Raw genomic sequence first — 221,500 nt, 5'->3', positions numbered from 1 at the left:
ATGCACTGGCGCCCCGTCGAGATGGTGCGGCTGACCTGGATCGGCGCGTCGAGGGCGGCCTCGATGCCGATATCGACCAGGGTCTCCAGGAAGACGTTGTCGCCCCAATGCTCGTGGACGAGGGCGGAGCCTGGTTCGCGGGCGGCCAGCATGTCGTGGATGGCGGGCAGCTCCTCCAGGTCGAGCACCACGGCGGCGGCGATGTCCTCGGCCTCGGCGCGGGTCGCGGCGACGCACATCGCGACCAGCTCGCCGACCTGCCGGACCTTGCTGGTGGCGAGCACCGGCTGCTCGGAGGCCTTGAAGCCGGGCAGCCCCGAAACGGCACGGATCGGCAGCACGCCGTCGAGGTCGGCGGCGGTGAACACCCGGTCGCGATAGGCGTCCGGCACGTGGATGGCGCGGATGCGGGCGTGGGCGAGGGGGCTGCGCACGAAGGCGACGTCCTGCAGCCCGGGCAGGCGAATGTCGCCGACATACTGGCCGCGGCCGCGCATTAGGCGGTCGTCTTCCTTGCGGGGCAGAGCGACCCCCACGCCCTCGCGGCTCATCGGGCGCCTCCGAGCAGGTCCTGCGCCGCGCGGACCAGGATTCCGTCCGGCCGGCGGAACCCGTCGAGGATCGAGAAATGGTCGGCGCCCGGCACCGGCAGCAGGGCGCCCGAGGCATGGGCGGCGCTGCGCAGGGCGTGGAGGTTGCGGGCATCGTGGACGAGGGCGGGGAGCTCGCGGCTGCCGTAGGCCAGCGTCATCGGCTTGGCCGCGACGGGCAGGCGGAGGGGTGACAGGGTCTCGATCTCGGCATCGGTCAGGCCGAGCTTCTCGTTCAGGTAGGTCTCGCGGATCGGCGCGAGGTCGTAGACGCCGGAGATCGCCAGGGCCGCCGTCACCGCGGGATGCCCGAGATGGAGGGCGGCGAGCTGCGCCCCCGCGGACCAGCCGGCCAGGACGATCGGTCCGCCGATTCCGTGGGCGGTCCCATGCCCGGCGAGCCAATCCAGGGCGGCCCCGATCTCGGCGGAAATCCCGGCGAGGCTGGCCTCGGGCGCCAGGGTGTAGCCCGGCATCGCCACCGACCAGCCGGCCCGGTTGAGGCCCTCAGCGAAGCAGGCGAAATCGGCCCGCGCGTTCCGCTGCCAGTAGCCGCCATGGACGAAGACCAGGCAGGGCGCCTGTGCGTCCGCCGCCGGGTAGAGGTCGAAGGCCGTGCGGGCGCCTGCCGCGTAGGGGAGGTCGAGGCCGGCCGGGTGCGCGGCGCGGTACGTCGCCGAGGCGGCGTTGCGCGCTGCGACCTGGGCCGCGGCGTCGGCCACGGCCGCGTTGTTGTCGTAGCAAGCGCCCCGGGCCGCGGGGTCCAGGCCGGCCCAGCGGTGGCGGGGATCCGGCGGTGTCGGGTCGTCGAGGACGAAGGCGGGCATCGGCGCCATCTCAGGCCGCGATCGCCTGCGGCAGGATCGGCGAATCGGCCTCGAAGCGCGTCCCCGCGCGCAGGCAGAAGGCGGGGCGCAACAGGCGCTCGGCGATGACCCGCGTATCCTCGTTGTCGCGCAGCAGGAAGCGGCCGCGCTCGTCGTGCAGCACCGAGATATCGGCCGCGTAGCCGACCTTCAGGGCGCCGATGCTGTCGCTCAGGCCCAGCATCTCGGCCGGGTGCGACGTCACCATCGGCACCACGTCCTCCAGCGGGATGCCCAGCGCCATCATCGAGCTCATCGCCTGGGTGAGGCTGAACCGGGCCTGCCCGAGGAAGGGATGATTCTCGTCGTCGTGATGCTCGTCCGGGGTGCCGGCGGGCTGGGGGACCTCGGTGTTGTAGCCGTGCATGTCGGCGCCCAGCGTGTAGGGGATCACGCCCGCCGGCAGGGACGCCCGGGCCACGCGGTAGGAGAAGTGGCTGCCGTGGCCGACATCAACCTTCAGCCCGGCCTCCATCGCCCGGCGGATGATGTGGTGGACCTCGCCCTGCTCGTTGATGAAGCCGCCCGGATGCCGGGTGAACGGATGAGCCAGCACGTCCCCCGGCCGCAGCAGGGGGATCACCCGCTCGACGATGGTGTCGGCATCCTCGCCGTTGGCGCCCGACTCCGGCAGGCCCCAGAGCTGGCCGAAATGCACGTAGAGCGGCAGGGCGGAGCGCCGGCTGATCTCGGCCGCCATCTCCATGACCTTGATGCCCCAGCGGGCGAAACCGCCGATCTCGGCATGGCCCTTGATGCCGCGCACGAGGTCGCGGTTCTCGGTGGCCGACTTCACCGTGGCGTCGATATCGACGCCGTCCGGGCTGTAGAGGTTCGGGTAGAAATGCCCCTCCAGGCCGCCGACGAGGTAGGCCGACAGGAAGGCCAGCACCCGCGTCTCGGACCGCTCGGCGATGAAATGGCGGAAGCCCGGAAGGGTCATGCAGGAGGGGCCGCCTTGGTCCACCACCGTGGTAACGCCCGAGCGCACGCCGACCATGTCGGGATTCAGGCCGAAGCGCCCGGTGACGTACTGATAGACGTGGGCATGGGTGTCGATCATGCCGGGCAGGACGAGCTTGCCGGCGACGTCGACCACCGCGGCCGCGGACGACGGCAGGATGGTTTCCGCCACGGCGGCGATGCGCCCATCCTGCACCGCAACGTCGCGGATCCCGTCGAGGCCGGAGGCCGGGCAGATGACGCGCCCGCCTCTCAGAACCAGATCGTAGCGGCGATTGTCCATCTCGACCTCGTGATCCTGGCCCGCCCGTTTCGGCATCGCGCTTGCCAAAAGCGAAGCATGCTTCGTATTTCGATAAGCACAGGGCGTGCCAAGTTTGGAACGGTTCGGTGGAGACGGTTCGATGGTTGAGGGTCTGCACGTCGGCGGCGCGGAGGGGGCAACGGGGGTGGACGCATCCGCGGCAGCGCAGCGTTGGCCACTGGTCGAGCGGCCGGGCTTCCTCGCCCGCCGTCTGCACCAGATCCACGTCAGCCTGTTCGCCGAGCGCTGTGCCGCATTCCGCATCACCCCGCTGCAGTACAGCCTGCTCTCGATCCTGCAGGATCTTGAGGAGGCCGATCAGACCACGCTCGCGAACGCGGTCGCCCTCGACCGGACGACGACGACCGGTGCCCTCAAGCGACTGGCGGCGCGCGGCCTGGTCAGCCGGGCGCCGTCGCCCCTGGATCGGCGCGCGCAGGTCTGTCGCCTGACCGCCGAGGGGGCGGCGCTCCACAGGGCGATGGAGCCGGCGGCGCGGGCGGCACACGCCCTAACCGTTCAGGCGCTCACGCCGGCGGAGCAGGACGTCCTCTCCGGGCTCCTGCGCCGCGTGATCGAGGGCCACGCGCACCGCAGGGGGCAGACCGACATCGCATGAGGACGTCCCGCCCGCGCGAGGCGCAGGGCGGGACCATCGCGGCCCCCCGCACCGGATCCTCGAAGAACTCCGGAGCGGCGGCCGCCGAAGCCTGCATGGGTCGCGATCGATCTCCCGACGTCAGGTGTTGTCGCCGCGGATCGCCGCGAGGACGGCGTCGGTGACCTGCCGCGTGGTGGCGGTGCCGCCGAGGTCGGGGGTGTGCAGGGTCGGGTCCGCCGTCACCCGCTCGACCGCGCGCATCAACCGGTCGGCGGCGGGTTTCTCGCCGAGATGCTCCAGCATCTGGCAGGCCGTCCAGAAGGTCGCGACCGGGTTGGCGATGCCCTTGCCGGCGATGTCGAAGGCCGAGCCGTGGATCGGCTCGAACATCGACGGGAAGGTGCGCTCGGGATTGATGTTCGCCGTGGGGGCGATGCCGAGCGAGCCCGCCAGCGCCGCCGCGAGGTCCGACAGGATGTCGGCATGCAGGTTCGTCGCCACGATGGTGTCGAGGGTCCCGGGCTTCATCACCATCCGCATGGTCATGGCGTCGACCAGCATCTTGTCCCAGGCCACGTCGGGGAAGTCCCGGGCGACCTCGGCGGCGATCTCGTCCCACATCACCATGGCGTGGCGCTGCGCGTTCGACTTCGTCACCACGGTGAGCAGCTTGCGCGGACGGGAGCGGGCGAGATGGAACGCGTAGCGGATGATCCGGTCGACGCCCGAGCGGGTCATCATCGAGACGTCGGTGGCGACCTCGTTGGGATGGCCCTGATGGACCCGTCCGCCGACGCCGGCATACTCGCCCTCCGAGTTCTCCCGCACGATCACCCAGTCGAGTTCCGGACCCGAGACGTGGCGCAGGGGACTGGTGATGCCCGGCAGGATCCGGGTCGGACGGACATTGGCGTACTGGTCGAACGGTTGGCAGATCGCCAGCCGCAGGCCCCAGAGGGTGATGTGGTCGGGCACGTCCGGCGCGCCCACCGCGCCGAAGAAGATCGCGTCGTGGTTCCGGATCCGATCGCGGCCGTCGGCCGGCATCATGACGCCGTGCGTCTTGTAGTAGTCCGAGCCCCAGTCGAAGTGGTCGAACGTGAAGGCGAAGCTGCCCGCCTTCTCGGCCAGGGCGTCGAGCACTTCGATGCCGGCGGCGATGACCTCGACGCCGATGCCGTCCGCCGGGATGGCCGCGATGGTGTAGGTCTTCATGAGGGATCTCCGAGGATCGGGCTGCGGCGCGGGGCCACGCTGGCGGCCGGGCGACGGCGACCGTCCGCGTCGCTGATATGCAATTGCCCTGGTGTCCGGCGAGGGCAGCCGCGCGCGGATGTAACGACTTACCGGATCGGCAGGGTGCCTGGGCGGCGCGCCGCCCCGGGGAGGCGGCGCCAACGCCGTTTGCGTCCGAATGACCGGCGCGGATCGGGCTGGGAGCGTTCGACGTCCCGCCGGACCACGCGCGGCCCCTGGGTGGCGCCGATCGCCACCAGGGCCGCCACGCCGATGAGTGCGACCAGCGTCGCACCCCAGAACCAGTTCTCGAACATCGCGCACGCCCCGGCCGAAGATTTTCCTCTTTTACTTATCAAACCATAGGCAATTGAGGCAGAAAGCGGCCGTTTCTCGCTTTCCTGGTCTCACGCCGGAAAATGCTGGGGTCGCGTGTGGATATCGGGGCCGCGCGCGTCCCGATTCGGTGCCGCCCCGCCGAGGATCCCGACGCCCGTCGGAACAGGAGCGCCCGCAGCGGACCCGCGGGAAGCGGGGATGGCGGACCGGGACGCGGCGGGTCGAACGCGGCCGGTCGCACCTGGGCGCTCCGCCCGCCGGCAGCCCTCACGAACCCAACCCAAACCGGGCCGTTGGATATAAAGGCGGCAGGCAGACCACCGATTGTGCATCCGCGCCTGAAATTCTAGATACATTTCGAAATATTTCTAGATTTTGCCGGCTACTACTGTTTCTGGATCGGTATTTCGTGGCCCAAAGAGCACATGCGCCGCGAACAATAGCTTCGGTTACCCAAATTGTATTGTTCCCACCCGGCGGCCTGCGCATGATGATCGCGCAGTCGGGCAACGCCCAGCGCGGGTCCGGATCGTCCGGCCGCCCGAGACGCGGGCCGAACGCATGGAACGCGGCAAGATCCGGTCAACCGGGCACGTCCGCATCATTGGGTCTCGAAGCTTTGGAGATATCTATGAAGCTCTTGAAGAGCTCGCTGCTCGGGTCTGCCGCCGCATTCGCGGCGGTAGGTGCCGCGCACGCCGCCGACCTGCCGGTCAAGAAGGCGGTGCCGGTCGAGTACGTCCGAGTCTGTAACGCCTACGGCGCCGGCTTCTTCTACATCCCGGGCACCGATACCTGCCTGCGCGTCTCGGGCCGCGCCCGGTTCGAGGGTGGCTACCAGACCAGCTACACCCGCCAGGCCGGCACCAACGCCGGCGACACGTCGGGCTACCAGGGCCGGATGCGCATCAACCTCGATGCCCGCACCCAGACCGCCTACGGCACCCTGCGTGCCTTCGTGCGCTTGGACGCCGGCGCCCGCACCGGCTATTCCGGCGTCGGCCAGTCCGGTACCCAGCAGCGCATCGGCCAGGCCTATGCCGGCATCGGCACCGACAGCTTCGGCCGCGACTCGCAATTCGTCAACGTCGACAAGGCGTTCATCCAGTTCGCCGGAATGACCGCCGGTCGCGCGTCATCGTTCTTCGACTTCTACGCCCACGACTTCGAGTTCGCCGGTGCCACCGCTGGTTCGGACGTGTTCTCGACCAACCTGCTCGCCTACACGGCGACGGTCGGCAACGGCCTGTCGGCGACGATCTCGATCGAAGACCCGGTCTTCCGCCGGACCCCAATCTTCTCGCCGTTCAACGTCGGCGCCACGGTCAGCTCCGGCAGCGTGTCGAACTTCGGCGTGACCAACCAGCCGACCCCGGTCTTCGTCGGCTATACCGGTGGCATCCCGACCCGCTACGGCAACGTCGACAGCATCGAGCGCGAGCGCCTGCCCGACTTCGTCGGCGTCCTGCGTCTCGACCAGGCCTGGGGCTCGGCCCAGCTCTCCGCCGCCACCCACGAGCTGAACGTCGGCAACCTCTCGACCGCCGCCAGCACCGGAACCGGCACCATCGTGGCCCCGGCCCATACCAGCAACGTTCAGGGCTGGGCGATCCAGGGCGGCCTGAAGATCAACGCCCCGTTCATCGCGCCGGGCGACGCCCTGTATCTGCAGGGTGCCTACGGCGACGGTGCGCAGCTCTACACCGGTTACTCGCAGTACACCGGCTCGTACACGCAGAGCACCACCACGATCCAGGGTCAGAAGTTCGCCCAGTACTTCTCAGACGCGACGATCAACCCCTATACCGGCCAGCTGCAGACCTCGACCAGCTTCACGGCGGTCGCCTCGTACCTGCACTACTGGACGCCGGAATGGCGCTCGGCGTTCTTCGGCTCCTATGGCGAGCAGAGCTTCTCCAACAGCGCCCGTCTCGCCCAGGGCGCCGCCTACACCCTGGTGAGCGGCCTGGCCGGCAGCAACCCGTTCAGCTCCAACGCGGTCGGTACGCCGGGCACCCGGTTCTACCAGCTGAGCCAGGCGCTGCGCGACACCTACCAGTTCGTGGCCGGTGCGAGCATCATCTGGTCGCCGGTGAAGGACCTCGATATCGGCGTCGAGGGCTTCTACACCCAGATCGGCCTGAAGAGCGGCCGGGCGATCGACCTCGACAAGAGCCCGACCGCCTATGCCAACATCGCCGGCATCAACGCCGGCACCTTCGCCGTGGCGACCGCCACGAAGGACTCGGTCTCGCAAGTGCGGTTCCGCGTCCAGCGCGACTTCTGATCCCCATTGGCGATCGGATAACGGCATCGAGGCCAGAGGCCTCGGTGCCGACGAACGACCCTCGTGCACACGAAAACTCAGAAGCCCGGCCTCGTGCCGGGCTCTTTTTTTGGCGTCCGCAGCTCCGGAACCTCGCGACGGCTGGCGCCCATCGCCACCGACGACGATCATGACGGAGAGCCGACGACCTGACGCTGGCACGCATTCGGCCTCGCTGGGCGATGCGGCGATCCCGCCCCCGCCGCCCCTGGTTGCCGCTGCGAACGCGTGCTCAGACCCGGTGTTTACGAAGCGTTCATCCTCCGGGTGTCCGATCGGGGTCGCAGAGGCCGGGAGGAGGACGCGATGCCGAGCAGCACGAATGAAACGCCGCAGGGCCCGATTCTGGAACTCTGGCGCATCGTCGCGCTCGCGCTGATCGTCGCCGCCGGCATGCTGTTCGTCCATATGGTCGTGCCCGCCGACGCCTCGGCGGATCCGATCAGGACCGGGTCCGTCCTAGGCCAAACCGGACAGCCATAGGTCGCCCGCCCGTCCCGCGCCTCTCACTCGCCGCCCTGTCGGCCCCCGGCCTTGGTGAGGGCGCCGGCCGCGGCGGTCAGATCGCGCCGGGCCTGGGTGATCGCCGTCGCCTTCTCTGCCTCCTGCGCGTTCAGGGCCTCGAGGAAGGCGGTCCAGTCGGCGCGGGCGCCGGTCGGGATCTCGCCGTCGAGCCTCTGGCGGAGCTGGGCGACTCGCCCCTCAGCGGTCGCCACTGCCGGCGCGGCGACATCGGCATCGTAGACGCCGACCGCGCAGGTCTGATCGCCGGCCTTCGTGTAATACGTGGTCTTGGGCTCCTCGATCGTGCTCCCGGGCTTCGGAAACAGATACCGGATCACCGCGATCTGCCCGGGCTTGGCGCTCTCCATCATCGTCCGGATGAAGTGGTTGCCCGTCCGGTCGTGCAGGTCGCGGACGTCATGCCCGTTCAGGATCGGATTGGGATGGGCGCTCATGACGCCGTCCGGCCCGACGCAGAACACGTAGGTGTCGGCGGTGCGGAAGCCCCGGGCCCCGTTGGTGAAGTCCTGCAGCGCCTGGGTCTTGTCGGCGGCGAGCGCCCGGTCGACGCGCCCGAGCATCCATGAGGCGAACCCGTTGGGGCTCGGATCGTCGCAGGAGGTCGGGGCCTCGCCGTCGCCGCAGGCCAAAGCCGGACCCGCCGGCAGCACGCCGATCAGCAGAAGGGTCGCAAGCGTTAAAGTTTTCAGCATCGTGACGACCCCCGAATGCAGCTTATCTCACCGAATCGGGTCAATCAGAGACCGCGTTCGACGGATTGGCAAGCGCTGGAGATTGTCTTCACGCGTTCGTCAGCACGATCGCGCGTGCCGCCGGCCTACTGCATGGGCAGGGGGATCGCCTCGACGGTGACCTCGCCGATCCCGCGGGCCGCCAGCGCCGTGCGCAGGGGGGCGGTGAGGCAGCTCCCGGCTGTGAACGCGCCGAGCGCCGCGCCGTGCCGGTCCGCATCCCGGGGGGCGGAACCGATCAGCTGTATGACGCGCCGGGCGATGGCGGGTGCCGGATCGATCCAGGTCACCGGCCAGGGCGCCACGGCTTCGAGCCGCGGCAGCAGCAGGGGGTAGTGGGTGCAGGCGAGGCAGATCACGTCGGTGCGCCGGCCGTCCGCCGCGGTCACGAAGCACGGGGCGATCTCCGCCGCCAGGGCGGCCTCGTCGACGGGGGTGCCCGCGAGTTCGGCCTCGGCGTAAGCCGCGAGATTCTGGGCGCCGACCAGGCTCACCGCGCAGGTTCCGGCATAGGTGGCGATCAGGTCGCGCGTGTAGGAGCGGGCCACCGTCCCGGGCGTGGCCAGCAGGGAGACGAGCCCCGAGCGCGTGGCCTCGGCCGCCGGCTTGATCGGCGGCACGACGCCGACGAACGGGGTCGTGAAGCGCTGCCGGAGGGCGGGGAGCACCAGGGTCGAGGCGGTGTTGCAGGCGATGACCGCGAGGTCGGGCCGGTGGGTCGCCACCAGCCGTTCCATGACGGCCAGAACCCGGGCGACGAGGGCCGCCTCGCCGAGCCGGCCGTAGGGGAAGGCGGCATCGTCGCCGACATAGACGTAGCGGGCGTCCGGCCGGGCGCGGCGGACGGCGTCGAGCACGGTCAGGCCGCCGAGCCCCGAATCGAAGACCAGGATGGTCGGCTCGGCGGCACCGCGCCGCGCCGCGGCGGAGAGGCTGGCCCCGGCCATCAGATCGATCCGCATGAGAATCCTGGACTCCTCGCGAGCGTCCCGAACGTCGTCATCGAGGGTTAAGGCACTCTCACCGCGGCGAGAGAAAGACCCGCGATCCCCAGCCTGTCGCGTTAACCACAGCGCCGCCGCGGCGAAAACGCCCCGGCGAACGGCCGGACGACGGACTCGTCCTGCGGAGGTTGTCGGAACACGGCCAAGACATATCTTCTGCGCGCCGAGCCGGAACCGAGGAAACGGTTCTCGGTCAGGCCCGAAACAAGGGACCATCGTCATGGCAGCGACGGCCGCACTGCGCCCGGACGAGACGCGCGACCCCGGGAGAGCGGCCTTCCCGCCGCCGCCCGTCACCGCCCGGCCGATCGACCGCGCCGCCTGGATCGCCGCGTTCCGGCAGGTCCGGGGTGAGACCGAGCGCCGCGCCGCGCCGCTCTCCCCGGAGGACCAGCAGGTCCAGTCCATGGCGGATGCCAGCCCGACCAAGTGGCACCGGGCGCATGTGACGTGGTTCTTCGAGCAGTTCCTGCTGCGGGAGCACCTCCCGGGCTACGCGATCTACGACGCGCGGCTGCACTACCTGTTCAACTCGTACTACGTGGCGGCCGGTCCGCGGCAGCCGCGCATCCAGCGGGGCATGATCACCCGCCCGACCATGGCGGAGGTCGCGGCCTACCGGGCCCATATCGACCGCGCCGTGGAAACCCTGCTGGGTCAGGCATCCGAACGCGCCCTGGAGGCTTTGCTGCCGATCCTGGAGATCGGGCTCTATCACGAGCAGCAGCACCAAGAGCTTCTCCTCACCGACATCCTGCACGCCTTCGCGCAGAATCCGCTCAACCCCGCCTACGATCCGGACTGGCGCTTCCCGGACGCAGCGGCGAAGCCGGGCCAGACCCGCCTCGACCGGGCCATCGCTTGGATCGGGCATGCGGGGGAGGGCTTCTCGTTCGACAACGAGTCGCCCCGCCACGAGGCGCTGATCCCGGCCGGCCGCATCGACCGGGCGCTCGTGACCAACCGCCAGTGGCTCGCCTTCATGGAGGATGGCGGCTACGCCAAGCCCGAATTGTGGCTGTCGGACGGCTGGTATGCCGGTCCGGCCGAGGGCTGGGAGGCCCCCGGCTACTGGCGGCGGGACGGGGAGGGGTGGGCGACCATGACGCTCGCCGGCCAGCGCCCGGTGGATCTCGACGCGCCCGTCACCCATGTCAGCTACTACGAGGCCGACGCCTATGCCCGCTGGGCCGGCCGGTTCCTGCCCACGGAGTTCGATTGGGAGGTCGCGGCCCGGGACGGTGGCCTGCCGGACGCGTTCGGCCTCGTCTGGCAATGGACCCGCAGCGCCTACGTGGCCTATCCGGGCTACCGGCCGTTGCCTGGAGCCCTCGGCGAATACAACGGCAAGTTCATGGCCAATCAGTTCGTGCTGCGCGGCTCCTCGGTGGCCACGCCCGACGGCCATGCCCGCCTGCCATACCGCAATTTCTTCTTTCCGCATCAGCGCTGGCAATTCACCGGCCTGCGCCTCGCCGACGTTGCCTGACGCGCCCCGGAGCCGCCCGTGACCATCAAGCCAACCTTCCCCGACGCGAAGCCGGTCGCGCCGGCCTTCCTCGACGACGTGCGCGCGGGCCTGTCCCGGCCGCAGAAGACGCTGTCGCCGAAATACTTCTACGACACCGCCGGCTCGGCCCTGTTCGAGGACATCACGCGGCTCCCCGAATATTACCCGACCCGCACGGAGATCGGGATCCTGGACGGGCGCGGCCCGGAAATCGCGGCGCTGCTGCCGGCGGGGGCGGCGCTGGTGGAGTTCGGGAGCGGCTCGACATTGAAGCTGCGCCGGCTTCTGCGGCACCTCGACAAACTGGCCGCCTACGTGCCCGTGGAGATCTCCGGGGAGTTCGTCCAGGCCCAGGCCGAGGCCCTGAGCGGCGATTTCCCGCATCTCCGGGTCGAACCGGTGGTAGCCGACTTCACCCGCGACATCGACCTTCCCGAGAGCCTCGCCGGTCTGCCCCGGGCCGGCTTCTTCCCGGGCTCGACCATCGGCAATTTCGAGCCGGAGGAGGCGGAGGCCTTGCTGCGCCGCTTCGGGCGGATCCTGGGGGCGGGGGCCCACATGATCGTGGGCGTCGACCTGGTGAAGGACACGGCCACCCTGGAGAGCGCCTATGACGACGCCGAGGGGGTCACCGCGGCGTTCAATCTCAACCTCCTGACCCGGATCAATCGCGAACTCGCGGGCCGTTTCGACCTCGACGCCTTCGCCCACCGGGCTGTGTTCAACCCGCAGGCCTCGCGGATCGAGATGCATCTGGTCGCCCGGAACGCGCAGGACGTGGCGGTGGGCTCCGACACCTTTGCTTTCGCGGCCGGCGAGACGATCCATACCGAGAGCAGCTACAAATACACGCGCGAGACCTTCCGGGCGCTCGCTGAGCGCGCCGGCTGGACGTGGATCAAGGTCTGGACCGACCCGCAGAACCTGTTCTCGGTCCACGCCCTGCGGTTGGATTGAGGGCGGGGCGCGCCGCGGCCCGGGCGCACCGATGCGGTTCCGCTGGCCCTGGTTCTTCCTCGTCGCCCCCGCGCTCGGCGCCCTGGCCGGGCTGCTCTACGGCGCGATCTTCCAGGTCGGCGCGCTGACCGGCGCGGCGATCCGGGGGGCGATCATCGGCACGCCGATCATGCTCTACGAGCGGCGGCTCCTCCTGCCGGCACTGCGGGAGCGGATCCGGGGCCTCGCCACGCCGCTATTCCTGCTGGCCACCGTGTCGCTCTACATCGCCATGATCGTCGGCGGGAACGCCGTGGCCAGCACGGTCCTGAACCGCCTGTTCCGCTTCATGTCCAGCGAGCGGAACGCGATGCTCATGTCCGATACCGGACTTCTCTATGCGCTCGCCATCTCGGCTGTCGCGGTCTTCGTGTTCCGGGTCCGCGACCTGATCGGACCGGAGGTCTTCGCCAATCTGTTGATCGGCCGCTATCACCGGCCGATCAGCGAGGAGCGGATCTTCCTGTTCCTCGACGTGACCGGCTCGACGCGCTTCGCCGACCGCCACGGCGACCACGCGGCCCAGGCCTTTCTCGGGCAGGTGTTCAACGCCTTGGCGCTGCCGGTCTCGCAGGCCCGCGGCTCCATCGACGATTACATCGGCGATCTGGCGCTCGTGACCTGGACGATGGAGCGCGGCCTGCGCGACGCCGCCTGCCTGCGCTGCGTGTTCGACTTCGCGGCCCGCCTCACGGCCGAGTCCGAGGCGTGGCGGAACCGCTTCGGACAGGTGCCGGAATTCCGGGCGGCGCTGCATTGCGGTCCGGTGGTCACCGCCGAGATCGGGCTGGAGCGACACAAGATCGCGTATTTCGGCGACGCGGTGAACACCACCGCCCGGCTCGAGGCCCTGTCCAAGACGCTGGACGTCCACGTGCTGATCTCGGCCGATCTCCTCGACCGGCTCGGCCCGCTACCCGGCGATCTCGTGGCCGAGGATCTCGGCGCCCACACCCTGCGGGGACGCGCGGCGCCCCTGGCGGTGGCGGCGATCCGGCAACGCCCCGAGACGACGGCGCCGAGCCGTGCCTTGCCGGGATGACCGCGAGGCTTGCGCCCCGGTGCCGCCGGCAGTGCCGGGGCGGGGCACGCGCCGCCATCCCCGATATCCCCGGTCTTCACGTCGAACGGGTGTCAGTTCAGGTAGGTGCGGATCCAGTTCGGCGACAGGATCTCGCCCTCCTCGGTGATGATCCAGGGCTGCTTGGCCGGATCGGCCAGGGCGCCGGCGGCGGCTCTGATCGCCTCGCGCAGGGTGTCGAACCGCTCGGGTTGCGCCAGTGGAGTGCTGGCCGGGGCCGTGCGCCAGATCGTCAGATCCGCGGGCCGTTCCAGAGCTTCGGTTTCCATGGGTACTCGTCCTTCCGAACCGTATGGGACCGTTCAGATCACCGCCGTCGGCCGGAGCCAGGGAACAGCGGGGATCGCCGGTCTGAGCGTCAAAGCAAGCATCTCTGCGGCGGCTTTGCGATCAATTCGGGCGGTTTCCGAAACCATCGTCCCGCGCGGAAGCACGATGGACGGAACGGTCCCGTTTTCCATATCCGTATTGAGCGCGTATGGGCTGCCGTGGTCTTGCGAGAATTGTGACTATCGAATGATGACCATTCCGTTAGCCGCTATGCGCCGGCCGCCGACGTGTCCCACAACAGGTTCGGGGCGCGGCGGCGGCCGACCGCTCCCGTGTTGACGCCCTGATCCTGAACGCGCACTTAAGACCCGCGCCCGCCGGGGCATTCCCTCGACCCACTCCCGGAGACATCCGTGCCGGATCGTACCGTGCGCATCGTGCTCGCCGCGGTCCTGGTCCTGCTGGCCCTCTACGTGGTCCAGCCCTACCTGCAGCCGCTGCTCTATTCCGCGGACGCGCCCCGGGCGGTGACGGCCCGCGGCGATCTCGCCCAGTCCGAACAGGCGACGATCCGCTTGTTCGAGCAGGCGAGCCCGTCGGTGGTCCACGTCTTCGCGCAGGGCGCCACCCAGAATCGCGACCTGCTCGACCTTGATGAGGATGGCGGCGAGCAGCAGGGCGGCGGCACGCAGACCGGGACCGGCTTCGTCTGGGACGGCGCCGGCCACATCGTCACGAACACCCATGTCGTGCAGAACGCCGCGCAGAGCGGTGGCTCCGTCTCGGTGCGGCTGAGCGACGGCGCGGTGGTGTCGGCGAGCCTCGTCGGGCTGGCGCCGTCCTACGATCTGGCGGTGCTGCGGCTGGGGCGTGTGACCCATACGCCGCCGCCGCTGGCGATCGGCACCTCGACGGATCTCAAGGTCGGCCAGTCGACCTTCGCCATCGGCAACCCGTTCGGCCTCGACCATACGCTGACCACCGGCGTGATCAGCGCCCTGCGGCGGCGGATGCCGACGAGCGAGGGCCGGGAGGTGTCCGGCGTCATCCAGACCGACGCGGCGATCAACCCCGGAAATTCCGGGCCCGCTGCTGGATTCCGCGGGCCGGCTGATCGGCGTCAACACCGCCATCGTATCACCCTCCGGGGCGAGCGCGGGCATCGGCTTCGCGATCCCCGTGGACGTGGTGAACCGGATCGTCCCGGAACTGATCAAGGTCGGGCGGGTACGCAATCCCGGCATCGGCATCATCGCCGCCCAGGAGGCCGCCACGGCGCGGCTCGGGATCGACGGGGTCGTGATCGTGCGGGTCCTGGCCGGGTCGCCGGCCGTGCAGGCCGGCCTGCGCGGCGTCGACGCGCGGACCGGCGATCTCGGCGACGTGATCGTCGAGGCCAACGACCGCCCCGTCCACCGCCTGGCCGACCTCACGGCGGCCATCGAGGAGGCCGGGCTCGGCGCGGCCCTGACCTTGAAGGTCGAACGCGGAGGCCGGGTCCGACAGGTCCGGATCACCACCGCCGACGTCGCGGAGAACCGCCAATGAGGTCCCTGTCCCGCCTGACGCTCCTCGTCCTGCTCGGGGTCGGTGCTGCGCAGGCCGCCGAGCAGCCCAGCCGCTCCCGCCTCTGCCCGGAGGATCTGCCCGAGGGCGTCCGGCTGCCGCCGCAGCCCGGCTGCACGCCCGGTGCCCGCCACCCGGTTCCGCGCCGGGACGGGTTCTACGACCTGGGCAACGGGACGACGGTTCAGGTCGGCGGCCGGGCCTCGGCCGAGTATGGCGTGCGGCGCTGAGGATGGCGCTGCTCGCCGGTCTGCTCGCCTGCCTGACGCTGTGGTGGCTGTCCAAGACCAGTCGTGGACTGGGTCCGCGCCTGAAGCGCGCCCTCGGCCAGGGTCTCGGCGCGGCGACCGGCGGATCCCAGACGCGGATGCTCGGCGCCCTGGCGCTCCTGGCGGGCGGGTTCCTCCTCCTGCACGGCAACCTCGTCCTGGCGGCGCTCCTCGGGCTGAGCGGCGTCTGGATGATCGAGGGCCAGGAGTCGATGACCGCGCGACTGCGGCGCCTGATCCGGCCGGTCGCAGGGCGAACGCCCCGCACGCCCCGGCAATCTGGCGATATCCCGGACCGCCTCTACCGCACGACGCTGATCGAGGCGCAGTTGCGTCCGGACGGCGGCCTCCGCACCGGTCGCGTGATCGCCGGGCCCGATGCCGGCGCCTGGCTCGACACCATGTCGGGCGCGGCCTTGATCGCGCTGCTGCGGGCCTGCCGCCAGCGCGACCCGGCCGGCGCCGCCCTGCTAGAGCCGTATCTCGACCGCCGGGCGCCCGGCTGGCGTGTAGACGCTGAGGGCGATCGTGACCCGCGGCCGCGCCGCCCGCCGAACCCAGGGGCGATGACGGAGGAGGAGGCGTACCAGATCCTGGGGCTTCAGCGCGGGGCGACCGCTGAGCAGATCCGGTCGGCCCACCGGTCTCTGATGAAGCGCGCCCATCCCGACCAGGGGGGCAGTGCCGAGGGGGCGGCGCGCGTCAACGCCGCCCGGGACAGGCTTCTGAACCGACATCGCTGAACTCCACGCGCGTTGTCAGGGGACGAGAGGGTCTCGGCCGCGGGCGAACAGCGCCGCGGCGTGCCGAGCCGGCGCGCGGGCGCGCCGGCGGGTCCTAGTCGTTTAGCTCCGGGTCGCGAAGCAGCTGAAGCCGCTGCGCTTCAGGGCCGTGCAGGCGTCCTGGGCGGAATCCTGCTCGGCGAAACCCGAGAAGCGGGCGCGGAACAAAGTGGTGCCGCCGTGCTCGACCTTCACCGTATAGGGGGCCGCCTTCGACAGGCTGCCGCCGACCTTGGCGCGCGCCTCCGAGAGCATCGAGCGGGCCTTGGTCTCGTCGTCCATGGCGCCGAGCTGGATCACCCAGGCGGTCGGCACGACGCGGGCTCCGGAGACCGCCTTCGGTGGCTCGTCGCGCTCCATCGAGGCGACCCGCGCCACCACCTTGGCCGTGCCGGGGAAGGGGGCCTGGGCGCTGCTCGCGCCGGCATAGGCCTGGGCCGCCTTCGGGATCCCCTGGGGGCCGGGCTTCCAGGTTCCGCCCGGCGTCGTCGTCGCCGCGGCCCGGGGGGCGAGGTCGAGGGGCTCGCCGGTGGTGCCCGTGGTCTCGACATCCCCGTCGTCCGCGTCGGCGACCTGCGTGCGGGTCCGCGATACCGCGTCGGCGACCACGGCCGGGCGGGCGCGCTCGGCGACCTCGGTCACCGGAGGCGCGATCCGGGCGCCGGCATAGGCCCGCGGCAGGCTGCCGCGGACGAGATCGGCCATGATCCGGTCGCGGCTCCCGCCGGACTTGCCGCCGAGCACGATCGCCACGATCTGGCGGCCCTCCGACTTGGCCGCGGTCATCAGGTTGAAGCCGGAATCGCGGGTGTAGCCGGTTTTGATCCCGTCGACGCCCTCGACGTTGCCCAGCAGGTGGTTGTGGTTGCCGATCACCCGGCCGCGGAACGCGAAGGACCGGGTCTGGAAGTAGCGGTAATAATGCGGGAACCGGTCTTGGATTGCCCGGGCGAGCACCGTCAGGTCGCGGGCGGTGGTCAGCTGGTCGGGATCGGGCAGGCCCGACGCGTTGGCGTAATGCGTCCGGCTCATGCCGAGGGCGTGCGCCTTGGCGGTCATCATCTGGGCGAAGCGCTCCTCGGAGCCGGCGATGTTCTCGCCGATCGCGCAGGCCACGTCGTTGGCCGACTTGGTGACGATCGCCTTGATCGCGTCCTCGACCGCGATCGTTTGGCCGGGGCGCAGGCCGAGCTTCGAGGGCGCCTGGGCGGCGGCATGGGCCGAGATGGACAGCTCGGAATCGAGGGCGAACTTGCCGCGCTCCATCTGCTCGAACAGCAGATAGAGGGTCATGACCTTGGTGATCGAGGCGGGATGGCGCAGCGCGTCCTCGTTGACCGCGTGCAGGGTCTTCCCGCTCTTCACGTCCACCACCATGGCCGCGTAGGGGGGATTGTAGCCTCCGCCGCCGCTCGCGTGGTGATGGTGGTGGCGCCCGCGCCGTGCATCCGCCGGGCTGGCCAAGGTCGTCAGGACCGCGGCGGCCAGGATCGCGGCCGGCAGCGCGGGAATCGTCCGGGAGCCGCCTACTACGCTACGCATCACGCCTGATTGCCTCGCGAGACCGGCACGGGCCGGTCATGTCCCCTGTGCGGAGCGGCGCCGGTCGCGTGGCCCCGCTGCATCATCGAAGAGTTAGGCAAGCGCAGTTACAGGCCCGTTAATGCGATCGGCGCGAGGTCGCGATCGTGTCGTTTCTTCTATCGGTTACGGGGCCTGATCCCGGGGATCCCGGGTCGGCGCGCTGGGCCGCCATCGTCCAGCTTGACGGTTGTCCTTGCGGCGCACACAGTCCGTTTCGGATCGATGCCGCCCTTCGTGCCGGTCACTCGGGGCCGGCCGGCGGCGGCCCGGAGATCGGCCATGCAGACTCGCAACCCTCATCCTTCGTTTCCGGTCCCGCCCGGCTTCGGCACCCCGCTGCGGCGGTTCGGAGCGGTGAGCCGAACCGCCCAGAGCGTCGGGATCGAATGGGCGGATTCCGCCCGGCAGGGCCTCGATGATCTCAAGGCGACGCTGGGCAAGCTCGCGACCGCGCGTGGTCCGGCGGAAGTCCTGTCGGTCCAGAGCGCGTATCTGCAACGGGCCGGCGCGCGCCTCGTGGCGCGGACCACGGTGGCCGCCGATCTCGTCTCGGCCCTGACCACCGACCTCCTGAGGCCGCCAACGGCGCCACGTCCCGGCCGCGCGCGTTAGCGGGTCTGGGTCCGTGCGCCCGAGACAAGCGCAGCGGGGCGGACAAGTGCGCACAGGCGTCTGGCGAAGTCGGCTCACCGTCTGTAGATTGACCCCCGTGGAGCTGAGCGCTGCTCCCGGCAGGGCCAGGACAGACGTGGCCCTCGGGGCCGGCGACGCCCGCTCCGAACGAGGGATCGGTTCGACGCACATGACACAGGTCCCCCCACAGGGCACCGCAGGTTCGACGAGGGCTCACAGGCCGGCGCGCGGCGCGGCCCTGGCATCCGGTTCGCGCGCGCCGGGCGGCGATGACCGGTCCAACACCGCGATCATCACCCGCACGAAGCCTCGGACCAAGCGCCCGAGCCTCTATCGGGTCCTGCTCCTGAACGACGACTACACGCCGATGGAGTTCGTCGTGCTGGTGGTCGAGCGGTTCTTCAACAAGAGCCACGAGGACGCCTACCACATCATGATGCACGTGCATCAGAACGGGGTCGGCGAGTGCGGAGTCTTTACCTACGAGGTCGCCGAGACCAAGGTGACGCAGGTCATGGACTTCGCGCGCAAACACCAACATCCTCTCCAGTGCGTTATGGAAAAGAAATAGGCGCCGCTCGCGGTAGGCACCCAGACAGAGGCCAGCTTTGCCAAGCTTCTCACGCAGCCTAGAACAAGCCCTCCACCGCGCCCTGGCGCTCGCGGGGGAGCGACGGCACGAATACGCGACGCTGGAGCATCTCCTGCTCGCCCTCGTGGACGATCAGGACGCGGCCGCGGTCATGCGCGCCTGCAACGTCGAGGTCGAGACGCTCAAGCGCAGCTTGGTCGATTACGTCGACACGGAACTGTCCAATCTGACCGGGGACGGACGGCAGGACGCCAAGCCCACGGCCGGGTTCCAGCGCGTGATCCAGCGCGCGGTGATCCATGTCCAATCCTCCGGTCGCGAGGAGGTGACGGGGGCGAACGTGCTGGTGGCGATCTTCGCCGAGCGCGAGAGCCACGCCGCCTACTTCCTGCAGGAGCAGGACATGACCCGCTACGACGCGGTCAATTACATCAGCCATGGCATCGCCAAGCGCCCCGGCGCCTCCGAGTCGAAGCCGGTGCGGGGCGCCGAGGAGGAGGGCGCCGCCGAGCGTCCGAGCGACGAGGGTGATCCCCGCGGCGCCAAGAAGAAGGGCGATGCGCTGGACGCCTACTGCGTCAACCTCAACAAGAAGGCCCGGGACGGCAAGATCGATCCGCTCATCGGCCGCGAGACCGAGGTCCAGCGGACGATCCAGGTCCTGTGCCGCCGGCAGAAGAACAACCCGCTTCTGGTGGGCGACCCCGGCGTCGGCAAGACCGCGATCGCGGAGGGGCTGGCCCGGAAGATCATCCAGCACGAGGTGCCGGAGGTCCTGGCCGACGCCACCGTCTTCTCCCTCGACATGGGCACGCTGCTCGCCGGCACCCGCTACCGGGGCGACTTCGAGGAGCGCCTCAAGCAGGTGATGAAGGAGATCGAGGCGCACCCGAACGCCATCATGTTCATCGACGAGATCCACACAGTGATCGGCGCCGGTGCGACCTCGGGCGGCGCCATGGACGCGTCGAACCTTCTCAAGCCCGCCTTGGCTTCCGGGACGCTGCGCTGCATCGGCTCGACCACCTACAAGGAGTACCGCCAGTACTTCGAGAAGGACCGCGCCCTGGTCCGCCGGTTCCAGAAGATCGACGTCAACGAGCCGTCGATCCCGGACACGATCGAGATCGTGAAGGGCCTGCGCCCGTACTTCGAGGAGTTCCACAAGCTCAAGTACACGACCGAGGCCGTGAAGGCCGCGGTGGAGCTGTCGGCCCGCTACATCAACGACCGCAAGCTGCCCGACAAGGCGATCGACGTGATCGACGAGACCGGCGCCTCGCAGATGCTGGTGCCGGAGGCGCGCCGCAAGCGCACCATCGGCATCAAGGAGATCGAGGCGACCATCGCCACGATGGCCCGGATCCCGCCGAAGACCGTCTCGAAGGACGATGCGGTGGTGCTCCAGCACCTGACCGAGAACCTGAAGCGGGTGGTCTACGGTCAGCCGAACGCCATCGAGGCCCTGACCTCGGCGATCAAGCTCGCCCGGGCCGGCCTGCGCGACCCGGACAAGCCGATCGGCTCGTACCTGTTCGCGGGTCCGACCGGCGTCGGCAAGACCGAGGCCGCGAAGCAGCTCGCCTCCTCCCTCGGCGTCGAGATGCTGCGCTTCGACATGTCGGAATACATGGAGCGCCACACGGTCAGCCGCCTGATCGGCGCGCCCCCCGGCTATGTCGGCTTCGACCAGGGCGGTTTGCTGACCGACGGGATCGATCAGCACCCGCACTGCGTGCTCCTGCTCGACGAGATCGAGAAGGCGCATCCGGACCTGTTCAACATCCTTCTGCAGGTGATGGACCACGGCAAGCTGACCGACCACAACGGCAAGCAGGTCGATTTCCGCAACGTCATCATCATCATGACGACCAACGCGGGCGCCTCGGACCTGGCGAAGTCGGCCTACGGCTTCACCCAGACCAAGCGCACGGGTGACGACGTCGAGGCGATCAACAAGCTGTTCGCCCCGGAATTCCGCAACCGGCTCGACGCGATCATCTCGTTCGGCCACCTGCCGAAGGAGGTGGTGGCGAAGGTGGTGGACAAGTTCGTCCTCCAGCTCGAGGCCCAGCTCGCGGACCGCAACGTCACGATCGAGCTCTCGGACGAGGCCCGCGAGTGGTTGGTCGAGCACGGCTACGACGATGCCATGGGCGCACGCCCGATGGCGCGACTGATCCAATCGACCATCAAGACGCCGCTGGCCGATGAGGTGCTGTTCGGCAAGCTCAAGGATGGCGGCGCCGTCCGGGTGGTGGTGCGCAAGCCCGAGGACGAGGAGGCGAAGGCCGGCGCCAAGGACAAGCTGGCCTTCGACTTCCCGGCCGGTCCGGTGACGCCGAAGCCCGAGAAGGACGTCACCAACGCCGCCAAGCGCCACAAGCGGGTCAAGCCGCGCGCCGCGGCGCGGAAGAAAACGCCAAAAGATGACAAGGGCGGTGGTGGCGGATCGGGCGGCGGCGTCCGGACCGTGCCGAAGGTGCCACTCGTGCGTGCCTAATGATGCACAGGCCGGCCGGTGGCCTTCCGGACTAGGGGCTGCCGGTCTATGACCGCCGCGACGCGAACGCGCCGCGGCGAGGAGGCGGCCGATGACTGACAAACTGCACGAGGGACCGCTTCCCCCCGTCGCGCAGCCGGCGCCCCCGAAGACGCTGACCTGGCGCGAGGAGCGCCGTCGCCGCCGCCAGCGGCGCAAGCGCGGCGAGGAGGTCCTCGCGTGGGTGCTCGTGCCGCTGATCTGCGTCGGCATCTACCTGGGCGTCAACGCCGGTTTCGACTTCTTCGGGACTTCGCCTGGGCAGGTCTGGGATCAGCTGATGCAGGTCAAGGCCATGATGGAAAAGCGTTCGGGCACGCAGGGCGTGCGCGGATAGGGCGGCTGCGGATCGCTGGGCCTGGGAGCTTGCAAGGCTTCCGGGCGGTTCCGACGATCCATGGAGCCCGGCCCGCACTCGAGCGACCGGAGACGCGCGTCTGTTACGGGACTGGGCGCGGTGTCCTTTGGGGGTGATTCTTCAACGCGAAGGGGATTCTCGATTCACGGATCGCGCCAGGCGACACACGGGGACAGGTTGAGGCGCGGGTCCCCTTTCCCGTGCCAGCTAGGATGTTCACACATCTCCTATTGCAAGGCGCGACGCGCTCTCCTCCCCCTTGCGGGGAGGCGTTGGAGGTGGGGGTGCTGCTGGATCGAACGGTGCGGTGCCTTCTGTGCCCCCCACCCCTGACCCCTCCCCGAAAGGGGGAGGGGAAATGCGCCGCATTCTCAAGGTCTTAGCGTAAGCCCGAGCAGTGTGAATCCGGTGGCTTGCGCGGGCGAGGAACCACGTCGCGTTCCGTGCCAGCCGGTGTGGGAGCATCGGCGCGCAGAGAGCGAGGGAGACGCGCCCGGGTCGGCCGTTGCGCATATCGGGAACCGATATGTGACTCGCGTAATCCGCCGGAGTGAGGGCGCCCGTCACGCGACGCAGCGGCCTTTGCGCAGCCTTCGTCGAGCGGGCTGAACCGCCGGTGCTATTCGGAACGGCACCGGGACCCCCAAGGTTCGTCGTGGAGGGGCCCAGCCGCCCCGAGCAACCCGGGAACGTCCATGCGCACAGCGCGACCACCGACCCGACGCGCGATCCTCGTCGCTCCGCTGCTGGCGGCGCCCCTGCTGGCGGCACCAGCCCTCCGTGCGGCGGCCCGCGGCGGGACCGTGGTCGTGGTCGGCGCCGGATCGGCGGGCCTGGCGGCCGCGGCGCTCCTGCGCGAGGCGGGCCAGAGCTTCACCCTCCTGGAGGCGCGGGACCGGATCGGCGGCCGGGCCTTCACCGACCGGTCGCTCGGCCCGGATTGTCCCTTCGACGCCGGGGCCGAATACATCCATTGGGCCGAGCGCAATCCCTGGGCCCCCATCGCCCGGGCGGCGGGCGTCCGCTTTGCCAGCGAGGACGGTTGGGCCCGCACCCTCACCATCGACGGCCGTGCCGCCACGGGGGCCGAGCAGGCGGCCCGCCGCGCAGGCTTTTCCGGCCTCGACGCCCTGCTGGCGCCGAAGGGCGGCGACCCGTCCCTGGCTGAGGCGGCGCGGGCCGGCGGACCGAATGCGGAGCAGGCCGCTGCGGGCCTGAGCCGGCTGTCGCTGGGTGAGGATCCCGAGCGGGTCTCAGCGGTCGATTACGACCGGCTCTGGTCCGGCACCGACCTGTGGGTCGACGGCTACGGCGACCTCGTTGCGCGGCACTTCGCCGACCTCCCGGTGCGCCTGGCCTGTCCGGTTGAGGCGATCGACTGGTCCGGGCCGGCTGTCCGGGTCGGGACCGCCCGGGGCACCCTGTCGGCAGCGGCCGTCATCGTCACGGTGCCGGTGGGCGTGCTGAAATCCGGGGCCCTCCGGTTCACGCCCGGCCTCCCCGACCTTCAGCAGGCGGCGCTCGACGGGCTCCATATGGGCGCCTACACGAAAATCGGCCTGCGCCTCGATCCGGCGAAAATCGATCCGGCGGCGTTCGGCGACGCGGTCTCGGTCGCGACCGGCGGCCCGACACTCTACTTCGAGATGGGCCCGTTCGGCCGACCCCTCGCGGTGGCCAATCTCGGCGGCGACGGCGCCCGCGACCTCTGCCGCGCCGGCGAGGCGGCCGCGGTGGCACACGCCACCGAGCGGCTTGGCGCGATCCTGGGCGCTAAGGCGCGGGGCGCGGTCCTCGCCGGGCGGCTCGCGGGCTGGTGGACGGATCCGGAGGCCCTGGGCTCCTATTCGATCGTGGCGCCCGGCCATGCGGAGGCCCGGGACACCCTGCGCGCGCCGATGGGCGGACGGGTGTTCCTCGCCGGCGAGGCGCTGGCCGGCGGCGGTGCCATGACGGTCGGCGGCGCGACCCTCGACGGCGAGCGCGCCGCCCGGGACGTGCTCAAGGCGCTCGGCGCCTGATCGGTCCGGGCAGGGCGGCGGTTCCTCCGCCTATTCCGCCGCGTCGGACTGGCGGAATCCCTCGATCCCGATCTGATCGGGGTTGATCGCGTGCAGCGCCCGCCGGGCCGCCTCCAGCGGGTGCTCGGCCTCGATCCGGACCGAGGTCAGGTCCGGGCTCTTGTAGACGGTCACGATGGTGTCCATCACCTCGGTCAGGGTCGTGCGCTTGTCCTCGGGCGCCGCGATCAGCAATTGCAGTCCCCAGGCCCGGTAGAGATCGACCAGCGCCTGGCTGTTGCGCACGTCGAGTTTCGAGAACGCCTCGTCGAGCAGACACAGGCCGAGCCCCGGATTCTCGTCGCCCGGCCGGTCGCCCGGATAATAGGCGCTGGCGAGGGAGGCGGCGATCGCCACGTAGAACGGCGCCTGCGCCTCGCCGCCCGAGCCCCGCAAAGCCCGCGCCGACATGGTGGTGCGGTTGCCCGCCCGGTCGCGCATGCCGATCTCGTACACGAAGTAGTTGCGGTAATCGGCGAGCCGCGCCGCATCCTCCTGACCGGCGATCAGCGCGGTGATCTCCTCCAGCGCCGCCGCCATCGGACCCTCCGCCTCCCCGGCGAGCACCGCCTGCGCGGCCTCGGGCGAGCGGGCGGTCTCGGTGGCGAGGGCGTGGACGGCGGCGTAGCGGCGGTCCACCGCCGCCTCGAACGCATAGGTCTGGCCCGTGAAGCTGCGGGCCGAGAGCCGCTCGTTCAGGGCCTCCAGCCGGGCATGCACCCGCTCGAACCGGTCGGCCAGGCGGGTCAGCAGATCCTCGGTCATGAGCCGCCGCATCTCGACCTCGGCGCGCTCGGCCTGGGCGCGGTAGCGCCGCAATTCGTGGCCCTCCACGGCGTCGTATTCCCGCCGGACCCAGGCGAACCCGTCGATGGCCGGCGCATCCCCCTGGTTGAGCGGGTTCTCGACCCGCCAGGCGGCGCAGGCCTCCGCCAGCTCCCGCTCGGCAATCCGCCCGTGGGAGCGCGCCGCTTCGGCGGTCTCCCGGGCGAGGCCGCGCTCGGCGGTCGCCCGGGTGCCGGCGGCCTTGCCGTCGAGGCCGGCCAGCGCCCGCCGGGCCTCGGCGATCACCCCCGGGTCGAACCGCTCGGAGCGGGCGACCCGGACCCGGGCCGCATCGCCGCCGGTCAGCTGTCGCAGGGCCGAGCGCCGGGCCGCGAGCGCCGCGCGGGCGGCCTCGCGCATCGTGACCAGCCGGGCGCGCAGGGCCGCCTCGTCGGCCAGCAGGCGATCGAGCGTCGGTTCCAGAGTCTCCGACAATTCGCGCAGATAGCCGACCCGTTCGGTCGTCAGGGCGGCGATCTCGGCGGCAAGGCCCGTGCTGTCGCGCTTCTCGATGCCCTCGCGCTCGGTCTGAAGGGTCCGCCGCCGTCCGTCGAGACCGTTCAGTTCGGCCCGCAGGGTGTCGATATCGTCGAGGCCGCGGGCGATGCGGGCCCGGATCGCGGCGGCGGTGCGGGCGGCCTCGCGCAGCACCGCCGCCTCGCCGCGCAGGCGGCGCGCCTCCGCGACCGCGGCCTCGTGGACCCGCCGGCTGTCGACGGTCGGCCCGCGATGGCCGCGGGTCATGAGCAGATCGACGCTCCGGGTCACCGAATAGGCCATGCCGGCCGTGGTGCGCCCGCTCGGCGCCACCGCTCGGGCGAGGCGGGCGAGTTCGGCATCGTCCCGGGCGAGGTCATAGGCGCCGAGCCGCACCCCCAGGAACGCCTCCGCGTGCGGGTCGCTGGTCTCGATCACCGTCAGCGGCCCGTCGTCGTAGCGGCGGGCGCGCTGCTTGGCGGTGTCGGTGGTCTTGACCAGGATGCAGCGATGGAACCGGTCGCGGCCCGACTGGAGGACGCCGAGGGCCTCGCTCAACCGGTCCGGCGCCACCACCAGGGCCTCGCGGGCGCGTCCGAGCAGGCCCTCCAGGGCCGGGCCCCAGCTTGGATCGACGATCTCGGCCAGTTCGCAGATCGGCATCGCCGCGATGCCGCGGCGCTCCAGCTCGCCGCGGAACGCCACCGTGTCGGAGGACAAGCGCGCCGCCGGGCCGGTGCCGGTGCGGGGGGCGGTGCGCTCGGCCTCGCTCTCCTGGGCGCGCGCCTTCAGGGCCGCGTCCTCGGCCGCCCGTTCCAGGGCCTCCTCGAAGTCGGGCAATCGCGCCAGCCCGTCGAGGAGCTCGGCCAGGGGCCCCTCGGGGCGCAGGACTTCCTCGGGCGGGGCTTCGCGGCGCAGGCCCGCCCGGGCGCAGGATTCGGCCAGGCGCGCCGCCTGCGGGCAGGTTTGACGCAGGATCGGGGCGACCGGCTGGAGCTTGCCCATCTGGCCGACGAGACCGACGAGGTCGGCGATCCGCCCGGCCAGCTCCTTGCGGTCGCGCTCCAGCATCGAGAGGCCCAGGGTCGAGGCGGCGAGGCGACCCTCGGCGGCGCCGGCGGCGGCCAGCGCCTTCTTCTCGGCGATCTCGCCGTCGATCTCGCGCACGTGGCCGCGGCTCGCCGCGACGCGCTCCCGGGCGATCCGCAGGGTGTCGGCGCCCTCGCGCAGGCGCGTGCGGACCGCGACGAGGTCTAGGCTGCGGCGGCGCAGCTCGGCGGACGCCGCGCGCAGCTCGTGCGCCGCCGTGGCGAGTACCGCCTCGCTCCAGGCCTCGTAGCGGTCGCGCAGGCGGCGCAGCCGCGCCAGCCGGGTCTCCAGCTCGGCGATGGTCTCCAGGAGGCGCCGCCAGTTGGCGATGGATTGCCGGACCCGCTCCACATCCAGCGGCTCCGGCTCCAGCACGAAGGCGCGCACGAAGGCGCTGGTGTCGAAGATCGGCTTGAACGCCACCGCGTTGGCGAAACTGCGCAGGAAATGCCGCGGCTCCGGCGCCGGCGCGCCCTCGCGCAGGGTGGCCAGGACATCGGCGGTGAAGCGCTCGCCGGAGGTCCGGTACTCGGTGAAGCTCGCCGCCCGGGCCCGCAGGTCCCCGGCGATCTCGCTCCAGGGCGCCGTGTAGCTGCCGCCGGGGGCGGTGCGGGCATAGTCGGCGATCTCGAACCGGTGCCCGATCGCGATGAAGCGCGACAGGACCGTTTCCTTCGGCTCCGCGGCCCGGGCCGCCAGCGCCAGGCCGACCGTGACCACGCGCCCCGAGGCCGGGTTCTCGAAGACCAGTGCGAGCACGGTCTCGCAGGATTCCCGGGTCGGGCGGCCGCCCTCCGCGGGGTCGCTGATCCAGCCGAGGCAATAGTCGCGCACCGTGCGGGCGCTGCGCCCGGAGGCCGAGGCATTGAGGGCGAGGCGGCTGGCATTGTTGCCGGCGAGCACGGTGCCGACCGCGTCGAAGATCGTGGACTTGCCGGCCCCGGTCGGCCCGACGAGCGCCGCCGCCCCGCGCAGCCGGATCTGCTCGCGGCGGATCAGATACCAGTTCGAGAGGGCGATGTCGGTGAGGACGTACACGGGGGTCGGGGGCTGGGCGGCGCGCGGGTGGATCGGGGTTCCAGTTGGCCGGCTTCGCCCGCGTATGCAAGCGACCACCGGCCCCGCGCGAATTCCGACCGCAGACGCAGCCGACGAGGCCATCGGTATTCCCTGCCTGAAGGGATACCGGAGCCGATACCGGCCCGGATTCCCCGGTGATCGATCGGACGCGGCGCTGTCGCAGAATCGTCTCCGATCGGTGGCGGACGGGTGAACGGCCGGTCCGCTCGCCGGGATCAGCGATGGGAAGGGACGCACGCCCCTGTCACCGCGGCTGCACTTCACAACTTGTCAGACAATTTGATCCCTGTATCGTTCGCGCCGGGAGGATCGATAATCGTCATGCGCGCCAGTCTAAAGCTCACATTGAGTGGACTCATTGCTACTCTCATGTTCGCAGCCGCGCTTCAGGGCGGTGTTGCAATCTACAATATGCTTGTTGTGAACGGACACATTTCACAGCTACTCGATGTGGCGGTGCCGTCCTTGAATGAAGCACAGGCGATCGACGCCTTGATCGCTAGAATACGACTTCAACAGGTCCGATTCGCCACCGCCGATTTCGCCTCCGAACGCGAAGCCGGTGAGAAGACGGTCGATGATTTGGTCCAGGCCCGGACCGCGAGGGTCGGCGCCTATCAGGCCCGCATCGCGTCGGCGGACGAGCAGGCGCTGTACGACGCCCTGGCGGCGAAACTGAAAATCCAGCGCTACGACTGGGACCGCCTGCGCGCGTTCGGTCTCAGTCAGCGCGAAGCCGCGATGTCCTATTATCGCGGGGCGATGCACAACCATTACGTGGAGGCGGCTCAGGCTGCGCACGCACTGGTTGAATGCCATGTGAAGGGCGTCGAGGCGGCCGGACTTTCCGCCCGGGCGAGCCAGGCGGCCGCGGTCCGCTGGACCGTCGTCATCCTCGGCGCCACACTTGTGATCGCATTCGGCGCCACCCTGTACAGCTTCGTCGGCGTGTCGCGGCCCATCACCGTCATGACCCGCGCCATGCGCCGTCTGGCCGATGGCGAGACGCAGGCCGAGATCCCCTGCGCGAACCGGCGCGACGAGATCGGTGCGATGTCGGCCACCCTTCAGGTGTTCAAGCAGAACCTGCTGCATGCCCGTGCCCTGGAAGCCGCGACGGCGCTCGCCCGGACCGATGCGGAGGCGCAGCGGCGGCAAGCCGCAATCGCGCTCGCGGGCCGGTTCGAGACCACCGTCGGCGGGATCGTCGGGTCCGTCACTGCCGCGGCGACGCACCTGCGGACGACGGCTGAGAGCCTGACCGCCACGGCGACCCGGACGGCCGGCCAGTCGACCAGCGCGGCCGCGGCGGCCGAGCAAGCCTCCACCAACGTGAACACGGTGGCGGCGGCAACCGAGGAGCTGGGCTCGTCGGTCAACGAGATCGGCCGGCAGGTCGGGGCCTCCGCGGATCTGGCCCTGGTCGCCGTCCGCGAGGCGGGCGCGACCGCCAGCCTGGTCCAGGAGCTCAGTGGGGCTGCGCGCCGGGTCGGGGAGGTCGTGGACCTGATCTCGGCCATCGCCAGCCAGACCAACCTGCTCGCCCTCAACGCCACCATCGAGGCGGCCCGTGCCGGCGCGGCCGGGCGGGGCTTCGCGGTGGTCGCCACCGAAGTGAAGGCGCTCGCCGATCAGACGGGTCGGGCGACCGCCGAGATCGCGACGCAGATCGCCCATATCCAGGGTTCAACCGGTCAGGCGGTCCAGGCGATCGACGGGATCGCCGGACGGATCCGGGAGATCAGCGGCATGGCCACCTCGATCGCCGCGGCCGTGGAGGAGCAGGGCGCGGCGACGCAGGAGATCGTCCGCAACGTCGCCGAGGCGGCGACCGGCACCGCTTCCGTGACCGCCAACGTCACGGGGGTCGCCGGTGCCGCCGAGGAGACCGGTGCGGCGGCCGCGCAGGTCCTGGCCTCGGCCTCCGAGATGGCCCGGCAGGCGTCCGAGCTCGGCACCGAGGTCGAGCGGTTCCTCGCCACGGTGCGGGCCGCCTGACCCGCACCCACGGGGCCGATCAGGCCTCCCCGGCTTCGGACCAGGCCCGCAGGCGCTCGAGCCACGCGTCCGAGGCGAGCACCGTCAGGCCCGGCAGGAGCGCGAGCGGGGTGACCCGTTCGACCCGGTCGCGCTCGCCCAGCCGCAGGCCGCCGCGCCTTGCGTAAAGGCGCAGGATGTCGGCGAGCCGTCCCTCCTCGGGGGGCTCGTTGCGGGCCACGGTGCGGATCTTCTCGACGATCTCGTCGGTGGTGCATTCGACGATCCCGTCCGTGCCGGCGCGATGGTCGCGCAGGCCCTCCTCGTAGAGCAGCCGGAGCGCCAGGAGCACGAGGGTCTCGTCCTTGCGCAGGCGCTCCGAGACGATGTCGTGGCGCGGGGCGTCCGCGGCCGGACTCAGCGAGACCATCTGGTCACGGTGCGAGACGGTCAGCGCGTAGCCGAGGCAGGCGAAATAGTCGGTGAAGAACGGGGCGTAGTGCCGGGCGAGTTCGTAGGAGCGCCCGATCCCCTGGGTGTCGGCGTAGATCACCTGGCCCTTCAACAGCACCTGGAGGGCGCGGCTGAGTTCCTCGGCGTCCGGCGCCCGGGCGCCCGCTGGCGCGGGCTCGTCGCCGTCGATGATGGCGCGGAAGCCCTCAAGCACCGGAGCGCCGCTCCAGGATGAAGTCCGGGCAGTCGAGCCAGCCGTTGGTGACGCGCCCGGGCAGCCGCGAGACGGCGTAAAGGTCGCCGAGCTTGGCGTCGAACAGGACGTCGATCTCGCGCAGGCGTTGGAACACGATGAAGTCGTCCACACCCGCGATCGCGATCTCGGCCCCGCGCAGCGCCGGGGCGTGTCCGAGCCGCGCCTCCACGAAGGCGGTCATGCCCTCGGGGGTGACGGTGGTGCGGCGCCGGAACGCCGCCTTGGCGGCCGCGAAAGCGTCCACCACGGGATCGTCCTCCAAGTCGGGCAGGGGCTCCATGTCGATCGCGGCCTTGCGAGCCCGCGGGGCCTGGAGATGCGCGTGGCCGATCGGCGGCCGCAGCAGCGAGACCTCGGCCGGGACGTCGGGGGCGATCTCCGACCCGCCGACGGCGCGCAACAGCGCGGCGGCGCGCTCGACGGCGCTCGGATCCGGACGATCCATGACGTGGAGGGCGGCGCCGATCCGGCGCTCAAGCCGCGCCACCACGGCGTCGACGGCGTTGAGGTGATTGTCGAGCCCCTCGAACACCGCCAGGATCTGGGTGAGATCGGACCGGATCGCCCGCTGGGCGGCGTCGAGATCGGGGCTGCGGCCCTCGCGGATCAGGCCCTCGGCGAGCGCCCGGACCGTGAGCGCGTCGCGCAGGGCCCGGCCGGCCTCGCGCACCACGCTGGCCCGGAAGCGGAACGGGTTGAACCGCGTGTGCAGCGTCCGGTAGTCGCTGATCAGGTGGCGCTCGACGAAAACCTCGAAGAACAGCCGGAACGTCTTGGCGCGGTCGGGCTCGCGCAGGATGCGCTCCTCGACCTTGCGCATGCCGGCGGCGAGGCCGCGGACATGCGCCAGGAAGGCCGCCGCCGCCCGGGCGGCGTTGGACAGGGCCTCGGATCGGCTGCCCGGATCCGAGAGGGCGCTCTCCAGGCCGCCCAGCACCTCCAGCACGGCGCCGCCGTAGGAGCGGGTCTCACCCCGTTCGAGGCGCGACAGCTCCTCCAGCAGGAGCCGCGCCTCGGGGTCGAACTCCACCACCGGCACGTAGCGCTCGCGGCGCTCGATCAGCCAGCCTGTGTCGAGGAGGCGCCGGTAGAGCGCCGTGCGGCGCTCGGCCGGATCGGCGGAGATCGGCTCGTCGCCGCTGACCTCCGGATCGCTCCAGCCGGCGGCGAAGTCGCCGATCTCGGCCAGCAGCTCGGCCTTGCGCACCGGCTCGGCCCCGAGGACACGCCGGTGCAGGTGCAGCAGCAGGGCCGCGTTGAAGCCCCGGCTCGGCGCGGCCAGGGGCTTGAACAGCTCGTCGGGCAGCTGCGCGAACAGCATTCTTTGAGGACTTTCGCCGTCGCGCAGCCGTGCCCTTACTTCGCGCCGAGGAGCTCGACGTCGAAGATCAGGGTGGCGTTCGGCGGGATCACGCCGCCGGCGCCCCGGGCGCCGTAGCCGAGCTGCGGCGGGATGATCAGGGTGCGCTTGCCGCCGGTCTTCATCGTGGCGACGCCCTCGTCCCAGCCCTTGATGACCTGGCCGGCCCCGAGCGGGAAGCTGAAGGGCTGGTTGCGGTCGCGGGAGGAATCGAACTTCTTGCCCTTCTTGCCGCCCTCGTCGAGCCAGCCGGTGTACTGGACGGTGACCTGCTGCCCGGCCTTCGGCTCCGGCCCGGTGCCCACGACTTCGTCCTGGTACTGCAGACCGGACGGCAGGGTCACGGTCTCGGCATTGGCGGCTGTGGTCATGGCGATCAACGCGGCTCCGGCGATAAGGGACAGGCGAGGCATGGTTTCTCCCTGGAACCGGCGCTGTGCGCGCCGGTCGTCGGGCGCCTTCTAGCGACTCGGGCCGCGGCAGGCCAGGGCGGGGTTGAGGGCGCGGCGGTTCCGCTCCTCTCTCCCCCCTCTGCGGGCTATGGGCGACGCAGGTTCAAGGCACGCGGCTCATGACGCAGCGCCACAGGCCCCCTCTCCCGTGCGGGAGAGGGGACCCGAGCCCCGCCGATCTGACCGGCGAGCACGCTGAAACCTCAAACCTGTGTCGCCGGTCGGTCTGCGGGTGGGGAAGCCATGTGGCGGATCTGATCGCCCGCTTCAGAAAGACCCGGCCTCAGCCCGCCACCATCCCCGCGAGAGACACCAACAGCCGCCGGGCGACTTCGTCCTTGCCGAGGCGCGGCCAGGTCTCCACCGTGCCATCCCGGCGGATCAGGTGGACCGTGTTCTCGGACCCGCCCATCACGCCGCCCGCCGCCGAGACGTCGTTGGCCACGATCAGGTCGCAGCCCTTGCGGGCGATCTTGGCCCGGGCATTCTCCAGCACCGCATCGGTCTCGGCCGCGAAGCCGACCACCAGGGGCGGGCGCTCGACGGACCGGCGTGCGATCGTCGCGAGGATATCGGGGTTCTCGGCGAGGACCAGCGGCGCGGGGCCGGTGCCGTCCTTCTTGATCTTCTTGGCTCCGGCCTCGTGCTCCGGGCGCCAATCCGCCACCGCGGCGGCGAAGATCGCGATATCGGCCGGGAGCGCCGTCTCGACGGCCGTCAGCATCTCCCGGGCGGTCTCCACCCGGATGACAGTGACGCCCGGCGGATCCGGGATCGCCACCGGCCCGGAGACCAGCGTCACGGCCGCGCCGGCCCGGGCGGCGGCCGCCGCGATGGCGTGGCCCTGGCGGCCGGAGGAGCGGTTGGCGATGTAGCGCACCGGATCGATCGGCTCGTGGGTCGGGCCGGAGGTCACGAGCACGCGCCGGCCGGCCAGGGGCCGGTCGCCATCCAGGCCGAGCATCCATTCGAGGGCGTCGGCGATCTCGTGGGGCTCGGCCATGCGGCCGGGGCCGGTCTCGGGCTCGGCCATCCGGCCGGCATTGGGGCCGACGATGCGCACGCCGTCGCCCTCCAGGATCGCGCGGTTGCGCACGGTCGCCGGGTGGGCCCACATCCGCACGTTCATGGCCGGCGCGATCAGGATCGGCAGGGCGGTCGCCAGCAGGATCGTGGTCGCGAGGTCGGCGGCGTGGCCGCCCGCCATCCGGGCCATCAGGTTGGCGGTGGCGGGCGCCACCACCACGGCATCCGCCTGCCGGGCGAGCTTGATGTGGCCGATCTCCGCCTCGGAGGCCCGGTCGAACAGGTCGGTATGGGCCCGTTCGCCGGCCAGCGCGGCCGCGGCCAGCGGCGTCACGAATTCCTGCGCCCCCGCGGTCAGGACCGGGCAGACGCTGGCGCCGCGCTCGCGCAGGCGCCGGATCAAATCGAGGGCCTTGTAGGCCGCGATGCCGCCGCCGATGACGAGGAGGACGCGGCGGTTGGCAAGGGTCTCGCTCATGCCGGGACCCTCTGCGCGCGGCCGCCCGTCCGTCAAGCGGAGCTCAGGCCGCCGCCGGGACGGCCGACGCCTTGAGCCCGCCGAACCGGCGCTCACGGCGGTGGAACTCCGCCGTCGCTTCGGCGAGGTCCTCGGGCCCGAAATCGGGCCACATCCGCTCGGTGAAATGCAGTTCGGCGTAGGCCGCCTCCCACAGCATGAAGTCCGACAGCCGCTGCTCGCCCCCGGTGCGGATCAGCAGGTCGACCTCGACCGGCGAGCCGTGCATCGGCCCGGCGACCAGCGCGCCGAAATTCTCCCGCGTGAGCGCGTCCGCCCCCTGAAGGCGCTGCGCCGCCGCGAGGATCGCGTCGCGGGCGGAGTAGTCCACGCAGATCCGCAGGTGCAGGCGGGTCCCGGCCGCGGTGGCGGCTTCGGCGGCGATGATCGCCTCGGGGATGCCCTCCGGCAGCCGGTCCCGCCGGCCCACGACGCTGAGGCGCGTGCCGGTGCGGGCGAGCCTCTGGGTCTCGTTGCGCAGATAGGAGCGCAGGAGCCGCATCAGCCCGCCGACCTCGTCGGCGGGACGCTGCCAATTGTCCGCCGAGAAGGCGTAGAGCGTCAGCGTGCCGATGCCGAGATCCGGGCAGGCCTCGGCGGTGCGCCGGATCGCCTCGACGCCCCGGTGATGCCCGGCCAGCCGCGGCCGCCCGCGCTGCGTCGCCCAGCGCCCGTTGCCGTCCATGATGATCGCGGCGTGCAGGGCCCTCGGCTCCGCTTCGCTTCGCATCGTAAAGTCTCCCGGCATGGGGGTATCGCTTAAGTTTATCGGGGCGGAGTTAATAATCTCGGGAAGCTTAGACAGTCTCACACCGGTTTCGTGGCCGGATCGAGGCCGCGGCGCCCCGATTCCGGCCCGCGATCGGCGGCCTCCGCGGCATCGCGCACGACCTGCTCCAGGACGCTCAGGTAGCCGATGAAGCGCTGGCGGCCGGTGTCGGTCAGCCGGCACACCGTCTGCGGGCGGTTATGCGCGAGACCCTTCTCGATGCTCACCAGATCCGCCTCGCTCAGCACCGCCAGGTGGCGGCTCAGGTTGCCGTCGGTCAACCCGCACAGACGCTTGAGATCCGGAAACGGCAGGCCCTTCGGATGCGCCACCAGGGAGGTGAGCACGGAGAGGCGCGCCCGCTCGTGAATCAGCCGGTCGAGTCCCTCGTAGGAGAAGCGCCCGACGGCGCGGTCAGCGGTCGTCATCGAAGGCCCGGGCGCTGTGATGGATGATCCCCGCCAGCCAGGCCTGGCCGACCAGGAACGGCAGGCCCATCGCCCAGGGGGAGAGGAGGCGCGTCTCCGCCGAGAGGGCCAGCACGGCGAGCCCGGCCAGCAGATACCAGGCGCCCACGCCCTGCACCGCCCGCGGCAGGATCCGCGCCGAAGCGAACAGGCCGAGGCCGACGAGGACCTGCCACAGGCCGGGCAGCATCCAGACCTCCCCGGGGGCGAAGCGGGCGATCACCAGGGCCAGGCACGCCCCCGCGCCGGCGGCCGGCAGGAAGACCTCGATGGCGTTCCACACCATGGCGTCGGCGAGGCCGGAATGCAGGCGCCGCGAGCGCCGCATCGCCTCCACACCGATCATCGCGAAGGCCGCGAGGGCGGCGGTGACCCAGAGTCCGAAGAACAGGCCGGGCTTGGCCGCCGGATCGCCCAGCCACAGGGCTTGGCCGGCCGCACAGGCCAGCGCGAGGCCTCCGGTGCCGGCGACGGTCGCCGCCCCGACCCCGCGAAATGCCGTGTCGCGCGCGATCTGCGAACGGATCGCCACGATGTCGGCCAATGCCTTGTCCAGGTCCCGCATGCGCCTCATGCCCCGGGGCTGCATCGTGCTTTGCGCCGCAAAGTACCGGCCCGGCCGGATCGTCGCAAGCCAATTCGACCGGTCACGGCGGCGGAATTTCTCAGCATCGGCGCTGCAGGTCGAGTCTGAAATGGGATGAAATCTACCTACCGGTTGTATTCGGACAATCACCGGGCCGGAAAAACCGCTCCCACGATCCGGTGTCCGGCCGGCCAGCGGGCCGGCGGGACCGGCGGCCGGGGCGCGGTAAAACTCTCCTTCGGACAGGGTTTCTCCCGGCGGCCGCACGGCCCATATTGTGTCCATGCCCGCTCCGAAGAAATCGCGCGCCGCCTCCGTCACGGCCTCGTCCGCCAAGGCGTCGAAGCCCGAACTGAAGCCCCTCGACACATATCTCGCCGCACTGCTGAACCCGGCACTCAACCGCAACCGGCCGCCGCCCGTGGAGCCGACGCCCGAGGCGCCCGCCCGGCCGGGCAGGCTCAAGAAGCGTGGCGCCAAGGACGGGACCACCGGCGGCTCCTCCCCGGCCGCCACGCGCCGGGCCGAGATCGCCCGCGACGGCTTCGCGGAGGCGCCCCAGGCCGGCTACGCCCTGGGCGACGCCGCCGATGTCGACCCGCGCCTCGCCCAGGCCCTGGGCCTGATCCCGCCCGAGGACGGCCCCGTCCCGGAGGGTGCTGACCTGACGGATCCCGGCGGCGACGGGGGCGCCTCGGCCACCGTGACGGCGCTGGAGCGGCTGCTCACTGAGGGCAACCCGCTGTTCAAGGACGGCCAGACCTGGACCCCGCACCGGCCGGAGCGCCCGCAGAAATCCGAGGGCGGGCTGCGGTTCACGCTGAGATCCGAGTTCGAGCCGGCCGGCGACCAGCCCACCGCCATCGCCGAACTGGTCAAGGGCGTGCAGGTACACGAGCGCGATCAGGTCCTGCTCGGCGTGACCGGCTCGGGCAAGACCTTCACGATGGCCAAGATCATCGAGGAGACCCAGCGCCCGGCGCTGATCCTCGCCCCCAACAAGACGCTGGCCGCCCAGCTCTACGGAGAATTTAAGTCCTTTTTCCCGGACAACGCGGTTGAGTATTTCGTTTCTTACTACGATTACTACCAGCCCGAGGCCTATGTCCCGCGCTCGGACACGTTCATCGAGAAGGAATCCTCGATCAACGAGCAGATCGACCGGATGCGCCATTCCGCCACCCGCGCGCTGCTGGAGCGGGACGACGTGATCATCGTCGCTTCGGTCTCGTGCATCTACGGCATCGGCTCGGTCGAGACCTACACGGCGATGTCGTTCACCGTCTCGCTCGGCGAGCGGATCGAGCAGCGTCAGCTGATCGCCGACCTCGTAGCGCTGCAGTACAAGCGCATCCAGTCGGATTTCGCCCGCGGCACCTTCCGGGTGCGGGGCGATTCCATCGAATTGTGGCCGGCCCACCTGGAGGATCGCGGCTGGCGGATCGGCCTGTTCGGCGACGAGATCGAGAGCATCGTCGAGTTCGATCCGCTCACCGGCAAGACCATCGCCGAGCTGAAGTTCGTGAAGGTCTACGCAAACTCGCACTACGTGACGCCGCGCCCGACGCTGCAGCAGGCGATCAAGGGCATCAAGAACGAGCTGAACGGCCGGATCGAGGAGCTGACCAAGATGGGCCGGCTGATCGAGGCCCAGCGCATCGATCAGCGCTGCACCTTCGACATCGAGATGATCGAGGCCACCGGCGCCTGCAACGGCATTGAGAACTATTCCCGCTACCTCACCGGCCGGAAGCCCGGCGAGCCGCCGCCGACCCTGTTCGAGTACCTGCCCGACAACGCCCTGGTCTTCACCGACGAGAGCCACGTCACCGTCCCGCAGATCGGCGGCATGTACCGGGGCGACTTTCGCCGGAAGGCGACGCTCGCCGAATACGGCTTCCGCCTGCCCTCCTGCCTGGACAACCGGCCGCTGCGCTTCGAGGAGTGGGACGCGATGCGGCCCATGACCGTCCACGTCTCGGCGACGCCTGGCAAGTGGGAGATGGAGCAGACCGGCGGCGTCTTCGCCGAGCAGGTGATCCGTCCGACCGGCCTCGTGGACCCGGTGATCGAAATCCGCCCCGCCCGCAGCCAGGTCGACGACCTGCTGGGCGAGGTCCGGGAGGTGGCCCAGGCTGGCTATCGGACGCTGGTGACAACGCTGACCAAGCGAATGGCCGAGGACCTCACCGAGTACCTGCACGAGAACGGCGTGCGGGTGCGCTACATGCACTCCGACATCGACACGCTGGAGCGGATCGAGATCATCCGGGATCTCCGCCTCGGCGCCTTCGACGTGCTGATCGGCATCAACCTGCTGCGCGAGGGTCTCGACATCCCGGAATGCGCCCTGGTGGCGATCCTCGATGCCGACAAGGAGGGCTTTCTGCGCTCGGAGACCTCGCTGATCCAGACGATCGGCCGCGCCGCCCGGAACGCGGACGCGCGCTGCATCCTGTACGCGGACAACATCACCGGCTCGATGGAGCGGGCGATGGCCGAGACCGAGCGGCGCCGGACCAAGCAGCTCGCCTACAACGAGGAGCACGGGATCACCCCGCAGAGCGTGAAGCGCGGCATCGCCGACATCCTCAGCAGCGTGTTCGAGCGCGACCACGTCCAGGTCGATACCGGCCTAGCGAAGGACGCGATCACGGTCGGCCATAACCTGAAGGCGGTGCTGGCCGATCTGGAGAAGCGCATGCGCGCGGCGGCCGCCGATCTCGACTTCGAGGAGGCGGCGCGGCTGCGCGACGAGCTGAAGCGGCTCCAGGCGACCGAGCTGCTGGTCTCGGACGACCCGATGGCCCGGCAGGGGGACGTGGAGCGCGAGGCCGGCAAGTTCGGCCGGAAAGCCCCGCGCGGGGCGGGGCACAGCCGCATCGCCAAGCCCGACCTCGACAATATGGGTCCGGGCACCGACCGCGAGCTGCCGGTCGGCGGCGGCGCGCCAGTCTGGCAGGAAAGGCCGAAGCCGCGCTCGACGCAGGGCCTCGGCGGGCAGAAACCTAAATACAAGGGCGGCGGCGGGCGGCGGCGCGACTGAACGGGCGCCGGACCCTCATGCGGCTTCGTGGTTCCGGCCCACACCCTGCGCCGCCGCTTCCTCGCCCGCGTCGACGATCGCTTGCGCGATCCGAACCACGAGGGCGTCGCAGGCCGCGTCGTAGGCGCGGGGATCCGCCTGAACGGCAGCCTCCGCGACGGCGCCGACCCGGTCCCGGACGATCTCGCGCGCGGTGCGCAGCGCGTCGGCGAAGGGTTCGAACGGTCGGGGCATCGCGGCGCTCCGGCAGGCGCCGGGTCGCTCCGGCTTCGGTTGGCCGCTGGAACGAGCGGGCCGGCGAAACCGTTCCCTGCGGCGCTGGACGCGCAACCCCGCACCGGCCCAGATCACCCCCGGTGACAGACGAGCACCCGATGGCCTCAGAGACGAACACGCCCCCCGCCCTCGACGACGAGACCCTGGCCTTCGCCGGGCGCGTCTTCCAATACGCGCGGATGGGCCATGCGCAGGAACTTGCCGAGCTGTTCGGCCAGGGCCTGCCGGCGAACCTGCGCAACGACAAGGGCGACAGCCTGCTGATGCTCGCGGCCTATAACGGTCAGGCGGAGGCGACCCGGGTAATCCTGGAGGCCGGCGGCGATCCCGAGCTCGCCAACGATCGAGGCCAGACGCCGCTCGCCGGGGCGGCGTTCAAGAACGACCTGGCGGTGGCGCGGCTGCTGCTCGAACACGGGGCCGCGGTCGACGGCACCGGCGACGGGACGCGCACGGCCCTGATGACCGCCGCGATGTTCGACCGAACAGAGATGGTCGACCTGCTCCTCCAGCACGGCGCCGACCCGGATCGCCGCGACGGCTCCGGCCAGGGCGCGGCCGACATGGCCCGGGCCATGGGCGCGCAGGCGACCCCGGGCCAGCTCGACGCGGCGGCGCGGGCGGTGGGCTGAACGTCAGTCGAGATCCACGGCCGCGGGAGACTGCGATGGAATCACGGCCATCGTCAGCCCGAGAGCCGCAATCACCCGCTGAACGGTGTCGAGGCTCGGGTTTCCGCCCTGCGATAGAGCCTTGTAGAGGCTCTCGCGTCCAAGTCCGCTGGCATCGGCCACGGCCGTCATGCCGCTGGCCCGCGCGACGTCACCGAGCGCCTGCCGGAACGCTGCGGGATCATTCTCCTCCAAGGCCGCCGAAAGGTAGGCGGCGGCCTCCGCGGGCGTGCGGATATAGGTGGCCACATCGAAGGGGCGCGTCGGTGTCGTGCCGTTCGTCATGCGCTGCCTACCCAAACTGTGCGTGCCAGATCGCGGGCCCGAGCGATGTCGCGGGTCTGCGAATCCTTGTCGCCGCCGCACAGGAGAATGACGATCCCGCCATCGGCACGCTCGACGAAGTAGACACGGTAACCGGGACCTGTATCAATCTTCATCTCGCTAACCCCACCGCCGACCGGGGCCACCTGTCCGCGATGACCCTCCTGGAGGCGCACGATCCGGCGCAGGATGCGGGCACGGCCTGCGGCATCGCGCAGCCTGTCGATCCACCGGTCGAACACCTCCGTGGTCAACACCTCGGGCACAATCAGTATCCCATAAGATACAAACGATCGCAACGGCGCCCGACATCCGGGGGGATGCATCCTCTGGGGCAATGGGCGACCGGAGAACCGGGAGACGAAACGCCGTGCCGCCCATCACTCGGATCGACACAGGACTTTGGCTCGCTTGCGCGGGGCTGGTCGTGGCGCCATTCGGAGCCGTCGCCGCCGAGACCCCCTGGCCGGCCTTCGGGCACGATCCCAGCAACCGCAACTTCTCCGAACTCACCCAGATCGACCGCGGTAGCGTCGGACGGCTGCGCCCCGCCTGGATCTTCCAGACCGGGGTCACCGGCTACTTCCAGGCCCAGCCCGTGATGGTGGACGGAAGCCTCTATATCTCCACGACGCAGAACAACGTCGCGGCGCTGGATGCGCGCACCGGCAAGCCGCTCTGGACCTACACCCACAAACCACGGACGGAGAAGATCTTCGGACCGCCGTCGAACCGCGGCCTCGCCGTCTCGGGCGGCCTCGTCTACGAGGCGACCATGGACGGACGGCTGATCGCCCTGGATGCCAAGACCGGCCGCGTGGTCTGGGACAAGGAGGCGGTCCGGCCGGAGGAGGGCGAGACCGAGACCGCCTCGGGGCTGGCGACGACGCTCGGCGGCAAACCCGTTCAGGGCTCGAGCCGCCTGGGCTTCAAGATGCCGCCGCTGGTCGCCGACGGGCTGGTGATCGTCGGCGTCACCGGCGCGGGCTACGGCCTCCACATCGAGGACGAGGCGGGCGGCCTCGACGGCGGCGCGGTGGTCGGCATCGAGGGCGGCTACGGCCGGCGCGGCTGGCTTGCGGCTTACGACGCCAAGACGGGCGCGGAGCGCTGGCGCTGGTACGTCACCCCCGCGGAGGGCTGGGAGGGCGGATTCGTGGAAAAAACCGCCGACGGAACGCCGCTCCACCGGGACATCGCGGCCGAGAAGGCGGCGGCACCCGCCAACCGCGAGGCTTGGCGCGTCGGCGGCGGCTCCCTCTGGATGACGCCGGCCTACGATCCCGATCTCGGCCTGATCTTCCTCGGGACCGGCAATCCGGCGCCACAGAATTTCGGCCTGTCGCGGCCGGGGGACAATCTCTACACGATGTGCCTCGTCGCCCTCGACGTGAAGACGGGCACCTTGCGCTGGTACTACCAGCAGGTGCCCCACGACGAGTGGGGCTACGACGTCGCCGCGCCGCCCTTCCTGCTCGACATGCCGGGTGGGACGAAGGCGGTGGCCTCGGCGAGCAAGACCGGCTGGATCTATGTCCACGACCGCGCGACCGGAAAGCTGCTGGAGCGCTCGGCGCCGCTCCTCGACCAGAAGAACCTGTTCACGCCGCCGAGCGCGCAGGGCACGGTGGTGGCACCCGGGCCCCTCGGCGCGGTCTCCTGGCCGCCGACCGCCTATGACGGGCGGCTGGCCTACGTGCAGGTCCGCCACGGGGCGACGACCTACACGGTGAAGACAGTGCCGGCGGCCGCCGGACGGCCGGAGATCCGCTACAGCGAGACCGCCGAGGCAAAGGGCGAGCCCGCCTTCAGCACGCTCAGCGCCGTCGACCTTGCCGACGGCGGCCGGATCGCTTGGTCGGTGCGCGCGGCGAGCCGCCTGTCCGGGGGGACGCTCGCGACCGCCGGCGGCCTCGTCTTCTCCGGCGAGGAGGACGGCCATCTCGATGCCCACGATTCCAGTGACGGCCGGGTGCTCTGGCGCTTCCAGTGCGGGGCGGGCATCAGCGGCCCGGCCATGACCTACGCCCTCGACGGCCGGCAATACGTCGCGGTGGCGGCGGGCGGCGCGTCCTACACGAAGGCGGCGGGCTTCGGCACCGGCGACGCACTCCTGGTCTTCGCGCTGCCCGATTGACGCCCACTGAGCTTGGCTGGAGAAGTTCCAAGCAATGACGGCGGGGACTCATCCGATCGATGGCTGACGAGGGGAGCGCGGCCGGCGCCGACGCGGGTTCGCAACCGACCGATCGCGGGCTGCCGGTGATCCGCACCATCGCGATGCCCGCCGATACCAACCCGGCCGGCGACATCTTCGGCGGCTGGCTGATGGCGCAGATGGATCTCGCGGCCGGCAACGTCGCGGCCCGACGCTCGCGTGGACGCTGTGCCACCATCGCGGTCGACGCGATCACGTTCCATCATCCGGTCTTCGTCGGCGACGAGGTCAGCCTCTACGCGTGGCTGGTCACGGTCGGGCGCTCGTCCCTCCGCATTCAGGTCGAGGTCTGGCGGCGCGAGCGGGCGAGCGAGACCACCATGAAGGTGACGGAGGCGACCTTCACCTTCGTGGCGATCGGCGACGACCGGCGCCCGCGGCCGGTGCCGCCGGAGGTGGGCGGGATTACGCCGTGATATCGACGGTGGTGCCAGGTGCGGGCGGCGTCTGCACGTTGTCGTCGCTCGCAGACGCCTTGGCGTGAGCGAGCTGTGCCTGCGCCTTATCGACCAGCTTCTGGTCGCAGGCGACGCAGCTGGGGCTATGATTGCGCTTGTCCTAATCGACAACGCTGTTGGCGTCGGCGAGCGCCTGCTGCGCTGTCGCGACTCCCGCCTGCGTCCGGGAAGCCTGTTGTGCCGCCTGGACCGACTTGGCCGATTGCGCCTGCCCCAGGGGTTTGAATGATAGGGTGTCCGCGCCGCGCGGGGTGACCGATCCGATGCTGCTTGCCATCCGTGAAAGTCCGAACGAACACCTCAGGTGGGATGGTGCAAGTAAGATATTGAGATCACGCTAATCGGTGATCGACCGGTGCGACTAAAATTTACACAATTTTGGCTGGCATGCAAAAGACCAAATCAGCTGCGTATGATTTCGTGACCGACGATGAATGTGGCTTTGCTTCAGTTCTGGCGTCGGTGATCTTCTTATCTTCCTGCAAGCAAAGCCAGGGGATCCGCGCTACTTCCCTTTAAATGTGAATTTGGTGATCTGCCCGGATGAGGGGGTGGTCACGCTAGCCGAGGCCATTAACACACGACTGTCGTGGACCGAGATCTGCGTGAACGGATGTGCCCCAAGCATCATCCCGAGACATAATTTCCGGCTTTCGGAAAATGATGATGCAAAATCAGAGACCCAGCGCATCGTCCTGATTGAGATCTTCAGGACGATGCGCTGAACGTCGGATCCCCTATCAAATCGCTTCGAATCCACCCCATGGCCGTCATCAGCGAGACCGGCGGACGAGACCCGCCGCGCCGTCGCGTGGGCGGAGTTCGGTGAAGCCGGCTCATCGCGGGCCGGTGTCACGCCGTCGAGGGCGACGCTCGCCATGACGGCGCGGCGTGACAGGCGGATCAGCCGCCTCGATTGCCGGCGAGCGCGTAGCGCGTGCGCAGCCGCAGGCCGAACACCGCCATCATGAACATGCAGCAGGTGGCGTTGTTGCCGTTGTACAGAACCGTCTCGAACGAGGCCGAGACGAGGCCCAGGAACCAGAACCGCAGGAACAGCAGCGTCTCGGCGTCCAGACGGCCGCCGCCGGCCACACGCTGCAGGTCGCGCACGGGGGCGAGCACGAAGGCCGCCACGGTGAGCGCGAGGAGCGGCAGACCGCCGATCAGCGCCGTGTCGAGATAGGCGTTATGGGCGTGATCGACGGTGTTGACCCAGGTCAGTTCCTCGGAGCCGGCATACATGGTCCGCTCGGTCATCCAGAACGCGCCGAGCCCCCAGCCGCGCCAGGGCCGGATCAGGATGTTGTCGATGGCGAATTGCCAGATCTCGCTGCGCCCCGTGAAGGTCGCGTCGGTGAGGAGCGCCCCGACCGCGTCCTGGATCGGCGGCACCAGGACGGAACCGATGGAGATCAGCGAGAACCCGACCACCGGGCCGAGGAGCAGAAGGCCCCGGGCGAGGCCCCCGGTCAGAATCTGGCAAAGCCCCGTGGTGGCGAGGATCACCGGCAGCAGCAGGATCGCGGTCTTGGAGCCGCTCGCCACCAGGAACCCCGCCGCCAACAGCACGATCCCCCAGCCCAGGAGCCGGCTCGCCGCTGCGGCGACGTAGAGGCCGACGATCACCAGGATCACCATGGCGGCCCCGGCCTCGTTCTTCTGCGGGAAGATCCCGCGCCAGAGGCCCGGATGGCTCGGATCGGAATTGACGTCGAAGGCCGAATGGATCGCGAGGCTCGGTACGAAGGCCACCGCCAGGTAAGAGGACAGCACGATCACCAGGGCCGCCCCGGCCATGGTCAACGCCAATTGCCGCGGGGATCGGGCGACGATCAAAACACCCGCCGAGAGCATGGCGGCGATGGCGAACAGCGCCAGCCGCCGCAGCGACAGGCCCGGCTCGATGGACAGGAGGGTCGTCAGGCCGAGCCAGAGGGCGCAGAGCAGGAGCGGCCGCGTCATCAGCGGGCGCAGGTGCCGCACGCCGATCCGGTGGATCGCCGCCGCCATGGCGGCACCGGCGGCGAGGAACAGCACCTGGGTCAGCAGGCTGCCGTCCTCTGAGGCCGCCAGGATCGAGCGATCGGACAGGTCCTTCAGCCAGACGTGGTTCCAGAGGAGGACGAAGACCGCCCCGTTCAGGAGCACGCGCAGCACGTCCGGAACATCCCGGCCGGCGATGCCCTGGTGCCGCCCCTCGGCGGGGATCCCGATCGCCGCGTCCGCAGAAGCCATGTCCCGTTCCACCGCCGAACCCGCGACCCATCGAGGTCCCAGAGAAGCATCCCGGTGATCCCACCTACTTCTCTTATCTCGGGGCGACCGCGTCAGCGGGCCCGGAAGGAAGGCTCCGCCGCGCTCCGGCACCCGAGGATGAGAGAATTGGGTCGGACGTTCGTGGCTTCTGTCTGGGACGGCGTGGTTGGCCGCAGCCTCATCTTAGTCCCGGACCCGGCCCGGGCGATGGCAAATCAAAAGTTGCACCCACCGATCGCGCACTAACCTTGACGAAGGTTTTCCGGGTTCAGCGCCGCATCGTGTACTGCGACCGGCTGGCGGATTGGCGCATCAGAAACGCCGCCATCTCGGCGAGTTCCGGGGCCTTCGAGCGGAAGGTCACCGACAGAGCCAGCAGCGTGTCCTTGTGGTCGAGGCCGGGATAGATCCGCTGTTGCACGGGCACATGCTCGGCGCGCAGGCGCGCGGCGAGGCTGACGGTGTGCCGGGGCTTCACCACCGTGTCGGCATCGCCGGTCGCCAGGAAGGCGGGGGGTGACAGCGGTCCGACGAAGCTGCCCGGCTGGGTCGCGGCCGCGTCGGGCGCCTGTCCGAACACCTTGATTGTGGTGTCCTGATCGAGGGGCAGGAAATCGTAGGGGCCGGACAGGCCGGCCACCGCCTTGATCGCCTTGGGATCGACGCCGGCCGCGATCACGTAGCGCGGGTCAAGGCCGAGCATCACGGCGTTGTAGGCCCCCGCGGAATGCCCGGCCAGGACGATCCGGCGCGGGTCGCCGCCATAGGCCGCGATGTTGTCGCGCACCCAGGCGAGCGCCGCGGCGCCGTCCTCCAGGAAGCCCGGGAACGCCGTCTCGGGATAGAGCCGATAGTCCGGCAGCACCGTGACGAAGCCCTGGGCGGCGAGCGCATGTCCAACGAAGGCGTAGTCGTCCTTCGAGCCGCTCTGCCAGGAGCCGCCGTAGAAGAACACCAGCACGGGGGCGTTCTCGGCGGCCGCGGCGGGCACGTAGACGTCGAGCCGCCGCCGCGACCCTTCACCGAAGGGCTGGTCCTTCGCGGCGAGGCGCCCGCCCGGATCCCGCGGGCCGATCGCGTCGAACAGCGCGAGCGGCGAAGCCGCGTTGAGGCCGAACGCGGCGAGCCCGAGGCAGAGCAGGCTGGCAAGCGCAGTGAAGAGCCGTGTCATATCCCGTCCGGTTGTCGCGACCGGCCCATACCGCGCCAGGCTCGGGGCGGATTGATGACGGCCGCGCGGCGGCGCGCGAAAAATCAGGTCCGCAGCACGAAACAGGCGCCGCCGACCTTGCGGATGCGGCCGCACAGGTCGTCGGCGGCCTGCCGGTTCTGTGCCGGGATCCGGATCCGGTAGAACGCCCGGGTGCCACGGTTGCGCAGGCGCGTGCCGATGATCATCGGCCGCACGTCGCCGATCACCCCCGCATAGGCGCTCCGCGCCCGGTTGAAGCTCTGGAGCGCCAGCGCCTTGGAGAAGTTGCCGGCGAGTTGGATCCCCCAGGGCGCGGCCGGGCCCTCGTTGGCCCCCAGGGCGAAGCGATCGCCGCGGGACGGGATGCGCAGGCTGGCGGTGACCTGAAGGCAGGTCTGCGCCGGCTCCGGTTTCGCGTCCGCCGTCTCGGGCTTCTTGGGCGCGCCGCCTTCCGGGTATTCGATCGCCTTGGCGGGACCGGTGCGCCAATCGTCGGCCGGGACGCCCGTGATGGCGGCCACGTAGGCGCGGGTCTCGGCGGGCAGGCCGCCATCCCCGGCCAGCCACTTGCTGACACGGGCCGCCCCCCCGTTATAGGCCGCCGCGGCGAGCCCGAGATTGCCGAACTGGCTCTTCAGGTCCGCCAGCAGGTGGGCGGCGTGCGGGATCGCCTGTTCGGGGTCGAACGGGTCGAGGAGCCCGCGCTCACGGGCAGTCCCGGGCATGAACTGGGCGACGCCCTGTGCCCCCGCCGGGCTGACGACGCCCACGCGAAAGCTGCTCTCGCGCCAGATCAGCCGCGTCAGGAACGGCACCGGCAGGGCACGGGCCTTGGCGGATTCGTCGATCAGGCGGCACAGCGCCTGCTCGACGGTCTCGGTCGCCCCCTCGGACGGAACGGCGGCGGCCGGACGGGCCGAGCCGAGGAGGAAGAGGGCGAGGAGCGCGCCGTGGCGCAGGCGTGAGATGTCCACACCGGCGCTTGTAGCGACCTCCGGTTGCGGATCAATCCGTCGGACAGGGTGGGGCGCGGCCGATCACGGCACCGTGCTCATCGGTCGCCCAGGCCGGTGCATCCTCCCCCAGACGACGCGCCGGCCGCTCGCAGCGCATCGGGGCGCCCGCGATGGCAACCGGCGGCCGCAGGCGCCGCGCCGGGCCCCAGGCCGTTGCCTCGATGTCCGGCGCGCAATCCTCCGCGGTCTCGGCCGCGAAGGCCGGTTCGGGCGGAGCCGCACCCGCCTCGATCAGGAAGGCGGCCGTGCGGGCGAGGGAGAGTCGCGCCCGGCCACCGGTGCCGTCCGACAGGCGCCGGCTCAGCAGCCGAAGCACGGCCGCCGCCATCAAGTAGCCGGTGGCGTGATCGAGGGCCTGGACCGGGAGCGGCACCGGAGCGTCGGCCCCGCGCCAATCCTGCCCGGCCTGCGCGATCCCGGTGCTCATCTGGACGAGACTGTCGAAGCCGCGCCGTCCGGCCCAGGGGCCGGTCCAGCCGTAGGCGTCGAGGCAAACCTCGACGAGGCCCGGCGTCAGGTCCGACCGGGTGCGCGCCCCGTAGCCGAGCCCGTCCAGCGCGCCGGGCCGGTAGCCGTGGACCAGCACGTCCGCCCCGGCCAGCAGGGCGTCGAAGGTGGCCCGGTCGGCGTCGCGGCGCAGGTCGAGGCGGGCGCAGGTCTTGCCGGGGGTCACCTCCGGCTCGATGGCGGCCTCGGTCCAGTCGGGCGGGTCGATGCGCAGTACATCGGCCCCGAAGCCCGCGAGAAAGCGCGTCGCCACCGGCCCGGCCAGCACCCGCGTCAGGTCAAGCACGCGCAGGCCGGCCAGCGGGCGCCCCGGCCGGGGCGCCCAGCCCGATGCCGCCGCATTCGTCGGCCGGCCGCCACACGGCGCCAGCGCCACCAGAGGTTCGGCCGCCACCGCACGGCCCTGCGGGTGCGCGGCCCAGGCGTCGAGCCCGCGCATCTCGGCGGCGCAGCCACCCTCGGCCAGGATCGCGGCCTCCAGGGTGCCCGTGTCCCAGTTTGCCACCGCCCGCGCCATGCCGGCGCGATCCGCCTGGGCGCCGAGCACCCGCTCGGCCGCCGCCCGGTGATGCGGGGCGTTGGTGTGGAGCCGGATCCAGCCGTCCCGCGTCCCGTAGTCGCCCGCCACCGGGTCCCAGGGCGCCGGCACACGCCAGCCTTCCGGCCGCAGCGACGTCGCGAACCAGAACGAGGCGAGCCGCCGGTCCACGGTCACCGGCCCCGTCAGGTCCGCGACCTCGGCGAGCGCCAGCGCGGCCGCCGCGACCGAGCCCGCCGCGAGGTCGCTCACCGCGAAGGCCGAGGGCAGGGCGCCCATCCCGGTGACGTGCAGGCGGTCGAGGGCGCCGGTCGGCCCGTCGAGGGCCTGCCAGATCTGGGCGGCGAAGGCGTGGGATCCGGCCGTCATCGCGATCTCCCGTCCGATCCGCCGCGACCGGGCGGACCATCGTCGCAGCAAGATAGACTAGGGTCATTGGCCCCGCGCGCTATAAGGAGCGGCATGACGTTGGATGAATCCGAGCCGCTGCTGGCCGTCGAGACCCTGTCCGTCGCCTTCCGGTCCCGCGCGGGCGAGACGGCGGCGGTCGACGGGATCGGCTTCACCATCCGGCGCGGCGAGACCGTGGCGCTGGTCGGCGAATCGGGCTCCGGCAAGTCCGTGACGGCGCTCGCGATCCTGCGGCTCCTCGACGGGGCGGCGCGCCAGGAGGGCCGGATCCTGTTCAAGGGCCGCGACCTCGCGACCCTCCCGGAACGCGCGATGCGCGACGTCCGCGGCGCCGACATCACCATGGTGTTCCAGGAACCGATGACGTCGCTGAATCCGCTCCACACGATCGAGCGGCAGATCGGCGAAGTCCTGGGGCTCCACCGCGGCCTGACGGGGCGCGCCGCCCGCCGGCGCATCCTCGAACTGCTGGACCTCGTGGGCCTGCGCGACGCGGAGCGTCGCCTCGGCGCCTACCCGCACGAACTCTCCGGCGGCCAGCGCCAGCGGGTGATGATCGCCATGGCGCTCGCCTGCGAGCCGGACCTGCTCGTCGCCGACGAGCCGACCACCGCCCTCGACGTCACGGTCCAGGCGCAGATTCTGGCGCTCCTCGCCGACCTGCAGAAGCGCCTCGGCATGGCAATGCTGTTCATCACCCACGATCTCGGCATCGTCGAGCGGATCGCCGACCGGGTCTGCGTGATGCTGAAGGGCCGGATCGTGGAGGCGGGGGCGACGAAGGCGGTCTTCGCCGACCCGCAGCACGACTACACGAGGCGCCTGATCGCCTCGGAGCCGAAGGGCCGCGCCAACCCGGTCCCGGCCGATGCCGCAAACCTGCTCGAGGCCGGGCCGCTCAAGGTCTGGTTCCCCCTGAAGACCGGCCTGCTCCGGAGGGTCACCGGCCACGTCAAGGCGGTGGACGGGGTCTCGCTGAAGGTCCGCGCCGGCGAGACCGTGGGCGTCGTCGGCGAATCCGGCTCAGGCAAGACCACGCTGGGTCTCGCCCTGCTGCGGCTGACGGCCTCGGAGGGGCCGATCGTGTTCCTGGGCCGCACGATCGACAGCTTCACGGTGGCGCAGATGCGGCCCCTGCGGCGGGACATGCAGGTCGTCTTCCAGGACCCCTACGGCTCGCTGTCGCCGCGCATGTCCGTGGCCGATATCGTCGCCGAGGGGCTGGTGGTGCAGGGTGCCGTGCGCGGCCGGGCCGAGCGCCGGGCGGTCGTCTCGAAGGCGCTCGCCGATGTCGGCCTGGACCCGGCCGCCATGGATCGCTACCCGCACGAATTCTCCGGCGGCCAGCGCCAGCGCATCGCCATCGCCCGGGCCATCGTACTGAACCCCCGCTTCGTGGTGCTCGACGAGCCGACCTCGGCTCTGGACCGCTCGGTCCAGGCCCAGATCGTGACCCTGCTGCGCGACCTGCAGCGGGATCGCGGGCTGGCCTATCTATTCATCAGCCACGACCTGAAGGTCGTGCGGGCGCTCGCCAACTACGTGATGGTCATGCAGAACGGCCGCGTGGTCGAGGAAGGCCCCGCCGAGACGATCTTCGCCGATCCGCGGACCGCCTATACGCGCGCCCTGTTCAAGGCCGCCTTCGCCCTCGACAGCGACGCGCCGACCGAGCTGGAGCCCGTCTGACCGTGCCGCGCGCGCTGATGATCGTCCTCGATTCCGTCGGCATCGGCGGCGCCCCCGACGCCGATGCCTATGGGGATGCCGGCTCCGACACCCTGGGACACATCGCGGAACGCTGTGCGGCGGGTCTGGGCGACCGGGCGGGGCTCCGCGCCGGCCCGCTGCGCCTGCCCCATCTCTCCGCCCTCGGCCTCGGGCTCGCCGCCGCCGGCGCTTCGGGCCGGATCCCGCCCGGTCTCGACACCGCGGGCCGGCCGGCCGGCGCCTACGGCCATGCCGTGGAGATTGCCGCCGGCAAGGACACACCGTCCGGCCACTGGGAGATCACCGGGTTGCCGATGCCCGAACCCTGGGGCCATTTCCCCGAGACGCGGCCGGCCTTCCCGGCGGCGCTGACGCAGGCCCTGATCACGGAGGGCGGATTGCCCGGGATCCTGGGCGATCGGCACGCCCCCGGCGTCGCCATCATCGATGAGCTCGGAGCCGAGCACGTCCGGACCGGCCGGCCGATCTGCTACACCTCCGCCGACAGCGTGTTCCAGATCGCCGCCCACGAGGAGGCCTTCGGCCTGGAAGCGCTCTACGCCCTATGCCGCGTGGCGCGCCGGCTGTGCGATCCGTACCGGGTCTGCCGGGTCATCGCCCGTCCCTTCGTGGGCTCGGCGGACGCAGGGTTCCGCCGGACCGGCAACCGCAAGGACTTCGCGGTGGCACCCCCGGGCCGCACCCTGCTCGACCGCGCCGAGGCGGCCGGCCGGAGCATCGTGAGCGTCGGCAAGATCGGCGACATCTTCGCCCACCGGGCCACCGGCCGCGAGATCAAGCCGGGTCCGAACGCCGCCTGCCTGCAAGCGGGCCTCGATGCCTTGGCCGACCTGCCCGACGGCGGCCTGGTCTTCGTCAACCTCGTGGATTTCGACACCGAGTACGGCCATCGCCGGGACGTGCCGGGCTATGCCGCTGAACTCGAAGCGTTCGACGCCCGGGTCCCGGAGATCCAGGCGGCGCTCCGCCCCGGCGACCTCGCCATCATCACCGCCGACCACGGCAACGACCCGACCTGGACCGGGACCGACCACACCCGCGAGCAGGTGCCGGTCCTAGCCTTCGGACCCGGCGTGACGCCCCGCTCCATCGGCCGGCGGGACAGCCTTTCGGATATCGGCGCCACGGTGGCGGCCCATCTGGGCCTGCCCTGGGACGGCGCCGGACGACCGTTCCTGTAGGGAGGACGACGTGCGGGACGACGACGAACGGCCGCGCAAGGCCGCGGTCCACGAGATCGGGCAACCCCTCGATACGCTGTCGCTTTCCGACCTCGACGCGCGCATCGCGCTGCTGCGGGCCGAGATCGCCCGGATCGAGGCGGCGCGGGCGGCCAAGCAGGCGGCGCAGGGGGCGGCCGACGCCTTCTTCAAGCGGGGCTGAGGGTTGGACCGGACCGAAACGCTTGCGGCCCTGCGGCGCGGTGAGCTTGGCGGCGCCCGCGAATTGCGGCTGCCCGACGGGCTCACGGAAGTCCCGCGGGAGGTCTTCGCGCTGGCCGACACGCTGGAGGTGCTGGACCTCGGCAGGGGCAGCCTGACCGACCTGCCCGCCGATCTCGGCCGCCTGCACCGCCTGCGGGTGCTGTTCGCCTCCGGCAACCCGTTCCCGCGCCTGCCGCCGGTCCTGGGCGACTGCCCGACGCTGAGCCAGCTCGGCTTCCGCGGCTGCGGCATCGGGGAGGTGCCGGCGGAGTCGCTGCCGCGCGACCTGCGCTGGCTAACCCTCACCGACAACCGGATCGGGACTCTTCCTGACGCAATCGGCGCCCGTCCGCACCTGCAGAAGCTGATGCTGGCGGGCAACCGGCTCGCGCATCTGCCCGAGGGCCTCGCGGCCGCGGACAATCTGGAGCTGATCCGCCTATCCTGCAACCGGCTCGACGCCCTGCCGCCCTGGCTCACCGGGCTGCCGCGCCTCGCCTGGATCGCCTATGCGGGCAATCCCGCCGAGCCGGCGACGGAGCCAGCGGCGGCCGCGCGCGTGCCCTGGGGGGAGGTGGCGGTCGGCGATCTCCTGGGGGAGGGGGCCTCGGGCCGGGTCCATCGCGCATCGTGGCGCGGGGAGCCCGTGGCGCTGAAGCTGTTCAAGGGGGCGATGACCAGCGACGGCCTGCCCGAGCGCGAGATGGAAGCCTGCCTGGCGGCCGGTACGCATCCAGCCCTCACAGGTGCCCTCGGCCGGCTCGAAGGCCATCCCGACGGCACCCAGGGTCTGCTGCTCCGGCTGCTGCCGCCGCATTGGCGCGTCCTCGCCGGACCGCCGAGCCTCGCGAGTTGCAGCCGCGACGTCTACGATCCGGATCTGCGGCTCGATCGGGAGCAGGTCCTGCGGATCGCGCAATCCGTGGCCGAGGCGGTGGCCCACCTGCACGGGCGCGGCCTGCTCCATGGCGACGTCTACGCCCACAACACGCTGTGGGACGCCGGGACCGGTGCGGCCGTGCTCAGCGACTTCGGGGCCGCCTCGGCGCTGCCGGCGGGGGAGGGCGAGGCGGCGCTCGGACGGATCGAGGTGCGGGCCTTGGGGATCCTGCTCGGCGAACTCCTCGACCGTTGCGTTCAGCCCCCGGCGGACCTGCGGTCCCTGGAACAGGTCTGCCTGCACGCAGACCCGGCCCGGCGTCCCGGACCGGCGGAGGTGGCCGCCACGCTGCGACGGCTATCCGCCTCAGCCTAGCGGGGGCGCGTCTCGCCCGGGATTCGCGCGCGCGGCTCAGTCCGGGATGTCGGCCTGCCGGCGCGCCACCACGGCGAACAGGTCGCCCAGCGCGGCGAGGCTCGCAGCCTGGAGCTGGGCGGCGGGCACCGCGCTGCCGTCCGGGCCGGGCAGCTCGCGCGTGGCAGTGGCGGCGGCCACCACGGTCGGGCGGAAGCCGAGCGTGAAGGCGCCGCGGGCGGTGGAATTCACGCACATATGCGTCATGAAGCCCGCCAGCACGACGTCCCTAACGCCCGTCGCCTCGAGCCGAGCCTGGAGGTCGGTGCCGACGAAGGAATTCGGATAGGCCTTGGTGATCACCGGCTCGCTGCCCTGCGGGGACACTTCCGGACTGATCTGGCCGATCGGAGCGGTCACGTCGTAGGGCGAACCGGGCCCGGCATCGTGTCGCACGTGCAGGATCGGGATGCCGGCCGCCCGCGCACGCCGCAGGAGATCCGCCGCCTCGCGGAGGGCGCTCTCGACGCCGTCGAGCCGCATGACCCCCTCGCGATAGGTCTGCTGCAAGTCGATCATGACGAGTGCCGAGCCCGCGAGCGGGGCCGGCTCCGGGCTGAGGCCGGAGAGGCCGCGGAGGGTCGCCAGATCGGACATGCGGTTGCTCCCGGGGCGCGACGGCGTTCTCTTGGGCGGGATCCTACACCGGGCGTCCGAGCCCGCACCATAAATCATAGCGCCGTGGCCCCGCGCCAGACGCGCGGCAAGCCGGGGGGCTGCGCTACCGTGCCGGCGGACCGGGATCGATCGCCGGAAGCTCGCTCGCCGGCAGACCCGCACCGGCCTGGACCTGCGTCCCGGCACCACCCCGGGCGCGGTTGGCGAGCGCCACGGTCAGGCGCTCGGCGGTCTCCGGCTGCATCACCGCCAGAACCTCGGCCATCTTGCGCGGGTTCATGGCCAGAACGATCGGGACCAGCACCTCGTGCCCGAGCCGGTCGAACACCCGGGCGGCATCCTTGGGCTTCATCGCTTCGTACATCGTGACGATGTTCTTGAGGCCCTGCTTCTCGGAATCCTCCTTGGCCTTGGCCACCGCGTCGACCTTGTCCTCGGCCTTCTTGAGATCGCCGAGCCCGGTCTCAAGCTTCCGCTCGGCCTCGCCCAGCATCTTCTCGCGCAGTTCCAGTTCGTCGCTCTTCTGGCGCAGGGCGTCGCGCCGGGCGCCGAGCTTCTCCAGGATCGCGCGCTCGGTGGGGGATGCCGAAGCCGCGGCGGCGGCCGGCTGGGCCGGGGGCGGTTCCGGCGCCTTCTCGGGCTCGGCTGGCTCCGCCTTGGTGCCGACCGATCCGGTGGTGACGGGATCGGACACGTCGAAACCGGTGCGGGCCCGGGCCACCGCCCGTCCATAATCCGGCAGAAGACCGCTCTCCGGCAGGCCGGCCTGAAGCAGGCTGAGGAGCTTCAGGACGAGGAGCCCGCCCGCCGCGAGGGCCACGGCATCGATGAGGCGCAGCCGCACCGGCCGCACGGTCTTCGGGCGGGAGCGCCGGAGCGCCGTGCCGGCGCGGCGTATCTTCGCCTCGGGATCCGGCTTCGGCGGCGGGATCTTCGGAGCCTTGACCCCGGTCACGCGGCGCGCGCCCGGACGCGGGCCAGCGCGCGCTCGCTCATGGCGAGGGCCGCCGCGGCCGCGGCGCCGAGGCGCTCGCCGTTCGGGCTCGCGGGTTCGGCACGCCGCGGCGTCGGCATCGCCGGCTCGGGGGCCGCCGGCGCGGCGGGCGCCGGTTCCGGCCGGGCCGGCACGGCGCGCATCTGCGCCACGATTGCTCCGATCCGCGCGACCACGGCCTCCCCGGCCTCGACCTGCTGCGACAGCTCGACGGTGCGGGCCGCGGCGGCCTCCAGGCGGGCATTGAGGGTGCGGTCGGCCTCGTCGATCGCGGCACGCAGCCCCGCGATGGCGCGCTCGGCGGTGCCGGTCGCCACCATCAGGTCGCCGATCGTCTGTCGGAGGGCGCCCTCGTCGCCCTTGAGCTGACCGATCCGGCGCGAGAGCCGCAGGGATGTGATGATGGTCGCTGCCAGGAGGACCGCCACCAGGATGTCGGTGGCGAGGGTGACGAAGAGACTCATGATGGGACCCTCATCGATCCTCGCCCAACGTCCGGGGCACCGGACCCTAGACGCTGGGCTAGCTTGTTGATCGGCATCGTGTTTTTCCGAAAGCCGGCGACCATCTGACGGGACGCGGCTTCAATTGTCCGAGCGGTTGTTCATGGAGGCCTCGTAGGCCTGGATCGTCGTGCGCGAGCGGCGCAGGGGCCGGGTGACCTGCACGGCGATGTGGCCGTCGACGCGGCCCATCCGGCCCTGGGTCAGTGCCCAGTCGCCGCAGCGCACGGTGATGAGATCGGAGGGTTTGGCCTCGAACATCAGCGTGTCGCCGACCTTGAGGCCCATGACCTGCTTGAGCGGCAGCATCATCTCGTGCAGCACCGCCTGCATGGTCACGTCGGCCTGCCAGATCTCGGTGGCGAGGTGGCCTTCCCAGACATGGTCGCGGCCGAGCTTCTCGCCCATGAAGCTCTGGGTGAGGAGTTCGCGGATCGGCTCGATCGTCGCGTAGGGAAACAGGATCTGCAGCATGCCGCCGCGCCCGTCGACGTCGAGGCGCAGGCTGATCAGGATCGCGGCATTGCCGGGCCGGGTGATGGTGGCGAAGCGCGGATTGGTCTCGATCCGGTCGATGCCGAAGGTCACGGGCGAGAGCGGCTGGAACGACAATTCCAGGTCACCCAGCACGATCTCCACGAGGCGACGGACCAGCGTCATCTCGATCGCGGTGAACGGCCTGCCGTCGAGACGGCTCGACGTGCCGCCGCGCTTGCCGCCGAGCAGCAGGTCGAAGGTCGCGTAGGCGAGGTTGGAATCGACCGTGACGAGGCCCGAATTCTCCCATTGCTCGGCCCGGAACACGCCGAGCAGCGTCGGCAGCGGGATCGCGTTGAGGTAGTCGCCGAACCGCACGGAGGTGATGTTGTCGAGCGTCACCTCGACGTTGTCCTGGAACAGGTTGCGCAGGGAGGTCGACAACAACCGGATCATCCGGTCGAAGACGATCTCCAGCATCGGCAGGCGTTCGTACTGGACGACGCCCGAATCGACGATGGCCTGCACGCCCCCGGCCCCGGAGGCCGAGAGTTCGCGCATCGAGAAGCCGAGGACGCCGTCGATCTCGTCCTGGTTCAGCACCCGGTCGTTGCCGGCGAGTTCGGGGAGGTTGTCGCTCTCCCCGTCCTCGATCATCGTCGCCCATTCGGCGGCGACGTCCCCTGCGCTGCGCGTCGTGCCCTGTTCGGCGAGCGCCGCGCCCCATTCCTCGGCGAGCGACGAGTCACCGCCCTCGGCCCCCTGCTCCAGCAGGGCGGCGGACCAGTCGTCCTCGGGGAGTGCGTCCTCGGGTTCCATCAGGCCTGCTCGCTCGGGCCCCGGCCGTGTGCCGCGCCGATGACGGGAAGAATCTCCGGCCGCGTCACTGGACGATCACGTCCTTGAACAGCACCGCCTCGACCTTGGCGGGGTAGAGCGCGACGTTGACGCGACGCAGCAGCTCCTCGCGCAGTCGGAACAGGCCCACCGAGCCGGTGAGGTCGCTCGCGCGCAATTCGCGCATGTAGACCTGCAGCGCGTCCTCGACCCGCGGCATCAGCGGCTTCACCTCCTCCTCGACCTTGGCGTCCTTCAGTTCGAGGGCGAGCCGCACCTTGGCGTACTTGACCTTGTCCTGCGGCAGGTCGGGGCTGAGGTTCAGCACCATCTCGCGCACCTCGACGAACACCACCGGCTTCTTGCCGTCGGGACCGGCGGCGTCCCCGCCGTGGCCGCCCCCGTGCCCGCCCCCATGTCCGCCCTCGGCGACCTCCTTGCCGTCGTCGTGGCCACCGCCATGCCCCATCATCAGGAAGGCCCCCCCGCCGCCCAGGATCAGGACCGCGGCGGCGGCGACGATGATCATGAGCTTCTTCTTGCCCTTCGGGGCGGCTTCGGCGCCGGCCTCGCCCTCCTCGGCGGAGGCCTTCTTGGGCTTCTTGGCCATGGCAATAATGCTCTCTCGCCGGAATCCGCGCCCGGGTACGCCTCGATATCGGAGCATCACGGTTAACGTGCCGTTAAGCCGGCAATTCCTGCCGGGCCAGGATTGCCGCAGCGCAGCCCCGACCCGCCACGAGGACCACCGGATTCACAATCAAGTCCCTACACATTAACGGGAATTCCGAACCGATTCCTGTGGCATGCCGCATGCTGAATGGATCGTTGCCGCCACCGCGGCACGCGAGTCCCAGAGTCCACGATGCAGAATGCTCTCCTCGTCGGCGTGTCGAGCCAGATGGCGCTCCAGCGCGAGCTGGACGTGATCGGCAACAACATGGCGAACGTGTCGACCACTGGGTTCAAGGCCCGCAGCAGCCGCTTCCAGGAATACCTGATGCCGGTGGCGAGCGCGGATTCCTTCGCCCGGCCGGACCGGCGCCTGTCCTACGTCATCGACCAAGGCACCACCCTCGACCTGGGGCAGGGCCCGATCGAGCAGACCGGCAACCCGCTCAACGTCGCCATCAAGGGACCGGCCTTCATCGCCGTGCAATCGGCCCAGGGGGAGCGCTACACCCGCAACGGCGCCTTTGAGATCAACGCGCAGGGCACCCTGGTGACCAGCGACGGCGACCCGGTCGTGGGCGACGGCGGCCCGATCAGCATCAACGCGCAGGAGACCGGCCTCGCCATCGGCTCCGACGGCACGGTGTCGACCAATCTGGGCATCCGCGGCAAGATCAAGCTGGTCACCTTCGCCAACCCCCAGCGGCTCACCAACGAGGGCGGTAACCTCTACGCCTCGCCGGAGGCCGCAACCCCGGCCGGCCTCGAGGGCCGCGTCGAATCCGGCGCCCTGGAACGGTCGAACGTCCGCCCGGTGATCGAGATGACCCGGCTCATGGACGTGAACCGGTCCTACACCATGGTGTCGAGCATGATCACGCGCCTCGACGAGTTGCGGGGCACGGCGATCAGCCGCCTCGCCAACGTCGCCTAAGGGGACCGGCGATGCGCGCCCTCTACTCCGCCGCCACCGGCATGGCGGCCCAGGAGCTGAACGTCCAGGTCATCTCCAACAACATCGCGAACCTGCGCACCACCGGATACAAGCGCCAGCAGGTGCACTTCCAGGATCTGCTCTACCAGAACCTGCGCCGGGCCGGCTCCTCCACTTCCGAGCAGAACACGCAGCTCCCCGCCGGGCTGGCGATCGGCTCGGGCGTGAAGACCACCTCGACCGCCCGGGTGATGTCGCAGGGCACCCTCACCTCCACGGAGAAGGACTACGACGTCGCCATCCGCGGCGAGGGCTTCTACCGTGTGACCATGCCGGACGGCCGCACCGGCTACACCCGGGACGGCTCCTTCGATCTCTCGGCCTCGGGCCAGCTCGTGACCCGGGACGGTTACCTGCTCGATCCGGCCATCACCGTGCCGCAGACCGCGACCTCGGTGACGATCAGCGCCACCGGCGCCGTCCAGGCGACGCTGCCGGGCCAGACGGCGCCGCAGGCGCTCGGCCAGTTCCAGCTCTCGCGCTTCGTCAACAAGGTCGGCCTCGAATCAATCGGCGACAACCTGTTCGTCGAGACCGCCGCCTCCGGGCCGGCGATCAGCGGCCTGCCCGGCGCCGAGGGCTTCGGCAACCTCCAGCAGAGCTATTTGGAGGAGGCCAACGTCAATGCCGTCACGGAGATCTCGTCGCTGATCGCGGCGCAGCGCGCCTACGAGATGAACTCGAAGGTCGTCACCGCGGCCGACCAGATGCTCTCCACCGCCTCGCAGATGTTCCGCGGCTAAGCGCACCGCCTTCAGGTTCAAGATCATGAATACCGGTCTGCTCCCCGACTCCGCCTCCGATTTCCTCGCCCTGCCCCTCGTCGGCACGGGCGAGGACGAGTCCGACCTCAACCCGATCCTCCGCCGACCCCGCCCGCGGGTCACGCCCCTCGGAATGGCTCCGGTGGTGCGCGCGGTGCTGGCCGTGCTGACCGTCGCGATGCTCGGCGCCCTGGCGATCCCGGCGATGGCCCGGGCGGAGGGCCTGCGCCTGCGCGGCGACGTGACCGCCCGCGGCGACGTGCTGACGCTCGCCGACCTGATCGAGGGGGCGCCGAACGCCCTTGCGGCACGTCCGCTGTTCCGCTCGCCCGCCCTCGGTGCCACCGGGACGATCCAGAGCCGCCGCATCCTCGAGGCCGTCGAAGCGCTGGGCCTCACCGGCATCGAGACCGGCGGCCGGCTGCAGATCGCCGTGCAGCGCGCGGCCCGCCGGATCGGGCCGCCGGAGATCGAGGCCGCGCTCAAGCACGGGTTGGAGACCGGCTACGGCCTCGACCCGCGCAACCTGTCGGTCCGGTTCGACGGCGATGGGCCGACGCTCCTGGCCCCGGTCGACCTCCAGGGCCAGGCCGCGGCCGTGGACCTGACCTACGATCCGCGCTCCCGCCGGGTCGCGGGGCTCGTCAGCCTGGGCGAGCGGCAGGCGTCGCTGCGCGTCTCCGGCGTGGTCCTCGAGATGCGCGAGGTGGCGGTCCTCACCCGCGCCCTCGACCGCGGCGAGACGGTGAAGGCTGGCGACCTCGTCACCGACCGGCGCCCGCGCGAGGCGGTGGCCGCGGACGCCCTGGCGAGCGCCGGCGCGGTCGCCGGTGAGGTCGCCCAGCACGCCCTGGCGGCCGGAACCGTGCTCCGGACCGGAGACACGGCCCCGCCCGAACTCGTCGCCCGGGGCGAGAGCGTGACCATCGTCTACGAGACGCCCAGCATCAGCCTGGCGATGCGCGGCCTCGCCAACCAGAGCGGCCGGCTCGGCGCCGTCGTCAATGTCGTCAACACGGCCTCCCAGAAGGTCCTGCAGGCGACCGTGATCGGCCCGGGCCGGGTCTCGGTGGGCCCCGGCCCGGCGAGCCAGCAGGCCGCCGCCCCCATCCAGGCGACCGCCTCCCTGCGCTGATCGCCCGTTTCGGCGTGGTCCACGCGTAGACCGCAAGAGTAGCCCGAGAGTACCCCGATGGCCCCGCGCACCGTCCTGAACCCGCTCGCCGCCGCGCTGATCGCCGGGGCGCTCGGCGCCTGCAACACCGCCGACCGGCTGTCGCAGGTCGGCGCGACGCCAGCCCTGTCGGCGATCGAGGATCCGACCAGCCAGCCCGGCTACAAGCCGGTCCGGATGCCGATGCCCGACGTGCAGCCGGTCTCCTACGCGCCGAACTCGCTCTGGCGCACCGGCTCGCGCGCCTTCTTCAAGGACCAGCGCGCGGCCCGGCTCGGCGACATCCTGACCGTGAAGGTCAACGTCACCGATCAGGCCAACATCAGCAACGAGACCAAGCGGACCCGGGCCAACACCGAGAGCTTCGGCTTGCCGAACGCCCTGGGGCTCGAGAACAACGCGGTCGGAAAGTCCCTCGGGGTCGGCGCAACCGCCCTGCTCTCCGCCACCTCGGCGACCTCCAACGACGGCGTCGGATCGGTCCAGCGCGCCGAGACGGTGACCACCAACGTCGCCGCCGTGGTCACGCAGGTCCTGCCCAACGGCAACCTCGTGGTCGAGGGCAAGCAGGAGATCCGGGTCAATTTCGAGATCCGCGAGATGGTCGTCGCCGGCGTGGTCCGGCCGGAGGACATCGAATCCGACAACACCATCGACTCGGCCAAGATCGCCCAGGCCCGGATCGCCTATGGCGGCCGCGGCCAGATCACCGACGTGCAGCAGCCGCGCTACGGCCAGCAGATCGTGGATATCCTGCTGCCGTTCTAAGGTGGCGCGATCGCACCGTCGTGACCCGTCGAACGTATCATCTCGGACGATGGTCGCCGGATTTCGGGACCATACCCAGATCAGACCGAACGCAGGGTCATCGATCCAATTTTTAGAAGGATGCGGCGGCCGCACGCATCACAGCAGCTTTGCCGGATAGCCTTGCTGGATGAGCAGCTTCACGGCCTTCTTATCGAAGGACACAAAGGTCTCACCCCCGAGCCATAAGCCGTCATACGCGACGGCCCCGTCGGCGAAGTCACCACCGGCGTCGAGCAGATCGAGCCCAGCTTCGACTGTAGGCCTGTTCAGCACCACGTTCGATGTCTTCACAAACTGCCGGATTGCGGCGGCAATTTCGGCGCGCGGTGCATCGTAGGTCCGCTCCATCACCCATGCGAGTTCGCACAGCACATGTATGCTGATCGCGACCGCCTCGGCCGCTCTCAACGTCTCGATTGCCCGTCTCTGCTGGGCCTCGTCTCCGGGTACAACAACACGCAATAGCACATTGGTATCAACGCTGATCCTCATCCGTTGATCGAACCGCCCTGGACTCTTGCGGCGGCCGCTTCAACGATGGCTTCGTCCAAGTCTTCGATGGAAAGCTGTCTGCCATTGGTCTTGCCGGAGAAGAAATCTTGCAACTCGTGCCACGAGCCTTGGGACTGTTCAGCTGTGAGTTCGGCTCGTCCGTTCGGCAGCAGATTGAGCGTCATCTTGCCACCAGGTCGGATCCCCAAGTGTTGCAGCACATCGTTCTCGAACGTGACCTGACCTTGCTCGGTGACCGTCAGCGTCGTCATGGTAAGGCCTCCAGGTCGGTGCAGGTTTTATACACCAACACGAAACGCAGCGGATAGGCTTCCGCCTCAACTGGTGCGCTCTCTGCCTCCTCGTCCGGGAGGGCCTATTGAGTTCTGTACCTCCGCCGTCTGCACGGTGATCGATGGCGCCTGCAGGAAAGCGAAGACCTGCCCCTGATGATCCGGTGCGTAGCGCCCGCGGGCCTCGCCGGCGCTCAGCCCGCCTCCTCCGGCTCCGGCCCCCGGGTCACGTCGAGGCCCGATCCGGCGCCGGGCGGCGGCCCGACCTTCACCGGGGCGCCGGTGCGAGCGGCCTCGTAGATCGCCTCCATCAGCACCTGATCCTGCAACCCCTCCTCGCCGGGGGTGCGTGGACGCAGGTTCTCCTGGATGCAGCGGGAGAAATGGTCCATCTCCAGGGCGAACTGGTTCTTCGCGGTCAGGATCCTCTCGTCCCGGGCGCCGGCCTTACCGTCCTTGTGGCTCACGAACAGGCGCTGGCCGTCATAGGCGAAGGCGTTCTGGAGATCGACCGAGGCGTTACCGGTGTGCAGGGTCAGGCTGCGCGCCTCGTAGACGCCGTAGCTCGACAGGCACTGCGCGATCACGCCCGACGGGAACCGCATCGTGAAGCTCACCGTCTCCTCGACCTCGCGGTATTTCGGGTCGTCGGGCGGCGAATGGATCTGCGCCTGGATCAGATCGGGCTCCTCGCCGAGCACGGCGCGTGCTATGTTCAGGCAGTAGAGGCCGATATCCGGCAGCGCGCCACCGCCCGACAGCGCCTTCCGGAGGCGCCACTGCTCTGGGAGACCGGTGGTCTGCCCGTTGAACGCCTGGATCAGCCGCGGCTTGCCGAATTCGCCGGTGCGCGCGAGCCGGATCACGGCGCGGTTATGCGGCTCGTACTGGCAGCGATAGGCGATCATCAGCTTGACGTTGGCCCCGGCGCAGGCCGCGATCATGTCGCGGCATTCCTGCGAGGAGACCGCCATCGGCTTCTCACAGAGGATTTGCTTGCCCGCGGCCGCCGCCGCCAGGACGTTGTCCCGATGGACGCCGTTGGGCGTCACCACGTAGACCGCGTGGACATCGGGATTGGCCCGGAGCCGGTCCCATTCGTCGTAGCCGTAGACCGCGTCCTCCGGCAGGCCGTACTGGCGCGCCACGAGCTTGGCCTTGTCGGGGGAGCCCGACATCACCGCGGCGAGCCGCGAGCGCTTGGCCTCGCCGAAGGCCGGCAGGATCTCGTCCAGGCTCAGGCGCCCGAGACCGACGACGCAGTAGCCGACGCGCTGGCCGGGCGGCTGCGGGGCCGGGGTCGGGGCGGGCGGACGATCGCCCGGCCCGCGCCAGTTCGGGAACATCACCCGTCCGCCCTGGACCGCGCCGGTATCGGCCGGGACCGAGGGTGCCGGCGGGGCCGCCTGCGCGCCGCCGCCGATCGTGGCACCCGCCAGGGCGCTCCCGGCGGCGAGGAGGGTGCGTCGAGAGAGCCGCGTATCGTCCGCCATGGGCCTCGCCGTGTCGCCGGATTGGAAGGACGGCGCCGGGGCGCCGGGGTAATGGGCCCGGGGCGCCGATGGCGCGCCCGTTAGCTTATGAACGCCGCCAGGTTCCGGGCTGTTTCCGTACGGCTGCGCGGTGCGCGGACGCGTCGTCACGCGGGCGGTGGGTCCGGGGCCTCGACCTCGCCGCGGCGCTGCAATTGGAGGGCGACGAACCAGCACAGGCATGCCCAGGCCGCGCCGATGCACCAGCCGGCCAGCACGTCGCTGGGCCAGTGGACACCGAGATAGATCCGGCTGATCCCGACCAGCAGGGTCACGGTGACGCCGAGCCCGAGCACCAGGGCCTTCGCCCGCCGGTGGCGCTCCACCCGCGCCACCAGGGTCGCCAGCGTCAGGTAGGCGATGGCCGACATGGTGGCGTGCCCGCTCGGGAAGCTCGCGGTGAACACCTCCATGCCGTGCGGGACGAGGTCCGGCCGCGGCCGCTGGTAGAAGAGCTTGAGCACCGTCGAGACCAACTCGCCGCTGCCGACCGCCGCGAGCACGTAGAGGCCGATCCGTCGCCGGCCGGAGACCGCCAGATAGGCGGCGATCGCACAGGTCAGGAACAGGACCGTGAACACGCTGCCGAGACCGGTGATGTCGCGCATCGTCTCCTCGAGCCAGGGCGGCCCGATCGGATCGGCGAGGTCGGCCGGGTTGCGCAGGGCGAGCAGGATGCGCCGGTCAAGGGCCGCCGTGGAGCCCTCGCCGACCTCATGGGCGAGGTAGAAGAAGCCGTAGCCCAGGATGCTCAGGCCGAGCAGGGCGACCAGGGGCCCGACCTCGTTGAGGCGCAGCCGGAGCCAGACAGCCGTGGCGGGCTCGATTAGCCAGTTGCGCCGCATGCCGCCCGGAATCGGTAGGGCACGGTTGTCTCGAGCCATCAGGCGTTCTCCCCGAAGGCGAGGCGGGCGACCGCCTCCCAGGGCCCGCCGAGATAGCGCCACAGCCGGGTCGCCGGGGCGGTGAAGCGGAACGGCGCGAAGCCCGCCGCCAGATCGGCGTGGAGCCGGCGCGCCACGTCCGGCGCGACCTTGTTCTGCACCGTCACATGCGGGCGCCAGCCCTGCCGGTCCTGTGCCGTCAGATAGGGTTCGAACTCGGCGGCGAGGCGGCTCCGGAAGGCCGCCAGGGCCGGCGCGTCCAGCACGTAGGCGACGCCGCGTCCGGTGAAGCGCAGGCCCGTCACCGCGACCTCCGGGGGCGGGACCGTGCGCGCGAGGGCGGCGACCGCCGCGATCACGCCGCGCTCCCGGTCCCCGGGCAGATGATGGAACAGCGTGGCGTGGGCGGGGATGACGTTCAGGGATTCGGGGAAATGCCGGCGTCGCTCGCCGTCGAAGCGGGCGAAGGTCGGCTCGTCGAAGGCGAGGGTCAGGATCAGGGGGGCGGTCTCGGTCATGCGGCCGAGATGGCGCCCGTGGCCGCTCAGGTCCAGTAGAGCACCCGCGCCGCCGGCAGGTCACGGGCGAGACATGTCGTCAGATGGGCGCGCATCGCCTGCATCAGCGGCTTCGGGAACACGTATTTCACCGAGCCGAATTTGGTGCGTTTCTCTACGCGGTCGGCCTCGTCCAGGGGCAGGTCCGAGCCCGGATACCATCCGCGCAGGACCGTCTTGGATCCGGGGGTGAAGCGGTGGGTGATCAACTCTGCGGTGAGGTCGAGGTTCGGCACGCCGGCAAGGGCGTCGGCGGCAGCGCGGATCAGCTCGGCATAGCCCGCCTCCCAACCGTCGACCGGCAGGATCGGCGCGATGGTCAGGCCCACGGGATAGCCGGCCCGCGCCATCTGGCCCAGGGCCGCGAGCCGGGCGTCGAGCGGGTCGGTTCCCCCCTCGTAGCGGGTGGCGGCCCGGGCATTGACCGAGACGCGGATCCGGGTCCGGCCGTTGTGCGGCAGGTCGAGGAGCGGCGCGACCGCGGCGAACTTCGTGGTGAAGCGCAACTGCACCGGCGCGTCCCAGGCGCCGAAATGGCGGATCGCCGCGGATAGCGAGCCGGTAAGATGCTCGATGCCCAGCGGATCGGTGTAGCAGGAGGCCTCGAAGGTGGTTCCCTCCTGCGCGCGCTCGGCGGAGGCCGAGGTCACCGTGCCGCGCCCGGCATAGGCTTCGAGATTGCCCAGGATCGCGTCGAGATTGGCGTAGGCACGGGTCACCGGCGGCCCCTGGAGGGAGCCCGCGAGGTAGCAGTACTGGCAATGGGCCGGGCAGCCCTCGGCGAGATCGAAGCGCCAGTCGGCCGAGGGCGGGATCGGCTGGAGCCGCAGCTTGGTGGGCGGCGCCACCGTGAGGGCGAGGGTCGCCTTGGCGGCCGCGTAGGCCCGGCGCGGGTCGGGCTCGCGCGGGCTCGGCAGGCGGTTCGATGCGAGGCGCTCCACCGGAAGGCCCAGCGCCTCGGCGCGGTCGAGCATGGCCCGGCCATGGGCGTGCTCCAGTGCCGCCGGCGTCGCCAGCACCCGCCGGGGCTGCCAGAGGCGGATCGGCCTTGGGCGTTCCCGGCGATCGGGGGTTTCGAGGACCGGGGCGGGCGAGGGCGACATCCCGGGCGAACGCGCGGCCATGCGAGGCGGGTCCGGCCTAGTCGACCGGTCCCGGTGCGGCTAAAGCACCGCCATGTCAGCAGGCAGGGAGAGCGTACATGTCGGCCGCGAGGGCTGGTTGTTTCTCACCGGGGGCACCAACCGCGTCCTGGACCGCTACCGGGGCGGCCTGCGGCACTGGCTGCTGCTGCGGCGCTGGGCCCGGCTGATCACGACGCGAGCGCGGCACGCGGACCGCCTCGGCATCCGCTGCCTCCACGTGATCGTTCCGGAGAAGCTCTCGGTCTACGACGACAAGACCGACGGCCTGCGCTACGCCCCCGCCAGGGCCTCGACCCGGCGCCTGGCCCGCCGCCTCGCCCGCCACCCCGCCTATCTCGATCTCCTGGCCCCGCTCCGGGCCGCCCGGCACGGGCCGGTGCCGCTCTACCTGCGCACGGACACCCACTGGACGGTGCAGGGCTGCCTGCTGGCCTACCGCGAGATCATGCGCGTGCTCGGGGCGATCCCGCCAGCCGATATCGGGACGCGCCCGAAGGTCGTCTCGGACGAGCTCATGGATCTCGGCGAAAAGCTCCGCGACCGGCCACGCGAACGCCTCGAACGATTCATGCTGCAGCGCGATGCGCGCCGGGTCGAGACCGGCCCGCTGCTCGCCGCCTACGAGGCGGAGGGACGCGACCGGGAGGTGCATGTCGGCGCGCATGTCGTCTACCGGAACGATGCGCCGACCGCGGATCCCCGTCGCCTCGTCCTGTTCGGCGATTCCTGCGCGCATTTCGACCCGTTCATGTTGACCGGGCTGCTCGCCGAGAGCTTCTGCGAGGTCCACTTCGTCTGGTCCGCGGGCCTCGACTGGCCGTATATCGAGCGCGTGCGCCCTGATATCCTGCTGTTCGAGGTGGCCGAGCGGTTCCTCGCACGCCTGCCGAAGGACGATTTTGACGTCACGGTCGCGGGCCAGCGCGGGACGGGCGGCCGGCTCGCACAGATCAGGGCAGCCGGCCTGAAACCGCGGCCGAGCGAAGGTGCCGATGGGTAGATCGGTGCCGATCCGTAGATCGATGCCGATCAGTAGATCGCCGTATCCATCCGGGCGAAGTCGTTGATGCCGGCGGCCTGGTACTTGGCGAAGGATTCCGGCGCGCAGGCGATCCCGATCATGAGGACGAGGAGGGTCGCGAGGCAGGCGAGCGTGGCCGTGACCACGTCCGCGTGCCGCCTCAGAGCGTGAATCAACAGGCATCCGAACGTGAACAGGGCCGCCTCGGCAACGGGCACCAGCGCGAACGACATCACTCCACCTCCATCGACGTCCCGCCAAGCCCTGTGGCCGATCTGACCGGCGCCGGCGGACGGACGCGGGAGAGATGCCGCATTTTGCTGCACTGCAACAGAAGGGCCGATGCAAGCCTGCCTTGCGCTGAACTCGCGGGCCGGGGGGCACGCACCGGGCGGGCGTCGGGTACGTGCTCGGAGCCCCGGCGCCGGGCGACTTCCCCCGGGCGACGGGCGTCCCATCTGGAACGGGACCGGCCTTGGCGCTGGACTGGTGGGACGGGATACGACGATGGGACTTCTGGTAGACGGCGTCTGGCGCGATCAGTGGTACGACACCGCCGCCACGGGTGGCCGTTTCGAGCGGAAGGCCTCGGCCTTCCGCAATTGGGTCACCGCCGACGGCGCGCCGGGGCCTTCGGGGGCGGGCGGCTTCCGCGCCGAGCCGGGCCGCTACCACCTCTACGTCTCCCTGGCCTGCCCCTGGGCCCACCGCACCCTGATCGGGCGTGCCCTGAAGGGCCTGGACGCGGCGATCACCGTATCGGTGGTCGATCCGCATATGGGATCGGAGGGCTGGGTGTTCGGCGACACGCCGGGGGCGACGCCGGACCCGATCCACGGCGCCCGGCGCCTCTACGAGGTCTATCTGGCGGCGGACCCGTCCTATACCGGCCGCGTCACCGTGCCGGTGCTGTGGGACCGCCAGCGGGCCACCATCGTGTCGAACGAATCGGCCGAGATTTTGAGAATGCTGAACGGTGCCTTCGGCGGCACGGGGCCTGACCTGTACCCCGCGGATCTGCGCGCCGAAATCGATGCGGTGAACGCCCGCGTCTACGACCGGGTGAACAACGGCGTCTACAAGGCGGGTTTCGCCACCGCGCAGGACGCCTATGCCGGCGCCTTCGAGGCCCTGTTCGCGGAACTCGATGCCCTCGACGATCGCCTCGGCCGGACCCGTTACCTCTGCGGCGACCGGCTCACCGAGGCGGATATCCGCCTGTTCACCACCCTGGTGCGGTTCGACGCCGTCTATGTCGGCCATTTCAAGTGCAACCGGCGCCGGATCGCCGATTACCCGAACCTCTCGAACTAATTGCGCGATCTCTACGCGCTCCCGGGCGTCGCGGCGACCGTCGACCTCACACATATCAAGCGGCACTATTACGAGAGTCATCCGACCATCAACCCGACCGGGATCGTGCCGCTCGGGCCGGACCTCGACTTTTCCGCCCCGAACGATCGGGTCCTGCGGTTCGGCGCGCGGGCGTGAGCCCACGACCGCCGCGGCACGACGACCGGATCCCGGATTTGACGCGCGCGCGGCGCTGAAACGGTATCCCCTTCGGCGCCGCGTGCTCTAAGTCGGCTTTCAACCGGAGGATGTCCGACACGCCATGACGAACCGCCTGCGCCTCGCCCTGCTCTGCGCCCTCGTCACCCTGCCCTCCGCGGCGCGCGCCCAGGCGGCTCTGCGCCTGGACGGCACCTGCGAGAAGCTCGTGATCGGGACGCAGGATCTCAGCGCCTCCTGCCGGAATGTCCTGACGAACGCGGTGAGCCGCAACCGCACCAGCTTCGATTTCTCCACCTCGGACGGTCGGACCCTCAGCTTCAGCGGCAACGGCGCCCAGCAGGAGGCCACGGAGGAGACCGATCCGCTGCAGCCGATCAATGTCGTCACCACCGGCACGGACGCCGCGCCGACCCTGGCGATCGGCGCCTGCCGATTCTCGACGCCGGAACCGGGCCGCACGGCGATCACCTGCGAGGCCAGCGCGGCAGATGGGCGACCCTTCGCGGGGACTTTCGTGACCGTGGCTCGGGCCGCGGCGGGGGCGCCGGCCGCCCCGGCACCGCGCTGAACCGGACTGGTCAGACGGCCTCGCAAGCCCCATTTAAGCGGCTCCAGCAAAAAGGTTCCGAAGCCAGACCGATGCTCAACGATATCCTCGCCGGGGGCGGCGCCCCGGCCGTCGACACAGGCTCCCTGATCAAGGACACGACCACCGCGAGCTTCCGCCAGGATGTGATCGCCGAGTCGATGCACCGTCCGGTGCTCGTCGACTTCTGGGCGCCCTGGTGCGGGCCCTGCAAGCAATTGACGCCGGTGCTGGAAAAGGTCGTCCAGGAGGCCGCGGGCGCCGTCGCGCTGGTGAAGATGAACATTGACGAGCACCCCTCGATTGCGGGCCAGCTCGGCATCCAGTCGATCCCGGCGGTCATCGTCTTCCAGAAGGGCCAACCGGTCGACGGCTTCATGGGTGCGGTGCCCGAGAGCCAGATCAAGGAACTGATCGGGCGCGTGGCCGGTCCGATGCAGGATCCGATCGAGGCCGCCCTGGCCGATGCCGCCGCCCTGATCGAGGAGGGTGACCTCGCCGGCGCCTCCGAGATCTACGCCGCGATCCTGGAGCAGCAGCCCGACAACGTCCCGGCGCTGGCCGGCCTCGCCAAGATGCAGCTGGACGCCGGCGAGATCGAGAACGCCAAGCGGGTGATGGCGATGGTCCCCGAGGCGAAGGCCGCCGATCCGGCTCTTGCCGGCATCCGCGCCGCCCTGGACCTCGCGGAGCAGGCCGCCTCGCTGGGCGATCTGGCGGGCTTGCAGCGGCAGGTCGACGGCGATCCGGATGCCCATCAGGCGCGGTTCGACCTCGCCCTGGCCCTTGCCGCCGCAGGGGAGCGCGGCCAAGCGGTCGATCACCTGATCGAGCTGCGCAAGCGCGACAGCGCCTGGAATGACGACGGCGCGCGCAAGCAGCTTCTGCAGTTCTTCGAGGCCTGGGGCGTGATGGATCCCGACACCATCCGCGGGCGGCGCAAGCTCTCGGCCCTTCTCTTCTCGTGAGGCGCCGGCTCGCGCTCACGCCTATCCGTCCGCCCCTCTGCGAGGCGCCATGAGCACCCATGCGAGCTACAAGGGCCCGGCGGATTGCCCCGCGGTGATCCCGGTCTTCCCCCTCTCGGGGGCATTGCTCCTGCCCCGTGGGCAGATGCCGCTGAACATCTTCGAGCCCCGCTACGTGGCGATGATCGACGACGCCATGCGGACCGATCGGATCATCGGCATGATCCAGCCCGATCCGGAGGGGTCGGGTGCGGCGAGCCCGAAGCTCTACCGCGTCGGCTGTGCCGGCCGGATCACGCAATATGCCGAGACCGGCGATGGCCGTTATCTGGTCTCGCTCACCGGGATCAGCCGCTTCCGGATCGAGAGCGAGCTCGCCTCGACCAGCCTCTATCGGCGCTGCCACGTCTCCTATGACACCTTCGCGGTGGACTTCGCGCCGCGGGCGGGCGAGGAGCATGTCGACCGCGACGGCGTGCTCAAGGCCCTGCGCGACTTCGTGGAGTCGAACGACCTCAAGGTGGATTGGGCGGGGATCGACGAGGCGCCCGACGAGGCGCTGGTCAACGCGCTCTGCATGATGAGCCCGTTTGGCGTCCGCGAGAAGCAGGCGATGCTCGAAGCCCCGGACCTCAAGACCCGGGCGGAGATCCTGATCGCGGTCACGCAGATGGAAATGGTTCGGGGTTCGGGCCCCGAATCGACGATGCAATAGGGTGCGCGCGCGATGTCCAACGACCTCACCACCCCCGTGGAGGCGACCCGGGTGGATCCGAAGCTCCTCGAGATCCTGGTCTGTCCGCTGACCAAGGAAACGCTGGAATACGATTCCGCCCGTCAGGAGCTGATCAGCCGCTCCGCCAAGCTCGCCTATCCGATCCGCGACGGCATCCCGATCATGCTGCCGGAGGAGGCCCGGCCGCTCACGGATTGACGGCCGGTCGGGGGTCTGCCGGGGGAACAGAGACGCGTGGCAGGTTTGGACTGCCATACCCCGCGACGGGGGGTGAGCCCAAACCCGATCTGTCAATCCGGCAGATCCTTCGGGGCGGGGACCTGCGACACTGTTTCTCGCAACTTATACCTCTGAGCGACTGAGCGCAGTCAAATCAGCACCGTCTGACACGATAGGGCACGCATCACTTCGCCGCAGGTGAAAGATCCGGCCAACCAGGTCTGTAGGATCTGATCACGCCGGGCATCGTCGCCGGCCATACTCTTGCCGCGTCCCGCGTTCAGCCTAGGGTCATCCTCGATCAACGATTCTACTTCTGCGCGCCGCGGCGTGCAGAATTTGCATCGCTGAGAGATTGCTCCGGATGATCAATTTAACCGCCGTTGCGGCCATTGCCACTGGCCTGTCCCTCATGATCGGCGTGCCCGCAGAGGCGGAGCCGAGCAGCCACAACGGGACCTGGGCGGTGGAGCTGGTCACGGACAGCGGCCTGTGCAGCGCCCGCTATTCCTACGCGCTCGCCATCCGTGAGGGACAGGTACAGCTCGTCTCAGGGGGCGCCGGCGCCCGGGTGAACGGCCATGTCAGCGCGGACGGCCTTGTCGGGCTCACCGTCAACAACGGCACCGCGAGCGGCACCGGGACCGGACGGCTCCAGGGCGGCAGCGGCGCCGGAACCTGGAAGGTCTCGTCCCTCTGCGCCGGACGCTGGACCGCCCGGCGCAGCGACACCCGCACCGCGGAGGTGGAGTGACGGCGCCTCAGATCGTCGATGGTCCCGAAGCGCGACCGTCACCCTTCGGGATCAGGTCTTAGGCCGCCGCTGCGAGCCAGCTGCGCGCCTCGTTCAGGCGGGCGCGCTCGAACACCTTGATCTGCGTCGGCGAGACGAAGTTGAACGTCTCGGCCAGGGCCTTCAGCCAGGGGGCGTCCGTCACCAGGGCGACGTGGCTGACGCTCTTCATCATTGAGAAGCCGAATCGCGGGTCCTTGAAGAAGGCCGCCGGCTCCATGCCCTCGAAGGCGCGGATATCCTCGAGCAGCTTGATCTTGCCGCCCTTGTCGAGGTCGGCCTTCATGGCCGTCATCGCCGCGTTCATCTCCTCGTCGGAGATCTTGCCGTCGACCACGATCTCGGCGACGTTCGAATCCGGCGTTTTGGTATAAGTCAGCACTGATCGCTCCTCCGGGAACCGCCCGCGCCCCGTCGCCGCTCTGAGGCGCGGGGTTCGCCGCCCGTGGCTCCAGTGTCCTACAAAAAGCTCTGCGGGTCGACATCGATGGCGACTCGAACGTTGCCGCGCACCTTCGGCCCCCGGGCGAGCCAGGCCCGGAGATAGCCCTGGAGGTCGACGTTGCGCTCGGTCTTGACCAGCAGCCGGAAGCGGTAGCGCCCCCGGATCAGGGCCAGCGGCGCCTCGGCGGGCCCGAGGACCATGACCCCATCGGGCGGCTCGGCGGCCCGGGCCAGCGCCTGCCCGTGCGCCTCCGCGACCGCGCGATCGTTGGCCGAGACGATCAGGGCGGCGAGCCGGCCAAAGGGCGGCAGGCCGGCGGCCTCCCGGGCCTGGATCTCCTCCGCGTAGAAGCGCTCGGCATCCCCCGACAGCAGGGCCGCGATCACCGGATGATCGGGCTGGTAGGTCTGGACGAGCGCCCGGCCGGGCTTGTCGCCGCGACCGGCCCGGCCGGTCACCTGTTGAAGCAGCTGGAAGGTGCGCTCCGCCGCCCGGGGATCGCCCGAGGTCAGGCCGATATCGGCGTCGAGGACGCCGACCAGTGTCAGGAAGGGAAAGTTGTGGCCCTTGGCCACGAGCTGCGTGCCGATCACGAGGTCGCATTCCCCGGCCGCCACGGCGTCGAGTTCCTGCCGCAGGCGCTCGGCACCGCCGGGGAAATCGCTCGACAGGACGACGATGCGCCGGCCCGGAAACACGTCGGCAGCCTCCTCGGCGATCCGCTCGACGCCGGGGCCGCAGGCGGTGAGGTTGTCGAAGGTGCCGCACTCGGCGCAGGCCTCCGGACGCCGCTCGGCGTAGCCGCACTGGTGGCAGACGAGGGCCCGGCGGAAGCGGTGCTCCACGAGCCAGGTCGAGCAGTTCCGGCACTGGTAGCGGTGGCCGCAGGCCCGGCACAGGGTGAGCGGCGCGTAGCCGCGGCGGTTCAGGAACAGCAGCGCCTGCTCGCCCCGCTCCAGGGTGTGCTTCACCGCGTTGACGAGCGGCGGGCTGAGGAAGCGGCCGCGCTCGGGCTGGTCCTTTCGCATGTCGATCGCCGCGATGTCGGGCATGCGCCGGCCTCCGAACCGCTCCGGGAGCAGGACGTGCCGGTAGCGCCCCCGCGCCGCGTTCACGCGGGTCTCGATGGCGGGCGTCGCCGAGGTCAGCACCACCGGGCAGCCTTCGAGGCGGCCGCGCACCACCGCCATGTCGCGGGCGTGGTAATGAACGCCGTCCTCCTGCTTGTAGGCGGTCTCGTGCTCCTCATCGACTACGATCAGGCCGAGGCGGGCGAAGGGCAGGAACAGGGCCGAGCGGGCTCCGACTACGACCAGCGCCGCGCCCTCGGCCACCGCGGCCCTGAGCCGCTCGCGCCGCTTGCCGCCGATGCCGGAATGCCACGCCGCTGGGCGCACCCCGAACCGGGCGGCGAAACGGTCGAGGAACTGCGCCGTCAGGGCGATCTCCGGCATCAGGATCAGCGCCTGCCGCCCGGCCCGGATGCAGGCGGCGACCGCCTCGAAATAGACCTCGGTCTTGCCCGAGCCGGTGACGCCTTCGAGCAGCACCGGCTTGGTGTCGGCGGCATCGGACGCCGTCTCTTCGGCTGGCCGATGCCACGGAAATCCCTTCAGCAGGGCCGTGACGGCCTCCGCCTGGGCGGGGGAGAGGGGCGTCCGGGGAAAGTCCGGATCGGGCCGCGGTGCGACCGGCTCGGGCTCGACCGCGACGGTCGCCAGAACGCCGTCGTCGATCAGCCCGTCGACCACCGAGAGCGAGACCCCGGCCTCCTTGGCGAGCGCACTCTTGCCGCGCAGCGCGCCGTCGGCGGCGACCGCCAGCACCTTGGTGCGGGCGGGGGTGGCCCGGGTGGGGGACTTGTCGGTGAGGCGCACCGCGACCCGGGCGGTCTCGGTCGCGGCGGCTTCGTCCGGCAGGCGCAGCACCATGGCCAATGCCGAGCCCTTCGGCGCCAGCGTGTAGCGGGCGATCCAGTCAACCAGGCTGCGCAGCGGTTCCGAGAGGGGCGCCACCGGGAAACGGCCCGTCACCGGCCGCAAATTCGAGCCGCCGGCGGTCTCGGTCAGCCCCCACACGACACCGACGATCTCGCGCGGGCCCAGCGGCACCTGGACCACGTCGCCTGCGGCGAGGTCGAGCCCCGTCGGTACCACGTAGCTGTAGGGCGTATCGAGGGCGAGCGGGATCAGGATCTCGGCGACGAAGGGCATGCAGGGCTTTTCGGGCGGCTCCGTTCCGGGTCCGTACCATAAGCGGGGCGAAAAAGACCCGCCGCTTCAGCGACGGCACAGGCCGGGCGCCGGGGACCCGGAGCGGCTAGCAGCATCCCGATCATCCCCGGATGGCCCTCGCCTGGACGCGCTCAGCAGGTGCGGCGGACGGCGTAGCGGTAGCGGCGGCCCTGCGCATCGAGCAGTTCGCTGTCGGGACTCTCCTGCCAGACGACTTCATCGTCGGGCCCCGCGGCATTCGTGAGGGTCGCGCCGCGGACGATGTCGAGATTCAGGCCGAAGCCGTAGCTGACGGCCGTCGCCTCCGTGATGGCGGAGGCGATGTCGGCCTCGTCGGGAAGGCAGGCGAACAGGACGCCGTCGGAAATGGCCAGGGTGTAGGTTTGCACGAATGAGCTCCAGACTCTCCGTAAGCGGGGACCGGCGCGACAGCGGCGGAAGCTAGGGACCGCGGCCGGGATGTGAAGCGCGTTCGCCGAAGTGCTGCATTGCAACATCTCGTGAGGCCGCCGGTCCGATACAACCGGGTTCCTATTCGCTCAGCGGGTTGCAGACGCGTCCGGGAAGCACCTCTGCAGGTGGGCCTTCCGGCCCGCAATCAGCTCCTGATGCCGGGTAGGCCGGCTGGGTTCTCCGGCTCGACCACTACCGTTGTCGGTACGGCGCCTTCTCCGGCCAGGGCGTCCGCGAGGGTCTCCGGCTCGATCGCCGCCCCGGCTGATCCGCCGGTGCCCGACGGCACCGGCGTGATCCGGGCGGTCTCCCGCCGGGGCCCGGTTTCCGCATCGGCGGCGTGCTCGTCGGCAACCCCCGCCACGGTATCGGGGGCGATCAGGCCGATGGCGGCCGCGTGCTCGGCCATGGCGACACTGTCGGCGGCCAAGACCAGGCTCGATCCCGCCCGTGCGACTGCGCCTGCCAGCCGCACGATCTCCTCGACCCGGGCGGCATCGCGGGACACGTTGCGGATGTAGACCGCGAGCACCCGCCCGGGATTCTCCTCGACGATCTGTGCATAGACTTCCGGATCGTGCTGGCCGCTGTCGCCGATCAGCACGAAGGGCAAGTCCCGGTAGAGGGCGAGCATGTGGCGGATCAGCGCCTGCTTGTGGTCCGTGGCGCGACGCGGCAGGGGGTGCGTCCAGGACAGCCCCCATTCCCGCAGGAACAGCACCGGTCCCACCGGAATGCCGTGACGCTGGAAGAACTCCGACAGCATCTCGTAGAGGCCCCAGGGGGCGCGGGAGACGTAGAGCATCGGGTTGCCCTCGGCGCCGCCGGCGCCCGCGTGGAGCGCCCGGTACAGGGCGGCGACCCCGGGGAAGGCGACCCGGCTCTCGGCATCCTCCACGAACAGCCGCCACAGCATCTTCAGCTTGTTGGCGACACCGGTACGCATGACCGTGTCGTCGATGTCGCTGACCACGACGCAGCGGCAGCCGTCCGGAGGGATGAACACCGCGCCCTCGGCGGGGATCGCCGGATGTCCTTCGAGGACGAGGTCGACCGGATGCCAGCGGCCGCGATCGTTCGGAACGTCCTGCGGGTGCAGGTGCACGCGGAAGTAACCGTCGCGGTCGGTCTCGACGCGAGCCCGGTCACCGCCGAACCCGGCGGTCACCACCGCCCCGGCGACCGTCCGCCGGGCGATGCGGCGTCGCAGATCGCGCCACTGTGCCCGCAGCGAGTCCGGATCCTCCCCCGGGATCCCGGGGGATTGCCGGAAGACCCGGCCGATCAGGAAGATCGCATCCCGGGAGCCGTAGCCGCGGTAGGGCTCGACCACGAGCCCACCGCGGCCCTTGCCGCCATGACCCTGGGCGCGGCGGACCGGGCGGACGAGAATCCGCAGCGCCTTGGCGACGCCCTTGCCTGCGCGCGAGGCCATGGCGGGCCGTTCAGGCTTGCGGAAGCTCGGGGCTCAGCCCCATCGCGTCCAAACCCTCTTCCAGCAGGTCTCCGGCATCGGGCGAGCCGAGCAGTTCCTTCATGGCACCTTCGCCGGCGGCCTCGCGCTCGCGGGCGAAGCGCACCGCCTCGCCCCACTCCTCCGGCTCCATGTCGCCGCGCCCGACATAGAGCAGGGCCAGCAGCTCCGCGCGGGAATCATCGTCGAGCCCGGCGATCACGCCGCGCACCTCGGATTCCGTCGCATCGTCGGTGCCGGCGACGAGGACGTCGGTGGAGCCGTCGTCGATCGGGTTCGAACCCGAATCCGGATCGGTGTCGCCCTCCTTCACCTCGATCGCCCGCAACCGCATGACGATGTCGGTGACGGTCTCGACGGGGATATCCATGCGCTGATCTCCGGACGTGAATGGGTCGGGCCCGCCGGGCCCTCAAGCCGCGACAACGGGCGAGCGGGCGACGGGTTCGCCCCATCCCCATCCCCATCCCCATCGAAGGCCGCATGCGTGGTCCGCGCCACTTCCCGGCCCGACGTCCGTGGGTTAGAGCCGGGAAAACTTTTTCGACGATCGGATCGATGCTGGCGATAGACGTGGTTTCTCAGAAGACGGCCCGAATATCGCTTGCCGATACCGTTCATTCCCAAGTCGATGATGGCAGGTTCAGGCGCGCCGCCGCGTGGCGCGTGTTGATCCCGATCTTCGGGGGGCTCGGGGCGCTGGTGGTGTCCACGCTGATCGCGCCGGACAGCGTCGCGGCGCGTCCCGCCGGCATGGAAAGCGGCGCGCCGAGCTGCTTCGTCACCGGGGGTGGTGGGCTGGAGATCTGCCGGGACGGCTCGGAGGCCGAGGGCGTGCTGATCGCGCCCGCACCCTGCGCCTTCGTGCGCGGCGTCCAGATCCTGCGGCTCCCCCGCGCCGAGGCGCCCGGTCCGATCCAGACTCTGTTCCAGGGTCAGACTCCGATCGCATCCCGCCGGGACGAGCCCTGTCCGGAGCGGCGCGCCACGGACAGCCGGGACGGCGGTTCGCTGCGCACCGGCCGGACCTTCGAGGCCCTGGTGACGACGCTGCCGCCCACGGCCGACCGGTTCTGGGTCGATCTGCCCGAGGCGCGCGGGCGGTCCCGCGGCTGGTCCGAGCCGACGCCGGCCGCCGAGGGGATCGGCCCGCGCGACCCGATCGCGGTCGCGGGGCGCGACTGGGCCGGCGAGGCCTACAGCTACGTGTTCCTGCTCGGACAGGAACGGGTCGCCGCGGCCGACGACTCGGACACGCAGACGCAGGGCCGCCGCGGCCGCCGGACGTCCGACCGGGACGATCCCGCCGACGGACCGGCCGATGTCCGGCGCCGGGTACAGATCGAGGCCCGCACCCTCGACTTCCAGAGCTTCGAGATCCGCACCCGCACCGCCGATGGCTACGGCCTCGCCTGGACCCCGTTCGTCCCCGGTTCGGGCCGGAGGGAGCCGCCCAATCCCGCGGCGGTGATCGACGAGGCCGGCAAGCCGGTGGCGTCCGCCTGCACGGCGCCGGCCTTCGAGACGCACGGGCTCGCCGGATCGATCAGCGTCGTCGATCACACCTACCACTACGTCTACACCGACGTGCTGCCGGAGGATTGCGGCCTCGCCCCCGAGAAGCGGCGTACGGCGCTCTACCTGCGCACCGCGCAGGACCTGTCGGGCCCGAAGGTGTGGTCCACGGCCCGAAAGCTTGCCGGGCCGCTGCCGCCGGGGAGCCTCGTGCGGGTGGCGCGGGCCAAGGGGATGCAGCGCTGGGCGGTGTCCTATACCTGCCAGCGGCCCGCCAACGCGCCGGGCGGTCCCGTGGCCGATATCTGCCTGCAATACACCACCGACATGAACCTCGACGGGATCGGTGCCCTCACGCTCTACGCGGATCCGGTGGAGGCTGGCCGCTCGCCGGCCTATCTCGGCCTGCGCTCGGGCGGCGACGGCAGCGGCCGCTATGACCGGAGCGCCCATTTCTGGATGACGGATGCGCAGGGCAACCTCGACACGCCGTCGATCTACCCCGGCAAGGCCGGGTTCCTGACCTGGCTCGACCGGCTGGCGCCCACCGCCTCCGGACGCGACACATCGAGCCTCTACGGCCGGCCGGTCTACTGGGCGACGTGGACGGTGCGCCGGATCGGCGCGCAATAAGCTGCGCGACCCGCTATATGGGCGGCCTTCCCGCCGCACGAGTCGTGCCTCTTGGAACCGATGGACACCCATATCGACCTGTGGTTCGCCGCGAGCATCGTGGTGATCTCGCTGCTGCTCTCGGCCTTCTTCGCGGGCGCCGAGACTGCCTTCACGGCTGCCTCCCGGGCCCGGATGCACGCCCTGGAACAGGCGGGCGACCCGCGCGCCGCCATCGTCAACCGCATCCTGGCGATTCGCGAGCGCTTCATTGGCGCGATGCTGATCGGCTACAACATCGTGGCGATCGGCGCCTCGGCCTTCACCACGAGCGTGCTCACGGCCCTGTTCGGCAAGAACGGCGTGATCTACGCCACAGTCGGCATGTCGGTGCTGGTCATCGTCTTCGCCGAGGTGCTGCCGAAGACGCTCGCCATCTCCAAGCCCGACAAGGCGGCCCTGCTCACCGCCCGGCCCGTGGCCTTCGCGGTGGCGATCATGGGCCCGGCCGCCATCGCGATCGAGCACCTCGTGCGGCTGATGCTCAAGCCGTTCGGCGTCACCATCGGCGAGCACCAGTCGATCCTCACCGCCGCCGAGGAACTGCGCGGCCAGGTGGCGCTGATGCACCGGGAGGGCGGCGTCGCCAAGGCCGAGCGCGACATGCTCGGCGGCCTGCTCGACCTGTCGGACCTGTCGGTGTCCGATGTGATGGTCCACCGCACCAAGATGCGGGCGATCGATGCCGACCAGCCCTCCGAGGACATCGTGCGGGCGGTGCTGTCCTCACCCTATACGCGCATGCCCCTGTGGCGGGGGACGCCGGAGAATATCGTCGGCGTGCTCCACGCCAAGGACCTGCTCCGGGCGCTCGATGCCGCCGGGGGCGACGCCTCGGGGCTCAAGGTCGAGGCGCTGGCCCTGGAGACGTGGTTCGTGCCGGGCACGAGCTCGCTGCGCGCCCAGCTCAAGGCGTTCCTGACCAAGAAGACCCATTTCGCCCTGGTGGTCGACGAGTACGGCGAGGTCATGGGCCTCGTGACCCTGGAGGACATCCTGGAGGAGATCGTCGGCGAGATCGCCGACGAGCACGACGTCACGGTCTCCGGCGTGCGGCCGCAGGGCGACGGTTCGGTGAACGTCGACGGCGGCGTCCCGATCCGCGACCTGAACCGGGCCATGGACTGGAACCTGCCGGACGAGGAGGCCACCACCATCGCGGGCCTCGTCATTCACGAGGCACGGACCATCCCCGACCAGGGCACCGCCTTCAATTTCCACGGTTTCCGGTTCCAGGTGATCCGGAAGACCAAGAACCGGATCACGACGCTGCGGATCACGCCGCTCACCCCCGCGGGGATCCAGGCGGCAGCACTCACGGAAGCGCAGCGCGGCGCGGGTTGACTGCGCCGCACGCGGGCAAAGTCTGCATCGAGCGGGATCTCAGACTTGAAGCCCAGGCCCTTCGGTGACCGACAGAACCAGCGCCAAGGTGCCGAACAGCCCGCCGACTGCACAAACACCGGCCCAGCCGCCGTAAACCGATGCGAGACCGGACAGGCTCGACCCGAGCGCCGCCCCGATGAAGAATAGGCCGGTGAACAACCCGTTGCGGCTGCCGCGGGCCTCCGGTTGCAGCATGTTGATCGCGTGCCGGCCGTGGGTCTGATCACGGATCATGCGCAGATCGAGGATCACGGCCGCGAGGATCAGGGTGCCGAGCGCGACCGGCGATCGACGCGACGACGGCGCCGGCCAGGGCGAACACCGCGATGCCGGTCTGGCTCGGATCGAACGGCGGCAGTGCGAGCCGAAGGGAGACGGATGTCCAGAAGACGCCGAAAGCTCCCATGCAGAGCGCTTGGTTGAGCGCGCAGCGTCGAAGGAGGGGCTCCCGTTCGAGCCGCGCCCATAGCGAGACGAGCAGCCTGAAGGAGGCGGTCGTCCGGGCCGGCTGACGCCGCGGCACGATCCGGGCGAGGAGAAGGGTCAGAATCGCCACGAATACTGCCACGAGCCCGTAGAAGCTGCGCGAGCCCGCCTGTTCGTCGAGACCCTCGCCATCAACCTAGCCATCGAAGGTCGACGCGGTTGAGCGGCACCTCCGCCGGGGCGCTCCGGATCAGCCCCGAGCCCGCGGCGTGCGACCGCCTCAGCCCGGCATCGCCTCCAGCCCCTCGGCGCGGATCCAGTCGCGGGTGCGGTCGAGGGCCCGGCCGAGGCGGTCGAACAGCGCATCGATCTCGTCGGGGGTGATGATCAGCGGCGGACAGACCGCGACCCGGTCGCCGGCGAGAGACCGCACGATCAGCCCCTCGCCCTGCGCGAAGGTCACGCAGCGGGCCGCCACGCCGGCCTTCGGATCGTATTGCCGCTTGCTGCCCTTGTCGGCGACGATCTCCAGCCCGCCGATCAGACCGAGGCCGCCCGCCTCGCCGACGATGGCGTGATCGGCGAGGGCCGAGAGACGGCGCTGGAAGTGCGGTGCCTTCTCGGCCGCCCCCTCGATGACGCGGTCGCGCCGGTAGATCTCGATCGCCTTCAGCGCCACCGCAGCCGCGACCGGGTGACCGGAATAGGTCGTACCGTGGCCGAAGGTGCCGAGCTTCTGGCTCTGGGCGACCAGGGCGTCGTCGAGCGCCGGGTCGATGCTCACGCCCCCCAGCGGCATGTAGGCCGAGGTGAGCGCCTTGGCGAAGGAGATCGAGTCCGGTTTGATCCCCAGGGCCTCGCTGCCGAACCACGTGCCGAGGCGGCCGAACCCGCAGATCACCTCGTCGGCGATGAGTCGGACATCGTACTTCGCCAGCACCGCCTGGATCGCCGGGAAGTAGCCCCGCGGCGGCACGATCGCCCCGCCCGCGCCCATCACCGGCTCGGCGATGAAGGCCGCCACCGTCTCGGGGCCCTCGCGCAGGATCGTCTCCTCCAGCTCGGCGGCGAGCCGGGCCGAATAGGCCTCCTCGGTCTCGCCCGGCTGGGCGCCCCGATAGAAATGCGGGCAGGCGACGTGCAGGAAGCCCGGCAGCGGCAGGTCCCAATCGGCGTGGTTCGCCGTCAGGCCGGTCATGGAGGCGCTCGCCACCGTGACGCCGTGATAGCCCTTCTGCCGGGCGATGATCTTTTTCTTCTGCGGACGCCCCAAAGCGTTGTTGTAGTACCAGGTCAGCTTGACCTGGGTGTCGTTCGCCTCCGAACCGGAGGACGTGAAGAAGATCTTCGCGGTCGGGACCGGCATCAGCTCCTTGAGGGTCTCGGCGAGCTCGATCCCCGGATCGTGGCTGCGCCCCGAGAACAGGTGCGTGAACGGCAGCCGTGCCATCTGCGCCCGGGCCGCCTCGACGAGTTCGGCGTTCGAATAGCCGAGCGCCGTGCACCACAGGCCCGACATGCCCTCGATATAGGAGCGCCCCTCCGCGTCGAAGACGTGGACGCCCTCGCCGCGCTCCAGAACCAGCGGGCCCACCTGCCGGTGCGTGGACAGGTTGGTGTAGGGGTGAAGCAGGGTTTCGACGTCGCGGGTCGCGAGATTCGAGAGCATCGGCTGCAAGGTCCTCATCCCGATGGGATCGACCGCCACACTACCGACCCGAAGCACCGGCAGGTAGCCCGTCGGAACCGCGTCCGGCCGTTGCCGGACGCATGCCGCAAGCGACGGTGCCTGGCGACGCACGACCCATGCTGAATCCCGAAACCTTCGTGGCCCAGCCCGCTCCAGGCCGCAGCTGCGGTGCCTGCACGCTCTGCTGCAAGGTCTACGACGTGCCGGCGGTGGAGAGCGTGGCGGGTACGTGGTGCCGCCATACGCGGGCCGGACAGGGCTGCGCGATCCACGCCACCCGCCCCGACCATTGCCGGGCCTTCCACTGCCTGTGGATGACGGAGAGCTGGCTCGGGCCGGAATGGAAGCCCGACCGCGCCAAGATGGTGCTGGCCCTGGATCCGCTCACCCGCAACATGAACGTGCAGGTCGATCCCGGGCAGGCGAATGCGTGGCGGCGCGAGCCCTATTACGCGCAGCTCAAGCGCTGGGCCGTCGCCTCGGTGCCGCAGCGCCGGCACGTGCTGGTCCATGTGAACAAGAGCACGACCGTCGTCCTGCCCGACCGCGACGTCAGCCTCGGGGTGATGTCGGCCGCGGACCGCATCGTCTCCCGCGAGCGGATGACGCCTCAGGGTCTGACCTTCGACGTGGAGAAGGCCCCCACCTGAGTGCGGGTCCGGCCCGATGGCGCGGCAGGTGCGGTACGGCGATCCTTGCGGCGCGGGTCGGTTTGCCCGACTGATCGCGCATGACCACGGTTCACGATTTCACCGTCACCGCCGCCGACGGCACGCCCTACCCGTTGTCCCAGCATCGCGGTCGGGCGCTGCTCATCGTGAATACGGCCTCCCGCTGCGGGTTCACGCCGCAATATGCGGGGCTCGAAACGCTCTGGCGGCGGTATCGGGACGCGGGCCTCACGGTCCTGGGTTTCCCCTGCAACCAGTTCGGCGCCCAGGAGCCTGGTGACGCCGCCGCGATCGAGCGATTCTGCAGCCTGACCTACGACGTCAGCTTTCCGGTTCTCGCCAAGGTGGCCGTGAAGGGCCCCGGGATCGAGCCGTTGTTCGATCACCTGACCCGGACCCGGCCCGGATTGTTCGGCTCGCGGGCCGTGAAGTGGAACTTCACGAAGTTCCTGGTGGGTCGCGACGGCCGAGCCATCGCCCGCTACGCCCCCGGCATCAAGCCGGCCGCCCTGGAGGCGAAGCTGCAGGCGGCGTTGTCGGAGCCGGTGTGAGGCCGGTCCGAACGCAATCCTACATCCCCCCGACCGCGACCGCTGCCGCGCCCCCGGACGCACCCCTCGGGCCGCACGCGCGCAGCACAGTCCGCAAGGAGGCCACCGGAAAGGGGCGGACCGCCTCGCGCAGGATCCCCACGAGGAAGCGGACCTCCGCAATCTTGCGCAAGGTCAGGACTGGGGCGCCCCCGGCGACGGCCCGATCTTCGAGATCCCTCAGGGCGTCGAAGAGGGCATAGCGATCACGCGCATCGCCGTAGGATTGCATACGCGCGACGAGCGAGGTCATCTCGCCTTCGAACCTGCAACGAATGGGCTGATCGGCGTACATGGTCGACCCGGACGTGATGGGACAGACTTTAAATCGGTCTCCACCGCGTGTCAGCCGACGACACCGGGCACGCCTCGCAAGTTTCGATTTGTTGCGCGCGTGCATCGGCCGGGCCCGGCCGCCGTAGGGTAGGCCGCTCAGCGGCGGCCCTCCACGAAGTCGGCCGCGGCTTCGAACTCGGCGCGGCGGGCTTCGAGACGGGCCTCCGCCTCGGCGTCCCGGCCCCAGACCTCCGCTTGATAGGCCTCGTCGACATGGGCGGCCGCCCAGGCCTGCGCCGGCGTGAGGTGACCCCGGAGCACCGCCAGCGCGATCAGGAGCGAGCCGGTGAGCGTCGTCAGCGTGTGCAGGCCGGCCAAGCGGAACGGATCGGTCTCCGCCGTAACCGCGGCCGCGAGCGCCCGCACGGTATCGGGCGGCTGCTCCACGTGCATCACGCCCTCGCTGAGGATCACCCGGGCGCCGAACGCCTCCCGGGCCCAGGCGAGGACCGGATCCCAGGCCGCCCCCTGCGCGGCCACCAGCCGGTCGGGTTCCCCGGCCCGGTAGGCGACGAGATCGGTGCCCGCATAGGCACATAGGTCGGCCGCCACCGCGTCCAGCCGGGGGGCGACGCCGTCGATGGCCGTGTTGGCGAGGCGGGTCAGGGGCATCCGCGCCGGATCGATCTGCGTCTCCTGGGCATCCCATTCGGCCGCGACCTTCTCGGCCAGAGCCCGGGTCGGAAGCCGGAGCGGGTTGCGGGCCGGCGTGTTGGCCGGACGCCCGTCCAGGGTCAGGCGGAAGCCCTCCGGCCCCTCGGAGACGCCGGCCTGCTTGTAGAACCGCTGGGGCAGGGCCGGCTTGGCATGGCCGCGGGCAGCCCGCATCGGGTCAGGCTTCTCGTCCGCGCCCGGTCGGCCGAGCCAATCTGTCGTCTCATCGCTCATGGGTGCGAGATAGGCGTTCCCGGGCCCGCAAGCGAGCCTCCCGGCATCAGGATCGCGCCGCCGCGGATTCGAGGAGCCGAGCCTCCAGCGCGCCAGCGCTCGGCACCACGGTCGCGGCGCCGGCCCCATAGAGCGCCTCGGGCGGGTGATAGCCCCAGGCGACCCCGACCGAAGCGGCGCCGGCCGCGACGCCCATGGCGATGTCGAAGGTGGTATCGCCGACCATGATTGTGGCGTCGGGGGTGCATCCGGCCTCGGCCATGGCCTGCTCGAGCATGGCCGGATCGGGCTTCGACGGGGCGTCGTCGGCGCTCTGCGTGGTGACGAACCAGTTCGTCCAGCCGTGATGCGCCACCAGCCGGTCGACGCCGCGGCGTGACTTGCCCGTGGCCAGGCCGATCAAGATATCGTCCCGGGCCTTCAGGCGGGCCAGAAGGTCGGCCATCCCGGGAAACAGCGGCTCCTCGTAGGCGGGATCGAGGCGCAGCCGGTTGTAGGCCTGCTTGTAGCTCTCCGAGAGTTCGGCGATCGGCCCGTCCTCCCCAACGAGGCGGCGGAACGCCTGCGGCAGCGACAGGCCCACCACCGACAGCGCCTCCCGCCGCCCCGGAGCGGGCAGGCCGTTCTCCGCGAAGGCGAGCCCCTGGGCGGCCACGATGAGGTGCTGGCTGTCGACGAGGGTTCCGTCGACGTCGAACACGACGAGCCTCATCGCCGGATTCGGGTCGGCGGCCGTCCGGGCGGCGGGGGATCGTAGGACCGCGTCACGGCTTCCGGCCCGGCTGGGTCGGCTGCCCGACGGGCTGTCCCGCCTGGCTGCGGGTCCGCTCGTAGCCGAGCCGGCAGCGGATCAGGAAGCGCCGCCTCTTGCCGCCGCGCAGGCCCCGCTGGTGCGAGGCGCGGTTGCAGGCCGCGTAGGACCGGCGGCGGCGCTCCACCCGGGCGCTGACGGTCTGTCGCGACGCCGCCTCGCCGGGCGAAGCGGCCGGATGCGGCGTCGCCGTCTCGACCGGCGGGGCGCCGTTCGCCGGCAGCGCCGGCTTGGACGCCTCGCCCGGGGCGGCATGCGCGATCGACCCCGCGAGGCACAGGGCAGCGAGGCAGGCCAGCAGCGCGTGCTTCATACGTCAGGGTCTCGAACCGCCGGGGAACAGCGCCGCTTCGGATCGGCGGCGCGCGGGAGCATATGAGGCGGGGCGACCGGTTGCCAAGGTATCCGCCCGATGAGACTCGCCATCATGGCCCGCGTTTCACCCGCGATGAAGCGGACAGACAGTCCGGCGATGAACCTCCTGCTGCTCCCCGGCTTCATGACCGATGCCGATCTGTGGTCCGATGTCGCCGACCGACTCGCACAGGTCGGGCCGCTCGCGCATGGCGACCTCAGTCGGGACGCCACGATCCGCGCCATGGCGGATCGGGCGATCGCCGCGGCGCCGGACCGATTCGCCCTCGTGGGCTTCTCCATGGGCGGCTGCGTGGCCCGGGAGATCGCCCGGCGCGCGCCGGAACGGGTGCGGGCGCTGGTGCTGATCGCGACCTCGGCCCGGGCCGACACGCCGGCTCAGGCGCAGCGGAAGGCCGCCGCGGTCGACCATGTCCGCCGTCGGGGCTTCGCCGGACTCAGCCGGTCGGCGATCCTTCAGTCGGTCCATCCGGAACGGGCCGGCGATGCCGCGCTGATCGCGCGCATCCGGCGGATGGGCGATCGGCTCGGCGGCCCGGTCTTCCTGCGTCAGGCCGGGCAGGCCCGGGACTCCGACCAAGCGCGGCTCGGCCTGATCGCCTGCCCGACGCGCGTCGTGGCGGCCGCCCAGGACGCCCTGCGCGGCCCCGACGAGGCCCGGGAACGGCAGGCCGGCATCCCCGGCGCGGTGCTGACGGTCCTCGACGGGTCGGGGCACATGCTGCCCCTGGAAGCCCCCGCCGCCCTCGCGGATGCGATCGTGCCGTGGCTGCTGGCTCAGGCCTCCGGTGCCTCGACGATCGGATCGTAGCGGGCGGCGTCGAAGCCCAGGAGGTTCCAGCTCTGGGCCATGTGGGGCGGCAGCGGCGCGCTGACGTCCACGGGCCGGCCGGTGCGCGGGTGCGGGATCACGATCCGGCGGGCGAGCAGATGAAGGCGGTTCTGGATGCCGCCCGGCAATTCCCAGTTCTCCACCGAGAAATATTTCGGGTCACCCACGATCGGATGGCCGATATGGGCCGCATGGGCGCGCAGCTGGTGGGTCCGCCCGGTGACCGGCTTGAACGACAGCCAGGACAGCTTCTGGGCGGCCTGATCGACCATCGCGTAGTAGGTCAGGGCGTGGCTCGCACCCTCGTCGCCGTGCTTGACCACGCGCATGCGCGCGTCGGCGTCGGTGAGTTCCTCCTTGGCGAGGTAGGTCGAGACCCGCCCCTGGCGGACCCGCGGCACGCCCGCGGTGAGCGCCCAGTAGATCTTGCGCGCGGCGCGCGAGCGAAAGCTCTTGGCCAGGGTCGCGGCGGCAAGCCGGGTCTTGGCGACGATCAGGCAGCCGGCCGTGTCCTTGTCGAGCCGGTGCACGAGGCGCGGCTTCTGGCCGTCGGGCCCGGTCAGCGCGGTGAGCAGCCCGTCCACGTGCCGGACCGTCCCCGACCCGCCCTGGACCGCGAGGCCGAAGGGCTTGTTCAGGATCATCATGTCGGCGTCCTCGTAGAGGATCAGCGAGCGGATGAAGTCGGCGTCGTCCTGGTCGCGCCCGGCATTGCGCGGGCGCTCGGTCGGCTGGTCGAGGCGCAGCGGCGGCACGCGCACGCTCATGCCGGGCTCCAGCCGGTCGTTGGGCTTGGCGCGTTTGCCGTCGACCCGCAATTCGCCCTTCCGGACGATGCTCTGCACCCGGGTGAAGGGCAGGAGGGGAAAGCGCGCAGTGAGGAAGCGGTCGATGCGCATGCCGGCCTCGTCCGGCTCGACCGTCAGGGTCTGCACGCCCGAGGCGAGGGTCGCGGAGGCGGCGGCGCGCTGCTCGCGCCGGGTCGGTCCGGCGGGCGGGGCAGGGGGCGGGACCGGAGCCTCGGGGCGCTTCGCGGCCGGTCTGGGGGCGGATCTGGCACGGGCCGGCGCAGGGGCGGGCCGCCCGGGCGGGCCGCCCGAGGCGACGCGGGGCTTCGGCTTCGCGGCCGCCTGGGGGGTACCCTGCGCGGTCCAGGGATCGCGCGCGCCGGCATCGTCGCCGCGGTTCCGGGCCGCACGCTCGGCGGCATCGCGGGCGGAGGTACGGGGGCCGGTGCGGGCACGCCCGTCAGCCTGGAACTTGCCGGCCGGGGGCCTGCGCCCCTTCGAGCCGCCGCGGGGGGGTGGTCGTGTCGTCATGATTCCGCCAGCACCCGTCTCCGCTTCGGACGGAACGTCCGGGCGCATCGGCCGCGGCGTCGCGGACGTCCGGACCTATGGGGTCGCTGGGCTCTATCATCGCGGAGGCGCAGCGGCAAAGGCGCCGGGCGCCGCGGGCCCTCGCCTCAACCCGCCTCAGGGGGAAGAGCGCATTCATCCCCGCGCCGATCGGCCCTCCGAGGCGGGCGGTTTCGGCTTCACCGCTACCCATCCTTGGGGGGCGGCATCACCTGGACGCGTAAACGCGCTTGATGATCGGCTGAGGCCGCTCGTCGGGTCCATGGCTGCCCGTGTCCGCGCAGGTGGCCGCGAGCTCATTGCGGATCGCGCCCGCGTTCTTCCGCGCCTGGGCAATGTCGAAGCGCGTCTGCATCTCCATCAGCCTTTCCATCCCGCATCCGAACGCGATTTCGATCCGCAGAGCCAGATCGGCTGTGAGACTGGTTTTCTCCGCGAGAAATTCGGACAGGACTTGGCGCGGAACGCCGAGCCTGCTGGCGGCGCTCATGACCGTCAAATTGCGCGGTTCCAGGATCTGCCGACGCACGAAACCCCCCGGATGACCAGGATTTTCCAGTCGATACGTCGTGTGCATTGCGCGCTCCTCACGCGATACCGACCGGCCATATCCCGGTCGACCGACAGGAGCTTGGCGGACGCAATCAAGAGGTCTTCAACATCCCGACATGTGACCGCCAAGGACCGCACGGTTTACGCGGCAGAACGCGTTTCGTTCCATGTTTTTTATATTGTATAATTACTATAGAAGTCTGTTTTACATCGCTATTATATTCATTGATAAGATACAATATGCTGATATAATGGCGAATATTTTTTCGAAAACACATAGGATGAGGAATTGGACCGGTTCCGGGCCGATCTCCGCGATCCCGGATCCGTCATCTACCGTCCTTCCGTCGGGCGCTCGCCGCGTGGCGCGTCGTCCATGCAGGTGCCGCACGCCCATGTCCGCAGATAGCGCGGCAGCGTCCGGTCGGTGACGAGGTCGAAGGGAATCCAATCGTATTGCTGGACCGGCTCATGCCGGATCAGCTTGACGGCATCGTCGACGGCGCGTCCGCCCTCCAGGGCCGCATCCTGGAACACGGTCACGTGAATCCGCTTGCGATGCATCGCCTCGATGCCGTCGAGTGTCCCATCCACGCCGCCGATCAGGATCTGTCCCAGAGGAATCCCGGCCGCTTCGAGCGCGTCCGCCGCGCCGATCGCCATCTCGTCGTTGTTGGCGGCGATCGCGTCGATCGTCCGGCCGTCGGCCAGCCATTTCGCCACGAGGGACGCGGCCCGCTTGCGGTCCCAGTCCGCCGCAGCTTCCTCGACGACCGTGATGCCGGGAAAGCCCGCCAGCACCTCCTTCACCCCTTGCGTCCGCAGGGCCGAGGCCGAGTGGGATGCCGGCCCCCGGATGATCGCGAGCCGTCCCTGGCCGTTCATCATCTGCGCCAGCATGGTCATCTGCAGCCGTCCGGCCACGAGGTCGTTCGGGAGGGCGAGCGCGACCCGCCCGGCGAACCAGTCCTCGCGCGGGCCATTGTTCACGTAGACCAGGGGGATGTCGGCATCCTGCGCGAGCCGAGTGATCTCCGCGGTGGCGGCGGCCTCCACTGGCAGGACGATCAGCGCCTCGACCTTGTCGCGGATGAAGGCCTTGATCTGCTCGATCTGCTTCGCGCCATCCCCGGTTTCAGCATGGGCGAACAGCACGGATTGGCCAGGATAAGCCTTCACGCGCTCCTGGATGCCGTCGCGGAGGAACTGAAAGAACGCCACGGGCGGGACCATCGTCACGCCGATCGTCCCGGCGGAGGCGGGGGGCGCGCCACAACCCGCGGCGATGCCGAGGACCAGCGCCAATCCCGAAGCTCTCAGGCGGGAGGATGCGACGGCTAAGAATTGGGGTCTTGCGGGCATGAACTCATGTCTCTGCGGGTGGGCCCGTGGGCGGGAACGGCCGGCGACGCGATCGACGGCCTCGGGGCGCTGCGCGGTGGCTTCAGGCCACCCGGATGGTGCGGAGGAATTGGGCGACCTCGCCGCCGAGGTGCTCCGCCTGCCCGGACAGCGCATTGGCCGCCTCCAGCACCTGACCGGCAGCGGATCCGGCCTCCTGAGCCCGGTTCGCGACGCCGGTGATCGTGGCCGTCACCTCCCCGGTTCCGGTCGCCGCCTGGGTGATGTTGCGTGCGATCTCCTGGGTGGCGGTGTTCTGCTCCTCGACCGCCGCCGCGATCGAAGCCGCCGCCGCACTCAGGTCCTGGATGCGGGTGGTGATGCCGCCGATGGCCGTGACCACATCGGAGGTGGATCCCTGGATGGTCGCGACATGCTGCGCGATGTCGTTCGTGGCCGCTGCGGTCTGGGTCGCCAAAGCCTTGACCTCGGCCGCCACCACGGCGAATCCGCGTCCGGCCTCCCCGGCGCGGGCGGCCTCGATCGTGGCGTTCAGCGCCAGAAGGTTGGTCTGCTTGGCGAGAGTCGAGATGATGCCGACGATGTCGCCGATCTGGGCGGCCGCCCCGCTCAGCGCCTGCACCAAAGCGGCCGTCTGCGCGGCCTCCCCGGCGATGCCGTTGGCCATGGCGGACGAGACCTCGGCCTGACGGCCGACTTCGCGGACCGACGACTCGAGATCCCCGGCAGCCTCGGCCACCATCTTGACGTTGGCGGCGGCCTCCTCCGCCGCGGACGCCACGGCGGTGGACTGCACCGCCGTCTCACTGGCGATCCCCGTCATGGACCGGGCCGTCCCGCGCAGTTGCGTCGAGGCCGTGGCGAGCGTGGTCACGATCCCGCCGACCGCCGTCTCGAAGCGGCCGGCCATTTCGGCCATCTCCTGTCGGCTCTGCGCCTCGGCCTGCAGGCGCGCCTCGGCCGCCTCCTGCTCGATGGTTCTGGACCGTCGCATGTTCTCCTGGAAGACCCGTAGGGTTCCGGCCATGGCGCCGATCTCGTCCGTGCGATCGCCCGCGGGAACCGCCACGTCGGGGTCGTTCTCCGCGAGGCGCCGCATGATGCCCGTCATCGTCATGAGCGGCGTGGCCACCCTGCGGATGATGAAGCCGCTGACGATGAGGGTCAGGATCGCCACGATGCCCAGAGCGGCGGCCACCGAGAGAGTCGACGCCCGGCCGACCGCGTCTGTCGCCGCGGTCTGATCGGCGACCCGCGTCTGGCGATAGGCGAGGACCGCGCGGACCGCTTTCCGGAATGCCTCCGCGTCCTCGCCGAAGGCGCCGAACACGACCGTATCGGCCAGGGCGTGCTCGCCGGCCCGATCGAGCGCGGACACTTGGCTCTCCAGCGCCAGAAAATGCTGCCACGCCTCGCGCAGCCGATGTGCGAGCGCCTGCTCCTCCGGGCCGGATACGGTCGGCGCATAGCGACTCCAAGCCGTCGAGAAAGCTTGCTGCGCCGTCTCGAGCTGGGCCTCGTAAGACCGCGCCTGATCCTTCCCGCGCGCGTTATGAGCGAGGATATCCAGGGCCCGAAGTTCCTGGCTCTCCTCGTTCATGAGGCCCAGATTGGCCACGGCATCGATCTCGCCGACCACCGACTGTGCGGCCTGGTTGATCAGCCCGACACGGCTGATCGCGAATATGCCGATCAACATAGACAAGATGAAGAGGACGATGAATGATCCAGCTATCAGTTTTCTCAAGCTAAAAATAGATCTTTTTTCCGAAATATGCGCATCTTGCGACATTCGCGTAACCGTCTTAAAATCAGTGCCGATTCGGTCAGGTTATAATACGCAACATCAGCGCGCGCACCCTAACAGATTGGTTGAATTTTGAGACAAGAAATTTCATTTCGACAAAATGCATAATCTTTAAGCATTTAATGCGTAACTATTGGTAAGTACATACGGGATTGCATGGCGGGGAAAGCTATTAAATTCGCATCTATAAAACCCACAAAAATGATGCGTGCTCCGCTGACGCCATAAAATTACGGCACAGATTCGTTTGTCCGCTGAAGATGGCGTACCCACCTTCGCGCCGCTGGATCCCCAGGCAGGGTACTCCCGACGCTTGACGCGCCAGGCGCGCGCAGCCAAGCTTGTTTCCGACGGTTCCCTTCGGGGATCAAAAGGGAACGCGGTGAGGGATCCGTCCCGAGGCCGTGGCTGCCCCCGCAACTGTAAGCGGCGAGCCCTTCACCACCACGTCACTGGGTAATCCCCGGGAAGACGGTGCGAGGGCGGTGACCCGTGAGCCAGGAGACCTGCCGTCAGCCGTGGTCACACGCGAAACGCGTCGGGCGGGGTGTCCTGGCGGGTGTCGAGACGCCCGTGCGCCCGCACGGTCGGCGAGGCCTCGTTCGCGGTGACGTGCCACAGCAAGCGCGCCCGCGACGCCAGTCCCGATGTCCGTTCCCGCCGTCTCGTTTCGTTCGACCGTGAGCCCAAGACGCATTCCCGCGCTCGTCGGCGGTCCGCGATCCAGACGATCGAGGAATTGCAATGTTATTACGTTGCTTATAGGACGATCAGGCTGGCGGGAGCTGCGCACGGACCTTTCCCCGACATGTCCCCATCGATCCATCACCCCCGCTCCGGCGGGTCCGCCCCGGTCTGCGGCCTGCTCCTCACACTCCTGGCGAATCCCGCCGCGGCGCAGGAGGCCGTCACCCTGGACGAACTCTCCGTCCAAGGCGCCGAAGGCGATCCGAACCGCGTCACGCCGAACGGCCTCAACCTGCGCACGCCCGACCGGACCGCGAGCCGGATCGGCCTGACACCTCTGGAGACGCCGGCGAGCCTCGACATCGTGTCGGGCGAGACCGCCCGGCTGCGCGGCCAGGATACGATCGCCGAGGCCGTGACCCAGGACGCCACCGGCATCACCACGATCGCGGCACCCGGCAACGGCAACGGCGCCTTCACGTCCCGCGGCTTCGCGGGCCCGAACTCAATCCAGCAGCTCTATGACGGCACGCGCTTCTACGTGGGTGCGAACACCGTCACCTTCCCGTTCGACACCTGGAACGTCGAGCGGATCGAGGTGCTGCGCGGGCCGTCCTCGGTGCTCTACGGCGACGGCGCCATCGGCGGCGTGATCAATGTGGTGCCGAAGAAACCGGTCTTCGTGCCGATCAATACGGCCCGCGCGGTCATCGGGACGGACGGGGTTGCGCGGCTCGCCCTCGATTCCGGCGGGGCGCTCGGACAGGCCGAGTTCGGCGACACCTTCGCGTACCGCCTGAACGTCAGCGGCAACCGCGCCGACGGCTGGGTCCGACCGGAGGGGGATTTCCGCAACCTCGCGGTCTCGGCCGCCCTGCTGTTCCAGCCGAGCCCCGACCTCGCGTTCACGCTCAGCCACGATCTCGGCTACCAGGAGCCGGCGCGCTACTGGGGCACGCCGCTCGTCGGGGGCCGGATCCCGGACCTGATCCGGTTCAACAACTACAACGTCCGCGACGCGAAGATCACCTGGGCCGACAACTGGACCCAGCTCAAGGCCGAGTGGTCGCCCTCGGCGGACATCACGGTGCGCAACACCGCCTATCGGCTGACCAGCCGGCGCCATTGGCTCGACGTCGAGCAGTATTCCTACAACCGCGGCTCCGGGCTGGTCGACCGGAGCGACGATCTGGAAATCTATCACAGCCAGGAGCAGGTCGGGGACCGGCTCGACGCGAGCCTTAAGGGCAGCCTGTTCGGCTTGCCGAACGCGTTCGTGGCCGGCTTCGACGTGAACCACATCGACTTCCGCCACACGAACAACTTTTACTTCGACCAGACCACCAGCGTGCCGCTGACCGGCTACGATCCCGGTTATTTCCCGCAGGACGGTCGAGCGCGGCCGGCCTACGCTACCCAGACGAGCCAGGCCTCGGTCTTCGCCGAGGATCGCGTGATATTATCCGACAGGCTGTCGTTCCTCACCGGGGTGCGCCTCGACGTGCCGACCCTCCACCGGGAGGATCTGCAGACGGGATCGCAATTCGAAAAAACCTACCGCGCCCTCGGCTACCGGTTCGGTCTCGTCTACAACCCGACGCCGGACAGCGCGCTCTACGCCCAGTACAGCGTCGCCACCGACCCGGTGAACAGCCTGATCACCCTGTCGCAGTCCCTGGCGGGCTTCAAGCTCGCCACGGGTGACCAGATCGAGATCGGCGCCAAGGGTCTCGCCTTCGACGGCGCCCTCGAATGGACGGTCGCCGGCTACCGGATCGTCAAGGACAACCTGATCTCGGCCGTGCCGGGGCAACCGACGCTCTCCACGCAGGTCGGAAGCCAATCCTCGCAGGGGTTCGAACTGGCGCTGGGCTGGCGGTTCGCGCCAAGCTGGCGGCTCGACGGCAACGTCGCGCTCCTGCACGCGCAGTACGACCGGTTCGACCAGACCGTGAGCGGCGCCACCGTCTCGTATGCCGGCAACCAGCCGATCGACGTGCCCGAGCGCGTGGCCAACCTCTGGCTGACCTGGGATCCCATCCGCGACTGGACCGCGCGGATCGGTCTGCAGAATGTGGGACAGGTCTACAGCGACTTCGGCAACACGGCGCGGCGCCCGGCCTACAGCCTCGTCAACCTCGTCCTCGACCATCAAGTGACGGCGGAATCGCGCCTGAGCCTGCGCGTCTACAACCTGTTCGACAAAGTCTACGCGATCAGCGGCAACGCCGCGAACGGGGTGGGAACCAATTGGCTGCTCGGGCGGCCAAGATCGGTCGAGGTCGCCTACACGGTGACGTGGTGAGGCGGCCGCGCCGGGTCGCGAAGGCGGGGCGGCGCTGGCTGCTCCTGTTCCACCGCTGGGCCGGAATCGCCGCGGGGCTGTTCTTCGCCCTGTGGATCGGCTCCGGGCTGGTCATGCTCTATGTGCCGTTCCCGACGCTCACCGAGACAGAGCACCTGGCACGGCTGGATCCGATCGCCTGGGATCGGGTGTCGGTTGCGCCGGACGACGCGCTCCGCGCCGGCGGCCTCGTCGGCGTACCCGCGGCCTTCGTACTGGAGTTGCGCGGGGCGGAGCCCGTCTACCGGATTAGCCAGCACGACGGGACCCGGGCGACGGTCTCGGCGCGGACCGGGGAACGGCTTGGGCCGGTGACACCCGGCGAGGCGCTGCGTCTCGCGGCCGCGGGCTTTTCGGATGCGGGCGCCGAGCCGGTGGAGCGCGACCAGTGGACCGTCACGGCCCGGTACGATCCGCTCCGGCCGTTCCTGAAGGTTGCCCTCGGCGATCCGGCGGGAACCGAACTCTACGTGTCTCAGGTCACCGGCGAGATCGCCCTCGACACGACCCGGTCTGAGCGGGCCTGGAACTGGGTCGGCTCGGTGGCGCACTGGATCTACCTCACGCCCCTGCGCGCCCGCGCGGAGCTGTGGCGGACGCTCCTGCTCTGGCTGTCGGGGTTCGCGTCCCTCGTTGCGCTGAGCGGCCTCGCGGTCGGGATCTGGCGGCTGCGCCTCCGGCGACGCTACGCGGGCGGCGCCGTGACGCCCTATCGGGGGCTCGCGCGCTGCCACCACCTGCTCGGCCTCGCGGGCGGGATCGGCCTGGGCGCGTTCATCGTGAGCGGCTGGATCTCGATGAACCCGAACCGCTGGTTCTCGTCGGTCCGGCCGTCCGCGGAGTTGCTTTCCGCCTATGCCGGAACGCCGCCGCAGCTCGGGCTCAACCCGCGGCAGCTGCAGGTTTTCGCCACGCCGGAGACCCGAAGCCTGCGATTTGCCGCCATCGGGGGAGACTGGTGGATCGTCGCCCAGGCGCCGGAGCGCGTCAGCGCCGCCGGGGCGGAGGGCGGCCACCTCGAAGCCGGCACCATCGCCCGTGCGGCCGCTCGGGCTGTGCCAGGCGGCTCCCTGCGGGCGGCCAGGCAGCTCTCCGCCTACGATGCCTACTGGTATCCCCACTGCGCCGATCCGCGGCCGCTCCCGGTGCTGCGCCTGCGCTTCGACGATCCGGCCTCGACCTGGCTCCACATCGACCCTCGGGACGGGAGGATCCTGCAGCGGCTGGATCGCTCGGGCCGGATCAGCCGCTGGCTGTTCGATGCCCCGCACCGCCTCGACCTGCCGGGGCTCACCGGAAACCGCCTGCGCCACGATGCGGGCCAATGGATCCTGAATCTCCTGGCGGCGGCCGTCGCGGTGACCGGGATCGTTGCGGGCTGGCGCAGGCTGCGGCGGACCCCGTCCGCTCCGGGGAGGTCAGGCGGGTTCTGAAAGCCGATCGATTAGCGGCTGCTGCGTCGCCCAGCCGCAAGCGCCGCAGCCGACCGGACCGAACGTCAGCCGTGGCACACGCGCCGCGGACGAGGAGGGGCCGCCGGACATCCCGTGCCGATGGCGGCAGCCTGCGCGTGCCGTGGCGAGAATGCCCGATCACGCCTCGAACAGGGATCCCTGTCGGGTCGCCGCGGCACGCGCGCTGGCTCGCCGTCCGGGCGTGGGGGACGCGGGCGTGCTTCCGCGACGCCCGGGCTTTGGCGGCAGGGACGGATCGGATGTCCCCTCGGGCACGGCGGCGACGGTCCCGTCGGAGAATTGGAGGCTGAGGCGGGCGGCGGCGGCGGCCTCCGCAGCCCGGCGGACCGGCAGGCCGGCGGCGTCGCGCACCAGCACGTAGCCGCGGTCGAGCACGGCGCGGTAGCTGAGCGAGCCCAGGAGCTGCGCCAGGCCCTCCAGACGGTCACGCCGTCGCTCGACACCGCGCGCACCGGCCTGGGCGAGCCGGTCGGACAGGGCGAGCAGCCGGTCGGCGCGGCGGGCCTGGAGGGCGCGGGCCCGCTCCAGGCTCGCGTCACGGGCCACGACGAGCCGGCGCCCGAGCTGGACCAGGGCCTCGCCCTTGCGCTGCACGTCGTTGCGCAGGGCGGTCAACGGCCGGTGATCGATCCGCCCCAACCGCGCGCGGGCGTTGGCCAGCGCCACGTCGGGGGAGCGCCGGGCCATCCGGTCGAGGAGGAGCTGGAGCCGGGCGCGGTGGCGGCTGGCGCCCGCGGCCAGCGCCGGGGCGAGGCGGGCTTCCGCGAGGTCGAGCCGCTGGCGTTTGGCCGCCAGGAGGGCGTCGGCGCCGGGCAGCGCCCGCCCGAGCGCCCGCAGGTCTGCCCGGTCGCGCTCGATCCGGCGCCCGACCGCGCCGATGCCCCGGGCGGAGAGGTCCGCGACCGTGGCGATCAGGTCGGCCCGGACCGGCACGGCCATCTCGGCGGCCCCCGTGGGGGTCGGGGCGCGGCGATCGGAGACGTAGTCGATCAGCGTGGTGTCGGTCTCATGCCCCACCGCCGAGATCAGCGGGATCGCGCTCTCGAAGGCGGCGCGGACCACGCATTCCTCGTTGAAGGCCCAGAGATCCTCGATCGAGCCGCCGCCGCGGGCGACGATCAGCACGTCCGGGCGCGGGATCGGACCGCCCTGCGGCAGCGCGTTGAAGCCGCGGATCGCGGCCGCGACCTCCTCGGCCGCGCCGTCGCCCTGGACACGCACCGGCCAGACCAGCACGGGCCGCGGGAACCGATCCTCCAGCCGGTGCAGGATGTCGCGGATCACGGCCCCGGTGGGTGAGGTGACGACGCCGACCACCCGCGGCAGATAGGGGATCGCCCGCTTGTGCTCCGGGGCGAACAACCCTTCCGCGGTGAGCTGTTTCTTGCGCTCTTCCAGCAGGGCCATCCAGGCGCCGAGGCCCGCCGGCTCCAGGCTCTCGACCACGATCTGGTACGAGGACTTGCCCGCGAAGGTGGTGATGCGGCCAGTGGCGATCACCTCCAGCCCCTCCTGGGGCTTCTGGCGCAGACGCCCGAACACGCCCTTCCAGACCACCGCGTCGATCCGGGCCTGCCCGTCCTTTAGGGAGAAATAGGCATGGCCGGAGCCGTGCTGCCCGCGGTAGCCCGAGATCTCCCCGCGCAGGCGCACATGCCCGAACGCGTCCTCGAGGGTGCGCTTGAGGGCGCCCGCCAGATCGCCGACCGTCCATTCCGGCTGGTTGGCGGTGAGCACGCTGGTCGGCGGGATATCCGAAGCGGGCTGGGACGCGGGGCGCGGGGGCGGCACGAGGGGCATGGCGGGACGCTAGGCGGCCTGCGTCGCAAGGTCAAAGTCCGGGGCCGGCCTACTCGACCGCGAGTTCGCGCGGCGCGTCCGAGATCGCGACCCGCGGCACCAGCAGCGACAGCACGAGTGTCAGCGCCGCCACCGCGAAGACCGTCCAGAAGGTGCCGTGGAGCGCGTGCTGGAGTCCGGCCCGGATCGCGTCGCCGCCGGCGCCCAGGCTTCCCGGATCATCGAGGAGGCGCCGGAGCTGGTCGGAATCCACCGCCGGCCCGCTCGACGGGTGCGCGAGCCGATAGTTCAGCACGGCCCCCAGCACGGTGGCCCCGAGGGTCGAACCGAGGTTGCGCGCGAAGATGTTCGAGGCGGTGGCCGCACCGCGCTGCGCCCAGGCGACGCTATCCTGGATGATCACGATGGCGGCGGTCGACAGGAAGCCCATGCCGAGGCCCATCACGACCGAACCGCAGGCCGCCACGACCGGCGACGTGTCCGGTGTCAGCGCTATGAAGGCACTTGCGCCGAGCGGCAGCAGGCCCGCGCCGATCAGCAGGATCGGGCGCAGGCCGAAGCGTACGAAGCTGCGCGCCGCCGTGGTGGCACCGATCGGCCAGCCGAGCACCATCAGGGTCAGGGTCAAGCCGGCGATCAGGGGCGATTGCCGCAGCACACCCTGAACGTACATCGGCAGGAAGGCCGTGAGACCGATCACCGTCATGCCGGAGAGCAGCGTCGCGGTGTTGGCGGTGGCGATCGGGCGCTGCATCCACAGGCGGATATCGAGCATCGGGTCCGGGGCGCGCCGCTCCTGGAGCACGAACAGGATTGCGGCGATCACGAAGGCCACGCCCGGCCACAGGGCGGCGGCGGGCGAGTCCCCCGCGGCGGTCAATGCCATCATCAGCGCCGCGATGGCGGCGGTCAGCAGGGCCGCGCCGAGGGCGTCGGTCCGGCGGCGGCTTCGCTCCACGCCCTCATGCAGGAAGCGCAGGAACAGCCCGGCCGCGATCAGACCGATGGGCAGGTTGATCCAGAAGATCCAGGACCAGCTCAGATGGCCGATGATCAGGCCGCCGACCAGCGGGCCGGCCACCGAGGAGATGCCCCAGACGCTCGCGAGGTAGCCCTGGATCCGGCCGCGCTCCCGCGCCGAATAGAGGTCGCCGACCACCGTCAGGCTCACCGGCTGGATCGCCCCCGCGCCGATGCCCTGCACCAGGCGGAACAGGATGAGCGAGGGCATCGACCACGCGAGTCCACAAAGCAGGGAGCCGAGGAGGAAGACCGCGATGCCGAACATCAGCACCGGCCGGCGCCCGTAGAGGTCGGACAGCTTGCCGAACACCACCGTGGTGGCCGTCTGGGTCAGCAGGAAGGATGCGAACACCCAGGCGTAGAGATGCAGGTCGCCGAGCTGCCCGGCGATCTGCGGCATCGCGGTGGAAACGATCGTCGCCTCGATGGCGATCATGAACATCGCCGCCATGACCGCGGCGAGGACCAGCGGGCGGCGCGTCTGAGGGGGAATCGACATGGCGCCGATCTAGGCCCCGGCGGGCACGTCACCCAGTTTCCCGGCAGCGCAGTGCGGCCTCCGCCGCGACATTTGTGCGGCAGCGCACATCAGCAAGGCAGGAGAGCCGCCCGAAGCGCATGGGCGCGTTCCGGAGCGGCTTTCAGGACCATTTCTCCGCTGCGCCGACCGGGCGATCCGATCAGGTTGTCCCGGCCTCGCTGTTCGAATCCAGGTCCCGGCCGCGGGTCTCCGGCAGCAGGAAGGCGGCGACTGTCCCGATCAGGCTGAAAGCCGCAAGGTAGTAGGCGGGCGCGAGCCGGTCTCCCGTCGTGGCGATCAGCCAGTTCACCATGTAGTTGGTGCTGCCGCCGAAGACCGAGACCGCGACCGCATAGACGATCGACAGGCCGGCACTGCGCACCGCCCGGGGCAGGGCCTCCGGGATGCCGACGATCACCGCGGCGGCGTTGATCGACGACAGCGCCGAGAGCAGGAACGTCACCGCGTAGACGCTGGCGGCGCTCGGCGCCTGGACCACCCAGGCGAAGGCCGGCACGGACAAGATCAGGATCGCCGCCCGCGGCCAGATCATCACGGGCCGCCGGCCGACCCGGTCGGCCAGCCAGCCGCCGAGCAGCGGGAACGCCACCGAAGCGAGCCCGAGCGCGATCGGCACCGCGGTGGCGGCGGTCTCGCTCAGGCCGAGGGTCGCGCCGGCATAGACCGGCATGTTGGTGCCGACCGCGTTGGATACCGTCGAGGCGGAGATGACCAGGAAGGTCAGCCCCAGCAGGCGACCATGCTCGCGCAGGAGCCGGCCGACCACCGCGAGGGTCGAGGTGGCGGCGTTCGGATCCTCCTCGGCGCCGGCGGTCTCCGGCAGATGGCTGCGGATGATCAAGCCCACCGGCACCACGCCGAGACCGAGCAGGAACATCAGCCGCCAGCCCCAATCCGCCATCGCGTGCTCGCCGACGGACAGCGCCAGGATGGTGGCCACGATCCCGGCGAACAGGGCGGCGCAGCCCTGGCTGGCGATCTGCCAGCTCGTCACGAAGCCGCGCCGATCCGGTGGGGCCGCCTCCAGCAGATAGGCGGTCGACGGGCCGACTTCGCCGCCCAGGGCGAGGCCCTGGATGAGCCGCCCGACGATGACGATCACCTGCGCCCAGCCGCCGATCGCCGCGTAGGACGGGCAGGCGGCCAGGATCAGCATGCCGAGCGCCATCAGCGCGATGGTGATCAGCATCGCCGGCTTGCGCCCGGCGCGATCCGCGAAAGCACCGATCAGGGCGCCGCCGATCGGCCGCATGACGTAGCCGACGCCGAACAGGGCGAGGGACGCGAGCAAGCTGTGGGTCGGATCGGTGGCCGGGAAGAACGCCGCCCCGATGGGCTTGGCGAAGAAGGCGTAGACCGTAAAATCGTAGAATTCGAGGGCGTTGCCCAGCACCACGGCGCCGACTGACTTGCGGTCGAGAGCCGGGTGCGCCGTCGCGCCGGGATGCGGGGCGGTCCGGGCGTCCATCATCGCCCCCCGTCGACGGGGTGCTGAGCGATGCCGCCGGTGACCGGCGCGGCGCCATCCGCCAGGGCCTCGTCGTAGCCCGCGAGCCAGAGCGTGCGGGCCTGCGTGCCCTCCGCGTAGGGGCAAGCCTCCCGGGCCAGACCCTTCCCGGGGGCGGCGCGGCCGAGCGCGTGTGTGTCGAGGTCGTTGGGGGGTGAATCCATTCGGCGCGGGTCCTTGGCTGGCACGTCGTCTCGAAACCGTGCTGACGGCCTCCCGGGGAAGGCGACGCGCATCAAAAGCGACAGCGGCATGCCGGTTCCTGGAACCTGGGCCGCCGCGCTGACGCCTCCGCCGCGATGTAGGGCGCAGGTTGCGCCGTCGTCAGTGCAGGATGGGATCGTCCGAGATCGGCAGGGTGACGGCCTCGCTGAACGGAAATTCCAGCACCACGTCGCCGGCCGCGTCGGTGACCACCAGGCACGCGGCCATCAGCCGGGTTTGATCCTGGCCGTCCCGCAGGGCGGCGCGGATCGTGCGGCGCGCCGCCTCCCAGGCCTCGTCCGGATCGCGCAACGCGATCCCGGTCGTGTCGCTGATCCGCTCATCGCCGATCTGCGTGTGGAAGAAATAGTGCGGCATTGTCTTCACCGATGGCGGAGTGTCCGGCTCGGGCACCGCGTACAGGTGGGCTTCGATTCGGTCCGGCGCATCACCCTGCCGCCGGGAACGGCGTCGACCGGTGGATCCACGGACGGCTCAGCTGTTGGCCGACCGCGCGTCCGGCGCCGTGGGGACGGGCCGGAGCGTGCGCACCTGAGCGGACCCGGATCCGGCGCGATGATGCTTCTCCATCAACATCAGCGGCCGCAACTCGGGCTCGGCGAAGTCGAGGAGCCTGGCATTGCGCCAGCGCGGCTTGCCGGCGCCGCGGCCGAACCACCGCGGGCGCTCCTCCTCGACGAGCAGCACGAGCCGCCCCGTCCAGGATTTCCGAAACCAGAACCGCCCGGTCAGCGACATGATCCGGTCTCCTCGCAAAAGGGCGCCTGCGACGGACGGCGATACCGGCCGCACCCTGTATCGATTCAATACCAAACTTGGCTGATGAAGTCCCGAAAGATCGGGTCGAATAATGGGACTACACACACGGTCCGAGCCGTTCCGCCCGGATCTCCGGCCGCGGCTCAAGCGGCGAAATGGCGGGCGAACAGCACCAGCACGGCGAGCCAGACGAGGCCGGATACCCCGTACACGAAGCCACGCAGGAAGGCGGATTCGAGCGCCGCATGCGCGGAATGCCGATCCGCTCGCGCAGCACCCGGCTTCGCTGGCGCCGACCTGTGCCGGGCCGCGGGCGGGGGCGCGACGAGCAGGCGCGTCAGGCTTTCCGGAAGGGATCGGTCATCGGGATGCACGGCGCTATGTGGAGTACAGGGCTCAGGCCCGGGCCGACAAGGCCTTCGTCGTCACCGGCATCCGCCGAGACAGACGGCGCCCACCCGCCGATCTCTGAACGGGTGACGGAGGCCCCGCGCGGCGGCCCGATGCGGCTTCCAAGTGCCGCAGGGAGCCGAGAGCCGGGCTGCGGGTTAAGGCCTATGGCGGCCGGATAAGATCGCCAATCCCGGGCCTCGGTGGTCGGCTTCGTGAGGCTTGGCCGTTGCGCCGGGCCTGTGGATTCAATTAGAGCTATTCCAGGCAGGCGAGCTCTGCCTCACAGTGCTGCCGCGACGGCGGCCAACAGGAGGAAATCCATGCGTTCACTGGTTTTCGGCGCCGTCCTCGCCGCGCTGATCCCGCTCTCCGCTCAGGCCCAGGAGGCCGGAGACGCGGCCGCAGGCGAGAAGGCGTTCGCGCCCTGCAAGGCGTGCCACAACTTCCAGAAGAACGGCGTCGGTCCGGACCTGAAGGGTGTCGTGGGCCGCAAGGCGGGCACCTACGAGGGCTACAACTACTCCGCCGCGATGAAGGGGTCCGGCATCACCTGGGATGAGGCCAACCTGCACGAGTGGCTGAAGAACCCCAAGGCGAAGGTGCCCGGCACCAAGATGATCTTCCAGGGCTACCCGGACGACAAAAAGATCAACGACGTGATCGCCTACCTCAAGACGCAGTCCTGATCCCGGATCACGGCTGACGCGATCCGGGGGTGGCCGAAGGGCCGCCCCCGGATTCGTTCAGGACAACCTATTCCGTGATGAGGCCCGCCTGCAGGCCCATCCGCAAGGTTACGAGGTCGTGCAGCAGGGTCTCCCGGCCCGCCGCGTCGAGGCCGGTCAGGCCGCCGGCGTCATCGGGGATGCAGGCGAGGAGGTCGCGCAGCTTCGCGCCGGCCGGCGTCAGGAAGATGCTGACCTGACGCTCATCGGCCCGGTCCCGGGCGCGGCGCACGCGCCCCGATGCTTCGAGGCGTTTCAGCAGCGGCGTCAGGGTGCCGGAATCGAGGAACAGGCGATTGCCGATCTCCTTGACGGAGAGACCGTCCTGCTCCCACAGCACCAGCAGAACCAGATATTGCGGATACGTCAGTTCGTGGCGGCCGAGCAGGTTGCGGTAGGCGCGCCCGAAGGCGTGCGCGGCGGCGTAAACCGCGAAGCACAGTTGATTGTCGAGACGCTGCCGCTCCTGCGTCGAAGGCTGGTCGGCGGTCGCGTGACCCGCTCGATTCGGCGCAGCGCCGCTCTGCAAAGCAGTCGGGCCTGGCATAGGAATGCTCTCTCTCTAGTATAACGGGCTCGCGTACCGGTATGGCGGAAAGCCTCTCTTATGCAGTTCGCCACACCAGTACAATCGGCGTAATCGGCGCGGAACGCGACCACGATGGTTGTAGCGCGGCGTTCAGCCGTCCATCAGCGGGTGCAGATCCCGTACCATTGCCTTCAGCCGCTCATCGAGGACGTGCGTGTAGATCTGCGTCGTCGAGATATCGGCGTGGCCGAGCAGCTCCTGCACGATGCGCAGATCGGCCCCGTTCTGCAGGAGATGACTGGCGAAGGCGTGGCGGAGGACGTGGGGGCTGACGCGGTCGGGCCGCAAGCCGGCCTCAAGGGCCACGGCCTTGAGGTCGCGGGCGAAGGCCTGCCGGGTCAGATGGCCGCTGTCGCTGTCCGCCGGAAACAGCCACGCGCAGTCCTCGGGCACGGCCGCGAGATGGGCCGACATGGCGGCACGGGCCGCCTCGGTCAGCGGCACGAGACGCTCGCGGCCGCCTTTTCCCTTGATGAACAGGTATGGCTCGAGGCTCGCCCCCGCGGCCCGGGGCAGGGCGACGAGTTCGGAAACCCGCAGGCCGGTGGCGTAAAGGAGTTCGAGCAGGCAGACCATCCGCCGCGCCCGCCGGGCCGGGCCCGGCGACTCCCCGGTGCCCGCGGAGGCCTGCGCGACGGCGAGGAGCCGGTCGACCTCGGCGACGGACAGGATCTTCGGCAGGACCCGGCCCCGGCGCGGCCCCGACACCGCGACGCTCGGATCGGCCTCGACGACGCCCTCGGCATACAGGAACTTGTGGAAACCGCGCACGCAGGACAGCCGCCGCGCCGCCGACGAGGCCTTGAGACCGCGGATGTCCAGATCGGCCAGGAAGCTCCGGAGCGCGCCGGCATCCACCTCCTCCAGCGCGATCCCGATTCGGGCGAGGTAAGCGAGGTAATCGTCGAGGTCGCGTCGATAGGCGGCCAGCGTGTTGGCGCCGGCACCCCGCTCGGCGGCCATCATGTCGAGGTAATCGGCGACTTCCGGGGAGGGCGTCGGACCGGGGTCGCCGCCCGCGGCCACGCTCAACGGCTGCCCGGCTGCAGCTTCGCGGCGGGGATGGTCACGCTCATTTCCCGGGGGGTCGGCTGAACGAAATTCGCGAGCGCGAACATCGCGGCGAAGACGAGACCCGCCAGGATCGCGAGGATGGCAAAGAAACGGAACAGGGTCGGCACGTCGGTCGAACCTCGGGCGGGCGCTGCGGGCGGCGGGAATCGGCGGCGGGCATGGGGATGCGCGGCGGTTCTCTTCGCGCCGACGCGGGTGCCCGGTTTCCACCACGCGATCAAGGCGCTGACAAGGCCCACGACGACACAGCGATGCGTTTCGCTGGCCGCTTGAATCGCGCTAAGAGCCTGCCGCAGGATGCGAGATCGCCCGGGGCCGTGCGCCCGGGGCGGCGGCGCGGCGTTGGGGGCGCCGGACGGATGCGGTGCAGGGGTCGATGCAGGAGCCGTTGAACGAGGCGGAGGGTGGCGAACCGATCGAGGCGCGGCTGCGCCGGGCGCTCGGCCCGCGCTCGATCGTGCTCGTCGGCCTGATGGGCGCGGGCAAGAGCACCGTGGGCCGTCGCCTCGCGAGCCGCCTCGGCCTGATCTTCAAGGATGCCGACATCGAGATCGAGGCGGCGGCCGGCCTGACGATCCCCGATATCTTCGCGATCTACGGCGAGCCGAGTTTTCGCGACGGCGAGGAGCGGGTGATCTCCCGCCTGCTCCGGGCCGGCCCCCTGGTGCTCGCCACCGGCGGCGGCGCCTATCTGCGCGAGGCCACGCGGCGGCGCGTGGCGGAATCCGCGGTCTCGGTCTGGCTCAAGGCCGATCTCGACGTCCTGATGCGGCGGGTGCGCAAGCGGGGCAACCGGCCGCTGCTCCAGACCGACGATCCCGAGGCGACCATGCGCGACCTGATGGCGGTACGCCACCCGGTCTACGCCGCCGCCGACGTGGTGGTGATCTCCCGCGAGGTCTCGCACGACCGGGTCGTTCAGGACGTGCTCGAAGCCCTGGATACCCATCTCAACGGGGCGCGCACCGTCTCCGTCGCCGCACAGTAGGATTGAGCGAGTCCGTCCGTGACCGAGCCTTCGACCCATCCCGATCCCTTGACGGTCCACGTGCCCCTCGACGGAGGCCGCGCCTACGACATCCGGATCGGGCGCGGCCTGATCGACGCCGCCGGGCCGCCTGTGGCAGCGCTCGGCGGACGCCGGGCCGCGATCGTCACGGACGAGACTGTCGGGGCCCTCTATGCCGGCCGCCTGCGGGCGAGCCTGGAGTCGAGCGGCCTCCAGGCCGGCATCGTGACGGTCGCGCCCGGCGAGGGCTCGAAATCCTACGCGGGCTACGCGGCCGTCTGCGACGGCCTCCTGGCGCTGAAGGTCGAGCGCGGCGATCTCGTGGTGGCCTTGGGGGGCGGCGTCGTGGGCGACCTCGCCGGCTTCGCGGCCGCGACCCTGCGGCGCGGCGTCCGCTTCGTGCAGGTGCCGACGAGCCTGCTCGCGCAGGTCGATTCCTCGGTGGGCGGCAAGACCGGGATCAACGCGCCCCTGGGCAAGAATTTGATCGGTGCCTTCCACCAGCCCCGCCTGGTCCTGGCCGATACCGCGGCCCTCGACACCCTGTCCGAACGCGAGATGCGCGCCGGCTACGCCGAGGTCGCCAAATACGGGCTGATCGCCGATGCCGGCTTCTTCGACTGGTGCGAGGCGAACTGGCGCGGGATCTTCGCCGGCGGCCCGGAGCGTGAGGCGGCGGTGGCGTCCTGCTGCCGGGCCAAGGCGGCGGTGGTGACCCGCGACGAGCGGGAGGACGGCGAGCGGGCGCTGCTCAATCTCGGCCACACCTTCGGCCACGCCCTGGAGCGCCTGACCGGCTACGACCCGGCCCGGCTGGTCCACGGGGAGGGGGTGGCGATCGGGCTCGCCCTGGCCTTCCGCTTCTCGGCCCGGCTCGGGCTATGCGCCGGCCAGGAGGCGGGCCGCGTCGCCAACCACCTCGCCCTGGCCGGCCTGCCGACCCGCCTGCAGGCGGTCCCGGGCGGATGCGGCGGCGCCGAGGCGATCCTCGACGCCATGGCGCAGGACAAGAAGGTCCGCGACGGCGCGCTGACCTTCATCCTCGCCCACGGGATCGGGCGGAGCTTCATCGCCCCGGGCGTCGACCGGGCCGAGGTGGCGGCATTCCTGCGCGACGAGTTGGCGGCGGATCGGGTCGCCTGACGCCGTTCGGGGCGCTTCCGGCCTTGCCTATCCCGGGTCGGACGGCTAAGAGCCTGCCACGTCCGGCGCAGCCGATCTCGCGCCGTTCACGGCCCCACCGGGGCCCGGGCCGCAATAGCTCAGCTGGTAGAGCACCTCATTCGTAATGAGGGGGTCGGGGGTTCGAATCCCTCTTGCGGCACCACTCCCGGTCAAACCATCGCCAGCACCGCCGCGATCAGCGCGACCCCGACGGCCAGCCACGCCGCGTAATCGCCGATCAGGCCGCTGTGCAGCACCTCCAGGGCGCGCGTCGGCGCTGATTGCGTCACGCTGACCGGCCGGACCACCAGCGCCGGCAGGGTCTTGCGGAATAGCCCGTAGCCGGCGCCCGCCAGGGCGGCGATCAAGGAGGCCCAGGGCAGCCAGGCGGGCCCCTCCGCCAGAGCCTCCACCGCCGGGCGGTGCAGGAACGCCGAGGCCGCCCGCGGGAGGGCATGCCCGATCAGATCCGCCGGCAGCCCGATATCGAGGGCCAGCAGCACGCAGCACGGTCCCAGCATCAGCCAGAGCGGCCGGTTGGCCTTCTCGCGCTCGTCCTCGCTCGGCGCCCCGGCCTCGTCGCCCGGATCCGGACCGAGCCCCAGGAAGATGCGACCGGCCGCCCGCAACACCGCCGCCCCGGTCAGCGCCGCACCGATGGCGCCGGCCGCCAGGGCGATCCCGTGACCCTGCTGCGCCAGCCCCCCCTGGACGAGGCGCGTGCCCTGGTCGAGTACGCCGAGCGGCAGGCCGCAGAGCAGCAGCCCGGCCAGCCCCATGGCGATCCCCGCCGGCCAGATCCCCCGCCCGAGGCCGCGCAGGGCGATCTCGTCGATGCTGGCCTGCGTGGCGAGCAGGATGCCGGCGATCATGAACAGGGCGCCCTTCACCAGCCCGTGTCCGACCACGTAGACCAGCATGCCGCCGGTCCCGCCCGCCGAGAGGGCGCCGATGCCGGTCAGCATGATCCCGGCATGGGAGATCGTCGAGAAGGCGAGCATCCGCTTGAGGTGACGCTGCAGCAGCGCCATCCAGCCGCCGAGGAGAGCGGTGACGCCGCCGAGTCCGATCAGCAGCACCGGCAGGGCGTGCTGGACCTGTCCGGAGGCCCCGAACACGACCGCACTCACCTTGGCTAGGCCGAACAATCCGAGCGAGACCATCGAGCCGGAGAAGATCACCGAGACCGGGCTCGGCGCCACCGCGTGGGCATCGGCGAGCCAGAACTGGAACGGCACGATCGCGCCCTTGATCATCAGGGCCGCCGCCACAAGGCAGAAGGCTCCGGCCACCACCGGATCGCGCCCGCCCCGGGCCACCGCAGACGCGATGCCCTCGAAGTCCAGCGTGCCGGTCTGGGCGTAGATCAGCCCGATGCCGCCGAGCATCAGGAACCCCGCGAGGCTGTTGACCACCGTGAAGTTGATGGCGCCGGCGAGCGCCGATTCCGCCAGGTGGTAGGCCGTGAGCGCGAAGGCGGCGACGCTCATCACCTCGAACCACACGAACAGGTTGAACATGTCGCGGGTGAAGCAGAACCCGACCATGGCGGCCAGGAACAGGAGCATCAGGATCTGGAAATGACCGTGGGTGCGGTCGAAGAAGCCCCAGGCGAACACGAAGGTCAGGGCGTAGAGCAGGCCGATGAAGGCGGCGACCCAGCCGCTCGCCTCGTCCACCGAGAATCCGATCCCGAGATGGACGCCATCCCGCGGCTCCCATCCGCCGAACCAGTACACCAGGGGCCCGTCGGCGGCGTGCAGGGCGATCGTCCCGCAGAGGATCGCGACGCCGAGGGCGGCCAGCGTCGCCAGGATGTCGGGGAGGCGGCCCGGCAGCAGATGCGCGGTGGCGAGCAGCGCCGCGCAGACCACGAGCGGGAGGGCGACCGGTAGGGGCAGAAGCGCGGCGGGGAAGGCGGTCACGATGTTTTCCCCGCGCCGTCGTCCGCGCGGCCCGAAGCCTGGTCGCTCCGGGATCCACCACCCGCGCGCATCGGCCGGAGCTTCTCCGGGTCTAGGCTGCCGCCGCGCTTGTAGGCCTGAATCGTCAGGACCAAGAGGAGGGCGGTGAGCGTCGCCCCGACCACGATGTCGGTCAGAACCAGCGCCTGCATCACCGGATCGACCGCGGGGGTGCCGGGCGGGTGGTCGTAGAAGATCGGCGCGATGCTGCCCCAGCGGTAGCCGAGGCCGAGCAGCAACACGTAGGTCGCCGATTGGCAGATGCCGAGGCAGCCGACGAGATGAATGAAGTTCCGGCTGGTGGCGATGCCGTAGAGGCCGATCCCGAACAGCCACGCGGCGACCGCGTAGGGCAACATCGTCACGCCGATTCCTCTCCTGGCTCGTCGGGCTCGTCCGCCGCGCGGGTCTCCTCCATGAATTCCAGGAAGAGCTGCGTGAACCCGCCCGTCACCGCCAGGGCGACGCCGAGATTCTCGACCAGCATCAGCCCGCCGGAGAACAGGTCGCGGAAGGTGCCGAGCGGCAGGACATTCTGCATGAAGGCGGCGCCGGTGAGCATCGGCGCCAGCCCGCACAGGGCGAAGAGCAATGCGCCGCCCCCCTCCATGGCGTCGAGCCAGTGGCTGCGGATCGCGTCGCGCCAGCCGGCATAGCCCTCGCCGAGGTAGATCAGCAGCGTGGCGGAGGCGAGGATCACGCCGCCCTGGAAGCCGCCCCCCGGCGTCACGGTGGCGTGCACCACCACGTAGAGCCCGAACAGGGCGGTGAGCGGCCCGGCGATCCGGCAGGCGAGCACGACGGCCTCGGAGCGCGGGATCACGGCGCGGCCGGGCCGGCGCATGGCGTGCTCAGTGTTGCCCTCGCCGCGGCGGCCGCGCAGCAGCACCACCGTGCCGGTGATGGCGGCGAGCAGCATGAACTCCTCGCCGAGGGTGTCGAGGCCGCGCAGGTCGAAGTTGATGGCGCTCACCATGTTGGCGACGTGCCGCGCCTCCGGGGTGATCGCGTTGATGCGCTCGCCGTACTGCGCGATCGTCGCGCCGAAGGGCGGCAGCCCGGCGATCACCGTGGCCGCGCACGGCAGCAGGATCAGGCCCGCCAGGGCCAGCAGTGCGACGCGGATCCGCGGGCTCACGGTTTCTCCTCGGGGGGTTGGGTCCGCACCGCCATGAGTGCCACGAGGAACAGGAGCGGGACCGCCGCCGCGCCCACCGTCAGTTCCGACAGGGCGACGTCGGGGGCCTGGAGGGCGTCGAACAGGATCGCCAGGACGAGGCCGTTGACCGCGATGGCGAAGACCTGCCGGACGGGGTCGCGCACCAGCACCACGGCCGTCCCGGAAATCGCCGTCAGCAGGAACAGGAGCGGCAGGATCACCGTCATGCCGAGCGGCCCTCGCGCATCAGCACGGCGCGGCCGGACACGTGCGACAGCACCGCCGCCCAGGATAGGTACACCACCATCATCAGGAGGATCTTCAGGGAGCGCCCGGAGATGCCGTCGGCCAGGAAGGCCGCCACCGTGACCAAGCCGGAGGCCGTGACGTTCAGGAAGGCGAGGGCGTGGAACCGGTCGAGGGCCCGGGGCAGGCGCCACAGGGCCAGGGCGGACAGCCATGTCGCCGCCACCGCGAGGCCGAGCAGCACGCCGATGACGACACTCATATCCAGCGCTCCAGGAAGACCGCGAGCAGCAGGGTGCCGGGCAGGTTGAGCAGGACCAGGGTGAGGGCGAGGTCGGTGATCGAGGCCTGGTCGGTGGCGAAGGCCATCAGCGTCAGGATCAGCACCGTGACGCTGCCGGCAAGCTGATAGGCCGCGAAGCGCTGGCCGGGCCGGCCGCGCCACGCCAGCGCCGCCGCGAGCATCATCGGCGGCAGCAGCCCTAGGATCGCGGCCGTCCAGATGCTCATGACGCCGAGTCCTCCAGGGCGTGCGTCGCCACGGTCCCGTGTTCGCGGTCGAGGGTCAGGACGTAGCTGTCCGGGGCGAGGGAAGCGGCGAACAGGCCGACGGCGCGCGCGGCCGGAGCCGTATCGCCGTGCGGCGTCGCCCACGCAATCTCGGCAGCACTCCGGTCACGGGTCGCGCCGCCCTCGGCGCGGCCGAGCAGGGCCTTTATCAGATGCAGTCCGACCCGCGCGGTCTGCCGGGGCATGCCGACGAGGGCCGGCCCGACCGGCCGGAGCGCTGCCCGGTCGAAGCGGAACCGCACGCCGCCGCGTCGACCCGCGACCCACCACCAGGCCGTGCCGAGGGTGGCGCAGACCACCGTGGCGAGGCCCTCGTTCACGCTCAGGGACCCGGCGAAGACCAAATAGGCCAGGGCAAGGGCGATCCAGATCGCGACCGCGTCGCGCGTCGACCGTTCCTTGATGCCGCTGATCGGTCCTGCCCGCATCGATCCCGCCCGGGGCACGTCCCGCGGAAGCGTGGCCATGCGCTGCCCGACCAAACGTGGCCGCGGGCGCCAGCGTTCCCGGAACCCGACGACACGGTTCCGTGTAGGGCCTGTGAGAGCCTGATACACGTTATCCCAAAAGTTGCTGCGCCTGCTGACGCCCTGCGGCGCAGGACCTCCAGAGACGGGGGTGGGTGGGACATCCGTGATCGAGGGCACGGGCAGGCACAGGAACATGCGATGACAGCCGAGATCCTCACCATCCGCTTCGTGCACGAGGGCTGGAGCCGGTTCGGCATCGCGCAGGTGCGCCTCGCCGACGGCGCGGTGGTCGAGCGGGAGTTCGAGGATCATGGCAACTCGGTGGGCGTGCTCCCCTACGATCCCGAGCGCCGGGTCGCGACCCTGGTGCGCGAGCTGCGGGTGCCGCCGCTGTTCGCCGCCGGCGAGCAAGTCCAGCTGGAGGCCCCGGCCGGCCTGATTGACGACGGCAGCCCGGAGGAGAACGTCCGCCGGGAGGCCCTGGAGGAGGTCGGCCTGCTCCTGACCGCGCTCGAATTCATCGGTGCGACCTATTCCTGCGCAAGCCTGACCACCGAGAAGATTCACCTCTACCTCGCCCCCTACCGCCGGTCGGACCGGGCCGAGGCGGGGGGCGGCGCCGCGGGCGAGCACGAGAACATCAGGTTCGTCGAGATGCCGCTCGCCGAACTCGCTGGCCTGGCCGACCGGGCCGAGATCACCGACCTCAAGACGCTCACCCTGGTACTGGCTCTGCGCGCGCGCCATCCGGAGCTGTTCCGCGCGTGAGAATCCGCTATCGCGTTATCGCCCAGGGGTTGCTGACCGCTGCGGTGCTCGCCGGGGTCGCGTGGATCGCCTTCCACCTGCGCTGAGGCCGGCGCAAGCTCACGAGTCAGGGATCAATGGCATGAGCGATGACCCAGGACACGCCGAACCGCACGGGCTCGACCGCGGGCTGACCAATTACGGCGACCGCGACTTCGCCCGCTATCTGCGCCGCTCCTTCGCCCGCTCGATGGGCATCTCGCCGGGGCTGCTGGACAAGCCGGTGGTCGGCATCGCCATGACGCCGTCGGGCTTCAACAATTGCCATCGCGGCATGCCCGAGCTGGTGGAGGCGGTCTCCCGCGGAGTCCTGGCCGCCGGCGCCCTGCCGCGGCCGTTCCCGACCGTGTCGCTCGGCGAGGTTTTCCTCAACCCGACCAGCATGATGTACCGCAACCTGATGGCCATGGACACGGAGGAGATGATCCAGGCCCAGCCGATGGATGCGGTCGTGCTGATCGGCGGCTGCGACAAGACCGTGCCGGCCCAGCTCATGGGTGCGGCCTCGGCGGGGCTCCCGGCGATCCAGCTCGTGACCGGGCCGATGTCGACCGGCCGCCACCGGGGCCAGCGGCTCGGCGCCTGCACGGATTGCCGGGGCTTCTGGGCAAAGTACCGGGCTGGAACCGTCGATGCGGAGGAGATCGCCGAGGTCGAGGGACGGCTCTCGGTCACCGCCGGCACCTGCGCGGTGATGGGCACGGCCTCCACCATGGCGTGCATCGCGGAGGCGCTGGGCATGTCGCTGCCCGGCACGGCCGCGATCCCTGCGGTCCATTCCGACCGGCTGGTGGCCGCCGAGGAGACCGGCCGCGCGGCGGTGCGGTTGATCCAGTCGAAGATCGCGCCCGCGCAGGTCATCACCCGCAAGTCGGTGGAGAACGCCATCCGGGTGCTGATGGCGGTCTCGGGTTCGACCAATGCCATCGTCCACCTCACGGCGATCGCCGGACGGCTCGGCATCCGCATCCCCTATGCGCGCTTCAATGAGATCTCCGACGCGACGCCGGTGCTGGTCGACCTGAAGCCGGTGGGCGAGGGCTACATGGAGGATTTCCACGCGGCCGGCGGGATGGGTGCGCTGCTGCGCGAATTGCGCCCGCTCCTGCACCTCGACACCGTGGACGTGGAGGGCCGGACGCTGGCCGAGCGCCTGGACGAGCCCACCGGCTGGGTCGACCGCGCGGTGATCCGCCCCTTCGACAACCCGGTCTCACCGCTGGGCGGGCTGGTCGCGCTCACCGGCAACCTCGCCCCCGAGGGCGCGATCTTCAAACGCGCCGCCGCAACGCCGGAGCTATTCGAATCGGAAGGGCGGGCGGTGGTGTTCACCGGCCTGGAGGACCTGAGCCGGCGGATCGACGATCCGGACCTCGATGTCGCACCCGGCGATGTCATGGTGCTGCAGAATGCCGGCCCGCACGCCGCCGGGATGCCGGAGGCGGGCTACCTGCCGATTCCCAAAAAACTCGCCCGGGCGGGGGTGAAGGACATGGTCCGCATCTCCGACGCCCGGATGTCCGGCACGGCCTTCGGGTCGATCGTGCTGCACATCGCCCCCGAATCCGCCATCGGCGGCCCGCTGGCCGCGGTGCGCGACGGCGACCGGATCCGGCTGTCGATCCGCGAGAAGCGAATCGACCTGCTGGTGGAACCCGAAGAGATCGCGCGACGGCTCGCCGGCCACACGCCGCCGCCGGCCCCGACCCGGGGCTACAAGGCGCTCTACCGGCGCACCGTCACCCAGGCCCCCGAGGGCTGCGACTTCGACTTCCTGATGGGGGAGGGGCGCGAGGGCTGAACCACCCGGCTTGATCGCCGGGCGCGCCGGGGCCATCGTCCGGACGAGAGTTCGGGAGGGAACCGAATGACGCGCGCCTGCATCGTGGGCTGGGCCCACACCCCCTTCGGCAAGCTCGAGGAGCCGGATGTCGAGGGCTTGATCGCCCGTGTCTCGGGCGAGGCGCTGGCCCATGCCGGGATCGACGATACGCAGGTCGACGGGATCTATGTGGGCTCGATGAACACCGGCTTCTCGAAGCAGGGTTTCGAGGGGTCGCTGGTGGCGGTGAACCGGCCGGGCCTCGCCCACGCTCCGGCGACCCATCTGGAGAACGCCTGCGCCACCGGGTCGGCGGCACTCTACGCGGCCCTCGACTTCGTCGACAGCGGCCGGGGCCGCGTCGCCCTGGTTATCGGCGCCGAGAAGATGACGGCCAAGACCGTGGCCGAGACCGGCGACATCCTGCTCGGCGCCTCCTACCGGAAGGAGGAGGCCGAGATCGAGGGCGGCTTCGCGGGCGTGTTCGGGCGGATCGCGGCGGGCTACTTCCAGCGCTACGGCGACCGCAGCGCGGAGCTGGCCCGGATCGCCGCCAAGAACCACCGCAACGGCGTCGGCAACCCCTACGCGCAATTGCGAAAAGATCTGGGCTTCGAGTTCTGCAATCGGGTCTCGGAGAAGAATCCCTACGTGGCGGCACCGCTCCGGCGTACAGACTGCTCTTTGATCTCCGACGGGGCGGCGGCCCTCGTGGTGGCGGATGCCGAAACCGCCGAGGGTCTCGAGCGGGCGATCGGCTTCCGCGCCCGCGCCCACGTCAACGACATCCTGCCCCTGTCCCGCCGCGATCCGACGGAATTCAAGGGCGCACGGCTCGCCTGGGAGAAGGCGCGGGCCGAAGCCGGGATCGGTAACGACGACCTGTCCTTCGTGGAGACCCACGACTGCTTCACCATCGCCGAGCTGATCGAGTACGAGGCGATGGGTCTCGCGGCCCCAGGCGAGGGGTACCGCGTGGTGCGCGAGGGGCTGACCGAGAAAGGCGGCCGGCTGCCGATCAACCCGTCCGGCGGCCTGAAGGCGAAGGGCCATCCGGTGGGCGCCACCGGCGTATCGATGCATGTGATGGCCTGCCTTCAGCTCATGGGCGAGGCCGGCGAAATGCAGGTACCCGGCGCCGAGCTCGCCGGAATCTTCAACATGGGCGGCGCGGCGGTGGCTAATTACGTGTCCATTCTGGAACGCCGGCGCTGACAAGCGTCCTTCCTCCCCCGCGGGAGGGGCTACGATGCTCGCAGAGCTCCGCCGGATCACTGCGACGGTCCGAGCCGAATCCCCCTGCGGGCGAGGGCGGTCCCGGAGATTTTCGTGACCCCTAGTCCGATAAGGCGAAACAGTCCTGTCGGCCGGTGTCGGTCACGGCTCTCGGCCGGGGGGTCACCGCCCGGATCCCTCGTCCGCCCACGTGGATCGGGCGTCAGGCCGCCCGCTGGATGAAGGCGCGCAGGGTGCGGACCAGGGTCGTCGGCTCGTAGGGCTTCGGGATGAAGCGGGCCCCCTCCGGCATGTCGTTCGGGCCGGGTGTGCCCATCCCCGAGACCACCAGCACGGGGATCGACGGCCAGCGATGCGCCACCAGGCGGGCGAGGGCGAAACCGTCCATCGAACCCTGCGGCATGTCGACATCCGTCATCAGGACGCCGACATCGTCGCGGTTCTCCAGGACCTTGAGCGCCTTGTCCGCATGGCTCGCCTCCACCACGGTGAAGCCGGCATCCGCCAGGGTGTCCGCGGCTTCCATCAGCAGCAGTCCGTCATCCTCCACGAGGAGCACCACGGGTTGGTCGGACGGGCTTTCTGACATCAGGCCTGCGGAGGTGTGCCGTGAATTCCGAAGCCCGCGCCGTATTCCTCCGGGGCTCACCCCGTCAAGGCGCGGGGGCCGCGCTGCGTCAGGCCGCCTCCTCGCGCTTGCCCAGGCGCTTGTCGAGGTAGGTGTCCACCGTCTGGGTGAGCTCCTCGACCTTGCCGTCGAAGAAGTGGTTGGCACCCTCGACCATCTGGTGCTCGATGATGACGCCCTTCTGGGTCTTCACCTTCTCGATCACCGGCATGACCTCCCGGGCGGGGGCGACCCGGTCCTCCGAACCGTGCACGAACAGGCCGGATGACGGGCACGGGGCCAGGAAGGTGAAGTCGTAGCGGTTCGCCATGGCGGCGATCGAGATGAAGCCCTCGATCTCGGGCCGGCGCATCAGCAACTGCATGCCGATCCAAGAGCCGAAGGACACGCCGGCGATCCAGCAGGACTTCGCCTCAGGATTGACCGACTGCACCCAATCGAGGGCCGCCGCGGCGTCGGACAGCTCGCCCGAGCCGTGGTCGAACGCGCCCTGGCTCCGCCCAACCCCGCGGAAATTGAAACGCAGGGCTGCAAAGCCGCGATTGGCGAAGGTGTAAAAAAGGTTGTACACAATCTGATTGTTCATCGTACCCCCGAACTGGGGGTGCGGGTGCAGGATGATGGCGATCGGTGCGCCGCGCTTCTTGGGGGCTTGGTAACGGCCTTCCAGGCGGCCGGCCGGACCGGTGAAGATGACTTCGGGCATCGCTCGTCTCTCACTCTCGAGATCGCACGCCCGGCGGTCGGCGCGGCAGCCTTGACTCGTCGCGTGCGCACCATAAAAGCACTCTTAGAACAGTTCTAGTCGATTGGAACAGTTCTAAAAAGGCGGTTCGGTGGTTCGCACCGGCTGCCGCACTGACCCGGGCTGGTCGGTGGGATCTCTTTCTGTCGGCGCGCCTTAGCACGCCGAACCGGCGCGCGGGCAAGGAATTGTGACGCGTGGCGGCGATGGGCAAAACGGAACGCGGATGAGCCGGGCACGCGCCTATCTCGACTACAACGCCACCGCCCCGGTCCGGCCGGCCGTCGCGGACGCGGTGGCGCGCGCCTTGATGCTTCCGGGTAATCCCTCGTCGATCCACGCGGAGGGCCGTGCGGCCCGGGCCGCCCTGGAGGCCGCCCGCGCCCAGGTCGCGGCCCTGGTGAACGCGCGGCCCGAGCAGGTGATCTTCACCAGCGGCGGGACCGAAGCGGCCAACGCGGTCCTGTCGGGCGCCCTGCGCGGTCGCGGCCTGCCGGCCCCGACCCGCCTCCTGCACACGGCGACGGAGCATCCCTGCGTGGCTGCGGGCCATCGCTTCCCGGAGGCGGCGGTGGAGCAGTTGCCGGTCACCGGCGACGGCGTGATCGATCTCGCCGTGCTGGAGGCGCGTTTGGCCGCCCTGGCGGGCGAGACCGTACTGTTGTCGGTCCACGCGGCCAACAACGAGACCGGCGCCGTGCAACCGCTGAGCGATGTGGCGGCCCTGGCGCAGGCGCATGGCCGGACGCTGGTCCACAGCGATGCCGTGCAGGCGGCTGGCAAGGTCGCCCTCGACATGGCGGGCCTCGGCCTCGACGCGCTGACCCTGTCGGGCCACAAGTTCGCGGCGCCGAAGGGCGTCGGTGCCCTCGTGCTGGCCGATGGCGTCACCCTGGAGAGCGCCTTCCTGCGCGGTGGCGGCCAGGAGCGTCGGCAGCGCTGTGGCACCGAGTGCCTGCCGGCCATCGTCGGCATGGGCGAGGCGGCCCGGATCGCCCGCGAATCGTTCGACCCGGAGGCCCGGCGCTTGTCGGCCCTGCGTGACCGGATCGAGGCGGGCGTGCGGGCCCTCGCGCCCGACGCCGTGGTGTTCGCCGCCGGGGCCTCACGCCTGCCCAACACCCTCAACGTCTCGGTCCGGGGGCTCGACGCGCCCTCGGCCCTGATCGCCTTCGACCTCGCCAACGTGGCGGTGTCGTCGGGCTCGGCCTGCTCGTCGGGCAAGGTCGCACGCTCGGCGACGCTGGCCGCAATGGGCGTCGGTTCCGACCTCGCCGGGGGGGCGCTGCGCGTCAGCCTCGGCTGGAACACGGTGGACGAGGATGTGACATGCTTCCTCGACGCCTTCGAACGGGTGTTGCAGCCCCTATATAGACGACGAGGACAGGCGGCCTAAGCGCCGCTCCCCCCGCTTTCCGACACACGCTTCCCGGCCCTTGACGCCGGAGATGCCCAGGAGACGCTGATGCCTGCCGTGCAGGAAACCATCGACCGGGTCCGCTCGATCGACCTCGACCAGTACAAGTACGGGTTCGAGACCACCATCGAGATGGAGAAGTCCGAGAAGGGCATCTCCGAGGATGTCGTGCGCTTCATCTCGGCCAAGAAGAACGAGCCGGCGTGGCTGCTGGAGTGGCGCCTCGACGCCTATCGGCGCTGGTTGACCATGAAGGAGCCGGAGTGGGCCCGCGTCTCCTACGACAAGGTCGACTACAACGACATCTACTACTACGCGGCGCCCAAGCGCCCGGCGGCGATGTCGCTCGACGAGATCGATCCCGAGATCCTGAAGACCTACGAGAAGCTCGGCATCCCGCTGCGTGAGGTCGAGGTGCTGGAAGGCATCGCGCCGGAGCGCCGGGTCGCGGTCGACGCCGTGTTCGACTCGGTCTCGGTGGCTACCACCTTCAAGAAGGAACTCTCGAAGGCCGGCGTAATCTTCATGCCGATCTCCGAGGCGGTCCAGGAATATCCGGAGCTGGTGAAGAAGTACCTGGGCACGGTTGTGCCCTCGACCGACAACTTCTTCGCGACTCTGAACTCGGCGGTCTTCTCCGACGGCTCGTTCGTCTACATCCCGCCGGGCGTGCGCTGCCCGATGGAGCTGTCGACCTACTTCCGCATCAACGAGCGCGACACCGGTCAGTTCGAGCGCACGCTGATCATCGCCGACAAGGGCTCCTACGTCTCGTACCTGGAGGGCTGCACCGCCCCCAAGCGCGACGACAACCAGCTCCACGCCGCGGTGGTCGAGCTGGTCGCCTTGGATGACGCCGAGATCAAGTACTCGACGGTTCAGAACTGGTACCCGGGCGACAACGACGGCAAGGGCGGGATCTACAACTTCGTGACCAAGCGTGGCGACTGCCGCGGCGACCGCTCGAAGATCTCGTGGACCCAAGTCGAGACCGGCTCGGCGATCACCTGGAAGTACCCGTCCTGCATCCTGCGCGGCGACGAGTCCCGCGGCGAGTTCTACTCGATCGCGGTGTCGAACGGCATGCAGCAAGTCGATTCCGGCACCAAGATGATCCATCTCGGCAAGAACACGACCAGCCGGATCATCTCGAAGGGCATTTCGGCGGGCCGTTCGCAGAACACCTACCGGGGTCTCGTCTCGGCGCACAAGAAGGCCAAGGGCGCGCGGAACTTCACGAATTGCGACTCCCTGCTGATCGGCGATCAGTGCGGGGCGCACACCGTGCCCTACATCGAGTCGAAGAACGCCTCCGCCGTGTTCGAGCACGAGGCGACCACCTCGAAGATCTCCGAGGAGCAGATGTTCTACTGCCAGCAGCGCGGCCTCTCCGGGGAGGAGGCGACCGCGCTGATCGTCAACGGCTTCGTCCGGGACGTGCTGCAGCAGCTGCCGATGGAGTTCGCCGTCGAGGCCCAGAAGCTGATCTCGATCAGCCTTGAAGGCTCGGTGGGCTGAGGGCTCGGAACGGGTGCGTGCATCCTCCCTCCCCCTTGCGGGGAGGGGCAGGGGTGGGGGTGGTGCCGGGTAAAGCGCGGCGTCGCCTTCTGCTCCACCTCCACCTCCGGCTCCTCCCCGCACGGGGCAGGAGAGCGCGTCGCGCATGATCACGCCAGGATGCGTGAGCGTCGAGGCCTCGGGGACGGGACGATTAGCGAATTCAGACAGGACTAACGAACTATGCTGGAAATCAAGAACCTCGTCGTGCAGATCGAGGACAACCGCATCCTCAACGGCCTGAACCTCACCGTGAAGGACGGCGAGGTCGCCGCGATCATGGGCCCGAACGGCTCGGGCAAGTCGACGCTGTCCTACGTCATCGCCGGCAAGGCAGACTATGAGGTCCTCGACGGCGAGATCCTGCTCGACGGCCACAACCTGCTGGAGATAGAGCCGGACGAGCGCGCCGTGGCCGGCGTGTTCCTGGCCTTCCAGTACCCGCTGGAAATTCCCGGCGTCGGCACCATGACCTTCCTCAAGGCCTGCCTGAACGCCCAGCGCCGCGCCCGCGGCGAGGGTGAGATCTCGACCCCGGACTTCATCCGCGCGGTGAACGCCGCCGCCGACCGGCTTGAGATCAACAAGGACATGCTCAAGCGCGCCCTCAACGTTGGCTTCTCCGGCGGCGAGAAGAAGCGCATGGAGATTCTTCAGATGGCGCTGCTGCAGCCGAAGTTCTGCGTCCTCGATGAGACCGATTCCGGCCTCGACATCGACGCGCTGCGCATCGTCTCCGAGGGCGTGAACGCCCTGCGCGGGCAGGGCCGGTCGTTCTTGGTCATCACCCACTATCAGCGGCTCCTGAACCACATCGTGCCGGACGTGGTTCACGTCATGTCGAAGGGCCGGATCGTGAAGACCGGCGGCAAGGACCTCGCCCTTGAGCTCGAAGCGTCCGGCTACGCCGAGTACAGCACCAGCGAGGCCGCCTGAGCCATGGCCGACGTCACCAACCTCCGCTCCCCCGCCGAGGCCGGCCTGTCGAAGCTGTTCGAGACCGCCCGGCAGAGTTTCGCCAGCGAGGCGGCGATCAGCCGCGAGGAGGCGTTCCGCTTCTTCGAGGCGACCGGCCTGCCGAGCCGCCGGGTCGAGGCGTTCAAGTACACCGACCTGCGTGCCGCGATCTCCGAGGCCGCGCCGCCCTCAGAGGCGCCGAGCCTCGACTCCGCCAGGGAGGCCGTCGGGCGCGCCAAGGGCTTCACCGGGATCGAGGCGGTGCGCCTCACCTTCGTGAACGGTCACCTCGTCCGCGAGCTGTCCGATCTCGACCGGGTCCCCGAGGGCGTCACGGTCGTTCCGCTCACCGAGGCCATGACTTCGGGTGACGCCGCGCTGAAGCTGCTCGGGCCGGTGATCCAGGCCCGGGACAACCCGATCTACCAGCTCAATACCGCCTTCCTGGCGGACGGGGCGCTGATCACGGTCGCCCCCGGTGCGAAGCCGGCCTGGCCGATCCATCTCCGCTTCGTCGGGACCGGCGACAGACCGTTCTCGACCGCGACCCGCGTGCTCGTGAATCTCGGCGAGGGCGCGGAGTTCAGCCTGCTCGAGAGCCATGAGGGTCCGGACGGCCTCACCTGCCAGCCGAACGACGCCCTCGACGTGGTCGTCGGCCCCAGGGCCGCATTCCGGCACACCCGCCTGAACATCGAGGGGGATGCCACCGTGGCGCTCTCGACCCTGTCGCTCAAGGTCGAGGCCGAGGGCCGGGTCGAGACGGTCAACCTCGTGACCGGAGCGGTGCTGTCGCGCCACCAGATCTACGTTCTGGTCGCGGGCGCGGACACGAACGTCGTGGTCAATGGCGCGGCTATGTTGCGTAAGGGTCAGCTTGCCGATTCGACGCTGCTGGCCGATCACGCCGCCGTCGGCGGTATCGGGCGCGAGCAGTTCAAGACAGTGATCGACGGCGACGCCACCGGCGTGTTCCAGGGCAAGATCATCGTCCGGCAGGTCGCCCAGAAGACCGACGGCAAGATGAAGTCCGACTGCCTCCTCCTCACCGACGAGGGGCAGATGATGAACAAGCCGGAGCTGGAGATCTTCGCCGACGACGTCGCCTGCGGCCATGGCGCCACCTGCGGCACGCCGGATGAGGATCTGCTGTTCTACCTGATGGCCCGCGGCTTGCCGCGCCCCATCGCCGAGAGTCTGCTGGTTCAGGCCTTCGTGGGCGAGGCGGTGGAGGCGGTCACGCACGAGGGCGCCCGCGCGGCGCTGATCGGCGAGATCGAGGCCTGGCTGAAAGCGCGGGGCTGACTACACTCGACCCTCCCCCCTTTGCGGGGGAGGGTGCCGAACGGAGTGAGGCGGGAGAGGGGAGCGACGGTGCAGGATGGGGCGATGCCCTCCGCACGCGCAGATCTTTCCGGCGGCCGGGCTCCCCTCTCCCGACCCTCGCTGACGCGAGGGCCACCCTCCCCCGCAGAGGGGGAGGGAGATCCGCGAGCGTGACCCGATGAACGCACACGTCCTCACCCCCACCTACGATGTCGCGGCGGTCCGGAAGGATTTCCCGATCCTGGCGCAGCAGGTCTACGGCAAACCGCTCGTGTATCTCGATAACGCCGCCTCGGCGCAGAAGCCCAAGGCCGTGATCGACGCGATGGTTTCCTGCATGGAGACCGGCTACGCCAACGTCCATCGCGGCCTGCACTACATGGCCAACGCTGCCACCGAAGGGTTCGAGGGCGCCCGCGAGACCACGCGGCAATTCCTCAACGCGGCGTCTACGGACGAGATCATCTTCACCCGCAACGCCACAGAGGCCTACAACCTCGTGGCCTCGTCCATGGGCTGGGGCGGACTGATCGGGGAGGGGGACGAGATCATCCTCTCGATCATGGAGCACCACTCCAACATCGTGCCCTGGCACTTCCTGCGCGAGCGCCGCGGCGCCGTGATCAAGTGGGCGCCGGTGGACGAGGAGGGCAACTTCCTGGTCGAGGAATACGAGAAGCTGTTCTCACCCCGCACCAAGATGGTGGCGATCACCCACATGTCGAACGTGCTCGGCACCGTGACGCCGGCCGCCGAGATCGTGCGCATCGCCCATGCCCACGGCGTACCGGTCCTCCTGGACGGGGCGCAGAGCGCGGTGCACCAGCCCGTCGATGTGCAGGCGCTCGACTGCGACTTCTTCGTCTTCACCGGCCACAAGGTCTACGGTCCGACCGGGATCGGCGTGCTCTACGGCAAGAAAGAGTGGCTGGAGCGCCTGCCGCCCTACCAGGGCGGCGGCGAGATGATCCGGACGGTGAGCGCGGATTCGGTCACCTACAACGACGCGCCGCACAAGTTCGAGGCCGGGACGCCGGCGATCATCGAGGCGGTCGGCCTCGGGGCGGCGCTGGAATACATGATGACCATCGGGCGCGACGCCATCGCGGCGCACGAGGCCAAGCTCACCGCCTACGCACAGGAGCGGCTCGGGGCGTTGAATTCCGTACGCCTGATCGGTACCGCCGCCGGCAAGGGCGGCGTGATCGCCTTCGAGATGAAGGGTGCGCATGCCCACGATATCGCCACGGTTATCGACCGGCAGGGCGTCGCGGTGAGGGCAGGAACGCATTGCGCAATGCCGTTGCTGACGCGCTTCGGCGTCACCTCGACCTGCCGCGCCTCGTTCGGCCTCTACAACACCACCGCCGAGATCGACACCCTTGTCGAGGCGCTCGGCAAAGCAGAGATGCTGTTCAGATGACGATCTGCGATAAGGCGGGTCGCGACCGTGTGGGCCCGGGGAGAGTGAAACGATGAGCACCGACGCCACCATCACGGGCGGCATGAACGCCCCGGACGTCGCGGGCGCTTCCGCGATCCCGCCGGCGGAGATGGACCGCCTGACCGATGACATCGTGGCCGCGCTGAAGAGCGTCTACGATCCCGAGATCCCGGCGGACATCTACGAGCTCGGCCTGATCTACAAGGTCGATATCGGCGACGACCGGAAGGTCGCCATCGACATGACGCTGACCGCACCCGGCTGCCCGGTGGCGGGCGAGATGCCCGGATGGGTCGAGAACGCGGTGAGCGCCGTGGCGGGCGTCCAGTCCTGCGCGGTCACCATGGTGTTCGACCCGCCGTGGGATCAGAGCCGCATGTCGGACGAGGCCCGCGTCGCCCTCGACATGTGGTAGGCCCGCCCGAGCGCATCGCGTTATTCCGAACGTCTGCAGCGAACGTTCGCGATGATGCATCAGGGGATCGCGCGTGCCGGCTCGAAGGCGATGGCGTCGGCGATATCGGCCAGGGCCAGCCGAGACCCGATCTCGGGCAGGCCGATGATGTCTCTGGTCGATTCGTAGGGTTCTGCTGCCGGATCGGCCTCGATCCGCCGGTACAGCAATACGCTCGGGAACCGCGCCTCGACCGGGCGGATGCCGTTTGTACTCGTCGCGCTGGCGGATCCGGTCGACACTGCCGGTCGAGGGCGACAGAATCTCTACGATGAGGCGGGGGCGCGGGTCTCATGCTTCCGACGGACATCCGCGTTCGTGAAGCCTGAGCGCGCGGACGATACCGTGACCGCGCGACGGAACACAACGCGAAGCCGTGCCGCGCTGCTGGTATGAACCGGCGGTAGATTGCGGCGATCTACGTAGCCGTTAAGCCCCCACTAACCATAGCGGCGCAGACCGGAACGTGCCGCCACGGGAGCGGTCTCTTCCCCACGCGCTTGGTGAAATCGAATGGCTTCGGGCTACGTGATCGCGGCCGTGTTGGAGGCGGCGGGCTTGATTGGGCTCGCGATCGCCCTCGTCACGATGCGGGCGGAACGGCGGGCCAAGGCCGCCGAATTGCGAAGCTTCCTGCGGTCGGGTCAGAGCGTGTCATCGGCCTTCGATACGGCCGGCTCCAGCCGCCAGACCGACTCCGGTACGCGCGTCATTGCCATTCCCTACACGCCGAAACGCGCTGATGGCGTTCCAGCCCCCGAGACGGCGGCCCGCTCGGCCCTTGGGCGGGCGATCCAGCAATTCCGCACCGACATCCCCGTGCCGGTCAGCGCAGGATGATGTCGAGGCCGCTGCCGAACAGCACGACGACGCTGAGCGTCAGCATGAATTTCAGATCTTCGAGACGGGCGCTCATGGTCGATCCTCTCCGATCGGCGGCTGCATCGCCGCCCGGCCATCCCATTACCAACTCATTAACGGAATTTCCGCGAGTCCTTTCAGGTTCTGTTAGGGATTTACGGGCGCTTTCCGTTCGGTAAGGTTAGTTCTTCGTTAAGAAGCGCGGCGCTTCGGCTCAACCGGCTTACAACCGGAGGGACGGCTTGCCGGTGTGGCAGAGCACCGGCGCATGCGCTCAGAAAGGCCTCGATCATGGACGAGCGACGGAGCGGCGCCCTCGCGAGGACGGTCGACTGGGTGTTCAGGAACCGAAGCACCGGGGCGATCACGGTCGCGCAATGGCCGAACCTGCCGCTCTGGCTGTTCGGCGGGTTCTCCCTGGCGGCGTGGTGGGCGCAGGCGAAACCGTCCCTGGCGCCGTGGCTCTCGTTCGGCGCGGACCTCGCCCTGGCGTGGTGGGCGCTCGACGAACTCCTGCGCGGCGTCAATCCGTGGCGTAAGTTCCTCGGAGCCGCGACCCTCGTCGGCCTCGTCGCGCTCATCACGCTTCGGCGATCAGCTTAGATGCAGCACGATCCGCCCGATTGCAGAACAGATCGGTGAATACGCATTCGTCATGTTTTAGTACTTGTTCGACGGCCACCGACGGAATGATCCGGATCGCCTAGACATGACATCCCGAGCACGATGCGCAGTTTGCGACCCGGCAGAAACATAACGGTAGGTTGCACCGGCGGGAATTTTGTGAATGGTCGCGCCGGGCGTCGGCGCGAGCGCCCGGTCGAGGGTCGGTGTTGAAGCCATCATGACGGAAGCAGGGGGATGCGATCAGATAGGCGCCGCTTCGTCCACTGACGAGCGGGCGCGGCTGCTGGCCCAGATCGCTGAGGCCTTGCAGATCCCCGTCTCGACCTTTCGCCTCAGGAACGCCGGCGATGCGCTGCGCAACGGACCGGCCGCGACGGAATGCGCAGCGCTGTTGGCCGCCTTCTCCCGAATCGACGATCCGGATCGGCGCGCGAAGTGCCTTTTGATGGTCGAGGGTTTCAGCGAGCGCTGACGCCCCGCGCGCTCGGCCGTGCGCCGGCGCACACAGGAACGGTCCGGGACGGGGACGCGGCGTGCTATAGCGCCGACCTCTCAGAGCCGGCTCGAAGCCGCGGCAAGGCCGCCGGCGCTGGACTGCCCCCCGTTCCGCTCAGGCCCTGATGCCAATCATCTCCATCTCGAAGCTGTCAAAGACCTACACGTCGGGGTTCAAGGCTCTGCGCGACATCGACCTCGCCATCGAGCGGGGGGAGATCTTCGCGCTCCTCGGCCCGAACGGCGCCGGCAAATCGACCCTGATCAATATCGTCTGCGGCATCGTCACGCCGAGTTCCGGCACGGTGCTGATCGATGGTCACGACATCGCGGGTGACTACCGCGCCGCGCGCCGGGCGATCGGGCTCGTGCCGCAGGAATTGACCACCGACGCGTTCGAGACGGTGCTGAACACGGTGAGCTTCTCCCGCGGCCTGTTCGGGATGCGACCCGACCCGGGCCATATCGAGCGGATCCTGCGGGCCTTGTCCCTGTGGGACAAGCGCGACAGCCGCCTGATGACCTTGTCCGGCGGAATGAAGCGCCGGGTGCTGATCGCCAAGGCCCTGTCGCACGAGCCCCGGATCCTGTTCCTCGACGAGCCTACGGCGGGCGTCGATGTCGAGCTACGCCAGGACATGTGGGGCCTCGTGCGCGACCTGCGCCAGCAGGGCGTCACCGTCATCCTCACCACCCACTACATCGAGGAAGCCGAGGAGATGGCCGACCGTATCGGGGTGATCCGCCGGGGTGAGATCATCCTGGTGGAGGAGAAGGCCGCGCTGATGCAGAAGCTTGGGCGCAAGCGCCTCACCCTGCACCTCCAGCAGCCGATCGAGACGGTCCCACCGGAACTCGCCGATCACGGGCTGGCGCTGTCCGGCGATGGCCGCGAACTGGTCTACACCTACGACACCCGGGCTGGGCGGACGGGGATCACCGGTCTGCTCACCGGGCTCGCCGCAGCGGGCATCCGCTTCAACGACCTGCATACCGAGCAGAGTTCGCTGGAGGATATCTTCGTCGGCCTCGTGCGCGAGGAAGGAGCCCCGGCATGAACGGATCGCACAGCATGAATTGGCCGGCGGTCCGTGCCATCTACCGGTTCGAGATGGGCCGGTTCTGGCGCACCGCCGGGCAGAGCATCCTCGCCCCGGTTATCTCCACCACCCTGTATTTCGTTGTCTTCGGCGCCGCGATCGGTTCCCGGGTCTCGGCGGTCGACGGGGTTCCCTACGGGTTGTTCATCGTGCCCGGGCTGATCATGCTCTCGCTGCTGACCCAGAGCATCGCGAACGCCTCGTTCGGCATCTACTTCCCGCGCTTCGCCGGGACGATCTACGAGATCCTGTCGGCGCCGATCTCGCCGCTGGAGGTGGTGCTCGGCTTCGTCGGCGCGGCGGCGTCCAAGTCGATCCTGATCGGCCTGATCATCCTGGCGACTTCAGCCTTGTTCGTGCCGCTGCGGATCGACCATCCCCTGTGGATGATCGGCTTCCTGCTGCTCACCGCGGTGACGTTCAGCCTGTTCGGCTTCGTGATCGGCCTCTGGGCGGACGGGTTCGAGAAGCTGCAGCTGGTGCCGCTCCTCGTGGTGACGCCGCTCACCTTCCTGGGCGGGAGCTTCTACGCCATCGGCATGCTGCCGCCGTTCTGGCACGCGGTGAGCCTGCTCAATCCGGTGGTCTACCTGATCAGCGGCTTCCGCTGGGCCTTCTTCGGCAAGGGGGATGTCAGCATCGCGATCAGCCTCGGCATGACCGCGTTGTTCCTGGTCATCTGCCTCGGGCTCGTCGCCTACATCTTCCGCACCGGCTACCGGCTGAAGAGCTGAGCCGTCAGGGCTGCGCCGCCAGGAAAGCCAGCACGCCGTCCCGGTGCGGCTTGGCGCCGACCGCGGTGGAGTGGTCCTTGCCCTCGATCTCGAGCGCCCGCGCGTCCGGCATCAGCGCAGCCAGAGCCGGGCCGGAGCCAGCAACGGTATCGAGGGTCCCGACCGAGACCAGCACCGGTACCTCGATCTGCGCGAGTTCCGCCCGGCTGAGCGTCTGGCGCGAGCCGCGCATGCAGGCGGCCAAGGCCCGCAGGTCGCTCCGGGTCTGTTCGGCGAAGATGCGGAAGGCCGCGGCTGTCAGGTTCGGAGCCGGTGTCCCGGCGGGGGCCTCGAGCGCCTCGGCGATGCCGGAGGGCAGCCCCTTGCCCTCGACGAGGTGCATCCCGAGTCCGCCGATCAGCGCCGAGCGGACCCGGTCCGCGTGATCCAGGGCGATATGGGCGGTGATCCGGCCACCCATCGAGTAGCCCATCACGTGGGCGCGTGCGATGCCGAGATGGTCGAGCAGCCGCACCGCGTCGCCCGCCATCGCCTCCGAGCTGTAGGCGGCTGGGTCGTAGAGCTTCTCGCTCTCGCCGTGACCGCGATTGTCCAGGGCGATCGCCCGGTAGCCGGCCTGGGTCAGGGCCTTCACCCACTGCGTGTTGACCCAGTTGACCGCGTGGTTCGATGCGAAGCCGTGGATCAGAAGGATCGGCTGCCCGGCCCCCTGAATCGGCGGAACGTCGATATAGGCGATCCGCACGCCGTCGGAATTGAAGGATTCCATGCCGCGCAACCCGTGCTCCTCAAGCTCGGCCACGGCTTAGACCACGCGGCCACGCCGGGGCAACGCGGATCGCGCCGCTTGCCGGGCAGGACGCCGGCTGGCAAACCGCCCCGGTCATGATGGACACGCAGCCTTACGGCACCTACGAACCGGCCGGCCTCGTAGCGGCGATCACCCGCCGGACGAACCGGATCCCGGCCCAATCCTGGTATGGGCGGCGCCTGGCGCTGTTCCTCCGCCGCATCGCGATCGCGCGCCTCGGCGGCAAACCCCTCGATGTGACCCGCTACGGCGCACGGATGCGGCTGCACCCGTACAACAACAATTGCGAGAAGAAGGTGCTGTTCACGCCGCAATTCTTCGATCCCGAGGAGCGTGCGCTCCTGCAGGAGCGTCTGCCGAAGGATTGCGTGTTCCTCGATATCGGCGCCAATATCGGCGCCTATGCCCTGTGCGTGGCAGCCTTCTCTGGGCCGGCCGCACGGATTGTCGCCGTCGAGCCGCAGCCCGACGTGTTCGACCGCCTGACCTACAACATTGCCCAGAATCCGTTCCACACCGTCAAGGCGGTCGCGTGCGCGGTCGCCGACAAGGCCGGCGAGTTGACCCTGTTCATCGATCCGAGGAACCGCGGTGAGTCGAGCCTGCGCATCGTCGGCACGAACGAGGGCGCCCGGATCACCGTGCCGGCGGTGACACTCCTCGACCTCCTGCGCAGCGAGGGGCTGTCGCGGGTGGACGCCGTCAAGCTCGACGTGGAGGGTGCCGAGGATCTGATCCTGGAGCCATTCCTGCGCGAGGCCCCGGACGCGCTGCTGCCGCGCATCCTGCTGATCGAGAACGGCACCGGGCAGTGGCAGCTCGACCTGCCGCAGCACCTGAAGGGCTATGGCTACCGCGAGATCGCGCGGTCCCGGCTGAACCTGATGTTCGAGCGCGCGGGCGGTAGGACACTATAAGATCACGCTCACGCGGTCCGGAGAACCGCGATCCTGGCGTCAAGGCCATCGCTGCGGGTCTAGATGCGTATCGGCGTAGATTTCGACCACGCGGCAGATCGGGCCGAGATCCCCGAGCAGGATGGTCTCGTCGGCGGCCGACAGGGTGCGGACCGCCCACGCCGACGTATTGACTCGCTCGTGAACCGTCACGGCCATCTTGTCCTGATCCGCAACCACGATGAAACGGTTGTGCGGATGAGCCCGATAGAAGGTAATCTTATTCGCCAGGATCCTGCCACGATCACTGCCCGAGGGCACCTCCATCACGAGGTAGAAGCGATCCGCGAAGCTGCGCTCTGTGTCGGTGCGGGCATCGATGACCGTGACCTCGGGTTCAGGCCGGTACGTCGCTGTGTCCGACACCTCAATGCCGATCTCGCGGTCGGCCCGCCATTCGGGCCGGATGTGCCGGAGCACGGCATTTAGATGCCGCTCGAAATTGCTCGCGATCCGCTGGTGCGCAATCCTCGGGGCGGGTGATTGCACCGGATCACCGTCGATAAGCTCCCAGCGCTCGTCACGGGGGCGCGTCTCGAGGAAGGCGCGGAAAGCGGCCACATCCAGGAAACGGTATGCCAACTGCGCAGAGTCTGCCATCGGGCTGCGTCGGATCCACGGCGGTCAGACATAGACGCTAGCACATTCCCGCCGCGCGAGCGACGAACGGCGTCAGGGCGGCGTGATGACCGGGATCTCATCGGCGATCGTCACGCCCTCCGGCCCGACAGCGCAGCGATAGGCGCGGACAGCCACGCCGGCCGCCCGCGCATCGCGGAAACAGCGATCGAACACCGGATCGATGTCGCGGGCGACGTCGAACGCCTCCGCCTGCATCTGGACCACGATCACGACGAGGGCTCGGCCCCCCTCCGTCACCACCTGGGCGAGGTCCCGCATGTGCCGTGCGCTGCGGGCGGCCTTACAGTCGGGGAACTCCGCGAGCCCCGCTCGGCGCATCAGGTGGCAGTTCTTCACCTCCACGTGGCACGGACCGCCCGCCGCGCCGCTCGCCAGGAAGTCGACCCGGCTCGCCTGGGCGTAGCGAACCTCCGGCCTGAGCGTGTCGTGACCTTCGAGGGCCGCGATGGCACCCGACCGGAAGGCCTCGGCGACGAGGGCGTTCGGGCGCAGCGTGTTGAGGCCGACCCATTGCCGCCCGCCCGGCAGGTCGGCCTCCACGAGTTCCCAGGTCAGCGGCAGCTTCCGCGCCGGATTGCCCGAGCGGGAGAGCAGCACGCGCGCGCCGGGCGTGTTGAGACCGAGCATCGCGCCCGGGTTCGGGCAATGCGCGGTGACGAGCCCCTCGTTGGTCTCGATATCGGCCAGGAAGCGTTTGTAGCGCTGGACGAGCCGTCCCAGCAGGAGCGGCGCGGCGAACTGCATCGGATCCTCGGGGTTTGCGTAGTCTCAGGCGGCCGTTGCGCTATCTGCCTGCGAGACCCGCCCGACACCAGAGTTCCATGACCCAGCCTTCCGATTCCGTCACCGCCGCGATCCTCGTCATCGGCGACGAGATTCTCTCGGGTCGCACCAAGGACAAAAATATCGGCACCATCGCCGATTTCCTCACCGCCGCCGGTATCGACCTGCGCGAGGTGCGGATCGTGCCCGACGAGGCCGCCATGATCGTCGAGGCGGTGAACGCGCTCCGAACCCGTTACACCTACCTGTTCACCACCGGCGGGATCGGGCCGACCCATGACGACATCACCGCCGATTGCGTGGCCGAGGCCTTCGGCGTCGGGATCGACATCGACGAACGTGCCCGGGCCATGCTGCTGGAGCGGCACAAACCGGAAGATCTGAACGAAGCGCGCTTGCGCATGGCGCGGATCCCGTTCGGCGCCGATCTGATCGCCAACCCGGTTTCCCAGGCGCCGGGCTTCCGCATCGGCAATGTCCACGTGATGGCGGGCGTGCCGGGCATCATGCAGGCCATGCTCGACGCGGTCGCCCCGACCCTGACGGGCGGAACCGCGATGATTTCCGAGACGATCGAGGCGGCCGGCCTGCCGGAGGGCAGCTACGCGGGCGAACTCGGTGCCATCGCCAAGGCGCACCCCGCGGTCGCCATCGGGTCGTATCCGGCCATGACGCCGGAGGGGTTCCGCAACCGGATCGTGGTGCGCAGCCGGGATCCGGACGCGCTTGCCGAGGCGCAGGGCGCGGTCGAGGCCCTGCTGGCGCGGCTGTCGGCCTGAACGAAAGTCGGGCCTCCGATCGGATCGAGTGGCGTAGCGAGGCTGAGCGGATGGTGCGGGACAAGAACAAGCGGGCCGATCAGGCGGCCCGCCGGGACGAGTTGCTCAAGGAAGTCTCCGAGATCGGACGGCCGGATGCCTACGTCCTGCACGAGGTGATCCGCCTCGAAGGCGACGAGGAATTGCGGCGGCAGGGTCTCGCGCTGTTCCTGTCCGCTTTCTCGGCCGGCCTCAGCATCGCCCTGTCGCTGATCGTGCCGGGCGTGCTGCGGAGCCACCTGCCCGACACCGACTGGGCGAAGATCGTCAGCTCGATGGGCTACGCGGTCGGATTCCTTGTCGTCGTCCTGGGCCGGCAGCAGCTCTTCACCGAGAACACCATCACGCCGATTCTTCCGCTGCTGCACGACCGATCGGTGAAGACGGCTCAACGGGTGGTGCGGCTCTGGTTGATCGTCCTGTCCGGCAATATCCTCGGCACGCTGGCTATCGCGACGGTCATCGCCCATTCCGGCGCGTTCGAGCCGCCGGTGCTCAAGGCCTTCGCCGAGATCAGCCACGACGCCATCGCGCACGACTTCTGGGCGACCTTCGTGAAGGCGATCTTCGCCGGCTGGATGGTTGCCCTGATGGTCTGGTTCCTCCCGGCCACCGGCAGCGCGGCGCCCTTCGTGATCCTGCTGATGACCTGGCTCGTGGCGCTCTGCAGCCTGGCGCACATCGTCGCCGGCTCCGTGGAGGCCTTCTATCTCGTCGTCACCGGTGCGGCCTCCATGGGCGATTACGGGATGAAATTCTTCCTGCCGACCCTGTTGGGCAACGCCTTCGGAGGGGCGACCCTGGTGGCGGTGCTCAATTACGGGCAGGTGGCGCCGGAGGTCGAGGAGACGAAGGCGGTCGAGGGCGAGCGTCCTGACTGACGCTTGACGCGGGCGGCCCGGCTTAGTCGAGGCGGACGGGTGGGCTGATCAGGCGGTCGAGATCATCGAGGAGCCATGTCAGGGTCCCGCGCAGCGGCCCGTAGAGGCCGATCTGGTGCTGGCGATACAGCAGGTCGTGGGTCAGCCGCGCGGAGAGCCCGTTCAGGCGACCGCCGCCGAACGTGTAGCGGCCCAGCGTACCCCACCCGTTGAAATCGGCCAGCGAGACGATGGCGCCCTTCTCGACGTAGTGGAACGGCGGAAGCTCCGCCGCGACCGCGTCACCGCGGGCCAGCGCGCGGCCGAGATGGCGGGCGAGATGCTGGGCCATCTGCCGCGCAGCCTGAGCGGTCGCCGGGACGGGCTTGCCGGAGCGCGGGTCGCTGAGGCTCGCGCAGTCACCCAGCGCGATGATGGCCGGATCGCGGGTCGCACGCAGGTCGGGGCCGACGATGAGTTGCCCGGTCCGCGAGCGGTCCAGACCATCGAGGCTGGCGAGCACGTCCGGCGCCTTCACACCCGCCGCCCAGACTTTCAGCCCCGCCGGGATGTGGGACCCGTCCTTCAACGAGAAGCCGGCGGCATCCGCCCCCGTGACCATCGCGTTCGTGCGCACCGCGACGCCGAGATCCGAGAGGGTGCGGGCAGCCGCCCGCGAGACCGCCTCGGGAAAGGCGGGCAGCAGGCGCGGGCCACTCTCGATCAGCGTCAGGCGCAGGCGCTCCGGAAGATCCGGCGAGCCGTAGGCCGAGAGCAGGTTGATGGCGTGCTTCAGCTCGGCGGCCAGCTCGACCCCGGTGGCGCCTCCGCCCACGATGGCGATCCCCAGCATCCCGCCGCGATCGAGCCGCGCCAGCAAATGACGCCGCAGTTGAGTGTGGAACTGCTCGGCCTCGGTCAGATCGTCGATGGTCAGGCAGTGCTCGGCCACCCCCGGCGTACCGAAATCGTTGGCGCGGCTGCCGATGGCAAGGACGAGCAGATCGTAGGCGAGATCAACCTGCGGGTGCCCGTCCGCGGCCTCGACGGCCAAGCGTGCGCGCCGCGACCGCAGGTCGATGCCGACCAGGGCTCCGGGCTGAAAGCGGAAGCCGTTGCGGCGGGCCTGGGCAAAGAAATCCAGCTTCTGCCGGTCGACCCGGGCCGTGCCGGCCGCGAAGGTGTGCAGCATCGGCTTCCAGACGTGGGACAGGCTGCGGTCGGCCAGGGTCAGGTCGGCGTGGCCGCCCCGCCCGAGGCTGGTGGCAACCTCGATGCCGGCGACGCCGCCACCGATGATCACGATCCGCGCCCGATCCGTCATGATGTCTCCGCGTTCACACGGGTCGGGAACGCGGTCACCGTCGCCGATGTTCGCGCCAAGCGACCCCGTTCCTCATCGTGCGCGCAGCGGGGCGGCCCGGCGAAGCGCTTCACGTCCCGGTACACACGGCGCCCCGGGGATTGGTTCGCTCACGCTCGCAAAGAGATCGGTGGTCGTGAAATGAAAAAGCCGCCCGGAGGCGGCTTCTCGAAAATTCGTTGCCGGGACTGGATCAGGATCGCAGACGAGTCCGGACCTCGCCGAGGCTCGCGCGGATCAAGCCCTGCGCGGCCTCGCCCTGCATCCGCTCCCGCAGGATCGTCTCCGACACCTTCACGGCGGCTTCCGCCGCAGCGGCGCGAACCAGGGCCTCGGCCTGCGCCTCGGCTTGGGCGATCTTGGTCTCGGCGGCCTTCGTGCGCCGGGCCAGGAAGTCGTCGAGCTTGCGGTGACCCTCCTCGGCGGCGCGCTCGGCCTCCTCGCGGGCGCTGGCGACGATCGACTCGGCCTCCTTCTCGGCCTCGGCGCGGCGGCGCTTGTAGTCGGCCAACACGGCGGCCGCCTCCTCGCGCAGGCGCTTGGCCTCGTCGAGCTCGTGACGGACGCGGTTGGCACGGCCGTCCAGGCCCTTGGTCATCGCGGTGAAGCCGCCGACCTTCCAGGCGATGCCCACGAAGATCACGAACGCGACGGCGACCCAGAATTCGGCTTCGAGCAGCATCGGGGGGTTCCGTCTAGTGTGCGGTGGCGTCGAGGGCGCGGTCGAGGCTGGCCCGATCCGGGGCCTGACCCGTCAGGCGCTCGACGATCGCCGTCGCGGCCTCCCCCGCGATGGAACGGACGTTGCCCATCGCGGACTCGGTCCGGGCGCGGATCGTCGTCTCGGCGGCGGCGATCTTCCCGTTGAGCTCTTGCTCCAACGCCTTGCGCTTGGTTTCGGCCTCGGCAGCCAGCGTGTTGCGGGTGGTCTGCGCGATGTCACGGGCCTTGCCCTGGGCATCCCGGAGAGCCGTCTCGAAGGCCACGCCGGCGGCATCCGCCTCGGTCTTCATCGCCTGGGCCTGATCCAGATCGGCACGCAGGCGCTCGGCACGGGCGTGCAGGATCGACTGGATCCGCGGCAGCGCGACCTTGTCCATCAGGTAGTAGAGGAGGCCGAAGGCCAGGGCGAGCCAGATCAGCTGCGCCAGATAGCCGGAGGTCTCGAAGGGCGGGAAGGCGCCGGTATGCGCCTCCGTGTGCTCGACGTGGCCCGGCACGATCTGCGTGTCGTTGCCCGGAGGCGGCGTGGTGAGGGGATTGGGCTGCGCCATGAGACCGCTACACTGACACCGTTCGCTGAGGCCACCGCCGGGGCGGTGACGGACCAGGGCGGACACCCATTGAGAGCGTCCACCCGTTCACCGGCCGGAGGTCGCGGTCAGCCGCGGCCTCCGGCGCGCCGATCAGACGGCGAAGAGCAGCAGCAGCGCGATCAGCAGCGAGAAGATGCCGAGCGCCTCGGTGAGGGCGAAGCCCAGGAGCAGGGTGGCGCGCTGGCCGTCGGCCGCGGACGGGTTGCGAAGGGCGCCGGCGAGGAACTGACCGAACAGGTTGCCGAGGCCGATGCCCGCACCCGCCATGCCAAGGCAGGCGAGGCCGGCGCCGATGTACTTCGCAGCGACGGGATCCATGGTAACTCCTGAGGTCTCTTCAGATCGAAACGTGCGGTGACGTTCGCGGCGGGTGGAGCGGCCGGGTCTAGGGTCTAGTGGCCGGGGTGAAGGGCATCGTTGAGGTAGATCGCCGTCAGCGTCGCGAAGACGTAGGCCTGAAGCGCCGCAACGAGGAACTCGAGAGCGGTCAGCGCGATCGTCAGGAACAGCGGGAGCGGCGATAGCACGCTCCAGGCGCCCGCGAGAAGAAGCTGGACCACGAAGAACGCGAAGATCTTCATTGCGATGTGGCCGGCCAGCATGTTGGCGAACAGACGCACCGACAGGCTGATCGGACGCGAGATGAACGAGATGATCTCGATCGGCACCAGGATCGCCAGCAGCGGCTTCGGCACGCCCGACGGCACGAACAGGCCGAAGAAGTGGGTGCCATGCTTCATCACGCCGAAGATTACCACGGTGCTGATCACCAGGGCGGCGAGGCCGAAGGTGATGATCAGGTGGCTGGTGACCGCAAAGGCGTAGGGGATCATCCCGAAAAGGTTCAGGATGAGCACGAACATGAACAGCGAGAATACGAGCGGCATGAAGCGCTTGCCGCCGTCGCCGGTCGCCTGGTGGAGCGTGTCGGCGATGAACTCGTAGAAAACCTCGGCCAGCGACTGCATCCGGCCCGGAACGATCGAGCGCGAGGCGGTCGCCACGATCGTGATCAACGCGATGACGCCGACGGCGGCGAACATGTACAGGGCGGATTGCGTGAACGCGAGCTGCTGATGGCCGATATGGCCGAGCGACATGAGCGGCTTCAGCTCGAACTGCTCGATCGGGTCGATCGTGACCGCCATTCCCGCTCCCACCCCTCTTGTCCGGCGCGCCGACGCAGTCGGCCGCCTCACATTTCCTCAGACCGGCGCGCCTTATGGCTCCTGCCGGTCGCGTCGCCCAGGACGCGCGCCGGCGAAACCCGACACCCGCATCACGTTGTAGACCCCCGCGACGAACCCGAGCATCAGAAGGACGATCATGCCCCAGGGTTTGGTCCCGAAGACATGATCGACGATCCAGCCGAGTATGCCCCCCGCGATCACGCCGGCGACGAACTCGGTCGAGAGCGTCATGGCCTGGCCCAGCGAGGACGATCCGCCGTTCCGAGGTCGCGTGGAAGGATCGGCAGTGGCCTGCGGCCGCTTCCGTTCGATCAGCGTCTCGAGACGTCTGAGCCTCGCGGAGAGGTCGCTGTCCGTCGGCGTCCCCTCGGTCCCGTTCCCATCCCGCACGTCGTCGCCGTTCACGGCTTAAAACTCACAGGGTGGGAGGATCCGGGGCCGGCTGGACGCCCCCAGCAAGCGGGCCGCACCATAGTTTCGCCTACCTTGGGTGTCAAGGCGAAGCCCATACACAGTAAGCCATTGGTTTTTATCTGGTATTCCAGTCTCGGCGATCCCGTCGGTACAGCGCTTCCGGCGAGGTCGACCGAACGATCAGGCCCCCAGGATCGGCTTGATCACCTTCTCCATGCCCTCGACCGTCATCTCGCCGGTGTAGCGCTCGCCGTTGATGAAGAAGGTCGGTGTCGAGTCGACCTTGAACACGTCGAGCCCGCGCTGCTTCACGGCATTGACCGCGGCGTAGACCTTCTGGTCCTTCAGGCAGGCCTCGAAGGTCTGCTTGCTGTAGCCGGCCTGGCGGAGCATCTGCTCCAGCGCATCCACCGGCTTCGGCGTGAAGGCCCAGCCCGCCTGCTGATCGAACAGCAGATCGGTGATCGGGTAGTACTTCGCCTCACCCTCGCACCGCGCCAGCATGAAGGCCGCGGTGGCGAGCGGATCGAGGGGGAACTCGCGGAGCGTGAAGCGCACCTTGCCAGTGTCGATGTAGCGTTCCTTCAGCACCGGCCAGGTGGTGCGGTGGAAGGCGGCGCAGTGCGAGCAGGTCATCGAGGCGTATTCGATGATCGTGCATTTGGCGTCCGGCGGGCCGAGCCAGACATCGCCGAGGGGACCCGGCTGAAGCAGCGCGGCCGTCTCGGCATTCTGTGCCAGGGCGCCGCGGGAGAGAGAGGGCAGGGCGAGGCCGGCGCCGAGGGCGAGGCCGGAGAACTTCAGAGCGTCGCGTCGCGTCGTCATCGGGCTGGCTCCGCCGGAATGATCAATCTTGGCGTCCCGATGCGGGTAACCGGGCGCGACCGTCCTGGCAAGGTGACCGATTCGCTCCGATCACCGCTCCGGACGCGTGGCCACGGCCGCGGTGCCGAGGCGGTCGAGGGCGGCGCGCAGCTTGTCGTCGGCGATCCCCGCCACCGCCTTCTGCACCTCGACGGCCCGGGCCGGATCGACGTGGGCACGCGGCGCCGTCCGGCCGCCGCGGCCGACCCGGTCCTGCTGCAGCACGATCCGCGACACGCAGGCCCAGCCGTAATGCGCGTTGATGCGCTGGATCACCACCGGGGCCAGGTGCTGGAGTTCGATGGCGAAGACACCCTCGACGCGTACCACCAACGTGCCGGAATCCGGCGCCTCGGCGCCCGTGCGGCGGCGCTTGGGCCATTCAAGCTTGGACGGCCGGCAGTAGCGGGCGAGCCGCTCGCCGACGATCTCCGGCCAGGCGGCCAGGATGTCGGTCGACGCGAAGCCCTGCGCGGCGAAGGCCGGGCCGATGCAACCCTCGATCAGCTCGGCCAGCGGTTTGACGCGCGCCATGGTGGGTTCGGCTCCGCCCCTGTGGATCCGGAAACAGTACAGCAGGATGGTTGACGAAGGGAGCATGCGGCCGCGCCGTCGCCGCCCTATGATCGCCGCGCCCCTCCGGCTATGCAGCACGGTCCCTCTCGACCTGCCCATGCCAGCCCGCACAGAAACGGAACCCGGACCCAGCGCCGCCGACCTGCTCGCCTGGTATGACCGGCACCGCCGGGTCCTCCCCTGGCGCGCGCTGGCGGGCACAATGCCCGACCCCTATCGGGTCTGGCTGTCCGAAGTGATGCTGCAGCAGACCACGATCGCGGCCGTGCGGCCGTATTTCGAGCGCTTCCTCACGCGCTTCCCCGACGTATTCGCCCTCGCGGCCGCCCCCGAGGAGGCGGTCATGTCAGCCTGGGCCGGGCTCGGCTACTATTCCCGCGCCCGCAATCTCCACGCCTGCGCGAAGGCGGTGGCGGCCGCCGAGGGGCGCTTTCCCGATACCGCCGAGGGCCTGCGCCGGCTTCCCGGGATCGGCGCCTACACCGCCGGGGCAATCGCCGCGATCGCCTTCGGGCGTCCCGAGGCCGCCGTCGACGGCAATGTCGAGCGGGTACTGAGCCGGGCCTACGCGATCGAGGCGCCGCTGCCAGGGAGCCGACCGGAGATCCGCCGGCTGACGCAGGCCCTGGTGCCGCCGGACAGGCCCGGCGACTTCGCCCAGGCACTCATGGATCTCGGGGCGACGATTTGCACGCCCAAGCGCCCCGCCTGCGCCCTCTGCCCCTGGATGCGGCCCTGCCACGCCCGGGCGCAGGGCACCCAGGAGACGTTCCCGCACAAGATCCGGGTCGCCAAGGGGGCGCTGCGCCGCGGTGCCGCCTTCGTGGCGATCCGCAGCGGCGACGAGGCGGTTCTGCTGCGGACGCGAGCGCCCGAGGGTCTGCTGGGCAACATGGCCGAACCGCCGGGCAGCGCCTGGGATCCGGATTACGACGTGGCCGCCGCCCTGCTGGACGCCCCCCTCGACGCCCGCTGGCGGCGCCTGCCGGGCCTCGTGCGCCACGGCTTCACGCATTTCCCCCTGGAACTGACCGTGTTCTCGGCCCGGGTGGCGCTCTCGACGCCGATACCGGCCGGGATGCGGTTCACGCCGCGCGCCGCCCTCGACGATGAGCCGCTGCCGGGGTTAATGCGGAAGGTCCTGGCCCACGCCTTCGACCCGAAGCCGGAGCCCGAGAAGAAGCCGGGGCGCCCGAAGAAGGAGCCGCCGCCGATGCCGCTGCTCGCGGCGATCGAGCCGCCGATCTCGATGCCGGATCCCCCGCCACGCCCGCTCGTGCGGGCGGTCCCCAAGCCGCAGCCGAAACCGGCGCCCGCGCCGCCCCCGGATGCGGACGATCTCCCGGAGGGCGCGGATGAGCCGCCGGCGACGGTGCGGCCGAAGCCGCCGGCGCATCGGACCCGATCGGCGCGGAAGCGCTGACGCCGCCTTCGGGAAGCCGCGAGGCGGCGTCAGGGACGCGCCAGCCAATCGCCGACGCCCGTCAGCGAACGAAATTCCTCCAGCGCGTGGACCCGGGCCGCCGGGAGCGCGGACCGGGCCATCGTGGCGAGGGCGTGCCCGGGACCGAGTTCCAGAACCCGGTCGGCGCCGTATTCGCGGCAGGCCTCCAGGCAGGCGGCCCAGTCGATGGTCCGCGAGATCTGCGCCGCCAGCTTGTCCAACCCGTCCGCGGCCCGGAAGACGGCCGCGCCGTCGAGCCCGCTCAGGAGCCGCGGCGCGCCGGGGGGCGGGCGGTGCGGGGTGGTCCCGGCGAGGGCGCCCCGGAATGCATCCGTCGCCCCCGCAAGCAGGGGCGTATGCGAGGGCGTATGGACCGGCAGGACCACCGCCCGCTGTGCCCCATGCTGGCTGGCGTCCCGGCAGAGCGCTTCGAGGGCGTCGCGCGCTCCGCCGACCACCCCGCTATCCGCGGCGTTGCGGATCGCGAGATGGCAGCCGTGCCCGGCCGCGAGGGCGGCCAGCGTGTCGAGCCCCAGGCCCCGGATCCCCGCCAGCCCGAAACCGGCTCCCGTGACGGCGTCCATGGCCTCCGCCCGCTCCGCCGCGAGTCTCAGCACGTCGGCCGCATCGAGCCGCCCGGCGACGCCCCAGGCCGCGAGATCGCCGATGCTGTAGCCCGCCACGACGGTACGGCCCGCCGCCGCGGTGCCCAGCGCCCGCCAGCCGGTGAGCGCGGACACGCAGCACAGGATCTGACCGGTCCGGTTTCCGTGCAGGGCGTCGCCGCCGGTCCGGGCGAGGTCGCGCGGGTCGATGCCCCCGAGGAGCGGCGTAGCGGCGGCGAAGATCTCCTGAGCCGCAGGGTGGTCGGCCGTCAGGTCGAACATGCCCGGGTGCTGGCCGCCCTGGCCGGACAGGAGGATGGCGAGGGTCATGCGGTCGGCGGTTCGCGCATTGGGGCGACGGGTCTGAGGCAAACCCGATCGAGGCTCTTGGCCAGCACCGACCCGCCTTCGGGCGCGTCGTGCAACTCACGCCAGTGCAGGCCGGCTCCGTCGGGCAGCAGGATCTCGCCGTCGATGCGCATCGGCGCCGCCCTTGCGATGGCGTCGAGTCCGGCGAGCAGACCGGCCGGCACCGGCACCGGACAGGACCAGAGCAGATCGAGATCGGACGTCGCGCTCAGGTAGGTCAGGCCGGTGACGGCCTGCCAGAGCAGCGCGCCGAACGGGCGCGGAGCGATGCCGTGGCAATGCCCGAGCGCGACCAGCGCGGTGACGGTCTGGCCCCAGGCCGCGGGCGCATGCTCGGCAACGTCCGCCAGGCCGGGGGCCGTCATCGGCGTCAGCGCGTCCATGGGCAGTGCGAGACCGATCCGGCGCTTGCCATCGGATGGCGGCATCGGCACGCCCAGGGGGACGGCGTCGCCCGTCTCCCCCGGTAGGCGCCGCCGCACGATCAGCGGGCGGCTCGCCTCGGCCCAGCGGCCGAGATGCGGATGGCCGGCGAGGTCGGATCGGGTCCCGAGCCACGCTGCCCAGGCCGCCGGATCGGCCCGGACGAGGTCGTGGCGGCGGAGGCCCTTAGCCGAGACGGTCTCAGTCAAGGCGGGCCTGATCGACCACCGCCCGTGCGACGTCGCGCGCCACCGAACGGCCGCCGCGCTCCGCGCCAAGGCCGTCGCGGAGGTCGCCCGGCTGGATCCCGGCGACGAGGTCATGGATCTGCCCGTCCAGGGGCTTGTCCGGATCGAGGACGACGTGGACGGCGCCGGCGGCCACCATGTTGTCGAGCCCGGGCGCGAAGACGGGGGTCGATTTCGCCATGTCCTCGAGCCGGTCCAGGGGCAGCTTGGTCACCCGGGCCACCGACGGCAGGTCCATCACGCTCGGGTTCGCCCCGGGGAGCGCGGCCAGCACCCGCGTCGCCAGGGCGGTGGCGATGAAGGCGCCCGCCGCCGAGTGCCCGTAGATCAGCCCGACGGTCGGATGGCCCGAAAGGTCCGCCAGCAGCAGCGCTTTGGCGAGGTGGGCGAGGCATTCGTTCAGCCCGAGAAGTTCGTCCCGGCGGCTCATGCGCTGGCTGTCGGAATCGACCGCCACCAGGATCGGCGCCTTGTCGCCGGCCCGGACGGCATCGAGCACGGCCCGCGACAGGGTAAGCGCCCCATCGACGCCCAGCGGGGTATCGCCGTCGATGCCGACGACCGTGGCCTGCCTCCCGGCGAAGGGCCCGGTTCCGCGCACCAGCCCGTCCTCGACCGTGACGGAATGCCCGTCCGGGAACAGGGAGGCGAGGATCTCAGCGAGCGTCATGGTCGGCCTCCCCGATCCGGCTCACGATCTGGTTAAAGGCGTCCGTATCTATCGCCGGCACCACCTCCGGGTCGTTGACGCCGAGCCGCCTCCAGATCTCCGTCGCATCGCGGCAATCGCCGAAGCGCGCGATCCGGTCCTCGAGCCGGGCCTGCTCGGCCTCCAGGGTCGCGAGGTCGAAGGCCTGCGCCCGGCCGATCAGGTCCAGCGCCGCCCGCCGGAAGGCCGCGACCGTGTCGGCGCAGAAGGCGTCGGCGCCCCCGGTCAGCCGGCGGTGCTTGCCACCCATGGTGCGCCAAACGAGCGCCCGGTCGCGGGAATCGAACTCCTCGGCGCCCTTGTTGGTCTCGATCACCTCCGGACCGGACACCGAGATGCGACCGCCCTCGGAGACCGCGAGCCGCGAACAGGTGCCGGCGATCAGGCCGCCGCCGCCGTAGCAGCCGGCCCGGCCGCCGATCAGCCCGATCACCGGGATGCCCGCCGCGCGGACCTCCACGATCGCCCGCATCGTCTCGGCGATGGCGGTCTCGCCGGCATTGGCCTCCTGAAGCCGCACGCCGCCGGTGTCGAACAGGATCAGAACCGCCCGGGGCTTCAGGTCGAGGGCGGCGCGCAGCAGGCCGACCAGCTTGGCGCCGTGGACCTCGCCGAAGGCGCCGCCCATGAACCGGCCCTCCTGGGCGGCGATCAGGACCGGGTCGCCGTCGAGGGTGGCACGGCCGACCACGATGCCGTCGTCGAAGGCGCGGGGCAGGTCGAACAGCGGCAGGTGCGGGCTCATCCGCCGCTCGGTGGGCGGCAGGAACTCGCGGACGCTTCCCGGATCGGCGAGCGCGACCACGCGCTGGCGGGCGGTGGCCTCGTACCAGCTCAGGGCGTCCGGATCGGTGCTCGCCGCGCGGTCGACAGCCATGGTCAGGCCTCCATCAGCCGGGCGCCCTGGAGCAGGCGCAGGAACACGGTGTCGGGACGGGCGCCGCCATCGTTGATGCTGATGCGGATCCCGCCGGGCTGGGCCCGCGCGACGAAATCCGCCACCACCGCCTCCCAGACGTCGCCGTAGCCGGCGATGGGCGTCGCGATGGCGACCTCGCAGGCGTCCGGCGGCAGCACGCGCTCCAGCAGGATCTCCAGATTGCCGGAGGCGACCACGCCGGTGATCGCGCTCGGCGCCGCGCCGGGCAGCGGTTTCTTCGTGCTGTGGCGGAAGGTCAGGGATTCCATCCGACGGTTCCTTGAAAGGCGCCTCTCCCCACCCCGTGGGGAGGAGGTGGGGGTGGTGCGAGATGAGTTGCTGCGGTGCCTTCTGCACCACCCATCCCTGGCCCCTCCCCACAAGGGGGAGGGAAATTTCGCAATGCAATCTACCAGTTCCGGAACTTCGCCGGCGGCTCGTAGAGCCCGCCCGACCAATGCACCAAGTCCTTGATCGACTTCGCGGTGAGCAGTGCCCGGTCGGCGTCGAGGGGTTCGATGCCGAGATCCTCGGGGCGGCGGATGATGCCCCGGGCACGCAAAGCCTCGACCTTCGCCCGATCGCGGCCGCGGCCGACCTCTGTGTAGCCCGCGACCCCGCGGATCGCCTGCTCGCGCTCGTCGGCGTCCCGGCAGAGCAGGAGGTTGGCGATGCCCTCTTCCGTGACAATGTGGGTGACGTCGTCGCCGTAGATCATCACCGGCGCGAGTTCGAGACCGATCTTCCTGGCGAGTTCCAGGGCATCGAGCTTCTCCACGAAGGTCGGAACCAGCTTCTCCCCAAACGTCTCGACCAGCTGGACCACCAGCTTGCGCCCGCGCATCAGCGCCGGATCGCCCACGATCTGGCCCTCGCGCCCCGCCTTCATCCAGGGATCGGAGGGATGGCGGCGTCCGTGCGGGTCGGACCCCATGTTGGGCGCGCCGCCGAATCCGGCGACCCGCGACTGGGTCACCGTGGAGGAATGGCCCATCAGGTCGATCTGGAGGGTCGCGCCGATGAACATGTCGCAGGCGTAGAGCCCGGCCGTCTGGCAGAAGGCCCGGTTCGAGCGCAGGGAGCCGTCGGGGCCGGTGAAGAAGATGTCCGGCCGCGCGCGGATGTAACGGTCCATGCCGACTTCCGAGCCGAAGCAGTGGACTTGGCTGACCCAGCCCGACTCGATCGCCGGGATCAGGGTCGGGTGCGGATTGAGCGCCCAGTGGGTGGCGATCTTGCCCTTGAGGCCGAGCTTCTCGCCGTAGGTCGGCAACAGAAGCTCGATCGCCGCCGTCCCGAACCCGATCCCATGGTTGAGTCGGCGGATGCCGTATTCCGCATAGATTCCCTGGATCGCCATCATGGCGATCAGGATCTGCGTCTCCGTCATGGCGGCCGGGTCGCGGGTGAACAGCGGCTCGACGTAGAACGGTGTGTCGGCCTCGACGACGAAGTCGATCCGGTCGCCCGGGATGTCGACCCGAGGGACCTTCTCCACGATCTCGTTCACCTGCGCGACCACGACGCCGTTCTTGAAGGCGGTCGCCTCGACGACGGTGGGCGTGTCCTCGGTGTTCGGGCCCGTATAGAGATTGCCGTCCCGGTCGGCCGAGACGCCGGCGATCAGCGCCACGTTGGGCGTGAGGTCGATGAAGTAGCGGGCGAACAGTTCGAGATAGGTGTGGACCGCCCCGAGCTCGATCTGCCCGCCGTAGAGCATCTTGGCGATGCGCCCACCCTGCGGGCCGGAATACGAGTAGTCGAGCCGCTTGGCGATCCCAGTCTCGAACACGTCGAGATGCTCCGGAAGCACGATGCCCGACTGCACCATGTGCAGATCGTGAATCCTGTCCGGGTCGCAGGCACTCAGCCCCCGGGCGAGGCAATCGGCCTGCTTCTGATTATCGCCCTCGAGGCAGACCCGGTCCCCCGGCCGCAGGATCGCTTCCAGGAGTTGGACGACGGCGGCGGCCGGCACGACCTTGCCGTCGGCATGGGCACGACCCGCCTGAAGGCGGGCGTCCCGGGCCTCCCTCTCACCGCGCCACTCGGTCATCCGTGCGCCCTCAAGACGTTCTCCAACCCCATCTAGACTGACAGGCGGTATTTTCAAACCGGTTTCGATCACGGTTTCGTATACGGGATTGCCGAAGTGTCAATATCCTGCATACTGATGGAAACGGCCGACGAGCCGGTCCGGGAGGAAGACGGGTCATGCCGAGCGCGTTGAGACGGCCGCCGCGATGCGCCGGGAATCCGGTGCGGCAGAAGGAACAACGCCGATGATCGTGCTCGGTGTCGCCCTGCTCGCCGCCTGCACGTTGATCGGCGTGTATCTCGGCGATCTGCTCGGCGTCGCGCTCGGCGTGAAGGCCAATGTCGGCGGCGTCGGGATCGCCATGATCCTGCTCATCGCGGCCCGCCTGTGGCTGTCCCGCCGGGGCCGCCTGACCAAGGGCGTCCAGTTCGGCGTCGAATTCTGGGCCGGCATGTACATCCCGATCGTCGTCGCCATGGCGGCGCAGCAGAACGTCGTCGCCGCGATGAGCGGCGGCCCGATCGTGCTGATCGCCGCCACGGGCTCCCTGGTGCTGTGTTTCGGCGCGGTGGCGCTCCTCAGCCGGATCGGTCGCCGCGATCCGGGCAGCGGCACGGTCGAGCATGGCGGATCGGTGATCGGCGGCGAGACCGAACCGGCCAGCGGGCCCGCCGCATCCAGTGTCGGGAAGGGGTGAACGCCATGGACCAGGCAACGGGACACGCGATCTGGCACGGGATCGAGCACGTCTTCGTCGAGCAGAGCCTCGTGGCCGCCTTCGCGGTGGTGGGGGCGCTGATCCTCGTCTCGAATTTCGCCGCCAAGCGCCTGACCAACGGGCGCGTCCACGGCTCGGCCATCGCCATCGTGCTGGGGCTGATGCTGGCCTATGTCGGCGGGGTCTATACCGGCGGCAAGAAAGGGCTGGCCGACATCCCGGCGCTTGCCGGCATCGGGCTCATGGGCGGGGCGATGCTGCGGGACTTCGCCATCGTCGCCACGGCTTTCGAGGTCGACGTGGTCGAGGCCCGGCGCGCCGGCCTGCTGGGCGTCCTCGCCCTCGCACTGGGCACGATCCTGCCCTTCATCGTCGGCACCCTGACGGCCGTGGCCTTCGGGTATCACGATGCGGTCTCGATCACGACGATCGGGGCGGGCGCGATCACCTACATCGTCGGTCCGGTCACCGGAGCGGCCATCGGCGCCGATTCCACCGTCATGGCACTGTCCATCGCGACGGGGGTGACCAAGGCCGTCATGGTGATGGTTGGGACGCCGCTCGTGGCGCGGCTGATCGGGCTCGACAATCCGCGCTCGGCCATGGCCTATGGCGGGCTGATGGGCACGGTGAGCGGCGTGGCCGGCGGCCTCGCGGCGACCGATCCCAAGCTGGTGCCCTACGGGGCGTTGACGGCGACGTTCCATACCGGAATCGGCTGCCTGGTCGGCCCGTCGATCCTGTTCCTGGCAGTGCGGGCCCTCGTCGGCTGAGCGTCTGTCCGCTGTGGCCGACAGCATCCGCCGCGACGGATGAAGATGGCCGACAGCATCGTTTGCCTTGAGAACTGGAAGCCGCAGCCTGCGGAAGGGTCTAGGATCGGTCGATGCACGGCGATTTCCAGAAGATCGACACGGGATTGCTCTCGGACCGGATCCGCGACGCGCTCACCGATGAAATCGCGTCGGGGACGATGGCGGCCGGCACCGCCCTCGACGAGCAGAACCTCGCACAGCGCTATGGCGCGTCGCGCACGCCTGTCCGCGAGGCCCTGCGGCAGCTCGCCTCGTCGGGGCTCGTGGAGATCCGGCCGCGCCGGGGCGTCGTCGTCGCGCGCCTGACGCCGCAGCGCATCGCCGACATGTTCGAGACGACCGCGGAGATCGAGGCGATGTGCGCGCGGCTCGCGACCTACCGGATGACACCCCTCGAACGCGGTGGGCTGATGGAGCTCCACGCGGACTCCGCCCGCGCCGTGTCGGAGGGCGACGTCGACGCCTACGACCGCTTCAACCGCACCTTCCACGAGGCGCTCTACACGGCGACCCACAACGGCTTCATGGCCGAACAGGCGCTGGCGATCCGGGAGCGTCTCGCCGCCTTCCGCCGGACGCAGCTGCGCCACGCCGACCGGATCCGCCGCTCCCACGAGGAGCACGGCGAGATCCTGACGGCGATCGCGGAGGGCGATGGCGAGATGGCCGCCCGGCGGATGCGGGCGCATATGCTCCGGGCAGCCGCCGCGCTGGGGCGCTACATCGCGGAGATTGGGTGAGGGCGGCGCAGGGCGGGCGTCCCACCGCTCGGGGTCTGGATTGAGGTGCCGAGATTTCGGCCACAGCGCCCCATGATCGGGGTGGCTGACTGGCCATTTGGATGGGCCGAACCGATTGAAGCAGGCCGCGGATCCCAGCCCGGGATCGTGTGCCCGACGTGTCCTCAGACCTGCCATTGCGGCATGAATTCCGTGCGGTACGCCGAAGGGGCGAATCCCCAGACCGGATCGAGCATCTTGCCGAGTGCCTCGCGGGACAGCTTCGCGATCCTGTCGCGAACGTCGACCGGCAGGTCCGGATGCCCGAGGATGTCGAGGCAGTTCGCCAGACAGGCGCGGTATTGGCCCGTGCAGTACGCGTTGACCGCGTACTCGTCCTGTAATCCGTATTGGTAGATCCACGGCTGGAGGAACAGGCCCTCGCTGGGCATGCGCGGCGGCAGCCCGGCCTCGGCGTAGTGAAAGCCTTCCACGAACTTGCGTAAGCGTCTGTAATACCGGCTGGCGCCGTGGCGCGCCTCCGCCCGTTCCGGGCAGATCGCGATCGCGCGGTTGTATAGGGCTCTGATCTTGTCCTCGGGCTCTCGGATGGCTTCCATGATGTAGGCGGCGCTGAGTAGGCTGATGTAGACCTCTTCATGCCAGAAGCCATACTCCGTACGCTGCAGATAATATTTTAGCGAATTCTCAAAGTCATTCGAATCTCGGTAGCTTTGAGCAAGATAAAATGTATAGCGTGCGATCAGGAACGGATCCTTCTCGGTCTTCAGCGCCGTCTCGAGGATGACAGCGTCGCGCTTGTACGTGTCCGGATCGCGATGCCGTGCACCGTCTTCCCCGCGGCGCATGGCCAGCGGCAGCGAGCTGCGGCTGGCCTTGACCTTACAGTCGAGGAACTCGTGAAGGACACCGCGATAATGCCACGGCAAGGCGTTGCTGACGATCTGTAGGCGCTGGTAGCGGGTGAAGCTGTCCACGATGGTGAGGTGGTAGGCCGAAGCTTCAAGCTTCGGCATCGTGAAGCCCGCTGGGATGGCCAACTCGTCGTCGGCGTCGATGATCAGCGAATAGTGTCCATGGGGACGCGCCAGGCGCAGCGCTTCGCTCCGGTTATAGGCGAAGTCGACCCATGGCCGTTCCACGAGCCTGCCCGGGATATCCGCCATCGCGGCACGGATGACATCCTGAGTTCCGTCGGTCGATCCGGTGTCGACGATGATCCAGTGATCGATGATCGGCCTGACTGAGTCGAGACATCGACCGATGACATGTGCCTCGTTCTTGACAATCATTGAAAGACAGATTGTCTGTGTAGACGATTTCATGCCGCGAAGACTCTCTGCTGCGAAACCGCACGGTTTCACATTTTAGCCTTTCGCCCCATAGCGTAGCACTGACAAATTTGCAAAGTTCAATCTTCGATCATTTATGCATCGTATGCGGCAGTGAGAGCAAAAGTACTGTTTATAATTGAATTAATACAAATCGTTGAAAGCAATAAATTTGTATCCTTGGCAAAGTTTAGCAGTGAAAACTGAATTTTAAACGTGCCTAACCGGCATCGCGGCATCCTGGGGATCGATAATGATGCGGGTCCAGATGGGCGGCGTCGATCAACGCCGCCGGCGCGTGCTGGAAATGTCAGGGGCACTGCGCGACGGATCGGCGACATCGCAGGTTGCTGCGAAACCGATCGGAGGTTCTAAAATTGAGACGCATCAGTTGAACCGCAGTCGGTCGGTTCGACACGCGGGATAGGCCGCTATGTTTGGGGGCTTGATGCGCGGCCCGGGATCGCATCATTCTTCCGAACCAAACACCCCGTCATGGCTGTTCGCGCGAAGAAGCCTTGCACGGCACAGGGTCACGATACCGACGCGTGTCTGACCGCCATCGAGACCGACGATGCGCAGCTGCGGCGGTTCCTCGGGTAGCGGGCGCAAAGGCTGGCTGCACCACCGCCTGCGCGACCCCATGGCGACGTTCCGCAGGGTCCAGCGCCGCTCAGCCGACACCGCAGGGCGCGTCGAGGGCGACGCGACCCTTGGGACGATGGGCGGCGGCGGAGGGGCCGGTTGCCCGCGCCGGGTCCGGGTCAGCCCATGGACCGCGTGGCGTCCCGTACGTGGCGCGTCGCCTGGTCGAGCCGCGTGCTCGCCTGGGCGATCGTGTCCATGCCGGCCGCGATGGCCGAGACCCCCCCGGAGGCGGTCTGCAGGCTGCCCGACATCTCGCGCGTCACCACCGATTGCTCTTCCACCGCCGACGCGATGGCGGACGAGACTGCATTCAGCGTGCCGATCGTGGCCCGGATGGCGCCGATGGCATCCACCGCCTCGCGGGTCGTCGATTGGGTGGCGGCGATCTGACCGCGAATCTGGTCGGTCGCGCGCCCGGTCTGCAGGGCCAGGGTCTTCACCTCGCTGGCGACCACCGCGAAACCGCGGCCAGCGTCGCCCGCGCGGGCCGCCTCGATCGTGGCGTTGAGCGCGAGCAGGTTGGTCTGGGCGGCGATCCCGGAGATCAGGCCGACGACGTCGCCGATCTGCGTCGCCTGCGCGCTCAGGCCGGCGACGATCTGACCGGTGCGCTGGGCCTGGTCCACGGCCTGACCGGCGATCCCGGCGGCATGGCTCACCTGCTCGCTGATCTCGTTCACGGAGAGCGACAGCTGCTCCGCCCCCGTGGCCATCGACCTGATATCGTGTGAGACCCGGCCGACCGTGTCGGCCGCCTCGCCGGTCTGGCGGCTCACATCCGCCACGGCGTCGCCGATCGCGTCGATCTCGTCGCCCACCGCCTTCTGCGCCTGCGCCCTTCGCTCGCGCTCGTCCACCTGCGCGGTGATGTCGGTGGCGAACTTGACGACGCGAACGGGTCGGCCATCCGCGTCGGTGATCGGATTGTAGGTCGCCTGGATCCAGACGGCCCGGCCACCCTTGCCCATCCGCTTGAACGCACCGGACTGGTATTCGCCGCGGGCGAGCGCCGCCCAAAACGCGCGATAGGCCTCTCCCGAACGCTCGGCCTCGCCGACGAACAGGCTGTGGTGGCGGCCGACGATCTCGTCGAGCCGATACCCCACCGCGTCCAGGAAGTTCTGGTTGGCGCTCAGGATCGTGCCATCGAGGGCGAAGGCGATCACCGCCTGCGAGCGGTGCAGCGCCGTGATCTGCCCTTCGAGATCCAGGGTCCGCAGCTTGTCGGCGGTGACGTCGGTGGCGAACTTGACGATCTTCGTCGGCTTGCCGGCCGGGTCGAGGACGGGATTGTAGGTCGCCTGGATCCAGACCTCGCGCCCCCCTTTGGCGATGCGCTTGTACTCGGCCGTCTGGAACTCGGCCCGCCGCAGCTTCTCCCAGAACTGACGATAGGCCTGACTGTCCCGCGCCGCCGGCTCCACGAACAGGCTGTGATGGCGGCCGCGGATCTCCTCGAGGGTGTAGCCCATGGCCGCCAGGAAGTTCGGGTTGGCATCCAGGATGGTGCCATCCAGTGCGAATTCGATCGTCGCCAGCGAGCGGCTCAAGGCTGCAAGTTTGGCGTGCTGATCCCGCCGGCCGTGCAGGCGCGCGAACATCGATGTCTCCACATGTCGGGCGGATGCGCGCGCCGGACAGGCGCGTTCGTCCGAGGGGCAGGGCTTTCGGTGACCGTTAAAACGCAACCTAAGATACTTTATTGATTGCGTTTGCGGCCCTTATTTCGCATTCCTGTATGATGTGCTTCTTATTTCTTAGGGGTTAAGATAGCACTTTGCTCAACAAATATTGATCTGTCCTGTACGCGAGTTGAGCTCGCATGAATTCACCTGGAGATTGTATCGATCTAGCCCCTCCGTCATCCCACCGACCGTCTGTCATCGACGGTGGGCGGATCCCGCGCGGCCTCGACGCCCGTTGACTCACGCAGACCGGCCGATCGCCGCCTTGATCCGTGAGCAGGCCGTCGGTTCCCGCGTTCGCCTGTGCGAAGACCGGGGTAGGATCGCGACGATCCGGGCGTCGACCACCCCCAGTGAGTCGTCGCCGCCCATAGGGCCGCCGGCAACGGCTCCGGGCTTGCCTCTCAATACCCTCGCTTCTACCCGGCGCGCACACGGACCCTTGACCGGGCCCGCGGGCCGGCACGCATAGTGCGTGGCCGGGTCCCCCGGTGCCCAGGTGATGAGCGCGCATGGACCTCACCGCCGTCGAGACCGTCCTTCGGCCCCGCAGCCGTTCCGAATTACCGGCCTGGCAGGCTGGCGACGCCTGTCTGGCGGGGGGAACGTGGCTGTTCTCCGAGCCGCAGCCCGGCACGCGGCGCCTCGTCGACCTCGCCGGCCTCGGATGGCCGCCATACGCGCTCGGCCCGGACGGCCTGATGCTCGCGGCGACCTGTACCATCGCGCAGCTCGATCGCCTCGATCTGCCGCCTTCATGGGTCGCGGCGCCGCTGGTCCGGCAATGCTGCCGCGCCCTGCTCGGCTCGTTCAAAATCTGGAACACCGCCACGGTCGGCGGCAATCTCTGCCTGGCCCTTCCAGCCGGCCCGATGATCGCCCTGGCAACGGCGCTGGAGGCCAATTGCGCGATCTGGTCCGCCGACGGTGCGGAGCGGTCTCTATCCGCCACCGATTTCGTCCTCGATCCCGGGCGCAACGCCCTGCGCCCGGGCGAGATCCTGCGCAGCCTGTCGATCCCGGCGGCCGCGCTGACCCGGCGGACGGCGTTCCGGCGCATCAGCCTCAGCCCCAACGGCCGGTCCGGCGCGTTGCTGATCGGGACCCGGGACGCGTGGGGCGGCTTCGCGCTCACCGTCACGGCCTCGGTGCGGCGCCCCCTGCGCCTCACCTTCGACGCTCTGCCCGACAGGGGGGCCCTGATGGAGGTCCTCGACGAGGCGATCCCCGAGACCCTCTACCACGACGACGTTCACGGCCGACCCGACTGGCGCCGACACGTCACCCGGCACCTCGCCGAGGAGATCCGCGAGGCCCTGTCGAAGGAGGCCGGCCGATGCGGCTGACGGTCAACGGCGCCCCGCACGAGGGAGAGGCGCGGCCGGGCCAGTGCCTGCGCACGTTCCTGCGCGAGGCCGGCTGGTTCGGCGTCAAGAAGGGCTGCGACGCGGGGGATTGCGGCGCCTGCACGATCCATCTCGACGGCGAGCCGGTGCACAGCTGCCTGATCCCGGCCTTCCGCGCCGAGGGGCGTTGCGTGACCACCATCGAGGGGCTTGCCGGCCCCTGCCGCACGGACGGCCCGGAACCCCGCGATTTTCATCCGATGCAGGCCGCCTTCCTGGCCGCGCAGGGCTTCCAGTGCGGCTTCTGCACGCCGGGCATGATCATGACGGCCGCCGCCCTCGATCAGGGCCAGCGGCGTGATCTCGGTGCAGCCCTGAAGGGCAATCTCTGCCGCTGCACCGGCTACCGGGCGATCCGCGACGCCATCGCGGGGATCGCCCATACGGAGGGTGGAGCCGGCGACCCGGTGGGCCGGAACCTGCGCGCTCCGGAGGCGCCCCTGGTGGTGTCCGGACGGGCGCGCTTCACCCTCGACAGGGCGGCCCCCGACGCGCTCCACCTGAAGGTCCTGCGCTCGCCGCACGCCCATGCCCGCATCGCGGCGATCGACACCGCGGCCGCGGAGGCGATCCCCGGCGTCGTGGCGATCCTCACCCACGCGGACGCGCCGCCGGGCCGCTTCTCCACCGGGCGCCATCAGGATCCCCGGGACGACGCCGCCGACACACGGGTGCTCGACCCGATCCTGCGTTTCGTCGGCCAACGGGTCGCCGCCGTGATCGCGGAGACGGAAGCGGCCGCCGAGGCCGGTTGCGGGGCCTTGCGGGTCACCTACGAGATCCGCCAGGCATTGCTCGATCCGGACCGCGCCCTCGAACCCGGCGCCCCGCCTGTCCACGACCCGGGCGACCGCCCTGGCGCGGACGCGCCGCCGCTCGCGTGCCACCCGAATCTCGCCGCCGAGGTCCGCGGCGAGGTCGGCGACGTGGCGGCGGGTTTCGCGGCGGCCGATATTGTCTACGCGGAGACGTTCCGATCGCAGCGGGTCCAGCACGCGGCCCTCGAGACCCATGGCTGCATCGGCTGGCGCGGGGCGGACGGCCGGCTGACGCTGCGCACGAGCAGCCAGGTGCCGTTCCTGACCCGGGACGCGCTCTGCGACCTGTTCGGCCTGGAGCGGGCGGCCGTGCGCGTCGTCTGCGGCCGGGTCGGCGGCGGCTTCGGCGGCAAGCAGGAGATGCTCACGGAGGATCTCGTCACCCTGGCGGTGCTGCGCACCGGCCGGCCGGTGCGCTGGGAACTGACCCGCCAGGAGCAGTTCGCCGCGACCACGACGCGTCACCCGATGCGGGTCGCCGTCACGGTCGGCGCCCGCCGGGACGGGACGCTCACGGCGATCAGCCTCGACGTCCTGTCCGACACCGGGGCCTATGGCAATCATGCGGGCGGCGTGATCCACCACGGCTGCAACGAGGTGCTCGCCGCCTATGCCTGCCCGAACAAGCGGGTTGCGGGTCGGGCGGTCTACACCAACACGGTCCCGGCCGGGGCCTTCCGGGGCTACGGCCTGAGCCAGACCATCTTCGCCGTCGAGTCCGCCCTGGACGAGGTCGCCCGGCGCCTCGGGCTCGATCCGTTCGCCCTGCGCCGCCGCAACGCCGTGAGGCCGGGCGACGCGCTGGTATCGAACAGCCTCGAGCCCCACGACGTGGTGTTCGGCAGCTACGGCCTCGACCAGTGCCTGACCCTGGTGGAGGAGGCGCTGCAGGCCGATCCGGGGCCGGACCCGGAGCCCGGCTGGCGGAGCGGCACCGGGATGGCGATGGCGATGATCGACACGATCCCGCCCCGGGGCCATCACGCCGAGGCGCGGGTGAGCCTGGAGGCGGACGGGTGCTACACCGTCCGGGTCGGCACCGCCGAGTTCGGCAATGGCACCAGCACGGTGCATCGTCAGATCGCGGCGTCCGCGCTGGGCGCCGATCCCGCGCAGGTGCGCATCCTCGGCGCGGATACCGACGCGGTCGGCCACGATACCGGCGCCTACGGCAGCACCGGCACCGTGGTGGCGGGCCTGGCGACCTTGCGCGCCGCCGAGGCCCTTGCCGAGCGAATCCGGGCCCGGGCTGCGGCGCTGTCCGGCGCGGAACCGGAATCCTGCCGCCTCGCCGGCGATGCGGTGGAGACGCCCAGCGGCCCGCGCGCGCTCGCCGCCCTCGGGCCGCTGGCGGCGGAGGGCCGCGCCGACGGCAGCCCGCGCTCGGTGTCGTTCAACGTCCAGGCCTTCCGGGTGGCGGTCCACCCGGTGACCGGCGAGATCCGCATCCTCCGAAGCGTCCACGCCGCCGATGCCGGGCGGGTGATCAACCCGTTGCAGTGCCGCGGCCAAGTCGAGGGCGGCGTCGCGCAGGCGATCGGCGCCGCGCTCTACGAGGATTTTCGGATCGACGGCGCGGGCCGCGTGATCACGCAGGCGTTCCGCGACTACCACATCCCCGCCTGCGCCGACGTCCCGGACACGCAGGTCGTGTTCGCCGACAGCCATGACAGCGTCGGTCCGCTCGGGGCCAAATCGATGAGCGAATCGCCCTACAATCCGGTCGCGGCCGCCCTGGGCAACGCCATCCGCGACGCCACCGGGGCGCGCCTGACCGCGACGCCCTTCGCGGCCGACAGGATCTACCGGGCCGTGGCGGCCGGGCGGGGCGGGGACGCGGCAGCGCCCTGAAGCGCGGCGCGCCCCCGGCGGGCGGGTAGCGCCGCCGGCCGGAGCGTACTGTCCAGTTCGCCGCGCCCGGCATCACCGTGCGCGTCAGGCGGCGACGTCCTTCGGCGCGCTCCGGGCCGGGACCGGGAGGGTGATGGTGAAGCAGGCGCCGCTGCGGTCGCGCCGGTTCGCGGCCGTGACCGTGCCACCCATCGCTTCGACGAAGCCGCGGGAGATCGCCAGACCCAGGCCGGTCCCGGCCCGGACCCGGTCGCCCTTGCGGGCCCGGTAGAACTTGTCGAACACCCGCTCGAGGTCGGCATCCGGCAGGCCGTCGCCCTCGTCCAGAACCGCGATGCGCAGCTCGGCCCCCCCGCGCAGCGCCCGGATCGTCACGGTCGAGCCCTCAGGGGCATACTTGGCCGCGTTGTCGAGGAGGTTGACCAGGACCTGCTCGAACAGCACCGGATCGAGCGCCAGGGCCGGCAGGTCGGGGGCAATGTCCACGGTGACGCGATGGCCGGCCAGGATCGTCTGCGTCCGCCGCAGGGCGGTATCGACCGTCTCGCCGATGTCCTGCGCCGACAGATTCGGCGCCACCGCCCCGGCCTCGAGGCGGGTCATATCGAGCAGGTTGGCGATGAAGCGGTTGAGCCGCTCCGCCTCCTCGATGATCGTGCCGAGCAGCTCCGCCTTCGCCTCGGGCGGCAGGGCGGCGTCGAGGTCGCGCAGCGTGCTCGCCGCCCCCAGGACCGAGGCCAGCGGTGTGCGCAGGTCGTGGCTGATGGAGGTGAGCAGCGCCTGGCGCAGCCGGTCGGTCTCGGCGGCGCGCTCGGCGCGGTCGAGATCCTCCACGAGCCGCACGCGTTCGATGGCGAGCGCACCCATGTCGGCCAGGGCATCGAGCAGGCGTCGGGCCTCGGGCGTCAGGATCGGTCCGGTCCCGTCTGCATCGAGGCCGATCACCCCGATCGTGCCGCGCCCGGTGCGCATCGGCAGGAACAGGCGCTTGGCCCCCGGCAGGGTGTCGGCACCGCGGCCGGCGGGCCGGTCGTTGTCGAAGGCCCACTGGGCCGCCGCGACGTCGGCCGCGTCGAGCCGGTCCTCCGGCGGGTAGCCGGCATGGACCGTGACGGCCTTGCCGTCGGGCAGGAGGAGGACGACGCGGACCCTGAGCATCGCCGCCACCTGGGCGCAGGTGGCCCAGAGCACGTCGTCGAGCGTCCCGCAGGCGGCAAGCTTCCGGGAGAAGCCGAACAGGCGCTCCGTCGCCCGGGCGCGGCCCTGGCTGACCATCGCGATCCGCCGGGTCCGGGCGGCGAGGTTCGAGACCAGGACCGCCACCAGGGTGAAGAGTAGGAAGGCCGCGACGTTGGTCGGGTCGGCGATCGTGAACGTGTAGACCGGCGGAAGGAAGAAGAAGTTGTAGGCCAGCGAGGCCGCCAGGACGGCCGCCAGGGCCGGCCCGAGGCCCGACCGCACCGCCACGACGGCGGTCAACAGGAACAGGTCGGCATTCTCCACGCCCGCATAGGGCTGTGCCAGGAGCGCGGCGCCGAGTCCGACCGCGATGGCGACGATCGCGATGCCGTAGGGCCGGACGGCGAAGCCGGTCCGCGGCGCCGCCGCCGTGACGGTGCGGAGGGGCTGTCTCTCATCCGGAACGGCCTCCCCGGGCACCACATGCACGCTGATATTGCCGCTGCGGCGCACGAGGTCGTGCACCACCGAGCCGTTGACGAGCTCGAATAGCCACGACCGGTTCGCCTTGCCCACGACGATGTGGTTCACGTTCGCCGAGCGGGCGTAGTCGATCACGTCGTCGGCCAGGCGCCGGCCGCCGGGCAGGGTCACGGCGTCCCCCCCGAGCCGGTCGGCCAAGCGCAGGGCCTCGGCGATCCGGTCACGCTCCGCCTCCCGCAGGGACGCCGCGCGGGCGCCCTCGATCGACAGCGCCGTCCACGGGGCGTGCAGGCGGTCGGCAAGGCGCTTGGCGTAGCGCACGAGGCCGGCCGAGCGGGGGTCCTCGTTCACGCAGACCAGCACCCGCTCGCCCGCCGCCCAGGGCCCGGCGATGGCGTTGGCCCGCATGTGGCCGAGGAGTTCGTCGTCGACCCGGTCCGCCGTGCGACGCAGCGCCAGTTCCCGCAGGGCGGTCAGGTTGCCGCGCGAGAAGTAATGCTTCAGGGCGCGCTCGGCATTCGTCGGGACGTAGACCTTGCCGTCCTTCAGGCGCTGGATCAGGTCGTCCGGGTTGAGGTCGACCACCTCAATATCGTCCGCCCGGTCGAGGATGCCGTCCGGGACGGTCTCGCGCACGCGGATGCGGGTGATCTGCGCCACGACGTCGTTGAGGCTGTCGACGTGCTGGATGTTGAGCGTGGTGTAGACGTCGATGCCGGCGTCGAGCAGTTCCTCGACATCCTGATAACGCTTCGGGTGGCGCGAGCCCGGCGCGTTGGTGTGGGCGAGTTCGTCGACCAGCGCCAGGGCCGGCCGGCGGGCGAGCAGGGCGTCGAGGTCCATCTCCTCCAGCACGGCGCCGTGATAGGGCACCGCCCGGCGGGGGATCACCGCGAACCCGTCGAGCAGGGCCTCAGTCTCGGCCCGGCCATGGGTCTCAACGACCCCGATGACCACGTCGGTCCCGGCCTTCAGCCGGGCCCGCCCGATGGTCAGCATCTCGTAGGTCTTGCCGATGCCGGGGGCGGCCCCGAGGAACACCTTGAGCCGGCCGAGCGTCCGTTCTTCCCGGCGCGCCGCTTCGAGCAGGGCGTCGGGGGAGGGGCGGTTCGGGTCGCGGCCGGTCTCAGGCATGATCCCCCTATACGCCGCTCAGCGGCGGACGAGATCCTCGAGGGCGAGGTTCAGTGCCAGGACGTTGACGCGCGGCTCGCCGAGGAGCCCGAGGGTGCGGCCCTCGACGTGGGACGCGACGAGTTCGCGCAGCCTGTCCTCCGGCAGGTTCCGGGCCTTGGCGATGCGGGGAATCTGGAAGTCGGCGGCCTGCGGCGAGATCTCCGGATCGAGGCCGGACCCGCTGGTGGTGACGAGATCGACCGGCACCGGGGTGGCCGCGTTCTCCGCCTTCAGGGTGTCGAGGTCGCCCTTGACCCGCTCGGCCAGCGCGGCACTGGTCGGGCCGAGGTTCGAACTCGAGGAGTTCGCCGCGTTGTAGGGCGCCGGCACCGTCTTCGAGGCGTCGGCCGGGTCGGGTGCTGTCGTAGCCGAGGGCCGCCCGTGGAAATAGCCGGCGCCCGCGAAGGTCTGCCCGATCAGGCGGGAGCCGACGATCGTGCCGTCGCGCTCGATCAGGCTGCCGGCGGCTTTGGCCGGGAAGATGACCCCAGCGAGGCCGGTCATGGCGAGGGGGTAGGCGAGCCCGGTGACCACCGTGAGCGCGGTGAGGAGGACCAGGGCGGGGCGGATCTGTTTGAGCATGGCGGGTCTCCCAGGGACCGGTTCAAGCGAGGCGCAGGGCGGTAACGGCGAGGTCGATGGCCTTGATGCCGATGAAGGGCACGATCACGCCGCCGAGCCCGTAGATCAGGAGGTTGCGGCGCAGAAGCGCGGCCGCGCCCACGGCCCGGTAGGTCACGCCGCGGAGCGCCAGCGGGATCAGGGCCACGATGATCAGCGCGTTGAAGATGATCGCCGACAGGATCGCGCTCTGCGGCGAGGCGAGATGCATGACGTTCAGCGCCTGCAGCTGCGGGTAGAGCGTCAGGAACATCGCCGGGATGATGGCGAAGTATTTGGCCACGTCGTTGGCGATCGAGAAGGTCGTCAGCGCGCCGCGGGTCATCAGCAACTGCTTGCCGATGCCGACGATCTCGATGAGCTTGGTGGGATCGCTGTCGAGGTCGACCATGTTGCCGGCCTCGCGGGCCGCCACCGTACCGGTGTTCATGGCGACGCCGACATCGGCCTGGGCCAGCGCCGGGGCGTCGTTGGTGCCGTCGCCGCACATGGCGACGAGCTTGCCCTCGGCCTGCTCCTTGCGGATCAGCGCCAGCTTGTCCTCGGGTGTGGCCTGGGCGAGGAAGTCGTCGACGCCGGCTTCCGCCGCGATGGCCGCCGCGGTCATCGGGTTGTCGCCGGTGATCATCACCGTGCGGATGCCCATCCGCCGCAGCTCCGCGAAGCGCTCGCGGATGCCACCCTTCACGATGTCCTTCAGGTAGACGATTCCGAGCAACCGGCTGTCGCGGGCGACGGCCAGGGGCGTGCCGCCGGCCTTGGCGATCGTTTCCGCGATGGCGCGGATCTCGCCGACCACGCGTGATTCCGGATCGGGCTGGAAGGCGAGGGCGGCGTTCGAGCCCCGGCTCGCCATGGGCTGCGCGGCGAGCGAGGCGATCACGGCCTCCACGGCGCCTTTGCGGATCGAGGCCCCGTTGAGATCCACGCCGGACATCCGCGACTGCGCGGTGAACGGCACGAAGGTGGCGTTAAGCCCGGCCATGTCGCGGGCGCGGATGCCATACGTCTCCTTGGCGAGGACCACGATGGAGCGGCCCTCGGGGGTCTCGTCCGCCAGGGAGGCGAGTTGCGCCGCGTCGGCCAGTTCCTGCTCCGAGACCCCGGAGACCGGGCGGAACTCGGTCGCCTGCCGGTTGCCCAGGGTGATCGTGCCGGTCTTGTCGAGGAGCAGCGTGTCGACGTCGCCCGCCGCCTCGACGGCCCGGCCCGACATGGCGAGCACGTTGAAGCGCACCAGCCGGTCCATGCCGGCGATGCCGATGGCCGAGAGCAGGGCACCGATGGTGGTCGGGATCAGGGTGACGAACAGGGCGACCTGCACGATCACCGGGATCGCGCCACCCGCATAGCTGGCGAAGCTCGGGATCGAGGCCACCGCGAAGACGAACACGAGGGTCAGCCCGGCGAGCAGGATGTTGAGGGCGATCTCGTTCGGGGTCTTCTGCCGGGAGGCACCCTCGACCAGGGCGATCATCCGGTCGACGAAGGTCGAGCCCGCGGCCGCGGTGATGCGGACCTTGATCTGGTCGGAGAGCACCTGCGTGCCGCCGGTCACGGCGGAGCGGTCGCCGCCGGATTCGCGGATCACCGGGGCCGATTCGCCGGTGATGGCGGCCTCGTTCACCGAGGCGACGCCCTCGATCACCTCGCCGTCGGAGGGGATCAGATCGCCGGCCTCGACCAGGACGACGTCGCCGACCTTGAGGGTCGTGCCGGGCACCGTCTCGTAGCCCCCGCCCGGCCCCTTGAGGCGCTTGGCGGTCATCTCGGTGCGGGTGCGCCGCAGGCTGTCGGCCTGGGCCTTGCCGCGGCCCTCGGCGAGCGCCTCGGCAAAGTTGGCGAAGATCAGGGTGAACCACAACCAGAGGATGATCTGGCCGGAGAAGGCGAGGTCGTTGCCCCCGGTGACGAGGTCGCGGGCGAACAGCACGGTGGTCAGCGCCGCCACGACCTCCACCACGAACATGACCGGGTTGCGGATCATGGCGCGGGGATCGAGCTTCCTGACCGAGCCGAGGAGGGCCGGCCCGACCAGGGCGGCGCTGAACAGGGATGACGTCTGACGAGACATGGATGATGTCCGAAGCGGTGAGGGAGCCCGGCGCGGCGCGCCGGGCGCTGTCTTGGTCAGGGAACGAGGGTGCCGGTGGTCAGCGCGATCGCGGCCAGGAGGGCGAACCCGCCGAGCAGCACGACGCCGAGGAGCGCCAGCACCAGGTCCGAAGTCCGCACCGGCGGTGCGCGCCCGGGCCGCTGCGGTTGCCGGTGCAGCACGAGGTGGTGGCGCGGCATGCGCCGGGACGGGAGGGCGCGCGGCATCTCAGCCCCCCGTCGCGAAGGTCTGGCCGGCCGCGCCCGCGAGGTGCTCGACCACGGGGCCGAGCGCCAGGGACGGGAAGAACGTCAGGCCGCCGATGATCAGGATCACGCCGACGAGGAGACCGACGAACAGGCCGCCATGGGTCGGGAACGTGCCCGCCGAGGCCGGGACCGTCTTCTTGGCGGCGAGCGAGCCCGCGATGGCCAGAACCGGGATCTTCACGAAGAACCGACCCACCAGCATCCCGATGGCCAAGGTGCTGTTGTAGAACAGCGTGTTGGCGGACAGACCGCCGAAGGCCGAGCCGTTATTGGCCGCCGCCGACGTGTAGGCGTAGAGGATCTCCGAGAAGCCGTGCGGGCCGGCATTGGCCGGGCCGGCGAGCCCGGCCGGCAGCACGGTCGCCAGCGCGGTGAAGCCCAGCATCATCAGGGGCAGGCACAGGATGCCGAGCATGGCCATCTTCACCTCCTTGGCCTCGATCTTCTTGCCGAGGTATTCGGGGGTGCGGCCAACCATCAGGCCCGCCACGAAGATCGCCACGATCACGAAGATCAGCATGCCGTAGAGGCCGGCGCCGACGCCGCCGATGATGATCTCGCCGAGCTGCATATTGATGAGCGGGATCAGGCCGCCCAGCGCCGTGAACGAATCGTGCATGGCGTTGACGGCGCCGCAGGAGGCCGCGGTTGTGATCACCGCGAACAGCGCCGAGGCCGCGATGCCGAAGCGCGTCTCCTTGCCCTCCATGTTGCCGCCGGTGAGACCCAGGCCGTTGAGGACCGAGCTGCCGTTGGCTTCGGCCCAGTAGGTGACCCACACGCCAGCCAGGAACAGCACGCCCATGGCGCCCAGGATCGCCCAGCCCTGGCGCTCGTCGCCGACCATCCGGCCGAAGACGTTGGTGAGCGCGGCGCCGATCACGAAGATCGAGACCATCTGGACGAAGTTCGACAGGGCGGTGGGGTTCTCGAACGGGTGCGCGGCGTTGGCGTTGAAGAACCCGCCGCCGTTGGTGCCGAGCATCTTGATCGCCACCTGGCTGGCCACCGGCCCCAGCGCGATGGTCTGGTGCGCACCCTCCAGCGTCGTCGCATCAGCGTAGGCGCTGAACGTCTGCGGCATGCCCTGCCAGACCAGGAACAGCGTGTAGGGCACGCAGATCGGCAGCAGCACGTAGAGGGTCGCCCGGGTGACATCGACCCAGAACGAGCCGATCGTGCCGGTGGAGGCCCGGGCGAAGCCCCGGATCAGCGCCACCGCCACCGCGATGCCGGTGGCCGCCGACAGGAAGTTCTGGTGCGTCAGCCCGACCATTTGGGACAGGTACGAGAGCGTGGTCTCGCCGCCGTAGGACTGCCAGTTGGTGTTGGTGATGAAGCTGGTCGCGGTGTTGAACGCGAGGTCCGGCGCCACCGCGGCCTGATCGGCCGGGTTGAGCGGCAGGACCGCCTGCAGGCGCAGGATCGCGTAGAGGACGGCGAAGCCCAGCACGTGGAACAGGATGACCGCGCCCGTATAGGCGAGCCAGTGCTGCTCCTGCCGGGCGTCGATGCCCGACACACGGTAGAGCCCGCGCTCGACGGGGCCGAGCACGGGCGAGAGGAGGGTGCGCTCTCCCGTGAAGACGCGGGTCATGTACGACCCGAGGGGCTTCACGAGCGCCAGCACGACCGCGCAGTAGAGCGCGATCTGGATCCAGCCGTTGAGGGTCATGGGAGGAGGTCCACGAGGGCCGCTCAGAACCGCTCGGGGCGGACGAGGGCGTAGGTGAGGTAGACGAGGAGCCCGGCCGTCACGAGGGCGCCGAGGGCGAGGTCGAAGGTCATGACGGGCCCCTCAGAGGCGTTCGCAGAGGACGGCGTAGCCCTCGGCGAGGCCGAAGAAGGCGAGCGCCCCGGCGATGAAGACGATGTCGAGCATGGCGATCCGCTCCGGTTCGGCGGACCGGCCGCGGAAGCGCCGCGCCCGGCCTTGGCCAGGCGGTATTGTGGCCGGAAACCGCATTAGGGTTCGAGCGCGGGCCAGGGCCCTCCGCATAAGGGCCGTGTTAGGATCGGCTGCCTGCGGCGGTCCGCGCGATCCCGGCCCGCATCCCGCCCCTGCAAGGACCTCGACGATCATGCGCCCCGTCCATACCGAGCGTCATCTCATCGACCGGATTGGCTGGCTGCGCGCCGCCGTCCTCGGGGCCAATGACGGCCTCGTCTCCACCGCCAGCCTGATCGTCGGGGTCGCCGCCTCCGCCGCCAATCCCAGCGAGATCCTGGTCGCGGGATCCGCCGGGCTTGTGGCCGGCGCCATGTCCATGGCCGCCGGCGAGTACGTCTCGGTGAGTTCGCAGGCCGATACCGAACGGGCCGACCTCGACCGGGAGCGCGGCGAGCTTGCGGCCGATCCGGCGGCGGAGCGAGAGGAACTCGCCCGGATCTACATCGATCGGGGCCTCGACCCGGCGCTGGCCCGGCAGGTCGCTGATCAGCTCATGGCCAAGGACGCGCTCGGCGCCCATGCCCGTGACGAGCTCGGCATCTCGGAAGTCACGACGGCGCGCCCGGTTCAGGCGGCGCTGACCTCGGCGGCGACTTTCTCAGCCGGCGCGGCCCTGCCGCTGCTGGTGGCGGCGCTCGCCCCCGGAGCGTCAGCGGCCTACAGGGTGTCGGCCGCCTCGCTGGTGTTCCTGGCTGTCCTCGGCGCCCTGGGCGCCAAGGCGGGCGGCGCCCCCCTGGTCCGGGCCACGGCCCGCGTGACCTTCTGGGGGGCGCTCGCCATGGCGGTCACCGCGGGGATCGGCAGCCTCGTCGGCAAGGCCGTCTGACGCGGACAAACCGCGTCAGCGTGCGGTGCCGGCCCCGGTCGATCCGGTTACATCGCCCTGGCTCGGCTTGATCGCCCAGAGTTCCGTCGGAAGGCTGATCGGTGCGCCGGGCTTGTAGTCCGCGGAATCCTGGATGTGCGACGTCGTCACGTAGACCGTGCCGTCCGGCCCCTCGCTGAACGTGTCCGGCCACCGCAGCTGCGGATCCTGGACCAGCGTCGTCAGGCCCGCTCCGGTACGGGAGAGGTCGCGGACCTTCACGGCGTTGTCCTGCGGCGACGTCACGTACATCCGGCCGTCCTTGCGGGAGATCATCAGGCCGTCGGCGGGGCCGTTCTCACCGACGGTGACGATCTTGCCGCTTAGCGTCCGGTCGCTGAGCGACTCGGGCACGAAGGACGCGGTCGCCCAGCCGGTGAGCGCATCGGTCGGCAGGCTGTAGAGCGTCTTGCCCTTGATCGCCTGCCAGTACAGCGTCTTGCCGTCCGGCGAGAGGGCAATGCCGTCCGCCGCGAAGTCGACGCCGCGCCCGTCCGGGCGGCGCAGGGGCTTGCCGTCGTACTGCACGGTCACGCTCGTGTCCGGCATCGTCGAGGCGTGGCCCGAGAGCAGGCGCTTGGCCGATCCGCTGTCGAGATCGACTACGATCAGCGCGCCCTCGGCGCCGGAATCGGTGAGGTAGGCGGTCTTCCCGTCCGGCGCGATGCGCACGTCGTTGATGTAGGACGCCTGCAGCACGGTGCTGCTGTCGAACCGGATGGTCTTCACGACCTGGTTGGTTTTCAGATCGATCCCGACGAGCTTCGGCCCGTCCTTGATCACGTGGGCCATCGCGGGGGCCGCGGCATCGACCACCCAGAGGCGGTCCTGCTGGTCGGCGACGACGCTCTGCACGCAGACGAAATGGGTCTTCGGATCGACCGTGTCGGCCTTCGCGTTGCGCCAGCTGTTCCACCCGGCATCCGGGAAGGGCACCGGCTTGCCGTCCTTCAACTCGGCCACGGAGACGGGGGCGTCCTCGCTCCAGCGGGGAAAGTTGACGAACATGCGCCCGTCCCGGCTCACGGTGATGCCGGTGACCTGATGCTCGAAGCTCGCGATCTTGGTGAGCGGCGCTTGCCCGGCGGCAGACCCCTGCCCGGGGGTCCGATCCTGGGCCGAGGCGAGCGTCGGCAGACTGGCCACGCCGGACATCAGCGAGAGGGCGAGTCCGAAACGGATGCCGGCGGAAGACGTCATTGTGCACACTCCTGGGATTCGGCGGGGCAACGCGTCAGCGGGCGCGGGGGTCCCGGGAGCTATCGGCTGTGCCGTCCGCGGCCGCCTCTCGGGCGCGGTCAGCCGCGTGAACACTAGCGACCATTAATTGTGCGTGCCGAAGCCGGCCCCCGGCTGTGGCGCCGAGCCGTCACCGTCGCTCCGAGCGGCTACCAGTGGTCAGTCGTGAACCCACATGTGTCGCAATTCAGGCAGGTGCCGTTCCGGACCAGCGTGAAGTTCGCACATTCCGGGCAAAGCTCGCCAACATGGTTTGCTAATTTCGATCGGCGCCGCTTATCAGCTATATATTCAGCGCGCCTTTGAGCGCAATCCATTGGAACGTTGAATAAGTATTCGATTTCGTCTGCCGATACTACCCCTCGAAGCATCGGCTCCGGAGTCAAAAAGACGTCTGCAAAATCATTTGCCTGCGGCTCAGTTCTCTCTTCTCGCTCAACTGCTCTTAGGATTGAGTCGTCAGATTCTGTGAATGCCATCTTGTCATGAGAATGCATCAAGACATGACCAAGCTCGTGAGCCAAAACAAACCTGGCCTGCGCAAGATTTTGTTCGGCAGCGCGCCATATATCGCGTCTCACGCTCAAAATCGTGTCATGGCCAAGCGAAGCTTTGACGAACGCTTCGATGCCGTTTTCATACTCTTCATGTAAATTTAAAACTAGCTTTATGTTAGATTTTTTAAATTGGAAATTTTTGATGAAGTCAGCAATATTTGGGTTAAGCTGATGCTCTATATCACCAAACTTTCGAGCCTTCGCCGCGATTTGTTCAATCGTGGCGAAGGCTCTGAATTTTGCTCGTCTATCACTAAACAAGCGGCAGTCCTAAATTTAAGAGCAACCGGTAGTACTACCGCACGTATCGCACTTCAAGCAAGTTCCATTCCGAACCAGAGTAAAGTTAGCGCATTCGGGGCAAGATTCGCCGACATATCCTTTCAACCTTGCCTCGGCCCGACGCGAAGCAACTGAATTAGGGGCCTCCTGACCGGGCGGAGAGAAACCAAAGCTAACCTCCTCAACCTTTGAGGCCTCTAGCTCCGCCTTCAGCGCCGTGCTGCCGCGGATCGCGTGGACCGTGCCGCCGGCCGGCGTCGTCTGGCCGGCGCTCGCCGCCCCGACGCCGAGGCTCGCCCCGGCCGGGCCGCCCTGGATCAGGGTAAGCCGGTCGGCCGAGCCCCGGAGCAGGCCCCGGGAGACGACCGAGGACGCCGGGGCGGGCTTGGGACCCTCGCGGGTCGTGTCGCCGCTCTCGCCGCCGCCGATCACCGTCCCGCCGATCTCGGAGGGGCTGACATGGGCGAGGTCGGCGCGGCCGAGATACGACACCGCCAGCTCCCGGAACACGTAGTCGAGGAGTGAGGTGGCGTTCTTGATCGCGTCGTTGCCCTGCACGAAGCCCGCCGGCTCGAACCGCGTGAAGGTGAAGGCCTCCACGTACTCCTCCAGCGGCACGCCGTACTGGAGCCCGAGCGAGATCGCGATGGCGAAGTTGTTCATCAGGCTTCGGAAGGTCGCGCCCTCCTTGTGCATGTCGATGAAGATCTCGCCGAGGCGCCCGTCGTCGTACTCGCCGGTGCGCAGATAGACCTTGTGGCCGCCGACCACCGCCTTCTGGGTGTAGCCCTTGCGCCGGGTCGGGAGCTTCTCACGGGAACGGATCCGTTCCACCCGCTCGATCACCCGCTCGACGATCTTCTCCGCGACCTGGGCGGCCCGGGCCGCGGCCGGCGCCTGCAGCACGGCCTCCAGGGCGTCGTCGGCCTCGTCGTCCTCGTCGACGATCAGGGCCGAGTTCAGCGGCTGCGACAGCTTCGAGCCGTCGCGGTAGAGGGCGTTCGCCTTGAGGGCGAGGCGCCAGGACAGCAGGTAGGCCGCCTTGCAATCCTCCACCGTGGCGTCGTTGGGCATGTTGATGGTCTTGGAGATCGCCCCCGAGATGAAGGGCTGCGCCGCCGCCATCATGTGGATGTGGCTCTCCACCGAGAGGTAGCGCTTGCCGATCCGGCCGCACGGGTTGGCGCAGTCGAACACCGCGTAATGCTCGAGCTTGAGGAAGGGCGCGCCCTCCAGCGTCATCGCCCCGCAGATATGGGTGTTGGCGACTTCGATGTCCTTTTTCGTGAAGCCGAGGAACGGCAGCAGCTCGAAAGTCGGGTCCGCGAGCTTCTCCGCCGGCACGTTGAGGATCTGGGTGAGGAAGTCGTCGCCGAGCGTCCAGCGGTTGAACACGAACTTGATGTCGAAGGCCGACTTCAGCCCCTTCTCCACCGCGGCGATCTTGTCGTCGGGGAACCCTTTGGCGCGCAGGGTCGTCGGGTTGATCGCCGGCGCCTGGCCCATCGAGCCGTGGCCGACCGCGTAGGCTTCGATCTCGGCGATCTCGGATTCCCGGTAGCCGAGCGACCGCAGGGCGTCGGGCGCCGCCTGGTTGATGATCTTGAAGTAGCCGCCGCCGGCGAGCTTCTTGAACTTCACCAGGGCGAAGTCGGGCTCGATCCCGGTCGTGTCGCAATCCATCACCAGCCCGATCGTGCCGGTCGGCGCGATCACGGTGGCCTGGGCGTTGCGGTAACCGTGCGCCTCGCCGAGCCTCAGCGCCTTGTCCCAGGCCGCCCGGGCATGGTCGCCCAGATCCGCCTGCGGGATGTTGGCATGGTCGAGGGCGACCGGGGCGACGTTGAGGAACTCGTAGCCCGCGGTCTCGCCGTGGGCGGCCCGGCGGTGGTTGCGGATGACCCGCAGCATCGCATCGGCGTTCTCGTCATAGCCCGGGAAGGTGCCGAGTTCCGCGGCCATCTCGGCCGAGGTGGCATAGGCGATTCCGGTCATGATCGCGGTGAGCGCGCCGGCCAGCGCCCGGCCCGCGTCGGAATCGTAGGGCAGGCCCATGGTCATCAGCAGGCCGCCGATATTGGCGTAGCCGAGGCCGAGGGTCCGGTAGCGGTAGGACAGCTCCGCGATCTCCTTCGAGGGGAACTGCGCCATCATTACGGAGATCTCGAGCACCACCGTCCAGAGGCGGTTCAGGTGCTCGAAGGCGTCCACGTCGAAGCGCTTGGTCTCCCGATCGTACATCGTCAGCAGGTTCGCCGAGGCGAGATTGCAGGCGGTGTCGTCGAGGAACATGTACTCGGAGCACGGGTTCGAGGCCCGGATCCGCCCGCCCGCCGGACAGGTGTGCCAGTCGTTCATCGTGGTGTTGAAGTGCAGGCCCGGATCCGCTGAGGCCCAGGCGGCCTCGCCGATCCGCTCCCACAGCTCCCTGGCCTTCAGGGTCTTGGTGACCTTGCCGGTGGTGCGCGCCGTTAGCCGCCAGTCCGCATCCGCCTCGACGGCGCGCAGGAAGTCGTCGGTCAGCGAGACCGAGTTGTTGGAGTTCTGGCCGGCGACCGTGAGATAGGCCTCCGAATCCCAGTCGGTGTCGTAGACGGGGAAGTCGATCTTGGTGAAGCCCTGCCGGGCGAACTGCACCACGCGCTTGATAAAGGCGTCCGGCACGGAGGCGCGGCGCGCAGCCTTGATCTCGCGCTTGAGGGCCGGGTTGCGCTCCGCGTCGAAGCAGGCATCGCCCTCGGCTTCGCACTGGGTGCAGGCCTTCATCACCAAGCTCAAGTGCTTGGAGACGACCTTCGAGCCGGTCACCAGGGCGGCGACCTTCTGCTCTTCCTTGACCTTCCAATCGATGAAGGCCTCGATGTCCGGGTGGTCGATGTCGACGATCACCATCTTGGCGGCGCGTCGGGTGGTGCCGCCGGACTTGATCGCGCCGGCCGCCCGGTCGCCGATCTTGAGGAAGCTCATCAGGCCCGACGACTTGCCGCCGCCGCCGAGTTTCTCGTTCTCGGCCCGGAGATGCGAGAAGTTCGAGCCGGTGCCGGAGCCGTACTTGAACAGGCGCGCCTCCCGCACCCACAGGTCCATGATGCCGCCCTCGTTGACGAGGTCGTCCTGGACCGACTGGATGAAACAGGCGTGCGGCTGCGGGTGCTCGTAGGCCGAGGCCGACTTGGTCAGCGCGCCCGTGTGCGGATCGCAGTAATAGTGCCCCTGGCTCGGGCCATCGATGCCGTAGGCCCAGTGCAGGCCGGTGTTGAACCATTGCGGCGAGTTCGGCGCTACCATCTGCCGGGCGAGCATGAAGCGCAGCTCGTCCAGGAAGGCCGAGGCGTCCTCCTCGGACGAGAAGTAGCCACCCTTCCAGCCCCAGTAGGTCCAGCAGCCGGCGAGCCGGTCGAACACCTGGGTGGCGGAGGATTCGGAGACGAACCGCTCCTCCTCGGGGAGCGCGGCGAGCGCCGCCTCGTCCGGCACCGACCGCCAGAGGAAGGACGGGACCGCGTTCTCCTCGATGCGGCGGAGCCGGGCCGGGATACCGGCCTTGCGGAAGTATTTCTGCGCGAGCACGTCGCTCGCCACCTGGCTCCAGCTCTCGGGCACGTCGATGCCGTCCAGGCGGAACACCACCGATCCATCCGGATTGCGGATCTCGCTCAGCGCCTTCCGGAACGGGATACCGGCATAAGGCGATTGCCCGGCCGTGGTGTAGCGACGCTCGAACCGCATGAAACACACCTCTCCCGACGGGACACGACGGTCCCGGCCCCGCTGGAGGCGGGGATGTTGGCCCGATGATGGGGGCGAATCCGGCCGTATCCCTGGAACGGGCGGCAGTCGGATCCGCAAACGTGAATTAAGGTTGGTCGAACCTGCCGAATAACACCACAGGGGCGGCGCGACCGATGGAGGGACCTTACCGCCGTCCGCGTTCTCACGTCAACAAGTGGTGTGTGAAGCCTCGGTTCCCCGCTAGATGTTGTGCCGGCTCCCAAAAACCTGTGGATATCCGGGCGGGACTCGATAAGTGTCCTTCCGGTATTCCAGAATCGGGTCGGGAAAATTTTTGCTCCACACCCAGAAGTGGAGACAGTTTATCGCAGTTCGCGAAGCACCCGGGTATCGCCGGGGTTGGGCGTGGCCGCGGGGCGACAGTTGGACCACGTGGCTGGACTCGTGCGCGCACGACCACCATAACGACCCCGGACAGCGTCCTGGCGGCGCGGCACGATTCCGGGACCGACGATGGCGCTGAAGGACACTTTGCTGCGCGTCTTCACGTGGTGGAACGGCCAGACCGTCTCCCTAGCGCTCCAGACCGCACGGACCGGCATCTTCGTCGGCGAGGACGATTTCGGGAACAAGTACTACAAGGCGGAAGGGGCGCTGATCGACCGCTCGGTCGGCTCCGAGCGGCGCTGGGTGGTCTACAACGGCTACGCCGACGCTTCGAAGGTGCCGCCCGGCTGGCGCGGCTGGCTGTGCCACAACGTCGACCTCGCGCCGAGCGAGGAGAACTACACGCCCCACGCCTGGCAGAAGCCGCATCTGGAGAACCAGACCGGGACGCCGAACGCCTACCGGCCGCAGGGCTCGCAGCTGTCCTGGGGGCAGCGGCCCGCCGCGACCGGCGATTACGTGTCCTGGACGCCGGGCGAGTAGCGCGGCCGACCCCGGCCTCGAAGCGCCCTTTTGCCGCCACCGTTCCGGTGTTCAAGGCGAACCCATCCCGACCGCCCGCCGCGCAGTCCGACGGCGCGGACGGCCACCCTCGTTCCGGGGTTCGAGCCTTGAGCCGCATCACAGCCCTTGCACGCCGCGCGCTCGTCCCGAGCTTCGCGCTCGCCCTCTGGGCCGGCCCGGCCGCGGCCGACAAGATCAAGAACCCGACCGCTGTCTTCTCCGGCCTCGACAAGATCACCGGCCGGATCGTGTCCTTCGAGGTCGCGGTGGATGAGACCGTCCAGTTCGGCGCGCTGCAGCTCACCCCGCGGGTCTGCTACACGCGGCCCCCGACCGAGAGCGCCAAGACCACGGCCTTCCTCGAAGTCGACGAGGTCACCCTCGACAACAAGTATCGCCGGATCTTCACCGGGTGGATGTTCGCGTCGAGCCCCGGCCTGCACGCGATCGAGCATCCGATCTACGACGTCTGGCTGGTCGACTGCAAAGGCGGCAGCGACGTGATCGCCGAAGCGAAGGAGCAGGAGGACATCCCCGCCGTCGCGACCAAGCCCGAGAAGACCAAGCGCGCGAACAAGGACGCGACCAAGACCGCGCAGCAGATCAACGCCGCCGGCCAGGTGGATGTCGAGGCGCCGCGCGGCGTGCCGGTCCAGCCGCGCCAGAAGCCCTCGCGCAAGTTCTTCCCGTCGAACGAGGGCCCGGCACCGGCCCCTGCGCCCCCGCCGCAGCCGCAGAACCTGTTCGACGCGCTGTTCCGCTGAGGCGCTAAGCCCCGTCGTCGGCGCCTAAGGCTTCCAGCACCCGGGCGCCCGGCACCGAGCCGTCGCCGGGCCAGACATGCCAGTCGGCCACGTGGTCGAGGGCATCGGCAAGGCGCCGCTTGTAGACGTGGCGCGGCAGTTCCTCCGCGCCGAACTGCGTGAGGTGCTCCGTCACGAACTGCGTGTCGGCCAACCGGTACCGCCCGGCGCGCAGGCGTCCCATCAGGTGGACCAGGGCGACCTTCGAGGCGTCGCGGACCTCGTGGAACATGCTCTCGCCGAAGAACGCCGCCCCGAGGGAGACGCCGTAGAGGCCGCCCACGAGCCGCCGGTCGTCGCCCGCATAGACCTCCACCGTGTGGACGTGCCCGAGGTCGTAGAGCGCGCCGTAGAGTTCGCGGATGCGGCCGTTGATCCAGGTGCGCTCGCTGTCCCGGCGGGGCGCGGCGCAGCCGTCGATCACGCCGTCGAAATCCGTATCGCACCGGACCTCGAACTGGTCGGACCGCACCGTCCGGGCGAGGCGCCGGGGCACGCGGAACGCGTCGAGGGGCAGGACGCCGCGCGCCTTGGGCTCGACCCAGTAGAGGGTCGGGTCCTGCGCGTCCTCGGCCATCGGGAAGATGCCCGCCGCGTAGGCCTTCAGCAGGATCTCGGGGGTGATGTCCACGCGGGTGGGGTCGTGCATGGGGTGAGTGTCGCGCGGAGCCGGCCCGAAGACCAGAGGGCTCACGCGGCCTTCACGCCGCGGGGGAGGCCGCTCGGGGTCAGGCCTTCATGCCACCATCGGCGAGGAAATGCTCCAGCCAATGGATGTCGTAGAGGCCGTTCTGCACGTCCGCATTGCGGACGAGGGTGCGGAACAGCGGCAGCGTCGTGTCGATGCCGTCGATCACGAACTCGTCCAGTGCCCGGCGCAATCGCATCAAGCACTCGTTGCGGGTGCGGCCGTGGACGATCAGCTTGCCGATCAGGGAATCGTAGTGCGGCGGGATCCGGTAGCCCTGGAAGGCAGCCGAATCGACGCGGACACCGAGGCCGCCGGGCGTGTGGTAGTGGGTGATCTCGCCCGGGGAGGGGCGGAAGGTCTCCGGGTGCTCGGCGTTGATCCGGCACTCGATGGCATGGCCCTCGACCTTGATGTCCGACTGCGACACCGAGAGGGCACCGCCCGAGGCCACCTGGATCTGCTCGATCACGAGGTCGATGCCGGTGATCATCTCGGTGACCGGGTGCTCGACCTGGATCCGGGTGTTCATCTCGATGAAGTAGAACCGCCCGTCCTCGTACAGGAACTCGACGGTGCCGGCGCCGAGATAGCCGAGTTCCTTCATGGCGTTGGCGCAGATGCCGCCGATCTCGGCGCGCATCGATTCGTTGAGCGCGGGCGAGCCGCCTTCCTCCCAGACCTTCTGGTGGCGGCGCTGGAGCGAGCAATCGCGCTCGGCCAGGTGCACCGCGCCGCCGCGCCCGTCGCCCAGAACCTGCACCTCGATGTGGCGGGGCTTCTCCAGATACTTCTCGAGATAGACCGCGTCGTCGCCGAAGGCGGCCTTGGCCTCGGACTTGGCCATGCCGATTGCCTGCTCCAGCTCGGCCTCGGTGCGCGCGACCTTCATGCCGCGGCCGCCGCCGCCCGCCGCAGCCTTGACCAGGACCGGGTAGCCGATCTCGGCGGCCACGCGCTTGGCGTCAGTCGGGTCGTCGACGCCGCCGTCCGAGCCCGGCACGCAGGGGATCCCGAGCTTGAGCGCCGTGCGCTTCGCCTCGATCTTGTCGCCCATGGTGCGGATGTGCTGCGCCTTGGGGCCGATGAAACCGATCTGGTGGTGGGCCAGCACCTCGGCGAAGCGGGCATTCTCCGACAGGAAGCCGTAGCCCGGATGGACCGCATCCGCCCCGGTGATCTCGCAGGCCGCGATGATGGAGGGGATGTTCAGGTAGCTGTCGCGCGCCGCCGGCGGTCCGATGCAGACGCTCTCGTCGGCGAGCCGCACGTGCATCGCATCGGCGTCGGCGGTGGAGTGGACCGCCACGGTGGCGATCCCGAGCTCCTTCGCCGCCCGCAGGATGCGCAGGGCGATCTCGCCGCGGTTCGCGATCAGGATCTTGTCGAACATCGGATCCGTTAGGGCGTCCGCGCGGTCAGGAGCGCGCAGGAGGCTCTATCCTCTTGTTATGCGGCGGCGTCCAGGCGCGGCGCGACCGCCCGGGCGGACATCCTAGCTGATGACGAGCAGGGCCTCGCCGAACTCCACCGGCTGCCCGTCCTCCACGAATATGGCACTCACCGTACCGGCGCGGGGCGCCACGATCTCGTTGAAGGTCTTCATCGCCTCGATGAGCAGCAGCTTGTCGCCGACCTCGACCCGCGCGCCGACATCCACGAAGGACTTGGCGTCCGGCGAGGGCCGGAGATACGCGGTCCCGACCATGGGGGAGGGGACGGTGCCCGGCTGCGTCCGCGGCGGCTCGGCCGGGGCGGCGGCCGGAGCCGCCGCGGCCGGCGGCGCGAGGGCCGCCACGGGCGCTGGTGCCGCGACCTGGACGCTCGCGGGTTCGAGCCGGCGTACCACGCGGATGCGCAGGTCGCCCTTCTCGACCTCGATCTCGGACAGGCCGGTCTCGGTTACGAGGTTGGCGAGCTCGCGGACGAGCTCGGGATCGATGGCATCGTTCTTTGACATCCGGCCTACTTCGTATCGCGGCGCGTCGGTCCGGCCGTGCGAGTCGGCGCCGGACCACGGCCCTGCGGCTGGCGGCTCTTAGACGAAGGCGCCCCGGCGCGACAAGGCCGCGCGGGTCACGCCTCCTCCGCCCGGCGGCTCAGCAGGCGGCGTGACCGCATTGACGCACGTCGGCAATGGTCTTGCGCATCGGATCGACGCCGACCGCGCCGGGGATGACCTCGTCGCCGATGATGAAGGCCGGCGTGCCCGACAGGCCGAGCCGGTCGCCGAGGCCGCGGTTCTCGCTGAGCGCCGCCTTCACCTCGGGGGAGGCCATGTCCTTCTGAAGCTTGGTCGTATCGACGCCGAGATCCTTGGCGACCTGGATCGCCCGGGCGCCGTTCACCCGGCCCTTCGTCTCCAAGAGCTTCTGGTGGAACTCGAACAGCTTGTCGCCCTTCAGCTGCTGGCGCACCGCGATGGCGACCTGGCTGGCCTCCAGGGATTCCGGGCCGAGGACCGGGAAGTCCTTGATCACCACCCGGAGCTTCGGATCGGACTTGATCAGCGCCTGGACGTCGCCCAGCGCCTTGCGGCAGTAGCCGCAATTGTAATCGAAGAACTCGACCATCGTGACGTCGCCCGAGGGGTTGCCGGCGACCACGTCGTGCGGGCCGTTGTTCAGCGCTTCGCGGGCATCCTTCAGGGCGGAGGCTTGGGCGAGACGCTGCGTCTCCGCCTGCTGCTTCTCGGCCTCCGCCAGGGCCTCCTGGAGCACCTCGGGGTGCTTGATCAGGTAATCCTTGACGATGACCTCGATGCCGGCGCGCTGCGCGTCCGTGAAGGGCGCGGCGGGCGTCTGGGCGAGCGCCGGAGCGGCGACGAGGCCGAGCGCCAGGATCAGCGCGGGCAGGGGGCGGATGAACGGCATGGATCCTCGCTTGCGGGGCAAGCCGGCCCGCGCTGGGCGCGAGCGGTAGGGGACGGGTTTGGCGTTTTCGCGGCACCGGGTCAATCGCGTCGCCGTCCCGCGAATCAGCCCCAGGCCGATAAGCGATCGGGCTCGGGCGGTTGAGGCTGTGGCGGCGGCGCTCTACCCTGCCGGTCCCAGCCGGTCGCTTCCGGTTCCGAGAAGGACCGCATGACCCCGATCTCCCGACGGGCCGCCGCCGTGCGGCCGTTCCTCGCCATGGACGTCATGGCCGCCGCCGCCGCCAAGGCCCGCGACGGCGCCGACGTGGTCCGGATGGAAGTCGGCCAGCCCTCGGCGCCGGCCCCGCGCGCGGCGATCGCGGCCGCGCAGGAGGCGCTCGCGACCGGGCGCGTGCCCTATACGGAGGCCCTGGGCCTGCCCGCCCTGCGCGCGCGCATCGCCCGGGACTACCGGGAGCGGCACGGTGTCCCGGTCGGCCCGGAGCGGGTGGTGATCACCACCGGATCCTCGGCGGGCTTCGTCCTGGCGTTCATGAGCTTGTTCGATGCCGGCGCCCGGGTCGCGGTGCCGCAGCCCGGCTACCCGGCCTATCGCAGCATCCTCGCCGCCCTCGACCTCGTGCCCGCCCCGATGGTCCTGCGCGCCGAGGACCGCTTCGCTCCGACCGCGGTGCTCTTGCGCGAGACCCACGCCCGGGACCCCGTGGCCGGCGCCCTGGTGATGAGCCCGGCCAACCCTTCGGGCACCGTGATCACGGAGGCCGCCCTGCAGGATGTCTGCGCCGCGGCGCGGAGCCTCGGGCTGCCGCTGATCTCGGACGAGATCTATCACGGGCTCAGCTACGGGCCGGCCACCGTCACGGCCCTACGCTTCGACCCCGACGCGGTGGTGATCAACTCGTTCTCCAAATACCACTGCATGACCGGCTGGCGCGTGGGCTGGATGGTGGTGCCAGAGGAACTGGTCCGCCCGATCGAGCGTCTGGCGCAGAACCTCTACATCTCGGCCCCGTACCTGTCGCAGGTCGGGGCGCTGGCCGCCCTCGACGCGGCGGAGGAACTCGACGCCGTGCGCGACGGCTACGCCCGCAACCGCGCCATCCTGCTCGACGCGTTCCCCGGCCTCGGCCTCGGGCACATCCATCCGGCCGACGGGGCCTTCTACCTCTACGCCGATGTCGGTAACCTCACCGACAACGCCGCGGATTTCTGCCGGCGGATGCTCGATGAGGCGCATGTGGCGGCGACCCCGGGCCTGGATTTCGACCCCGACCAGGGCGGCCACCACGTCCGATTCTCCTTCGCGGGCGCCCAGGCGGAGTGCCATGCGGCGGTATCCCGGCTGCGCCGCTGGCTCGGCTGAGCGCTCAGGCGGCGCTCGCCGGGACCAGGGCGCGGACGGCCGCGGGCAGCTCCGCGAAATGCCCGATCACCCGGTCCGGCCCCAGCTCGGTCACTGGCCGGTCGGTGTAGCCGAAGGTCACGGCGACCACCGGGATGCCGGCGGCCTTGGCGGTGTCGATGTCGGTCCGGGAATCGCCGACCATCACCGCGCGTGCCGGATCGCCGCCGGCCCGTTCGATCGTACCGGTGAGGTGGCGCGGATCCGGCTTGGATTGCGGGAAGGTGTCGCGGCCGCAGATCGCCGCGAAGCGGTGGCCGATCCCGAGCAGCCGCAGCAACTCGACGGACTGGTCCTCGTACTTGTTCGTACAGACCGCGAGGCGGAACCCTTCCGCCTCCAGCATGTCAAGCGCTTCGGCCACCCCCGGGAACAGGTGCGACGTGTCGGCGAGATGCGCGCCGTAATGGGCGATGAAGGCGTCGAACAGCCGGTCGTGGTCCTCCGGCGCGAGCGCGCGTCCCTCCGCCTCGAAGCCCCGCCGGATCAGCGCCTTGGCACCGGCGCCGATCAACCCGCGGGCCTGCGACAGGGGCAGTTCCGGCAGGCCCTCGCGCGCCATCAGCACATTGAGCGTGGCGATGAGATCTCCGGCGGTCTCGGCTAGGGTTCCGTCGAGGTCGAACACGGCGATGGGCGGTCGGGTCGTCGAGGCGGCGGACATTGTTTCAAAAGGCTCCTGCTGGCTTCCGGCCTCGCTAGCGGATCGGTGTGAAAACCGGAACCCGCGGGGCACGACGCCGGTGTCGGTCCGGGGGCGGCTTCAGGGCCGCGCCGTCCTGGCGTGGCGCCGCGACGACACGATCGCCTGAACGGCCGCGGCCAGCCCCGGGTCCCGGGACGGGGGGAGGGCGCCTTGGACGGTCACGCATGCGTGCGGGAACAGGCGTGGCCCTAAACGCCCGCGGCGGCGCTGAAATGCTCGCGTTTCCAGCACTCGCCGGAGATTCGCGCCCCGTTGGACGTCGCGAAGGCGTAGGGTGAGGCTTCCAGCACGGCTCCGCCGCGGGCGCGGATGATCCAACGGTAGCAGCGGGACTCGTCCGCGCAGGGGACGATCTCGACCAGATGGGTGCGTACGGAATGCATCGACATGGCCCGTTAACGCGCGGGCGAGCGCTTCCGCCTCAACGTCCCTGCGCGCACGGTTACCGAGACCCGCCTCCCGCCGCCTGTGCGCGGCCCAACGCCCTGTCGCCGGAACGCGCGATGCCGTAATCCGTTCGGGCGGTGGGACTATCGGCCGGCGCCGAGATGGAGAGCAAGGACGCAGTATGGCGATCAAGGCCCTGAACGACCGGAAGAAGCTGTCGAACGACTTCAACGAAGCCAACGACGCCTTCATCGACGAGGTGCTGAACGCCCTTCAATCCGGGAAAATCCCCTTGGATCTGGCCCGCGCCTATCTCGCGCATCCCGTCGCGATGATGCACACGGACGGGGCCCAGGCCGTGGCCGACTATTTCGAGCGCATTCTGGCGCAGCGGCCGAACATCGACTGGATGCCCGGGGATTGACCGGCACCGGTCCGGAAAGGAAGTGCGGATGACCGCCGACGAGATCCAGGACCTGAACCGCGCCCGCGCGGCGCTCGCGCGGCAGCGGAACGCCATCGCCCGGCGGATCGGCGGCCTCGAAGTGGCGCCGATCTCCATGTCCGAGGACTTGACCCGGACGCTCGTGGCGATCGAGGCCGTGGACCGGGCCCTGGTCGAGGCCGGCCAGCCGCATGTCGACATCGGTTCGGCATCGGACATATAGGCGCGTCCGGACCGCGGCGGCGCCATCGCTTGCGCCAGATTCACGGGCGGGCGTACAGGCTCGCGTGCTCCGAGGAGACCCGACGATGACCGACCGCCTGCCCGGCTTCAACACCCTGGCGATCCACGCGGGCGCCGCCCCCGACGCGGCCACGGGTGCGCGGGCCACACCGATCTACCAGACCACGAGCTTCGTGTTCGACGATGTCGACCACGCCGCCTCGCTGTTCGGGCTCCAGGCCTTCGGCAACATCTACACGCGGATCACGAACCCGACCAACGCGGTCTTGGAGGAGCGCATCGCCGCCCTCGAAGGCGGTACGGCGGCCCTGGCCGTCGCCTCCGGCCATGCCGCCGAGTTCCTGACCCTGCACGCGCTGATGCAGCCGGGCGACGAGTTCGTGGCCTCGAACAAGCTCTATGGCGGCTCGATCAACCAATTCAGCCATTCCTACAAGAACTTCGGCTGGACGGTGGTCTGGGCCGACAACGACGATCCCGCCTCCTTCGAGGCGGCGATCACGCCGCGGACCAAGGCGATTTTTTGTGAATCCATCGCCAATCCGGGCGGGGTCATCACCGACCTCGCGGCGCTGTCGCAGGTGGCAAAAAAACACAACATCCCGCTCATCGTCGACAACACCATGGCGACGCCGTACCTGATCCGGCCGTTCGAGCACGGGGCCGACATCGTCGTGCACTCGGCCACCAAATTCCTAGGCGGCCACGGCAACTCGATCGGCGGCTTGATCGTGGACGGCGGCTCGTTCCAATGGGCGGGGGACGCGCGCTACCCGATGATGAGCCAGCCGCGGCCGGAATATTCCGGCATGGTGCTCGCCGAGACCTTCGGCAATTTCGGTTTCGCCATCGCCTGCCGTGTGCTGGGCCTGCGCGACCTCGGCCCGGCCCTGTCGCCGTTCAACGCCTTTTTGATCCTCACCGGCATCGAGACCCTGCCGCTGCGGATGCAGCGCCATTCCGACAACGCCCTGGTGGTCGCCAGGCACCTGTCGCAGCACCCGGCGGTGTCCTGGGTGAGCTATCCGGGCCTCGAGACCGACCGGTACCACGCGCTCGCGCAGCGCTACACGCCGAACGGGGCCGGCGCAGTCTTCACCTTCGGGTTGAAGGGCGGCTACGAGGCCGGGGTCAAGCTGGTCTCGAACCTGCAGCTGTTCTCGCACCTCGCCAATATCGGCGATACCCGCTCGCTGATCATCCACCCGGCCTCGACCACGCACCGCCAGCTCACCGACGCGCAGAAGACCGCCGCCGGCGCCGGGCCGGAGGTGGTGCGGCTGTCGATTGGCCTGGAGGATCCGGCCGACCTGATCGACGATCTGGATACCGCGCTCGGCGCCTGAGCAGGGTGCGGTACCCACGCGGCACGGGATAGGGTTCTCGACCCTGCGCTGGGGGCTGACCCAACGAACACACGTCATCCTGAGACGCCGGAACGCACACGGGCCTCGAGAGAGGGCCCCGGGGATCGCGCCGACCCCAGGGGCTCCTTCGAGGGTGCTTTGCACCCCCTCAGGATGACGGCGTGGGTGGGATGGCCGGCCAGCGCTCAGAACGCCTCCGCCTCCAGCGCCATGGTGCTCTCCGCCCCCGCCTTGATCCGCGCAAGTCGCAAGCCCGTCTCCGGCAGCATCCGCTCCATGAAGAACCGGCCGCCGGTCAGCTTGGACTCCCAGCGCGGGGCGGGCGCCTCGGCGTTCCGGGCCAGCGCGGCCTTGGCGATCCGCGCCCACATGTAGCCGAGTGCCACCAGACCGAAGAGATGCATGAAGTCGGTGGCACCGGCGCCGGCATTGTCGGGCTTCGAGAAGGCGTTCTGCATTAGCCACATGACGGCGCCCTGGAGGTCGTTCACCCCGGCGTGGAGCGGTTTGACGAAGGGGGCCATCGCCGGATCCTCGCCGTGGTCCTTCAGGAAGGTCTGGACCTCGCTAAGGAACGTCATCATCGCCCGGCCGCCGTCCTTCGGGAGCTTGCGGCCGATCAGGTCCATGGCCTGGATGCCGTTGGCGCCCTCGTAGATCATGGCGATGCGGGCATCGCGCACGAACTGCGACATGCCCCACTCCTCGATGTAGCCGTGGCCGCCCAGCAGCTGCTGCGCCTCAACCGCATTGGCGAAGCCGCGGTCGGTGAAGACCCCCTTCACCACCGGCGTCATCAGCCCAAGGTAATCGTCGGCCGCCTGCCGCTCCTTGGCGTCCTCGGAGCGGTGCAGGATGTCGGCCTGGAGCGCGGTCCACAGCATCAAGGCGCGGGCCGCCTCGTTGAAGGCGCGGATCTGCAACAGCGTGCGCCGCACGTCCGGATGCACGATGATCGGGTCGGCGGCCTTCTCGGGCGCCTTCGCGCCGGTGAGCGCCCGGCCCTGGAGGCGGTCCTTCGCGTAGGCGGCGGCATTCTGGTAGGCGACCTCGGACTGGCCGAGCCCCTGGACGCCCACCGCGAGGCGCGCCTCGTTCATCATCACGAACATGGCGTTGAGTCCGCGATTCTCCTGGCCGACCAGCCAGCCCGTCGCGCCGTCGTAGTTCATCACGCAGGTGGCGTTCCCGTGGATGCCCATCTTGTGCTCCAGGGAACCGCAGGAGACGCCGTTGCGGCTGCCGAGCGAGCCGTCCGGATTCACCAGGAACTTCGGCACCACGAACAGCGAGATGCCCTTTGTGCCGGCGGGCGCGCCCTCGATCCGGGCGATGACCAGGTGGACGATGTTCTCGGCGAGGTCGTGCTCGCCGGCCGAGATGAAGATCTTGGTGCCGGTCAGGCTGTAGGAGCCGTCGCCGTTGGGCACGGCCTTGGTCTTGAGGAGCCCGAGATCCGTGCCGCAATGCGGCTCGGTCAGGTTCATGGTGCCGGTCCAGGCGCCCTCGACCATCCTGGGCAGATAGAGCGCCTTCTGCGCCTCCGTGCCGTGGACCAGCAGCGCGGCCATCGCGCCCTGGGTCAGGCCCGGATACATCCCGAAGGCGAGGTTCGCCCCCGAGGCGAATTCCTGAATGGCGGTGTTGAGGGTGTGCGGCAGGCCCTGGCCGCCGTAGGCCTCGGGGACCGAGAGGCCCATCCAGCCGCCGCTGGCATAGGTGTCGTAGGCGCCTTTGAAGCCGGTGGGCGTGCGCACGGTGCCGTCCGCCTCCCGGCGGCAGCCCTCGAGGTCCCCCGTCCGGTTGAGGGGCGCCAGCACCGCCTCGGCGAGCTTCGCGCCCTCGCGCAGCACCGCCTCGACCACGTCGGGCGACGCGTCGGCGAAGCCCGCCAGGTTGTCCCGGGCATGGAAGCCCAACACGTCGGAGAGCAGGAACAGCGTGTCGTCGACCGGTGCGCGATACTGCGGCATCTCTGGCTTCCCCCGTCTGCGCGGACCTCTCGGTTCGATCCGCTGTGCGCGCAGCATGTAACGACGCGGCCGGGCCCGGGGCAACGGCGCCGCCTCCGCGCGCGATGACACGCGGCGGAGCCTGCGACGCCCTGTCTGCCAAGATGATTACCGGGTCAGTAGGCCCTTAACCTCGTGTTTACCAAGAATGTTAATGGTCAGGCTCGAACGATCCGAGGCGGACTCCGCGGATACCCATTTGGGGACGCGGCCACCGTGCACAGGATTGAACGCCGAACGCTGCCGACCACAGGCCCCCGATGACCCGCACCGCGATGCCGCAGCTCGACAGTTTCGATCCCGAAGTGCTCGACGCCGCCCGCGACGTCGCCGCCCGGGCCGGGGTTCCGCTGGAGACGTGGATCGCCTCGGTCGTGCCGCAGCCGCAATCCGGCGCGCCGGGCAACCGGCGGCACCGCCGCCGCCTCCGGGCGGAGCAGCCCGACCGGCCGGTGACCCGCCCGGAGACCGCGATTCGGCCGGAGCCGCTGGCCGACCGGGCGGTGGCCCATCACGGCGCGGTCTCGCCCGAGGATCGCCCAGCCGCCCGCCCGGCGCCGGCGACCGAGACCTACCCCATCGCCGCGACCTACGGTGACGGCATCGCCGCGCTGATGAACCGGCTCGACGGGCTCGACCGGGCCTTGGACGCGGACCGGCGCGAGTCGCAGGTGGCCGAGGCGCAGCGGCTCGCCGAGATCGAGGCCCGGATCGAGCGCGCCCTCAAGGGCGCCCCGGTCCAGCAGGTGACCGAGCGGCTTGGCGACATCGAGCGCCGGATGTCGCAGCTCGGCGAGCAAGTCGCCGCTACGCGTCAGCCCAGCCGCCGTGCGCGTCCGGCCGCCGCCGACATCCGCAGCGCGGTCCAGGACATCCGCCAGCGCCAGCGGGAGCTGTCGCAGGAGGTGGCGGGCGACGTCGCGACCCGTGCCGCCGCGGATGGCGGGGTCGTCGCCAGCATGCGCCTGGACCTCGCCCGGCGCCTCGTGGTCCGCACCGAAGACGGGGCCGCTTCGGCCGATGTTCTGTCCGAGCTGCAATACGAAATCGTGCGCCTGCGCGCGGCGATCGACCGGCTCGCCACGAGCCGCGACATCGGCGCCCTGGAGGAGGCCGTCGTCACGCTCGCGGGCGGCATCGAGCGGGCCCGGGCCGGGATCGATCTCACCGCCGTCGCCCTGCCGATCGAGGAGATCCGAGCCCAGGTCGCGCACCTGTCCGATGAGGTCGCCGAGAACGCCCACGCCCGCGTCGAAGAGGATGTCCGGCGGCTGGGCGAGCGCCTGGACGGCCTCGCGGCGACCGCCCCCGCCGATGCCGATGGACGGATTCTGGCCGGGCTGTCCACGGACCTCGAGGAGATCCGTGACCGGATCGGTGCGCTCGCCGGCCCGGAGCGGATTCAGGACCTCGCGGAGAGCCTGGACTCGGTGAGCGCCCAGGTCGCGCAGCTGCGGCGGATCCGCGGCGATGCGGATCTGCGCCCGCAGCTGGAGGAGATCCGCAGCGCCGTGACGGTCGCCGCGCCGGCCGCCCTGGCCGAGCAGATTCAGATGCTGGCCGCAGAGGTCGATAACCTCTGCGCGCAGGAGGAGGGGGCCGCGCAGGCCGGCACGTCGGACATCGCCCATCCCGGCGAGCCGGCGTCGATCGACGCCATGCTGCACACCCTCGCCGAGGAGGTCGACCACGTCGGCACCCGCTCGGAGCACGAGGGCCTGGACGCCCTCGAACAGCAGGTGGTGACGCTGGCCGGCCGCCTGGACGCGCCGCGCGGCGTCGACCCGGCGCTGGTCGGTCTCGAACGCACCATGAGTGACCTGCTGCAGCAGGTCACCGCTCTCCGGGAAGCGGCTCCGAGCGAGGCCGCGGTGGAGCGCGCCGCCCGGAACGCCGTCGCCCAGACCCTCAGCGGGTCCGGTCTCGCCGCCGAGACGGGGGAGATCGGCCTCCTGCGTGCGAGCCTCGCCGACATGCAGGCGCGGCAGGCGGTATCGGATCAGCGCCTCGGTGCCACGCTGGAGGGCGTCCAGACCGCCCTCGAACGCCTCCTCGTCCGGCTGGGCCCCGTGGAGGCCGTTGACCCGCGGGCGCCCTCGCTGGGCGAGCGCCTGATGTCCTCGACGAGCCCGGAGGTGTCGCTCGCCGCCGCGGATACGAGCCCGGCCGCCCGGCGGGAGGGTGCCGAGACCCCGCGGATCGCCGACGATCTGCTCGAACCCGGCAGCGGGCGTCCGACCCGGGCGGGCCGCGGCCTCCCCGGCCGCCGGTCCGGCAAGGAGCGCCCGGCCGAACCGGTCCGCGCCCGCCCGACCGTCGAGCCCGGCGCCGAGAGCGACATCAAGACGAGCTTCATCGCGGCGGCCCGCCGGGCCGCGCAGGCCGCGCAGGCCGAGCTGGCTGCCGAGGCGCCGACCGAGCGCCGCGACACGCGCACCGCGAAGGTGGCGCCGCAGATTTCGGGCGAGCCGGGCCGACTCGAGCGGTTGCGGAGCGAAGTCGATCGCCGCCGCCGGCCGTTGCTGCTCGGACTCGCGGCGATCGTGCTGGCGCTGGGCGCGCTCCAGGCGATCAACCTGCGCAATCCGGAGGAGCCGAAGCCGGTCGTGGCCGCGAACCCGGCGCCGACCGTCCGCCCGGACTCGGCCGGCGACCCTGCGCGCGGGGCCATCAAGCCCGAGACCGGCGAGACCGCCAAGGAGACCACGAAGGACATCCAGAAGGAGCTCTCTAAGGAGAGTGCCAAGGAGTCCCGGGCGGAGACCTGGAAGGACGCGCCGGGCGCGAAGCCGCCCTTGGCCGATCCGACGACCACCCAGGCCCTGCCGAACCCGGTTCCGGCCGACGCCCGTACGCCCACCGCCAAGGCCCCGGTGCCACAGGTCTCGGGGATGAACACCCTGCAGGCCGATCTCGGCAACCTGCCGCCGGCGCTCGCCAAGGTGAAAGCCGCCGCCCTCGACGGCGATGGTACGGCGATCTGGGACATCGCCACCCGGGAGAGCGATGGACGCGGCATGCCCCGCGACCCCGCCGTGGCGGCCAAGCTGTTCGAGAAGCTTGCTTCGGCGGGCTACGCCCCGGCCCAGTACAAGATCGCGGGCCAGTACGAGAAGGGGACCGGCGTGGTCCGCGACCTCGACAAGGCCAAGGCCTGGTACGGCCGCGCCGCCGAGCAGGGCCACGCCCGGTCGATGCACAATCTGGCCGTGCTCTACGCCGAGAACCCGGCCGCCAACGGGAAGCCGGACTTCGCCTCCGCGGCCTCCTGGTTCCGCCAGGGCGCCGAGTTCGGTGTCCGCGACAGCCAATACAACCTCGGCGTGCTGTACGCCCGGGGAATGGGCCTCGCGCAGGACCTGGTGCAATCCTACGCTTGGTTCGCGGCCGCCGCGGCGCAAGGTGACGACGATGCCGCCAAGAAGCGCGACGACGTGGCGAACAAGCTCAGCACCGCCGATCTGGCCAGCGCGAAGACCCTGGCGGCCGGGTTCAAGCCGCGAAAGATTGACGCGGCGGTGAACGAGCCCCCCAGCCAGAAGGCCGCCGCCACGGCGCCGATGTCGCTCCTCGGCGCTCCCGCGCCCAGTCCGGTCGCCTTCACCGCCCCGCCGCGGCGGTCATAGGGAACGCGTCCGGGGAGGCGCGACGCCGCGGCGTCCCGGGCAATCCGAGCTTGACCGCGGTACGGCGATGCGGGAACCCTCCGGCCGGCTCGCGACTGAGTGGGATCGGATCGCACGGGTCTCCGACCCTTGCCGCTGCTCGGAGGAAGGATGGCGCGCCGGAACACCGTCCCGATCGGGGCCCTCGTGCTCGGCGTGGCCGGCCTGATCCCGTTCCTGGGTTTTGCGGCGCTGGCGGTCTCGGGCAGCGACGGCGGCTTGAGCAGCCTCGGGCTGGCGCCGCGCACGATCCTCTCGGCCTACGGGGCGGTCATCGCCTCGTTCCTCGGCGGGATCCGCTGGGGTGCCGCGGCAGCGCGCAATGCCGGCAACGCCGATTACCTCATCGCCATCATCCCCTCCCTGGTAGCCTGGGCCGCGCTGGCGGCGCCGGCACCCTGGGACCTGCGCATCCTCGGCGTCCTGGTCCTCGCCTGGGGCCTGATCGACCAGGATCTGCCCCGACGTGGCCTCTCCCCGCTCTGGCTCGGCCGGCTGCGACTGGTCCTGTCCGGCGTGGCCGGGGCGGCCCTGCTGGTCGCCGCCTGAGACGGCTCGACGGGACGATCACGCGCCAAGACCGTGATCGATACACGGCCCGCTCCAGGGCCAGCGCCCATCCCATCCGGGCCCAGATCCTGAGGCGCCGGCTGCAGCTTGCCTTCAGGCGGGCGCCCGGGATCGCGCAGCCGGGTTGAGGGCTCCTTCGAGGCCTGCGCTGCGCTCCGTCGCGTCAGGATGAGGGGGATGGGTGGGATCCTCGTGATTTTCTCACGGTGCTCGGTCGTGCCCGGCGGCAGGCCCCGGGGGGCAGCGCCGGCGGTCCTGGATGGCAAAACGGCGGACGTCCCGGGGACGCCCGCCATCCGTCGTGTCGCTGCAGAGCCGCGTCAGGCACCCATCGCGGATTTCAGGTTCTGGTCGACCTTGTCGAGGAAGCCGGTGGTCGAGAGCCACTTCTGCTCCGGCCCGACCAGCAGCGCGAGGTCCTTGGTCATGTGCCCGGCCTCGACGGTGTCGACGCAGACCTTCTCGAGGGTGGCCGAAAACTTCGCCAGATCGTCGTTGCCGTCGAGCTTGGCCCGGTGCGAGAGGCCGCGGGTCCAGGCGAAGATCGAGGCGATCGAGTTGGTCGAGGTCTCGCGGCCCTTCTGGTGCTCGCGGTAGTGGCGCGTCACGGTGCCGTGGGCGGCCTCGGCCTCGACGGTCTGGCCGTCCGGGGTCATCAGCACGGAGGTCATCAGACCGAGCGAGCCGAAGCCCTGCGCGGCGGTGTCCGACTGGACGTCGCCGTCGTAGTTCTTGCAGGCCCAGACATAGCCGCCCGACCACTTGAGGCACGAGGCGACCATGTCGTCGATCAGGCGGTGCTCGTAGGTGATCCCGAGTGGCTTGAACTTGGCCTCGAACTCCTCCTCGTAGACCTTCTGGAACAGGTCCTTGAACCGGCCGTCATAGGCCTTGAGGATGGTGTTCTTGGTCGAGAGGTAAACCGGGTACTTGCGCGCGAGGCCGTAGTTCAGCGACGCACGGGCGAAGTCGATGATCGACTGGTCGAGGTTGTACATCGACATCGCGACGCCGGCGTCCGGGAACTTGAACACCTCCTTCTCGATGACGGTGCCGTCGTCGCCCTCGAACTTGATGGTCAGGCGCCCCTTGCCGGGGACCTTGAAGTCGGTGGCGCGGTACTGGTCGCCGTAGGCATGGCGGCCGATCACGAAGGGCTGGGTCCAGCCGGGCACCAGGCGCGGCACGTTCTTGCAGATGATCGGCTCGCGGAAGATCACGCCGCCCAGGATGTTGCGGATCGTGCCGTTGGGCGAGCGCCACATTTCCTTGAGGCCGAATTCCTTCACCCGCTGCTCGTCGGGGGTGATGGTGGCGCATTTCACGCCGACGCCGTGGCGCTTGATCGCCTCGGCGGCATCGACCGTGACCTTGTCGCCGGTGGCGTCCCGGTGCTCGACGCCGAGGTCGTAATATTCCAGATCGACGTCGAGATAGGGATGGATGAGCTTGTTCTTGATCTCGGCCCAGATGATCCGGGTCATCTCGTCGCCGTCGAGCTCGACGACGGGGTTCGCTACCTTGATCTTCGCCATGGACCGATGCCTTCCGCGTTGTTCCGGCGCACGGCATGCAAGCGCCGTGCGGTCGCCTGCCCAAGGGGTCTCGGCCGAGTCCTCGGGCGGTTTTCGCCCCGCGACATAGCGCGGCCCTTCCGGCGACGGAAGGCGCGCACTGTCATCCCGGCGGCTTCGTCACCCGACCCTCGACGGACCGGGGCCGGCCATGCCAGAGGGCCGGCATGACGAGCCGCGACGCGCCGGGCGAAACCCCGAGGACGGTCACCGAGATCCCCCCCGGCATTGCTCCGGCGGTGATCCTGGTCGAGCCGCAACTCGCCGAAAATATCGGCATGACGGCCCGGGCCATGGCGAATTTCGGCCTGTCGGAGCTGCGTCTCGTCAATCCGAAGAACGGCTGGCCCAAGAAGGGCGTGCGCGAGGCGGCGTCCGGCGCCACGCATGTCCTCGACGGGGCGACCCTCTACGGCAGCCTCGCCGAGGCGATTGCCGATTGCCGCTACGTGCTGGCCACAACGGCGCGCGAGCGCGGGCAAATGAAGCGGGTTTTCGCCCCCGAGGCGGCCATGGCCGAAGTGGTGGCGCGCCCGGGCCAGCGCACGGCGGTGATGTTCGGGCGCGAGCGGGTCGGGCTGACCAACGACGAGGTCTCCCTCGCCGACGCCATCGTCACCTTCCCGGTCTCGCCGGACTTCCCCTCGCTCAACCTCGCCCAGGCGGTGCTGCTGGTCGGCTACGCGTGGCGTCAGGCCAGCGGCCGGGCGATCCTGCCGTTCACCGGCGAATTGCTGTCCCCGCCGGCGACCCGGGAGGCGCTGGTCGCCCTGTTCGGGAGCCTGGAGACGGCCCTCGATGCGGCCGGGTTCTATCCGCCGGCGAAGCGGGAAATCATCGCACGCAACATGCGCGACATGCTCCACCGCATGAGCCTGACCGAGCAGGACGTGCGGACCTTCCGGGGGGCCTTGCGGGCGCTGATCCGCCGGGGCGCCTGATCAGTCGGGCTGGCTCGGCACCTCCGGCGGCTTGCCGCCGCCGAAGCAGCGCCCGACCGCCTCCCAGAACGCCGCCTGCTCGTCCGGCGTGCAGGCGGCGATCCGCGCCTCGACCTTGGCGCGGCCGGCCACCGCGTCCGGGGTCTCGGCGATCTCCGCCTCGCTTGGATATCTTGCCTCGGCCATGGGCAATCCTCCTCCACAGAACGAAAGCGTGACCGGACGGCGCGGTTCCGTTCCGGGCGGCAATCGGGCATGGAGGCGGCGCCGTGTGGGTCGCCGCCCGGCGGCGGGGGAGAGGTCGGAGGATCGGGTGCGGCTCAGCGTCGACAATCTGGCCTGCCGCCGCTCCGGGCGCCGTATCTTCTCGAATCTCGCCTTCGCCCTCGGGCCCGGCGACGCGCTGGCGGTCACCGGCCGGAACGGTGCCGGCAAGTCGAGCCTGCTCGCGATCCTCACCGGCCGGCTGCGACCCGAGGCCGGTCGCATCACCGTGACCGATGTCGGCGAGGCGAGCCTGCCCGAATGCCTCCACGCGGTCGGGCACCGCGACGGGCTCAAGTCCTCCATGACGGCCGGGGAGAACCTGCTGTTCGCCCGGGATCTCCTCGGCGCGCCGCGCCTGACACCCCACGACGCCCTGGAGCGGCTGGGCCTCGGCCACGCCCACGACCTGCCGGTGGCCTACCTCTCGGCCGGGCAGCGGCGGCGGGTCGCCCTGGCCCGGCTGCTGGTCTGCGCGCGCCCGCTCTGGCTGCTTGACGAGCCGACCGCGGCGCTGGACGCGGGCTCGCAGGCGATCCTGGCCGCCCTGATGGACGGGCACCGGGCCGGAGGCGGCCTGGTGATCGCCGCCACCCACCAACCGCTCGATCTGCCCGGGGCGGCGGAACTGCGCATCGAGCGCTGTGCGGCGGGGGCGGCGCCCGAGGTCCCGGAGCCGGAGGAATGGGCGTGATCCGCGCCATGCTCGCCCTCATCGGCCGGGACTTGCGGCTCGCGGGACGCGTCGGCGGCTCCGGCGCCCTGTCGCTGGTCTTCTTCCTGATGATCGTCGCCCTGGTGCCCTTCGCCCTCGGGCCCGACCTCAACCTGCTGTCGCGGATCGGCCCGGCGATCCTCTGGCTCGCTGCGGTACTTTCGACCCTGATCGGCCTCGACCGGCTGTTCCAGGCCGACGAGGAGGACGGCTCCCTCGACCTCATGACCGCCGCGCCGGTGCCGCTCGAATGCGTGGTCCTCGCCAAGGTCGCGGCCCATTGGCTGACCACCGGGCTGCCGCTGGCGCTCGCCGCCCCACTGTTCGGCCTGCTCGTCGCCCTCGACGGTACTGCCATGGGCGCCACCGCGCTGACGCTGCTCGCCGGTACGCCGGCTCTGAGCTTCATCGGCGCGGTGGGCGCGGCGCTCACGGCTTCGATCCGGCGGGGCGGGCTGATTCTTGCGGTCCTGGTCCTGCCGCTGATGATTCCGAGCCTGATCTTCGGCGTCTCGGCCGCCCAGGCGGCGACGGGGGGTACGGTGCCGTTTCTCGTGCCGCTGGCCGTGCTGGCGGCATTGACCCTCATCGCGGCCGTCGTCGGGACGCTGGCGGCGGCGGCGGCTTTGCGCTGGCCGGAGTGATGCTTGACAATCGCGCGCTATGTCTTGCCGATGGTATGCCGAAGACCGCGACCGCGCATTGCCTGATTTAATCCATCCGCTTCTCGGCCAGTATCTTTAGCAGTCGATCGTAATTTCAGTCGATGTCTTCCGTAACCCGGAAGGTCGATACCTCGACGTGGCTGTCGTCAAAGCACGCGATCTCGAGCCTGATCGTATCTGACCGATCCCGCGCGAGTATGATCGCTGATTTAGCCGATCATAACTTAAACACTGTGTTCCAGGGGAAACGACGTTGAACGCCAATAGAGTTCAAGCTTCGTGCCGGTAATGTTCGAGGCCTCCCAGCCATGCAGCAATCGCGCCAGCGCTGCGCGGTCGCCAGCCATCAGCGGTTCGGTCAACAGGCACCACTGGTCGTAGACGTAATCGCATAAAACATCTGAAACGGTCGTGTGCGGCACATACTTGTGCATCACAGATTGCCACTCGGCCTGCGCGGCCGGAATTTCGCCGAGTGCGACATGCATCAGCGTCTTCCAAGGCGGATACTCGGCAAAGGAGTTGTTCTGGTGTGAACGGAGGTGGACGATCGTTTTTTCCAAGGTATCGAGAGTGGAGAACACCGGCAGGATCCTAGCTTCGACTTGATCGATAAAGTCGCCCGGCATGGTGGGATCATCCCATTCGAACAGGCCGGTTTGGCCCTTGGGCTTGTATTGAAGTGATCGGCCGATTAGCCCACACGCTCCGCTCCGACTAATGAACGCATAGTGTCCCGGCTCGAAGCGAGTATCTACCCACCAATCGACTGTAAAATATCCTCTTTTTGGTCTGTTGTGAATGCGAATATAACGGCCCCAATGAGTTACCGGGAGATAGGCCATAATATTGCCGGCGGCCATAATGAGGTTATTATGCCGTTGGAGCAGAGGTTTGGCCAGCCTCTTGATTTGGGGAGCCGAGCTCATGTTTGCGGTTTCACTTAAATGATGATGATTCGCTTTAGGTAAGGGTAAGTCCTGATGGCGGTGGCGGCGAGCTGCATTGCCCGCGTCAATGAGATCTCCGCATTTCCCGTTTTGTGATCATCGACGGAGCGCGACCAGGGCAATCGCTTGAAGGCGATCAGGCGGTCTGAGCGACGATGGCCCTGAGGTAGTCGTGGTTCCAGACAGCAGCTTTCCTGCGGATGTGGAGGCTGTCGGTTCCGGGCGCCGTGCGGATGAGGTTCATGGCCACGTGCTTGCTGATGGCCATGGTGTGAGGACCGTTGGCGATGCTCAAGCGCATGAAATAGTCGTGGAAAATGACATCAAGCACCCAGTGGAGCTGGTTTTCGATACTCCAATGTGCCTGCGTGGCGCTGGCGAACAGCTTGGCGTTGAGCGGGAGCGAGGACAGGAAGTGGCGCCGCTCGACCGAGGTCTCGTCGCCGCGTCCGACCGTCGCCTCGACCACGGCGATGGCCTTGAGGCCGGGGAAGCGCGGCTCGCTGGGATCGCGGCGATCCGAGGTGAGTCAAGCGACGTCGTGGCAGACGACGTGGCGGCGGAGTTCGCTGCGCCCGTTATCAAGATCGGTGGTCTGGTGGGTCTCGAGGCGGGCTTGTCCGGGATCGTCGAAGATCAGGCGTACGTCCTTGGCGAGCACGGGCCGGTTCCTCGTGCGCGAGGAGATTGTCGGCGCCCTTATCAAGAATGGTTTGGGCGATGGTGGTCTGCGTGCCCATGGCGTCGATCGTCACCGAGGCGCCCGTCAACTGTAGCCGCTCAAACAGCAGCCGGATCGCCGTGATCGCGTTGACTTTCTCACCCACGGCCCCCTGGCCCAGCACCAGTCACTGGCGCTTGACCCCGGCAGAGACGACAAGGAGCGGTTGGCCGCCCTTGGCCCGGACGCGACGCGACCTCTTGCCATCGATCGCGACGATGCCGGGCTCGGTTTCGCGAAAGGCTTCGACCCTGGCCGCGTAGCACGCCAAGGACAGGCCTGGATCCAGAGCATTCAGAACGTGGTTGAGGGTGTCGTGTGAGGAATTTCATGCCGGAACGGCAGCATCGTGCCCAGGAACGCCGGCTTCTCCCAGCCCCAGCGTTGGATCCCGACGAAGCGCTCGGCCGAGGCCAAGGGCGCGCACAAGGCCGTTCATAAAACCAGCAATACGATCTCCGGCGGTGGGTAGATTACCTTCCTACCCTGGCGCGGTTCATCCGTCGCCGAAAAATGCTCCACCCGTGCGGTGCCTGGCATCGCATGCGTCACCTCATCGAGGCACCCTAAGAATCCCGCAATATGCAACACCGGAATCCATTCCTTTCAAGCAATCGACCTACCTTTCCGGTCCCCATCGCCTTCAGCAGGGCCGACAGGGGTGGCGGCAATTGGGGGAGCAACTTTCTGAAACGGGAACGCTGTCGGCTGCCAGTGACGGCTGAGCTTGAAACGGTCTGCTTCGGTGCGCTCATTCTCCCAAAGCAGTTTTGCCAACGCCATGTGATCGCCTCCCTTCAGTACCTCCCCCACGGCGAGGCAGCTGCGAAAATAATCTGACATCGGTTTACCATCGATCGCTGCTTGATTTTCGTGTCGTTCCTTAAAGCTCGGGGTAATTAAATCCCAATGCGTTCTTGCGGTTGCCAACTCGCCAAGCGCTGCATGCGTGAAACACATCCAAATATGATCCTTGCGAAAGCTGTAACCTCTTATTTCCTGAGATATGATAAAAGTTACAATTTTCTCGATCGAGTCAAAGGATCGGAGAAAGGGTAGAACTTCGGTTTCAATTTGCTCCACGAAATCGTCACGAATCATCGGGTCGTCCCAATCCCAGACGCCGTCTTGCCCAGCTGGTTTGAACCGACGGGATCGACCAATCAAACCGATCGATCGACCATAGCCTCCAAAACCGAATTTATCCCCACGAATATACAGCTCTGTTAGTCTCCATTCGAGCAGGAAGTATCCACGGTTTGGTCTATTATCGATCCGGATCTGCTTGGCGATGTGACCAACACTTTGAAGACAAAGAAATTTTCCGCCTGTCAGAATAACATCCTGATTTCGATCCAGTAGCGGGGCAGATAATTCTCGAATTTGCTGCGCCGCTGCAAGTCTCAATGTCGCCATTTCCTGGGCCTCACTTGTATCATGATAAATCGCACGACGTCGGGGAATTCGCCTTTGCCGCTATGACCGAATCGACGGCTTGACGACGGGTCAAACCCTTCCGTCCAATTTTTGGATCGTAAATACATGCGGTGTCGATACGAGGCCTTGCGAATATATCGGACCTCTTACTACCAGATAGTATGAATGTTCCATCTTCATTGCGCTTGGCAAGAATGAGTTCGGCGACAAAGTTTGGATCTTTCTTCTCCTAAATCGTATGCGCAATCTCAACATGAATCTTTGTACCCAGCTGCGTCGCATTTGCGTACCCGCCTTGCGCTGTCACACGCGCAGTGACTTCGTCGACGATCGCCTGCACTTCCCCATTTCTTGGACAAGCTTCGTCCAATTGTGCTTGGCTGAGTTGGCCAATCCAGATCGGCATATCCTTTTCCGGATCGTCCCCGCTTTTATATTCTTGCGCTGTGAGCCCGAGAACGGTGCCGTACGCGTCCTCCCGGGCAGAGAGATACGTCAGGAGCTGCAACCCAAGCTCGAAGGTTGCGATGATGGGGGCTGCGATCAGCGGTAGAGCAGGGACAAGGGCAGGTTGAACAATCGGCTCAGCGACGAGGCCTGTCGGCGTGAACGTGGTCCGCGACAGGACTTCCCCCGTATGGCCATCTCGAATCGTCTGGGTTTCGCCAGATGTCTCGAAGATCCGGCTCTCACCGTCCGGAGCAATAACCGTATGCTGTTCGTCGAAGGGTTGGCGCCCCGCATGTATTCGGATCGAGAGGACGCGCGTCCCATCCTCGAGCGTCGTGCCGTCCGCGAGCGCGGGCGGATCCTGAGGGGAAGGCCCGCCGGGTCTATCCTCTTGGAGAGAGGCCCACCGGCCTCCGCTGGGGCCCTGCACCCATTCGCCACCCTTTGGCTGTCCCGCCGGCGCGCGCGGCTGCGTCTCCCAACCTTTGGCTTGAAGCTGCCGCCGCAGGCGGATCAGCTTGGTCTCCAATGCGAGACCGGCGAGGATGTCGCGCAGGCGTGGCGGCGGCGAAATGCGGCCTCTTCCTCGTCCCGAAGCCCTTGAAGGACGAGGGCCGCGGACGTCCGCCGCGCCAGGCTCACCCGTGGGATCTTCGGCCGTCGTTGGGCACGGCGTTCCGGGGAGCGAGGTCAGCGATGGGTAGGCGTGGCGGGTATGGCGGTCTGCGGTTTGTGAGGGACACCGTCCGTTCCAGTGTCACCGCGGGACTTCGACCCGCGGCAAGGCATGGTCGGGCCCATCGCACGGGCCAAACACGAGGGGCCTGTGGACAACCCCCTGCGTGGCCGTGGGCCGCATCCGTGAAGCCAACCTGGCCTGGGACCCGGAGCCCGACGCCCCGTATCCGCTCCGATAACGAAAAAGCCCCGGCGTCCTGGCCAGGGCTTCGCAGCAAAGCTTTTATTGAAGTTGGTAGCGAGGGAGGGATTTGAACCCCCGACACAAGGATTATGATTCCTCTGCTCTAACCAGCTGAGCTACCCCGCCCCAAGCCGCCTGCGCCCCGGAGGGCGACGCGTGCGACGGCGGCGGTATAGGGAGGCCGGGCGCATAGTGTCAACGGTCATGCGCGCCGTTTCGGGATGGTCTCGGGCGCGACGGACGCGCGAGGTTGTCATGCGGGGCGGGAGGCCAGCGGCACGGCACGCATGTTCGACCGTGCCCGCGCCCCTATGTCGGCCGAACGGTCCCTGTCGGGGCCGGCTAGACCGGAGCGTTCAATGACCCGTCGCGCCATCTCCCCGCTCGCCGCCCTGCTCGCTTTCGCCATCCCGCTCGTCGCCGCGCCGGCCTTCGCGGCGGCCGGGGCGGCCTACCGCGCGGCCCTCAGCGGGGGCAGCGAAGTGCCGGCGACCCCGTCGACGGGCACCGGAGCGGTTTCGGCGACCTACGACCCGGCGACCAAGCGCCTGAGCTGGACCGGGACGTATAGCGGCCTCACCGGTCCGGTGACCGCAGCCCACTTCCACGGACCGGCCAAGGCCGGCGAGAATGCCGGCGTGCTCGTACCGGTGACGGCCACCACCAGCCCGTTCTCCGGCGAGGCGACCCTGGACGACGCCAAGGCCGCGGATCTCGAAGCCGGCAAGCTCTATTTCAACCTCCACACCGCGGCCAACCCGAAGGGCGAGATTCGCGGTCAGGTGGAGCCGGCGCACTGATCGACGCAACGGACGCCTCGACGCGCCGGCGCGCGGCCGTTAGGCGGGTCTCCCCACCCGCCGGAGCTTTCGATGAAGCTTATCGAGGCCATCATCGCCTGGACGCCCATCCGCTGGGCGGAGCTGAAGCCCGAGACCGCCGGGCAGGTCGTCGTCCTGGCCGCGCCCGACGCTGCCGGTGAGGCGCGACGCTACATGATGCGCGCCGGCGCCAGCTCGTCGGCGCTCGCTGCCCTGTCGGACGAGGCGCGCATCGCCCGCTTGTTCATCGATTTCCAGACCCTCGTGGTGCGCGACGGCATCGATCCGCAGGTGGCGCACCGGGCCTTCCTGGCCATCGACGAGTACCGGTTCCGCATCGCCCCAGACACGGAAGGTGCCGCGTTCGAGGATCCGCCCGAGGAGGATTAGCGCGACCTCTCGTCCGGACGCGCTCGCGCAAGCGTGAGAATAACGAATACACTTGGGCCGGCGGCGCCCTATGTGAGTCGGTGTCCTGACCCCGTCGGAGGCCGGCCATGCCCGTATCCCGTCGCGCCGTCGTCGCCGCGGCCGCGCTCGCCCCGCTGGCGAGCCGCTTCGCCCAGGCCGCCGAACCGCTGATCCGCCGGCCGATCCCGTCCAGCGGAGAGATGCTGCCGGCGATCGGGATCGGCACCTCCCGCCGCTATGAGGTCGAGCCGACACCCGACAACGTCGCGCCCCTCAGGGAGGCGGTGCGGAGCTTCGTGATCCTCGGCGGCACGGTGATCGACACCGCTCCGAGCTACGGCACGGCAGAGGACGTGCTCGGCGCCATCCTGTCGGAGCCGGGCCTGCGCCAGAAGATCTTCCTGGCCAGCAAGGTCGACACGACCGGGCACGAGGCGACCCGCGCGGAGTTCGAACGGTCGTTGACGCGGATGAAGGTCGAGACGCTCGATCTCGTCGCCGTCCACAACCTGATCGACGTGGCCGACAACCTCGCATTGCTGCGCGACCTCAAGAGCCAGAAGCGGATCCGCTACGTCGGTGTCACCGTCTGGCGTGACAACCAGCTCGAGGCGCTGGAGGCCGTGATGAAGCGGGAGACCCTCGACTTCATCCAGGTGAATTACGCCATCGACAACCGGGCCGCCGCCGAGCGCGTGATCCCGCTCGCCGCCGAGAGGGGCATGGCGGTGATGACCAACGTGCCCTTCGGCCGCGACCGCCTGTTCAAGGCGGTGCAGGGCAAGGATCTGCCGCCGGTGGCGAAGGACCTCGGCTGTGCGAGCTGGCCGCAATTCTTCCTCAAATACGTCCTCGGCAACCCGGCCGTGACCTGCCCGATCCCGGGCATGGCGAAGGCCAGCTACGTCGCGGACAATCTCGGCGCCGCCCGGGGGGCACTCCCGGGTCCGGCACAACGCAAGCAGATGGAGAGCTTCATCGATGCGGTCTGATCGAGTCACGCGCCGCGCGGCGCTCGCCCTGGCGGCTGGCCTGTCGCTGGCGGTTTCCGCCATCCCGGTCCAGGCGCAGGACGGGGCGAAGAAGATCCGGATCGGCGTGATCGGCGCTGGCAATATCGGCGGCACCATCGGGACCCTGTGGGTCAAGGACGGGCACGAGGTGATGTTCGCCTCGCGTCACCCGGAGACTCTCGCGTCCATGGTCTCGGAACTCGGCCCCAAGGCGAAGGCCGGCACCCCCGAGGAGGCGATCAAGTTCGGGGACGCGGTGTTCATCGCGGTCCCCTACAAGGCCTATCCGGATCTCGCCAAGGAGATCGGGCCGGCCCTGTCCGGCAAGATCGTGCTCGACGCCGGCAACGCCACCCAGCGGCGCGACGGGGCGCTCTACGACGAGGTCCAGGCGAACGGCATCGGTACCACCTCCGCCAAGTACTTCCCGGGCGCGAAGCTGGTCCGGGCGTTCAATGCGGCGAACTATAAGGTCTTCGCCAAGGAAGGCGCCGACGGCGGCAAGGCCCGCGCCGGCGGCCGGATGGCGATCCCGATCGCCGGGGACGACCCGGAGGCGCTGAAGGTCGCCGAGGGTCTGGTCCGCGATGCCGGCTTCGACCCGGTGGTGGTCGGTCCGCTCAAGGAGGCCGACCGGTTCGCCATGGGCTCCCCCGGCTTCGGTCATGAACTCACCGCCCCGGAGCTGCGCGAGAAGCTCGGCGTCGCCAAGTGAACCGCCGGGGCCGCAGCGGCGTGACGGGGACGACCTTGCCGGTGAGATCGCCCCATGGCTGAGCCAGCCGCGGCCCGCGGGCCGCTCGCGCGCCTGATCGACATCCAGCCCGGGGAGGGCAGGGCGCTCGCCTGGGCCTGGGCCTACATCTTCTCGATCCTGGCCGCCTACTACGTCCTCCGCCCGATCCGCGACCAGATGGGGGTCGCTGGCGGTATCGAGAACCTGCCCTGGCTGTTCACCGCGACCCTGGTGGGCATGCTCGCCCTGAACCTGCCCTTCGCCTACCTGGTGAAGCGGATGCCGCGGGCCCGGTTCGTGCCGATCACCTACCGCTTCTTCGCGGCCAATATCCTCGCCTTCGCGCTGACGCTGTACCTGGCACCGCCGGACTGGGGCGTATGGATCGGGCGGGTGTTCTTCGTCTGGCTGTCGATCTTCAACCTGTTCGTGGTGTCGATCTTCTGGGCAACGATCGTCGACGTGTTCTCCAATGCGCAGGGCCGGCGGCTGTTCGGCTTCATCGCGGCCGGCGCGACGCTCGGCGCCATCGCGGGCTCGGCCACCACCGCGCTCCTGGCCAAGAACGTCCCGACCTGGGGCCTGATGCTCGGTGCCGTCGTGCTCCTCGAAGTCGCGGTGTTCTGCATGCGCGGCCTGGCGGCGCACGCGACGCGCCTGCACGAGATGCCCGGATCGACGCAGGGCGCGGGCGACGGGCAGGACCGGACGATCGGCGGCAGCGTGCTGGCCGGCGTGACCCGGACCTTCGCGTCGCCCTACCTGCTCAACATCTCCCTGTTCCTGCTGCTGTTCTCGGTGACGTCGACGTTCCTGTATTTCGAGCAGGCCGGCATCGCGAAGCGCAGCTTTCCGGATCGTGGCGCGCAGACCGCGTTCTTCGCCAGCGTCGACCTCGCGGTGAACGTGCTGACGCTGGGCGTCCAATTGTTCCTCACCGGTCGGATCGTGAACCGGATCGGCATCGCCCTGACCCTCGCCATCCTCCCGGCCTTCAGCATCCTCGGCTTCGCGGCACTCGCCCTGTGGCCGACGATCGGCGTGATCGTCGCGTTTCAGGTTCTGCGTCGGGCGGGCAACTTCGCGATTGCGCGCCCGGTCCGGGAAGTCCTGTTCACGGTCGTCCCGCGGGAGGACCGCTACAAGGCCAAGAGCTTCATCGACACGGTGGTCTATCGGCTCGGCGACCAGGTCGGCGCATGGTCGTTCACCGGGATCCAGGGGCTCGGCTTCGGCAGCATCGGCATCGCCGGGGCCGCGATCCCGCTGTCCATGGTCTGGCTTGTGAACAGTCTCTGGCTCGGCCGCGCCCAGGAGCAGCGCCGGTCCACGCAGGAGCTCGCGGGCGCCGACGAACCGGGCCCGGTGCCGGTTCCGCTCGACCGTGCCGTGGCTTCGACCGGGCGGTGACCCGCGCCGCGCAACGGCTCGACGCTGGACCAGAGCCGACGCGGAGATTCGCTCGGAAGAACCGCATTCGCGTCGCCAGTCCGTGCCGGAAAGTCGGTATGGTTAACGTACGGTTTACCCGGCGGCGGGAGGTAGGGTGACGAGTTCCGCCGGGAGGGATGCATGCCGGACGCCGCGCGACGGCTTCACAGGTCCGCGCGCGGCCACGGCCGCCGCGTCGTCGCGACACTGGGAATGCTGGTCCTGGCTTCGGGACCCTGCCTGGCCCAGGAGCCGCTCTTCATCCGCATCCGCCCCCTGTCCGATGCCGAAGCCGCACGCGCGGCCCGCGAGGCCATATGGGCACGCCGTCAGGCCCATGCCCGGGCGGTGATCGAATCGGTCTGCACCGGATGCCTGGGTGCGTGGCGACCCGCGGCCGAATCGCCCCCAGAACCAAGCTCCGACCGGGTCGCGGACCTCGCCGTGCCGACGGGGGTTGAACTCGACCCCGGCTCCGGGGCATCCGTCCACCCCGATCCTTCGAGTCCCGAGAGGCAACCATGACCCAGTCGCATCCGACCAGCGGCGCCGAGCCCGAAGTCGATTGCCCGGTGAGCCTCGAAGTCCTGGGCTCCGTGTACCGCGCCGACGAATTCGACCTGCCGCTGATTCTGGAGGAGATCCCGCCGCTGCAGCGCGCGCAGCTCGCCACCTACCTGTATGGCAAGAGCCACATGCACAAGCTCGGCCTGAAGGTCGCCCGGGCCTGCGAGCGCGACGACCTGATCCGGGTCGCCGGCGAGATCGGCTCCGTGATCCACGGCCAGGCACACCTGAAGCCGTCCCGGCCCGTGCCGGAGGCCGCGCCGCAGCTGCGCGCGAAGACCCCGCCCGGCCAGAAGAAGGTTAGCCTCGCCGGGGCGGCGGCGAAGCCCGCGATCAGCCTGGGCGGCTCGGCCAAGGTCCGGAACTTCGACTGACCGCCGACGATCCTGGCGCGCGCCTTGCGCGACGATCCCCAGCCCCCGCGGGTATGCGCGTTGCGCGCGTGCCGGCCATCGGATAATCGCCCGCGATGAACACCGACCACGACAAGATCCTGATCGTCGATTTCGGCTCTCAGGTGACCCAGCTCATCGCCCGGAGGGTGCGGGAGGAGGGCGTCTACTGCGAGATCGTGCCCTTCACCAAGGCTGAGGCCGCCTTCCGCGAGCAGCGTCCAAAGGGGGTGATCCTCTCCGGCGGACCCGAATCGGTCACCGTCGAAGCCTCGCCCCGGGCGCCGCAGGTGGTGTTCGATTCGGGCGTGCCGGTCTTCGGCATCTGCTACGGCCAGCAGACCATGGCGGCGCAGCTCGGCGGCGCGGTCGAGGGCGGGCACCACGCGGAATTCGGCCGGGCCGAGGTCGAGATCCTGGCCGATTGCCCGCTGTTCAACGGCGTCTGGCACAAGGGCGAGACGTATCCGGTCTGGATGAGCCACGGTGATCGAGTCACCAAGCTCCCCGACGGGTTCACCACAGTGGCGATCTCGAAGAACGCCCCCTTCGCGGCGGTGGCCGACGCGGCGCGCAACTACTACGCGGTCCAGTTCCATCCGGAGGTGGCGCACACGCCCCACGGTGCCCTGCTGATTCGCAATTTCGTGCGCGACATCGCGGGCTGCTCCGGCGACTGGACCATGGGCGCTTACCGCGAGGAGGCGATCGCCAAGATCCGCGCACAGGTCGGCTCGGAGAAGGTGATCTGCGGCCTGTCGGGCGGAGTCGATTCGGCGGTGGCGGCGGTGCTGATCCACGAGGCGATCGGCGACCAGCTGACCTGCGTGTTCGTAGACCACGGGCTGTTGCGCCTCGGCGAGGCCGAGCAGGTCGTGGCGCTGTTCCGCGACCACTACAACATCCCGCTGGTCCACGTGGAGGCGAGCGGCATGTTCCTCTCGGCGCTGGAGGGCGTCAGCGACCCGGAGGTCAAACGGAAGACCATCGGCCGCCTGTTCATCGACGTGTTCGAGGCCGAGTCGAAGAAGATCGGCGGCGCCGCCTTCCTGGCGCAGGGGACGCTCTACCCGGACGTGATCGAGAGCGTGTCGTTCACCGGCGGCCCCTCGGTGACGATCAAGAGCCACCACAATGTCGGCGGCCTGCCCGAGCGCATGAACATGCAGCTCGTGGAGCCGCTGCGCGAGCTGTTCAAGGACGAGGTCCGGGTGCTCGGCAAGGAACTCGGCCTGCCCGAGGGCTTCGTCGGCCGTCACCCGTTCCCCGGGCCCGGTCTCGCGATCCGCTGCCCGGGGACGATCACCGCCGAGAAGCTGGAGGCCCTGCGCAAGGCCGATGCGATCTACCTCGACGAGATCCGCCAGGCCGGCCTCTACGACACGATCTGGCAGGCCTTCGCGGTGATCCTGCCGGTGAAGACCGTGGGCGTGATGGGCGACGGCCGCACCTACGACCACGTCTGCGCGCTCCGCGCCGTCACCTCGGTGGACGGCATGACGGCCGATTTCTACCCGTTCGACATGGCCTTCCTCGGCCGGGTGGCGACCCGGATCATCAACGAGGTGAAGGGCATCAACCGGGTCACCTACGACATCACCTCGAAGCCGCCCGGCACGATCGAGTGGGAATAGGACTCGCGGTCTCAGCCCGATTGACGAAGCGGATTGACGATCGGTACGCCTTCGAAATCCCGCTCGTTGTCGGTGACCACCACGCAGTCATTCACCGCGGCGATGGCGGCGATGATCGTATCCAGCGCATTCCGGGGAGGGCCCGCGCCTTGCCCTCTGCCATCAGCTTTGCCCACGCCAGCCCGGCCGCTGCGTCGAAGGTGAGGATGCGGCCCGCAAACAAGGACTGCGGACCCTCTGGACCGACGAACCAGGCTTCGAGATCACGTCGACGCTTACCGTCCGGCTTCTCCAGTACGCCGCGCCAGATCTCGGCCAACGTCAGCGAGGTGATGTAGAGGTCGCTGTCGGACTGCGCAGCCATCCACGTCAGCAGCGTTTCGGAAGGCTTAGGCTTGACGACGTGGCTGATGATGTTCGTGTCGAGCAGGAAGCGCATCAGAGATCGAGGACCGACCGCTCGTCGTGCGGGCGGGTCAGGTCGAGCTCTGCGCCGACCAACGGGGACCGCCGGAGCGCATCCAGGATGCCGCCATTCGAAACCTGTTCGTCGGCCACCGACCGGCTGACTTTGGCGCGCAGTTCCGAAGCCTCCGGAGTGTCCTCGGCGAGACGCCGGGCGAGCGAGCGTATGAGGCCGCGGTCGGCATCGCGGCCCCGGACTTCGAAGCGCACCAGCTCACGCGCGTCGGACCGCGTCCGATCGCGCCGGATTGTGCCTTGCGAAGCCTTGCTGATGGCCGCCTCCTGACCGGATTCGTCCCGTAGGTCATTCCCATCGTAGCGGACGCCGAGGGTGAAGCCTATGGTCCGCACAGGGCCGGGCCAAGCGCCTTAAGCGCCGGCCGGTAGGCTGCGAGGTGAAGGCCATCGCGCATGGCGCCGGGCTTGGCGTAGCCGGTGTCGCCGTCGCGCAGATCCGCGAACGGGTCCGCGAAGGCGCAGCCGAGGCGTCCGCACAGGCCGAGCAGCCGCTGCGAATATGCGGCCACCGCCGCCGCATCGACCAGCGTCCCGAGCTCGCGCCCGACCGGGGGGAGGGCGGTGACCACCACCCGCGGCGCGAGGTTTTGCAGGCGCCGGACGATCGTTTCGGCGGCAGCCTCGAACCGCGCGGCCGGCTCGGCGGAGCGCGGCTTGTTCTTCATCAGGATGTCGTTGGTCCCGATGGTCAGAGCGGCGACCCGGGGATGGGCCGTGAATGACAGCCGTGCGAGGTGATCCGCATAGGCCGCCGCGGTCGAGCCGCTGACGCCGCCGTTGACCAGCGGCAGGCCGCAGCCCTGTTGTCCGCCGGGCTGCAGCTCGACCTGCGAATCCCCGCCGTAGAAGACATAGTCCGGCGGCGCCTCGTCCAGGCTTACCTGAATCGCGATGAGGCGCATGACTGCATAGGCGCGGGCATCGGCGGCCGGTCTGTGCAGGCGCCAGCCCACGAGGCCGCCGAGGGCGAGCAGTCCCACGCCGCCGACGATCAGCACCGCGAGATGCCTCACGGCGCGGCGCCGGCGCGGTCGACCTGCGCGTCCGGCCGGGAATCCGTCGAGGCGTAATAGGGCTTGATGTCGAGGAGCGGCGTGCCGTCGAGGCAGTCGAGGCCGCGCACCTGCAACGTGCCGCCGTCCCGGCCGAGCAGTTCCACCACCGAGAGGGCGATCGGATTGGGCCGGGCCGGCGAGCGCAGCGAGAAGGTGCCGCGCGGGCCATCCGCGTGGCGCGGCTGCTGGACCACGAGGCCGCGGGTCGCCCGGTCCATCCAGTAGAGCAGAATGAGGTGCGAGCAGCCCGTGATGGTTCGCAGGCCCGGGACATAGGGCGCATCCACCTCGACGGTGCAGAGCGCGTCGGTCTGCAGCCCGTTCTTCGGGCATTCGGAGCGCGCTCGCCAGGGCGTGCGCAGCCGCCCGATGAAGTAGAGCCCCGCATCGAATGTCGCGGGCAGACTCGCCAGTTCCTCACCGGGACGGATCCCGAACTCGTCCGCGCTCATGCATCCTCACATTGCGTCCGCCGGCTTCTCGGCCAAGCACCTGTGGCCCGCAAGCCCGGATCTCGCCCCCTCGCGTCGCGGAGTGTAGAGCCGGCACCGGAATCGGAGGCGACATGATCGAGCGGGAATTGCGGCCGATGCAGGCGGTGGCGGATGCCGGGATCGCGATCGACCGTCTGGTCGAGCTCTACGACGACGCGGCCGGGGCCCTGCGGACGGCCCTCGAACGCTACCTCGCGGGCGGCCCACCGCCCGACGCGACCGAGCGCCTGGCCTTCCGCTATCCGGAGTTGCGGATCACCTATCGGCCGAACGGACCGCTGCCGCGGGTCCGGCGGGCCACTGCCAAGCTGCAGGCGGCGGGCACCTATGCCACCACGATCACGCATCCGGCTTTCTTCCGCACCTATCTCACCCGGCAGCTCGAGCCGCTGATCGCCGATTACGGGATCTCGCTGGAAGTGGGTCTGAGCGCACAGGAGATTCCCTACCCCTACATCCTCGAAGCCGGCCTCGATGCGGGCGGACGGGCCGTCGACGGCGCGGAACTGGCCACCTACTTCCCCGTCCCGCTGCTGTCCCTGGTGGGCGACGAGATCGCCGACGGTACCTTCGCGCTCATCGACGGCGAACCGCTGCCGCTCGCCCTGTTCGACGCCGTGCGGGTCGATTACTCCCTGCGCCGCCTGGTCCATTACACGGGCTGCGACTGGCGCGAGGTCCAGCCCTGGATCCTGCTCACCAACTACCACCGCTACGTCGATCAGTTCGTCCGCCATGGGCTCGAACGGCTGGCCTCGGGGGCGGAAGGGTTCGAGCGGCTGGTCCTGCCGGGCGGGATCTCCGTGTCCCGCGCCGAGGCTGCGCAGGCGGATCCGGCCGCGGTGATCGCCGCCTCGCCCTGGCACCGGCACCAGATGCCGGCCTACCACCTCGTCGCCCGCGGCGACGACGGCACCCTCCAGGGCACGACCCTGGTCAATATCGGCGTCGGTCCCTCGAACGCGAAGACGATCACCGACCACCTCGCCGTGCTGCGCCCGGATTGCTGGCTGATGGTCGGGCATTGCGGCGGCCTGCGCCAGTCACAGACCATCGGCGACTACGTCCTGGCCCATGCCTATCTGCGCCGCGATAGGATCCTCGACGAGTTGGTCCCACCGGACGTGCCCGTCCCCGCCCTCGCGGAGGTACAGGTGGCGCTCCAGAACGCGGCCGCCGCCGTGACCGGCGAGCAGGCCGAGGCGCTCAAGCGCCGCCTGCGCACCGGGACGGTGGTCACCTACGACGATCGCAACTGGGAATTGCGGTTCAGCCAGGAGCGGCGGCGGATCAACCAGTCCCGGGCCGTGGCGGTCGACATGGAGAGCGGCACCGTGGCGGCACAGGGGTTCCGCCTCCGGGTGCCCTACGGCGCGCTTCTCTGCGTGTCGGACAAGCCGCTCCACGGCGAGATCAAGCTGCCGGGGGCTGCCAACGCCTTCTACGACCGGGCGGTCTCGGAACACCTGAAGGTCGGCCTGGCGGCGCTCGACATGCTGCGTGCCGATCGGCACGGACTGCACTCGCGCAAGCTGCGGAGCTTCGACGAGCCGCCATTCCGGTGAACGCCCGATTGCACAGCGATGGCCGGCTCAACTTGAGCGTAGCGACGCACTGACACGCCTTCGTCAATCGTCAAGCTTGGATACTTGGGTTCGATCGGACGTTGGAAAGTCATACTCCTCTCAAGGATCGGACTTTCTCATGAGACGATTGGCTCTCGCATCGACGGCTCTTCTGGCGGCCTTCGCCCTGGTGCCGGTCAGCGCCGATGCCCGCGGCTTCGGCGGCGGCGGATTTCATGGCGGCGGCTTCGGGGGCGGTGGCTTTCACGGCGGCGGTATGGGCGGTGGCGGATTTCGCGGCGCGGGCCTCGGCGGTGCCGGGCTCGGCGGCGGTGGTTTCCGCGGCGCCGGCGTCGGTAACGCCGGGGTCGGGATCGGCCGGGGTGCCGGCCTCGGCGGTGTCCAGCGGGGTGGTTTCGCCAATGCCGGGCGCCTTGGGATCGGCAATCGTGGTTTCGTCGGCCGCGGATACGCCCATCGCGGCTACGGCCGCGGCCTGGGTTACGGCCTGGCCGGCGTCGGTCTGGGACTCGGCGTTGGATACGGCCTCGGCGGGATCGGCTATGGCTACGGCGATGGCTGCACCGGCGATTACGGCTACGGCTACGGCTACGATCCGGCCTATTGCGGCACCTACGGCTACGGCTACTGAACGCCGTTTACGGGCACGGTCGCTCTGCCGCAACGCCCCGACACTCGGACCCGGCACGATGCTGTAGGTCCCTGATTCCGCCGCGTCTTTCTCGGGACGCTGGCGGTTCTCTGTCGGAACGATGCCTGAACGAAAGCCCGGCCGGAAACGGTCGGGCTTTTCTACGCCTGACCGGGACCGCTCGACCCGCCGGCCTTCGCGATCCACGAAGTCTGCGTCGCCGAGTCCCGAATTGCGAACCGTTCCAAACCGGCCCATGCCCGCGTCGGCACGAAACGTGGGAGGATCGGATGAGCGGGGAGGCGGTTGTTCCGGCTACGGCCGCTCTGCTGGTGCTGTGCATGGGCTCGTGGGCGACGGCGCTACTGCCGGAGATCGTCACCGCGCTCGCCTTCTTCGGGCTTGCGATGTTGCTGCACCTGGGCGGTGCAGCGACGGTGTTCTCGGGCTTCTCGGCCTCGGCCTTCTGGCTGGTCCTGTCCGGCATGGTCGTGGGCCAGGGCATGACGCGTACGGGCCTCGGCGCCCGCATGGCGCGGGCGCTGGCCGCGCGCCTGTCGGGCTCCTACGCGCAGCTCATCACCGGCGTCGTTGCCCTGAGCTTCCTCATCGCCTTCGTGATGCCGTCGAATCTCGGCCGGATCGCCCTGATGATCCCGGTGACGCTTGCGCTCTGCGACGGCTTCGGGCTGGCGCCCGGCCGGCCGGGGCGGACCGGCGCCGTCCTGGCGGTCGGCGTCGCAACCCCGATCCTGTCGGCGGCGATCCTGCCGGCCAACGTCCCCAATCTCGTGATGGCCGGCTCGGCCGAACAGGTGCTCGGCCTGCACCTCTCCTACATGTCCTATTTCCTCCTTCACGCGCCTGTCCTGGCTCTGGTCAAGGGCGTGATGCTGGTGGGGCTGATCGTGCGCCTGTTTCCCGACCGGCTCAGCGCCGAGGCTCACGCCCTCCCGGTGCCGACGCCTGTCTCGGCGGCTGAGTTGCGCCTGGCGGTGATCCTGGCCTGCACCCTGGCCCTGTGGATGACCGACAGCCTGCACGGCTTCGCACCCGCCTGGGTCGGACTCGCCGCCGCGGTGATCTGCCTGTTGCCGCGGGTCGGGGTGCTGCCGCCTGAGGCATTCCAGCAGGTGAACCTGCGAACCTGCTTCTACATCGCGGCGCTGCTCGGCCTGGTTGCCCTGGTCAACGAGACCGGGCTCGGGGCGCGGCTCGGGCATTGGCTGCTCGCCGTCGCGCCGCTCGCCCCCGGGGCGCCGGGCCAGAACTTCGCGGTGCTCACCGGCATCAGCACCGTGCTGACGCTGCTGGTCACCGCCAACGGCGCGCCGGCCCTGTACACCGCGCTCGCCGGCGAGATGGTGAATGCCAGCGGCCTCTCGACCCTGGCCGTCGTGTCGGTGCAGGTGATCGGCTATTCGACCCTGTTCTTCCCCTACCAGGCCCCGCCGATCGTCTTCGCCAGCGAGCTCGGCGGCGTGCGCCTGCGGGACGCGACTCGCCTCACGCTGGCCTTCGGCCTCGCCTCACTCGTGGTCGCCGCACCCCTCGATTACGCGTGGTGGTGCCTGCTGGGCCAACTGCGGTGACAGATCCGCCGCGCTATCAACACGCCCCCCGCTGTGCGGCGCAGCATGACACATTGCGGCTTGGGCCCGCAGGCACTAGCGCTAGCACCAGATTAGAGACGGTCCAGTTCGCAGCTGCGAGGCTTCAATCCAATGGCACCCACCGCCCGCCCGACCGTGGCACAGCCGCTCTCGCCGCATCTCCAGATCTACCGCTGGACCTGGACGATGGCGATGTCGGTGTTTCACCGTATTACCGGCACCGCCCTCTACGGCGGGACTGCCCTGGTGGCGATCTGGCTCGTGGCGCTTGCCTCAGGGCCGGCGGCGTATTCCTATGTCGCCTGGTTCTTCGGCTCGCTGCTCGGCCGCCTGATCTTGTTCGCCTACACCTGGGTTCTGATGCACCACATGCTCGGCGGCCTACGGCATCTGGTATGGGATACCGGCGTCGGTTTCGACCGGGAGAAGCGCATGAGCATGGCGCGCCTGACGCTGGTTGGCTCCGTCGCGCTCACCCTCGTCATCTGGGCGGTCGCCCTTCTGGTCCGCTGAGGAGGCCGGCATGGCTCAAGAACAGATCCGCCAGGACACCCGCGTCTCCATCCGCACCCCGCGTGCCCGCGTCCGCGGCCTCGGCATCGCCCATCACGGCGCCGGCCATTGGTGGCAACAGCGGGTGACGGCGGCCGCGAACACAGTCCTGATGCTCGCCTTCGTGGTGATCGTCGCCAGCATGGCCGGCCGGGGCTACGTCGAAGCGACGCAGCTGATCGCCAGGCCCTTCGTCTCCATCATCCTGATCCTGGCGCTCCTGTCGGTGACGATCCACATGCGGATCGGCATGCAGGTGGTGATCGAGGATTACGTGCACGGCCAGGCGACGAAGATCGCCGCGGTGTTCGCCAACAACATCTACGCGGTCCTGGTGGCCGTGGCCTGCCTCTACGCGGTCCTGCGGATCGGCTTCGGACAGCCGGCCTGAACCCCGCCATCACGCATTTCGAGGAGCCGATCATGGCCGCCAACGGCACCAACGGCAGCGGGCCTGCCTACACGATCCACGATCACGCCTTCGACGTGGTGATCGTCGGGGCCGGCGGCGCCGGCCTGCGCGCCACCGTCGGCTGCTCCGAGGCCGGCCTGCGTACGGCCTGCATCACCAAGGTGTTCCCGACCCGCTCGCACACCGTCGCGGCGCAGGGCGGCATCTCGGCCTCGCTCGGCAATATGGGGCCCGACGACTGGCGCTGGCACATGTACGACACCGTGAAGGGGTCGGACTGGCTCGGCGACCAGGACGCGATCGAATACCTCGTCCGCAACGCCCCGGCCGCGGTCTACGAGCTGGAGCACTGGGGCGTGCCCTTCTCGCGGACGGAGGAAGGCAAGATCTACCAGCGTCCGTTCGGCGGCATGACCACCGATTACGGCAAGGGCACCGCCCAGCGCACCTGCGCGGCGGCCGACCGGACCGGACACGCGATGCTGCACACCCTCTACGGGCAGGCGGTGAAGAACCAGACCGACTTCTTCATCGAGTACTTCGCCCTCGACCTGATCATGGACGAGGAGGGCCGCTGCCGGGGGGTCATCGCCCTCGACCAGGCCAGCGGTGAGATCCACCGCTTCCGGGCCCAGACGACCATTCTGGCCACCGGCGGCTACGGCCGCGCCTATTTCTCGGCGACCTCGGCCCATACCTGCACGGGCGACGGCAACGCCATGGTGCTGCGGGCCGGGCTGCCTCTGCAGGACATGGAATTCGTCCAGTTCCACCCGACCGGCATCTACGGCGCCGGCTGCCTGATCACGGAAGGGTCCCGCGGCGAGGGCGGCTACCTGACCAATTCCGAGGGCGAGCGCTTCATGGAGCGCTACGCCCCCTCGGCCAAGGACCTCGCCTCGCGCGATGTGGTCTCCCGCTCCATGACCATGGAGATCCGCGACGGCCGCGGCGTCGGCAAGAACAAGGACCACATCTACCTACACCTCGACCACCTCGACCCCAAGATCCTCCACGAGCGCCTGCCCGGCATCTCGGAGAGCGCGAAGATCTTCGCGGGGGTCGACGTGACCAAGGAACCGATCCCGGTCCTCCCGACCGTGCACTACAACATGGGCGGCATCCCGACGAACTATCACGGCGAGGTGCTGACCCTGCGGAACGGCAACCCCGACACGGTGGTGCCCGGCCTGATGGCGATCGGCGAAGCCGCCTGCGTCTCGGTGCACGGGGCCAACCGCCTCGGGTCCAATTCCCTGATCGACCTCGTCGTGTTCGGCCGCGCCGCCGGCAAGCGCTGCGCCGAGATCGTCGAGCCGAACGGACGGGCGCAGGAGCTGCCCAAGGGCGCGACCGACAAGGCGCTGGAGCGCCTCGACCGTTTCCGCCACGCCAACGGCTCGACGCCGACCGCGGAACTGCGGGCCGAGATGCAGAAGACGATGCAGAACAACTGCGCCGTCTTCCGCACCGGCGAGGTCCTCGAAGAGGGCAAGGGCCTGATCCACAAGGTCTGGAACGCCGCCGCCGACGTGAAGATCACCGACCGCTCGCTGATCTGGAACACCGACCTTCTGGAGACCCTGGAGTTCGACAACCTGATCGGCCAGGCGGTGGTGACGATGGAATCGGCCGCCAACCGCAAGGAATCCCGCGGCGCCCACGCCCGCGAGGACTTCCCGGACCGCGACGACAAGGACTGGATGAAGCACACCCTGTCCTGGCTCGACGAGGGGCGGCATCAGGTGAATATCGATTACCGCCCGGTGCACACCTATACGATGTCGAACGAGATTCAGTACATCGAGCCGAAGGCACGGGTGTACTGAGGCTAGCAATCACGATGCACGTGCCAATTCGCGGCGCGTGCATCCCCTCAGACCGGTTTCCGGTTCTGACCGATATTGCCGGATATTATCGCAATGGCCCAATTCAATCTCCCGAAGAATTCCCAGATCACCCAGGGCAAGGCCTGGCCGGCCCCTCCGGGTGCCAAGAGCCTGCAGACCTTCAAGATCTACCGTTGGAACCCGGATGACGGGGCCAATCCGCGGATCGACACCTATCAGGTCGACCGCGAGGATTGCGGGCCGATGGTCCTCGACGCGCTGCTATGGATCAAGAACAAGGTCGATTCGACGCTGGTGTTCCGCCGGTCCTGTCGCGAGGGCATCTGCGGCTCCTGCGCCATGAATATCGAGGGCCAGAACGCGCTCGCCTGCACGATCGGCATCGACGAGTGCAAGAGCCCGGACAACGCCCTGCCGGTGATGACCCGCAAGGACAAGGACGGCGCGATCCGGATCTATCCGCTGCCGCACATGCCGGTGCTTAAGGATTTGGTCCCGGATCTCACCAACTTCTACGCCCAGCACGCCGCCATCGAGCCCTGGCTCCAGACCGAGACGCCCGCCCCCGAGAAGGAATGGCGCCAGACCCCCGAGGACCGGTCGAAGCTCGATGGCCTTTACGAGTGCATCCTGTGCGCGTGCTGCAGCACGTCATGCCCGAGCTACTGGTGGAACGGCGACAAGTTCCTCGGCCCGGCGGCCCTGCTCCAGGCCTATCGCTGGCTGATCGATTCGCGCGACGAGAATACCGGCGACCGGCTCGATGCCCTGCATGATCCGTTCCGGCTCTATCGCTGCCACACGATCATGAACTGCGCCAACACCTGCCCGAAAAACTTGAACCCGGCCAAGGCGATCGCCGAGATCAAGAAGATGATGGTCGAGCGCACGCTCTGAGCGCAGGGCCTTGAGGCCCCGCGGCCACACTGCCGTGAAAAGGTGCCCCGTCCGCAAGGGACTCACCCGGTGCCCCGGGTGGCGCCTTGCGGTCAGCGCATTTGCCGCCGAGTCAGGAACGAAGCGCATCCGCGCACATGTTCAAGCCTGACCCAAGTGGACCGATGCTGCGCCCGAGCCTGTCGACGTTCGCCATTCTCTGCCTGGGGGCCAGCCTCGGAGCCTGCGCGTCCAGCCGTCTGGACGCGCCGCGCACCCGGGCGCCGCAGGCCGCCCTCGACGCGGTGCCGGCGATCCCGTCCGGGACCGTGACGGCGGCGCCGCTCGCGCCCCCGCCCGGCGTGGCGGCGAGCCCCGATGCGCCGCCTCCGCCCGGCCCCCAGGCGTCCCTGTCACCTGCGACGCCGACGGTGATCGCCGAGCCGGTCACCCCCCCGGCCCCCCCGCCGCCGGTGGTCTCCACCGGACGCGCCTCCGTTGTCGGGAGCTGGGATGCCCGGGACGCCACCGGGGCAAATTGCAAGGTCACCCTGTCGAGCGCTCCGGCCCTCGATCTCTACAAGGCCTCCGCCGCGGCCTGCCCCAACAAGGATCTCGCCAAGGTGTCGGCCTGGGATTTCCGGGATGGCGAGGTCTACCTCTATCAGCCGGGCGGGTCAGTCGCGGCGCGCTTGCGCCAGGGCGGCGGCGGTCTCGAGGGCGCGCTCACCAAGTCCGGCGCAGCCCTCGCCCTGAACCGCTGAGGCGGCGCGACCTCCGCGCACGGTTGGCGCGGGGCGTCGCGTGCTTACATGGTGGCTTCCCGCAGCGTCACGCCCCAGGCAGCATGTTCCTCGATTGGCTCGAGCGCCGCGTTGATCCGTTCGCGCCCTTCGATGAATCACGGATGCCGCCGCACGCGGTCATCGGCTTCGCGTGGTTCTACCTGCGTCCGATCCGCGCCGTCCTCGCGGTTCTGTTCGTCATCGCCGTCATCGCCGGCACCGTCGAGGCTTCGCTCTACCTCGTCATGCGCTGGTTCATCGACCTGCTCGGCACCGCCGATCGGTCGACGGTCCTGTCGGAGCACGCCACCGGTCTCGGCCTCGCCGTCCTGCTTATCGCCGTCGTCCGGCCGGCCTCGATCTGGGCGCACGAGGTGCTGTCCAATCAGCTCGTCGTGCCGCAATCCACCAGCCAGATCCGCTGGCGGGCGCATCTCTACACGCTCGGGCACGCGCTCTCGTATTTCCAGGGCGACTTTTCGGGGCGCCTTGCGAACCGCGTCGTTCAGGTCGGCCCGGCAGTGCGGGAACTGGCCGTCGTCCTGATCGACACGCTGCTCTACGTGGCCATCTACGCGATCACCGCGATCGGGCTGTTCGGCTCGATCTCCCCCTGGCTGGTGCTGCCGGTCCTCCTCTGGATCGCCGCCTATGCCGGGCTGACCACGTGGTTCGTCCCCCGGGCCCGCGCACGCTCGCACCGCACCGCCGATACGCGCTCGACCCTGATCGGCCGGATCGTCGACAGCTACACCAACATCCTGACGGTGAAGCTTTTCGCCCGCGACCGGGAGGAACGGGCCGCGGTGCGCGATGCCGTGGACGTCCACACCGAGGCCTACCTGCATCAGTTCCGCCTCGTGACGTTGACCACGAGCGTCCTCGGCGCGCTGAACAGCGCCCTGCTGATCGCCACGGGCGCCGCGTGCCTGATCCTCTGGCGCGACGGCGGCATGACCACCGGTGAGGCCTCCGCGGGCATCGCCCTGGTCCTCCGGCTCATCGCCATGTCCGGCTGGGTGATGCAGACCGTGCGGGGCGTCTTCGAGAATGTCGGCGTGATCCAGGAGAGCATGCAGACCATGGCGCGGCCGCACGCGCTGGTTGATGCGCCGGACGCGAGGACCCTCGCCGTCACCGGCGGCGAGATTCGGTTCGACAGCGTCGGCTTCCATTACGGCCGCGGCGACGCCACCGTGATCGAGGATTTCTCGCTGACGATCCGCCCCGGCGAGAAGGTCGGGCTGGTCGGCGTCAGCGGCGCGGGCAAGTCCACGTTGGCGAGCCTCCTCCTGCGGCTCTACGACGTCGAGAGCGGGCGTATCCTGGTGGACGGGCAGGATATCGCCGCGGTCACGCAGCAATCCCTGCGCGAGGCGATCGCGATGGTCAGCCAGGATACCTCGCTCCTGCACCGCTCGATTCGCGACAACATCGCCTATGGGCGTCCCGATGCGAGTGAGGCGGAGATCGCGCGTGCAGCGCGGCTGGCGCATGCCGATGGCTTCATCGCCGACCTGGTCGACCACAAGGGCCGCCGCGGCTACGATGCCCAGGTCGGCGAACGCGGCGTGAAGCTCTCCGGAGGCCAACGCCAGCGCATCGCCATCGCGCGGGTGATCCTGAAGGACGCGCCGATCCTGATCCTGGACGAGGCGACCTCGGCCCTCGACAGCCAAGTGGAAGCGGCGATCCAGGAGTCCCTCGATACGCTGATGGCCGGCAAGACCGTGCTGGCTATCGCGCACCGGTTGTCAACGATCGCGGCCCTTGACCGTCTGGTGGTGATCGACCGGGGGCGGATCGTCGAAGAGGGAACGCACGGCGAGCTGGTCGCCCGCGGCGGCGTCTATGCCGGCCTGTGGTCGCGCCAGTCGGGTGGCTTCCTGGCCGATGGAACCACACGCTTCGACAGCGCCGCGGCGTAGCGTGGTGGGGCCGAACCGGCGGCTGGCGGCACGCCGGAACAATGACGGCCCGACCGTATCGCTGCGCTGCACGGCCCGCTTGACTCGGGGGCGTCAGACGGTCTCATTGCTCGGATTAGAACGATAATGCTTTGATCCTGGCCGAGCCGGGAAATCAGGGTAGGGCGCCTGCGGCCCGCACGCCGACGCACGGAGTTCAGAATCTTGGCGAACACATCAGCCGCCACGCCCGCGGCCCATGGGCACGAGGGCAGCCGTCGAGACTTTTTGTTCCTGGCAACGGGAGCCGGGTTGGCCGTCGGCGTGGGTGCGGTGGTCTGGCCCTTCGTCTCATCCATGGCGCCGGATGCCGACACGATCGCGGCCGGTGCGCCGATCGAAGTCGACCTGACCCCGATCCAGGACGGGCAGATCGTCAACGTGTTCTGGCGGGGCAAGCTGATCTTCGTGCGCAAGCTCACCGCCAAGGAGGTGACCGACATGCAGGCGGTCCCCCTGCCGGCGATGATCGATCCCGCCGCCTTCACGACCCGGGTCAAGAACGGGCACGATCAGTGGCTCGTGGTCTACGGCAACTGCACGCATCTCGGCTGCGTGCCGATCGGCCATCAGGGTAATTTCGAGGGCTGGGCCTGCCCGTGTCACGGCTCTCAGTTCGATGCCGTGGGCCGCGTCCGCCATGGGCCGGCGCCGATCAACCTGCCGATCCCGCCCTACGCCTTCGAGACGGACACCAAGATCCGGATCGGCGAGGGCGGCAAGGAAGTGGCCTGAGGAGGGCGCGGTCATGAGCGGAACTGCCAGCACCTACGTCCCGAAGAGCCGCGTCGCCAAGTGGTTCGAAGCCCGTCTGCCGATCGCCGGCCTCGTGCATTCGTCCTTCATCGCCTATCCCGTCCCTCGGAATCTGAATTACTTCTGGACCTTCGGGGCGATCCTGGCGGCTTTCCTGGGGATCCAGATCGTCACCGGCGTCTGGCTGGCAATGCACTACGAGCCGTCGGCGACGGGCGCCTTCAATTCCGTCGAAAAGATCATGCGCGACGTGAATTACGGTTGGCTGCTGCGCTATGCGCACGCCAACGGCGCGTCGATGTTCTTCGTGGCGGTCTATGTCCATATGTTCCGGGCCCTCTATTACGGGTCGTACAAGGCCCCGCGCGAGGTGCTCTACATCCTGGGCGTGATCATCTACCTGTTAATGATGGCCACCGCGTTCCTGGGCTACACCCTGCCCTGGGGCCAGATGAGCTTCTGGGGCGCCACCGTCATCACCAACATCCTGGCGGCGATCCCGGTGATCGGCGACACGATCCAGACCCTCCTGTGGGGCGGCTACTCGGTCGGCAACCCGACCGTGAACCGGTTCTTCTCGCTGCACTACCTGCTGCCCTGGATGATCGCCGGCGTCGTCGTGCTGCATGTCTGGGCGCTGCACGTCACCGGCCAGAACAATCCTGCAGGTATCCCGATCAAGTCGGGCAAGGATGCGGTGCCGTTCACGCCCTACGCCACCGTCAAGGACGTGTTCGCCACCTGCGTGTTCATGATCCTGTTCTCGTGGTTCCTGTTCTATCAGCCGAACTATCTGGGCCACGCCGACAACTACATCCCGGCCAACCCGGCCGTTACCCCCGCGCACATCGTGCCCGAATGGTACTTCCTGCCGTTCTACGCGATCCTGCGCGCGGTCCCGAGCAAGCTCGGCGGCGTGATCCTGATGTTCTCGGCGGTGATCATCCTCGCCTTCGCACCGTGGCTCGATTGGTCCCGGGTGCGTTCCTGCAACTACCGGCCGATCTACCGGCAGTTCTTCTGGGTGTTCATCGGTGCGACCTTCCTGCTGGGCTGGCTCGGATCCCAGCCGCCCGAGGGGGGCTACGTCATCGCTTCGCAGATCTGCACGGCTTACTACTTCGCCCACTTCCTGCTCGTCATGCCGCTCTGCGGCCTGTTCGAGACGCCGAAGGCGCTGCCGGGCTCGATCCTGGAGAGCGTCACCGGGCCGGGCAAGCAGGTGAGCGGATCCGGCATGCCGGCGGGCGCGGCCGCTGCTCCGACCACCAAGGGCTGACGACGGGACCATGACCATGACGCGCGTCCTCTCGACGAAAGCCGCGTTCGCCCTGGCGGCCCTGCTGCTCGGTGCGGCACCGGTCTCAGCACAGGAAGGGCATGGCGGACCGATCCCGGCTCGGATGAGCTGGAGCTTCGCCGGTACCTTCGGCCATTTCGACACCGCGCAGCTGCAGCGCGGCTTTCAGGTCTACAAGGAAGTCTGCTCCGCCTGCCATTCGATGAAGCTTGTCTCCTTCCGCAACCTCGCGCAGGAGGGCGGACCGGACTTTACCGCCGGCCAGGTCAAGGCGCTGGCCGCGACCTATCAGGTGAAGGATGGGCCGAACGATGCCGGCGACATGTTCGACCGCCCTGGTCGGCCAGCCGACACCTTCCCGCCGCCCTTCCCGAACGACCAGGCTGCAGCCGCGGCCAATGGCGGCAAGGCGCCGCCGGACTTCTCGGTGATCGCCAAGGCGCGGACCTTCTCGCGCGGCTCCCTGTACTTCCTGACCGATTGGCTGCCGCTGATCGGCTATTCCGAGCAGGGGCCGGACTACATCCACGCCCTGATCGGTGGCTACGAGGAGCCGCCGAAGGATTTCGCCGTTCCTGACGGCGGCCACTACAACAAGTATTATCCTGGCCACATCATCGCGATGCCGCCTCCGATCACCGACGGGCAGGTCACCTACCCGAAGGACGACAAGGGCCAGCCGGTGGTCCCCGAGACCGTGGACCAGTACGGCAAGGACGTGGCGGCGTTCCTGATGTGGACCGCCGAGCCGCATATGATGGACCGGAAAGCCCTCGGGTTCCGGGTGATCCTGTTCCTGATCATCCTGTCGGGTCTGCTCTACTACGTGAAGAAGAAGGTCTGGGCCGATGTCGGCGGCGAGGTCCACGGCCTCCAGCCGGAACTGCACAAGGCCTACTGAGGCGCAGTCGATTCGCACCTGACCGATGGGCCTCCTCCGGGGGGCCCATCTTTTTTGGGCTGTGGCTGCGTGCTACCGCTCGGCGAACGCGGCGGTCCGTCTCGCGGCGACATCGATCCCGGCCGACCACCTCATCCTGAAGTGCCCGCGCCAGCGGGTCTCGAAGGACGGTTCCAGGGATCGCCCTGCCTGCGGGAGGCGCCTTTTAGGCCTCCGCTCCGCTCCGGCATCTCGGGATGAGGTGGCGGACAGGATGACGCTCAAACAAGGGAAACCGGGATGACGGCAGCGGTGCTCGGGGTGATGGGCGGGTCGGGCGTCTACGAGCTGCCGGGGCTCGAGGACGTGCGCGAGGAGCGCGTCGCTTCGCCCTGGGGCGACCCCTCCGACGCGCTTCGGATCGGGCGGATCGGCGAAACCAAGGTGGTGTTCCTGGCCCGCCATGGGCGCGGCCATCGGCTGTCGCCGTCCGGCATCAATTACCGCGCGAACATCGACGCGCTGAAGCGGGCCGGCGTGACCGATCTCGTGGCGCTCTCCGCCTGCGGTTCGTTCCGCGAGGATCTGCCCCCGGGCCTGTTCGTGCTGGTCGACCAATTTGTCGACCGTACCCATGGCCGCGCCTCGTCCTTCTTCGGCGACGGCTGTGTCGCACATGTCTCCCTCGCCCACCCGGTGGGACCGGGCCTGCAGGCCCGGATCGCCACCGCTGCTCGGGCGGAGGGCGTCGCGGTCCATCGCGGCGGAACCTATGTCTGCATGGACGGGCCGCAATTCTCGTCACTCGCCGAATCCCGGGCCTACAAGGCGCAGGGCTTCGACGTCATCGGCATGACCAACATGCCCGAGGCCAAACTCGCCCGCGAGGCGGAGATCACCTACGCGACGATCGCGATGGTCACCGATTACGATTGCTGGCATCCCGGCCACGACGCCGTGGACGTGGCCGCGGTGATTGCAGTGGCCCGGAGCAATGCCGACACGGCGGCCCGGCTGGTGGCACGGCTCGCCCGCGACTTCCCGGCCGAGCGCGAGCCCTGCCCGGCGGGCTCGCACCGCGCCCTCGACGGAGCGATCATGACCGCGCCCACCGCCCGCGATCCGGCGCTGCTCGCCAAGCTCGACGTCGTGGCCGGGCGGGTCCTGAACGGATAGGGCGGCCTTGCCCTTTCCCTTCCGGCAAAACTCCCTCTAGAAAGCGCGCGCGGCCCCTTGGGCCGCCCCCTACGCAAAGTCCCACGAAAAATGCGCAGCGCCACCATCAGCCGGAAGACGGCCGAGACCGACATCGCGGTCACCGTCGGTCTCGACGGGACCGGACGATCGACGATCGCCACCGGCATCGGCTTCCTCGATCACATGCTGGACCTGTTCGCCCGGCACGGCCTGTTCGACCTCGACCTGAAGGTCGTCGGCGACCTGCACATCGATCAGCACCATTCCGCCGAGGATTGCGGCATCGCGCTGGGCCAGGCCTTCGCCAAGGCGCTGGGCGACAAGCGCGGCGTCACCCGCTACGCCGACATCCACCTGCCCATGGACGAGGCGCTGACCCGGGTCTGCGTCGACATCTCGGGCCGGCCGTTCCTGGTGTTCCGCACCACGTTCCGGGTCGAGAAGATCGGGCAGTTCGACACCGAGCTCGTGCGCGAGTGGTTCCAGGCCTTCGCCATGAATGCCGGGCTGACCCTGCATGTGGAGACGCTCTACGGCGACAACGCCCATCACATCGCCGAGAGTTGCTTCAAGGGTCTGGCCCGGGCCTTGCGGACGGCAGTGGCGGTCGATCCGCGGGAGGAGGGGCGCATTCCCTCCACGAAGGGCTCCCTGTAGAGCGTCTTGTCGTCGCGCTCCCCGGTCACCCCCAAGGCCCCGGACGAGCGCCGTTGTCGGAGTCCCGCGATGCGCATGCGCAGCTACACGCTCCACCTGCCGGCCGAGGCGCGCCCGGGCGAGAGTCTCGGCCTCGATCGGGCGGTACTGGTGCCGGATGGGTTCTCCTGGCCGGCCTTCGCCTTCAGCGTGCTGTGGTTCCTCTATCATCGCCTCTGGATCGCGGCACTCATGGTGCTCGTCGGATTGCTGGCGCTGTTCGGCCTGGGCCTCATCCTCGGCCTGCCGACCGGCGCCGGTGTGATCGCGGCCCTGTTGTCCGCATGGCTGATCGGGCTCGAAGCGTCGAGCCTGCGCCGCTGGACCCTCACCCGTTGCGATATGCCGATGCGCGACACGGTCATCGCGGCCTCGCCCGAGGAGGCCGAGACGCGGGCCTTCGGACGCTGGCTTGACAGCACGGTCTCGGCCCCGCGGCCGCCGTTCCCCGGCGGCCCGACCCGTCGCGCCGAACCGGTGATCGGCCTGTTTCCCGCTCAGGAAGCGGCCCGGTGACGGCCCCGACGAGATCCGCATGAGTACCGAGACCGTCGCGATCATCGATTACGGATCGGGAAACCTCCACTCCGCCGCTAAGGCGTTCGAGCGGGCGGTCCGCGAGAGCGGGCGCGACGCGCGGATCTGCCTGACCGCGGATCCGGATGTTGTGGCGGCGGCCGACCGCATCGTCCTGCCGGGCGTCGGCGCCTATGCGGATTGCCGGGCCGGGCTCGACGCCGTGCCCGGCATGGTCGAGGCGATGATTCAGGCCGCACAGGGCGCGGGACGGCCGTTCCTCGGCATCTGCGTGGGCATGCAGCTCCTCGCGAGCCGGGGGCTGGAATACACCACCACGCCCGGCCTCGGCTGGATCCCCGGCGATGTCGGACCGATCCGGCCGGCCGATCCGAACCTTAAGGTTCCCCATATGGGCTGGAACACCCTGCATCCGGCCCGCGTCCATGCCCTCCTCGCCGGCATCCCCACCGGCGAGGACGGCCTGCACGCTTACTTCGTACACAGCTACGCGCTGGCCCCGGAGAATCCCGACGACGTAGTCGCGCAGGCGGATTACGGCGGACCGATCACCGCCCTCGTCGCCCGGGACAACGTCGCGGGCACGCAATTCCACCCCGAGAAGAGTCAGCGCCTGGGACTCGCGCTCATCGCGAATTTCTTGGCCTGGCGCCCGTGAGCGCGATCCGGCCCCGCCCAGAAGGACAGAAAAACCCGTGATCCTCTACCCGGCGATCGACCTCAAGGAGGGACGCTGCGTCCGCCTCGTCCAGGGTGACATGGCCCAGGCCAAGGTCTTCGGCGACGATCCCGCCGCGCAGGCCGCGACCTTCGAGGGGCAGGGTTTCCCCTGGCTCCACGTTGTCGATCTGGATGGCGCCTTCGCGGGGGCGCCGCGCAACGCCGCCGCGGTGGACGCGATCCTGGCGCGGGTCGGGATCCCGGTGCAGCTCGGCGGCGGCATCCGGGAGATGAAGACCCTCGAAGGCTGGCTCGCCAAGGGTGTGGCCCGGGTGATCATCGGCACGGCCGCGGTGCGCGATCCCGGCTTCGTCCGCGAGGCTGCCCGCCAGCATCCCGGAAAGATCGCCGTCGGCATCGACGCCAAGGACGGGCGGGTCGCCGTCGAGGGCTGGGCCCAGACATCGAGCATGACCGCCGAGGAACTGGGCCGTCGTTTCGAGGACGCGGGCGTCGCCGCCATCATCTACACCGACATCGCCCGGGACGGGATCCTGAAAGGCCTCAACGTCGAGATGACCCTGGCGCTGGCGCAGGCCGTGCGCATCCCGGTGATCGCCTCCGGCGGCCTCGCCTCGATCGACGACGTACACCGCCTGCTCCAGCCCGATTGCGCGCTGATCGCCGGCGCCATCACGGGGCGCGCGCTCTACGACGGGCGCATCGACCCGCAGGCGGCCCTGGCGGCGATCGCTGCGGCGCGCGGATCGGCTTCGTGATACGTCATCCTCGGTGATGGCACCGAGCGGGAGGCTTCGATGACGGCGGTGAAGGTCCGGCCGGTCCCGGCCGGAACGGCTTATGCGGACGATTTCTACACCTGGACCCAGGAGCAGGGCGCGCGTCTGCGCTCCGGCGACTTCTCGGCGCTTGATCGCGAGAATCTGGCCGAGGAGATCGAGAGCTTGGGCAGGAGCCAGTACGCCAGTCTGGTGAGCGCCCTGCGCGTCGTGCTGATGCACATGCTCAAGTTCGATCACCAGCCGGCAAAGCGAACGCGCAGTTGGGCGATCTCGATCGCGACGCACCGCGTCCACATCGCCGAAGAGTTGATCGAAAGCCCCGGCTTGAAAGGTCGTATGGCCGAGGCTGTATCGAAGGCGTACCGCGTTGCACGCCTCGATGCCGCGAAGGAGACGGGCCTGTTGGTCAAGCGCTTTCCGGAAACCTGCCCCTACGCCTATCAAGACATCATGGATCGCCACTTCGCGATCGACACCGAAGCCTGACTCCCCGTCGAGACGCCGTGCTCAAGACCCGCATCATCCCCTGCCTCGACGTGAAGGAAGGGCGCGTCGTGAAGGGCGTGCGCTTCGAGGGCCTGCGCGATGCCGGCGATCCGGTGGAGGCGGCCAAGGTCTACGACGCGGCCGGCGCCGACGAACTGTGCTTTCTCGATATCACGGCGAGCCGCGAGGCCCGGGGCACGCTGCTCGACATCGTCAGCCGCACCGCCGAGGCCTGCTTCATGCCGCTCACCGTCGGCGGCGGCGTGCGCGCCGTCGAGGATGTCCGGGCCCTGCTGCTCGCCGGCGCCGACAAGGTCGCGATCAACACCGCGGCGGTGAAGGACCCGGACCTCGTCGCCCGGGCGGCGGAGAAGTTCGGCGCCCAATGCATCGTCGTGGCGATCGACGCGAAGCGCGTCTCCGGCCCCGGCGAACCCGATGCCTGGGCGATCTTCACCCATGGCGGACGCGATCCGACCGGCATCGACGCCGTCGCCTTCGCGAAGCTGGTCGCCGGGAGGGGCGCCGGCGAGTTGCTGGTCACCTCCATGGACAAGGACGGCACCCGCTCGGGCTACGACCTTGCCCTGACGCGGGCGATCAGCGACGCGGTCACCGTGCCGGTGATCGCCTCCGGCGGCGTCGGCGGGCTCGACGATCTCGTGGCCGGCGTGGCCGAGGGCGGCGCGAGCGCCGTGCTGGCGGCCTCGATCTTCCATTTCGGACAGGCGAGCATCGCTGAGGCCAAGGCCCATATGGCGGCGGCCGGTCTCGCCATGCGTCTCGACGGCACGGCTTCATCGGCGAGGACGCCCCTGTGAGCAGCACCCTTCTCGCCAACGCGACCCTCCTCGATCCGGAGACCGGGCGCGAGACCGCCGGCGCGATCCTCGTCCGGGACGGTCGGATCGCCGACATCGCCGCCGGCGCGGCCCCCGGTGCCCCGGCTGACGTCACGCGGATCGACTGCGCCGGCCGGGTCCTGACGCCCGGGCTGATCGACATGCGCGCCTTCGTGGGCGAGCCGGGGGCGGAGCACCGTGAGACCCTGGCCTCGGCGAGCGCCGCCGCCGCCGCGGGCGGCGTCACTACCCTGGTCTGCATGCCGGATACCAACCCGATCATCGACGGGCCGGCCATCGTGGATTTCGTGCTGCGCCGCGCCCGCGACACGGCGAGCGTCAATGTCCTGCCCGCCGCCGCGATCACCAAGGGCTTGGCCGGCAAGGAAATGACCGAGTTCGGCCTGCTCAAGGAGGCCGGCGCCGTCGCGTTCACGGACGGGCTGCACGCGGTGGGCAACGCCCAGGTGATGCGCCGCGCCCTGACCTACGCAAGGGATTTCGACGCCCTGCTGATGCAGCATGTCGAGGATGCCGACCTCGTGGCCGAGGGCGTGATGAACGAGGGTGAACTCGCCTCGCGCCTCGGGCTGATGGGCATCCCCCGCGAGGCGGAGACCGTGATGCTGGAGCGCGACATCCGCCTCGTC

The 221,500-nt window shown here is 69.7% G+C and carries 220 protein-coding genes, 2 tRNA genes, 5 pseudogenes and 1 riboswitch (2 of these 228 cut by a window edge); of the genes and pseudogenes, 107 read left to right on the top strand and 120 right to left on the bottom strand.

Annotation, left to right across the window (positions count from 1 at the left end):
* The 3 genes in view from AC3IF3_RS04535 to AC3IF3_RS04525 are tightly spaced (at most 10 nt apart) and all read right to left on the bottom strand, a layout consistent with a single transcriptional unit that may run on beyond the window.
* On the bottom strand, positions 1-551 hold the 5' end (the start) of the coding sequence (locus AC3IF3_RS04535) for a xanthine dehydrogenase family protein molybdopterin-binding subunit (RefSeq protein WP_489227487.1). Its footprint begins 1,804 nt before the window's first position; only the first 551 of its 2,355 coding nucleotides appear in the window; it begins with the start codon at positions 549-551; its stop codon lies off the left edge, out of view.
* Positions 548-1,417 (bottom strand): alpha/beta hydrolase, encoded by an 870-nt coding sequence (locus AC3IF3_RS04530; protein ID WP_489227486.1) that lies wholly within the window; start codon positions 1,415-1,417, stop codon positions 548-550. The genes AC3IF3_RS04535 and AC3IF3_RS04530 overlap by 4 nt, the downstream gene beginning before the upstream one ends.
* A 10-nt stretch (positions 1,418-1,427) precedes the next feature.
* Positions 1,428-2,702, bottom strand: coding sequence for an amidohydrolase/deacetylase family metallohydrolase (locus tag AC3IF3_RS04525; RefSeq protein ID WP_489231240.1), 1,275 nt, complete (start codon positions 2,700-2,702; stop codon positions 1,428-1,430).
* A gap of 121 nt (positions 2,703-2,823) precedes the next feature.
* Here AC3IF3_RS04525 and AC3IF3_RS04520 point away from each other — a divergent pair, with 121 nt between their 5' ends.
* A complete protein-coding gene (locus tag AC3IF3_RS04520) occupies positions 2,824-3,342 on the top strand; it encodes a MarR family winged helix-turn-helix transcriptional regulator (protein WP_489227484.1) in 519 nt (172 codons plus the stop codon).
* Between the two features lie 120 nt (positions 3,343-3,462).
* On the opposite strand, the gene AC3IF3_RS04515 is transcribed toward AC3IF3_RS04520, so the two are convergent.
* The gene (locus AC3IF3_RS04515) at positions 3,463-4,539 is read right to left on the bottom strand and encodes a tartrate dehydrogenase (RefSeq protein ID WP_489227483.1); all 1,077 of its coding nucleotides are present in this window, start codon (positions 4,537-4,539) and stop codon (positions 3,463-3,465) included.
* A gap of 128 nt (positions 4,540-4,667) precedes the next feature.
* Positions 4,668-4,877, bottom strand: a complete 210-nt coding sequence (locus AC3IF3_RS04510) for a hypothetical protein (RefSeq protein WP_243969797.1) — start codon at positions 4,875-4,877, stop codon at positions 4,668-4,670.
* Between the two features lie 653 nt (positions 4,878-5,530).
* On the opposite strand from AC3IF3_RS04510, the gene AC3IF3_RS04505 reads away from it, so the two are divergent.
* Together AC3IF3_RS04505 and AC3IF3_RS04500 are read left to right on the top strand one after the other, a co-directional pair.
* A complete protein-coding gene (locus tag AC3IF3_RS04505; protein ID WP_489227481.1) occupies positions 5,531-7,186 on the top strand; it encodes a porin in 1,656 nt (551 codons plus the stop codon).
* A gap of 345 nt (positions 7,187-7,531) precedes the next feature.
* A complete protein-coding gene (locus AC3IF3_RS04500; protein ID WP_489219880.1) occupies positions 7,532-7,708 on the top strand; it encodes a hypothetical protein in 177 nt (58 codons plus the stop codon).
* 23 nt (positions 7,709-7,731) lie between these two features.
* Here the strand turns inward: AC3IF3_RS04500 and AC3IF3_RS04495 are convergent, their stop codons facing one another.
* Complete coding sequence (locus tag AC3IF3_RS04495; protein ID WP_489227479.1) at positions 7,732-8,442, bottom strand: cache domain-containing protein; 711 nt, start codon at positions 8,440-8,442, stop codon at positions 7,732-7,734.
* 125 nt (positions 8,443-8,567) lie between these two features.
* Positions 8,568-9,443 (bottom strand): glutamate racemase, encoded by an 876-nt coding sequence (murI, locus tag AC3IF3_RS04490; RefSeq protein ID WP_489227477.1) that lies wholly within the window; start codon positions 9,441-9,443, stop codon positions 8,568-8,570.
* 262 nt (positions 9,444-9,705) lie between these two features.
* On the opposite strand from murI, the gene egtB reads away from it, so the two are divergent.
* Genes egtB through AC3IF3_RS04475 form a run of 3 tightly spaced genes read left to right on the top strand, consistent with a single transcriptional unit; the run spans position 9,706 to position 13,033 of the window.
* Positions 9,706-10,974: an ergothioneine biosynthesis protein EgtB gene (gene egtB, locus AC3IF3_RS04485; RefSeq protein WP_489227475.1), complete on the top strand. Its 1,269-nt coding sequence runs from the start codon at positions 9,706-9,708 to the stop codon at positions 10,972-10,974.
* Between the two features lie 18 nt (positions 10,975-10,992).
* The gene (gene egtD / locus AC3IF3_RS04480; protein ID WP_489227473.1) at positions 10,993-11,952 is read left to right on the top strand and encodes an L-histidine N(alpha)-methyltransferase; all 960 of its coding nucleotides are present in this window, start codon (positions 10,993-10,995) and stop codon (positions 11,950-11,952) included.
* A 31-nt stretch (positions 11,953-11,983) separates the two neighbouring features.
* Entirely contained in the window at positions 11,984-13,033 is a 1,050-nt protein-coding gene (locus AC3IF3_RS04475; protein ID WP_489227471.1) for an adenylate/guanylate cyclase domain-containing protein, read from the top strand.
* Between the two features lie 92 nt (positions 13,034-13,125).
* On the opposite strand, the gene AC3IF3_RS04470 is transcribed toward AC3IF3_RS04475, so the two are convergent.
* Positions 13,126-13,341, bottom strand: coding sequence for a hypothetical protein (locus AC3IF3_RS04470; protein WP_243972289.1), 216 nt, complete (start codon positions 13,339-13,341; stop codon positions 13,126-13,128).
* 414 nt (positions 13,342-13,755) lie between these two features.
* On the opposite strand from AC3IF3_RS04470, the pseudogene AC3IF3_RS04465 reads away from it, so the two are divergent.
* The 3 genes and pseudogenes from AC3IF3_RS04465 to AC3IF3_RS04455 all read left to right on the top strand — a co-directional run bounded on the left by AC3IF3_RS04465 (position 13,756) and on the right by AC3IF3_RS04455 (position 15,920).
* Positions 13,756-14,890, top strand: a pseudogene (locus AC3IF3_RS04465) (S1C family serine protease).
* Positions 14,887-15,138 carry a hypothetical protein gene (locus AC3IF3_RS04460; protein ID WP_243972284.1) on the top strand — a complete coding sequence of 84 codons (252 nt, stop codon included), beginning with the start codon at positions 14,887-14,889 and terminating at the stop codon, positions 15,136-15,138. Before AC3IF3_RS04465 ends, AC3IF3_RS04460 begins: the two are co-directional and overlap by 4 nt.
* A 2-nt stretch (positions 15,139-15,140) precedes the next feature.
* Positions 15,141-15,920, top strand: coding sequence for a DnaJ domain-containing protein (locus AC3IF3_RS04455; RefSeq protein WP_489227469.1), 780 nt, complete (start codon positions 15,141-15,143; stop codon positions 15,918-15,920).
* 102 nt (positions 15,921-16,022) lie between these two features.
* Here the strand turns inward: AC3IF3_RS04455 and AC3IF3_RS04450 are convergent, their stop codons facing one another.
* On the bottom strand, positions 16,023-17,501 hold the full coding sequence (locus tag AC3IF3_RS04450) for a serine hydrolase (protein ID WP_243972280.1): 1,479 nt from the start codon (positions 17,499-17,501) through the stop codon (positions 16,023-16,025).
* A gap of 396 nt (positions 17,502-17,897) precedes the next feature.
* Between AC3IF3_RS04450 and AC3IF3_RS04445 the strand changes: the two genes are divergently transcribed.
* The 5 genes from AC3IF3_RS04445 to AC3IF3_RS04425 all read left to right on the top strand — a co-directional run bounded on the left by AC3IF3_RS04445 (position 17,898) and on the right by AC3IF3_RS04425 (position 23,689).
* A complete protein-coding gene (locus AC3IF3_RS04445; RefSeq protein WP_489227468.1) occupies positions 17,898-18,155 on the top strand; it encodes a phasin family protein in 258 nt (85 codons plus the stop codon).
* Positions 18,156-18,345: 190 nt separating this feature from the next.
* A complete protein-coding gene (clpS, locus tag AC3IF3_RS04440) occupies positions 18,346-18,747 on the top strand; it encodes an ATP-dependent Clp protease adapter ClpS (protein WP_243972276.1) in 402 nt (133 codons plus the stop codon).
* 37 nt (positions 18,748-18,784) lie between these two features.
* On the top strand, positions 18,785-21,271 hold the full coding sequence (gene clpA / locus AC3IF3_RS04435) for an ATP-dependent Clp protease ATP-binding subunit ClpA (RefSeq protein ID WP_243972275.1): 2,487 nt from the start codon (positions 18,785-18,787) through the stop codon (positions 21,269-21,271).
* Positions 21,272-21,362: 91 nt separating this feature from the next.
* Positions 21,363-21,647 (top strand): hypothetical protein, encoded by a 285-nt coding sequence (locus tag AC3IF3_RS04430; RefSeq protein ID WP_489227467.1) that lies wholly within the window; start codon positions 21,363-21,365, stop codon positions 21,645-21,647.
* A 716-nt stretch (positions 21,648-22,363) separates the two neighbouring features.
* Positions 22,364-23,689: a flavin monoamine oxidase family protein gene (locus tag AC3IF3_RS04425; RefSeq protein WP_489227466.1), complete on the top strand. Its 1,326-nt coding sequence runs from the start codon at positions 22,364-22,366 to the stop codon at positions 23,687-23,689.
* A gap of 30 nt (positions 23,690-23,719) precedes the next feature.
* On the opposite strand, the gene AC3IF3_RS04420 is transcribed toward AC3IF3_RS04425, so the two are convergent.
* Positions 23,720-27,157 carry an SbcC/MukB-like Walker B domain-containing protein gene (locus tag AC3IF3_RS04420; RefSeq protein ID WP_489227465.1) on the bottom strand — a complete coding sequence of 1,146 codons (3,438 nt, stop codon included), beginning with the start codon at positions 27,155-27,157 and terminating at the stop codon, positions 23,720-23,722.
* A 363-nt stretch (positions 27,158-27,520) separates the two neighbouring features.
* Here AC3IF3_RS04420 and AC3IF3_RS04415 point away from each other — a divergent pair, with 363 nt between their 5' ends.
* On the top strand, positions 27,521-29,197 hold the full coding sequence (locus tag AC3IF3_RS04415) for a methyl-accepting chemotaxis protein (RefSeq protein WP_489227464.1): 1,677 nt from the start codon (positions 27,521-27,523) through the stop codon (positions 29,195-29,197).
* A gap of 19 nt (positions 29,198-29,216) precedes the next feature.
* Here AC3IF3_RS04415 and AC3IF3_RS04410 read toward each other — a convergent pair whose 3' ends face one another.
* The 7 genes from AC3IF3_RS04410 to AC3IF3_RS04380 all read right to left on the bottom strand — a co-directional run bounded on the left by AC3IF3_RS04410 (position 29,217) and on the right by AC3IF3_RS04380 (position 35,041).
* On the bottom strand, positions 29,217-29,843 hold the full coding sequence (locus tag AC3IF3_RS04410) for a DUF4194 domain-containing protein (RefSeq protein ID WP_243972265.1): 627 nt from the start codon (positions 29,841-29,843) through the stop codon (positions 29,217-29,219).
* Positions 29,836-31,206: a Wadjet anti-phage system protein JetA family protein gene (locus AC3IF3_RS04405; protein WP_489227463.1), complete on the bottom strand. Its 1,371-nt coding sequence runs from the start codon at positions 31,204-31,206 to the stop codon at positions 29,836-29,838. The genes AC3IF3_RS04410 and AC3IF3_RS04405 overlap by 8 nt, the downstream gene beginning before the upstream one ends.
* A 35-nt stretch (positions 31,207-31,241) precedes the next feature.
* The gene (locus AC3IF3_RS04400) at positions 31,242-31,658 is read right to left on the bottom strand and encodes an FKBP-type peptidyl-prolyl cis-trans isomerase (protein WP_243972261.1); all 417 of its coding nucleotides are present in this window, start codon (positions 31,656-31,658) and stop codon (positions 31,242-31,244) included.
* Between the two features lie 322 nt (positions 31,659-31,980).
* Entirely contained in the window at positions 31,981-33,201 is a 1,221-nt protein-coding gene (gene coaBC, locus AC3IF3_RS04395; RefSeq protein WP_489227462.1) for a bifunctional phosphopantothenoylcysteine decarboxylase/phosphopantothenate--cysteine ligase CoaBC, read from the bottom strand.
* Positions 33,202-33,244: 43 nt separating this feature from the next.
* Positions 33,245-33,970 carry a di-trans,poly-cis-decaprenylcistransferase gene (locus AC3IF3_RS04390; RefSeq protein ID WP_489219860.1) on the bottom strand — a complete coding sequence of 242 codons (726 nt, stop codon included), beginning with the start codon at positions 33,968-33,970 and terminating at the stop codon, positions 33,245-33,247.
* 77 nt (positions 33,971-34,047) lie between these two features.
* Positions 34,048-34,437, bottom strand: coding sequence for a transcriptional regulator (locus AC3IF3_RS04385; protein ID WP_489227460.1), 390 nt, complete (start codon positions 34,435-34,437; stop codon positions 34,048-34,050).
* Positions 34,424-35,041: a hypothetical protein gene (locus AC3IF3_RS04380; RefSeq protein ID WP_489227459.1), complete on the bottom strand. Its 618-nt coding sequence runs from the start codon at positions 35,039-35,041 to the stop codon at positions 34,424-34,426. The genes AC3IF3_RS04385 and AC3IF3_RS04380 overlap by 14 nt, the downstream gene beginning before the upstream one ends.
* Before the next feature lie 304 nt (positions 35,042-35,345).
* On the opposite strand from AC3IF3_RS04380, the gene uvrB reads away from it, so the two are divergent.
* Positions 35,346-38,108: an excinuclease ABC subunit UvrB gene (uvrB, locus tag AC3IF3_RS04375; protein WP_489227457.1), complete on the top strand. Its 2,763-nt coding sequence runs from the start codon at positions 35,346-35,348 to the stop codon at positions 38,106-38,108.
* Positions 38,109-38,123: 15 nt separating this feature from the next.
* Here uvrB and AC3IF3_RS04370 read toward each other — a convergent pair whose 3' ends face one another.
* The gene (locus AC3IF3_RS04370; protein ID WP_243972251.1) at positions 38,124-38,342 is read right to left on the bottom strand and encodes a hypothetical protein; all 219 of its coding nucleotides are present in this window, start codon (positions 38,340-38,342) and stop codon (positions 38,124-38,126) included.
* Positions 38,343-38,482: 140 nt separating this feature from the next.
* On the opposite strand from AC3IF3_RS04370, the gene AC3IF3_RS04365 reads away from it, so the two are divergent.
* On the top strand, positions 38,483-39,016 hold the full coding sequence (locus AC3IF3_RS04365; RefSeq protein ID WP_489227456.1) for an ankyrin repeat domain-containing protein: 534 nt from the start codon (positions 38,483-38,485) through the stop codon (positions 39,014-39,016).
* Between the two features lie 3 nt (positions 39,017-39,019).
* Here the strand turns inward: AC3IF3_RS04365 and AC3IF3_RS04360 are convergent, their stop codons facing one another.
* Positions 39,020-39,340, bottom strand: coding sequence for an addiction module antidote protein (locus AC3IF3_RS04360; protein ID WP_489219856.1), 321 nt, complete (start codon positions 39,338-39,340; stop codon positions 39,020-39,022).
* Positions 39,337-39,645 carry a type II toxin-antitoxin system RelE/ParE family toxin gene (locus AC3IF3_RS04355; protein ID WP_489227454.1) on the bottom strand — a complete coding sequence of 103 codons (309 nt, stop codon included), beginning with the start codon at positions 39,643-39,645 and terminating at the stop codon, positions 39,337-39,339. Before AC3IF3_RS04355 ends, AC3IF3_RS04360 begins: the two co-directional genes overlap by 4 nt.
* 161 nt (positions 39,646-39,806) lie before the next feature.
* Here AC3IF3_RS04355 and AC3IF3_RS04350 point away from each other — a divergent pair, with 161 nt between their 5' ends.
* On the top strand, positions 39,807-41,516 hold the full coding sequence (locus AC3IF3_RS04350; protein ID WP_489231239.1) for a pyrroloquinoline quinone-dependent dehydrogenase: 1,710 nt from the start codon (positions 39,807-39,809) through the stop codon (positions 41,514-41,516).
* 59 nt (positions 41,517-41,575) lie between these two features.
* Positions 41,576-42,013, top strand: a complete 438-nt coding sequence (locus AC3IF3_RS04345) for an acyl-CoA thioesterase (RefSeq protein ID WP_489227453.1) — start codon at positions 41,576-41,578, stop codon at positions 42,011-42,013.
* Between the two features lie 142 nt (positions 42,014-42,155).
* Here the strand turns inward: AC3IF3_RS04345 and AC3IF3_RS04340 are convergent, their stop codons facing one another.
* The 6 genes from AC3IF3_RS04340 to AC3IF3_RS04315 form a co-directional block, all read right to left on the bottom strand.
* Entirely contained in the window at positions 42,156-42,332 is a 177-nt protein-coding gene (locus AC3IF3_RS04340) for a hypothetical protein (protein ID WP_489227451.1), read from the bottom strand.
* 228 nt (positions 42,333-42,560) lie between these two features.
* Positions 42,561-42,935, bottom strand: coding sequence for a hypothetical protein (locus AC3IF3_RS04335; RefSeq protein WP_489227450.1), 375 nt, complete (start codon positions 42,933-42,935; stop codon positions 42,561-42,563).
* Positions 42,936-42,958: 23 nt separating this feature from the next.
* Positions 42,959-44,293 carry an O-antigen ligase family protein gene (locus AC3IF3_RS04330; protein ID WP_489227448.1) on the bottom strand — a complete coding sequence of 445 codons (1,335 nt, stop codon included), beginning with the start codon at positions 44,291-44,293 and terminating at the stop codon, positions 42,959-42,961.
* 289 nt (positions 44,294-44,582) lie between these two features.
* Positions 44,583-45,485, bottom strand: coding sequence for an alpha/beta hydrolase (locus tag AC3IF3_RS04325; protein ID WP_243972238.1), 903 nt, complete (start codon positions 45,483-45,485; stop codon positions 44,583-44,585).
* An 83-nt stretch (positions 45,486-45,568) separates the two neighbouring features.
* Positions 45,569-46,480, bottom strand: a complete 912-nt coding sequence (locus tag AC3IF3_RS04320) for a lytic transglycosylase domain-containing protein (protein WP_409564872.1) — start codon at positions 46,478-46,480, stop codon at positions 45,569-45,571.
* A 31-nt stretch (positions 46,481-46,511) separates the two neighbouring features.
* Positions 46,512-47,936, bottom strand: coding sequence for a CoA transferase (locus AC3IF3_RS04315; RefSeq protein WP_489227447.1), 1,425 nt, complete (start codon positions 47,934-47,936; stop codon positions 46,512-46,514).
* Between the two features lie 93 nt (positions 47,937-48,029).
* Between AC3IF3_RS04315 and AC3IF3_RS04310 the strand changes: the two genes are divergently transcribed.
* Genes AC3IF3_RS04310 through AC3IF3_RS04295 form a run of 4 tightly spaced genes read left to right on the top strand, consistent with a single transcriptional unit; the run spans position 48,030 to position 52,388 of the window.
* Positions 48,030-49,667, top strand: a complete 1,638-nt coding sequence (locus AC3IF3_RS04310) for an ABC transporter ATP-binding protein (protein ID WP_489227446.1) — start codon at positions 48,030-48,032, stop codon at positions 49,665-49,667.
* A 2-nt stretch (positions 49,668-49,669) separates the two neighbouring features.
* Positions 49,670-50,890 (top strand): phosphopentomutase, encoded by a 1,221-nt coding sequence (locus tag AC3IF3_RS04305; RefSeq protein WP_489227444.1) that lies wholly within the window; start codon positions 49,670-49,672, stop codon positions 50,888-50,890.
* 10 nt (positions 50,891-50,900) lie between these two features.
* Positions 50,901-51,092 (top strand): DUF1192 domain-containing protein, encoded by a 192-nt coding sequence (locus AC3IF3_RS04300; protein WP_243972230.1) that lies wholly within the window; start codon positions 50,901-50,903, stop codon positions 51,090-51,092.
* Positions 51,093-51,095: 3 nt separating this feature from the next.
* Positions 51,096-52,388: a leucine-rich repeat-containing protein kinase family protein gene (locus tag AC3IF3_RS04295; protein ID WP_489227442.1), complete on the top strand. Its 1,293-nt coding sequence runs from the start codon at positions 51,096-51,098 to the stop codon at positions 52,386-52,388.
* Positions 52,389-52,424: 36 nt separating this feature from the next.
* Here the strand turns inward: AC3IF3_RS04295 and AC3IF3_RS04290 are convergent, their stop codons facing one another.
* From AC3IF3_RS04290 to fliL, 5 genes are all read right to left on the bottom strand, one after another.
* On the bottom strand, positions 52,425-53,024 hold the full coding sequence (locus AC3IF3_RS04290) for a cysteine hydrolase family protein (protein WP_243972226.1): 600 nt from the start codon (positions 53,022-53,024) through the stop codon (positions 52,425-52,427).
* Positions 53,025-53,148: 124 nt separating this feature from the next.
* Entirely contained in the window at positions 53,149-54,000 is an 852-nt protein-coding gene (locus AC3IF3_RS04285) for a MotE family protein (protein WP_243972224.1), read from the bottom strand.
* On the bottom strand, positions 53,997-54,503 hold the full coding sequence (locus AC3IF3_RS04280; RefSeq protein ID WP_489227440.1) for a DUF6468 domain-containing protein: 507 nt from the start codon (positions 54,501-54,503) through the stop codon (positions 53,997-53,999). Before AC3IF3_RS04280 ends, AC3IF3_RS04285 begins: the two co-directional genes overlap by 4 nt.
* Positions 54,504-54,623: 120 nt before the next feature.
* Positions 54,624-55,838, bottom strand: a complete 1,215-nt coding sequence (gene fliM, locus AC3IF3_RS04275; RefSeq protein WP_409564871.1) for a flagellar motor switch protein FliM — start codon at positions 55,836-55,838, stop codon at positions 54,624-54,626.
* A gap of 64 nt (positions 55,839-55,902) precedes the next feature.
* A complete protein-coding gene (gene fliL / locus AC3IF3_RS04270; RefSeq protein WP_243972220.1) occupies positions 55,903-56,466 on the bottom strand; it encodes a flagellar basal body-associated protein FliL in 564 nt (187 codons plus the stop codon).
* 255 nt (positions 56,467-56,721) lie between these two features.
* Here fliL and flgF point away from each other — a divergent pair, with 255 nt between their 5' ends.
* Genes flgF through flgH form a run of 4 tightly spaced genes read left to right on the top strand, consistent with a single transcriptional unit; the run spans position 56,722 to position 60,228 of the window.
* Positions 56,722-57,462 carry a flagellar basal-body rod protein FlgF gene (flgF, locus tag AC3IF3_RS04265; RefSeq protein WP_243972217.1) on the top strand — a complete coding sequence of 247 codons (741 nt, stop codon included), beginning with the start codon at positions 56,722-56,724 and terminating at the stop codon, positions 57,460-57,462.
* An 11-nt stretch (positions 57,463-57,473) separates the two neighbouring features.
* Positions 57,474-58,265 carry a flagellar basal-body rod protein FlgG gene (gene flgG / locus AC3IF3_RS04260; RefSeq protein WP_243972215.1) on the top strand — a complete coding sequence of 264 codons (792 nt, stop codon included), beginning with the start codon at positions 57,474-57,476 and terminating at the stop codon, positions 58,263-58,265.
* A gap of 25 nt (positions 58,266-58,290) precedes the next feature.
* Complete coding sequence (gene flgA, locus AC3IF3_RS04255; RefSeq protein WP_489227438.1) at positions 58,291-59,421, top strand: flagellar basal body P-ring formation chaperone FlgA; 1,131 nt, start codon at positions 58,291-58,293, stop codon at positions 59,419-59,421.
* 57 nt (positions 59,422-59,478) lie between these two features.
* Positions 59,479-60,228, top strand: a complete 750-nt coding sequence (gene flgH, locus AC3IF3_RS04250; RefSeq protein ID WP_243972211.1) for a flagellar basal body L-ring protein FlgH — start codon at positions 59,479-59,481, stop codon at positions 60,226-60,228.
* 138 nt (positions 60,229-60,366) lie between these two features.
* Here flgH and AC3IF3_RS04245 read toward each other — a convergent pair whose 3' ends face one another.
* From AC3IF3_RS04245 to AC3IF3_RS04220, 6 genes are all read right to left on the bottom strand, one after another.
* Positions 60,367-60,762 (bottom strand): type II toxin-antitoxin system VapC family toxin, encoded by a 396-nt coding sequence (locus AC3IF3_RS04245; protein ID WP_489227436.1) that lies wholly within the window; start codon positions 60,760-60,762, stop codon positions 60,367-60,369.
* Positions 60,759-61,034 carry an AbrB/MazE/SpoVT family DNA-binding domain-containing protein gene (locus AC3IF3_RS04240; RefSeq protein ID WP_489227434.1) on the bottom strand — a complete coding sequence of 92 codons (276 nt, stop codon included), beginning with the start codon at positions 61,032-61,034 and terminating at the stop codon, positions 60,759-60,761. The genes AC3IF3_RS04245 and AC3IF3_RS04240 overlap by 4 nt, the downstream gene beginning before the upstream one ends.
* A gap of 215 nt (positions 61,035-61,249) precedes the next feature.
* On the bottom strand, positions 61,250-62,548 hold the full coding sequence (locus tag AC3IF3_RS04235; protein ID WP_489227432.1) for a Gfo/Idh/MocA family protein: 1,299 nt from the start codon (positions 62,546-62,548) through the stop codon (positions 61,250-61,252).
* A gap of 146 nt (positions 62,549-62,694) precedes the next feature.
* Positions 62,695-63,432: a phosphatase PAP2 family protein gene (locus AC3IF3_RS04230; RefSeq protein WP_489231238.1), complete on the bottom strand. Its 738-nt coding sequence runs from the start codon at positions 63,430-63,432 to the stop codon at positions 62,695-62,697.
* Between the two features lie 38 nt (positions 63,433-63,470).
* Positions 63,471-63,989: a 2'-5' RNA ligase family protein gene (locus AC3IF3_RS04225; RefSeq protein WP_489227431.1), complete on the bottom strand. Its 519-nt coding sequence runs from the start codon at positions 63,987-63,989 to the stop codon at positions 63,471-63,473.
* Between the two features lie 26 nt (positions 63,990-64,015).
* Entirely contained in the window at positions 64,016-65,131 is a 1,116-nt protein-coding gene (locus AC3IF3_RS04220; RefSeq protein WP_489231237.1) for an SPL family radical SAM protein, read from the bottom strand.
* Between the two features lie 73 nt (positions 65,132-65,204).
* Between AC3IF3_RS04220 and AC3IF3_RS04215 the strand changes: the two genes are divergently transcribed.
* Positions 65,205-66,173, top strand: coding sequence for an alginate O-acetyltransferase AlgX-related protein (locus AC3IF3_RS04215; RefSeq protein ID WP_489227430.1), 969 nt, complete (start codon positions 65,205-65,207; stop codon positions 66,171-66,173).
* A gap of 29 nt (positions 66,174-66,202) precedes the next feature.
* On the opposite strand, the gene AC3IF3_RS04210 is transcribed toward AC3IF3_RS04215, so the two are convergent.
* Positions 66,203-66,427, bottom strand: coding sequence for a hypothetical protein (locus AC3IF3_RS04210; RefSeq protein ID WP_243972198.1), 225 nt, complete (start codon positions 66,425-66,427; stop codon positions 66,203-66,205).
* 274 nt (positions 66,428-66,701) lie between these two features.
* Between AC3IF3_RS04210 and AC3IF3_RS04205 the strand changes: the two are divergent.
* The 6 genes and pseudogenes from AC3IF3_RS04205 to AC3IF3_RS04180 all read left to right on the top strand — a co-directional run bounded on the left by AC3IF3_RS04205 (position 66,702) and on the right by AC3IF3_RS04180 (position 70,972).
* Positions 66,702-67,685: pseudogene (locus tag AC3IF3_RS04205) on the top strand (glutathione S-transferase family protein).
* Between the two features lie 124 nt (positions 67,686-67,809).
* The gene (locus AC3IF3_RS04200) at positions 67,810-68,277 is read left to right on the top strand and encodes a hypothetical protein (RefSeq protein WP_243972194.1); all 468 of its coding nucleotides are present in this window, start codon (positions 67,810-67,812) and stop codon (positions 68,275-68,277) included.
* A 71-nt stretch (positions 68,278-68,348) separates the two neighbouring features.
* Positions 68,349-69,263, top strand: coding sequence for a thioredoxin (trxA, locus tag AC3IF3_RS04195; protein WP_489227428.1), 915 nt, complete (start codon positions 68,349-68,351; stop codon positions 69,261-69,263).
* A 49-nt stretch (positions 69,264-69,312) separates the two neighbouring features.
* Positions 69,313-69,978: an LON peptidase substrate-binding domain-containing protein gene (locus AC3IF3_RS04190; protein ID WP_243972189.1), complete on the top strand. Its 666-nt coding sequence runs from the start codon at positions 69,313-69,315 to the stop codon at positions 69,976-69,978.
* Positions 69,979-69,990: 12 nt separating this feature from the next.
* Positions 69,991-70,197 carry a Trm112 family protein gene (locus tag AC3IF3_RS04185; RefSeq protein ID WP_243972187.1) on the top strand — a complete coding sequence of 69 codons (207 nt, stop codon included), beginning with the start codon at positions 69,991-69,993 and terminating at the stop codon, positions 70,195-70,197.
* A 385-nt stretch (positions 70,198-70,582) separates the two neighbouring features.
* Positions 70,583-70,972, top strand: coding sequence for a hypothetical protein (locus AC3IF3_RS04180; RefSeq protein ID WP_489219834.1), 390 nt, complete (start codon positions 70,583-70,585; stop codon positions 70,970-70,972).
* 58 nt (positions 70,973-71,030) lie between these two features.
* Here the strand turns inward: AC3IF3_RS04180 and AC3IF3_RS04175 are convergent, their stop codons facing one another.
* The 5 genes from AC3IF3_RS04175 to AC3IF3_RS04155 form a co-directional block, all read right to left on the bottom strand.
* Positions 71,031-71,393: a SpoIIAA family protein gene (locus AC3IF3_RS04175; RefSeq protein ID WP_243972184.1), complete on the bottom strand. Its 363-nt coding sequence runs from the start codon at positions 71,391-71,393 to the stop codon at positions 71,031-71,033.
* A gap of 77 nt (positions 71,394-71,470) precedes the next feature.
* Entirely contained in the window at positions 71,471-73,669 is a 2,199-nt protein-coding gene (locus AC3IF3_RS04170) for a primosomal protein N' (RefSeq protein ID WP_489227426.1), read from the bottom strand.
* A gap of 152 nt (positions 73,670-73,821) precedes the next feature.
* Positions 73,822-74,079, bottom strand: a complete 258-nt coding sequence (locus AC3IF3_RS04165; RefSeq protein WP_243972180.1) for a hypothetical protein — start codon at positions 74,077-74,079, stop codon at positions 73,822-73,824.
* A 209-nt stretch (positions 74,080-74,288) separates the two neighbouring features.
* Positions 74,289-75,578, bottom strand: a complete 1,290-nt coding sequence (locus AC3IF3_RS04160) for an App1 family protein phosphatidate phosphatase (RefSeq protein WP_489227424.1) — start codon at positions 75,576-75,578, stop codon at positions 74,289-74,291.
* Positions 75,579-75,588: 10 nt separating this feature from the next.
* The gene (locus AC3IF3_RS04155; RefSeq protein WP_243972176.1) at positions 75,589-75,987 is read right to left on the bottom strand and encodes a DUF3775 domain-containing protein; all 399 of its coding nucleotides are present in this window, start codon (positions 75,985-75,987) and stop codon (positions 75,589-75,591) included.
* Positions 75,988-76,286: 299 nt separating this feature from the next.
* Between AC3IF3_RS04155 and AC3IF3_RS04150 the strand changes: the two genes are divergently transcribed.
* Positions 76,287-77,765 (top strand): hypothetical protein, encoded by a 1,479-nt coding sequence (locus tag AC3IF3_RS04150; protein ID WP_489227422.1) that lies wholly within the window; start codon positions 76,287-76,289, stop codon positions 77,763-77,765.
* 60 nt (positions 77,766-77,825) lie between these two features.
* Positions 77,826-79,148, top strand: coding sequence for an HlyC/CorC family transporter (locus AC3IF3_RS04145; RefSeq protein ID WP_489231236.1), 1,323 nt, complete (start codon positions 77,826-77,828; stop codon positions 79,146-79,148).
* A 39-nt stretch (positions 79,149-79,187) separates the two neighbouring features.
* Here AC3IF3_RS04145 and AC3IF3_RS04140 read toward each other — a convergent pair whose 3' ends face one another.
* Together AC3IF3_RS04140 and AC3IF3_RS04135 are read right to left on the bottom strand one after the other, a co-directional pair.
* Positions 79,188-79,442: a hypothetical protein gene (locus tag AC3IF3_RS04140; protein WP_489227421.1), complete on the bottom strand. Its 255-nt coding sequence runs from the start codon at positions 79,440-79,442 to the stop codon at positions 79,188-79,190.
* A 454-nt stretch (positions 79,443-79,896) separates the two neighbouring features.
* Positions 79,897-81,285, bottom strand: coding sequence for an aminotransferase (locus AC3IF3_RS04135; RefSeq protein ID WP_489231235.1), 1,389 nt, complete (start codon positions 81,283-81,285; stop codon positions 79,897-79,899).
* A 137-nt stretch (positions 81,286-81,422) separates the two neighbouring features.
* Here AC3IF3_RS04135 and AC3IF3_RS04130 point away from each other — a divergent pair, with 137 nt between their 5' ends.
* Both AC3IF3_RS04130 and AC3IF3_RS04125 read left to right on the top strand, forming a co-directional pair.
* The gene (locus AC3IF3_RS04130; RefSeq protein ID WP_489227420.1) at positions 81,423-81,956 is read left to right on the top strand and encodes a hypothetical protein; all 534 of its coding nucleotides are present in this window, start codon (positions 81,423-81,425) and stop codon (positions 81,954-81,956) included.
* Positions 81,957-82,036: 80 nt separating this feature from the next.
* Positions 82,037-82,528 carry a glutathione peroxidase gene (locus AC3IF3_RS04125; RefSeq protein WP_489227418.1) on the top strand — a complete coding sequence of 164 codons (492 nt, stop codon included), beginning with the start codon at positions 82,037-82,039 and terminating at the stop codon, positions 82,526-82,528.
* 19 nt (positions 82,529-82,547) lie between these two features.
* Here AC3IF3_RS04125 and AC3IF3_RS04120 read toward each other — a convergent pair whose 3' ends face one another.
* The 4 genes from AC3IF3_RS04120 to AC3IF3_RS04105 form a co-directional block, all read right to left on the bottom strand.
* Positions 82,548-82,862 (bottom strand): hypothetical protein, encoded by a 315-nt coding sequence (locus AC3IF3_RS04120; protein ID WP_489227417.1) that lies wholly within the window; start codon positions 82,860-82,862, stop codon positions 82,548-82,550.
* A gap of 137 nt (positions 82,863-82,999) precedes the next feature.
* Positions 83,000-83,791, bottom strand: a complete 792-nt coding sequence (locus AC3IF3_RS04115) for an ATP12 family chaperone protein (RefSeq protein ID WP_489227416.1) — start codon at positions 83,789-83,791, stop codon at positions 83,000-83,002.
* Positions 83,792-83,837: 46 nt separating this feature from the next.
* Positions 83,838-84,503: an HAD-IA family hydrolase gene (locus AC3IF3_RS04110; protein WP_489227414.1), complete on the bottom strand. Its 666-nt coding sequence runs from the start codon at positions 84,501-84,503 to the stop codon at positions 83,838-83,840.
* Between the two features lie 52 nt (positions 84,504-84,555).
* Positions 84,556-84,915 carry a hypothetical protein gene (locus tag AC3IF3_RS04105; RefSeq protein WP_243972157.1) on the bottom strand — a complete coding sequence of 120 codons (360 nt, stop codon included), beginning with the start codon at positions 84,913-84,915 and terminating at the stop codon, positions 84,556-84,558.
* A 159-nt stretch (positions 84,916-85,074) separates the two neighbouring features.
* Between AC3IF3_RS04105 and AC3IF3_RS04100 the strand changes: the two genes are divergently transcribed.
* Positions 85,075-85,788 (top strand): alpha/beta fold hydrolase, encoded by a 714-nt coding sequence (locus AC3IF3_RS04100; protein WP_489227413.1) that lies wholly within the window; start codon positions 85,075-85,077, stop codon positions 85,786-85,788.
* Here AC3IF3_RS04100 and AC3IF3_RS04095 read toward each other — a convergent pair.
* The 4 genes from AC3IF3_RS04095 to AC3IF3_RS04080 all read right to left on the bottom strand — a co-directional run bounded on the left by AC3IF3_RS04095 (position 85,755) and on the right by AC3IF3_RS04080 (position 90,873).
* Positions 85,755-87,128 carry an RluA family pseudouridine synthase gene (locus AC3IF3_RS04095; RefSeq protein WP_489227412.1) on the bottom strand — a complete coding sequence of 458 codons (1,374 nt, stop codon included), beginning with the start codon at positions 87,126-87,128 and terminating at the stop codon, positions 85,755-85,757. The two genes, AC3IF3_RS04100 and AC3IF3_RS04095, sit on opposite strands and share 34 nt — an antisense overlap.
* A 247-nt stretch (positions 87,129-87,375) precedes the next feature.
* A complete protein-coding gene (locus AC3IF3_RS04090; protein WP_489227410.1) occupies positions 87,376-87,744 on the bottom strand; it encodes a HigA family addiction module antitoxin in 369 nt (122 codons plus the stop codon).
* Positions 87,745-88,052: 308 nt separating this feature from the next.
* Entirely contained in the window at positions 88,053-89,024 is a 972-nt protein-coding gene (locus AC3IF3_RS04085; RefSeq protein ID WP_489227409.1) for a substrate-binding domain-containing protein, read from the bottom strand.
* A gap of 139 nt (positions 89,025-89,163) precedes the next feature.
* A complete protein-coding gene (locus tag AC3IF3_RS04080) occupies positions 89,164-90,873 on the bottom strand; it encodes a methyl-accepting chemotaxis protein (RefSeq protein WP_489227407.1) in 1,710 nt (569 codons plus the stop codon).
* A gap of 349 nt (positions 90,874-91,222) precedes the next feature.
* A riboswitch (cobalamin riboswitch) is annotated at positions 91,223-91,416 on the top strand.
* A gap of 280 nt (positions 91,417-91,696) precedes the next feature.
* On the opposite strand from AC3IF3_RS04080, the gene AC3IF3_RS04075 reads away from it, so the two are divergent.
* Positions 91,697-93,880, top strand: a complete 2,184-nt coding sequence (locus AC3IF3_RS04075; protein WP_489227405.1) for a TonB-dependent receptor — start codon at positions 91,697-91,699, stop codon at positions 93,878-93,880.
* Positions 93,874-95,352: a PepSY domain-containing protein gene (locus tag AC3IF3_RS04070; RefSeq protein ID WP_489227404.1), complete on the top strand. Its 1,479-nt coding sequence runs from the start codon at positions 93,874-93,876 to the stop codon at positions 95,350-95,352. The genes AC3IF3_RS04075 and AC3IF3_RS04070 overlap by 7 nt, the downstream gene beginning before the upstream one ends.
* 159 nt (positions 95,353-95,511) lie before the next feature.
* Here the strand turns inward: AC3IF3_RS04070 and xseA are convergent, their stop codons facing one another.
* From xseA to AC3IF3_RS04035, 7 genes are all read right to left on the bottom strand, one after another.
* The gene (gene xseA, locus AC3IF3_RS04065; protein ID WP_489227402.1) at positions 95,512-97,194 is read right to left on the bottom strand and encodes an exodeoxyribonuclease VII large subunit; all 1,683 of its coding nucleotides are present in this window, start codon (positions 97,192-97,194) and stop codon (positions 95,512-95,514) included.
* 49 nt (positions 97,195-97,243) lie between these two features.
* The gene (locus AC3IF3_RS04060) at positions 97,244-98,716 is read right to left on the bottom strand and encodes an MDR family MFS transporter (protein ID WP_489227400.1); all 1,473 of its coding nucleotides are present in this window, start codon (positions 98,714-98,716) and stop codon (positions 97,244-97,246) included.
* A gap of 181 nt (positions 98,717-98,897) precedes the next feature.
* Positions 98,898-100,226, bottom strand: a complete 1,329-nt coding sequence (locus AC3IF3_RS04055; protein ID WP_489231234.1) for an MFS transporter — start codon at positions 100,224-100,226, stop codon at positions 98,898-98,900.
* Entirely contained in the window at positions 100,226-100,429 is a 204-nt protein-coding gene (locus AC3IF3_RS04050) for a ribosome modulation factor (RefSeq protein ID WP_489227399.1), read from the bottom strand. Before AC3IF3_RS04050 ends, AC3IF3_RS04055 begins: the two co-directional genes overlap by 1 nt.
* Before the next feature lie 160 nt (positions 100,430-100,589).
* Complete coding sequence (locus tag AC3IF3_RS04045; RefSeq protein ID WP_489227398.1) at positions 100,590-100,847, bottom strand: DUF6894 family protein; 258 nt, start codon at positions 100,845-100,847, stop codon at positions 100,590-100,592.
* A gap of 117 nt (positions 100,848-100,964) precedes the next feature.
* Positions 100,965-101,228, bottom strand: coding sequence for a hypothetical protein (locus tag AC3IF3_RS04040; RefSeq protein WP_489219811.1), 264 nt, complete (start codon positions 101,226-101,228; stop codon positions 100,965-100,967).
* A gap of 164 nt (positions 101,229-101,392) precedes the next feature.
* Entirely contained in the window at positions 101,393-101,623 is a 231-nt protein-coding gene (locus tag AC3IF3_RS04035) for a hypothetical protein (RefSeq protein ID WP_243972133.1), read from the bottom strand.
* A gap of 339 nt (positions 101,624-101,962) precedes the next feature.
* Here AC3IF3_RS04035 and AC3IF3_RS04030 point away from each other — a divergent pair, with 339 nt between their 5' ends.
* On the top strand, positions 101,963-102,328 hold the full coding sequence (locus tag AC3IF3_RS04030; protein ID WP_243972131.1) for a c-type cytochrome: 366 nt from the start codon (positions 101,963-101,965) through the stop codon (positions 102,326-102,328).
* 67 nt (positions 102,329-102,395) lie between these two features.
* Here the strand turns inward: AC3IF3_RS04030 and AC3IF3_RS04025 are convergent, their stop codons facing one another.
* From AC3IF3_RS04025 to AC3IF3_RS04015, 3 genes are all read right to left on the bottom strand, one after another.
* Positions 102,396-102,914, bottom strand: a complete 519-nt coding sequence (locus AC3IF3_RS04025) for a MarR family winged helix-turn-helix transcriptional regulator (RefSeq protein WP_489227396.1) — start codon at positions 102,912-102,914, stop codon at positions 102,396-102,398.
* A 132-nt stretch (positions 102,915-103,046) separates the two neighbouring features.
* Complete coding sequence (locus AC3IF3_RS04020) at positions 103,047-103,982, bottom strand: site-specific tyrosine recombinase XerD (RefSeq protein WP_489231233.1); 936 nt, start codon at positions 103,980-103,982, stop codon at positions 103,047-103,049.
* Between the two features lie 2 nt (positions 103,983-103,984).
* Complete coding sequence (locus AC3IF3_RS04015) at positions 103,985-104,137, bottom strand: histidine kinase (protein WP_243972125.1); 153 nt, start codon at positions 104,135-104,137, stop codon at positions 103,985-103,987.
* 269 nt (positions 104,138-104,406) lie between these two features.
* On the opposite strand from AC3IF3_RS04015, the gene AC3IF3_RS04010 reads away from it, so the two are divergent.
* The 3 genes from AC3IF3_RS04010 (at position 104,407) to AC3IF3_RS04000 (ending at position 106,366) form a co-directional block, all read left to right on the top strand.
* Positions 104,407-105,018: a shikimate kinase gene (locus AC3IF3_RS04010; RefSeq protein ID WP_243972123.1), complete on the top strand. Its 612-nt coding sequence runs from the start codon at positions 104,407-104,409 to the stop codon at positions 105,016-105,018.
* 18 nt (positions 105,019-105,036) lie between these two features.
* Complete coding sequence (aroB, locus tag AC3IF3_RS04005) at positions 105,037-106,182, top strand: 3-dehydroquinate synthase (protein ID WP_489227393.1); 1,146 nt, start codon at positions 105,037-105,039, stop codon at positions 106,180-106,182.
* A 108-nt stretch (positions 106,183-106,290) separates the two neighbouring features.
* Positions 106,291-106,366: transfer RNA gene (locus tag AC3IF3_RS04000), tRNA-Thr, on the top strand.
* Between the two features lie 7 nt (positions 106,367-106,373).
* Here AC3IF3_RS04000 and AC3IF3_RS03995 read toward each other — a convergent pair.
* Genes AC3IF3_RS03995 through AC3IF3_RS03965 form a run of 7 tightly spaced genes read right to left on the bottom strand, consistent with a single transcriptional unit; the run spans position 106,374 to position 110,609 of the window.
* Positions 106,374-108,128: a complex I subunit 5 family protein gene (locus tag AC3IF3_RS03995; RefSeq protein ID WP_489227392.1), complete on the bottom strand. Its 1,755-nt coding sequence runs from the start codon at positions 108,126-108,128 to the stop codon at positions 106,374-106,376.
* Positions 108,125-108,526 (bottom strand): sodium:proton antiporter, encoded by a 402-nt coding sequence (locus AC3IF3_RS03990; RefSeq protein ID WP_489231232.1) that lies wholly within the window; start codon positions 108,524-108,526, stop codon positions 108,125-108,127. The genes AC3IF3_RS03995 and AC3IF3_RS03990 overlap by 4 nt, the downstream gene beginning before the upstream one ends.
* A gap of 2 nt (positions 108,527-108,528) precedes the next feature.
* The gene (locus AC3IF3_RS03985) at positions 108,529-109,305 is read right to left on the bottom strand and encodes an MnhB domain-containing protein (protein WP_489219804.1); all 777 of its coding nucleotides are present in this window, start codon (positions 109,303-109,305) and stop codon (positions 108,529-108,531) included.
* Positions 109,302-109,553 (bottom strand): Na(+)/H(+) antiporter subunit B, encoded by a 252-nt coding sequence (locus tag AC3IF3_RS03980; RefSeq protein ID WP_243972117.1) that lies wholly within the window; start codon positions 109,551-109,553, stop codon positions 109,302-109,304. Before AC3IF3_RS03980 ends, AC3IF3_RS03985 begins: the two co-directional genes overlap by 4 nt.
* A complete protein-coding gene (locus tag AC3IF3_RS03975; protein ID WP_489227390.1) occupies positions 109,550-109,834 on the bottom strand; it encodes a monovalent cation/H(+) antiporter subunit G in 285 nt (94 codons plus the stop codon). The genes AC3IF3_RS03980 and AC3IF3_RS03975 overlap by 4 nt, the downstream gene beginning before the upstream one ends.
* Complete coding sequence (locus AC3IF3_RS03970; protein WP_489227388.1) at positions 109,831-110,082, bottom strand: monovalent cation/H+ antiporter complex subunit F; 252 nt, start codon at positions 110,080-110,082, stop codon at positions 109,831-109,833. The genes AC3IF3_RS03975 and AC3IF3_RS03970 overlap by 4 nt, the downstream gene beginning before the upstream one ends.
* Positions 110,079-110,609: a hypothetical protein gene (locus AC3IF3_RS03965; protein WP_489227386.1), complete on the bottom strand. Its 531-nt coding sequence runs from the start codon at positions 110,607-110,609 to the stop codon at positions 110,079-110,081. Before AC3IF3_RS03965 ends, AC3IF3_RS03970 begins: the two co-directional genes overlap by 4 nt.
* 201 nt (positions 110,610-110,810) lie before the next feature.
* Here AC3IF3_RS03965 and AC3IF3_RS03960 point away from each other — a divergent pair, with 201 nt between their 5' ends.
* The 3 genes from AC3IF3_RS03960 (at position 110,811) to AC3IF3_RS03950 (ending at position 114,456) form a co-directional block, all read left to right on the top strand.
* A complete protein-coding gene (locus tag AC3IF3_RS03960) occupies positions 110,811-111,380 on the top strand; it encodes an NUDIX domain-containing protein (protein WP_489227385.1) in 570 nt (189 codons plus the stop codon).
* A gap of 121 nt (positions 111,381-111,501) precedes the next feature.
* Complete coding sequence (locus tag AC3IF3_RS03955) at positions 111,502-113,220, top strand: IlvD/Edd family dehydratase (protein ID WP_489227383.1); 1,719 nt, start codon at positions 111,502-111,504, stop codon at positions 113,218-113,220.
* A gap of 66 nt (positions 113,221-113,286) precedes the next feature.
* Positions 113,287-114,456, top strand: coding sequence for an acetyl-CoA acetyltransferase (locus AC3IF3_RS03950; RefSeq protein ID WP_489227381.1), 1,170 nt, complete (start codon positions 113,287-113,289; stop codon positions 114,454-114,456).
* 223 nt (positions 114,457-114,679) lie between these two features.
* Here AC3IF3_RS03950 and AC3IF3_RS03945 read toward each other — a convergent pair whose 3' ends face one another.
* The gene (locus AC3IF3_RS03945; protein WP_243972105.1) at positions 114,680-115,066 is read right to left on the bottom strand and encodes a response regulator; all 387 of its coding nucleotides are present in this window, start codon (positions 115,064-115,066) and stop codon (positions 114,680-114,682) included.
* An 88-nt stretch (positions 115,067-115,154) separates the two neighbouring features.
* A complete protein-coding gene (locus AC3IF3_RS03940; RefSeq protein ID WP_243972104.1) occupies positions 115,155-115,811 on the bottom strand; it encodes an alpha/beta hydrolase in 657 nt (218 codons plus the stop codon).
* A gap of 265 nt (positions 115,812-116,076) precedes the next feature.
* Here AC3IF3_RS03940 and AC3IF3_RS03935 point away from each other — a divergent pair, with 265 nt between their 5' ends.
* The 6 genes from AC3IF3_RS03935 to AC3IF3_RS03910 all read left to right on the top strand — a co-directional run bounded on the left by AC3IF3_RS03935 (position 116,077) and on the right by AC3IF3_RS03910 (position 122,966).
* Positions 116,077-117,246 carry a cysteine desulfurase family protein gene (locus AC3IF3_RS03935; protein WP_489227379.1) on the top strand — a complete coding sequence of 390 codons (1,170 nt, stop codon included), beginning with the start codon at positions 116,077-116,079 and terminating at the stop codon, positions 117,244-117,246.
* 69 nt (positions 117,247-117,315) lie between these two features.
* Complete coding sequence (gene sufB / locus AC3IF3_RS03930) at positions 117,316-118,785, top strand: Fe-S cluster assembly protein SufB (RefSeq protein ID WP_243972101.1); 1,470 nt, start codon at positions 117,316-117,318, stop codon at positions 118,783-118,785.
* A 222-nt stretch (positions 118,786-119,007) separates the two neighbouring features.
* Positions 119,008-119,760 (top strand): Fe-S cluster assembly ATPase SufC, encoded by a 753-nt coding sequence (sufC, locus tag AC3IF3_RS03925; protein WP_489227377.1) that lies wholly within the window; start codon positions 119,008-119,010, stop codon positions 119,758-119,760.
* Positions 119,761-119,763: 3 nt separating this feature from the next.
* Entirely contained in the window at positions 119,764-121,086 is a 1,323-nt protein-coding gene (locus AC3IF3_RS03920) for a SufB/SufD family protein (RefSeq protein WP_489227376.1), read from the top strand.
* A 199-nt stretch (positions 121,087-121,285) separates the two neighbouring features.
* Positions 121,286-122,530, top strand: a complete 1,245-nt coding sequence (locus tag AC3IF3_RS03915) for a cysteine desulfurase (protein WP_489227375.1) — start codon at positions 121,286-121,288, stop codon at positions 122,528-122,530.
* A 52-nt stretch (positions 122,531-122,582) separates the two neighbouring features.
* Complete coding sequence (locus AC3IF3_RS03910) at positions 122,583-122,966, top strand: SUF system Fe-S cluster assembly protein (protein WP_489219793.1); 384 nt, start codon at positions 122,583-122,585, stop codon at positions 122,964-122,966.
* A gap of 59 nt (positions 122,967-123,025) precedes the next feature.
* Here AC3IF3_RS03910 and AC3IF3_RS03905 read toward each other — a convergent pair whose 3' ends face one another.
* Entirely contained in the window at positions 123,026-123,247 is a 222-nt protein-coding gene (locus tag AC3IF3_RS03905; RefSeq protein ID WP_489227374.1) for a hypothetical protein, read from the bottom strand.
* 271 nt (positions 123,248-123,518) lie between these two features.
* Between AC3IF3_RS03905 and AC3IF3_RS03900 the strand changes: the two genes are divergently transcribed.
* From AC3IF3_RS03900 to AC3IF3_RS03880, 5 genes are all read left to right on the top strand, one after another.
* The gene (locus tag AC3IF3_RS03900) at positions 123,519-123,845 is read left to right on the top strand and encodes a hypothetical protein (protein WP_489227373.1); all 327 of its coding nucleotides are present in this window, start codon (positions 123,519-123,521) and stop codon (positions 123,843-123,845) included.
* Positions 123,846-124,157: 312 nt separating this feature from the next.
* Complete coding sequence (locus tag AC3IF3_RS03895) at positions 124,158-124,469, top strand: hypothetical protein (protein ID WP_489227372.1); 312 nt, start codon at positions 124,158-124,160, stop codon at positions 124,467-124,469.
* A 184-nt stretch (positions 124,470-124,653) separates the two neighbouring features.
* Complete coding sequence (locus tag AC3IF3_RS03890; RefSeq protein ID WP_489227370.1) at positions 124,654-124,965, top strand: hypothetical protein; 312 nt, start codon at positions 124,654-124,656, stop codon at positions 124,963-124,965.
* 145 nt (positions 124,966-125,110) lie between these two features.
* Entirely contained in the window at positions 125,111-126,046 is a 936-nt protein-coding gene (locus AC3IF3_RS03885; protein ID WP_243966826.1) for an ABC transporter ATP-binding protein, read from the top strand.
* Between the two features lie 14 nt (positions 126,047-126,060).
* Positions 126,061-126,822, top strand: coding sequence for an ABC transporter permease (locus AC3IF3_RS03880; RefSeq protein ID WP_243966827.1), 762 nt, complete (start codon positions 126,061-126,063; stop codon positions 126,820-126,822).
* 4 nt (positions 126,823-126,826) lie between these two features.
* Here AC3IF3_RS03880 and AC3IF3_RS03875 read toward each other — a convergent pair whose 3' ends face one another.
* Entirely contained in the window at positions 126,827-127,591 is a 765-nt protein-coding gene (locus AC3IF3_RS03875) for an alpha/beta fold hydrolase (RefSeq protein WP_489231231.1), read from the bottom strand.
* 116 nt (positions 127,592-127,707) lie between these two features.
* On the opposite strand from AC3IF3_RS03875, the gene AC3IF3_RS03870 reads away from it, so the two are divergent.
* Positions 127,708-128,550 (top strand): FkbM family methyltransferase, encoded by an 843-nt coding sequence (locus tag AC3IF3_RS03870; RefSeq protein ID WP_489227369.1) that lies wholly within the window; start codon positions 127,708-127,710, stop codon positions 128,548-128,550.
* A 39-nt stretch (positions 128,551-128,589) separates the two neighbouring features.
* On the opposite strand, the gene AC3IF3_RS03865 is transcribed toward AC3IF3_RS03870, so the two are convergent.
* Both AC3IF3_RS03865 and sfsA read right to left on the bottom strand, forming a co-directional pair.
* Positions 128,590-129,189, bottom strand: coding sequence for a Uma2 family endonuclease (locus AC3IF3_RS03865; RefSeq protein WP_489227367.1), 600 nt, complete (start codon positions 129,187-129,189; stop codon positions 128,590-128,592).
* A 72-nt stretch (positions 129,190-129,261) separates the two neighbouring features.
* On the bottom strand, positions 129,262-129,975 hold the full coding sequence (gene sfsA, locus AC3IF3_RS03860) for a DNA/RNA nuclease SfsA (RefSeq protein WP_489227365.1): 714 nt from the start codon (positions 129,973-129,975) through the stop codon (positions 129,262-129,264).
* A gap of 77 nt (positions 129,976-130,052) precedes the next feature.
* On the opposite strand from sfsA, the gene AC3IF3_RS03855 reads away from it, so the two are divergent.
* Together AC3IF3_RS03855 and AC3IF3_RS03850 are read left to right on the top strand one after the other, a co-directional pair.
* Positions 130,053-130,793: a competence/damage-inducible protein A gene (locus AC3IF3_RS03855; RefSeq protein ID WP_489227364.1), complete on the top strand. Its 741-nt coding sequence runs from the start codon at positions 130,053-130,055 to the stop codon at positions 130,791-130,793.
* Positions 130,794-130,843: 50 nt separating this feature from the next.
* Complete coding sequence (locus tag AC3IF3_RS03850) at positions 130,844-131,713, top strand: formate/nitrite transporter family protein (protein ID WP_243966675.1); 870 nt, start codon at positions 130,844-130,846, stop codon at positions 131,711-131,713.
* 22 nt (positions 131,714-131,735) lie between these two features.
* Here the strand turns inward: AC3IF3_RS03850 and AC3IF3_RS03845 are convergent, their stop codons facing one another.
* From AC3IF3_RS03845 to AC3IF3_RS03810, 8 genes are all read right to left on the bottom strand, one after another.
* Complete coding sequence (locus AC3IF3_RS03845; RefSeq protein ID WP_489227362.1) at positions 131,736-133,016, bottom strand: NAD(P)/FAD-dependent oxidoreductase; 1,281 nt, start codon at positions 133,014-133,016, stop codon at positions 131,736-131,738.
* A gap of 232 nt (positions 133,017-133,248) precedes the next feature.
* Complete coding sequence (locus tag AC3IF3_RS03840; RefSeq protein WP_489231230.1) at positions 133,249-133,734, bottom strand: F0F1 ATP synthase subunit B family protein; 486 nt, start codon at positions 133,732-133,734, stop codon at positions 133,249-133,251.
* 16 nt (positions 133,735-133,750) lie between these two features.
* The gene (locus AC3IF3_RS03835) at positions 133,751-134,329 is read right to left on the bottom strand and encodes a F0F1 ATP synthase subunit B family protein (protein WP_489219785.1); all 579 of its coding nucleotides are present in this window, start codon (positions 134,327-134,329) and stop codon (positions 133,751-133,753) included.
* A gap of 132 nt (positions 134,330-134,461) precedes the next feature.
* Positions 134,462-134,689 carry a F0F1 ATP synthase subunit C gene (locus AC3IF3_RS03830; protein ID WP_007566773.1) on the bottom strand — a complete coding sequence of 76 codons (228 nt, stop codon included), beginning with the start codon at positions 134,687-134,689 and terminating at the stop codon, positions 134,462-134,464.
* 74 nt (positions 134,690-134,763) lie between these two features.
* Positions 134,764-135,519, bottom strand: coding sequence for a F0F1 ATP synthase subunit A (locus tag AC3IF3_RS03825; protein ID WP_489227361.1), 756 nt, complete (start codon positions 135,517-135,519; stop codon positions 134,764-134,766).
* Between the two features lie 72 nt (positions 135,520-135,591).
* Entirely contained in the window at positions 135,592-135,966 is a 375-nt protein-coding gene (locus AC3IF3_RS03820) for an AtpZ/AtpI family protein (RefSeq protein ID WP_489227359.1), read from the bottom strand.
* A 189-nt stretch (positions 135,967-136,155) separates the two neighbouring features.
* A complete protein-coding gene (locus tag AC3IF3_RS03815; RefSeq protein WP_243966681.1) occupies positions 136,156-136,800 on the bottom strand; it encodes a DsbA family protein in 645 nt (214 codons plus the stop codon).
* A 90-nt stretch (positions 136,801-136,890) separates the two neighbouring features.
* The gene (locus AC3IF3_RS03810) at positions 136,891-137,373 is read right to left on the bottom strand and encodes a DUF721 domain-containing protein (RefSeq protein WP_489219781.1); all 483 of its coding nucleotides are present in this window, start codon (positions 137,371-137,373) and stop codon (positions 136,891-136,893) included.
* A 139-nt stretch (positions 137,374-137,512) separates the two neighbouring features.
* On the opposite strand from AC3IF3_RS03810, the gene mutY reads away from it, so the two are divergent.
* Positions 137,513-138,838: an A/G-specific adenine glycosylase gene (mutY, locus tag AC3IF3_RS03805; RefSeq protein WP_489227357.1), complete on the top strand. Its 1,326-nt coding sequence runs from the start codon at positions 137,513-137,515 to the stop codon at positions 138,836-138,838.
* Positions 138,839-138,867: 29 nt separating this feature from the next.
* On the opposite strand, the gene AC3IF3_RS03800 is transcribed toward mutY, so the two are convergent.
* From AC3IF3_RS03800 to mdcA, 6 genes are all read right to left on the bottom strand, one after another.
* Positions 138,868-139,794, bottom strand: a complete 927-nt coding sequence (locus tag AC3IF3_RS03800; protein WP_489227355.1) for an acyltransferase domain-containing protein — start codon at positions 139,792-139,794, stop codon at positions 138,868-138,870.
* The gene (gene mdcG / locus AC3IF3_RS03795) at positions 139,791-140,465 is read right to left on the bottom strand and encodes a malonate decarboxylase holo-[acyl-carrier-protein] synthase (protein ID WP_489227354.1); all 675 of its coding nucleotides are present in this window, start codon (positions 140,463-140,465) and stop codon (positions 139,791-139,793) included. The genes AC3IF3_RS03800 and mdcG overlap by 4 nt, the downstream gene beginning before the upstream one ends.
* Complete coding sequence (gene mdcE / locus AC3IF3_RS03790) at positions 140,458-141,174, bottom strand: biotin-independent malonate decarboxylase subunit gamma (RefSeq protein ID WP_489227352.1); 717 nt, start codon at positions 141,172-141,174, stop codon at positions 140,458-140,460. Before mdcE ends, mdcG begins: the two co-directional genes overlap by 8 nt.
* Positions 141,161-142,090, bottom strand: a complete 930-nt coding sequence (locus AC3IF3_RS03785; protein WP_489227351.1) for a biotin-independent malonate decarboxylase subunit beta — start codon at positions 142,088-142,090, stop codon at positions 141,161-141,163. The genes mdcE and AC3IF3_RS03785 overlap by 14 nt, the downstream gene beginning before the upstream one ends.
* 2 nt (positions 142,091-142,092) lie before the next feature.
* Entirely contained in the window at positions 142,093-142,401 is a 309-nt protein-coding gene (mdcC, locus tag AC3IF3_RS03780) for a malonate decarboxylase acyl carrier protein (protein ID WP_489227349.1), read from the bottom strand.
* 140 nt (positions 142,402-142,541) lie between these two features.
* A complete protein-coding gene (mdcA, locus tag AC3IF3_RS03775; RefSeq protein WP_489227347.1) occupies positions 142,542-144,188 on the bottom strand; it encodes a malonate decarboxylase subunit alpha in 1,647 nt (548 codons plus the stop codon).
* A gap of 226 nt (positions 144,189-144,414) precedes the next feature.
* Here mdcA and madL point away from each other — a divergent pair, with 226 nt between their 5' ends.
* From madL to AC3IF3_RS03760, 3 genes are all read left to right on the top strand, one after another.
* Positions 144,415-144,867, top strand: a complete 453-nt coding sequence (gene madL / locus AC3IF3_RS03770) for a malonate transporter subunit MadL (protein WP_489227346.1) — start codon at positions 144,415-144,417, stop codon at positions 144,865-144,867.
* 29 nt (positions 144,868-144,896) lie between these two features.
* Positions 144,897-145,661, top strand: a complete 765-nt coding sequence (gene madM / locus AC3IF3_RS03765; RefSeq protein WP_489231229.1) for a malonate transporter subunit MadM — start codon at positions 144,897-144,899, stop codon at positions 145,659-145,661.
* A gap of 113 nt (positions 145,662-145,774) precedes the next feature.
* Positions 145,775-146,443, top strand: a complete 669-nt coding sequence (locus AC3IF3_RS03760) for a GntR family transcriptional regulator (protein ID WP_489219773.1) — start codon at positions 145,775-145,777, stop codon at positions 146,441-146,443.
* 164 nt (positions 146,444-146,607) lie between these two features.
* On the opposite strand, the gene AC3IF3_RS03755 is transcribed toward AC3IF3_RS03760, so the two are convergent.
* Together AC3IF3_RS03755 and AC3IF3_RS03750 are read right to left on the bottom strand one after the other, a co-directional pair.
* Positions 146,608-147,735, bottom strand: a complete 1,128-nt coding sequence (locus AC3IF3_RS03755; protein WP_489227344.1) for a tetratricopeptide repeat protein — start codon at positions 147,733-147,735, stop codon at positions 146,608-146,610.
* An 803-nt stretch (positions 147,736-148,538) separates the two neighbouring features.
* Positions 148,539-150,023, bottom strand: a complete 1,485-nt coding sequence (locus AC3IF3_RS03750; protein WP_243966693.1) for a methyl-accepting chemotaxis protein — start codon at positions 150,021-150,023, stop codon at positions 148,539-148,541.
* 596 nt (positions 150,024-150,619) lie between these two features.
* Here AC3IF3_RS03750 and AC3IF3_RS03745 point away from each other — a divergent pair.
* On the top strand, positions 150,620-151,453 hold the full coding sequence (locus AC3IF3_RS03745; RefSeq protein ID WP_489227342.1) for an FAD binding domain-containing protein: 834 nt from the start codon (positions 150,620-150,622) through the stop codon (positions 151,451-151,453).
* The gene (locus AC3IF3_RS03740) at positions 151,444-154,182 is read left to right on the top strand and encodes a molybdopterin-dependent oxidoreductase (RefSeq protein ID WP_489227341.1); all 2,739 of its coding nucleotides are present in this window, start codon (positions 151,444-151,446) and stop codon (positions 154,180-154,182) included. The genes AC3IF3_RS03745 and AC3IF3_RS03740 overlap by 10 nt, the downstream gene beginning before the upstream one ends.
* Positions 154,183-154,266: 84 nt before the next feature.
* Here the strand turns inward: AC3IF3_RS03740 and AC3IF3_RS03735 are convergent, their stop codons facing one another.
* Genes AC3IF3_RS03735 through AC3IF3_RS03705 form a run of 7 tightly spaced genes read right to left on the bottom strand, consistent with a single transcriptional unit; the run spans position 154,267 to position 161,971 of the window.
* Positions 154,267-156,978 carry an ATP-binding protein gene (locus tag AC3IF3_RS03735; protein WP_489227339.1) on the bottom strand — a complete coding sequence of 904 codons (2,712 nt, stop codon included), beginning with the start codon at positions 156,976-156,978 and terminating at the stop codon, positions 154,267-154,269.
* 18 nt (positions 156,979-156,996) lie between these two features.
* Entirely contained in the window at positions 156,997-157,602 is a 606-nt protein-coding gene (locus AC3IF3_RS03730; protein ID WP_489227338.1) for a K(+)-transporting ATPase subunit C, read from the bottom strand.
* 22 nt (positions 157,603-157,624) lie between these two features.
* Positions 157,625-159,715, bottom strand: a complete 2,091-nt coding sequence (gene kdpB, locus AC3IF3_RS03725; protein WP_489227336.1) for a potassium-transporting ATPase subunit KdpB — start codon at positions 159,713-159,715, stop codon at positions 157,625-157,627.
* 56 nt (positions 159,716-159,771) lie between these two features.
* Complete coding sequence (locus tag AC3IF3_RS03720; RefSeq protein ID WP_243966700.1) at positions 159,772-159,963, bottom strand: hypothetical protein; 192 nt, start codon at positions 159,961-159,963, stop codon at positions 159,772-159,774.
* A 1-nt stretch (position 159,964) separates the two neighbouring features.
* Positions 159,965-161,680, bottom strand: a complete 1,716-nt coding sequence (kdpA, locus tag AC3IF3_RS03715) for a potassium-transporting ATPase subunit KdpA (RefSeq protein WP_489227335.1) — start codon at positions 161,678-161,680, stop codon at positions 159,965-159,967.
* A gap of 23 nt (positions 161,681-161,703) precedes the next feature.
* Positions 161,704-161,793 carry a K(+)-transporting ATPase subunit F gene (locus tag AC3IF3_RS03710; RefSeq protein WP_238229089.1) on the bottom strand — a complete coding sequence of 30 codons (90 nt, stop codon included), beginning with the start codon at positions 161,791-161,793 and terminating at the stop codon, positions 161,704-161,706.
* Between the two features lie 10 nt (positions 161,794-161,803).
* A complete protein-coding gene (locus AC3IF3_RS03705; RefSeq protein ID WP_489227333.1) occupies positions 161,804-161,971 on the bottom strand; it encodes a hypothetical protein in 168 nt (55 codons plus the stop codon).
* Between the two features lie 115 nt (positions 161,972-162,086).
* Between AC3IF3_RS03705 and AC3IF3_RS03700 the strand changes: the two genes are divergently transcribed.
* Positions 162,087-162,782, top strand: coding sequence for a VIT1/CCC1 transporter family protein (locus tag AC3IF3_RS03700; RefSeq protein WP_489227332.1), 696 nt, complete (start codon positions 162,087-162,089; stop codon positions 162,780-162,782).
* 15 nt (positions 162,783-162,797) lie between these two features.
* Here AC3IF3_RS03700 and AC3IF3_RS03695 read toward each other — a convergent pair whose 3' ends face one another.
* From AC3IF3_RS03695 to AC3IF3_RS03685, 3 genes and pseudogenes are all read right to left on the bottom strand, one after another.
* On the bottom strand, positions 162,798-164,021 hold the full coding sequence (locus tag AC3IF3_RS03695; RefSeq protein WP_489227331.1) for an L-dopachrome tautomerase-related protein: 1,224 nt from the start codon (positions 164,019-164,021) through the stop codon (positions 162,798-162,800).
* 407 nt (positions 164,022-164,428) lie between these two features.
* Positions 164,429-164,641: pseudogene (locus tag AC3IF3_RS03690) on the bottom strand (ImmA/IrrE family metallo-endopeptidase); the annotation flags it as partial.
* Between the two features lie 252 nt (positions 164,642-164,893).
* Complete coding sequence (locus tag AC3IF3_RS03685) at positions 164,894-168,628, bottom strand: vitamin B12-dependent ribonucleotide reductase (RefSeq protein WP_489227329.1); 3,735 nt, start codon at positions 168,626-168,628, stop codon at positions 164,894-164,896.
* A 516-nt stretch (positions 168,629-169,144) separates the two neighbouring features.
* Here AC3IF3_RS03685 and AC3IF3_RS03680 point away from each other — a divergent pair.
* Positions 169,145-169,561 carry an NADH:ubiquinone oxidoreductase subunit NDUFA12 gene (locus AC3IF3_RS03680; protein ID WP_243966706.1) on the top strand — a complete coding sequence of 139 codons (417 nt, stop codon included), beginning with the start codon at positions 169,145-169,147 and terminating at the stop codon, positions 169,559-169,561.
* Positions 169,562-169,689: 128 nt separating this feature from the next.
* Positions 169,690-170,346 (top strand): DUF2155 domain-containing protein, encoded by a 657-nt coding sequence (locus AC3IF3_RS03675; protein WP_489227327.1) that lies wholly within the window; start codon positions 169,690-169,692, stop codon positions 170,344-170,346.
* A gap of 4 nt (positions 170,347-170,350) precedes the next feature.
* Here AC3IF3_RS03675 and aat read toward each other — a convergent pair whose 3' ends face one another.
* The 4 genes from aat to AC3IF3_RS03655 form a co-directional block, all read right to left on the bottom strand.
* On the bottom strand, positions 170,351-171,034 hold the full coding sequence (aat, locus tag AC3IF3_RS03670) for a leucyl/phenylalanyl-tRNA--protein transferase (protein ID WP_243966708.1): 684 nt from the start codon (positions 171,032-171,034) through the stop codon (positions 170,351-170,353).
* 79 nt (positions 171,035-171,113) lie between these two features.
* The gene (gene accC / locus AC3IF3_RS03665; protein ID WP_243966710.1) at positions 171,114-172,466 is read right to left on the bottom strand and encodes an acetyl-CoA carboxylase biotin carboxylase subunit; all 1,353 of its coding nucleotides are present in this window, start codon (positions 172,464-172,466) and stop codon (positions 171,114-171,116) included.
* 102 nt (positions 172,467-172,568) lie between these two features.
* Positions 172,569-173,033, bottom strand: coding sequence for an acetyl-CoA carboxylase biotin carboxyl carrier protein (gene accB / locus AC3IF3_RS03660; protein ID WP_243966711.1), 465 nt, complete (start codon positions 173,031-173,033; stop codon positions 172,569-172,571).
* A 139-nt stretch (positions 173,034-173,172) separates the two neighbouring features.
* Complete coding sequence (locus tag AC3IF3_RS03655; protein WP_243966712.1) at positions 173,173-173,946, bottom strand: DsbA family protein; 774 nt, start codon at positions 173,944-173,946, stop codon at positions 173,173-173,175.
* A gap of 210 nt (positions 173,947-174,156) precedes the next feature.
* Here AC3IF3_RS03655 and AC3IF3_RS03650 point away from each other — a divergent pair, with 210 nt between their 5' ends.
* Positions 174,157-175,311: a pyridoxal phosphate-dependent aminotransferase gene (locus AC3IF3_RS03650; RefSeq protein WP_489227325.1), complete on the top strand. Its 1,155-nt coding sequence runs from the start codon at positions 174,157-174,159 to the stop codon at positions 175,309-175,311.
* A gap of 4 nt (positions 175,312-175,315) precedes the next feature.
* Here the strand turns inward: AC3IF3_RS03650 and gph are convergent, their stop codons facing one another.
* Positions 175,316-176,014, bottom strand: coding sequence for a phosphoglycolate phosphatase (gene gph, locus AC3IF3_RS03645; RefSeq protein ID WP_489227323.1), 699 nt, complete (start codon positions 176,012-176,014; stop codon positions 175,316-175,318).
* Between the two features lie 230 nt (positions 176,015-176,244).
* Entirely contained in the window at positions 176,245-176,445 is a 201-nt protein-coding gene (locus AC3IF3_RS03640; RefSeq protein WP_489219755.1) for a hypothetical protein, read from the bottom strand.
* Between the two features lie 179 nt (positions 176,446-176,624).
* Here AC3IF3_RS03640 and AC3IF3_RS03635 point away from each other — a divergent pair, with 179 nt between their 5' ends.
* From AC3IF3_RS03635 to AC3IF3_RS03625, 3 genes are all read left to right on the top strand, one after another.
* On the top strand, positions 176,625-176,867 hold the full coding sequence (locus tag AC3IF3_RS03635) for a hypothetical protein (protein WP_243966716.1): 243 nt from the start codon (positions 176,625-176,627) through the stop codon (positions 176,865-176,867).
* Between the two features lie 28 nt (positions 176,868-176,895).
* The gene (locus AC3IF3_RS03630; RefSeq protein ID WP_489227321.1) at positions 176,896-177,111 is read left to right on the top strand and encodes a hypothetical protein; all 216 of its coding nucleotides are present in this window, start codon (positions 176,896-176,898) and stop codon (positions 177,109-177,111) included.
* An 85-nt stretch (positions 177,112-177,196) separates the two neighbouring features.
* Positions 177,197-178,477: an O-acetylhomoserine aminocarboxypropyltransferase gene (locus AC3IF3_RS03625; protein WP_489227319.1), complete on the top strand. Its 1,281-nt coding sequence runs from the start codon at positions 177,197-177,199 to the stop codon at positions 178,475-178,477.
* Positions 178,478-178,683: 206 nt separating this feature from the next.
* On the opposite strand, the gene AC3IF3_RS03620 is transcribed toward AC3IF3_RS03625, so the two are convergent.
* A complete protein-coding gene (locus AC3IF3_RS03620) occupies positions 178,684-180,471 on the bottom strand; it encodes an acyl-CoA dehydrogenase C-terminal domain-containing protein (RefSeq protein ID WP_489227318.1) in 1,788 nt (595 codons plus the stop codon).
* A gap of 299 nt (positions 180,472-180,770) precedes the next feature.
* On the opposite strand from AC3IF3_RS03620, the gene AC3IF3_RS03615 reads away from it, so the two are divergent.
* Together AC3IF3_RS03615 and AC3IF3_RS03610 are read left to right on the top strand one after the other, a co-directional pair.
* Positions 180,771-184,136 (top strand): SEL1-like repeat protein, encoded by a 3,366-nt coding sequence (locus tag AC3IF3_RS03615; protein ID WP_489227316.1) that lies wholly within the window; start codon positions 180,771-180,773, stop codon positions 184,134-184,136.
* 150 nt (positions 184,137-184,286) lie between these two features.
* The gene (locus AC3IF3_RS03610) at positions 184,287-184,724 is read left to right on the top strand and encodes a DUF3429 domain-containing protein (RefSeq protein WP_243966722.1); all 438 of its coding nucleotides are present in this window, start codon (positions 184,287-184,289) and stop codon (positions 184,722-184,724) included.
* A gap of 341 nt (positions 184,725-185,065) precedes the next feature.
* Here the strand turns inward: AC3IF3_RS03610 and AC3IF3_RS03605 are convergent, their stop codons facing one another.
* Entirely contained in the window at positions 185,066-186,280 is a 1,215-nt protein-coding gene (locus tag AC3IF3_RS03605; protein WP_489227314.1) for an NADP-dependent isocitrate dehydrogenase, read from the bottom strand.
* Positions 186,281-186,486: 206 nt separating this feature from the next.
* On the opposite strand from AC3IF3_RS03605, the gene AC3IF3_RS03600 reads away from it, so the two are divergent.
* Positions 186,487-187,260 carry an RNA methyltransferase gene (locus AC3IF3_RS03600; RefSeq protein ID WP_489227312.1) on the top strand — a complete coding sequence of 258 codons (774 nt, stop codon included), beginning with the start codon at positions 186,487-186,489 and terminating at the stop codon, positions 187,258-187,260.
* Here the strand turns inward: AC3IF3_RS03600 and AC3IF3_RS03595 are convergent, their stop codons facing one another.
* On the bottom strand, positions 187,261-187,446 hold the full coding sequence (locus AC3IF3_RS03595; protein WP_489227310.1) for a hypothetical protein: 186 nt from the start codon (positions 187,444-187,446) through the stop codon (positions 187,261-187,263).
* Between the two features lie 127 nt (positions 187,447-187,573).
* On the opposite strand from AC3IF3_RS03595, the gene ccmA reads away from it, so the two are divergent.
* The gene (gene ccmA, locus AC3IF3_RS03590; protein WP_489227309.1) at positions 187,574-188,218 is read left to right on the top strand and encodes a heme ABC exporter ATP-binding protein CcmA; all 645 of its coding nucleotides are present in this window, start codon (positions 187,574-187,576) and stop codon (positions 188,216-188,218) included.
* Complete coding sequence (ccmB, locus tag AC3IF3_RS03585; protein ID WP_279598204.1) at positions 188,209-188,883, top strand: heme exporter protein CcmB; 675 nt, start codon at positions 188,209-188,211, stop codon at positions 188,881-188,883. The genes ccmA and ccmB overlap by 10 nt, the downstream gene beginning before the upstream one ends.
* Before the next feature lie 245 nt (positions 188,884-189,128).
* Here ccmB and AC3IF3_RS03580 read toward each other — a convergent pair whose 3' ends face one another.
* The 5 genes and pseudogenes from AC3IF3_RS03580 to AC3IF3_RS03560 all read right to left on the bottom strand — a co-directional run bounded on the left by AC3IF3_RS03580 (position 189,129) and on the right by AC3IF3_RS03560 (position 193,510).
* On the bottom strand, positions 189,129-189,833 hold the full coding sequence (locus AC3IF3_RS03580; protein ID WP_489227308.1) for a hypothetical protein: 705 nt from the start codon (positions 189,831-189,833) through the stop codon (positions 189,129-189,131).
* A gap of 157 nt (positions 189,834-189,990) precedes the next feature.
* Positions 189,991-191,115: pseudogene (locus tag AC3IF3_RS03575) on the bottom strand (ISAs1 family transposase).
* A 66-nt stretch (positions 191,116-191,181) separates the two neighbouring features.
* Positions 191,182-191,991, bottom strand: a complete 810-nt coding sequence (locus AC3IF3_RS03570) for a hypothetical protein (protein ID WP_489227307.1) — start codon at positions 191,989-191,991, stop codon at positions 191,182-191,184.
* 250 nt (positions 191,992-192,241) lie between these two features.
* Positions 192,242-192,991, bottom strand: a complete 750-nt coding sequence (locus tag AC3IF3_RS03565) for a hypothetical protein (RefSeq protein WP_243966730.1) — start codon at positions 192,989-192,991, stop codon at positions 192,242-192,244.
* 442 nt (positions 192,992-193,433) lie between these two features.
* Positions 193,434-193,510 (bottom strand) — tRNA-Met (locus AC3IF3_RS03560).
* A gap of 233 nt (positions 193,511-193,743) precedes the next feature.
* Here AC3IF3_RS03560 and AC3IF3_RS03555 point away from each other — a divergent pair.
* The 7 genes from AC3IF3_RS03555 to guaA all read left to right on the top strand — a co-directional run bounded on the left by AC3IF3_RS03555 (position 193,744) and on the right by guaA (position 200,389).
* Positions 193,744-194,184, top strand: a complete 441-nt coding sequence (locus AC3IF3_RS03555) for a CHRD domain-containing protein (RefSeq protein WP_243966731.1) — start codon at positions 193,744-193,746, stop codon at positions 194,182-194,184.
* Between the two features lie 72 nt (positions 194,185-194,256).
* On the top strand, positions 194,257-194,595 hold the full coding sequence (locus tag AC3IF3_RS03550; protein ID WP_243966732.1) for a hypothetical protein: 339 nt from the start codon (positions 194,257-194,259) through the stop codon (positions 194,593-194,595).
* 107 nt (positions 194,596-194,702) lie between these two features.
* Positions 194,703-195,608 (top strand): aldo/keto reductase, encoded by a 906-nt coding sequence (locus AC3IF3_RS03545; protein WP_489227305.1) that lies wholly within the window; start codon positions 194,703-194,705, stop codon positions 195,606-195,608.
* A complete protein-coding gene (locus AC3IF3_RS03540) occupies positions 195,598-196,344 on the top strand; it encodes an NADPH-dependent F420 reductase (protein WP_489219735.1) in 747 nt (248 codons plus the stop codon). Before AC3IF3_RS03545 ends, AC3IF3_RS03540 begins: the two co-directional genes overlap by 11 nt.
* 54 nt (positions 196,345-196,398) lie before the next feature.
* Positions 196,399-197,775, top strand: a complete 1,377-nt coding sequence (locus AC3IF3_RS03535) for an NTP/NDP exchange transporter (protein ID WP_489227303.1) — start codon at positions 196,399-196,401, stop codon at positions 197,773-197,775.
* A gap of 542 nt (positions 197,776-198,317) precedes the next feature.
* Complete coding sequence (locus AC3IF3_RS03530; protein ID WP_489227301.1) at positions 198,318-198,737, top strand: hypothetical protein; 420 nt, start codon at positions 198,318-198,320, stop codon at positions 198,735-198,737.
* 95 nt (positions 198,738-198,832) lie between these two features.
* The gene (gene guaA / locus AC3IF3_RS03525) at positions 198,833-200,389 is read left to right on the top strand and encodes a glutamine-hydrolyzing GMP synthase (RefSeq protein WP_243966738.1); all 1,557 of its coding nucleotides are present in this window, start codon (positions 198,833-198,835) and stop codon (positions 200,387-200,389) included.
* 11 nt (positions 200,390-200,400) lie between these two features.
* Here the strand turns inward: guaA and AC3IF3_RS03520 are convergent.
* The 4 genes and pseudogenes from AC3IF3_RS03520 to tsaA all read right to left on the bottom strand — a co-directional run bounded on the left by AC3IF3_RS03520 (position 200,401) and on the right by tsaA (position 202,379).
* Positions 200,401-200,831, bottom strand: a pseudogene (locus tag AC3IF3_RS03520) (type II toxin-antitoxin system VapC family toxin).
* Positions 200,828-201,064 (bottom strand): hypothetical protein, encoded by a 237-nt coding sequence (locus AC3IF3_RS03515; RefSeq protein ID WP_489227300.1) that lies wholly within the window; start codon positions 201,062-201,064, stop codon positions 200,828-200,830. Before AC3IF3_RS03515 ends, AC3IF3_RS03520 begins: the two are co-directional and overlap by 4 nt.
* Positions 201,065-201,192: 128 nt before the next feature.
* Positions 201,193-201,885: an SGNH/GDSL hydrolase family protein gene (locus AC3IF3_RS03510; RefSeq protein WP_489227299.1), complete on the bottom strand. Its 693-nt coding sequence runs from the start codon at positions 201,883-201,885 to the stop codon at positions 201,193-201,195.
* Entirely contained in the window at positions 201,882-202,379 is a 498-nt protein-coding gene (gene tsaA, locus AC3IF3_RS03505; RefSeq protein ID WP_489227297.1) for a tRNA (N6-threonylcarbamoyladenosine(37)-N6)-methyltransferase TrmO, read from the bottom strand. Before tsaA ends, AC3IF3_RS03510 begins: the two co-directional genes overlap by 4 nt.
* Positions 202,380-202,492: 113 nt before the next feature.
* Between tsaA and AC3IF3_RS03500 the strand changes: the two genes are divergently transcribed.
* The 20 genes from AC3IF3_RS03500 to AC3IF3_RS03405 form a co-directional block, all read left to right on the top strand.
* The gene (locus tag AC3IF3_RS03500; protein WP_489227296.1) at positions 202,493-203,986 is read left to right on the top strand and encodes an AMP nucleosidase; all 1,494 of its coding nucleotides are present in this window, start codon (positions 202,493-202,495) and stop codon (positions 203,984-203,986) included.
* Positions 203,987-204,125: 139 nt separating this feature from the next.
* Positions 204,126-204,638 carry a hypothetical protein gene (locus AC3IF3_RS03495; RefSeq protein ID WP_489227295.1) on the top strand — a complete coding sequence of 171 codons (513 nt, stop codon included), beginning with the start codon at positions 204,126-204,128 and terminating at the stop codon, positions 204,636-204,638.
* A 290-nt stretch (positions 204,639-204,928) separates the two neighbouring features.
* Complete coding sequence (locus tag AC3IF3_RS03490) at positions 204,929-206,230, top strand: SLC13 family permease (RefSeq protein ID WP_489227294.1); 1,302 nt, start codon at positions 204,929-204,931, stop codon at positions 206,228-206,230.
* A 132-nt stretch (positions 206,231-206,362) separates the two neighbouring features.
* On the top strand, positions 206,363-206,764 hold the full coding sequence (sdhC, locus tag AC3IF3_RS03485; protein WP_243966744.1) for a succinate dehydrogenase, cytochrome b556 subunit: 402 nt from the start codon (positions 206,363-206,365) through the stop codon (positions 206,762-206,764).
* Positions 206,765-206,774: 10 nt separating this feature from the next.
* Positions 206,775-207,194 (top strand): succinate dehydrogenase, hydrophobic membrane anchor protein, encoded by a 420-nt coding sequence (sdhD, locus tag AC3IF3_RS03480; RefSeq protein ID WP_489219725.1) that lies wholly within the window; start codon positions 206,775-206,777, stop codon positions 207,192-207,194.
* A gap of 32 nt (positions 207,195-207,226) precedes the next feature.
* Positions 207,227-209,044 carry a succinate dehydrogenase flavoprotein subunit gene (gene sdhA, locus AC3IF3_RS03475; RefSeq protein WP_243966748.1) on the top strand — a complete coding sequence of 606 codons (1,818 nt, stop codon included), beginning with the start codon at positions 207,227-207,229 and terminating at the stop codon, positions 209,042-209,044.
* Positions 209,045-209,137: 93 nt separating this feature from the next.
* A complete protein-coding gene (locus tag AC3IF3_RS03470) occupies positions 209,138-209,962 on the top strand; it encodes a succinate dehydrogenase iron-sulfur subunit (protein ID WP_243966750.1) in 825 nt (274 codons plus the stop codon).
* A 164-nt stretch (positions 209,963-210,126) separates the two neighbouring features.
* Positions 210,127-210,705, top strand: a complete 579-nt coding sequence (locus tag AC3IF3_RS03465) for an AprI/Inh family metalloprotease inhibitor (protein ID WP_243966752.1) — start codon at positions 210,127-210,129, stop codon at positions 210,703-210,705.
* An 83-nt stretch (positions 210,706-210,788) separates the two neighbouring features.
* The gene (locus tag AC3IF3_RS03460; RefSeq protein WP_489227292.1) at positions 210,789-212,654 is read left to right on the top strand and encodes an ABC transporter ATP-binding protein; all 1,866 of its coding nucleotides are present in this window, start codon (positions 210,789-210,791) and stop codon (positions 212,652-212,654) included.
* Between the two features lie 204 nt (positions 212,655-212,858).
* Positions 212,859-213,428 (top strand): ubiquinol-cytochrome c reductase iron-sulfur subunit, encoded by a 570-nt coding sequence (gene petA, locus AC3IF3_RS03455; protein WP_243966754.1) that lies wholly within the window; start codon positions 212,859-212,861, stop codon positions 213,426-213,428.
* A gap of 13 nt (positions 213,429-213,441) precedes the next feature.
* Positions 213,442-214,728: a cytochrome b gene (locus AC3IF3_RS03450; protein WP_243966755.1), complete on the top strand. Its 1,287-nt coding sequence runs from the start codon at positions 213,442-213,444 to the stop codon at positions 214,726-214,728.
* Between the two features lie 10 nt (positions 214,729-214,738).
* Entirely contained in the window at positions 214,739-215,650 is a 912-nt protein-coding gene (locus tag AC3IF3_RS03445) for a cytochrome c1 (protein ID WP_489219720.1), read from the top strand.
* A 279-nt stretch (positions 215,651-215,929) separates the two neighbouring features.
* Complete coding sequence (locus AC3IF3_RS03440; protein WP_489227291.1) at positions 215,930-216,805, top strand: S-methyl-5'-thioadenosine phosphorylase; 876 nt, start codon at positions 215,930-215,932, stop codon at positions 216,803-216,805.
* Positions 216,806-216,895: 90 nt separating this feature from the next.
* Positions 216,896-217,483, top strand: a complete 588-nt coding sequence (gene hisB / locus AC3IF3_RS03435; RefSeq protein WP_489227290.1) for an imidazoleglycerol-phosphate dehydratase HisB — start codon at positions 216,896-216,898, stop codon at positions 217,481-217,483.
* Between the two features lie 75 nt (positions 217,484-217,558).
* Complete coding sequence (locus AC3IF3_RS03430; RefSeq protein ID WP_489231228.1) at positions 217,559-218,038, top strand: DUF2628 domain-containing protein; 480 nt, start codon at positions 217,559-217,561, stop codon at positions 218,036-218,038.
* A gap of 19 nt (positions 218,039-218,057) precedes the next feature.
* Entirely contained in the window at positions 218,058-218,717 is a 660-nt protein-coding gene (gene hisH, locus AC3IF3_RS03425) for an imidazole glycerol phosphate synthase subunit HisH (protein WP_489227289.1), read from the top strand.
* Between the two features lie 37 nt (positions 218,718-218,754).
* Positions 218,755-219,498 carry a 1-(5-phosphoribosyl)-5-[(5-phosphoribosylamino)methylideneamino]imidazole-4-carboxamide isomerase gene (hisA, locus tag AC3IF3_RS03420; protein WP_243966762.1) on the top strand — a complete coding sequence of 248 codons (744 nt, stop codon included), beginning with the start codon at positions 218,755-218,757 and terminating at the stop codon, positions 219,496-219,498.
* 39 nt (positions 219,499-219,537) lie between these two features.
* Positions 219,538-220,008, top strand: coding sequence for a DUF29 domain-containing protein (locus tag AC3IF3_RS03415; protein WP_489227288.1), 471 nt, complete (start codon positions 219,538-219,540; stop codon positions 220,006-220,008).
* A 17-nt stretch (positions 220,009-220,025) separates the two neighbouring features.
* Positions 220,026-220,829 (top strand): imidazole glycerol phosphate synthase subunit HisF, encoded by an 804-nt coding sequence (hisF, locus tag AC3IF3_RS03410; RefSeq protein WP_489227287.1) that lies wholly within the window; start codon positions 220,026-220,028, stop codon positions 220,827-220,829.
* Positions 220,826-221,500: the 5' portion of a dihydroorotase gene (locus tag AC3IF3_RS03405; protein ID WP_243966765.1), read on the top strand. Its footprint extends 630 nt past the window's final position; 675 of the gene's 1,305 nt are visible here — the first part of the coding sequence; it begins with the start codon at positions 220,826-220,828; its stop codon lies off the right edge, out of view. Before hisF ends, AC3IF3_RS03405 begins: the two co-directional genes overlap by 4 nt.

The sequence above is a fragment of the Methylobacterium sp. J-118 genome, assembly GCF_057836565.1.
The sequence above is the reverse complement of the archived record's forward strand: the minus strand, read 5'-3'. Positions and strand labels throughout refer to the sequence as shown.

Excerpts from the sequence above, each read along its gene's own strand:
- AC3IF3_RS03460 (WP_489227292.1), top strand. The coding sequence starts at position 210,789 with ATGTTCCTCGATTGGCTCGAGCGCCGCGTTGATCCGTTCGCGCCCTTC.
- AC3IF3_RS03570 (WP_489227307.1), bottom strand. The coding sequence starts at position 191,991 with ATGGCGACATTGAGACTTGCAGCGGCGCAGCAAATTCGAGAATTATCT.
- AC3IF3_RS04215 (WP_489227430.1), top strand. The coding sequence starts at position 65,205 with ATGTCAGCAGGCAGGGAGAGCGTACATGTCGGCCGCGAGGGCTGGTTG.
- AC3IF3_RS03500 (WP_489227296.1), top strand. The coding sequence starts at position 202,493 with ATGATCGAGCGGGAATTGCGGCCGATGCAGGCGGTGGCGGATGCCGGG.
- mdcE (WP_489227352.1), bottom strand. The coding sequence starts at position 141,174 with ATGACGCTCGCTGAGATCCTCGCCTCCCTGTTCCCGGACGGGCATTCC.
- tsaA (WP_489227297.1), bottom strand. The coding sequence starts at position 202,379 with ATGAGCGCGGACGAGTTCGGGATCCGTCCCGGTGAGGAACTGGCGAGT.
- AC3IF3_RS03740 (WP_489227341.1), top strand. The coding sequence starts at position 151,444 with ATGCGGCTGACGGTCAACGGCGCCCCGCACGAGGGAGAGGCGCGGCCG.
- AC3IF3_RS04525 (WP_489231240.1), bottom strand. The coding sequence starts at position 2,702 with ATGGACAATCGCCGCTACGATCTGGTTCTGAGAGGCGGGCGCGTCATC.
- AC3IF3_RS04010 (WP_243972123.1), top strand. The coding sequence starts at position 104,407 with ATGCAGGAGCCGTTGAACGAGGCGGAGGGTGGCGAACCGATCGAGGCG.
- AC3IF3_RS04125 (WP_489227418.1), top strand. The coding sequence starts at position 82,037 with ATGACCACGGTTCACGATTTCACCGTCACCGCCGCCGACGGCACGCCC.
- AC3IF3_RS04335 (WP_489227450.1), bottom strand. The coding sequence starts at position 42,935 with ATGGCGAGCGTCGCCCTCGACGGCGTGACACCGGCCCGCGATGAGCCG.
- AC3IF3_RS03445 (WP_489219720.1), top strand. The coding sequence starts at position 214,739 with ATGACCATGACGCGCGTCCTCTCGACGAAAGCCGCGTTCGCCCTGGCG.
- flgH (WP_243972211.1), top strand. The coding sequence starts at position 59,479 with ATGGCCCCGCGCACCGTCCTGAACCCGCTCGCCGCCGCGCTGATCGCC.
- kdpA (WP_489227335.1), bottom strand. The coding sequence starts at position 161,680 with ATGACCCTCAACGGCTGGATCCAGATCGCGCTCTACTGCGCGGTCGTG.
- AC3IF3_RS03600 (WP_489227312.1), top strand. The coding sequence starts at position 186,487 with ATGACGAGCCGCGACGCGCCGGGCGAAACCCCGAGGACGGTCACCGAG.
- AC3IF3_RS04325 (WP_243972238.1), bottom strand. The coding sequence starts at position 45,485 with ATGACACGGCTCTTCACTGCGCTTGCCAGCCTGCTCTGCCTCGGGCTC.
- AC3IF3_RS03940 (WP_243972104.1), bottom strand. The coding sequence starts at position 115,811 with ATGCCCGAAGTCATCTTCACCGGTCCGGCCGGCCGCCTGGAAGGCCGT.
- AC3IF3_RS04290 (WP_243972226.1), bottom strand. The coding sequence starts at position 53,024 with ATGTCCGATCTGGCGACCCTCCGCGGCCTCTCCGGCCTCAGCCCGGAG.
- AC3IF3_RS04520 (WP_489227484.1), top strand. The coding sequence starts at position 2,824 with ATGGTTGAGGGTCTGCACGTCGGCGGCGCGGAGGGGGCAACGGGGGTG.
- AC3IF3_RS04495 (WP_489227479.1), bottom strand. The coding sequence starts at position 8,442 with ATGCTGAAAACTTTAACGCTTGCGACCCTTCTGCTGATCGGCGTGCTG.
- AC3IF3_RS04170 (WP_489227426.1), bottom strand. The coding sequence starts at position 73,669 with ATGCCCTTCGTCGCCGAGATCCTGATCCCGCTCGCCCTCGATACGCCC.
- AC3IF3_RS03900 (WP_489227373.1), top strand. The coding sequence starts at position 123,519 with ATGGCTTCGGGCTACGTGATCGCGGCCGTGTTGGAGGCGGCGGGCTTG.
- AC3IF3_RS04135 (WP_489231235.1), bottom strand. The coding sequence starts at position 81,285 with ATGCTCTCGAATCTCGCGACCCGCGACGTCGAAACCCTGCTTCACCCC.
- AC3IF3_RS04155 (WP_243972176.1), bottom strand. The coding sequence starts at position 75,987 with ATGGATATCCCCGTCGAGACCGTCACCGACATCGTCATGCGGTTGCGG.
- AC3IF3_RS03685 (WP_489227329.1), bottom strand. The coding sequence starts at position 168,628 with ATGCGGTTCGAGCGTCGCTACACCACGGCCGGGCAATCGCCTTATGCC.
- AC3IF3_RS03530 (WP_489227301.1), top strand. The coding sequence starts at position 198,318 with ATGACCCAGTCGCATCCGACCAGCGGCGCCGAGCCCGAAGTCGATTGC.
- AC3IF3_RS03640 (WP_489219755.1), bottom strand. The coding sequence starts at position 176,445 with ATGTCGATGCATTCCGTACGCACCCATCTGGTCGAGATCGTCCCCTGC.
- coaBC (WP_489227462.1), bottom strand. The coding sequence starts at position 33,201 with ATGAGCGAGACCCTTGCCAACCGCCGCGTCCTCCTCGTCATCGGCGGC.
- flgA (WP_489227438.1), top strand. The coding sequence starts at position 58,291 with ATGAATACCGGTCTGCTCCCCGACTCCGCCTCCGATTTCCTCGCCCTG.
- AC3IF3_RS03610 (WP_243966722.1), top strand. The coding sequence starts at position 184,287 with ATGGCGCGCCGGAACACCGTCCCGATCGGGGCCCTCGTGCTCGGCGTG.
- AC3IF3_RS04045 (WP_489227398.1), bottom strand. The coding sequence starts at position 100,847 with ATGCCGCACTATTTCTTCCACACGCAGATCGGCGATGAGCGGATCAGC.
- AC3IF3_RS03615 (WP_489227316.1), top strand. The coding sequence starts at position 180,771 with ATGACCCGCACCGCGATGCCGCAGCTCGACAGTTTCGATCCCGAAGTG.
- AC3IF3_RS03605 (WP_489227314.1), bottom strand. The coding sequence starts at position 186,280 with ATGGCGAAGATCAAGGTAGCGAACCCCGTCGTCGAGCTCGACGGCGAC.
- AC3IF3_RS04380 (WP_489227459.1), bottom strand. The coding sequence starts at position 35,041 with ATGCGGGACCTGGACAAGGCATTGGCCGACATCGTGGCGATCCGTTCG.
- AC3IF3_RS04385 (WP_489227460.1), bottom strand. The coding sequence starts at position 34,437 with ATGACGACCGCTGACCGCGCCGTCGGGCGCTTCTCCTACGAGGGACTC.
- AC3IF3_RS03890 (WP_489227370.1), top strand. The coding sequence starts at position 124,654 with ATGGTCGCGCCGGGCGTCGGCGCGAGCGCCCGGTCGAGGGTCGGTGTT.
- AC3IF3_RS03965 (WP_489227386.1), bottom strand. The coding sequence starts at position 110,609 with ATGGCCACGCTTCCGCGGGACGTGCCCCGGGCGGGATCGATGCGGGCA.
- AC3IF3_RS04120 (WP_489227417.1), bottom strand. The coding sequence starts at position 82,862 with ATGTACGCCGATCAGCCCATTCGTTGCAGGTTCGAAGGCGAGATGACC.
- AC3IF3_RS04365 (WP_489227456.1), top strand. The coding sequence starts at position 38,483 with ATGGCCTCAGAGACGAACACGCCCCCCGCCCTCGACGACGAGACCCTG.
- AC3IF3_RS04245 (WP_489227436.1), bottom strand. The coding sequence starts at position 60,762 with ATGAGGATCAGCGTTGATACCAATGTGCTATTGCGTGTTGTTGTACCC.
- accB (WP_243966711.1), bottom strand. The coding sequence starts at position 173,033 with ATGTCAAAGAACGATGCCATCGATCCCGAGCTCGTCCGCGAGCTCGCC.
- AC3IF3_RS04530 (WP_489227486.1), bottom strand. The coding sequence starts at position 1,417 with ATGCCCGCCTTCGTCCTCGACGACCCGACACCGCCGGATCCCCGCCAC.
- guaA (WP_243966738.1), top strand. The coding sequence starts at position 198,833 with ATGAACACCGACCACGACAAGATCCTGATCGTCGATTTCGGCTCTCAG.
- AC3IF3_RS04210 (WP_243972198.1), bottom strand. The coding sequence starts at position 66,427 with ATGTCGTTCGCGCTGGTGCCCGTTGCCGAGGCGGCCCTGTTCACGTTC.
- AC3IF3_RS03680 (WP_243966706.1), top strand. The coding sequence starts at position 169,145 with ATGGCGCTGAAGGACACTTTGCTGCGCGTCTTCACGTGGTGGAACGGC.
- AC3IF3_RS04470 (WP_243972289.1), bottom strand. The coding sequence starts at position 13,341 with ATGGAAACCGAAGCTCTGGAACGGCCCGCGGATCTGACGATCTGGCGC.
- AC3IF3_RS03935 (WP_489227379.1), top strand. The coding sequence starts at position 116,077 with ATGAGCCGGGCACGCGCCTATCTCGACTACAACGCCACCGCCCCGGTC.
- AC3IF3_RS04400 (WP_243972261.1), bottom strand. The coding sequence starts at position 31,658 with ATGCCTCGCCTGTCCCTTATCGCCGGAGCCGCGTTGATCGCCATGACC.
- AC3IF3_RS04280 (WP_489227440.1), bottom strand. The coding sequence starts at position 54,503 with ATGAGTCTCTTCGTCACCCTCGCCACCGACATCCTGGTGGCGGTCCTC.
- uvrB (WP_489227457.1), top strand. The coding sequence starts at position 35,346 with ATGCCCGCTCCGAAGAAATCGCGCGCCGCCTCCGTCACGGCCTCGTCC.
- hisH (WP_489227289.1), top strand. The coding sequence starts at position 218,058 with ATGAGTACCGAGACCGTCGCGATCATCGATTACGGATCGGGAAACCTC.
- AC3IF3_RS04455 (WP_489227469.1), top strand. The coding sequence starts at position 15,141 with ATGGCGCTGCTCGCCGGTCTGCTCGCCTGCCTGACGCTGTGGTGGCTG.
- AC3IF3_RS03920 (WP_489227376.1), top strand. The coding sequence starts at position 119,764 with ATGGCCGACGTCACCAACCTCCGCTCCCCCGCCGAGGCCGGCCTGTCG.
- AC3IF3_RS03850 (WP_243966675.1), top strand. The coding sequence starts at position 130,844 with ATGGTGCGGGACAAGAACAAGCGGGCCGATCAGGCGGCCCGCCGGGAC.
- AC3IF3_RS03785 (WP_489227351.1), bottom strand. The coding sequence starts at position 142,090 with ATGGCTGTCGACCGCGCGGCGAGCACCGATCCGGACGCCCTGAGCTGG.
- AC3IF3_RS04405 (WP_489227463.1), bottom strand. The coding sequence starts at position 31,206 with ATGCTGTTCGCGCAGCTGCCCGACGAGCTGTTCAAGCCCCTGGCCGCG.
- AC3IF3_RS03865 (WP_489227367.1), bottom strand. The coding sequence starts at position 129,189 with ATGGCAGACTCTGCGCAGTTGGCATACCGTTTCCTGGATGTGGCCGCT.
- AC3IF3_RS03735 (WP_489227339.1), bottom strand. The coding sequence starts at position 156,978 with ATGCCTGAGACCGGCCGCGACCCGAACCGCCCCTCCCCCGACGCCCTG.
- AC3IF3_RS03990 (WP_489231232.1), bottom strand. The coding sequence starts at position 108,526 with ATGTTGCCCTACGCGGTCGCCGCGTGGCTGTTCGGGATCGGCCTCTAC.
- flgG (WP_243972215.1), top strand. The coding sequence starts at position 57,474 with ATGCGCGCCCTCTACTCCGCCGCCACCGGCATGGCGGCCCAGGAGCTG.
- AC3IF3_RS04130 (WP_489227420.1), top strand. The coding sequence starts at position 81,423 with ATGCTGAATCCCGAAACCTTCGTGGCCCAGCCCGCTCCAGGCCGCAGC.
- AC3IF3_RS03490 (WP_489227294.1), top strand. The coding sequence starts at position 204,929 with ATGAGCGGGGAGGCGGTTGTTCCGGCTACGGCCGCTCTGCTGGTGCTG.
- AC3IF3_RS03465 (WP_243966752.1), top strand. The coding sequence starts at position 210,127 with ATGCTGCGCCCGAGCCTGTCGACGTTCGCCATTCTCTGCCTGGGGGCC.
- AC3IF3_RS04200 (WP_243972194.1), top strand. The coding sequence starts at position 67,810 with ATGACGAACCGCCTGCGCCTCGCCCTGCTCTGCGCCCTCGTCACCCTG.
- AC3IF3_RS04430 (WP_489227467.1), top strand. The coding sequence starts at position 21,363 with ATGACTGACAAACTGCACGAGGGACCGCTTCCCCCCGTCGCGCAGCCG.
- egtB (WP_489227475.1), top strand. The coding sequence starts at position 9,706 with ATGGCAGCGACGGCCGCACTGCGCCCGGACGAGACGCGCGACCCCGGG.
- AC3IF3_RS04060 (WP_489227400.1), bottom strand. The coding sequence starts at position 98,716 with ATGTCGATTCCCCCTCAGACGCGCCGCCCGCTGGTCCTCGCCGCGGTC.
- AC3IF3_RS03430 (WP_489231228.1), top strand. The coding sequence starts at position 217,559 with ATGCGCAGCTACACGCTCCACCTGCCGGCCGAGGCGCGCCCGGGCGAG.
- AC3IF3_RS03450 (WP_243966755.1), top strand. The coding sequence starts at position 213,442 with ATGAGCGGAACTGCCAGCACCTACGTCCCGAAGAGCCGCGTCGCCAAG.
- sdhD (WP_489219725.1), top strand. The coding sequence starts at position 206,775 with ATGGCTCAAGAACAGATCCGCCAGGACACCCGCGTCTCCATCCGCACC.
- AC3IF3_RS04515 (WP_489227483.1), bottom strand. The coding sequence starts at position 4,539 with ATGAAGACCTACACCATCGCGGCCATCCCGGCGGACGGCATCGGCGTC.
- AC3IF3_RS04475 (WP_489227471.1), top strand. The coding sequence starts at position 11,984 with ATGCGGTTCCGCTGGCCCTGGTTCTTCCTCGTCGCCCCCGCGCTCGGC.
- AC3IF3_RS03800 (WP_489227355.1), bottom strand. The coding sequence starts at position 139,794 with ATGACCCTCGCCATCCTCCTGTCCGGCCAGGGCGGCCAGCACCCGGGC.
- AC3IF3_RS03470 (WP_243966750.1), top strand. The coding sequence starts at position 209,138 with ATGGCCCAATTCAATCTCCCGAAGAATTCCCAGATCACCCAGGGCAAG.
- AC3IF3_RS04230 (WP_489231238.1), bottom strand. The coding sequence starts at position 63,432 with ATGCGGCGCAACTGGCTAATCGAGCCCGCCACGGCTGTCTGGCTCCGG.
- AC3IF3_RS04390 (WP_489219860.1), bottom strand. The coding sequence starts at position 33,970 with ATGCGAAGCGAAGCGGAGCCGAGGGCCCTGCACGCCGCGATCATCATG.
- AC3IF3_RS04225 (WP_489227431.1), bottom strand. The coding sequence starts at position 63,989 with ATGACCGAGACCGCCCCCCTGATCCTGACCCTCGCCTTCGACGAGCCG.
- AC3IF3_RS03955 (WP_489227383.1), top strand. The coding sequence starts at position 111,502 with ATGAGCGATGACCCAGGACACGCCGAACCGCACGGGCTCGACCGCGGG.
- AC3IF3_RS03870 (WP_489227369.1), top strand. The coding sequence starts at position 127,708 with ATGATGGACACGCAGCCTTACGGCACCTACGAACCGGCCGGCCTCGTA.
- sdhA (WP_243966748.1), top strand. The coding sequence starts at position 207,227 with ATGGCCGCCAACGGCACCAACGGCAGCGGGCCTGCCTACACGATCCAC.
- AC3IF3_RS03635 (WP_243966716.1), top strand. The coding sequence starts at position 176,625 with ATGGCGATCAAGGCCCTGAACGACCGGAAGAAGCTGTCGAACGACTTC.
- AC3IF3_RS04345 (WP_489227453.1), top strand. The coding sequence starts at position 41,576 with ATGGCTGACGAGGGGAGCGCGGCCGGCGCCGACGCGGGTTCGCAACCG.
- AC3IF3_RS04235 (WP_489227432.1), bottom strand. The coding sequence starts at position 62,548 with ATGGCGGACGATACGCGGCTCTCTCGACGCACCCTCCTCGCCGCCGGG.
- hisB (WP_489227290.1), top strand. The coding sequence starts at position 216,896 with ATGCGCAGCGCCACCATCAGCCGGAAGACGGCCGAGACCGACATCGCG.
- sufC (WP_489227377.1), top strand. The coding sequence starts at position 119,008 with ATGCTGGAAATCAAGAACCTCGTCGTGCAGATCGAGGACAACCGCATC.
- madL (WP_489227346.1), top strand. The coding sequence starts at position 144,415 with ATGATCGTGCTCGGTGTCGCCCTGCTCGCCGCCTGCACGTTGATCGGC.
- AC3IF3_RS03705 (WP_489227333.1), bottom strand. The coding sequence starts at position 161,971 with ATGCGGTTTCCGGCCACAATACCGCCTGGCCAAGGCCGGGCGCGGCGC.
- AC3IF3_RS03620 (WP_489227318.1), bottom strand. The coding sequence starts at position 180,471 with ATGCCGCAGTATCGCGCACCGGTCGACGACACGCTGTTCCTGCTCTCC.
- murI (WP_489227477.1), bottom strand. The coding sequence starts at position 9,443 with ATGCGGATCGATCTGATGGCCGGGGCCAGCCTCTCCGCCGCGGCGCGG.
- AC3IF3_RS04145 (WP_489231236.1), top strand. The coding sequence starts at position 77,826 with ATGGACACCCATATCGACCTGTGGTTCGCCGCGAGCATCGTGGTGATC.
- fliL (WP_243972220.1), bottom strand. The coding sequence starts at position 56,466 with ATGGCCAAGAAGCCCAAGAAGGCCTCCGCCGAGGAGGGCGAGGCCGGC.
- mdcA (WP_489227347.1), bottom strand. The coding sequence starts at position 144,188 with ATGACCGAGTGGCGCGGTGAGAGGGAGGCCCGGGACGCCCGCCTTCAG.
- AC3IF3_RS03535 (WP_489227303.1), top strand. The coding sequence starts at position 196,399 with ATGGCTGAGCCAGCCGCGGCCCGCGGGCCGCTCGCGCGCCTGATCGAC.
- AC3IF3_RS04510 (WP_243969797.1), bottom strand. The coding sequence starts at position 4,877 with ATGTTCGAGAACTGGTTCTGGGGTGCGACGCTGGTCGCACTCATCGGC.
- mdcC (WP_489227349.1), bottom strand. The coding sequence starts at position 142,401 with ATGGAATCCCTGACCTTCCGCCACAGCACGAAGAAACCGCTGCCCGGC.
- AC3IF3_RS03540 (WP_489219735.1), top strand. The coding sequence starts at position 195,598 with ATGCGGTCTGATCGAGTCACGCGCCGCGCGGCGCTCGCCCTGGCGGCT.
- AC3IF3_RS03745 (WP_489227342.1), top strand. The coding sequence starts at position 150,620 with ATGGACCTCACCGCCGTCGAGACCGTCCTTCGGCCCCGCAGCCGTTCC.
- mutY (WP_489227357.1), top strand. The coding sequence starts at position 137,513 with ATGCCAGCCCGCACAGAAACGGAACCCGGACCCAGCGCCGCCGACCTG.
- AC3IF3_RS03895 (WP_489227372.1), top strand. The coding sequence starts at position 124,158 with ATGGACGAGCGACGGAGCGGCGCCCTCGCGAGGACGGTCGACTGGGTG.
- AC3IF3_RS04050 (WP_489227399.1), bottom strand. The coding sequence starts at position 100,429 with ATGGATTCACCCCCCAACGACCTCGACACACACGCGCTCGGCCGCGCC.
- AC3IF3_RS03910 (WP_489219793.1), top strand. The coding sequence starts at position 122,583 with ATGAGCACCGACGCCACCATCACGGGCGGCATGAACGCCCCGGACGTC.
- AC3IF3_RS04075 (WP_489227405.1), top strand. The coding sequence starts at position 91,697 with ATGTCCCCATCGATCCATCACCCCCGCTCCGGCGGGTCCGCCCCGGTC.
- sfsA (WP_489227365.1), bottom strand. The coding sequence starts at position 129,975 with ATGCAGTTCGCCGCGCCGCTCCTGCTGGGACGGCTCGTCCAGCGCTAC.
- AC3IF3_RS04185 (WP_243972187.1), top strand. The coding sequence starts at position 69,991 with ATGTCCAACGACCTCACCACCCCCGTGGAGGCGACCCGGGTGGATCCG.
- AC3IF3_RS03755 (WP_489227344.1), bottom strand. The coding sequence starts at position 147,735 with ATGATTGTCAAGAACGAGGCACATGTCATCGGTCGATGTCTCGACTCA.
- AC3IF3_RS03980 (WP_243972117.1), bottom strand. The coding sequence starts at position 109,553 with ATGACGGTGATCCTGCCGCTCCTGTTCCTGCTGACGGCGATTTCCGGG.
- AC3IF3_RS04100 (WP_489227413.1), top strand. The coding sequence starts at position 85,075 with ATGAACCTCCTGCTGCTCCCCGGCTTCATGACCGATGCCGATCTGTGG.
- AC3IF3_RS04240 (WP_489227434.1), bottom strand. The coding sequence starts at position 61,034 with ATGACGACGCTGACGGTCACCGAGCAAGGTCAGGTCACGTTCGAGAAC.
- AC3IF3_RS03810 (WP_489219781.1), bottom strand. The coding sequence starts at position 137,373 with ATGGCGCGCGTCAAACCGCTGGCCGAGCTGATCGAGGGTTGCATCGGC.
- AC3IF3_RS03830 (WP_007566773.1), bottom strand. The coding sequence starts at position 134,689 with ATGGATCCCGTCGCTGCGAAGTACATCGGCGCCGGCCTCGCCTGCCTT.
- AC3IF3_RS03625 (WP_489227319.1), top strand. The coding sequence starts at position 177,197 with ATGACCGACCGCCTGCCCGGCTTCAACACCCTGGCGATCCACGCGGGC.
- AC3IF3_RS03720 (WP_243966700.1), bottom strand. The coding sequence starts at position 159,963 with ATGCCGCGCGCCCTCCCGTCCCGGCGCATGCCGCGCCACCACCTCGTG.
- AC3IF3_RS03875 (WP_489231231.1), bottom strand. The coding sequence starts at position 127,591 with ATGGAATCCTTCAATTCCGACGGCGTGCGGATCGCCTATATCGACGTT.
- AC3IF3_RS04025 (WP_489227396.1), bottom strand. The coding sequence starts at position 102,914 with ATGCCAGGCCCGACTGCTTTGCAGAGCGGCGCTGCGCCGAATCGAGCG.
- kdpB (WP_489227336.1), bottom strand. The coding sequence starts at position 159,715 with ATGTCTCGTCAGACGTCATCCCTGTTCAGCGCCGCCCTGGTCGGGCCG.
- sdhC (WP_243966744.1), top strand. The coding sequence starts at position 206,363 with ATGGCACCCACCGCCCGCCCGACCGTGGCACAGCCGCTCTCGCCGCAT.
- AC3IF3_RS04500 (WP_489219880.1), top strand. The coding sequence starts at position 7,532 with ATGCCGAGCAGCACGAATGAAACGCCGCAGGGCCCGATTCTGGAACTC.
- trxA (WP_489227428.1), top strand. The coding sequence starts at position 68,349 with ATGCTCAACGATATCCTCGCCGGGGGCGGCGCCCCGGCCGTCGACACA.
- ccmB (WP_279598204.1), top strand. The coding sequence starts at position 188,209 with ATGGGCGTGATCCGCGCCATGCTCGCCCTCATCGGCCGGGACTTGCGG.
- AC3IF3_RS04425 (WP_489227466.1), top strand. The coding sequence starts at position 22,364 with ATGCGCACAGCGCGACCACCGACCCGACGCGCGATCCTCGTCGCTCCG.
- AC3IF3_RS03700 (WP_489227332.1), top strand. The coding sequence starts at position 162,087 with ATGCGCCCCGTCCATACCGAGCGTCATCTCATCGACCGGATTGGCTGG.
- sufB (WP_243972101.1), top strand. The coding sequence starts at position 117,316 with ATGCCTGCCGTGCAGGAAACCATCGACCGGGTCCGCTCGATCGACCTC.
- AC3IF3_RS04115 (WP_489227416.1), bottom strand. The coding sequence starts at position 83,791 with ATGAGCGATGAGACGACAGATTGGCTCGGCCGACCGGGCGCGGACGAG.
- AC3IF3_RS04160 (WP_489227424.1), bottom strand. The coding sequence starts at position 75,578 with ATGGCCTCGCGCGCAGGCAAGGGCGTCGCCAAGGCGCTGCGGATTCTC.
- AC3IF3_RS03975 (WP_489227390.1), bottom strand. The coding sequence starts at position 109,834 with ATGAGTGTCGTCATCGGCGTGCTGCTCGGCCTCGCGGTGGCGGCGACA.
- AC3IF3_RS04180 (WP_489219834.1), top strand. The coding sequence starts at position 70,583 with ATGATCAATTTAACCGCCGTTGCGGCCATTGCCACTGGCCTGTCCCTC.
- AC3IF3_RS03970 (WP_489227388.1), bottom strand. The coding sequence starts at position 110,082 with ATGAGCATCTGGACGGCCGCGATCCTAGGGCTGCTGCCGCCGATGATG.
- AC3IF3_RS04220 (WP_489231237.1), bottom strand. The coding sequence starts at position 65,131 with ATGTCGCCCTCGCCCGCCCCGGTCCTCGAAACCCCCGATCGCCGGGAA.
- AC3IF3_RS04505 (WP_489227481.1), top strand. The coding sequence starts at position 5,531 with ATGAAGCTCTTGAAGAGCTCGCTGCTCGGGTCTGCCGCCGCATTCGCG.
- AC3IF3_RS03440 (WP_489227291.1), top strand. The coding sequence starts at position 215,930 with ATGACGGCAGCGGTGCTCGGGGTGATGGGCGGGTCGGGCGTCTACGAG.
- AC3IF3_RS03825 (WP_489227361.1), bottom strand. The coding sequence starts at position 135,519 with ATGGCGGTCACGATCGACCCGATCGAGCAGTTCGAGCTGAAGCCGCTC.
- AC3IF3_RS04055 (WP_489231234.1), bottom strand. The coding sequence starts at position 100,226 with ATGGACGCCCGGACCGCCCCGCATCCCGGCGCGACGGCGCACCCGGCT.
- accC (WP_243966710.1), bottom strand. The coding sequence starts at position 172,466 with ATGTTCGACAAGATCCTGATCGCGAACCGCGGCGAGATCGCCCTGCGC.
- AC3IF3_RS03695 (WP_489227331.1), bottom strand. The coding sequence starts at position 164,021 with ATGACGTCTTCCGCCGGCATCCGTTTCGGACTCGCCCTCTCGCTGATG.
- AC3IF3_RS03550 (WP_243966732.1), top strand. The coding sequence starts at position 194,257 with ATGAAGCTTATCGAGGCCATCATCGCCTGGACGCCCATCCGCTGGGCG.
- AC3IF3_RS04315 (WP_489227447.1), bottom strand. The coding sequence starts at position 47,936 with ATGACGGCCGGATCCCACGCCTTCGCCGCCCAGATCTGGCAGGCCCTC.
- AC3IF3_RS03880 (WP_243966827.1), top strand. The coding sequence starts at position 126,061 with ATGAATTGGCCGGCGGTCCGTGCCATCTACCGGTTCGAGATGGGCCGG.
- AC3IF3_RS03950 (WP_489227381.1), top strand. The coding sequence starts at position 113,287 with ATGACGCGCGCCTGCATCGTGGGCTGGGCCCACACCCCCTTCGGCAAG.
- AC3IF3_RS03545 (WP_489227305.1), top strand. The coding sequence starts at position 194,703 with ATGCCCGTATCCCGTCGCGCCGTCGTCGCCGCGGCCGCGCTCGCCCCG.
- gph (WP_489227323.1), bottom strand. The coding sequence starts at position 176,014 with ATGTCCGCCGCCTCGACGACCCGACCGCCCATCGCCGTGTTCGACCTC.
- AC3IF3_RS03415 (WP_489227288.1), top strand. The coding sequence starts at position 219,538 with ATGACGGCGGTGAAGGTCCGGCCGGTCCCGGCCGGAACGGCTTATGCG.
- AC3IF3_RS03835 (WP_489219785.1), bottom strand. The coding sequence starts at position 134,329 with ATGGCGCAGCCCAATCCCCTCACCACGCCGCCTCCGGGCAACGACACG.
- AC3IF3_RS04310 (WP_489227446.1), top strand. The coding sequence starts at position 48,030 with ATGACGTTGGATGAATCCGAGCCGCTGCTGGCCGTCGAGACCCTGTCC.
- AC3IF3_RS03595 (WP_489227310.1), bottom strand. The coding sequence starts at position 187,446 with ATGGCCGAGGCAAGATATCCAAGCGAGGCGGAGATCGCCGAGACCCCG.
- AC3IF3_RS04360 (WP_489219856.1), bottom strand. The coding sequence starts at position 39,340 with ATGACGAACGGCACGACACCGACGCGCCCCTTCGATGTGGCCACCTAT.
- AC3IF3_RS04450 (WP_243972280.1), bottom strand. The coding sequence starts at position 17,501 with ATGCGTAGCGTAGTAGGCGGCTCCCGGACGATTCCCGCGCTGCCGGCC.
- AC3IF3_RS03710 (WP_238229089.1), bottom strand. The coding sequence starts at position 161,793 with ATGACCTTCGACCTCGCCCTCGGCGCCCTCGTGACGGCCGGGCTCCTC.
- AC3IF3_RS04340 (WP_489227451.1), bottom strand. The coding sequence starts at position 42,332 with ATGGCAAGCAGCATCGGATCGGTCACCCCGCGCGGCGCGGACACCCTA.
- AC3IF3_RS03845 (WP_489227362.1), bottom strand. The coding sequence starts at position 133,016 with ATGACGGATCGGGCGCGGATCGTGATCATCGGTGGCGGCGTCGCCGGC.
- AC3IF3_RS03730 (WP_489227338.1), bottom strand. The coding sequence starts at position 157,602 with ATGCTCAAACAGATCCGCCCCGCCCTGGTCCTCCTCACCGCGCTCACG.
- AC3IF3_RS04095 (WP_489227412.1), bottom strand. The coding sequence starts at position 87,128 with ATGACGACACGACCACCCCCCCGCGGCGGCTCGAAGGGGCGCAGGCCC.
- fliM (WP_409564871.1), bottom strand. The coding sequence starts at position 55,838 with ATGGAACCCGAGGACGCACTCCCCGAGGACGACTGGTCCGCCGCCCTG.
- AC3IF3_RS03815 (WP_243966681.1), bottom strand. The coding sequence starts at position 136,800 with ATGACGACGCGACGCGACGCTCTGAAGTTCTCCGGCCTCGCCCTCGGC.
- AC3IF3_RS04030 (WP_243972131.1), top strand. The coding sequence starts at position 101,963 with ATGCGTTCACTGGTTTTCGGCGCCGTCCTCGCCGCGCTGATCCCGCTC.
- AC3IF3_RS03750 (WP_243966693.1), bottom strand. The coding sequence starts at position 150,023 with ATGTTCGCGCGCCTGCACGGCCGGCGGGATCAGCACGCCAAACTTGCA.
- AC3IF3_RS04110 (WP_489227414.1), bottom strand. The coding sequence starts at position 84,503 with ATGAGGCTCGTCGTGTTCGACGTCGACGGAACCCTCGTCGACAGCCAG.
- AC3IF3_RS03495 (WP_489227295.1), top strand. The coding sequence starts at position 204,126 with ATGAGACGATTGGCTCTCGCATCGACGGCTCTTCTGGCGGCCTTCGCC.
- AC3IF3_RS04370 (WP_243972251.1), bottom strand. The coding sequence starts at position 38,342 with ATGCCCCGACCGTTCGAACCCTTCGCCGACGCGCTGCGCACCGCGCGC.
- AC3IF3_RS04460 (WP_243972284.1), top strand. The coding sequence starts at position 14,887 with ATGAGGTCCCTGTCCCGCCTGACGCTCCTCGTCCTGCTCGGGGTCGGT.
- AC3IF3_RS04415 (WP_489227464.1), top strand. The coding sequence starts at position 27,521 with ATGCGCGCCAGTCTAAAGCTCACATTGAGTGGACTCATTGCTACTCTC.
- xseA (WP_489227402.1), bottom strand. The coding sequence starts at position 97,194 with ATGCCCCTCGTGCCGCCCCCGCGCCCCGCGTCCCAGCCCGCTTCGGAT.
- clpS (WP_243972276.1), top strand. The coding sequence starts at position 18,346 with ATGACACAGGTCCCCCCACAGGGCACCGCAGGTTCGACGAGGGCTCAC.
- AC3IF3_RS03960 (WP_489227385.1), top strand. The coding sequence starts at position 110,811 with ATGACAGCCGAGATCCTCACCATCCGCTTCGTGCACGAGGGCTGGAGC.
- AC3IF3_RS03760 (WP_489219773.1), top strand. The coding sequence starts at position 145,775 with ATGCACGGCGATTTCCAGAAGATCGACACGGGATTGCTCTCGGACCGG.
- AC3IF3_RS04040 (WP_489219811.1), bottom strand. The coding sequence starts at position 101,228 with ATGTCGCTGACCGGGCGGTTCTGGTTTCGGAAATCCTGGACGGGGCGG.
- AC3IF3_RS03555 (WP_243966731.1), top strand. The coding sequence starts at position 193,744 with ATGACCCGTCGCGCCATCTCCCCGCTCGCCGCCCTGCTCGCTTTCGCC.
- AC3IF3_RS03630 (WP_489227321.1), top strand. The coding sequence starts at position 176,896 with ATGACCGCCGACGAGATCCAGGACCTGAACCGCGCCCGCGCGGCGCTC.
- AC3IF3_RS04080 (WP_489227407.1), bottom strand. The coding sequence starts at position 90,873 with ATGTCGCAAGATGCGCATATTTCGGAAAAAAGATCTATTTTTAGCTTG.
- aat (WP_243966708.1), bottom strand. The coding sequence starts at position 171,034 with ATGCACGACCCCACCCGCGTGGACATCACCCCCGAGATCCTGCTGAAG.
- flgF (WP_243972217.1), top strand. The coding sequence starts at position 56,722 with ATGCAGAATGCTCTCCTCGTCGGCGTGTCGAGCCAGATGGCGCTCCAG.
- AC3IF3_RS04190 (WP_243972189.1), top strand. The coding sequence starts at position 69,313 with ATGAGCACCCATGCGAGCTACAAGGGCCCGGCGGATTGCCCCGCGGTG.
- AC3IF3_RS03855 (WP_489227364.1), top strand. The coding sequence starts at position 130,053 with ATGACCCAGCCTTCCGATTCCGTCACCGCCGCGATCCTCGTCATCGGC.
- AC3IF3_RS03915 (WP_489227375.1), top strand. The coding sequence starts at position 121,286 with ATGAACGCACACGTCCTCACCCCCACCTACGATGTCGCGGCGGTCCGG.
- AC3IF3_RS03580 (WP_489227308.1), bottom strand. The coding sequence starts at position 189,833 with ATGAGCTCGGCTCCCCAAATCAAGAGGCTGGCCAAACCTCTGCTCCAA.
- AC3IF3_RS04105 (WP_243972157.1), bottom strand. The coding sequence starts at position 84,915 with ATGAAGCACGCGCTGCTGGCCTGCCTCGCTGCCCTGTGCCTCGCGGGG.
- AC3IF3_RS03650 (WP_489227325.1), top strand. The coding sequence starts at position 174,157 with ATGACCCCGATCTCCCGACGGGCCGCCGCCGTGCGGCCGTTCCTCGCC.
- AC3IF3_RS03945 (WP_243972105.1), bottom strand. The coding sequence starts at position 115,066 with ATGTCAGAAAGCCCGTCCGACCAACCCGTGGTGCTCCTCGTGGAGGAT.
- AC3IF3_RS04090 (WP_489227410.1), bottom strand. The coding sequence starts at position 87,744 with ATGCACACGACGTATCGACTGGAAAATCCTGGTCATCCGGGGGGTTTC.
- AC3IF3_RS03655 (WP_243966712.1), bottom strand. The coding sequence starts at position 173,946 with ATGCCGTTCATCCGCCCCCTGCCCGCGCTGATCCTGGCGCTCGGCCTC.
- AC3IF3_RS04330 (WP_489227448.1), bottom strand. The coding sequence starts at position 44,293 with ATGGCTTCTGCGGACGCGGCGATCGGGATCCCCGCCGAGGGGCGGCAC.